At 63.1% G+C, this 225,914-nt stretch carries 205 protein-coding genes, 3 tRNA genes and 3 pseudogenes (2 of these 211 cut by a window edge); 128 read left to right on the forward strand and 83 right to left on the reverse strand.

All coding sequences use genetic code 11. The features are described 5' to 3' along the window. Window positions 1-241: the 3' end of a tRNA epoxyqueuosine(34) reductase QueG gene (gene queG / locus DEIDE_RS09505; RefSeq protein WP_041227202.1), read on the forward strand. It extends 902 nt beyond the left edge of the window; the window shows 241 of its 1,143 coding nt (coding positions 903-1,143); the start codon falls outside the window, past its left edge; it ends in the stop codon at window positions 239-241. Between the two features lie 59 nt (window positions 242-300). Then, the gene (locus tag DEIDE_RS09510) at window positions 301-1,158 is read left to right on the forward strand and encodes a glutaminyl-peptide cyclotransferase (RefSeq protein ID WP_012693745.1); all 858 of its coding nucleotides are present in this window, start codon (window positions 301-303) and stop codon (window positions 1,156-1,158) included. A 12-nt stretch (window positions 1,159-1,170) separates the two neighbouring features. Here the strand turns inward: DEIDE_RS09510 and tmk are convergent, their stop codons facing one another. From tmk to DEIDE_RS09525, 3 genes are all read right to left on the reverse strand, one after another. Continuing rightward, window positions 1,171-1,827: a dTMP kinase gene (gene tmk / locus DEIDE_RS09515; RefSeq protein ID WP_012693746.1), complete on the reverse strand. Its 657-nt coding sequence runs from the start codon at window positions 1,825-1,827 to the stop codon at window positions 1,171-1,173. After that, complete coding sequence (locus tag DEIDE_RS09520; protein WP_162485437.1) at window positions 1,824-2,624, reverse strand: Nif3-like dinuclear metal center hexameric protein; 801 nt, start codon at window positions 2,622-2,624, stop codon at window positions 1,824-1,826. Before DEIDE_RS09520 ends, tmk begins: the two co-directional genes overlap by 4 nt. Window positions 2,625-2,738: 114 nt before the next feature. After that, a complete protein-coding gene (locus DEIDE_RS09525) occupies window positions 2,739-3,212 on the reverse strand; it encodes a hypothetical protein (protein WP_012693748.1) in 474 nt (157 codons plus the stop codon). A gap of 182 nt (window positions 3,213-3,394) precedes the next feature. Between DEIDE_RS09525 and DEIDE_RS09530 the strand changes: the two genes are divergently transcribed. From DEIDE_RS09530 to treY, 4 genes are all read left to right on the forward strand, one after another. Continuing rightward, window positions 3,395-4,369 carry an ABC transporter substrate-binding protein gene (locus DEIDE_RS09530; protein WP_012693749.1) on the forward strand — a complete coding sequence of 325 codons (975 nt, stop codon included), beginning with the start codon at window positions 3,395-3,397 and terminating at the stop codon, window positions 4,367-4,369. 95 nt (window positions 4,370-4,464) lie between these two features. Further along, on the forward strand, window positions 4,465-5,328 hold the full coding sequence (locus DEIDE_RS09535) for a hypothetical protein (protein ID WP_012693750.1): 864 nt from the start codon (window positions 4,465-4,467) through the stop codon (window positions 5,326-5,328). A 210-nt stretch (window positions 5,329-5,538) separates the two neighbouring features. Next, entirely contained in the window at window positions 5,539-7,671 is a 2,133-nt protein-coding gene (glgX, locus tag DEIDE_RS09540; protein ID WP_012693751.1) for a glycogen debranching protein GlgX, read from the forward strand. A 253-nt stretch (window positions 7,672-7,924) separates the two neighbouring features. Then, window positions 7,925-10,789, forward strand: a complete 2,865-nt coding sequence (gene treY, locus DEIDE_RS09545) for a malto-oligosyltrehalose synthase (protein WP_012693752.1) — start codon at window positions 7,925-7,927, stop codon at window positions 10,787-10,789. A 210-nt stretch (window positions 10,790-10,999) separates the two neighbouring features. Here treY and DEIDE_RS09550 read toward each other — a convergent pair whose 3' ends face one another. The 3 genes from DEIDE_RS09550 to DEIDE_RS09560 form a co-directional block, all read right to left on the reverse strand. Beyond that, complete coding sequence (locus DEIDE_RS09550; RefSeq protein WP_012693753.1) at window positions 11,000-11,911, reverse strand: DUF72 domain-containing protein; 912 nt, start codon at window positions 11,909-11,911, stop codon at window positions 11,000-11,002. 57 nt (window positions 11,912-11,968) lie between these two features. Beyond that, a complete protein-coding gene (locus DEIDE_RS09555; protein ID WP_012693754.1) occupies window positions 11,969-12,886 on the reverse strand; it encodes an aldo/keto reductase in 918 nt (305 codons plus the stop codon). Window positions 12,887-13,040: 154 nt separating this feature from the next. After that, window positions 13,041-13,697, reverse strand: a complete 657-nt coding sequence (locus tag DEIDE_RS09560) for an HAD family hydrolase (RefSeq protein ID WP_012693755.1) — start codon at window positions 13,695-13,697, stop codon at window positions 13,041-13,043. 266 nt (window positions 13,698-13,963) lie between these two features. Between DEIDE_RS09560 and DEIDE_RS09565 the strand changes: the two genes are divergently transcribed. Next, window positions 13,964-14,650 (forward strand): Bax inhibitor-1/YccA family protein, encoded by a 687-nt coding sequence (locus DEIDE_RS09565; RefSeq protein ID WP_012693756.1) that lies wholly within the window; start codon window positions 13,964-13,966, stop codon window positions 14,648-14,650. 224 nt (window positions 14,651-14,874) lie between these two features. Here DEIDE_RS09565 and DEIDE_RS19385 read toward each other — a convergent pair whose 3' ends face one another. After that, window positions 14,875-15,564 (reverse strand): hypothetical protein, encoded by a 690-nt coding sequence (locus tag DEIDE_RS19385; RefSeq protein WP_041227204.1) that lies wholly within the window; start codon window positions 15,562-15,564, stop codon window positions 14,875-14,877. A 262-nt stretch (window positions 15,565-15,826) separates the two neighbouring features. Continuing rightward, the gene (locus DEIDE_RS09575; protein ID WP_012693758.1) at window positions 15,827-16,567 is read right to left on the reverse strand and encodes a metallophosphoesterase family protein; all 741 of its coding nucleotides are present in this window, start codon (window positions 16,565-16,567) and stop codon (window positions 15,827-15,829) included. A gap of 29 nt (window positions 16,568-16,596) precedes the next feature. On the opposite strand from DEIDE_RS09575, the gene dcd reads away from it, so the two are divergent. From dcd to DEIDE_RS09600, 6 genes are all read left to right on the forward strand, one after another. Continuing rightward, the gene (dcd, locus tag DEIDE_RS09580) at window positions 16,597-17,157 is read left to right on the forward strand and encodes a dCTP deaminase (protein ID WP_012693759.1); all 561 of its coding nucleotides are present in this window, start codon (window positions 16,597-16,599) and stop codon (window positions 17,155-17,157) included. Between the two features lie 232 nt (window positions 17,158-17,389). Continuing rightward, window positions 17,390-17,575, forward strand: a complete 186-nt coding sequence (locus DEIDE_RS19870) for a GNAT family N-acetyltransferase (protein ID WP_420809964.1) — start codon at window positions 17,390-17,392, stop codon at window positions 17,573-17,575. A gap of 195 nt (window positions 17,576-17,770) precedes the next feature. Next, window positions 17,771-17,992: a hypothetical protein gene (locus tag DEIDE_RS09585; RefSeq protein WP_012693760.1), complete on the forward strand. Its 222-nt coding sequence runs from the start codon at window positions 17,771-17,773 to the stop codon at window positions 17,990-17,992. 170 nt (window positions 17,993-18,162) lie between these two features. Then, complete coding sequence (locus DEIDE_RS09590; protein ID WP_012693761.1) at window positions 18,163-19,335, forward strand: acetyl-CoA C-acetyltransferase; 1,173 nt, start codon at window positions 18,163-18,165, stop codon at window positions 19,333-19,335. Window positions 19,336-19,385: 50 nt separating this feature from the next. After that, window positions 19,386-20,081: an ankyrin repeat domain-containing protein gene (locus DEIDE_RS09595; protein ID WP_012693762.1), complete on the forward strand. Its 696-nt coding sequence runs from the start codon at window positions 19,386-19,388 to the stop codon at window positions 20,079-20,081. Window positions 20,082-20,104: 23 nt separating this feature from the next. Further along, window positions 20,105-20,602: a hypothetical protein gene (locus DEIDE_RS09600; RefSeq protein WP_012693763.1), complete on the forward strand. Its 498-nt coding sequence runs from the start codon at window positions 20,105-20,107 to the stop codon at window positions 20,600-20,602. An 84-nt stretch (window positions 20,603-20,686) separates the two neighbouring features. Here the strand turns inward: DEIDE_RS09600 and DEIDE_RS09605 are convergent, their stop codons facing one another. Next, complete coding sequence (locus tag DEIDE_RS09605; protein ID WP_012693764.1) at window positions 20,687-21,022, reverse strand: non-heme iron oxygenase ferredoxin subunit; 336 nt, start codon at window positions 21,020-21,022, stop codon at window positions 20,687-20,689. Window positions 21,023-21,038: 16 nt separating this feature from the next. After that, the gene (purB, locus tag DEIDE_RS09610) at window positions 21,039-22,346 is read right to left on the reverse strand and encodes an adenylosuccinate lyase (protein WP_041227549.1); all 1,308 of its coding nucleotides are present in this window, start codon (window positions 22,344-22,346) and stop codon (window positions 21,039-21,041) included. A gap of 143 nt (window positions 22,347-22,489) precedes the next feature. Between purB and DEIDE_RS09615 the strand changes: the two genes are divergently transcribed. The 15 genes from DEIDE_RS09615 (at window position 22,490) to DEIDE_RS09690 (ending at window position 38,251) form a co-directional block, all read left to right on the forward strand. Further along, the gene (locus tag DEIDE_RS09615) at window positions 22,490-23,107 is read left to right on the forward strand and encodes a hypothetical protein (RefSeq protein WP_012693766.1); all 618 of its coding nucleotides are present in this window, start codon (window positions 22,490-22,492) and stop codon (window positions 23,105-23,107) included. A gap of 61 nt (window positions 23,108-23,168) precedes the next feature. Then, on the forward strand, window positions 23,169-23,954 hold the full coding sequence (locus DEIDE_RS09620; RefSeq protein ID WP_012693767.1) for an inositol monophosphatase family protein: 786 nt from the start codon (window positions 23,169-23,171) through the stop codon (window positions 23,952-23,954). Between the two features lie 261 nt (window positions 23,955-24,215). Next, complete coding sequence (locus DEIDE_RS09625; RefSeq protein WP_012693768.1) at window positions 24,216-24,635, forward strand: hypothetical protein; 420 nt, start codon at window positions 24,216-24,218, stop codon at window positions 24,633-24,635. Between the two features lie 19 nt (window positions 24,636-24,654). Continuing rightward, a complete protein-coding gene (locus DEIDE_RS09630; RefSeq protein ID WP_012693769.1) occupies window positions 24,655-25,566 on the forward strand; it encodes a histone deacetylase family protein in 912 nt (303 codons plus the stop codon). A gap of 32 nt (window positions 25,567-25,598) precedes the next feature. Beyond that, on the forward strand, window positions 25,599-26,645 hold the full coding sequence (locus DEIDE_RS09635) for a DNA double-strand break repair nuclease NurA (protein WP_012693770.1): 1,047 nt from the start codon (window positions 25,599-25,601) through the stop codon (window positions 26,643-26,645). A gap of 41 nt (window positions 26,646-26,686) precedes the next feature. Next, window positions 26,687-28,459 carry an ATP-binding protein gene (locus tag DEIDE_RS09640; RefSeq protein WP_041227553.1) on the forward strand — a complete coding sequence of 591 codons (1,773 nt, stop codon included), beginning with the start codon at window positions 26,687-26,689 and terminating at the stop codon, window positions 28,457-28,459. Window positions 28,460-28,464: 5 nt separating this feature from the next. Then, window positions 28,465-28,962, forward strand: coding sequence for an AAA family ATPase (locus DEIDE_RS09645; protein WP_012693772.1), 498 nt, complete (start codon window positions 28,465-28,467; stop codon window positions 28,960-28,962). A gap of 56 nt (window positions 28,963-29,018) precedes the next feature. After that, window positions 29,019-29,954: an RluA family pseudouridine synthase gene (locus DEIDE_RS09650; RefSeq protein WP_049760524.1), complete on the forward strand. Its 936-nt coding sequence runs from the start codon at window positions 29,019-29,021 to the stop codon at window positions 29,952-29,954. A 411-nt stretch (window positions 29,955-30,365) separates the two neighbouring features. Beyond that, a complete protein-coding gene (locus DEIDE_RS09655) occupies window positions 30,366-32,174 on the forward strand; it encodes a DEAD/DEAH box RNA helicase (RefSeq protein ID WP_012693774.1) in 1,809 nt (602 codons plus the stop codon). 257 nt (window positions 32,175-32,431) lie between these two features. Then, window positions 32,432-34,186, forward strand: coding sequence for a biosynthetic-type acetolactate synthase large subunit (gene ilvB / locus DEIDE_RS09660; protein WP_012693775.1), 1,755 nt, complete (start codon window positions 32,432-32,434; stop codon window positions 34,184-34,186). Then, window positions 34,183-34,785, forward strand: a complete 603-nt coding sequence (gene ilvN, locus DEIDE_RS09665; protein WP_012693776.1) for an acetolactate synthase small subunit — start codon at window positions 34,183-34,185, stop codon at window positions 34,783-34,785. The genes ilvB and ilvN overlap by 4 nt, the downstream gene beginning before the upstream one ends. A 71-nt stretch (window positions 34,786-34,856) precedes the next feature. Beyond that, entirely contained in the window at window positions 34,857-35,867 is a 1,011-nt protein-coding gene (ilvC, locus tag DEIDE_RS09670) for a ketol-acid reductoisomerase (protein WP_012693777.1), read from the forward strand. Window positions 35,868-36,382: 515 nt separating this feature from the next. After that, window positions 36,383-36,745 carry a hypothetical protein gene (locus tag DEIDE_RS09675; RefSeq protein WP_012693778.1) on the forward strand — a complete coding sequence of 121 codons (363 nt, stop codon included), beginning with the start codon at window positions 36,383-36,385 and terminating at the stop codon, window positions 36,743-36,745. 55 nt (window positions 36,746-36,800) lie between these two features. Continuing rightward, window positions 36,801-37,960, forward strand: a protein-coding gene (locus DEIDE_RS09685; protein ID WP_162485438.1) for an IS3-like element ISDds1 family transposase whose coding sequence is annotated in 2 segments (ribosomal slippage) — window positions 36,801-37,056 and window positions 37,056-37,960 — 1,161 coding nt in all. Because the reading frame shifts where the segments join, the coding sequence is not laid out codon by codon here. Between the two features lie 30 nt (window positions 37,961-37,990). After that, window positions 37,991-38,251, forward strand: coding sequence for a hypothetical protein (locus DEIDE_RS09690; RefSeq protein ID WP_041227206.1), 261 nt, complete (start codon window positions 37,991-37,993; stop codon window positions 38,249-38,251). Window positions 38,252-38,547: 296 nt separating this feature from the next. On the opposite strand, the gene DEIDE_RS09695 is transcribed toward DEIDE_RS09690, so the two are convergent. Then, entirely contained in the window at window positions 38,548-41,013 is a 2,466-nt protein-coding gene (locus DEIDE_RS09695) for an EAL domain-containing protein (protein WP_012693780.1), read from the reverse strand. Between the two features lie 369 nt (window positions 41,014-41,382). Between DEIDE_RS09695 and DEIDE_RS09700 the strand changes: the two genes are divergently transcribed. From DEIDE_RS09700 to DEIDE_RS09715, 4 genes are all read left to right on the forward strand, one after another. Next, entirely contained in the window at window positions 41,383-42,927 is a 1,545-nt protein-coding gene (locus tag DEIDE_RS09700; RefSeq protein WP_012693781.1) for a 2-isopropylmalate synthase, read from the forward strand. 221 nt (window positions 42,928-43,148) lie between these two features. Further along, window positions 43,149-43,637 carry a hypothetical protein gene (locus tag DEIDE_RS09705; protein WP_041227207.1) on the forward strand — a complete coding sequence of 163 codons (489 nt, stop codon included), beginning with the start codon at window positions 43,149-43,151 and terminating at the stop codon, window positions 43,635-43,637. A 25-nt stretch (window positions 43,638-43,662) separates the two neighbouring features. Beyond that, window positions 43,663-43,965 carry an antibiotic biosynthesis monooxygenase family protein gene (locus DEIDE_RS09710; RefSeq protein ID WP_012693782.1) on the forward strand — a complete coding sequence of 101 codons (303 nt, stop codon included), beginning with the start codon at window positions 43,663-43,665 and terminating at the stop codon, window positions 43,963-43,965. 44 nt (window positions 43,966-44,009) lie between these two features. Beyond that, a complete protein-coding gene (locus DEIDE_RS09715; protein WP_242402899.1) occupies window positions 44,010-44,366 on the forward strand; it encodes a hypothetical protein in 357 nt (118 codons plus the stop codon). 172 nt (window positions 44,367-44,538) lie between these two features. On the opposite strand, the gene DEIDE_RS09720 is transcribed toward DEIDE_RS09715, so the two are convergent. Continuing rightward, window positions 44,539-46,236, reverse strand: coding sequence for a VanW family protein (locus DEIDE_RS09720; protein WP_012693784.1), 1,698 nt, complete (start codon window positions 46,234-46,236; stop codon window positions 44,539-44,541). Between the two features lie 156 nt (window positions 46,237-46,392). Continuing rightward, window positions 46,393-47,634: an aspartate aminotransferase family protein gene (locus DEIDE_RS09725; protein ID WP_012693785.1), complete on the reverse strand. Its 1,242-nt coding sequence runs from the start codon at window positions 47,632-47,634 to the stop codon at window positions 46,393-46,395. Window positions 47,635-48,015: 381 nt separating this feature from the next. Here DEIDE_RS09725 and DEIDE_RS09735 point away from each other — a divergent pair, with 381 nt between their 5' ends. Genes DEIDE_RS09735 through DEIDE_RS09750 form a run of 4 tightly spaced genes read left to right on the forward strand, consistent with a single transcriptional unit; the run spans window position 48,016 to window position 50,886 of the window. Next, window positions 48,016-48,462, forward strand: a complete 447-nt coding sequence (locus DEIDE_RS09735; protein WP_162485439.1) for an aminotransferase-like domain-containing protein — start codon at window positions 48,016-48,018, stop codon at window positions 48,460-48,462. After that, window positions 48,459-48,872 carry a hypothetical protein gene (locus tag DEIDE_RS09740; RefSeq protein ID WP_012693787.1) on the forward strand — a complete coding sequence of 138 codons (414 nt, stop codon included), beginning with the start codon at window positions 48,459-48,461 and terminating at the stop codon, window positions 48,870-48,872. Before DEIDE_RS09735 ends, DEIDE_RS09740 begins: the two co-directional genes overlap by 4 nt. Beyond that, the gene (locus DEIDE_RS09745; protein ID WP_012693788.1) at window positions 48,872-50,041 is read left to right on the forward strand and encodes a glutathionylspermidine synthase family protein; all 1,170 of its coding nucleotides are present in this window, start codon (window positions 48,872-48,874) and stop codon (window positions 50,039-50,041) included. Before DEIDE_RS09740 ends, DEIDE_RS09745 begins: the two co-directional genes overlap by 1 nt. Beyond that, window positions 50,038-50,886 carry an ion transporter gene (locus tag DEIDE_RS09750; protein WP_012693789.1) on the forward strand — a complete coding sequence of 283 codons (849 nt, stop codon included), beginning with the start codon at window positions 50,038-50,040 and terminating at the stop codon, window positions 50,884-50,886. Before DEIDE_RS09745 ends, DEIDE_RS09750 begins: the two co-directional genes overlap by 4 nt. 79 nt (window positions 50,887-50,965) lie before the next feature. Here the strand turns inward: DEIDE_RS09750 and DEIDE_RS09755 are convergent, their stop codons facing one another. From DEIDE_RS09755 to DEIDE_RS09765, 3 genes are all read right to left on the reverse strand, one after another. Further along, the gene (locus DEIDE_RS09755; RefSeq protein WP_012693790.1) at window positions 50,966-51,538 is read right to left on the reverse strand and encodes a cob(I)yrinic acid a,c-diamide adenosyltransferase; all 573 of its coding nucleotides are present in this window, start codon (window positions 51,536-51,538) and stop codon (window positions 50,966-50,968) included. Window positions 51,539-51,615: 77 nt separating this feature from the next. Continuing rightward, window positions 51,616-53,121 (reverse strand): 4-alpha-glucanotransferase, encoded by a 1,506-nt coding sequence (malQ, locus tag DEIDE_RS09760; protein WP_012693791.1) that lies wholly within the window; start codon window positions 53,119-53,121, stop codon window positions 51,616-51,618. Window positions 53,122-53,236: 115 nt separating this feature from the next. Further along, window positions 53,237-54,412 carry an N-acetylmuramoyl-L-alanine amidase family protein gene (locus DEIDE_RS09765; RefSeq protein ID WP_242402900.1) on the reverse strand — a complete coding sequence of 392 codons (1,176 nt, stop codon included), beginning with the start codon at window positions 54,410-54,412 and terminating at the stop codon, window positions 53,237-53,239. Window positions 54,413-54,526: 114 nt separating this feature from the next. Here DEIDE_RS09765 and DEIDE_RS09770 point away from each other — a divergent pair, with 114 nt between their 5' ends. After that, window positions 54,527-55,198: a hypothetical protein gene (locus DEIDE_RS09770; protein WP_012693793.1), complete on the forward strand. Its 672-nt coding sequence runs from the start codon at window positions 54,527-54,529 to the stop codon at window positions 55,196-55,198. A gap of 116 nt (window positions 55,199-55,314) precedes the next feature. On the opposite strand, the gene DEIDE_RS09775 is transcribed toward DEIDE_RS09770, so the two are convergent. Together DEIDE_RS09775 and DEIDE_RS09780 are read right to left on the reverse strand one after the other, a co-directional pair. Further along, entirely contained in the window at window positions 55,315-55,782 is a 468-nt protein-coding gene (locus DEIDE_RS09775; RefSeq protein WP_012693794.1) for an Rrf2 family transcriptional regulator, read from the reverse strand. 83 nt (window positions 55,783-55,865) lie between these two features. After that, entirely contained in the window at window positions 55,866-56,720 is an 855-nt protein-coding gene (locus tag DEIDE_RS09780) for a DUF1028 domain-containing protein (RefSeq protein ID WP_012693795.1), read from the reverse strand. A gap of 443 nt (window positions 56,721-57,163) precedes the next feature. On the opposite strand from DEIDE_RS09780, the gene pyrF reads away from it, so the two are divergent. From pyrF to DEIDE_RS09800, 3 genes are all read left to right on the forward strand, one after another. Further along, window positions 57,164-57,970, forward strand: a complete 807-nt coding sequence (gene pyrF, locus DEIDE_RS09790; RefSeq protein ID WP_012693796.1) for an orotidine-5'-phosphate decarboxylase — start codon at window positions 57,164-57,166, stop codon at window positions 57,968-57,970. A gap of 98 nt (window positions 57,971-58,068) precedes the next feature. After that, entirely contained in the window at window positions 58,069-59,265 is a 1,197-nt protein-coding gene (locus DEIDE_RS09795; protein ID WP_012693797.1) for a branched-chain amino acid ABC transporter substrate-binding protein, read from the forward strand. A 218-nt stretch (window positions 59,266-59,483) separates the two neighbouring features. Then, window positions 59,484-60,173, forward strand: coding sequence for an HAD family hydrolase (locus DEIDE_RS09800; protein ID WP_012693798.1), 690 nt, complete (start codon window positions 59,484-59,486; stop codon window positions 60,171-60,173). Between the two features lie 362 nt (window positions 60,174-60,535). Here DEIDE_RS09800 and ppsA read toward each other — a convergent pair whose 3' ends face one another. Further along, window positions 60,536-62,929 carry a pyruvate, water dikinase gene (gene ppsA, locus DEIDE_RS09805; protein ID WP_012693799.1) on the reverse strand — a complete coding sequence of 798 codons (2,394 nt, stop codon included), beginning with the start codon at window positions 62,927-62,929 and terminating at the stop codon, window positions 60,536-60,538. A gap of 129 nt (window positions 62,930-63,058) precedes the next feature. Between ppsA and DEIDE_RS09810 the strand changes: the two genes are divergently transcribed. Next, window positions 63,059-63,874, forward strand: coding sequence for a pyruvate, water dikinase regulatory protein (locus DEIDE_RS09810; RefSeq protein ID WP_012693800.1), 816 nt, complete (start codon window positions 63,059-63,061; stop codon window positions 63,872-63,874). Window positions 63,875-63,886: 12 nt separating this feature from the next. On the opposite strand, the gene pgi is transcribed toward DEIDE_RS09810, so the two are convergent. Then, window positions 63,887-65,521: a glucose-6-phosphate isomerase gene (gene pgi, locus DEIDE_RS09815; protein ID WP_012693801.1), complete on the reverse strand. Its 1,635-nt coding sequence runs from the start codon at window positions 65,519-65,521 to the stop codon at window positions 63,887-63,889. Between the two features lie 238 nt (window positions 65,522-65,759). Here pgi and DEIDE_RS09820 point away from each other — a divergent pair, with 238 nt between their 5' ends. From DEIDE_RS09820 to DEIDE_RS09835, 4 genes are all read left to right on the forward strand, one after another. Further along, window positions 65,760-67,037, forward strand: a complete 1,278-nt coding sequence (locus tag DEIDE_RS09820) for a thiolase family protein (protein WP_012693802.1) — start codon at window positions 65,760-65,762, stop codon at window positions 67,035-67,037. Next, complete coding sequence (locus tag DEIDE_RS18455; RefSeq protein WP_012693803.1) at window positions 67,034-68,413, forward strand: 3-oxoacid CoA-transferase; 1,380 nt, start codon at window positions 67,034-67,036, stop codon at window positions 68,411-68,413. The genes DEIDE_RS09820 and DEIDE_RS18455 overlap by 4 nt, the downstream gene beginning before the upstream one ends. A gap of 487 nt (window positions 68,414-68,900) precedes the next feature. Beyond that, window positions 68,901-70,001 (forward strand): sodium-dependent bicarbonate transport family permease, encoded by a 1,101-nt coding sequence (locus DEIDE_RS09830; protein ID WP_012693804.1) that lies wholly within the window; start codon window positions 68,901-68,903, stop codon window positions 69,999-70,001. 3 nt (window positions 70,002-70,004) lie between these two features. Further along, complete coding sequence (locus DEIDE_RS09835) at window positions 70,005-70,307, forward strand: P-II family nitrogen regulator (RefSeq protein ID WP_012693805.1); 303 nt, start codon at window positions 70,005-70,007, stop codon at window positions 70,305-70,307. Window positions 70,308-70,852: 545 nt separating this feature from the next. Here DEIDE_RS09835 and DEIDE_RS09845 read toward each other — a convergent pair. Together DEIDE_RS09845 and DEIDE_RS09850 are read right to left on the reverse strand one after the other, a co-directional pair. After that, window positions 70,853-71,818, reverse strand: a complete 966-nt coding sequence (locus tag DEIDE_RS09845; protein WP_242402901.1) for an ABC transporter substrate-binding protein — start codon at window positions 71,816-71,818, stop codon at window positions 70,853-70,855. Window positions 71,819-72,436: 618 nt separating this feature from the next. Beyond that, on the reverse strand, window positions 72,437-73,078 hold the full coding sequence (locus tag DEIDE_RS09850) for a TetR/AcrR family transcriptional regulator (protein WP_012693807.1): 642 nt from the start codon (window positions 73,076-73,078) through the stop codon (window positions 72,437-72,439). Window positions 73,079-73,312: 234 nt separating this feature from the next. Here DEIDE_RS09850 and hpf point away from each other — a divergent pair, with 234 nt between their 5' ends. The 3 genes from hpf to DEIDE_RS09865 all read left to right on the forward strand — a co-directional run bounded on the left by hpf (window position 73,313) and on the right by DEIDE_RS09865 (window position 75,498). Next, window positions 73,313-73,879: a ribosome hibernation-promoting factor, HPF/YfiA family gene (gene hpf / locus DEIDE_RS09855; RefSeq protein WP_012693808.1), complete on the forward strand. Its 567-nt coding sequence runs from the start codon at window positions 73,313-73,315 to the stop codon at window positions 73,877-73,879. Window positions 73,880-74,032: 153 nt separating this feature from the next. Next, complete coding sequence (locus DEIDE_RS09860; RefSeq protein WP_012693809.1) at window positions 74,033-75,124, forward strand: butyrate kinase; 1,092 nt, start codon at window positions 74,033-74,035, stop codon at window positions 75,122-75,124. Between the two features lie 2 nt (window positions 75,125-75,126). Then, window positions 75,127-75,498 (forward strand): hypothetical protein, encoded by a 372-nt coding sequence (locus DEIDE_RS09865; protein WP_012693810.1) that lies wholly within the window; start codon window positions 75,127-75,129, stop codon window positions 75,496-75,498. 3 nt (window positions 75,499-75,501) lie between these two features. On the opposite strand, the gene DEIDE_RS09870 is transcribed toward DEIDE_RS09865, so the two are convergent. Continuing rightward, window positions 75,502-76,242 carry a class I SAM-dependent methyltransferase gene (locus DEIDE_RS09870; protein ID WP_012693811.1) on the reverse strand — a complete coding sequence of 247 codons (741 nt, stop codon included), beginning with the start codon at window positions 76,240-76,242 and terminating at the stop codon, window positions 75,502-75,504. 214 nt (window positions 76,243-76,456) lie between these two features. Here DEIDE_RS09870 and tsaD point away from each other — a divergent pair, with 214 nt between their 5' ends. From tsaD to DEIDE_RS09885, 3 genes are all read left to right on the forward strand, one after another. Further along, window positions 76,457-77,485: a tRNA (adenosine(37)-N6)-threonylcarbamoyltransferase complex transferase subunit TsaD gene (gene tsaD / locus DEIDE_RS09875; RefSeq protein ID WP_012693812.1), complete on the forward strand. Its 1,029-nt coding sequence runs from the start codon at window positions 76,457-76,459 to the stop codon at window positions 77,483-77,485. Between the two features lie 83 nt (window positions 77,486-77,568). Continuing rightward, window positions 77,569-80,178 carry a preprotein translocase subunit SecA gene (gene secA / locus DEIDE_RS09880; RefSeq protein ID WP_012693813.1) on the forward strand — a complete coding sequence of 870 codons (2,610 nt, stop codon included), beginning with the start codon at window positions 77,569-77,571 and terminating at the stop codon, window positions 80,176-80,178. A gap of 111 nt (window positions 80,179-80,289) precedes the next feature. Then, entirely contained in the window at window positions 80,290-81,477 is a 1,188-nt protein-coding gene (locus DEIDE_RS09885) for a cysteine desulfurase-like protein (RefSeq protein ID WP_162485440.1), read from the forward strand. Between the two features lie 14 nt (window positions 81,478-81,491). Here the strand turns inward: DEIDE_RS09885 and DEIDE_RS09890 are convergent, their stop codons facing one another. The 4 genes from DEIDE_RS09890 to DEIDE_RS09905 form a co-directional block, all read right to left on the reverse strand. Next, window positions 81,492-82,709 (reverse strand): 23S rRNA (cytosine(2499)-C(5))-methyltransferase, encoded by a 1,218-nt coding sequence (locus DEIDE_RS09890; RefSeq protein ID WP_012693815.1) that lies wholly within the window; start codon window positions 82,707-82,709, stop codon window positions 81,492-81,494. A gap of 326 nt (window positions 82,710-83,035) precedes the next feature. Continuing rightward, complete coding sequence (locus DEIDE_RS09895; RefSeq protein WP_012693816.1) at window positions 83,036-84,232, reverse strand: thiolase family protein; 1,197 nt, start codon at window positions 84,230-84,232, stop codon at window positions 83,036-83,038. After that, on the reverse strand, window positions 84,225-85,415 hold the full coding sequence (locus tag DEIDE_RS09900) for an alpha/beta hydrolase family protein (protein WP_242402902.1): 1,191 nt from the start codon (window positions 85,413-85,415) through the stop codon (window positions 84,225-84,227). The genes DEIDE_RS09895 and DEIDE_RS09900 overlap by 8 nt, the downstream gene beginning before the upstream one ends. Before the next feature lie 17 nt (window positions 85,416-85,432). Further along, window positions 85,433-87,793, reverse strand: coding sequence for a 3-hydroxyacyl-CoA dehydrogenase/enoyl-CoA hydratase family protein (locus DEIDE_RS09905; protein ID WP_012693818.1), 2,361 nt, complete (start codon window positions 87,791-87,793; stop codon window positions 85,433-85,435). A 264-nt stretch (window positions 87,794-88,057) separates the two neighbouring features. On the opposite strand from DEIDE_RS09905, the gene DEIDE_RS09910 reads away from it, so the two are divergent. Genes DEIDE_RS09910 through DEIDE_RS09920 form a run of 3 tightly spaced genes read left to right on the forward strand, consistent with a single transcriptional unit; the run spans window position 88,058 to window position 90,416 of the window. Then, the gene (locus DEIDE_RS09910; protein WP_012693819.1) at window positions 88,058-88,459 is read left to right on the forward strand and encodes a hypothetical protein; all 402 of its coding nucleotides are present in this window, start codon (window positions 88,058-88,060) and stop codon (window positions 88,457-88,459) included. Beyond that, window positions 88,459-89,217, forward strand: coding sequence for an SRPBCC family protein (locus DEIDE_RS09915; protein WP_012693820.1), 759 nt, complete (start codon window positions 88,459-88,461; stop codon window positions 89,215-89,217). The genes DEIDE_RS09910 and DEIDE_RS09915 overlap by 1 nt, the downstream gene beginning before the upstream one ends. Continuing rightward, window positions 89,214-90,416 carry a zinc-dependent alcohol dehydrogenase gene (locus DEIDE_RS09920; RefSeq protein WP_012693821.1) on the forward strand — a complete coding sequence of 401 codons (1,203 nt, stop codon included), beginning with the start codon at window positions 89,214-89,216 and terminating at the stop codon, window positions 90,414-90,416. The genes DEIDE_RS09915 and DEIDE_RS09920 overlap by 4 nt, the downstream gene beginning before the upstream one ends. Window positions 90,417-90,872: 456 nt before the next feature. Here the strand turns inward: DEIDE_RS09920 and DEIDE_RS09925 are convergent, their stop codons facing one another. From DEIDE_RS09925 to DEIDE_RS09940, 4 genes are all read right to left on the reverse strand, one after another. Next, window positions 90,873-91,715: a DUF4384 domain-containing protein gene (locus DEIDE_RS09925; RefSeq protein WP_012693822.1), complete on the reverse strand. Its 843-nt coding sequence runs from the start codon at window positions 91,713-91,715 to the stop codon at window positions 90,873-90,875. Window positions 91,716-92,076: 361 nt separating this feature from the next. Next, a complete protein-coding gene (locus DEIDE_RS09930) occupies window positions 92,077-92,304 on the reverse strand; it encodes a hypothetical protein (protein WP_012693823.1) in 228 nt (75 codons plus the stop codon). Between the two features lie 138 nt (window positions 92,305-92,442). After that, window positions 92,443-93,675, reverse strand: a complete 1,233-nt coding sequence (locus DEIDE_RS09935) for a DUF790 family protein (protein ID WP_012693824.1) — start codon at window positions 93,673-93,675, stop codon at window positions 92,443-92,445. Continuing rightward, window positions 93,662-95,065 carry a DEAD/DEAH box helicase gene (locus DEIDE_RS09940; protein WP_012693825.1) on the reverse strand — a complete coding sequence of 468 codons (1,404 nt, stop codon included), beginning with the start codon at window positions 95,063-95,065 and terminating at the stop codon, window positions 93,662-93,664. The genes DEIDE_RS09935 and DEIDE_RS09940 overlap by 14 nt, the downstream gene beginning before the upstream one ends. Before the next feature lie 434 nt (window positions 95,066-95,499). Here DEIDE_RS09940 and DEIDE_RS09945 point away from each other — a divergent pair, with 434 nt between their 5' ends. Together DEIDE_RS09945 and DEIDE_RS09950 are read left to right on the forward strand one after the other, a co-directional pair. After that, on the forward strand, window positions 95,500-96,591 hold the full coding sequence (locus tag DEIDE_RS09945) for a hypothetical protein (RefSeq protein ID WP_012693826.1): 1,092 nt from the start codon (window positions 95,500-95,502) through the stop codon (window positions 96,589-96,591). Between the two features lie 307 nt (window positions 96,592-96,898). Next, window positions 96,899-97,285 carry a hypothetical protein gene (locus DEIDE_RS09950; protein WP_041227211.1) on the forward strand — a complete coding sequence of 129 codons (387 nt, stop codon included), beginning with the start codon at window positions 96,899-96,901 and terminating at the stop codon, window positions 97,283-97,285. A gap of 434 nt (window positions 97,286-97,719) precedes the next feature. Here DEIDE_RS09950 and DEIDE_RS09955 read toward each other — a convergent pair. Further along, a tRNA-Val gene (locus tag DEIDE_RS09955) sits at window positions 97,720-97,794 on the reverse strand. Between the two features lie 6 nt (window positions 97,795-97,800). Further along, window positions 97,801-97,876 (reverse strand) — tRNA-Ile (locus DEIDE_RS09960). Between the two features lie 82 nt (window positions 97,877-97,958). Here DEIDE_RS09960 and DEIDE_RS09965 point away from each other — a divergent pair. Beyond that, the gene (locus DEIDE_RS09965; RefSeq protein WP_012693827.1) at window positions 97,959-99,299 is read left to right on the forward strand and encodes a glycogen synthase; all 1,341 of its coding nucleotides are present in this window, start codon (window positions 97,959-97,961) and stop codon (window positions 99,297-99,299) included. A 3-nt stretch (window positions 99,300-99,302) separates the two neighbouring features. Here DEIDE_RS09965 and DEIDE_RS09970 read toward each other — a convergent pair whose 3' ends face one another. The 5 genes from DEIDE_RS09970 to DEIDE_RS09990 all read right to left on the reverse strand — a co-directional run bounded on the left by DEIDE_RS09970 (window position 99,303) and on the right by DEIDE_RS09990 (window position 102,874). Continuing rightward, window positions 99,303-100,007: an alpha/beta fold hydrolase gene (locus DEIDE_RS09970; RefSeq protein ID WP_012693828.1), complete on the reverse strand. Its 705-nt coding sequence runs from the start codon at window positions 100,005-100,007 to the stop codon at window positions 99,303-99,305. 251 nt (window positions 100,008-100,258) lie between these two features. Then, a complete protein-coding gene (locus tag DEIDE_RS09975) occupies window positions 100,259-100,921 on the reverse strand; it encodes an alpha/beta hydrolase (protein ID WP_012693829.1) in 663 nt (220 codons plus the stop codon). Next, window positions 100,918-101,814 carry a VOC family protein gene (locus DEIDE_RS09980; RefSeq protein WP_012693830.1) on the reverse strand — a complete coding sequence of 299 codons (897 nt, stop codon included), beginning with the start codon at window positions 101,812-101,814 and terminating at the stop codon, window positions 100,918-100,920. The genes DEIDE_RS09975 and DEIDE_RS09980 overlap by 4 nt, the downstream gene beginning before the upstream one ends. Before the next feature lie 67 nt (window positions 101,815-101,881). Next, window positions 101,882-102,313: a DoxX family protein gene (locus DEIDE_RS09985; RefSeq protein ID WP_012693831.1), complete on the reverse strand. Its 432-nt coding sequence runs from the start codon at window positions 102,311-102,313 to the stop codon at window positions 101,882-101,884. A gap of 78 nt (window positions 102,314-102,391) precedes the next feature. Continuing rightward, complete coding sequence (locus DEIDE_RS09990) at window positions 102,392-102,874, reverse strand: MarR family winged helix-turn-helix transcriptional regulator (RefSeq protein WP_012693832.1); 483 nt, start codon at window positions 102,872-102,874, stop codon at window positions 102,392-102,394. A gap of 164 nt (window positions 102,875-103,038) precedes the next feature. On the opposite strand from DEIDE_RS09990, the gene DEIDE_RS09995 reads away from it, so the two are divergent. The 4 genes from DEIDE_RS09995 to DEIDE_RS10010 all read left to right on the forward strand — a co-directional run bounded on the left by DEIDE_RS09995 (window position 103,039) and on the right by DEIDE_RS10010 (window position 108,064). Then, window positions 103,039-103,860: a hypothetical protein gene (locus tag DEIDE_RS09995; protein ID WP_012693833.1), complete on the forward strand. Its 822-nt coding sequence runs from the start codon at window positions 103,039-103,041 to the stop codon at window positions 103,858-103,860. Window positions 103,861-103,895: 35 nt separating this feature from the next. Further along, on the forward strand, window positions 103,896-104,654 hold the full coding sequence (locus DEIDE_RS10000; protein ID WP_012693834.1) for an RNA methyltransferase: 759 nt from the start codon (window positions 103,896-103,898) through the stop codon (window positions 104,652-104,654). 69 nt (window positions 104,655-104,723) lie between these two features. Continuing rightward, window positions 104,724-106,460 (forward strand): GAF domain-containing sensor histidine kinase, encoded by a 1,737-nt coding sequence (locus DEIDE_RS10005; RefSeq protein WP_012693835.1) that lies wholly within the window; start codon window positions 104,724-104,726, stop codon window positions 106,458-106,460. 395 nt (window positions 106,461-106,855) lie between these two features. Then, window positions 106,856-108,064 (forward strand): S8 family peptidase, encoded by a 1,209-nt coding sequence (locus DEIDE_RS10010; protein WP_012693836.1) that lies wholly within the window; start codon window positions 106,856-106,858, stop codon window positions 108,062-108,064. A gap of 220 nt (window positions 108,065-108,284) precedes the next feature. On the opposite strand, the gene apaG is transcribed toward DEIDE_RS10010, so the two are convergent. Beyond that, window positions 108,285-108,692 carry a Co2+/Mg2+ efflux protein ApaG gene (gene apaG / locus DEIDE_RS10015; RefSeq protein ID WP_041227212.1) on the reverse strand — a complete coding sequence of 136 codons (408 nt, stop codon included), beginning with the start codon at window positions 108,690-108,692 and terminating at the stop codon, window positions 108,285-108,287. Window positions 108,693-108,783: 91 nt separating this feature from the next. Between apaG and DEIDE_RS10020 the strand changes: the two genes are divergently transcribed. Then, window positions 108,784-109,833, forward strand: coding sequence for a M20/M25/M40 family metallo-hydrolase (locus DEIDE_RS10020; protein ID WP_012693838.1), 1,050 nt, complete (start codon window positions 108,784-108,786; stop codon window positions 109,831-109,833). A 57-nt stretch (window positions 109,834-109,890) separates the two neighbouring features. Here DEIDE_RS10020 and dusA read toward each other — a convergent pair whose 3' ends face one another. From dusA to DEIDE_RS10045, 4 genes are all read right to left on the reverse strand, one after another. Further along, on the reverse strand, window positions 109,891-110,931 hold the full coding sequence (gene dusA, locus DEIDE_RS10025) for a tRNA dihydrouridine(20/20a) synthase DusA (RefSeq protein WP_012693839.1): 1,041 nt from the start codon (window positions 110,929-110,931) through the stop codon (window positions 109,891-109,893). A 251-nt stretch (window positions 110,932-111,182) separates the two neighbouring features. Further along, complete coding sequence (locus DEIDE_RS10035) at window positions 111,183-111,401, reverse strand: hypothetical protein (RefSeq protein WP_041227214.1); 219 nt, start codon at window positions 111,399-111,401, stop codon at window positions 111,183-111,185. Between the two features lie 83 nt (window positions 111,402-111,484). Continuing rightward, window positions 111,485-113,644, reverse strand: coding sequence for a HelD family protein (locus DEIDE_RS10040; RefSeq protein ID WP_242402903.1), 2,160 nt, complete (start codon window positions 113,642-113,644; stop codon window positions 111,485-111,487). Window positions 113,645-113,719: 75 nt separating this feature from the next. Next, the gene (locus DEIDE_RS10045) at window positions 113,720-114,970 is read right to left on the reverse strand and encodes a sugar phosphate nucleotidyltransferase (RefSeq protein ID WP_338032115.1); all 1,251 of its coding nucleotides are present in this window, start codon (window positions 114,968-114,970) and stop codon (window positions 113,720-113,722) included. Between the two features lie 424 nt (window positions 114,971-115,394). Here DEIDE_RS10045 and DEIDE_RS10050 point away from each other — a divergent pair, with 424 nt between their 5' ends. Beyond that, window positions 115,395-116,909 (forward strand): glycine--tRNA ligase, encoded by a 1,515-nt coding sequence (locus DEIDE_RS10050; protein ID WP_012693843.1) that lies wholly within the window; start codon window positions 115,395-115,397, stop codon window positions 116,907-116,909. A 279-nt stretch (window positions 116,910-117,188) separates the two neighbouring features. Continuing rightward, complete coding sequence (locus DEIDE_RS10055) at window positions 117,189-117,794, forward strand: hypothetical protein (protein ID WP_162485441.1); 606 nt, start codon at window positions 117,189-117,191, stop codon at window positions 117,792-117,794. Between the two features lie 168 nt (window positions 117,795-117,962). Here DEIDE_RS10055 and DEIDE_RS10060 read toward each other — a convergent pair whose 3' ends face one another. The 5 genes from DEIDE_RS10060 to DEIDE_RS10080 form a co-directional block, all read right to left on the reverse strand. Next, window positions 117,963-118,358 carry a VOC family protein gene (locus DEIDE_RS10060; RefSeq protein WP_012693845.1) on the reverse strand — a complete coding sequence of 132 codons (396 nt, stop codon included), beginning with the start codon at window positions 118,356-118,358 and terminating at the stop codon, window positions 117,963-117,965. Window positions 118,359-118,600: 242 nt separating this feature from the next. Then, window positions 118,601-120,034, reverse strand: a complete 1,434-nt coding sequence (locus DEIDE_RS10065; RefSeq protein ID WP_162485442.1) for an alpha/beta hydrolase — start codon at window positions 120,032-120,034, stop codon at window positions 118,601-118,603. 76 nt (window positions 120,035-120,110) lie between these two features. Next, window positions 120,111-120,899: a hypothetical protein gene (locus DEIDE_RS10070; RefSeq protein ID WP_041227216.1), complete on the reverse strand. Its 789-nt coding sequence runs from the start codon at window positions 120,897-120,899 to the stop codon at window positions 120,111-120,113. A 60-nt stretch (window positions 120,900-120,959) separates the two neighbouring features. Then, the gene (locus DEIDE_RS10075) at window positions 120,960-121,517 is read right to left on the reverse strand and encodes a mismatch-specific DNA-glycosylase (protein WP_012693848.1); all 558 of its coding nucleotides are present in this window, start codon (window positions 121,515-121,517) and stop codon (window positions 120,960-120,962) included. Next, a complete protein-coding gene (locus tag DEIDE_RS10080; RefSeq protein WP_041227562.1) occupies window positions 121,510-122,106 on the reverse strand; it encodes a sulfite oxidase-like oxidoreductase in 597 nt (198 codons plus the stop codon). Before DEIDE_RS10080 ends, DEIDE_RS10075 begins: the two co-directional genes overlap by 8 nt. Before the next feature lie 216 nt (window positions 122,107-122,322). Between DEIDE_RS10080 and DEIDE_RS10085 the strand changes: the two genes are divergently transcribed. Next, on the forward strand, window positions 122,323-123,243 hold the full coding sequence (locus DEIDE_RS10085; protein ID WP_012693850.1) for a DUF4032 domain-containing protein: 921 nt from the start codon (window positions 122,323-122,325) through the stop codon (window positions 123,241-123,243). A 48-nt stretch (window positions 123,244-123,291) separates the two neighbouring features. Here DEIDE_RS10085 and DEIDE_RS10090 read toward each other — a convergent pair whose 3' ends face one another. Beyond that, complete coding sequence (locus tag DEIDE_RS10090) at window positions 123,292-124,650, reverse strand: M17 family metallopeptidase (RefSeq protein ID WP_083764249.1); 1,359 nt, start codon at window positions 124,648-124,650, stop codon at window positions 123,292-123,294. 79 nt (window positions 124,651-124,729) lie between these two features. Between DEIDE_RS10090 and DEIDE_RS10095 the strand changes: the two genes are divergently transcribed. The 13 genes from DEIDE_RS10095 (at window position 124,730) to aroQ (ending at window position 138,834) form a co-directional block, all read left to right on the forward strand. Next, window positions 124,730-125,062, forward strand: a complete 333-nt coding sequence (locus DEIDE_RS10095) for an Asp23/Gls24 family envelope stress response protein (protein ID WP_012693852.1) — start codon at window positions 124,730-124,732, stop codon at window positions 125,060-125,062. Window positions 125,063-125,096: 34 nt separating this feature from the next. Next, window positions 125,097-126,665, forward strand: coding sequence for a DAK2 domain-containing protein (locus DEIDE_RS10100; protein ID WP_041227563.1), 1,569 nt, complete (start codon window positions 125,097-125,099; stop codon window positions 126,663-126,665). A gap of 78 nt (window positions 126,666-126,743) precedes the next feature. Further along, window positions 126,744-128,045, forward strand: coding sequence for a UDP-N-acetylmuramoyl-tripeptide--D-alanyl-D-alanine ligase (gene murF, locus DEIDE_RS10105; protein WP_012693854.1), 1,302 nt, complete (start codon window positions 126,744-126,746; stop codon window positions 128,043-128,045). A 247-nt stretch (window positions 128,046-128,292) separates the two neighbouring features. Then, a complete protein-coding gene (locus tag DEIDE_RS10110; RefSeq protein WP_012693855.1) occupies window positions 128,293-129,069 on the forward strand; it encodes a hypothetical protein in 777 nt (258 codons plus the stop codon). A 376-nt stretch (window positions 129,070-129,445) separates the two neighbouring features. Further along, window positions 129,446-130,624 carry a type IV pilus assembly protein PilM gene (gene pilM / locus DEIDE_RS10115; protein ID WP_012693856.1) on the forward strand — a complete coding sequence of 393 codons (1,179 nt, stop codon included), beginning with the start codon at window positions 129,446-129,448 and terminating at the stop codon, window positions 130,622-130,624. Further along, entirely contained in the window at window positions 130,617-131,294 is a 678-nt protein-coding gene (locus tag DEIDE_RS10120) for a hypothetical protein (protein ID WP_012693857.1), read from the forward strand. The genes pilM and DEIDE_RS10120 overlap by 8 nt, the downstream gene beginning before the upstream one ends. Further along, window positions 131,284-131,946: a type IV pilus inner membrane component PilO gene (locus DEIDE_RS10125; RefSeq protein ID WP_012693858.1), complete on the forward strand. Its 663-nt coding sequence runs from the start codon at window positions 131,284-131,286 to the stop codon at window positions 131,944-131,946. Before DEIDE_RS10120 ends, DEIDE_RS10125 begins: the two co-directional genes overlap by 11 nt. Next, window positions 131,943-133,259: a hypothetical protein gene (locus DEIDE_RS10130; RefSeq protein WP_012693859.1), complete on the forward strand. Its 1,317-nt coding sequence runs from the start codon at window positions 131,943-131,945 to the stop codon at window positions 133,257-133,259. The genes DEIDE_RS10125 and DEIDE_RS10130 overlap by 4 nt, the downstream gene beginning before the upstream one ends. A gap of 3 nt (window positions 133,260-133,262) precedes the next feature. Further along, complete coding sequence (locus DEIDE_RS10135; RefSeq protein WP_012693860.1) at window positions 133,263-135,335, forward strand: secretin N-terminal domain-containing protein; 2,073 nt, start codon at window positions 133,263-133,265, stop codon at window positions 135,333-135,335. Between the two features lie 95 nt (window positions 135,336-135,430). Further along, on the forward strand, window positions 135,431-136,579 hold the full coding sequence (gene aroC, locus DEIDE_RS10140) for a chorismate synthase (RefSeq protein ID WP_012693861.1): 1,149 nt from the start codon (window positions 135,431-135,433) through the stop codon (window positions 136,577-136,579). 94 nt (window positions 136,580-136,673) lie between these two features. Further along, window positions 136,674-137,315, forward strand: coding sequence for a shikimate kinase (locus DEIDE_RS10145; protein WP_415543235.1), 642 nt, complete (start codon window positions 136,674-136,676; stop codon window positions 137,313-137,315). Then, on the forward strand, window positions 137,302-138,387 hold the full coding sequence (gene aroB, locus DEIDE_RS10150) for a 3-dehydroquinate synthase (protein WP_041227565.1): 1,086 nt from the start codon (window positions 137,302-137,304) through the stop codon (window positions 138,385-138,387). Before DEIDE_RS10145 ends, aroB begins: the two co-directional genes overlap by 14 nt. Before the next feature lie 9 nt (window positions 138,388-138,396). After that, window positions 138,397-138,834 carry a type II 3-dehydroquinate dehydratase gene (gene aroQ, locus DEIDE_RS10155; protein ID WP_012693864.1) on the forward strand — a complete coding sequence of 146 codons (438 nt, stop codon included), beginning with the start codon at window positions 138,397-138,399 and terminating at the stop codon, window positions 138,832-138,834. A 61-nt stretch (window positions 138,835-138,895) separates the two neighbouring features. Here the strand turns inward: aroQ and DEIDE_RS10160 are convergent. Together DEIDE_RS10160 and dgt are read right to left on the reverse strand one after the other, a co-directional pair. After that, a tRNA-Ile gene (locus DEIDE_RS10160) sits at window positions 138,896-138,972 on the reverse strand. A gap of 103 nt (window positions 138,973-139,075) precedes the next feature. Next, a complete protein-coding gene (dgt, locus tag DEIDE_RS10165) occupies window positions 139,076-140,218 on the reverse strand; it encodes a dGTP triphosphohydrolase (protein WP_012693865.1) in 1,143 nt (380 codons plus the stop codon). A gap of 77 nt (window positions 140,219-140,295) precedes the next feature. On the opposite strand from dgt, the gene DEIDE_RS10170 reads away from it, so the two are divergent. The 5 genes from DEIDE_RS10170 (at window position 140,296) to DEIDE_RS10190 (ending at window position 144,555) form a co-directional block, all read left to right on the forward strand. Further along, entirely contained in the window at window positions 140,296-140,802 is a 507-nt protein-coding gene (locus tag DEIDE_RS10170; RefSeq protein WP_041227217.1) for an NUDIX domain-containing protein, read from the forward strand. Further along, on the forward strand, window positions 140,799-141,698 hold the full coding sequence (gene ribF, locus DEIDE_RS10175) for a riboflavin biosynthesis protein RibF (protein WP_012693867.1): 900 nt from the start codon (window positions 140,799-140,801) through the stop codon (window positions 141,696-141,698). Before DEIDE_RS10170 ends, ribF begins: the two co-directional genes overlap by 4 nt. A gap of 163 nt (window positions 141,699-141,861) precedes the next feature. Then, window positions 141,862-142,740, forward strand: a complete 879-nt coding sequence (locus DEIDE_RS10180) for a 1,4-dihydroxy-6-naphtoate synthase (protein WP_041227218.1) — start codon at window positions 141,862-141,864, stop codon at window positions 142,738-142,740. A gap of 68 nt (window positions 142,741-142,808) precedes the next feature. Continuing rightward, entirely contained in the window at window positions 142,809-143,747 is a 939-nt protein-coding gene (locus DEIDE_RS10185; RefSeq protein WP_012693869.1) for an ABC transporter ATP-binding protein, read from the forward strand. A 34-nt stretch (window positions 143,748-143,781) separates the two neighbouring features. Then, a complete protein-coding gene (locus DEIDE_RS10190) occupies window positions 143,782-144,555 on the forward strand; it encodes an ABC transporter permease (protein WP_012693870.1) in 774 nt (257 codons plus the stop codon). Between the two features lie 54 nt (window positions 144,556-144,609). On the opposite strand, the gene mglA is transcribed toward DEIDE_RS10190, so the two are convergent. Next, a complete protein-coding gene (gene mglA / locus DEIDE_RS10195; protein WP_012693871.1) occupies window positions 144,610-145,200 on the reverse strand; it encodes a GTPase MglA in 591 nt (196 codons plus the stop codon). 24 nt (window positions 145,201-145,224) lie between these two features. Then, window positions 145,225-145,710, reverse strand: a complete 486-nt coding sequence (mglB, locus tag DEIDE_RS10200; RefSeq protein WP_012693872.1) for a GTPase-activating protein MglB — start codon at window positions 145,708-145,710, stop codon at window positions 145,225-145,227. Window positions 145,711-145,838: 128 nt separating this feature from the next. On the opposite strand from mglB, the gene DEIDE_RS10205 reads away from it, so the two are divergent. Then, entirely contained in the window at window positions 145,839-147,716 is a 1,878-nt protein-coding gene (locus DEIDE_RS10205) for a phosphodiester glycosidase family protein (protein ID WP_012693873.1), read from the forward strand. A gap of 298 nt (window positions 147,717-148,014) precedes the next feature. Then, window positions 148,015-148,347 (forward strand): hypothetical protein, encoded by a 333-nt coding sequence (locus DEIDE_RS10210; protein WP_012693874.1) that lies wholly within the window; start codon window positions 148,015-148,017, stop codon window positions 148,345-148,347. Window positions 148,348-148,435: 88 nt separating this feature from the next. Here the strand turns inward: DEIDE_RS10210 and DEIDE_RS10215 are convergent, their stop codons facing one another. The 4 genes from DEIDE_RS10215 to DEIDE_RS18460 all read right to left on the reverse strand — a co-directional run bounded on the left by DEIDE_RS10215 (window position 148,436) and on the right by DEIDE_RS18460 (window position 151,405). After that, a complete protein-coding gene (locus DEIDE_RS10215; protein ID WP_012693875.1) occupies window positions 148,436-148,870 on the reverse strand; it encodes a hypothetical protein in 435 nt (144 codons plus the stop codon). Between the two features lie 406 nt (window positions 148,871-149,276). After that, entirely contained in the window at window positions 149,277-149,885 is a 609-nt protein-coding gene (locus DEIDE_RS10220) for a 3'-5' exonuclease (protein ID WP_012693876.1), read from the reverse strand. A 390-nt stretch (window positions 149,886-150,275) separates the two neighbouring features. Then, the gene (gene uvsE / locus DEIDE_RS10225; RefSeq protein ID WP_012693877.1) at window positions 150,276-151,181 is read right to left on the reverse strand and encodes a UV DNA damage repair endonuclease UvsE; all 906 of its coding nucleotides are present in this window, start codon (window positions 151,179-151,181) and stop codon (window positions 150,276-150,278) included. Continuing rightward, on the reverse strand, window positions 151,178-151,405 hold the full coding sequence (locus DEIDE_RS18460) for a DUF2256 domain-containing protein (RefSeq protein ID WP_338032116.1): 228 nt from the start codon (window positions 151,403-151,405) through the stop codon (window positions 151,178-151,180). Before DEIDE_RS18460 ends, uvsE begins: the two co-directional genes overlap by 4 nt. Window positions 151,406-152,011: 606 nt before the next feature. Here DEIDE_RS18460 and DEIDE_RS19945 point away from each other — a divergent pair. Beyond that, window positions 152,012-152,230 carry a DUF817 family protein gene (locus DEIDE_RS19945; protein ID WP_049760466.1) on the forward strand — a complete coding sequence of 73 codons (219 nt, stop codon included), beginning with the start codon at window positions 152,012-152,014 and terminating at the stop codon, window positions 152,228-152,230. Beyond that, window positions 152,170-152,466 (forward strand): annotated as a pseudogene (locus DEIDE_RS19950) (DUF817 family protein); the annotation flags it as partial. The gene DEIDE_RS19945 and the pseudogene DEIDE_RS19950, both read left to right, overlap by 61 nt. A gap of 121 nt (window positions 152,467-152,587) precedes the next feature. Here DEIDE_RS19950 and DEIDE_RS19955 read toward each other — a convergent pair. Next, window positions 152,588-152,719, reverse strand: a pseudogene (locus DEIDE_RS19955) (DUF72 domain-containing protein); the annotation flags it as partial. A 1,371-nt stretch (window positions 152,720-154,090) separates the two neighbouring features. After that, window positions 154,091-154,561, reverse strand: a pseudogene (locus DEIDE_RS19960) (recombinase family protein); the annotation flags it as partial. 196 nt (window positions 154,562-154,757) lie between these two features. Here DEIDE_RS19960 and DEIDE_RS10245 point away from each other — a divergent pair. Further along, complete coding sequence (locus DEIDE_RS10245) at window positions 154,758-155,222, forward strand: hypothetical protein (RefSeq protein ID WP_162485443.1); 465 nt, start codon at window positions 154,758-154,760, stop codon at window positions 155,220-155,222. Between the two features lie 921 nt (window positions 155,223-156,143). On the opposite strand, the gene DEIDE_RS19050 is transcribed toward DEIDE_RS10245, so the two are convergent. The 3 genes from DEIDE_RS19050 to DEIDE_RS10255 form a co-directional block, all read right to left on the reverse strand. Then, window positions 156,144-156,605, reverse strand: coding sequence for a hypothetical protein (locus DEIDE_RS19050; RefSeq protein WP_012693883.1), 462 nt, complete (start codon window positions 156,603-156,605; stop codon window positions 156,144-156,146). Window positions 156,606-156,794: 189 nt separating this feature from the next. Then, the gene (locus tag DEIDE_RS19055; RefSeq protein WP_162485444.1) at window positions 156,795-156,971 is read right to left on the reverse strand and encodes a hypothetical protein; all 177 of its coding nucleotides are present in this window, start codon (window positions 156,969-156,971) and stop codon (window positions 156,795-156,797) included. After that, the gene (locus tag DEIDE_RS10255; protein ID WP_012693884.1) at window positions 156,953-157,654 is read right to left on the reverse strand and encodes a hypothetical protein; all 702 of its coding nucleotides are present in this window, start codon (window positions 157,652-157,654) and stop codon (window positions 156,953-156,955) included. Before DEIDE_RS10255 ends, DEIDE_RS19055 begins: the two co-directional genes overlap by 19 nt. 677 nt (window positions 157,655-158,331) lie before the next feature. Here DEIDE_RS10255 and DEIDE_RS10260 point away from each other — a divergent pair. Further along, on the forward strand, window positions 158,332-158,871 hold the full coding sequence (locus DEIDE_RS10260; RefSeq protein WP_041227221.1) for a hypothetical protein: 540 nt from the start codon (window positions 158,332-158,334) through the stop codon (window positions 158,869-158,871). Between the two features lie 518 nt (window positions 158,872-159,389). Beyond that, on the forward strand, window positions 159,390-160,256 hold the full coding sequence (locus tag DEIDE_RS10265; protein WP_012693886.1) for a restriction endonuclease: 867 nt from the start codon (window positions 159,390-159,392) through the stop codon (window positions 160,254-160,256). 16 nt (window positions 160,257-160,272) lie between these two features. On the opposite strand, the gene DEIDE_RS10270 is transcribed toward DEIDE_RS10265, so the two are convergent. Then, window positions 160,273-160,956, reverse strand: coding sequence for a recombinase family protein (locus DEIDE_RS10270; RefSeq protein ID WP_012693887.1), 684 nt, complete (start codon window positions 160,954-160,956; stop codon window positions 160,273-160,275). Between the two features lie 89 nt (window positions 160,957-161,045). Here DEIDE_RS10270 and DEIDE_RS19060 point away from each other — a divergent pair, with 89 nt between their 5' ends. Continuing rightward, window positions 161,046-161,717, forward strand: a complete 672-nt coding sequence (locus DEIDE_RS19060) for a hypothetical protein (protein ID WP_162485445.1) — start codon at window positions 161,046-161,048, stop codon at window positions 161,715-161,717. A gap of 861 nt (window positions 161,718-162,578) precedes the next feature. Here the strand turns inward: DEIDE_RS19060 and DEIDE_RS19065 are convergent. The 3 genes from DEIDE_RS19065 to DEIDE_RS10290 all read right to left on the reverse strand — a co-directional run bounded on the left by DEIDE_RS19065 (window position 162,579) and on the right by DEIDE_RS10290 (window position 164,874). Next, window positions 162,579-163,460 (reverse strand): hypothetical protein, encoded by an 882-nt coding sequence (locus DEIDE_RS19065; RefSeq protein ID WP_162485446.1) that lies wholly within the window; start codon window positions 163,458-163,460, stop codon window positions 162,579-162,581. Window positions 163,461-163,520: 60 nt separating this feature from the next. Continuing rightward, window positions 163,521-164,384 carry a DUF72 domain-containing protein gene (locus DEIDE_RS10285; RefSeq protein WP_012693891.1) on the reverse strand — a complete coding sequence of 288 codons (864 nt, stop codon included), beginning with the start codon at window positions 164,382-164,384 and terminating at the stop codon, window positions 163,521-163,523. Window positions 164,385-164,454: 70 nt separating this feature from the next. Next, window positions 164,455-164,874 (reverse strand): response regulator, encoded by a 420-nt coding sequence (locus tag DEIDE_RS10290; RefSeq protein ID WP_012693892.1) that lies wholly within the window; start codon window positions 164,872-164,874, stop codon window positions 164,455-164,457. Between the two features lie 178 nt (window positions 164,875-165,052). Between DEIDE_RS10290 and hisF the strand changes: the two genes are divergently transcribed. From hisF to DEIDE_RS10340, 10 genes are all read left to right on the forward strand, one after another. Next, window positions 165,053-165,862 (forward strand): imidazole glycerol phosphate synthase subunit HisF, encoded by an 810-nt coding sequence (gene hisF / locus DEIDE_RS10295; RefSeq protein WP_041227567.1) that lies wholly within the window; start codon window positions 165,053-165,055, stop codon window positions 165,860-165,862. A gap of 5 nt (window positions 165,863-165,867) precedes the next feature. Then, a complete protein-coding gene (hisIE, locus tag DEIDE_RS10300) occupies window positions 165,868-166,524 on the forward strand; it encodes a bifunctional phosphoribosyl-AMP cyclohydrolase/phosphoribosyl-ATP diphosphatase HisIE (protein WP_041227568.1) in 657 nt (218 codons plus the stop codon). Window positions 166,525-166,727: 203 nt separating this feature from the next. After that, window positions 166,728-167,585, forward strand: coding sequence for a DUF4394 domain-containing protein (locus DEIDE_RS10305; protein ID WP_012693895.1), 858 nt, complete (start codon window positions 166,728-166,730; stop codon window positions 167,583-167,585). A 170-nt stretch (window positions 167,586-167,755) separates the two neighbouring features. Then, on the forward strand, window positions 167,756-168,031 hold the full coding sequence (locus DEIDE_RS10310) for a hypothetical protein (RefSeq protein ID WP_041227224.1): 276 nt from the start codon (window positions 167,756-167,758) through the stop codon (window positions 168,029-168,031). Window positions 168,032-168,635: 604 nt separating this feature from the next. Further along, a complete protein-coding gene (locus DEIDE_RS10315) occupies window positions 168,636-169,448 on the forward strand; it encodes a phosphodiesterase (RefSeq protein WP_162485447.1) in 813 nt (270 codons plus the stop codon). Continuing rightward, a complete protein-coding gene (locus DEIDE_RS10320) occupies window positions 169,436-169,996 on the forward strand; it encodes a 5-formyltetrahydrofolate cyclo-ligase (RefSeq protein WP_012693897.1) in 561 nt (186 codons plus the stop codon). Before DEIDE_RS10315 ends, DEIDE_RS10320 begins: the two co-directional genes overlap by 13 nt. A 31-nt stretch (window positions 169,997-170,027) precedes the next feature. Beyond that, window positions 170,028-171,209 carry a hypothetical protein gene (locus DEIDE_RS10325; RefSeq protein WP_162485448.1) on the forward strand — a complete coding sequence of 394 codons (1,182 nt, stop codon included), beginning with the start codon at window positions 170,028-170,030 and terminating at the stop codon, window positions 171,207-171,209. A gap of 97 nt (window positions 171,210-171,306) precedes the next feature. Beyond that, window positions 171,307-173,283 carry a serine/threonine-protein kinase gene (locus DEIDE_RS10330; protein WP_012693899.1) on the forward strand — a complete coding sequence of 659 codons (1,977 nt, stop codon included), beginning with the start codon at window positions 171,307-171,309 and terminating at the stop codon, window positions 173,281-173,283. A 74-nt stretch (window positions 173,284-173,357) separates the two neighbouring features. After that, on the forward strand, window positions 173,358-173,681 hold the full coding sequence (locus DEIDE_RS10335) for a Sec-independent protein translocase subunit TatA/TatB (protein ID WP_049760467.1): 324 nt from the start codon (window positions 173,358-173,360) through the stop codon (window positions 173,679-173,681). Window positions 173,682-173,779: 98 nt separating this feature from the next. After that, window positions 173,780-175,309 carry a YifB family Mg chelatase-like AAA ATPase gene (locus DEIDE_RS10340; RefSeq protein ID WP_242402904.1) on the forward strand — a complete coding sequence of 510 codons (1,530 nt, stop codon included), beginning with the start codon at window positions 173,780-173,782 and terminating at the stop codon, window positions 175,307-175,309. A 4-nt stretch (window positions 175,310-175,313) separates the two neighbouring features. Here the strand turns inward: DEIDE_RS10340 and DEIDE_RS10345 are convergent, their stop codons facing one another. After that, on the reverse strand, window positions 175,314-175,607 hold the full coding sequence (locus DEIDE_RS10345; protein WP_012693902.1) for a hypothetical protein: 294 nt from the start codon (window positions 175,605-175,607) through the stop codon (window positions 175,314-175,316). Between the two features lie 160 nt (window positions 175,608-175,767). On the opposite strand from DEIDE_RS10345, the gene DEIDE_RS10350 reads away from it, so the two are divergent. Genes DEIDE_RS10350 through DEIDE_RS10360 form a run of 3 tightly spaced genes read left to right on the forward strand, consistent with a single transcriptional unit; the run spans window position 175,768 to window position 179,758 of the window. Continuing rightward, the gene (locus DEIDE_RS10350) at window positions 175,768-176,916 is read left to right on the forward strand and encodes a hypothetical protein (protein WP_012693903.1); all 1,149 of its coding nucleotides are present in this window, start codon (window positions 175,768-175,770) and stop codon (window positions 176,914-176,916) included. Between the two features lies 1 nt (window position 176,917). Beyond that, window positions 176,918-178,006: a [LysW]-lysine hydrolase gene (locus DEIDE_RS10355; RefSeq protein ID WP_162485449.1), complete on the forward strand. Its 1,089-nt coding sequence runs from the start codon at window positions 176,918-176,920 to the stop codon at window positions 178,004-178,006. A gap of 3 nt (window positions 178,007-178,009) precedes the next feature. Next, a complete protein-coding gene (locus tag DEIDE_RS10360; RefSeq protein WP_012693905.1) occupies window positions 178,010-179,758 on the forward strand; it encodes an SLC13 family permease in 1,749 nt (582 codons plus the stop codon). Window positions 179,759-180,039: 281 nt separating this feature from the next. Here DEIDE_RS10360 and DEIDE_RS19070 read toward each other — a convergent pair whose 3' ends face one another. Both DEIDE_RS19070 and DEIDE_RS10365 read right to left on the reverse strand, forming a co-directional pair. Further along, on the reverse strand, window positions 180,040-180,201 hold the full coding sequence (locus DEIDE_RS19070) for a hypothetical protein (RefSeq protein WP_162485355.1): 162 nt from the start codon (window positions 180,199-180,201) through the stop codon (window positions 180,040-180,042). 46 nt (window positions 180,202-180,247) lie between these two features. Continuing rightward, the gene (locus DEIDE_RS10365) at window positions 180,248-181,552 is read right to left on the reverse strand and encodes an MFS transporter (protein ID WP_012693907.1); all 1,305 of its coding nucleotides are present in this window, start codon (window positions 181,550-181,552) and stop codon (window positions 180,248-180,250) included. Window positions 181,553-181,715: 163 nt separating this feature from the next. On the opposite strand from DEIDE_RS10365, the gene DEIDE_RS10370 reads away from it, so the two are divergent. Then, a complete protein-coding gene (locus DEIDE_RS10370) occupies window positions 181,716-182,705 on the forward strand; it encodes a C40 family peptidase (RefSeq protein ID WP_012693908.1) in 990 nt (329 codons plus the stop codon). A gap of 67 nt (window positions 182,706-182,772) precedes the next feature. Here the strand turns inward: DEIDE_RS10370 and DEIDE_RS10375 are convergent, their stop codons facing one another. Then, window positions 182,773-182,997 (reverse strand): hypothetical protein, encoded by a 225-nt coding sequence (locus DEIDE_RS10375; protein ID WP_012693909.1) that lies wholly within the window; start codon window positions 182,995-182,997, stop codon window positions 182,773-182,775. Between the two features lie 267 nt (window positions 182,998-183,264). Here DEIDE_RS10375 and murA point away from each other — a divergent pair, with 267 nt between their 5' ends. After that, window positions 183,265-184,542 carry a UDP-N-acetylglucosamine 1-carboxyvinyltransferase gene (gene murA, locus DEIDE_RS10380; RefSeq protein WP_012693910.1) on the forward strand — a complete coding sequence of 426 codons (1,278 nt, stop codon included), beginning with the start codon at window positions 183,265-183,267 and terminating at the stop codon, window positions 184,540-184,542. Window positions 184,543-184,624: 82 nt separating this feature from the next. On the opposite strand, the gene ald is transcribed toward murA, so the two are convergent. Next, window positions 184,625-185,731 (reverse strand): alanine dehydrogenase, encoded by a 1,107-nt coding sequence (gene ald, locus DEIDE_RS10385; protein WP_012693911.1) that lies wholly within the window; start codon window positions 185,729-185,731, stop codon window positions 184,625-184,627. Between the two features lie 195 nt (window positions 185,732-185,926). On the opposite strand from ald, the gene DEIDE_RS10390 reads away from it, so the two are divergent. From DEIDE_RS10390 to DEIDE_RS19880, 4 genes are all read left to right on the forward strand, one after another. After that, window positions 185,927-186,397, forward strand: coding sequence for an Lrp/AsnC family transcriptional regulator (locus DEIDE_RS10390; protein WP_012693912.1), 471 nt, complete (start codon window positions 185,927-185,929; stop codon window positions 186,395-186,397). A gap of 62 nt (window positions 186,398-186,459) precedes the next feature. Continuing rightward, complete coding sequence (locus tag DEIDE_RS10395) at window positions 186,460-187,188, forward strand: peptidylprolyl isomerase (RefSeq protein WP_012693913.1); 729 nt, start codon at window positions 186,460-186,462, stop codon at window positions 187,186-187,188. A gap of 72 nt (window positions 187,189-187,260) precedes the next feature. After that, window positions 187,261-188,202: a hypothetical protein gene (locus DEIDE_RS10400; RefSeq protein ID WP_012693914.1), complete on the forward strand. Its 942-nt coding sequence runs from the start codon at window positions 187,261-187,263 to the stop codon at window positions 188,200-188,202. A 1,150-nt stretch (window positions 188,203-189,352) separates the two neighbouring features. Next, window positions 189,353-190,744 carry a putative bifunctional diguanylate cyclase/phosphodiesterase gene (locus DEIDE_RS19880; RefSeq protein ID WP_415543237.1) on the forward strand — a complete coding sequence of 464 codons (1,392 nt, stop codon included), beginning with the start codon at window positions 189,353-189,355 and terminating at the stop codon, window positions 190,742-190,744. Window positions 190,745-191,096: 352 nt separating this feature from the next. On the opposite strand, the gene DEIDE_RS18045 is transcribed toward DEIDE_RS19880, so the two are convergent. Beyond that, complete coding sequence (locus tag DEIDE_RS18045) at window positions 191,097-192,914, reverse strand: sensor domain-containing diguanylate cyclase (RefSeq protein ID WP_012693916.1); 1,818 nt, start codon at window positions 192,912-192,914, stop codon at window positions 191,097-191,099. A 190-nt stretch (window positions 192,915-193,104) separates the two neighbouring features. Between DEIDE_RS18045 and DEIDE_RS10415 the strand changes: the two genes are divergently transcribed. After that, the gene (locus DEIDE_RS10415; RefSeq protein ID WP_012693917.1) at window positions 193,105-193,509 is read left to right on the forward strand and encodes a response regulator; all 405 of its coding nucleotides are present in this window, start codon (window positions 193,105-193,107) and stop codon (window positions 193,507-193,509) included. Window positions 193,510-193,972: 463 nt separating this feature from the next. Here the strand turns inward: DEIDE_RS10415 and DEIDE_RS10420 are convergent, their stop codons facing one another. After that, a complete protein-coding gene (locus tag DEIDE_RS10420) occupies window positions 193,973-194,467 on the reverse strand; it encodes an Hsp20/alpha crystallin family protein (RefSeq protein ID WP_012693918.1) in 495 nt (164 codons plus the stop codon). Window positions 194,468-194,841: 374 nt separating this feature from the next. Between DEIDE_RS10420 and pyrR the strand changes: the two genes are divergently transcribed. From pyrR to DEIDE_RS10435, 3 genes are read left to right on the forward strand one after another with little or no spacing between them, the layout of a single operon-like run. Continuing rightward, window positions 194,842-195,393, forward strand: a complete 552-nt coding sequence (gene pyrR / locus DEIDE_RS10425) for a bifunctional pyr operon transcriptional regulator/uracil phosphoribosyltransferase PyrR (protein WP_012693919.1) — start codon at window positions 194,842-194,844, stop codon at window positions 195,391-195,393. Then, window positions 195,390-196,337: an aspartate carbamoyltransferase catalytic subunit gene (locus tag DEIDE_RS10430; RefSeq protein WP_012693920.1), complete on the forward strand. Its 948-nt coding sequence runs from the start codon at window positions 195,390-195,392 to the stop codon at window positions 196,335-196,337. The genes pyrR and DEIDE_RS10430 overlap by 4 nt, the downstream gene beginning before the upstream one ends. Window positions 196,338-196,339: 2 nt before the next feature. Continuing rightward, window positions 196,340-197,596: a dihydroorotase gene (locus DEIDE_RS10435; protein WP_012693921.1), complete on the forward strand. Its 1,257-nt coding sequence runs from the start codon at window positions 196,340-196,342 to the stop codon at window positions 197,594-197,596. Between the two features lie 52 nt (window positions 197,597-197,648). Here DEIDE_RS10435 and DEIDE_RS10440 read toward each other — a convergent pair whose 3' ends face one another. The 3 genes from DEIDE_RS10440 to DEIDE_RS10450 all read right to left on the reverse strand — a co-directional run bounded on the left by DEIDE_RS10440 (window position 197,649) and on the right by DEIDE_RS10450 (window position 201,374). Beyond that, complete coding sequence (locus DEIDE_RS10440) at window positions 197,649-197,834, reverse strand: hypothetical protein (RefSeq protein ID WP_012693922.1); 186 nt, start codon at window positions 197,832-197,834, stop codon at window positions 197,649-197,651. 101 nt (window positions 197,835-197,935) lie between these two features. Then, window positions 197,936-199,177, reverse strand: a complete 1,242-nt coding sequence (locus DEIDE_RS10445) for an MFS transporter (RefSeq protein ID WP_012693923.1) — start codon at window positions 199,175-199,177, stop codon at window positions 197,936-197,938. 58 nt (window positions 199,178-199,235) lie between these two features. Continuing rightward, window positions 199,236-201,374, reverse strand: a complete 2,139-nt coding sequence (locus DEIDE_RS10450) for a molybdopterin oxidoreductase family protein (RefSeq protein ID WP_162485450.1) — start codon at window positions 201,372-201,374, stop codon at window positions 199,236-199,238. 208 nt (window positions 201,375-201,582) lie between these two features. Here DEIDE_RS10450 and nirB point away from each other — a divergent pair, with 208 nt between their 5' ends. Genes nirB through DEIDE_RS10465 form a run of 3 tightly spaced genes read left to right on the forward strand, consistent with a single transcriptional unit; the run spans window position 201,583 to window position 205,348 of the window. Next, entirely contained in the window at window positions 201,583-204,126 is a 2,544-nt protein-coding gene (gene nirB / locus DEIDE_RS10455) for a nitrite reductase large subunit NirB (RefSeq protein WP_012693925.1), read from the forward strand. Window positions 204,127-204,152: 26 nt separating this feature from the next. Continuing rightward, window positions 204,153-204,536: a nitrite reductase small subunit NirD gene (gene nirD, locus DEIDE_RS10460; RefSeq protein WP_012693926.1), complete on the forward strand. Its 384-nt coding sequence runs from the start codon at window positions 204,153-204,155 to the stop codon at window positions 204,534-204,536. Continuing rightward, complete coding sequence (locus DEIDE_RS10465; protein WP_012693927.1) at window positions 204,515-205,348, forward strand: uroporphyrinogen-III synthase; 834 nt, start codon at window positions 204,515-204,517, stop codon at window positions 205,346-205,348. The genes nirD and DEIDE_RS10465 overlap by 22 nt, the downstream gene beginning before the upstream one ends. A gap of 90 nt (window positions 205,349-205,438) precedes the next feature. Here DEIDE_RS10465 and DEIDE_RS10470 read toward each other — a convergent pair whose 3' ends face one another. From DEIDE_RS10470 to DEIDE_RS10480, 3 genes are all read right to left on the reverse strand, one after another. Then, window positions 205,439-206,521, reverse strand: a complete 1,083-nt coding sequence (locus DEIDE_RS10470; RefSeq protein WP_012693928.1) for a quinone-dependent dihydroorotate dehydrogenase — start codon at window positions 206,519-206,521, stop codon at window positions 205,439-205,441. Window positions 206,522-206,648: 127 nt separating this feature from the next. After that, the gene (locus tag DEIDE_RS10475) at window positions 206,649-208,151 is read right to left on the reverse strand and encodes a SulP family inorganic anion transporter (protein ID WP_041227577.1); all 1,503 of its coding nucleotides are present in this window, start codon (window positions 208,149-208,151) and stop codon (window positions 206,649-206,651) included. A gap of 353 nt (window positions 208,152-208,504) precedes the next feature. After that, window positions 208,505-208,960 carry an RrF2 family transcriptional regulator gene (locus DEIDE_RS10480; protein ID WP_012693930.1) on the reverse strand — a complete coding sequence of 152 codons (456 nt, stop codon included), beginning with the start codon at window positions 208,958-208,960 and terminating at the stop codon, window positions 208,505-208,507. 187 nt (window positions 208,961-209,147) lie between these two features. Between DEIDE_RS10480 and DEIDE_RS10485 the strand changes: the two genes are divergently transcribed. Together DEIDE_RS10485 and DEIDE_RS10490 are read left to right on the forward strand one after the other, a co-directional pair. Continuing rightward, on the forward strand, window positions 209,148-211,052 hold the full coding sequence (locus DEIDE_RS10485; RefSeq protein WP_012693931.1) for an aminodeoxychorismate components I/II: 1,905 nt from the start codon (window positions 209,148-209,150) through the stop codon (window positions 211,050-211,052). Continuing rightward, window positions 211,049-211,753, forward strand: a complete 705-nt coding sequence (locus tag DEIDE_RS10490; protein ID WP_012693932.1) for an aminotransferase class IV — start codon at window positions 211,049-211,051, stop codon at window positions 211,751-211,753. The genes DEIDE_RS10485 and DEIDE_RS10490 overlap by 4 nt, the downstream gene beginning before the upstream one ends. 49 nt (window positions 211,754-211,802) lie before the next feature. Here the strand turns inward: DEIDE_RS10490 and DEIDE_RS10495 are convergent, their stop codons facing one another. Next, complete coding sequence (locus DEIDE_RS10495) at window positions 211,803-212,402, reverse strand: hypothetical protein (protein ID WP_012693933.1); 600 nt, start codon at window positions 212,400-212,402, stop codon at window positions 211,803-211,805. Between the two features lie 105 nt (window positions 212,403-212,507). On the opposite strand from DEIDE_RS10495, the gene DEIDE_RS10500 reads away from it, so the two are divergent. The 3 genes from DEIDE_RS10500 (at window position 212,508) to DEIDE_RS10510 (ending at window position 216,488) form a co-directional block, all read left to right on the forward strand. Beyond that, a complete protein-coding gene (locus tag DEIDE_RS10500) occupies window positions 212,508-213,482 on the forward strand; it encodes a polyprenyl synthetase family protein (protein WP_012693934.1) in 975 nt (324 codons plus the stop codon). 332 nt (window positions 213,483-213,814) lie between these two features. Then, on the forward strand, window positions 213,815-215,059 hold the full coding sequence (locus DEIDE_RS10505; RefSeq protein ID WP_012693935.1) for a Glu/Leu/Phe/Val family dehydrogenase: 1,245 nt from the start codon (window positions 213,815-213,817) through the stop codon (window positions 215,057-215,059). 121 nt (window positions 215,060-215,180) lie between these two features. Further along, window positions 215,181-216,488, forward strand: a complete 1,308-nt coding sequence (locus tag DEIDE_RS10510) for a Glu/Leu/Phe/Val family dehydrogenase (RefSeq protein WP_012693936.1) — start codon at window positions 215,181-215,183, stop codon at window positions 216,486-216,488. An 84-nt stretch (window positions 216,489-216,572) separates the two neighbouring features. Here the strand turns inward: DEIDE_RS10510 and DEIDE_RS19075 are convergent, their stop codons facing one another. From DEIDE_RS19075 to DEIDE_RS10520, 3 genes are all read right to left on the reverse strand, one after another. After that, entirely contained in the window at window positions 216,573-216,728 is a 156-nt protein-coding gene (locus tag DEIDE_RS19075; protein WP_162485451.1) for a hypothetical protein, read from the reverse strand. Window positions 216,729-216,832: 104 nt separating this feature from the next. Then, complete coding sequence (gene panB / locus DEIDE_RS10515; RefSeq protein WP_012693937.1) at window positions 216,833-217,654, reverse strand: 3-methyl-2-oxobutanoate hydroxymethyltransferase; 822 nt, start codon at window positions 217,652-217,654, stop codon at window positions 216,833-216,835. Window positions 217,655-217,722: 68 nt separating this feature from the next. Beyond that, window positions 217,723-218,199 (reverse strand): DUF420 domain-containing protein, encoded by a 477-nt coding sequence (locus DEIDE_RS10520; protein ID WP_012693938.1) that lies wholly within the window; start codon window positions 218,197-218,199, stop codon window positions 217,723-217,725. 199 nt (window positions 218,200-218,398) lie between these two features. Here DEIDE_RS10520 and DEIDE_RS10525 point away from each other — a divergent pair, with 199 nt between their 5' ends. The 6 genes from DEIDE_RS10525 to ruvB all read left to right on the forward strand — a co-directional run. Next, the gene (locus DEIDE_RS10525) at window positions 218,399-219,397 is read left to right on the forward strand and encodes a COX15/CtaA family protein (protein ID WP_041227226.1); all 999 of its coding nucleotides are present in this window, start codon (window positions 218,399-218,401) and stop codon (window positions 219,395-219,397) included. A 5-nt stretch (window positions 219,398-219,402) separates the two neighbouring features. Continuing rightward, on the forward strand, window positions 219,403-220,335 hold the full coding sequence (locus tag DEIDE_RS10530) for a heme o synthase (protein WP_012693940.1): 933 nt from the start codon (window positions 219,403-219,405) through the stop codon (window positions 220,333-220,335). A gap of 236 nt (window positions 220,336-220,571) precedes the next feature. Next, window positions 220,572-221,783 (forward strand): cytochrome c oxidase subunit II, encoded by a 1,212-nt coding sequence (coxB, locus tag DEIDE_RS10535; protein ID WP_012693941.1) that lies wholly within the window; start codon window positions 220,572-220,574, stop codon window positions 221,781-221,783. Beyond that, window positions 221,780-224,233, forward strand: coding sequence for a cbb3-type cytochrome c oxidase subunit I (locus tag DEIDE_RS10540; protein WP_012693942.1), 2,454 nt, complete (start codon window positions 221,780-221,782; stop codon window positions 224,231-224,233). Before coxB ends, DEIDE_RS10540 begins: the two co-directional genes overlap by 4 nt. A 116-nt stretch (window positions 224,234-224,349) precedes the next feature. Next, window positions 224,350-225,033, forward strand: a complete 684-nt coding sequence (locus DEIDE_RS10545) for an SCO family protein (protein WP_012693943.1) — start codon at window positions 224,350-224,352, stop codon at window positions 225,031-225,033. An 89-nt stretch (window positions 225,034-225,122) separates the two neighbouring features. Further along, window positions 225,123-225,914, forward strand: the 5' portion of a protein-coding gene (ruvB, locus tag DEIDE_RS10550; protein WP_012693944.1) for a Holliday junction branch migration DNA helicase RuvB. Its footprint extends 213 nt past the window's final position; 792 of the gene's 1,005 nt are visible here — the first part of the coding sequence; its start codon is at window positions 225,123-225,125; its stop codon lies beyond the right edge, outside the window.

Genomic DNA, 225,914 nt, shown 5'->3' on the forward strand with positions numbered 1-225,914 from the left:
GACGGTGCTGGGGAACACCCGTGACCCGCGCGGTTGGCCGCTGCTGCTGCTGGCCCGCGAGGACCCGGCCTGGGAGGTGCGGGAAGCCGCGGCCTGGGCGCTTGGTCAGTGGGATGAGACCGCTCACGCCTCGGTGCTGCTGGCCGATCCGCATGAAGCGGTTCGGGTGTCCGCTCAGCGCGCCCTGGGCGAAACAGATCCCGGGCCCGGTCAGCTTCAGCACCCAGCCGTACATCTGTGAAGCCTGAATGGACTTTCAGGGACCCGGCCTCACCTGGCACTCGCTACCATAGGACTCACATGCGCCCTGCCCTGGTCTTCCTGCTTCCAGTCCTTCTTATGGCGGGCTTTTCCTGCGCCGAACCGAACACCCCTGCGGTGGTCAAGCCCAGCATTACGGCGCGCTATCCCCATGACCGCGCCGCGTTCACCCAGGGCCTGCAGTATCTGGGCCAGGGCATCCTGCTGGAAAGCACCGGTCAGGTGGGCGCTTCCGGAGTGCGCCGTGTGGAACTTGCGACCGGCAAGGTCATTCAGCAGACTCCCACCCCCGTCGGTACCGCGTTTGGGGAAGGCGTCACCAAGCTGGGAGACGTGGCTTATCACCTGACCTGGCAACATGGGCTGGCCTTTGCCCTGGACGCCCGGACCTTACGGGAGGTCGGACGTATGCGTTACACCGGCGAGGGCTGGGGACTGACCAACGACGGCCGGCATCTGATCATGTCCGACGGCTCGAGCACTCTGTTCTGGCGTAATCCCAAGAATTTTGCCATAACGCGCCGGGTACAGGTCACCGACGAGAACGGACAGCCAGTCAAGAACCTCAACGAGCTGGAATATATCCAGGGCAGCGTGTACGCCAATGTGTGGCTGACCAGCCGCATTGCAAGAATTGACCCGAAAACAGGCAAGGTCACGGCCTGGATTGATGTTACGGCGCTGGCTCAGGAAGCCAGTGCGCTGGCAGCGCAGCGCGGCCAGCCCCTGACTTTCGATGATGTACCCAACGGCATTGCCTTCGTGCCGGAGCGCGGCACCCTGCTGCTGACCGGCAAACGCTGGCCAGTGATGTTTGAGGTCAGGGTTCCTGGTCTCAAGGCCAGGAAAGCCGAGCCTGATCCCCAGCCGCGCCCGGAGACGGCTCCCAACAACTGAGAGGCCGGGAGCTTAAGGTGACGAGGACGTGCAGGGCAGCCAGCGTTCCACGGCTGTCCAGATTTCCCTCGCCAGTTCATCCACGCTGCGGGTAGCGTCCAGCACAAGGAACCGGCCAGGCTCTGCTGCAGCCAGGTCCAGGAAACCCTGCCGCACACGCTGATGAAAGCCGAGGTCCGCGCGCTCCAGCCGGTCAGCCTGACCGCGCGAGGCGACACGCTGAAGTCCCAGGGCCGGGTCCAGGTCAAGCAGCACCGTCAGGTCGGGAGTCAGGCCCCCGGTGGCCTCACGGGTGAGGTCGCGCAGCAGCCTGACCGGCAGCCCGCGGCCTGCACCCTGATACGCCAGGCTGGAATCGAAGTACCGGTCGCAGATCACAGTGTGTCCCTGTGTTAGCGCCGGCCGGATGACATGGGTCACCAGTTGCGCCCGGCTGGCGCTGTACAGCAGGAATTCCGGCAGGGGGTCAATGCTCAGGTCCGGGTCAAGCAGCACCTCGCGCACGCGGGTGCCCAGCGGTGTACCACCGGGTTCACGGGTCACCGTGTGCGGCACGCTCCGCTCCTCCAGACGGGCCACCAGGCGGGCAATCTGGGTGCTCTTACCGGCACCTTCCGGGCCCTCGAAGCTGATGAACGGCGCGCCGGCTTCAGGCCTGCTCCCTATCACAGGCCGGTGGGGTGGTGCAGGAACTGCCAGGGCAGGCCGAACTCCTCTTCAATGCGCGCAGCCAGAGCACGCACACCGAAGACTTCAGTTTCGTAGTGTCCGGCGTACACGACGTTGACTCCGTATTCGAAAGCGTCGTGGAAATGCTTGTGCTCAGGCTCGCCCGTCAGCAGAGTGTCCAGGCCCATCGCGGCCGCCTCCGCCACACGGTCGGCCCCGCTGCCGCTCACGATGCCCAGGCGGCGCACGGTGGGCGTGCCTCCGCCATGCACCAGGCAGATCTCGCCGGTGAGCTTCTGCACCCGGTCAGCAAAGTCCTGCAGGCTCTGCTCGAAAGGCAGTTCGCCCGCCAGACCCAGGGTGTGCCCGGCGAACTGACCGAACGGCACCGTGTTTTCCAGGCTCAGGGCCCGCGCGATCATCGCGTTGTTTCCGATCTCCGGGTGCGCGTCCAGGGGAAGGTGGGCCGCGTAAAGGTTCAGGTCGGCCATCAGCGCGCTGCGCAGCCGGCGGCGATGAGGTCCAGTAACGGCCAGCGGCTGGCCCCAGAACAGACCGTGGTGCACCAGCAGCAGGTCGGCTCCACTGTCGGCGGCATGTTCGAGGGTCTTGGCACTGGTGTCCACGCTGGCGGCCACCCGGCGGATGACCTCGCTGCCTTCGATCTGCAGACCGTTGAGGCTGCGGTCGGCTTTGGTAAACGTGTCGAGGTTCAGGAAGTCGTTGAGCCAGCGTACGAGTTCTGCGCGGCTCACCTCGCCACGGGGGCGTGAGGAGACATCAGGGATCAGCGTCATGTCTGGCATTCTAGGCGCGTGGCCCCGGAGGCTGGCTGAGGGGCCAGACTGGCCCTGCTGAATCCTGGTTGCCCCACGGCCAGCATGCGATATACGCGGCCGAGCTGCGTGGGCCTATGGATTGAAAGTGCGGGGATTGGGCGCCTGCGTGCATTTGGACTCGACGATATCCTTCCAGCCCAGCGGCTTGAGGCTGTTGCCGCAGGCTGCCAGATAAGCCTGGGCATAGCGCTCGGGCCAGCTTTCCCAGATCTGCTGGTGGTAGGCACTCAGGCCTTCAGTATTGGCCCCCAGTTTCAGGTACCAGCCGGCGGCACAGTGCCCATACTCGTGGGCTGCCACCCGCACCAGATCCCCCCGTGAGAGGGTGGGATCAATGTCCACCACACACTTTCTGGCAAGCGGGCCGGTCATCGTGTAGCCGGCAAATGGCGCTCCCTGACGGCGGACCAGTGCCCCCGGCGTGACCCAGCGCCAGGTCACCTGCACGTCATGCACTGTAGTCGTCCACTGGGCGTTGTCGCGCGCAGGAGCAACGAACGTGCAGCCTGTCAGGAGGGAAGCCAGCAACAGCATGAGTTTTGGCATGGACGTTCACACTAGCCTCAGCCCTGCTGCACATGCGGTGACGGTTCTTCCTTTACGGCAGGGCTCCTGAGCCTGTGGGCTGTCAGGGCTTTGAGCCTGTCCCCAGCACTTCTGCTGCTCTATGCAGTTCAAGTTGTCTGTTAGTTGACAAAACTACTCAACAAGTGCGCTATTCTCTGAGCATGATTCGCGGTCTTCTTGCTGCTACTACTCTGGCCCTGATGGCCAGTACTGCTCAGGCTCAACAGGCCAAAGAACTGCGCCTGGGCATCTTCCCCAACGTGACCCACGCTGCGGGTCTGGTGGGCGTGCAGCGCGGTCTGATCCAGAAAGAGCTGGGCGGCGTCAAGCTGGTCGTCAAGGAGTTTGCCAACGGCTCGCAGATCAATGAGGCCTTCGCTGCCGGTGCCATCGACGCGGCGTACGTGGGGCCGGGGCCGGCCATGAACGCCTTCATGCGCGGCGTCCCTATTCAGGTGTACGCCGGAGCGGCCAATGCTGGAGCCGTTCTGGTTGCGCGTAAGGACAGCGGTGTGCGGAACGTCAAGGGGCTGGCAGGCAAGAAGGTCGCGGTGCCGACCCGCGGTTCCACGCAGGACATCAGCCTGCGTCACCTGCTGCACGAAAATGGTCTGAGGGCCACCGACGAGGGGGGCAATGTGACTATCGTGCCGATTGATCCCGCCAACATGCCTGCTGCCTTTGCCGGCAAGCAGGTCGACGCCGCACTGGTGCAGGAGCCCTGGGGCGCCATCATGGAAACTCAGGGGGCCCGCCTGATTGCCAACGAAAAAGCTATCTGGGAGGGCGGCAACTACACCACCACCGTGCTGGTCGTGAACACCAGGTTCGCCGGTCAGAACCCGGACACGGTGCGTGACCTGCTGAGCGGGCACCTCGCTGCCATCAACTTCATCAAGAAGAGCAACGCGGGGGCTCAGAAAGCTATTGCCGAGCAGATCTACAGCTTTACCGGCAAACGCCCCAACAGCGCCGAACTGTTCAAGGCGCTGGCCCGGACCAGGGTCACCTGGGACATCAACCTCAAAACCCTGGGTGAGTACGCACAGCTCAATAAGGAAGCCGGCTTCGCGCGGGAGATCCCTGACCTCAACCGCTTTGTGAACCTCAGCATCATCCGCGGCCTGGCCAAGTAAATAAGGTCTTCTTTCCGGCGGCTCCCTGGCTATCAGGGGGCCACCGCCGTGTTGCCTTCCTTTCCAGGTACCGGACCCCAGGTAGACTGCCTGACATGACAGGGCCTAAAAAAGGATCACGGGGACGCGGCCCGAAGAAGAACACCGCGCAGGGGCGGGGCGGCAGCACCCGCGACACAGTGCGCCCAGCCAGGGAACGCACTTCACGCGGCAGTGAGGTGAGTACCGCTGGTGAACGCAGCAGCGAGCGCACGGGGGCTGCCCGAAGCGGCGCTCAGCGCAGCGGGCCTGGACGTACAGGAGGCAGCCGCACAGGAACGGGAACGGGCCGTACGGAGTCTGGACGCAGCGGCACAACAGGGCGCACTGCCTCTGGCGGCACAGCCGCAAGCCGCAGCAGCTCGGGATCCCAGAAAGCAGGAGCCACCCGGGGAAGTCGGACCGACGTCTCCAGACCCGGCACGTCCTCACGCCGCACCCCAGACGAACGCACCGGCGACACCGGGGGTGGGCGCTCAGCGGCAGCCGGTCAGACCCGCCGGGGGCCTCCCAAGGTCAGGAAGGCTCTGCCGGAACTCAAGCGGGTTCAGCTTGATGCCCCCGAACCCGACACTGTCTTTGTAGACCGTGACGGCGAACGCATCAGCTTTCCCGAAAGTAACCTCAAACGGGTCGCGGCGCGCATCCTGACGGACAAGAACAAGGCCTGGCGCTACCGGCCGTTCAGCTTCCCCCTCTTTACCGATCGCGGCGGCGAGCAGACCTTTCACTTTGACTTCTACATCTACGACGCCGAGGACAGTGTGATCCGCCTGCTGCTTGTCGTTCCCTTTGAATCCAGAGAAGTCTGGGACCGCGTCGGCCGGTTCAAGCGCCAGTATCCGATGTACACCTACGAGCTGTGGACTCCGGAAAAGCTCGCGCAGCTCAGTGGCCCCCGGGGCCGCCTGGGGTTCTGAGAAGCCCGCACCATCCTTAGCTAAGGAAAGTACAAGCTTGAGCATTCCCTGAGATTCAGGCGCAGTGTGTCTGCGCTCGTTTCAAGGAGCAGGGGGTGTCTGGTAACGTTTCCACAGACAGACGGGAACTTCGCGAAAATCAGAAGTTCCCGTCTCACGGTATTTGCCAGTCCCAGGTGTCCCGCGCACCTTGCTCAAGGAGTTTCCTGCATGTCCACCCTTCCAGTTTCCCGCCCAACCATCCGTGTCCTTCCAGGCAGCCCCTATCCGCTGGGAGCGACCTGGGACGGTAAAGGCACGAACTTCGCGCTGTATTCGGAAAATGCCACCGGTGTCGAGTTGTGTCTGTTTGACGACCAGGACCAGGAAACGCGCATTCCTCTCCGGGAACACACGGCCTTCGTGTGGCATGGCTACCTGCCGGGGCTTGCGCCGGGGCAGCGTTACGGCTACCGGGTTCACGGCGAGTACGCACCGGAAAAGGGGCTGCGCTTCAACCCGAACGTCGTGCTGCTTGACCCCTACGCCAAGGCCCTGGACGGCATCGAGCGCCTGGACCAGGGGGTATTCGGATACGAGGTGGGCAGCGACGACACGGTGATGCAACAAACCGAGCAGCGTGGCGCGCCTCTGGGCATCGTGGTGGACCCGATGTTCAACTGGGTGGGCGACCAGAAGCCGAATATTCCCTTTCACCAGTCGGTGATCTACGAAGCCCACGTCAAGGGCCTCACGATGACTCACCCGGACGTCCCCGAGGCCCTGAGAGGCACCTATGCCGGGGTGGCCACCGAACCGGTGCTGCGTTACCTGAAAGAACTGGGAATCACGGCCATCGAGTTCCTGCCCGTGCATCAGCATGTGGATGACCCCTTCCTGCTGGACAAAGGCCTGACCAACTACTGGGGTTACTCCACGCTGAGCTTTTTTGCCCCGGATGTGCGCTACTCGGCCGCGGCGCGGCGCGGCGACCCGGCTGGCGCCGTTCCGGAGTTCAAAAACATGGTGCGCGCCCTGCATGACGCAGGGATCGAGGTCATCCTGGACGTGGTGTACAACCACACGGCCGAGGGCAACCACATGGGCCCGACCATGTCGTTCAAGGGCATCGACAACCCCACCTATTACCGGCTGGTGGCCGACAACCCGCGCTTTTACTTCGATTACACCGGCACTGGTAACAGCCTCAACGTGCGCCACCCGCAGACCCTGCAGCTGATCATGGATTCGCTGCGCTACTGGGTCACGGAGATGCATGTGGACGGCTTCCGTTTCGACCTGGCCTCGACGCTGGCCCGCGGGCTGCACGAGGTCGATCAGTTGTCGGGCTTTTTCACGATCATTCACCAGGATCCGGTCATCAGCCAGGTCAAGCTGATCGCCGAACCCTGGGATGTGGGCGAAGGCGGCTATCAGGTCGGCAACTTTCCGGTCAACTGGGCCGAATGGAACGGGATCTACCGCGACGATATGCGCGCCTTCTGGCGCGGCGAGGGTGGCCTGGCCAGCGAGATCGGCTACCGCCTGACCGGTTCATCGGACCTGTATCAGAACGATGGTCGCAAGCCCTACGCCAGCATCAACTTTGTCACCGCTCACGACGGCTTTACCCTGCGTGACTCGGTGACTTACGAGCACAAGCACAACGAGGCCAACGGTGAGGGCGGCGCGGACGGTCATAACCACAACATCACCTGGAACTGTGGTGTGGAAGGCGAAACCGACGACCCCGAGGTCAACCGCCTGCGCCGCCAGCAGCAACGTAACTTCCTGGCCACGCTGCTGCTGGGGCAGGGCACGCCCATGCTCCTGGGCGGTGACGAGATCGGGCGCACCCAGGGCGGCAACAACAATGCCTACTGTCAGGACAATCAGATCAGCTGGTACAACTGGAACGATGTTGACCTGGACCTGCTGGCCTTTACCCGCCGCCTGATTTCCCTGCGCAAGGCGCACCCCGCACTGCACCGCCGGAAGTTCTTCACCGGACGCACCATTCGCGGCGAGGGTGTGCGCGACATTATGTGGCTGCGCTTTGACGGCCAGGAAATGAGTGACGACGACTGGAGCAACCCACACACGCAGTCGATGGGCATGTTTCTCGACGGCGACGGCTTGGATGATGTGGACGAGGCCGGCAATCCTCTGCACGATGACGATCTGCTTCTGCTCCTGAGTTCCTCGCACGTGGACCTGCCGTTCCGTCTGCCGGACTACGGCGGCTGCCGCTTCTGGGAACTGCTGATCGACACCACGGATGACAACGCCGAGGAGCTGGTCCGGGCCGGCTCTGAAACCAACCTGTGCGCCCGCAGCGTCAAGCTGTTCCGCTGCGTCCGCTGATCCCTTCCTCTCTTTAAAGCCTCCTCACGGGCCACCTCCGGGTGGCCGTTACCCTCAGAACACCGGGCGCTGCCTCCGCAGGTCCCGCGCCCTGTCTTATGTCTATCTGCCGGGTCCGGCATCAGCAAGAGCCGGGAGCCAGACCCGCCGGCAAAGGAGTGCCTGCCATGATTTCCTCTCTGTATCGTCTGATTGCTCTGCCCCAGGAGCGCGCCACATCCCCAGGTGCGGGACGGCGCGCTGAGGTGCAGCCATGACTGTCTCCCTGGAAGCACCTGTAAAAGTGCAGGCGGCGCCTGAAGGGCAAGCCCTGCCGGATGCCACCTACCGCCTGCAGCTACACGCTGGCTTCGACTTCGCGGCCGCGCAGAGGGTCCTGCCCTACCTGGCGCGCCTGGGCGTCACCGACGTCTACCTCTCTCCCATCTGGACCAGCACGCCCGGCAGCACGCACGGTTACGACGTTACCGACCACGCCGAGGTCAATCCAGAGCTGGGCGGCGAGGCGGCGCTGCGCCGGTTTGCAAAGCGGGTCCGCGACCTGGGCCTGGGGCTGATCGTCGATTTCGTCCCCAATCACATGGGCATTCAAAACGGCCACAACTCCTACTGGGAAGACGTGCTGCAACACGGGCAGGCCAGCCGCTACGCTCACTTCTTCGATATTTCCTGGCAGCCGCTGAAGCGGGCGCTGGAAGGCAAGGTGCTGCTGCCGGTGCTGGGTGACCAGTACGGCCGGGTGCTGGAGCGCGGCGAACTTCGCCTGGAGCGCCAGGGCGGAAAATTCTTCATCCGGTACTACGAACGCCTGTTTCCCATGTCGCCGCGCAGTCTCGCTGATCTGCTCTCGGGGGTCGAGGCCCGGTTGGACAAGGGGCAGCACGCGGAGCGCAGCGAACTGGCCAGTATTGCGCGCAGTGTGGCCAACCTGCCGCGCAGCACAGCCGGGGACCTGACTGACGATGACCGTCTAGGCCGCGCTCAGGAGGTGGAGGTCATGACCCGCCGCCTTGCAACGCTGGCCAACAGTTCGCGTGAAGTCAGCCGCGTGCTGGGTGACATGGTCGAGGCGGTTAACGCCGACCCGACGCTGCTTGACCGCCTGATCCAGGATCAGAATTACCGCCTGGCCAACTGGCGGGTGGCGTCCGAGGAAATCAACTACCGCCGGTTTTTTGACATCAATGATCTGGCCGCGCTCCGCATGGAAGACCCGCGCGTTTTCGAATGGGCGCACAGCAAACTGTTCGAGCTGATCCGCGACCGCGTCATCACCGGTGTGCGGCTTGACCACACCGACGGCCTGTACGACCCGGCCGGGTACTTCCAGGCCCTGCAGGCGGGGGCTGCCAGGGCACTGGGCCTGGACTGGGACGGCCAGAGTCAGCCCCTGCCACTGTACGTGGTAGCCGAGAAAATCCTGGAGCCTGGGGAGAAACTGCCGGAAGCCTGGGCCATTCACGGCACCACCGGCTACGATTTCCTGGCCCAGCTGGGCGGCGTGTTCGTGGACGGCACCGCCGAGGAGGATCTGAGCGCCATCTACCGGCGATTTACCGGAGACCGCGACTCGTACGGCGACCACCTGTACCGGGGCAAACACCTGATTCAGCGCAGCAGCCTTCCGGGCGAGGTCAATGTCCTGACCGAGCACCTCGAGCGTCTGGCTGAAGCGGACCTGCGTGCACGCGATTTCACACTCAGTGCCCTGCGGGTGGCAATACGCGAGGTTATTGCCTCGTTCCCGGTGTACCGCACCTATGTGCGTGCCGACGGACAGCGCGAGCCCGGCGACAACGCCAAGATCGAGCACGCCATCCGGGACGCCAAGGCCCACAGCCGCCGTGAAGGCAACGCCATTGATTCAAGCGTTTTTGACTATCTGCATGCGGTCCTTACTCTGGACGCACCAGACGACGAGACGCGCGCCGCCTACGCGGATTTTGCCCTTAAATTTCAGCAGCTGACCGGCCCCGTCACTGCCAAGGGTGCTGAGGATACCGCCTTTTACCGCTACGCCCGGCTCCTTTCCCTCAATGAGGTGGGCGGTGACCCGGCCCTGTTCGGCACGCCGCTGCGCGCTTTTCATGCCTCGGCACGGGAACGGGGAGAACGTTGGCCCCACTCCATGCTGGCCGGCAGCACCCACGACACCAAACGCGGTGAAGATACCCGCGCGCGCATCAGTGTGCTTTCGGAGCTGTCTCAGACGTGGTCGGCGTACCTGAGCCGATGGTCCGGGCAGATCCGCGCTCTGGAAACCCAGACTGACCTGGGAGGAGCCCCCACCCCACTGGACACCTATGTGCTGCTGCAAAGCGCACTGGGGGCCTATCCTCTGGACGGAAACCTGGACGGCTTTGCCGAGCGCCTGAGTGCCTACATGATCAAGGCCGCCCGCGAGGCCAAACTGCGCACCAGCTGGGCCTCACAGGACAGCGAGTACGAGACGGCTCTGGACCATATGGTGCGCGGTCTGCTGGACGAAGAGGCGTTCCTGAGCAGCCTGCGCGAGCTGCATGAGCGCATCAGTCCTTACGGCGCACAGAACAGCCTGAGTGCCACTCTGGCCCGCCTGAGCGCGCCTGGAGTGCCCGACACCTATCAGGGCTCGGAAGGCTGGAACCAGTCCCTGGTGGACCCGGACAACCGCCGGCCAGTGGATTACAGCTGGCGCACGCGAACCCTGAGCCGCCTGGAGTCCCGGCACGCCCAGGACGGCCTGAAACTGGCTCAGGATTTGCTGGGCTCCTATCAGGACGGACGGGTGAAACTGCTGGTCACCTGGGCAGCGCTCCAGGCCCGCGCCACTCACCGCACGCTGTTCCAGGAAGGCCGCTACCGTCCGCTGGAGGCAGGCAAGTACCTTCTGGCGTTTGCCCGTGAACTGGACGGCGAGGTGGCTGTGACGGTTGCTCCGCGCCTGACCCTGACCCTGACCCGTGAGGCACAGCCCTGGGCCCTTGGTGAACTATGGGGGAACCGTCAGTTGACCCTCCCCAGATCCGGGAGCTACCGCAATGTTTTGACCGGCCAGCAGTTCCGGGTTCGCGGCGAAAAGATTCCGGTGGCCAAGGTGCTCGAAGACTTCCCCCTGGCCCTGCTGATCCGCGAGTAGGCTCAAAACCCATCTGGTGGTCAGGCCGCTGGGGCTCAATGCCCCAGCGGCCTGGCTTGTTTTTTCTCTTTGTCGCCCTGGCGGCACAGTTCAGAAATTCAAAGTGTTCTACCACTCCAGGCGCGCCTTTTTGCCGTAACCTCCCCAAAACTGCCTTGTCTTTCTCTTAGACGCCAGGCGAGCAGGGGGTCCACAGTATTCAGGTCCAGGTCAGCCGTCACCATGTTCACCGTCCCCCTGAAGCACCTTCATCAGTGCCAGGGCATCGAACGGCGCATGGGTGCCGATATCGTTGTCGAAGTACACATACACATCCCGGGGGCGCAGAGGCACGGGCTCTTCTGTCAGACGCCGGGCGTCAGGAGGCTCCGTGCCCGCCTGCCAGGCGCGGATTCTCCGTGCCCAGGTGTCGATTTCGTCAGGTTGGTACCCGCTCCGGTACAGCTCTCTTGAACCGTGCAGGCGCACGTAGACAAAGTCTGCCGTGACTTCCTCGATCAGGGGGAACAGTCCGGCTGCGTCCGCCACCACCAGGGAAACCCCGGCACGCCGCAGCAACGAGGTCAGCTCAGGCGTCCTGAAACTGTCATGACGCACCTCCAGGGCGTAGCGGATCGGCAGCTCATGCTGAACGTCCATCCAGGCTCGGCCTTCCAGATGCGCACTGTGTTCCTGTGCCAGCCGGGCGGCCTCAGTGGTCGAACGGGGAAGCAGCGCCAGGAAATCCTCGATCAGGGCAGCGTCGAAACGCAGCCGCTCTGGCAGCTGCCACAGAACCGGACCCAGCCGGTCTTCCAGCCGCAACACCCCTGAAGCAAAGAAGTTCGAGAGCGGCTGCCGCACGTCCCGCAGCTTTTTCATGTGGGTGACGAACCGTCCGCCCTTCACCGCGAAGATGAAGCCGGGCGGCACCTGCGAAGCCCACCGGGCGTAGGTCTCGGGCCTTTGCAGGGAATAGAAGGACCCGTTGATTTCCACGCTGGCCATCTGTCCGGCGAGGTATTCCAGTTCGCGGCGCTGAACCAGCCCCTGCGGATAGTATGTTCCGCGCCAATGCCGGTACGTCCAGCCCGAGGTGCCGACATAGACACGTCCGGGCCCGGGCTGAGCCGGCAAGCTCATCACTTGCCCTCGGCTGCTGGCCCCGAACTGATCCTTGTGCAGGGCACCCTGCGCGGGTCAGGGAAGCACATTGCCCGCCGCGCGGTAGATCGCGTACCACTCTTCACGCGTCAGATGAACTTCGCTGGCCCTGCAGCAGTCCTTCAGGCGGTCAATGTTCATGGTGCCGATCACCGGCTGCATGCGGGCCGGGTGCCGCAGCAGCCAGGCAATCGCGATGGTCGTGTTGCTGACGCCGTAGGTGTGCGCCACTTCGTCTATTTTTGCGTTCAGCTCCGGGAACTTGTCGCTGCCCAGGAAGACACCATCGAAAAAGCCGTACTGAAACGGTGACCAGGGCTGAATGGTGATGTCGTGCAGGCGGCAGTACTCCAGGACGCCACCGTCGCGGTTGACGGCAGCGTCGTTTTCCATGTTCACGTTGAAGCCACTGGTGATCATGGTGGCGTTGGTGATGCTGAGTTGCAGCTGATTGGCCACAATAGGCTGCTGCACATACTTTTTCAGCAGATCGATCTGGCGTGGATGCTGATTCGAGACTCCAAAATGCCGGACTTTTCCTGAGCTCTGAAGCTGGTCGAAGGCTTCGGCCACCTCTTCGGGTTCCACCAGCGTGTCGGGGCGGTGCAGCAGCAGAATGTCGAGGTAATCGGTTTTCAGGCGCTGAAGGATGCCGTCGACCGACGCGAGGATGTGCTCCTTGGAAAAGTCGAACATGCCCTGCCGGATGCCGCATTTGGACTGCAGGATGATCTTCTCCCTGACTGCACTGTCCATCTGGATGGCATCGGCAAAGATCTCCTCGCACGCTCCACGGCCATAGATGTCAGCGTGATCAAAAAAGTTCGCGCCTTCGTCGAGGGCCGTCTGGATAAACCGCTCGGCTTCCGCCTTGTCTAGAGAATTGATGCGCATACAGCCCACCGCAACGACAGGCACGTCAAGCTGGCTGGTACCGAGTTTTATGGTCCTCATAGGAAAGTCCTCCTTGGATTGCTCAGACATCATGCCGCAGTGACCTCATTCAGGTCCTGCTTTTACCTCAGCTCACTCCTTGGCTTACGTTCACGATAACTGAGCGGCGCTCTCCGGCTCTGAAGAAGTCCCGCGCACGGACCCTGTTCCCGCATCAGGCAAGTGGGGAATCAGCAAGACGGTCAAGCCAGTCCTGTGGACTGTCATACACGGCCACAGCTCCCTCAAAACGGTCGTCCCCGCCGCAGCGCAGGGCCACCGCGTCGACTCCCGCCTTCCGCGCGCTCTCTATGTCGAAGGGTGTATCTCCTACCATCAGCACTTCCACAGGCTTCAGGCCGAGCTTGCCGACCGCTGCCTGCACGATGTCGGGTTCGGGTTTGGAGGCCTCCACGTCAGAGGCTGTGGTGCGCCTGGTGAGCAGATCCCGGACCTGGGCGATGTCCAGGAGGCCGTCTACCAGCGCCTCGTCCGCCGAGGTACCGGCTATAAGTTTCAGACCGCGTTCCTGCAGAGCTTGCAGCAGGGCCCGGGCGCCGGGCTGCGGCTGTACCTGTGCCAGCTCGTCGTGCTGGAAGTGACGCTTCCATCCTTCGCTGAGCTGCTCGTAGGTAGGATGGCCCTTCCCGATTCCGGTCAGGCGGGGTACCAGCTGGTCTCCACCCATGCCGATCAGAGGCCGCACCTGCCCAAAAGACACTTCAAACCCTGCATCGGCAAAGGCGCGCACCCAGGCACGGGCATGAGCATCATTGCTGTCCACCAGAGTGCCGTCGATATCAAAGATCACGCCTCGGTACTGATCCCCCATTTCGGCAACCTACGCGCTTGCTGGAGCCGCCACGTAAGAGCGGAGCTGAACAGCACTTCATGCTGCGTGACCCACTGGACCTCCGGGTCAACGCCGCGGCGTCAGCTGTGAGGTGGGGCAGAGATGGGTTCTGCACCGGCGGCAACAGTGCTGAGGCCAGAGTCATGCGGCGGTGTGTTCGTGGGTTCTTCATCTGGCTTCTGTTGCTGCGGGGTCTGTGACGTTATCGGGAACCCGGGCAGCTTGAGAGACGTATTCTGTGGTGTATGCAGACTTATCCTTCTGTCAGAAGCGGAACGGCGGACCTGGTCCGCACGTTCATGGCCCGCACCTACTCCTGGATGGCAGCCGGTCTGGCCCTGACCGCCGGTGTCGCCTACCTGACCGCTCAGAATGAAACCCTCGCCATGCAGGTCATGGCCCTCAGACTGCCACTTATCCTGGCGCAGCTGGCGCTGGTCTTTGTGCTGAGCATGTTTGCCCAGCGCCTGTCGAGTGCAGTGGCTGGCATGTTGTTCATCGGCTACGCCGCCCTGACCGGCCTGACCTTCAGCGCCCTGCTGTTTGCCTATTCGCCCACCGCCGTCATCACTGCCTTTGCCACCACTGCCGGTACTTTCGGGCTGATGAGCGTGGCCGGTTTCGTGATCAAGAAGGACCTCAGCGCCATGGGCCGCTTTTTCATGTTCGCGGTGCTGGGCCTGATTGTGGCCATGATCGTCAACCTGTTCGTGGCCAGCAGCGCCCTGACCCTGGGCATCAGCATCGTCGGCGTGCTGGTGTTCGCTGGGCTGACCGCCTATGACACCCAGATGCTGCGCAACCTGGCGCTGAGCGGCGTGACCGGCGAGCAGGCCGAGCGCGCAGCCATTAATGGCGCCCTGGCCCTGTACCTGGACTTTATCAACATGTTCCTGTTTATCCTGCGTCTGTTCGGTGGCAGCCGCGACTGAGCGGCGTCACCCCTCCGTTCACTTCACAACAAGTCAGAACCCGGACTCAACAGTCCGGGTTTCTTGTTGCCTGTTGACGGTTTCCGTCGCGCAGCTTAGGGCTATGCCAAACGGGTGCCGCCAGCGGGCTGCCCCGGTCTGTCTGGCCCTGCCCACTCTGGACACAGACGTAAGCCAGACAACCTGCTGGCCTCCTGTGCGCCCCGGAGGCCAACAGACGCGGCTTACATCCGGCTGCAGGTCCAGCGCCTCTCTCCACTGGCCGTCGGGATCACGATCCACAGGCGGCCACCTTCCAACAGCTCAGCCGTGGCCCGGTCAAAACCGCTGCCACTGAAGTGTGTCAGGCCCGTCGCCGGGTCGAGGCGCCAGCGTCCGGCGCCCCCGTACACATCCTTATAGGTACCGCCCGCAAGAAGGTTGAAATATCCTCGCGTCTCGATCTCATAGGTGTAGCTTCCGTTGAGGAAGCGCGGGATGGTCTCGGCACATCCGTATTTACCAGGGGTAGGAGCCTGTGCCGCCTTCGGCGCTGTCTTGGCCGGCGCAGGCGCCGCTTTCACGGGTGCTTGTGCGGGCGCAGGCTTCCCGGCCGCTGGTGCGGGCGCCCCCTTCAGCTGACACCAGCCGAGCACGACACTCTCGGCGTCCCCGTACAACACCGCTACATACCGGTTGCTCTTTTCAGTCAGCAGAAATGACAGGGAGTAACTTTCATCATCTTCCTCTTCAGCCAGCTGCTTGTAGGTCAGGCCCCGCGTCTTGAACTGAGCGGCGAGGTTGTCAATGACCTGCTCTGCCAGATCGGAACTGTCCCACACGAGATATTCGCTGCTCTGGCAGCCGCTGCTCTGCCCTGCGGCCAGCGTGTTCAGGAACTGCCCGAATTCCCGGGTCGCAGCGGCGTCAGTCACCCGAACAGCGCCCGTCGTTAGCGGAATACGCAGGAGAGAAGAGCTACTGGCCGGGCCTTGCTGCGCATAGGCGGCCGAGCCCAACAGGACAGACAGAAGTATCACGGTTCTCTTCATTACAGACCTTCCTTCAGGGAGGGAGATGGCGGCAGTGTAAAAGCACGTGACTAACGGGCCACTCACAGCAGGGGCGGCAGCTGGTTCATTTCAACCTGGCTGGAGTTCTGTCAGGACGGGAGCAGTGATTGATTCCGGGTGCCCGTCAGTCGCCCCGACCATCCATGACACCGCTGCCCAGCAACTGGGCCTGGAAGTCTCCAAAAGGCGTATGTGTGCGTGCCCAGGACACTGCCGCCTGCACGTCGTAGGCAACAGCCAGGAACTCCACAGCCCACCCAGCCCCACGCCGCTCCAGCAGGGTCCAGCGTGCCCGGGGATCACCATCTACCTGGTCACTGACGGCGCCAGCATTAACAATCAGGGTGTCGCCCACCCGGGTCGCGCCGGGCCGGTGAGTGTGCCCACACACGATGACCTCTGCCTGCAGGGGTGCCACCGCAGCCAGCAGCTCCCGGGGATCCCGGGAGCGGTAAAACCCGCGCCCGTCCGGGCCGCGGTCCCAGACCCACAGCAGGCTTTCCCAGCTGCTGTCCGGTGTGCCGTGGCACGCCAGGACGCGGCCACCGTCCAGCCGGGCTGTCAGGGGCAGAGCCGAAAGCCGCGCCACGGTGGCCTTATCCAGCTGGGTGGCCAGCCAGGCGCCGTACTGCAGGCTCAGCGGATTACGGCGGCCACCGGGCCAGAGCTTTTCTTCGTTGTTGCCGCGAACCTCCACTGCCCCCAGTTCGGCCTGCAATTGGGCCGCGCGCCCGGGATCGGCGCTCCCCTCCACCTGGTCACCCAGATTGACAATGATGTCGGGCGCCGCGGAGCGCACCTCGCGCAGCGTCGCCTCCAGAGCAAAAGCGTTGCCGTGAACATCGGAAATGACTGCCACCCGCACACCCGCAGCCTAGCGCGCTAGCATGCAGCATGAGCATTCTGCCCGACTGGCGGATTCGTGAACTTGCCCATGACGGGATGATCGAACCTTTTGAAGACCGCCTGGTCCGTACCGCCGAGAGCGCCCACGTCATCAGCTACGGCCTGAGCAGTTTCGGCTATGACCTGCGCTGCGCCGACGAATGGAAAGTCTTTACCAATGTCATGAGCGCCATCGTGGACCCTAAGGCCTTCGACGAGCGCAGCTTCGTGGACATTCAGGCCACCGAGATCATTATTCCGCCCAACAGCTTCGTGCTGGCGCGCAGCCTGGAATACCTGCGTATCCCTGAGAACGTGATGGTTGTGGCGCTAGGCAAATCGACCTACGCCCGCTGCGGCATCGTGGCCAACGTCACGCCGCTGGAGCCGGGCTGGGAAGGCCACGTGACGCTGGAGTTCAGCAACACCACGCCGCTGCCCGCCAAAATGTATGCCTTCGAGGGCTGTGTTCAGCTGTTGTTTTTTGAAGGTCCGCGCCCTGAGGTCACGTATGGCGACCGCAAAGGCAAGTATCAGGGCCAGCGCGGCGTCACCCTTCCAAGACTATAACAACTGTCGGTTCTTCGACGACTCGTAAGCGGCAGTCAGCGACCTGTGGGCCTGACAACTTGCCCTGCGCAAAGTGCACGGCGCTAAGGGATATACCCACCGGTATGGCCGACGGACGCCGCAACTGTTCTTCAATCTTTCGGAACGGTGGCAGGTCGGGCTGCCGAAGTCCATGGACAGGTGGTGCTGTGTTCCTTGAGCCAGGGGGCCTAGGCGCAGCATCTGCCAAATTCTGGAGGTCAAGTCGCTGTTTGTTGCGCCAGCCGGGCAAGGACTTGGCCCGGGAGGCGCTTTGATGGAAGCAGTCAAATTCCAAGCGAGAACACTGGACTGCCCGGTAGCGCTTCAGGTTGCGGAACGAAACGTCGCGGCGTTGGGTCTGTATCTGTATAGCAGTCTCCTGGATAGCGCCCCGTGAGCATGGTGCAGGCAACCTGGAGTGATCCGGACGAACAGAGCCCGGTCGTGTCTGTGCTGCAGCTGCCTCAGTCCTGGGCCCACCAGACCGGACCTGAGGTCATGGAGGACTGCCGCCAGACGATCGTTGGCGTTTGTAAACGGAATTTGGGGTGATCCGAAAGTTCCCTCAGAAACCCTCTGTCAGGCTGTGGCTATGCCAGACCAAGATGACAAGAACAAGGGCCATACCAGCCAGCCGCAGGACTATGACCGCAACAAGCAGGAAGTGCACGACATCAACCATGACCGGCAGCCGTCGCTCAAGGGTGTAAACGACCGCGAGGCCAACGCTGCCCGAAACACCGAGCACGATGGCCACAAAGAAAAACAGGATGCAGAAGAGGCGCGCTCAGTGCCAGCCACCAACCAGGGCTGAACATAAACCCGTGCTGCGCACGAGGACAGGGCCATGGCCCTGTCCTCATATTGCATGTGCCCCGAGCTGCACGATGTCGGCCGGACCTGAGCATGACTCCCAGTGTCCTTGTCAGCAGCCACGCTCACCTGCGAACAGTGGATGTAACGGCCGGCCGCTAGACTCAGACTGTGAACAAACTGGTCATCGTGGCGGCAAAGCGCACGCCAATCGGAAGCTTCATGGGCACCCTGAAGGACGTTAGTGCAGTGGACCTGGGGGTTGCAGCGGCCCGTGCTGTGCTTGACGGCGTGGGAAGTGCCGACGTTGCCGACGTGATCGTCGGTAACGTCCTGCAGGCAGGTCAGGGCATGAACGTGGCCCGGCAGATCGCGCTGGGTTCCGGCCTGCCCCATGACGTCCCGGGACTGACGGTCAACCGGGTATGCGGCAGCGGCCTGCAGGCTGTCGTAAGCGCGGTACAGGGTCTTAAGTCGGGGGACGGGCACCTGTATCTGGCTGGCGGCACCGAGAACATGAGCCGCGCACCCTTTTTGCTGCCCCGCGCCCGTGAGGGCTACCGGCTGGGGCATGCCCAGGCGCTCGACAGCATCCTGTCCGACGGCCTGACGGATGTGTTTCATGACTACCACATGGGGGTGACGGCCGAGAACATCGCCGAAGCCTGGAACCTGAGCCGCGAGCAGCAGGACGCCTTTGCCCTGGAAAGCCAGAACCGCGCGGCAGCCGCGATAGAAGGCGGCCACTTTGCCGACGAGCTGATCAGCGTTGAAGTTCCAGGCCGCAAGGGGCCAACTGTATTCGACCGTGACGAATACCCCCGTGCCACCACTGCTGAGGCCCTGGCCAAGCTGAAGCCCGCTTTCAGGAAGGACGGCACCGTCACGGCCGGCAATGCCAGTGGCATCAACGACGGCGCGGCCATGCTGGTCGTGACGACCGAGGACTATGCCCAGGCCAACGGGCTGAAGGTTCTGGCGGAAATCACCAGCTACGCCGCCATCGGGGTGGATCCCAAGATCATGGGGATCGGACCTGCCAAAGCAGTTCCTGTGGCACTGGGACGGGCCGGCATGAGCGTTGCCGACGTGGACCTGTTCGAACTGAACGAGGCCTTTTCGGCGCAGTCGCTGGCCGTGGTCCGTGATCTGGAAGTGGACACTGCGAAAGTCAACATCACCGGGGGCGCCATCGCCCTGGGTCACCCGATCGGGGCTTCCGGCGCGCGTGTGCTGGTCACACTGATTCACCAGTTGCGCCGTACCGGGAAGGAAATTGGTGTGGCCAGCCTGTGTATCGGCGGTGGCATGGGAATTGCCATGGTGATCCGCGCACGCGGGTAAGCAGCTTCATGGCGCTGATCAGGCTGACAGGCGCCACGCTAGCCTGAGGCATGACCACCGACGCCGTCACCGACCTGTTCAGTGCCATTCATTCAAATAACCTTCCGGGCGTCCAGCTGCTGATTACCGCCGAGCCGGAACTGCTGCGCTCGGTGAGCCCCTCCGGGCTGAGTCCAGTGCTGTTTGCGGCCTATTATCACCGGCCCGAGATCCTGCGGGCCCTGATCGGCGCCGGCGCACCGCTCAACCTGTTTGAAGCTGCCGCGGCAGGCGAGACAGAGCGGGTGGGCGCTCTGCTTGACGAGCAGCCTGGACTGGTCAACAGCTTCAGCCCTGACGGTTTCTCGCCGCTGGGGCTGTCCGCGTTTTTCGGGCACGATGAGGCGGCCGAACTGCTGCTGACCCGTGGGGCCGACGTGAACGCCGTGAGCCGTAACCCTATGCAGGTGCAGCCCCTTCACTCTGCAGCGGCCGGCAACCATGCCCGGCTGGCCCAGGCTCTGGTGCGGGCCGGTGCTGAGGTAAACGCTGCACAGCACGGCGGCTTTACGCCACTGATGAGTGCTGCACAGAACGGCAATGCCGGGCTGGTGCTGTTTCTGCTTTCGGCGGGTGCCGACCCTGCGGCCCAGACTACGGACGGACAGGACGCCGCTGCTCTGGCAGCAGAGGGGGGTTATGAGGAAATCGTCATCCTGCTGAAGGGAGAAGCAAGTCCGCGTCAAGAAACGCGGAATGCACCCTGAGCCTGGGCTTGCCAAACTGGGTCATGAATGAAGAACGCAAACTGATTGGTGAAACCGGGGCACAGACCGGTTTTGACACGCCCGATCCCAAGGACGACCACGCCACTATCTACACCACCACCCCAGACTCCAGCAAGGTCAGCACCGCCAACAAGCTCAGCTATGAGCCGGTGGATATCCCTGACCCCAAGGAGGTCACGGGCCAGTTCGATCATCTGGCCACGCGCGATCCGAAGGAGATGGACGCTCTGCAGGACGCCGAGATGGCCGGAACACAGACGGTAGGTGGAGTCGATACCCATGCCCTGGACCTTGCCACGCCGGCCGCGGGCATCGGTATCAATGCGGGGCTGGGCCCAGCCATCGAGCAGCGCACCCGCGCGGCGGATCCCAATCCTGGCTATACCCCGCCCAGCGAGATGACTGTGCCTCACGTCAGTGAGCGGCCTGCCGACCTGCCGGAAGGCGAGCGCGCTGAATTACAGAACGAGGTGCAGGGCACAGACCGCACTGGACGATAAGGGCCGGCACTAAAAGGACCACACAGAACGATCTGTGTGGTCCTTTTCGGTGTGTCGCTGCTCAAAGCTTTCTAGACGCGGCGGTTAGAGCGGTGCAACGTACACAATGCCCTGGTCGGTACGGGTCTGGTACAGGCGCACGGGCTTCACGGCCGGCAGGGTCCGGGGTTTGCCGGTGCTGAGCTCAAACTTTGCGCCGTGTTTCTCGCAAGTGATACGCCCCTGGCTGACCTCTCCCCCCAGCAGCGGGTAGTCCTTGTGCGTGCAGTTGTTACGCAGCGCGTAGAACTGTCCTTCATAACGCACCACCAGCACACTCACGCCCTGCACGTTCACGGCGCACTGGTGGCCCTCGGGCAGCTCAGCTTCCGGGCCGACCGCGACCCAGTCAGCCTGCTCAGCAGTGATGGCTTCACTCATAGCTGCACCTCACTCCTTACAGCCCAAAACGGGCATAGATATCGTCAACGTGCCTCAGGTACCATCCCAGGTCGAAAGCAGCGTCGAGGTCGGCGTCACTCAAGGGATTTTCAGGGTCGGCCTTCAGCAGGTCACGCAGGCCCTCACCAGTTTCCCAGCTGCGCAGGGCATTGCGCTGCACCAGCCCGTAGGCGTCCTCGCGCATCATGCCCTTCTCGTCGATCAGCGCGTGCAGGACCCGCTGGCTGAAAACCAGCCCACCCAGGTCGTTGAGGTTGCGCAGCATCCGGTCCGGGAATACCACCAGATCACCCAGCACCCCCGTCAGGCGCCGGGTGGCGTAGCTGGCCGCTGCCGTGGCGTCCGGCAGAATCACGCGCTCGGCGCTGGAGTGCGAGATATCGCGCTCGTGCCACAAGGCCACGTTGTCCAGGCCCGTGACCAGAAAGCCTCGCAGAAGCCGGGCAAAGCCAGTCACATTCTCGGTCAGGATCGGGTTTTTCTTGTGCGGCATGGAGCTGCTGCCGGTCTGGCCCTTGCCGAAAGGCTCCATAGCCTCGCGCACCTCGCTGCGCTGCAGGTGACGGATCTCGACGGCAATTTTTTCCAGGGTGGCGCCCAGGATGGCCAGGGCCGAGAGCACCTCCGCGTGGCGGTCGCGCGAGAGGGTCTGGTTGGTCACCGGCGCGGCCTGCCAGCCCCACATGGCGGCGACATCTTCCTCTACACGCGGTGAGACGTGGGCGTAGGTGCCCACCGACCCGGAAAGCATCACAACCTGCACGCGCCTGCGGGCAGACGCCAGACGTTCGAGGTCACGGTCCAGCGCTGCCATCCAGTTCAGGAACTTCAGCCCGAACGTCATGGGCTCGGCGTGAATCCCGTGCGTGCGCCCCACGGTGGGGGTGTGCTTATACGTCACGGCCTGGGTGCGGCAGACCTCGCGCAGGGCCTGCACGTCCTGTTCGATCAGCTCCATCGCCTGATCAAGCAGCAGATTCTGTGCTGTATCCACCACGTCGGTGCTGGTCAGGCCGTGATGAATAAAGCGGGCCTCTTCGCCGTAGCGGTCCGTCAGAGCGCGGGTAAAGGCCACGATATCGTGCCGGGTCACCGCCTCGATCTCGGCCACCTTCTGGGCAAAGGCGTCGTCCAAAGGGTCAGCCTCGCTCTTACGGACCAGCGTCGTATGGGCTTCACGAGGCACCTCACCATGGCTGGCTTGGGCATCCATAGCGCTCAGCTCGACTTTCAGCCAGGCACGGTACTTGTTGGCCTCGCTCCACAGCGCCTTCATTTCGGGGGTCAGATAACGGTCGATCACGACCGGCAGCGTAGCACCGTCATCATGGGGCATCCGGTGCTGATCTGGCCCTGATGCCCGAATGAGTGCCGTGCGCCCTTGCCACACAGATTCGCATCAGGTTTGTCGGCTAGGGTTGAACGCAAACGTTGGAGGTGCAGCACATGTCCAAATTTCTGATTCTGTCCGCTCTGCTTTTCGGCTCGGCATTGGCGCAGACCACCACTGCTCCGAGCACCACACCCGTGTCGGTTCCCGGAACAGTGCCAGCCTCCGTACAGAGTGATCTGGCAGCCCTGAAAACCTTCCTGGCTTCAGGCGGCAGAATTGAACTGCTGGGCATCAGCGGCACCGTGGTTGGCACTCTGAATGCCGACGGCACCGTGATGCTGACCGGGACCTCCACCCTGACAGACGTTGCAAGTGTACGTGCCACCGCGCCCAATGGCACGGCCACCACATACACTCTGGGCCGTGACCTGTCGAAGCCGGGAGCAATCAAGCTGCAGTGGACCCAGTCCAATGGCAAGGTTGCCTCACTGCCGCTGAGCGCCATCGTCAACCGGGCCAGCAAGTCTGCGGCCACCACAACCACTGACAGCGCCAAGGTCCAGGCGGCAAAGGCAAAGGCAGAAGCCAAAGCCAGAGCAGAAGCTGAAAACGCCCGTGCCAAAGCAGAAGCCGAGCAGACCAAAGCTGATGCGGACGAGGCCAGGGAACAGGAGAAGGCTGCCAAGTCTGAGCGCCCCACCAAGCCCGAGCGCCCGAACAACAAGAACTAAGTCCTGTTGTCCCACAGGCCCCGCTGAACTGACTCGGCGGGGCCCCTTTACACTTGGCCGTATGACAGATGCCCTGGAACTGACTTACGCACGCGAGGTCGCTGTGCAGGCCGCGAGGGCGGCAGGTGCGGTACACGCTGCTCATCTGGGACGTGTACAGACCGTGCGAACGAAGAGCACGTATGCGGATCTGGTAACAGAGGTCGACGGCGAGGCCGAGCGTGTGATCCGCGAAATAATTGCTGCTTCTTTCCCGGATCATGCGGTGCTGGGCGAGGAGGAAGGTCAGCAGGGTGAAAGCGAATTCCGCTGGGTCGTGGATCCGCTGGACGGCACTGTGAACTACGCTCACGGCTACCCGGTCTTCTGCTCGTCGGTGGCGCTGGAGGTGCGCGGCGTTCCCATGGTGGGAGCGGTGTACGACGTCGCCCGCGATGAGCTGTTCAGTGCGGTGCAGGGCCAGGGAGCCTTTCTCAACGGCTCGCCCCTCCGTGTAAGTCAGACCCCCAGCCTCACGACTCCAGCACTGGTGGCCACCGGGTTTCCTTACGACAGCAGCGGTGAGCGCAACCTGGCCCACGTCGCCAAGTTGCTGCGTCTTGGAGTGCCGGTGCGCCGCCCGGGCGCAGCGGCGCTGGACCTGTGCAACGTGGCCTGCGGGCGGATGGACGCCTACTGGGAACTGGGTCTGAAACCCTGGGACAGCGCGGCTGGCAGCCTGATCCTGCTGGAGGCCGGCGGCAGGGTGACCGATGGCAAAGGAGTTGACACGCCCTACGGCGAAATGATCGTTGCCACCAACGGTCTGTTGCATGGCGAACTGCTCGCTTTGCTGCAGGCAGACTGAGCATGCTGCCTGGGTTCCTGGTGCGGGGGAGCGTGACTCCAGGGGGCGCCTGCTCCCTGATCCTTGAAGCTGGACGTTGCCGCCGGGCACCGCTTCTCAGCGCCTTTGCTGTTCCCGAAACCCCCTGATGGTGTGGAATTCCGGTTGCTCCGTGAGCTGCGTGGTTAAAGATAAGTCTCGTCCCCCAACAGGCCTTAAGCCATTCGGCCCTGTGCAGCACAACGCCTGGAACGGCATGCTGTTCGGCCGGAGGGCAGGTAGATGGACCGCGTACTGAACATTCCAGAAACACGCCGCCTGGCAAAGACACCGCAGCTGGCGCTGCGTGACTGGCTGCGGCTGTGGCAGGGCCGGCAGTACGCGGCCATGGCCCGGCACATGCCGCTGCCGCTCCGGGCTGGGCAGCGCCCGGCGGCATCCGAACTGCGCCAGGCTTACCCGCCTGGGCTGCTGACCTTTGATCTTTTTCCTGGCTATGACACCGACGCCGCCGTCACGGTGATTCCAGCGCTGCTGACGCGTATGGATGACAACGAGACCCGTGCCCAGCTGTGGCGCTTCCGGATGATCTATCTGGACGAGGTGCACCAGCCGCTGGCACGGGGCCGCCAGGGTGGACGCTGGACCGTGCAGAGTGCCGCGCTGGTGCCTACCCCCTCATCTCCCAGTGTCCAGGCCTGAGACACGGCAGACTGGGCTGGTGACGCTGCCCGCCTTCGGCCATCCGTTCCGCGCGTACTCGCCGGCCGATTACGGCTTTCCGCTGCCTGACGGCCACCGTTTTCCGTACTACAAGTACGCCGGGGTGCGCGAACGGCTCCGGGAACTGCTGCCGGTGCTGGACACGCCGGCCCTGTCCTGGGCGGACGCCGGGCGGGTGCATGATCCGCTGTGGTTACGCCGCTGGCGGCGGGGCGAGGTAGACCGGGCTGAGGAACGCGCCTTCGGCCTGCCCTGGTCCGAGGGCGTGGTGGAGCGCGCCCGCCGGGCGGCTGGAGGCAGTCTAGCGGCGCTGCATGACGCCCTGGCGGTGGGCTGGGGAGGCAACCTCGCTGGGGGCACGCATCACGCCTTTCATGACCGCGCCGAGGGCTTCTGCCTGGTCAACGACGCCGCGATCCTGACCCGCTTCGCCCTGGATGAGGGGCTGGCCCGGCGGGTGGCTGTGGTGGACCTGGACGTCCATCAGGGCAACGGAACCGCTGCGCTGCTGAGGGCAGAACCGCAGGCGTTTACCCTCAGTATTCATGGCGAGCGCAACTACCCATTTCGCAAGGAGCAGAGTTCGCTTGACCTGGGCCTGGGCGACGGCGTGACCGACGCCGAATACCTGGAGGTGCTGCGCACCCGCGCCCTGCCTGCGCTTGATGCCTTCCGGCCCGACCTGCTGCTGTATCTGGCCGGCGCCGACGTCCTCGCTGGCGACCGCTTCGGGCGCTTCGCCCTGACGCTCTCCGGTGTGCGCGAGCGCAACCGCGTGGTGCTGTCCTGGGCCCAGGCAGCCGGCATTCCGGTCGTGACCATGATGGCTGGCGGCTACAACCAGGACCATGCCCTGACCATCGAGGCCCATGCCAGCGTGGTCCTCGACGCCTTGGAGCTTTATGCCTGAGTCTCCATCCGGGATTCTGCCCTGGGCGTAGAATGCCGGGCATGCGGATTCGTCTTGACCCCTGGCCAGTAGATATAGAAGATGGGCAGTTGGGGCTCAACGACTTCGGGGGAGTGCTGATTGATATCGAAACGCCGCGCTGGGCGGCCATTGCCGCCCGCCCCCTGCCCGAACGGCTGCACACTGTGTACGTGGTGGACGGCAAGCGGCGTATGGAGTCGCGGGTGTTCATCGAGGATGACCAGGGGACGGCGGGGCTCGGGGCGTTTGGGGCCTATGTGGTGGGCGCGGTGCGGCTGTGCCCGCACGGTTCCCGGCAGGCTGAGCTGATGGACGTGCGGGCGCGCCGGGTGCTGGCCCACGCGCCAGGGCTGCGTGTGGACCCCTGCTCGCTCTCGCCTCGCGATCCGCACACCGGTCAGCTGCAGTACACGCCGGTCGAGACCGACAGCGCTGAACCGCTGGCACCACTGCACAAACTGCAGAGCGTGATGCTTCAGGAAGAGCAGCTGCTGTCGCACGGCCTGGCCTCGCAGGTGCCGGCTGACGAGATGGACGACCGCGAGGCGCTGAGCGCCCTGACCCTGCAGGACGGCACGCTGCGCCGGGGCGGGGCAAAGTACAGTGGCGCGGTCGTGGGATACGTCAAGACCATGCAGACACAGTATCTGGGCGCTGACCGGATTGGCCTGCTGAGTACTCTGAAACCCGGGGAGCGCACACCGATCATGCACCTGAAGTCCGAAACCGGCAAAACCACCCGCTTTACCTGGTACGTGCGCCTGTGCGAGGCATCTTTTTACCAGCATCCCATGAGCGGCGTGATGCGCCTGGAGATGTACGCCCCGGAAGAACCCGACTTCCTGCCGCCGATTGTCCGGGCGGTGGCCAACCTGTCCGGCACGCTGCTGTGCCGCCTGGGAAGCACGGCCCACAAGGACCCCCGCGCACCTCAGAACCTGATTCCCACGGCCGCCCTGGAGCAGGCCATGGGCCGCGCGATGGGCAGCCCGGAACTGGTCACGCGGCGCATTCGCGCACACATCGCCCAGCAGCTGGGCCGTGAGGTGCTGGCGTGAGCGCGCCCTTTCCCGGCGGCACCGGCCCGGCCCGGATCGGCATGGTGCTGGGCACCGAGGACGCCACGCCGGTGTCGTTCTGGTTTGCGGTGATGCCGGGCGCCAGCGTGCAGATGGACGACCTGGTGGCCGTGCGTACCACCAAGCCTGACGGCAGCCCGGTGCACTTCTACGGCATCGTGGACCATGTCCGCACGCGGCACGAGGGCGTGAGCTTCGACAGCGACGTGCAGGACGTGATGGCAGGACTGCTGCCGGCCAGCGTCAGCTACGCCGCCCGGGTGCTGGTCACGCGCGTGGATCCGGAGGACTTTATTCCGCCCCAGCCCGGGGACGAGGTGCGTCACGCCCAGGGCGAGAGCCTGCGTCTGGCCCTCAGTGCCGACAAGATGGACTACGCCTTTGCCGGCGGGCTGCTGGCCGACGGGCAGGTGCTGCCCATCAACTATCAGTTCGTCAACGGCGAAAGCGGCGGGCACATCAACATCAGCGGAATCTCGGGCGTGGCGACCAAAACCAGTTACGCCCTGTTTCTGTTGCACAGCATCTTCCGGGGGGGAGTGCTTAACCAGCGCGGCGAGGGGCACAACACACGGGCCCTGATCTTTAACGTCAAGGGCGAGGACCTGCTGTTTCTGGATCAGCCCAACCGCCGCGTGGCTGAGAAGGAAGGCGCCGTACAGGGCCGCAAGGGCTGGTCTCAGGGCCGCTATTCACGTCTGGATCTGCCGGTCGAGCCTTTCCGTGACGTGCAGTTCCTGGCGCCGCCCAAAGGCGGGAGCGGCGACGCCATCGTGCCGGATGTCGAGCAGCGTTCCGACGGTGTCCTGCCTTTTGTCTTCACGCTGCGCGAGTTCTGCGCCGGGCGGATGCTGCCGTACGTGTTCTCGGACGCAGGCAGCAGTCTGAACCTGGGGTTCGTGATCGGCAACATTGAAGAAAAGTTGGCCCGGCTGGCCGCCGGAGACAGCGTTCCCTATCTGACCGTTGACGACTGGCAGCCCGAGCCCGATGTCCTGATCGACGAGGACGTGCGCTTCGACGAGATGGGCAAGACGCGCCTGCAAACTTTCTCGCAGCTGATCTCGTATCTGGAATACAAGCTGCTGGAACAAAACGACGGCGAAGGCGACCCAAGGTGGGTTCTGAAGCAGAACCAGGGCACCCTGCGGGCCTTTGTGCGCCGCCTGCGCGGCGTGCAGAAGCACCTCGCGCCGCTGGTGCGCGGGGATCTCAGCGCCGCGCAGGCCGAGCGTTACCGCCCGGACATCCTGCGCCGGGGCGTGCAGACCAGCGTGGTGGACCTGCACAAGCTTGGGGCTCACGCCCAGGGCTTCGTCGTGGGTGTGCTGCTGCGCAACCTCTTTGAGCACAAGGAGCGCTATGGCCGTCAGGACACGGTATTTGTGGTGCTCGACGAGCTGAACAAGTATGCCCCGCGCGAGGGCACCAGTCCCATCAAGGACGTGCTGCTCGACATTGCCGAGCGCGGACGCTCGCTGGGCATCATCCTGATCGGAGCGCAGCAGACCGCCAGTGAAGTCGAACGGCGTATCGTCAGCAACGCCGCCATCCGGGTGGTCGGGCGGCTGGACCTGGCGGAGGCGGAGCGGCCCGAGTACCGCTTCCTGCCGCAAAGTTTCCGGGGCCGCGCCGGGATTCTGCAGCCCGGCACCATGCTCGTCAGCCAGCCGGACGTGCCCAACCCGGTGCTGGTCAATTACCCCTTTCCAGCCTGGGCGACCCGCCGCGACGAGGTGGATGACGTGGGCGGCAGAGCAGTCGAAGAAATCGGCGAGGACTGGCTGAGGTAAGCGGCGTGGCCAGCGTTTTGATTACCGGCATGTCTGGCAGCGGCAAGTCGACCCTGATTGGTGCATTCGCTGCCCGTGGGCTGCGGGCCATCGACACTGACAGTGACGAGTGGAGCATGTGGTCTCACGACGAAACCGGCCGCCCGGACTGGGTGTGGCGCGAGGACCAGATGCACGCGCTGCTTGACCAGCAGAGGACAGGTTCCCTCTTCGTGTGCGGCTGCAAGACCAATCAGGGCAGGTTCTACCGCCGCTTCGACCAGGTGGTGCTGCTGAGCGCACCTCTGCCGGTCCTCCTTCAGCGGATTGCTCAAAGGACCGGCAACCCATATGGCAAGAGCCCAGAGGAACGGGCCCTGATCCTGGAACACGTCGCGGTGGTTGAACCGCTGCTGCGTGCCAGCGCCGACGTCGAACTGAACTCGTCGTTGTATTCCGTGGACGAGCTGACAGACCTGCTGGTGGCTCTGGGCTCTCAGGAACAGGTACCCCGCCGCCTATAACTGTCCGGAGCAGTACACTTCCTGCCGTGTCGTCCCTGCTCAGCTTTAGCGCCACAATGGGTCGTCTGGACGCTGTGCTGGCTGCATTGTCCGGCGCCAGCCGCTCGCAGGTGGCGGCCTGGATCGCGGGCGGCCATGTGAAGGTGGAAGGCCAGCCGGTGACCAAGGTCAGCCTGAAACTGCGCGGGGGTGAACGAATTGACGTTTCCCCTCCCGCGTTGCCTGACGCCCGGGTGGAGGCAGAAGACCTTCCGCTGGACGTGATCTATGAGGATGATTATCTGATTGCCGTGAACAAACCGCCCGGCATGGTCACGCACCCGGCTCCCGGTGTTCTGAGCGGCACCCTGGTCAACGCCCTCCTGGGACGCATGCCGCTGCCAGAGCAGCCGGACTACGACAGCGAGGCTGGATACCGCCCGGGCATCGTGCACCGGCTGGACAAGGACACCAGCGGCGTGATCGTGGTGGCCAAAACAGTCGGGGCGCATGCGCGTCTGGCGGCCGCGTTCAAGGACCGTGAAACACGCAAGACCTACCTCGCCATCGCGGCAGGACAGTGGCGCGCCGACGGCCCGGCAAGGGTGGAGGCGCCGATCGGCCGACACCCGGTGCAGCGCCAGCGCATGACCGTTGGCGGGGCAAACCCCCGTGAAGCGCAGACCCTCTTTACGCCACTTGCCGCTCACCCCGACGGTCACGGCAGAACGCTGGCCCTGGTCCGCGCCCAGCCGCGCACCGGACGCACCCATCAGATCCGGGTGCATCTGGCGCATCTGGGCAGCCCGATCCTGGGTGACGCGGTTTATGGCCGCTCCAGCGAGACCATGCTCCGGCACGCGCTGCACGCCCACTTTCTGTCCGTCCCACATCCGGGAACCGGCAGGTTGCTTCATCTGCACGCGCCCGCTCCGGACGACATGCTGAACGCCTGGATCGCCCTGGGCGGAGCCATGCCTTCTGACCTGGAGGAGCCGCCCCGGTCAGAGTAGGCCTCCGGCAAGCTGCGTCCAGCCCTGAACTCTCCTAAGCAATGCCATCAAATCAACAAGTCGCCTTAAGTATGGATCCCGGCGCTGAAGGCCGGAACACTGATTTCCCTGCCCCTGGCTGCGTAGCTGGTTGCCAGGCTTGCTGAAACTCCAGGCCTCGCTCAGAAATGGCTGGCTCCCCAACCTCTACCGACGCACCGTCAGAACTGCGCCTCTCACCACGTTCAGCAGGAACGGAAGATTAGGGCTGTGCAGGGCTTGCAAACTTAGAACCGATAATGTATAATATCTATTCGTGCGCCCTGCGGGAAAGACCCGCAAGGCTGGAGAGTGCCCCCCCACTCAAGGACGAGCTTTCAAGGATTGAAGGCGTTTGGAGTTCTGCAGGGGACTTTCCCGAAAGGACTACAAATGAACTTTGATCAACTGATTGCGCCCGAACTTGCGGCGCGTCTCGCCGAACGTGGTATTACCGAAGCCAGCCCTATTCAGGCTGAAAGCCTGCCCCTGACCCTCGCCGGCAGGGACATGATTGGCCGCGCCCGTACGGGTACCGGCAAGACGCTGGCCTTCGCCCTGCCCATCATTCAGAAGCTCGAACCCAGCCGTGAGCGTGCGCGTCCGCCCCGCGCCATCGTGGTGGCCCCGACCCGCGAACTGGCCAAGCAGGTTGCCGAGGAATTCAGCAAGAGCGGCGTGGGCCTGACCACCGTCACCGTGTATGGTGGCGCCAGCTACGCTCCTCAGGAAAATGCCCTGCGCCGTGGCGTGGACGTGGTCGTGGGGACGCCCGGCCGTCTGATCGACCACCTGGAGCGCGGCAACCTGGACCTCAGCGCCGTGGAATTCGCGGTGCTTGACGAGGCCGACGAGATGCTCAGTGTGGGCTTTGCCGACGCCATCGAAACCATCCTGCAGAAAACCCCCGACAGCCGTCAGACCATGCTGTTCAGCGCCACGCTGAACAACGACATCAACCGTCTGTCCCGCAACTACCTGCGCGAGCCGGTCATTGTGGACATGGTGGGCGAAGGCAAGAGTCAGGCGGCCCAGACGGTCGAGCACCTCAAGGTCAGGGTTGGGCGCAGCCGTACCCGCGTACTGGCCGACCTGCTGACCATCTACAACCCCGAAAAAGCCATCGTGTTCACACGCACCAAGCGTGAAGCCGACGAACTGGCCAACGAACTGATTCACCGCGGCCTGGAAGCCGAGGCGCTGCACGGCGACCTCGCGCAGAGCCAGCGTGAGCGTGCCCTGGGTGCCTTCCGCAGTGGTCGTGTGGGCGTGCTGGTTGCTACTGACGTGGCAGCGCGCGGCCTGGACATCCCTGAGGTTGACCTGGTGGTGCAGTACCACCTGCCCCAGGATCCCGAAAGCTACGTGCACCGCTCGGGCCGTACCGGCCGCGCTGGCCGCACCGGCACCGCGATCATCATGTACGGTGACCGCGAGAACCGCGAAGTGATGGGCCTGGAGCGCATTACCGGCGTGCGATTCATCGAGCGTCCCCTGCCTACCCCCAAGGAAGTGCAGGCAGCCAGCGCCAAGACCAGCGCCGACATGGTCCGCAAGGTGGACAGTGGCGTCGCCGCAACCTTCCAGGCAGAAGCCGAGCGTCTGTTCAGCGAACTGGGCCTGGAAGCCCTGACCCGCGCCCTGGCCAAGATCAGCGGTGTGACCGAGCCCACCAAGGCTGCCAGCCTGCTCAGCGGTGAAGAAGGTCTGACCACGCTGATCCTGCACGGCGAGCGCATGAGCATTGCGCGCACCGTGGCTCTGCTGGCCCGCGCCGGCGACGTCGACACGCGCCGTCTGGGCAAGGTTCGCCAGTGGCGCGGCGGCACCGTCGCCGACGTTCCCAGCGAATACCTGCAGAAGCTTCTTGCAGCCAACCCCCTCGAGGGCGAAGTCCAGATCGAAGTCGCGCAGGAACTGCCTGAACTGTTCGAGCAGGCTGTCCGTGAACGCCGTGAAGGTGGCTACCAGGGCGGCAACCGTGGCACCCGTGATGAGGGTGGCTACCGTGGTGGCAACCGCGGTGGTGGCCAGGGTCAGGGCCGCTGGAGCCGTGGCGAGCGTGGTGACGGCGGCGGTCGTGGCGACAACCGTGGCGGTGCCCGCAGCGGTGGCCAGAGCCAGGGCAACCGCAGCAGCCAGGGCAACCAGGGTCAGAGCCGCACCCGTGACGATTTCAGCGACCGCGAATTCCGCGGCTGAATTTCTTCTCTGAATCCAGTCCCCTGCCATAAGGCAGGGGGCTTTTTCCTACTGTGCTTGTGGCGAGCTCACCGGGCCGGGCCCTGCTGATATCTAGACGCAAATGCCTGGAGTGGTCCCGTACCCCCTAAGGTGGGCATATGAGTGCGAACCTTGTGGTCGTAATTCTTAGCATCGGGGGAGTCCGAGGCTAGGCGTTATCGCCGCGCACGCACCCCCCCGCCCGAAGTGGCGGGGGTTTTTCATAGGAGGGCAACATGGGGCAATCGAATGGGCCAGGAGACAGCCGCAGAGAAATGAATGGCGCAGGAGCACTGTGGGCCACGCTGGCCAATCATGGCATTACCACTGTATTCGGCTATCCCGGTGGGGCCATCATGCCGGTGTACGACGCGCTGACCTTCTACCCAGAAGTGCGCCATGTCCTGGCCCGCCACGAGCAGGGTGCGATTCACGCGGCCGAGGGCTGGGCCAAGGCCACGGGCGAAATCGGGGTATGTATCGCCACCTCGGGGCCCGGAGCGACAAACCTGGTGACCGGTCTGGCCGACGCCATGCTCGACAGCGTGCCGCTGCTGGCCATTACCGGCAACGTGGCGCGGCACCTGATGGGCACCGACGCCTTTCAGGAAGCCGACATCACCGGGATCACCCTGCCGATCACCAAACACAACTACGTGGTGCGGGAGGTCAGCGAATTGCCCCGCGTGATCGCTGAGGCGATCCGGATTGCCCGGAGCGGCCGCCCCGGGCCGGTACTGGTGGACATTCCCAAAGACATTCAGCTGGCCGCTTTTGCCGGTGAGATTCCGGTGCCCCATGCCCGCCCCGAAGCGCCCCAGCCTCTTCCCGAGGTGGTGGCGCGCGCCCAGGAACTGCTGCGCTCGGCCCAGCGCCCGGTCATGATGCTGGGCGGCGGAACGGTGGACGCCGCACCGGAACTCACGGCCCTGGCCCGCGCCTGGGACATTCCCGTGATCACCACCCTGATGGGTCTGGGGTCCTTCCCGTCCAGCGATCCCCTGTGGCTGGGCATGCCAGGAATGCACGGCAGCGTGGCAGCCAACCGCGCCATCAGCGAGGCGGACGTGCTGCTGGGCATCGGACTGCGTTTTGACGACCGCGTGACTGGACGCGTCAACGGCTTTGCGCCCAAGGCCAGCATCATTCACGTGGACCTCGACGCCGCCGAGATCGGCAAGATCGTCCGCACCCACCTGCCGGTGCGCTCCGATGCGCGTGAGGCTGCGCTGGCGCTGACCGAAGGCGCGCAGAAACTCGAGCGGCCCGAATGGCGCGCCCAGATCGAGGAATGGAAGTCCCGCACCGTCATGCCCGAGCACTGGGGCGCAGGCTACGCCGTGAAGGCTGTCGTGGACCGCCTCGAGCCCGACGACATTCTGAGCAGCGACGTGGGACAGCACCAGATGCTGGCCGCACAGCTCGCCCGCTTTGAGAAGCCGCGCCGCTGGATCAACTCCGGCGGATTGGGCACCATGGGCTTCGGCTTTCCCGCAGCCATCGGAGCCGGCATGGCCGAGCCCGGCGTGCGCAGCGTGGTTATCGCTGGGGACGGCGGCTTTCAGATGACCCTGCAGGAACTGGCCACGTTGAAGATGTACGACATCCGCAACGTGAAGATCTGCATCATCAACAACAGCTTCCTGGGTATGGTGCGCCAGTGGCAGGAACTGTTCCACGAGAAACGCTACAGCGAGGTCTGGCTGGGCGACAGCAACCCGGATTTCGTGAAACTGGCTGAGGCCTACAACGTGCCCGGCTACCGCGCCAGCAATGCCGAGGAACTCCCCGCTGCAATCGACGCGTGGCTGAATGATCCGCACAGCGCCCTGCTGGAAGTGGTGGTGCCCAACGAACACGGCGTGTTCCCGATGGTGCCCGCCGGCGCGGCCCTGTACGAGATGATCGAGACCGAGGCGAAAGCTGTCAGCGCTGAACCGACGACTTCACCGACCACTGCCGCAGCCACAGAGGAGGCGAAGCGCGCATGACATCCGAGACTTTCCAGCCGCAGGATCACCTGATCTCTATTCTGGTGCGCGACGAGCCGCGTGTACTGACGCGCATTACTGCGCTGTTCGGCCGGCGTGGCTACAACATCCGCAGCCTCAGCGTCGGCAACACCGAGCACCCTGGCGTCAGCCGCATGACGATTGTGGTCAGTGGGGACCGCGGAGTGGTGGAGCAGGCCATCAAGCAGCTTGAGAAGCTGCACGACGTGGTGCGCATCATCGATCACAGCCTCGAAAAATACGTGGACCGGGAGATGGTCCTGGTCAAAGTCAGCCTCACGCCTGAAACCCGGGTAGAAGTTCGCCAGATTGCCGAGGACTTCCGCAGCCGTATCGTGGATGTGGGCCGTCACGCCCTGACCTTCGAGGTGACCGGCGACGAGGGCAAAATCACGGCTTTCATCGAGCAGATGCGCCCGTTCGGCATTCTGGAAACCATGCGTACCGGCCGGGTGGCGCTGACGCGGGGCAGCAACGCCGACATTCCGACCCAGGTGTATTCCGGCGATTCTGCAGCTCTGACGCCAGCCGTCGAGCCGCGTGAGGAAAAGGCCCGTGGCGTGCCGAATCTGTTCTGAGGACGGCAGGTTCGCCGTTCCCCTCTAGCCGACAATCTCATTGAAATCACTTTTCTGTAGGAGAATTCAGCATGGCTGCAAAAATGTTCTACGACCGCGACGTTTCCCTCTCCCCTATCGAAAACAAACTGATCGCCATCATCGGGTATGGCTCTCAGGCGCATGCACACGCTCAGAACCTGCGCGACACCGGTCTGAACGTTGTGGTGGGACTGCGCGAAGGCAGCGCCAGCCGGGCCAAAGCCGAGCAGGCCGGGCTGCGTGTGGCCAGCATCGAAGACGCCACCCGCGAGGCTGACGTCGTGATGCTGCTGATTCCCGACGAGAACCAGCCCAAAGTGTATGAGGAGAGCGTCGCCCCGCACCTGACTGAAGGCAAGGCGCTGGCCTTTGGCCACGGTTTCAACGTGCACTTCGGGCGTATCAAGCCGCCCGCCGGGGTGGACGTGTTCCTGGTGGCCCCCAAGGGCCCGGGACACATGCTGCGCCGCGTGTACGCCGACGGCGCAGGCATGCCCGGCATCTTCGCCGTGGCACAGGACGCCAGCGGACAGGCACGCGACATCGCACTGGCCTACGCACGCGGCATCGGCTGCACCCGCGCGGGTGTGCTGGAAACCACTTTCAAGGAAGAGACCGAAACCGACCTGTTCGGCGAGCAGAGCGTGCTGTGCGGTGGCGTGACCAGCCTGATCCAGGCGGGCTTCGAGACCCTGGTGGAAGCCGGTTACCAGCCGGAGATCGCTTACTTCGAAACGCTGCACGAGGTCAAGCTGATCGTGGACCTGATCTACGAGAAGGGCTTCGAAGGCATGCGCCACAGCATCTCCAACACCGCCGAGTTCGGTGACTATGTGACCGGACCGCGCATGGTCACGGAGCAGACCAAGGCCGAGATGAAGAACGTGCTTTCGGACATTCAGACAGGCAAGTTTGCCGAGCGCTTCATCCAGGACGCCGAAAGCGGCTTCCCCTTTATGAACGAGCAGCGCGGCAAGATGCGCGACCATCAGCTGGAAACCGTCGGCAAGGAACTGCGCGACATGATGCCCTTTATTTCCAAGAAGGAACTCGAAGTCTGAGCCTGAAGTAGGCACACGCAGAGCAGGGACTGGACGAAGGGGCAGTGGAGACACTGCTCCTCGTTGCTGTCTTACGTACGCTTCTCCTCAGGATGAAGGCACACCCACAGGCTGGGCAGGCACCCCAGTGGAACTCCTGTCCTGAACGTAGGCGTTCCGTGCAGTCTCTTTTTGGAATTGGCAGTGAATATGCCTGGCAACAGCGGCTGGTCTGACGTCCTCAGGCGTGGATCCAGCATATCCAGAGGCAGGCCACGCGTGCCTAAGCTCATGCTCGGGATAAGCCTGCGGGGGCGGGGTGAAAACGTGAGCCGTGCTGTCAGGCGACGACAGCGCAGCTCATGACCTGCTATCCCAGTGTTCGCCTCTCCACTCTTCCAGACACGGTTCAGCACCGCGCCTGTTCCGGCTGAAATCTTCCTCGCGGCAGACCAGACCTGGGCTATGGTTTCGTCCGCAGCCAGGAGCTCTTCCAAGAATAGGTCTGGCTGAAACCAAGTTACTGGAGAAGAGCCATGCCCATTCTGTCTATGCGTCCGCCTTCCATGTTTCCGGGTTCGCTCACCCTTGGGGGTCTGTGCCTGAGTGCCCTGTGCATCAGCGCGCTGTGCCTGAACTCCATTGCGTCCGCCGCTACACCTTCCGTGCCCAGTAAGGCGCGTCAGCTGGCGCTGCTCAAGGTGAGCGCACTGGCACACGCCACGGTCAGTGACGCTGCTCTGGCAGCCTCCCAGCCGCAAACACAGGTCGTTACCCTGAAAGCCGACTACCTGTACAAGCGCGATGTCAGTATGAAGGTCTATGACCTCGACACCTTCCTGAAAGCGCGGATTCCCAACGTCCAGGAGCTTGCCAGACAGGGCGCCCAGGTCATGTGAGGATGACCCGATATGGCGTAGATGGAGATAAGCCCTCACGATAGGAGGCACCATCATGACTGATCGCAGAATCCACACCGCCGAGTTCAAGCGAGACGCAGTGCAGCTTGCTCGAACGAGCGGCAACCTGTCGGGCACCGCGCGTGACCTGGGCATCAACAGCTCCCTGCTGCGCAAATGGATGAATGCTGAGCAGGAGAAGGGCGAGTTGGCATTCCCTGGTCAGGGCAAACAGCTCCTCACTCCAGAGCAACAGGAGATACAACGGCTTCGCAAGGAGAACGAAATCCTGCGACAGGAGCGCGAGATCCTAAAAAAGGCGGCAGCCTTCTTCGCCAAAGAAACCACACGCTGAGGTATGAATTCATCCAAGATCAACGCCCCGAGTACCGCCTGGACCTGCTGTGCCGGGTGCTGGAGGTCTCGGTGAGCGGGTACCACAGCTGGCGAAGAAGGCCGATCTGCGACCGCAAGGAAGAGGATGCGCTGCTCGAGCAGCGCATCCAGGAAGTGCATCAACGTAGTAAACGCCGCTATGGGGCGCCACGCATTCACGCGGAGTTGCACGCTGGAGGAGTGCGCGTGTCCCGCAAGCGGGTGGCGCGTCTGATGCGTGCCAGTGGTCTGCGGGCCAAGGGAAAGCGCCGCTGGGTGCGGACCACGGAGAGCAGTCACACCATGGCCGTCTGCCCGAACCTGCTTGAGCGGCGGTTCGAGGTCTCGCAGCCGAACCAGGTCTGGGCGTCGGACCTGACGTATCTGCCCACGAAAGAGGGCTGGCTGTATCTCGCAGTCACCTTAGACCTGCATTCGCGAGCCGTGGTGGGTTACGCGATGGACATGCAGATGCCAGCCACCTTGCCACTGGCGGCCCTTCAGATGGCTGCTGGCCGACGTCTTCCGCCACCAGGCCTCCTTCATCACAGCGACAGGGGCAGTCAATACGCGAGTGGCATCTTTCAGGCAGAACTGGCCCGCATGCGGGCCAGGGGCAGTATGAGTCGTAAGGGGGATTGTTGGGACAACGCCGTGGTGGAAAGCTTCTTCAGCTCCCTGAAAAGGGAGTTGCTGGAGGACACCATCTTTGAGACCCGGGACGTGGCCCGACAAGCCGTATTTGAATTCATCGAGGTCTTCTACAACCGTCAGCGTCGTCACTCGTCTCTTGGGTACTTGACGCCCCTGGAGTTCGAACGCCAAGCTACAGCTGCTTAACTTCAGCTACGCAATATCGGGCCAGGCCCAATGTTCTGGTGCAAGGATGGGTACGCACCTACCGCCAGACTGAGCGATCTGCTGGGTCAGGGTGGGCTGATTGCCGTGGCTGATGCGGACGCACCCGCTGGTCTCCGCTGGTCACCGGCCCCCTACAAGAACGCAATGCTTGACGAGGACGCCATTGACCGGTATCTGGTATGGCGCGCGGAGTCATTCCCGGCCAAACCTCAGCCCTGGGGACTGGACACCATCTATATCCTTCCGGCCCACACCGCTTCAAAACCCTGATCCTCTTTCAGCCGTTCGGGATGGTTATGGTTACGGACTAAATGCCGGTCATTGAAGCCACACCCATGTCCTGCAATGAAGCCGCCGCAAGATCTGGTTGCTGGCGGCTTCATTGTGTTGGGCTGATGCCTCCTGATCTACCCCGTGGAAATCGGAGTGGAGTTGGCGCCGGAAAGTCACAGGCGCACTTCAGGATTTCGCGCCAGGCCAACTTCCGGGCGCCATCGTGGACCTCGCCGGAGTGCCGACCTGCCGGTAACGGCCCGGTCCAAGCAGCAGAAGATGAGGTCCTGGATTCAGCCAGCCACTGGGATGCTCACGTCCTGCAGCCGCTCAGCCGACGCCTGGAGCCACCGTTCAGTTTCGGCCGGGCCAACCGGCCGGGCCATCAGATACCCCTGGACATGGTCACAGTTCAGTTTCCGCAGTTCGCGTAACTGATCAGAATGCTCCACCCCTTCAGCGACAACCTGCCAACCGGACTCGCGGGCGACGGCAACCATGGCGCGAACCAGCGGCAGCGTAGAACGTCCGCCCGGCCCGGGCTCGACCAGGCCGGTGATCAGTGAGCGGTCAATCTTCAGGATCTGCGTTGGCATGCGAAACAGGCGGCTCATGCTGGAGTAGCCGGTCCCAAAATCGTCGATTGCGATGCGCAGCCCTGCGCTCAGCAGTGCCTCGTACTGCTGCAGGTCCTCGTCATCCATCACCTCGCTTTCTGTGACCTCCAGGTCCAGGGCGCTGGGAGAGAGCCCATGAGTCCGCAGCGTCTGCTCAACGAAAACCACGAAGTCCGGCTGGGTGATCTGCCGGGGGGCCACATTCACACTGACGCGCAGATCAGGCCACCGCCCGCGCCAGACCTTGATCTGCCGGCACGCCTCATTCAGCACCCACGCGCCCAGATGGAGGATCAGGTCAGTTTCCTCTGCCATAGGCACAAAGCGGCCAGGCGGAAGCAGACCCAGCGTGGGGTGCTGCCAGCGGACCAGGGCCTCGACTGCAACGGGTGAAAGTGTCCCGGAGCTGACGATCGGTTGATAATGCAGCCGCAACTGCTCGCTGCTGATTGCTGCTCGCAGGGCCTGTTCAAAATCCAGACGTTCGGCAGCAGCGGCACTCAGCCCCGGCTCGAAGCGGCGCACGCTCCGCCGCTCGCGCTTGGCCAGATACATGGCAAGATCAGCATTTTTCTGCAGGGTCGTGACGTCCGTGCCGTCCTGCGGAAACAGGGCAATGCCGATGGAGGCGGTGACTGTCAGCTGACGCCCGGCCAGTTCGACTGGAACACTCAGCGCCTCCAGAATGCGCTGGGCTGCGCGCTCGGCGGCTTCATGCTCCTGAACGTTGCGCAGCAGCACAGTGAACTCGTCACCGCCCTGCCGGGCCACCAGGTCATGGTCACGTACACATTGAAGCAGCCGCTGGGCCACCTGCACCAGCAGGGCGTCACCGACCGGGTGCCCCAGCGTGTCGTTGACCTGCTTGAAATGATCCAGGTCGATAAACAGCACGCCCAGGGCGTCCTGCGTTCCCAGCACGGCAGCTTCCAGCGTGGCTTCAAAAGCTGCGCGGTTCATCAGCCCGGTCAGCGCGTCATGACCGGCCTGATAGGCCAGACGCTCCTGGGCCTCCTGCAGGGCCTCGTTGGCATGGGCCAGTTCGATGTTGCGCAGGCGCTCCTCGGCCGCGCGGTGCTCTAGGCGCTCAAGCTGCAACTGGGCAGCCAGCACCTGCGTCTTGTGCTTCAGCACATCCGCATGTAGCGAACGCTCAATCGCTTCGTGCTGGCGGGCATGCCACAGAGCCCGCTGATAGTCCCCCCGGGCCTCCAGGACAGCAGACAGGGCCTCATGGGCCTCGTTCTCGCGCTTGGTGGACTTGAGGGCCTGGGCCAACTTCAGCGCGTCCTGAATGCATACCTGTGCTTCTTCGTGCCGGTTGAGCGCAGTCAGGACCTGTCCTCGCGTGAGCAGCAGTTCGCATAGATTCTCACGCTCGCCAAGTTCCTTGGAGGCCGCGATGCCCTGGGTTGTCATCGTTACAGCTTCGTCCAGCCGCCCGAGCTTCAGGAGGTTGGCGGAAATATTGGCCAGCAGCAGGCACTCATGCTGATGATATCCGGCCAGCCAAGCCTGCTGGAGGGTCTGTTCGTTGAGACGCAGAGATTCCTCGTAGCGTCCCAGTTCATGGTGGTCAATGGCGGCATTGATGGACGCACTGGAGATCATCACCGGGTGCTCGATCCGTACGGCAATCTCCAGGGCTTCGAGATGATGCTTGAGGGCCTTGTCGTACTCCTTAAGGTCGATATACAGGTTGCCGATATTGTTCAGCGTGCGCGCCCGTCCCAGGTCGTCGTCAATGGTCTGCACCAGTTTGAGGCAGCGGAGATGCTGCTCGAGCGCCTGGCCATAGTTGCCGGTGATCGCACTGGTAATGGCCAGGCCATTGAGACAACGGACCACCACATGAGTCAGGTCAAGTGCCTCAGCACGCGAGAGACTGTCCTCAAAGGCTGCGTGCGCCTCCTGGTAGTTCCCCAGGAAGTAATGGGTGTATCCCGTCAGCATCTGCGCCCGGATTTCTCCAGTGACATACCCTACCCGCTGCGCAAGGACGCCGGCTTCGGTCGCCAGCTCCTGTGCACGGTGCATGGAAGAAGTCAGCACGGCGTCCGCCTGATCGTTGAGGGCGTCAACCTGTGCCCATTCGGGTGGCAGTGTAGAAAGCTCGGCCGGATGACCGGGTGTGCTCAACATGGACAATCTCCCAGAGGAGACTCTCAGGCCTCCTCATAACCCTGGCTGGTATCTGGGGCTAAGCCTAAAGCGCACGCCATAACAGTTTTCTGAAGTTCAGCACTCGTACCGAACTTCATATGTCTGCTCAGTGCCCGCTTCAGTACACGGTAAAGCCCGTCAGCTGCTCCAAGGCGTGCAGACAACCTGGGTGCTCTGCACGCCCGGCGCAGGTACAGTTGGCTCATGTTCGTGTACAGCCTTCTTCTTGGCGTTCCTCCGGTGGAGTGAGCGGCCGAAGTTGACCTGGCCACCCCCCGGAGGAACCCCTCCGGGGTTTTTCTTTGCCGACCTCTTGACCCGTTGTGCCCCGACAAGGAGTGCCCTGCCATGACCCAGCCTGAATCCTCCCGCATCCGCATATTCGACACGACCCTGCGCGACGGCGAGCAGTCGCCCGGTGTGGCCCTGGACCACAGCCAGAAGCTGGAAATCGCGCATCAGCTTGCCCGCCTGGGCGTAGACGTGATCGAGGCCGGCTTTCCGATCGCCAGCCCAGGGGACCTGGAGGGGGTCTCGCGAATTGCGCGTGAGGTGCGCGGGCCGATCATTACCGGGCTGGCGCGGGCCAACCGGGCTGATATCGAGGCTGCGGCGCGGGCGGTGGAACTGGCCGAGAAGCCACGGATTCACACCTTCATTGCCACCAGCCCCATTCATATGTCCAAGAAACTCAATCTGGAACCCGACGCTGTGGTGGAGCGGGCCATCGAGGCGGTTCGTCTGGCCCGCTCGTTTGTGGACGATGTAGAGTTCAGCGCCGAGGACGCCACCCGCAGTGACTGGGCGTTCCTGAGCCGGATCTTCAAGGCGGCGGTGGAGGCCGGCGCCAGCACCATCAACGTGCCTGACACAGTGGGCTACACCACGCCTCAGGAAATGCGCGAACTGTTTGCCTTCCTGAAAGGTGAACTGCCTGCCCACGTGATCCTGTCGGCGCACTGTCACGACGACCTGGGGCTGGCGGTGGCCAACTCGATCGCCGCAGCCGAGGGCGGAGCCCGTCAGATCGAGTGCACCATCAACGGAATCGGCGAGCGCGCGGGCAACGCCAGCCTGGAAGAACTGGTGATGGCCTTCCATACCCGCCGCGACGCCTACCCCTTCGAAACCGAGGTGCGCACACGTGAGCTGTACCGTGCCAGCCGCATGGTCAGCCGCCTGAGTGGCATGCCGGTGCAGCCCAACAAGGCCATCGTGGGCGACAACGCCTTTGCGCACGAGTCGGGCATTCACCAGGACGGCGTTATCAAGGCCCGCGAGACCTACGAGATCATGAACGCCGAACTGGTCGGCCGCGAGGCAGCGGTGCTGGTCATGGGCAAGCACTCCGGCCGGGCGGCCTTCCGCAAGGCCCTGACCGATCTGGGCTACGAGGTGGACGAGGAGCGGGTCAAGTCCCTGTTCGCACGCTTCAAGGACCTCGCCGACCGCAAGGGCCAGATCTTCGCCGACGACCTGCGCGCCCTGGTGGAGAGCCGCACCGACGTGCCGCAGACCTTCGTGCTGGAGGGCTTCCAGATTACCTCTGGGATGAACATGACCCCCGTGGCTTTCGTGCGTCTGTCCACGCCTGACGGCCCGGTGGACGCGACCGCACACGGCGACGGTCCGGTGGAGGCGGCGTTCCAGGCCATCAGCAAGATCACCGGCCTGAATCCTACGCTCGAAAGCTACCGGATTCAGGCGGTGACTTCAGGCGGCGACGCACTGGGAGAGGTCGCCATCGGCGCACGTTACGGCGAGACCACCCTGCACTCCACCGGAGTTGCCACCGACATCGTTGAAGCCAGCGCCCGCGCCTGGATTCGCGTCATGAACCAGATCGTGGCGGGGATGGGCAAGGCACGCACCATCACGGCCACAAGCATCTGAACTCCGGGAGCGGAGACGGCCCCAGGGGTACGCTCTGCCGGTCATGAACATTTCGGTCAGCAGCCTCGCTCCGCTCCCTATGGAACCTGCTTCATAGCCATCTACCGCGCGATCCACAAACTCGCCACCTGAACTGGTACCGGGCGACTATGCTCCTGTCTGCGCTCCCGTGTGCGGGGTGCAGGACGGTCCTGTGCCCCGGGGCCGTTCAAGGAGAGTGTATGGTGACCCGCTGGCTCTGCCTGCCGCTTCTCTTCAGCGGTATGGCTCTGATTTCATGTTCACCCACTTTCAGGACCATCAACGTGCAGCTCGTCGGTGATCAGAGAAATGCCGAGCGCCGCATGATCAAAGTTGTGGGTATATCTGGTCCCCGGGTCCTGTTTGCACAGACCTACAGCTGCGACCATAAAGACTGCTGGCCTACTACCGAAAAGCCGGAGCTCCAGTCTCTTTACGGCCCGGGAAGTTTTTCGACTCGGGATATGACCGCAGCTCAGCTTAAAAGGCAGACCAACCATCAGTCAGTCCTGCGCTGGAAGGGTCACGTCACGCACGCGTCGGTGGTGGTCAAGGCTGGCCTGTATTCGGGCAGGAATACAGAGATCAGCCGGGCCGAGAGGACCATGAATTCAAGCCTGTTCAGCCTGTGGGGCAACCAGCTCCGCGTCGTGGAAAGGGATTCGAGGCTCGAAATATCTACCCGCTGAATCCAGTTCCCCGGAGGTCCTCACCATGATTCTGGAAATTGCCCGGCCGACCATCAGGCCTGGACAGACAGCCGCTTTCGAGACGGCGTTCCGGGAAGCGCAGCAGATTATCCGGGGCATGTCCGGCTCTCTCCGGCACGAGTTGCAGCAGTGCCTGGAAGATGATCACCGCTACGCCCTGCTGGTCTGGTGGGAAACGCTCGAAGCCCACACCATGGGCTTTCGCAGCAGTACCGAGTATCAGCAGTGGCGGGCACTGATGCATCATTTCTACGACCCTTTTCCGGCAGTGGAGCACTTTGTTGCGGTTGCCGGTGTGCCTGCCTGACCTTATTCAGGGCGAGCACATGAAAAGATGGCCCCGTGAACTCTATGTTGTTACGGACTGCGCTGATCACAGGTATCGTGATTGGCGCGCTTAATATCGTATTTGCCGGCTTGCAGTACGGGTTTGGCACTCTCCCGGTGTGGTTTTATCTCGCTCAGCTGCTGCTGATTCCGGCGATGATTCTTCCCATGCGGTTTTTTCCTCAAGCGGCTATGACACGTGACTTCGCGCGGCGCGCGGCCATGTTCGGGTTGGGCTGGGCGGTGCCGTACGCCATCTACAAATTTGCCGGAGACGTCCTGAACCCCAATTTCAATCCGGCAGCCTCGCTGATTTCCTATCTGGTCATGGTTCTGGTTTTCGCCGTGCTGTTCGCAACCATTCGCAAGCCTCAGAACTGAAGTTCAGAAGAAGACCGGACCCAGCAAGATGGGTCCGGTTTGCTGTCACAGCGACCTGCCATCGGTTCATGACCCCAAACCACCGTTCCATGACCCCAGACCACCTGTGCGTTGGCATCCAACCCTCTTTCCCCGATGGGAACAAGGCAGCCTTCGCAGGAGCCTGACCGGATCAGCCGCGGGGGCCGGTCTCGTACACTGCGCGCCAGGGCCGGTAGTTTGTGGTTACCCGGTCGGTCCGCACTGTGCCTGCATCCTTGATGGTGCGGGTGATGTACAGGTTGTAGCCGTCCTGTGCCCAGTCCACCTGCCGCACAGCGCCGGCACGCATGCGCGGATTGACGACGTACTGAGCAGGTGGATGGGGCAGGCGCGCCAGAATGGTCGCGGGACTGACCACGACCTTGCGCGTCTGTTTGATCCCCCACACCTCCACGGTCAGCACACTCTTGTTCGGGTGGTCGATGGCCTTGATCAACAGGGGACCGCCAGTGTCGTTCTTCATCTTGAGATCGACGCCAGGGTCATAGACGGCAGCCTCAAAACCGATCTGCGGCTCGTAGTACGCCACACGGTAGGAATGCTGGTTGCGCTCGACCACAGGGAGCCCGGCCTGATAGAGCGCCCGGAAGACCGTGGTGCTGACCTGACACACCCCGCCGCCCAGGCCGTCCACCGTGCGGCCTCCGCTGATGATCAGGCCACCGACAAAACCGTTTTCCGGAGTAATACTCCCCAGGGCTTCAAGAAAGCTGAAGGTCTCGCCTTTGGCGACCACCGAACCGTGAATTTTGTTCGCTGCTGTGGCCACGTTGATCCGCCGCGCAGGACTGCTGCCGTAGTAGGTGCTGCGGCCCACCGTAATGAGTTCCAGCTTCTTGGGATCGGGCAACGCCGCTATGGTCAGGGTCGGTTTGCTGACTTTGCTGGCAAACACCACGTCCGCCTGCGCCGGATCAAGCACAGCTTTGCGGAACGCAGCGTAGGACACAGGCCGGTCTGTCACGACCCCTGCCTGCTCCCTGACCTTGACGAACTCCTTGCCTTTCGCGGTATAGCGGGCATTGCTCGCAGGCTGATCCACATGGTCGGTCAGGATACCGAAAGCAGCCTTGAGGGCCTTGTCGTCCGGGACAATGCCGTTTTCCCGGACCCAATACAGATTGGCCACCTGAAGCGCAGTCAGGGCGCCGCTGCGCTCCGTGCCTTCCAGCCGTGCAGTAAAGGGCCGCATGAGGGCATTGCCCTGCACCACGTGGGGGCGCAGATCCGCCGATACGATCCTGGCCGGCAAGCGGCGGACCGGAATATTCAGCACCGTCAGCGTGGGAGTTGCCGCGTAGGCCTTCACGGCGCTGGCCACATCAGTCTGCATCCCTGTACGGTCCGGCTTGACCACATACTTCAGACTGGTCTTGTCGAACACGACGCTGGCATCGCGCGGCTGTACATTCATCCCGGCCGTCAGGCGGTTGAGGGCCGCAGCCGCCTGCACCGGATCTACCTGTGCCACCAGGGGAAGCTCCTGCACGCTGCTCTGGCCCAGCAGATCCTGCACCCGGTCTACCATTCCGCGTTCTGCGGTGATTTTTTCGGCTGCCGCGATACTGGTCTCAGCATCGGCCCGCCATCCCAGCACGTCAGCGCCCACGGTCCAGGTGGTGCTCTCGGCCCTGACAATGACCTCGGGCGGCGTGATGGACCGGGTGCCCAGTGCCGCGATGGCCTGCTCGCGGGTCAGACCACCCACATCAACGCCCGCCACACGCAGACCGGGCGCAAGTTTTCCGGTGGACTGCGAAGCCGCACCCAATGCCAGCGCACTACCCAGCAACGCTACAGCCGATACTCCTGCCACCCAGAACTTCATCGGCTACAGCGTAGGGAATTTAGAAGGGCTCCATTTGAAGGTTTGGCACAGTCAGCCCTCATGCAGCTGCTTCATGAAGGAGGGCAGCACAGACCACTGCGGGCGGCGCTGTCCCAGTCGATCTCTGGGACAGCGCCGCCCGCACCTGAGCAGCGTTCAGCGCGTCGGCTGGCCCTCCTGCCGGGTCGCCAGTTCCGCCTGACGGTCAGCACGTGGGTTGACGTTTTCCAGCACCCGCGCAAACGAGGCCACCACCTGATCGATCTGCTCGCGGCTGATGGTCAGCGGCGGCAGGAAACGCACCACCAGCGGCGTGGCCGGCAGCGTCAGCACGCCTTCGTCGTGCTCCAGCGCGGTGATGTAGGGAGCACTCTTTTCCTTAAGCTCAACCCCGATCATCAGGCCCAGGCCGCGCACCTCACGGACCTTCGGCGAACCGATGGCACGCAGCTTCTCCATGAAGTATGCGCCCTTCTCACGGGCCTGCTCGGCCATGCCCTCGCGCTTCATGGCCCGCAGAACCGCCACGCCAGCTGCCATGGCCAGTGGGTTGCCGCCAAAGGTCGAACCGTGCCCGCCGGCAGGCATGCGGTCAGCCACGGCAGCGGTCATCGCGAAGGCCCCCACAGGCACGCCGCCCGCCATGGCCTTGGCCAGCGTGATGCCGTCCGGAATCACGCCGTAGTTCTCGCAGCCGAACATCTTGCCGGTGCGGCCAAAGCCGGTCTGGATCTCGTCGATAATCAGCAGGGCGCCGCGTTCACTGGTAATCCTGCGGGCCTCCTGCACGAACTCCAGGCTGGCCGGGCGCACTCCGCCTTCACCCTGCACGACTTCCAGGATGACGGCGGCCGTCTCGTCGGTCACGGCGGCCCGCAGTTCGTCCAGGTTTCCGTAGGTGATGAAGTCCACATGACGGTTGTCCACTGCCTCGCCGAAGGGCTCACGGTACTTCGGCTCCCAGGTAAAGGCCAGCGCGCCCAGACTGCGTCCGGCAAAGCCACGCTTGAACGCTACAAATCGCTGACGGCCCGTGCCGGTAATGGCAAACTTCTTGGCGGCTTCCATGGCCTCGGTGCCGCTGTTGCACAGGAACACCCGCTCCAGGCCCTGGGGCAGGACGCTGACCAGTTCCGTCAGAAATTCGGCGCGGCGGTCGTTGGGCAGGGTCTGGGCCAGCACCATCAGTCGGCCGGCCTGCTCCTGCACGGCGCGCACCACGTCCGGGTGGCTGTGCCCCACGTTGCCCACGCCGGCCCCGACCATGCAGTCGATATAGGCGCGGCCCTGATCGTCCCACACCACGGCGCCCTGTCCGCGGGTAATGACCACCTGATGCTTGTTGAACACCCCGCTGTCGTACTTCAGTTCGGCATCCAGCCATTTGCTCTGCGTCATGTTTGTTTCCTCCTCTGCCTTGCGCCCAGTGTAGGACGCTGCCGCCTCTCCCATAAGGAGCTGCCTTGCTGTGTGCCAGCAGCGCGGCGCGGCAGGTTCAGCACCAGCAGTCCTGACAGCACCACCGCCACGCCCAGCAGCGGCAGCAGGCCAACAGTCTCGCCGGCCACCGCGCCCCAGAACAAGCCCCAGACAGGCAGCAGGTAAGTGACAGCCACCACCTACGTCGGCGGGACCCGTGCAAGCAGACCGTAATACAGCAGGCAATCCCGCTGCCAAAAATTCCAAGCACCGGCATGGATCCTAGGGCTGTCACCGTCACCGCACCCGGCTGTGACCCCAGCGGTGCGAACTGGCTTTCTGCTCGCCTCTTCTGCGCTGATGCCAGCATTGGTCCGTGCGCGCCTGCTGCTCGACGGCGGGCATCCGCTGCCCGTACAGCGTGCCCTGACCCATCTGCTCATGCGCGGCGAGGTGGACCGGCACGTGCGCCGCACCCGGCGGTGGCACGCCCAGGTGCGCGCAGCCCTGACCCGGGACCTCACGGATCTGGCACCGCTGGCGCATCTGGGTGGCATCGAGGCCGGGCTGCACGTCTGCCTGCATCTGGCTCCCAAGCTGAACGCAGGCGAACTTACCCGGCGGCTGGCTGCCCGTGGGGTCTTTATCTCTCCGCTGGCTTCCTATACCTTCGCCGGTCAGGAGCCGCAGGCCCTGCTGCTGGGGTATGCCGGTCTGACGGCAGCGCAGGCCCGCGCCGGAGGCCAGGAGATTGCCCGGACGTTGCATGCAACTCCTGGCTGCTCCGCCCCGTATGAGCAGGCATGAGAAAGAGTTTCCATCTTCCCCTGCTCTCGGCCCTGCCAGCTCTTCTGGTCGCCTGCGGTGGTGACGACGATGACCTGAGCCGTTACAACCGGGTGGAGTATGCCAGTTACCAGCAGTGCATGGTCGCCAACCAGGCCTATATCGAGCAGGGCCTGGAAAACCCCTGTGCCGAGGAAGACGACGATCTGGACCTCTACAAGAAAAAGAAGTACTACGGGCCCTTCCTCTATTACACCGGCAGCGGCACCCGCTTCGTGGGCTACACGTCCTCAGGCGGAATTTCCCCGCGCGGACTGACCTATGACAGCAAGAAGGGTACCTATGGCAGCTTCAAGGCGCCCGTCAGCCGGGGCGGCCTGACCTCCAGCGCGCGGGGCGGCACCTCAGGCATGCTGAGCGGAGGCGGCTGATGCAGCGTCTGTCCTTCCCCCCCCGCCCCGAATGGGAAGCGCGGCTCAAGCAGGTCGGCTTTACCTGGTACGCCCCCACCCCCGAACATCCGGTGCCGTACTGGGGTGAGGACGTTGCCTACGCCTTTACGCCAGAACAGATTGCAGGGTTGCAGCGCGACGCTCAGGAGCTGACCGGACTGATACTGGACGCCACCGGCCACGCCATCGAACACGGCCGCCTGGGCGATCTCGGGATTCCGGCCTTCCTGCACGCGGCGGTACGTGACTCGTGGGACCGCGATGACCCGACGCTGTACATGCGCCTGGATCTGGCATACGACGGCCGGGGCCGCGCGAAGCTGCTGGAGGTCAATGCCCAGACGCCCACCAGCCTGCTTGAAGCCTCGGTGTGCCAGTGGCAATGGCTCGAAGACCGCCTGGAGGCCGCTCAGCTCCCGTCCGGCACCACCCAGTGGAACACCATCCATGAAGGTCTGCTGGAACAGTGGACGCACCTGCGAGAAGCCCGCGGCATCACCCAGGCGCACTTCAGTGCCGCGCGCAGTGACGAGGACATTGCGACCGTGACCTACCTCAGAGACCTCGCGCAGACACAGGGCGTTTCCGGATCGTTCCTGCTGGCCGAGGAGATCGGCACCCGCCCGGAGGATCCCTGGCTGCTGGACACCTGGAGTCTGCCGATCCACACCCTGATGTGGCTGTGGCCGTTCGAGTTTGCGTGGGAAGGCCGGGACGCCGCGCATCTGGCAACCACACAAACACGTTTTCTGGAGCCTCTCTGGAAGGCCGTGACAGGCAGCAAGGGGCTGCTGGCGCTGCTGCACGAACTTCATCCGGGCCATGACCTGATCCTGCCTGCCAGCCTCATTCCTGGGGCCTTAGGGCCACAGGTGGTACGCAAACCCCTGTTTTCGCGCGAGGGCCAGAACGTGACGCTGCCGGGCGAAACCACCACGCCCGGTGACTACGCCGACCTGCCCATGGTCGAGCAGGCCTACACCGAGCTTCCAGTGTTTCAGGCCTCCGATGGTCCGCGTTACCCGGTCCTGGGCGTGTGGGTGGCCGGTGACGAGGTCTGCGGACTGGGCCTGCGGGAAGGCCGGGGACGCGTGACAGACAACCGCGCCACCTTCGCGCCTCACATCGTCATGGAGCCGGGAGCATGAGCACTCCCCCGCTGCAGATTCCATTCCGCCTCCGGCTGTACGCCTTTCTGGATCCGAATGACGGCATGAGTGCGGGCGAGCGTCTGTTCAATGCGCTGCTCGCCCTTCTGATCGTGTCGAACGTCACCGTGACCATCCTGAGCACGGTCCCTGGGGTATACGAAGTGTATGGCCCCTCGATTCGAGCTTTCGACCTGAGCTGCGCCTTCGTATTTGGACTGGAATACGCGGCCCGCCTCTATGTGACGCCTCTGCGCCCCGGCTATGAGGATGGCTGGCGGGGCATGCTGCGCTACGCCCTGACGCCGCTGCCCCTGATTGATCTGCTGGTTATTGCGTCACTGCTGCTGCCGGGCAGCGCTGCCCTGGCCAGCCTGCGTGGACTGCGGCTGCTCAAGCTGCTTTCGCTGCTGAAGCTCGGACGCTATTCGGACTCGCTCCAGCTGATCGGCCGGGTGGTGCGGCGCCGGGCCGGTGAGCTGTTCACGACGGTACTGATCGTGGTGGTGCTGGTGTTTATTGCAGCCAGCCTGCTGTATCAGGTGGAGTCGAGTGCCGGTACCAAGGGATTTGAGAGCATCCCGCAGGCGCTGTGGTGGTCTGTCGTCACGCTGACCACCACAGGGTACGGCGACGTGTATCCGATGACTCCCCTGGGCAAAGCTGCGGCTGGCATGATCATGCTGTTCGGGGTGGGGATGGTCGCGCTGCCGGCCGGCATGATCGCCAGCGGCTTTGCCGAGGAACTCTCGCGCCTGCGCATGGAGGAAGAAGCGATCCGGGAAGAAGCCACGCGGGAAACCCGCGGCCACTTCTGCCCTCATTGCGGTGAGCGCCTGCCCTGAGGCCCGGAGGCAGATCACACAGCGCCGCCCCTGAACCCTGCGCGGCTTCCTTGGGACGGTGCTGTTATGCTCCAGCGCTTCAGCGCCGGCCTTTCACCGCCCACTGCTCTTCCTGAAGTCCGGCCGCATGGTTGGCGGCGCGCGCCATGGCAAACAGCAGGTCCGAAACCCGGTTCAGGTAGATCTGCACCTGCTCGTTGGCCTCTTCTTCGTGCAGCAGCCGGATAACCTCACGTTCAGCCCGTCTGGCCACTGCCCGCGCAAGGTGCAGTGCAGAGGCGGTCAAGGTGCCGCTGGGATGGACGAAATTACGGATGGGGGGCGCGCCGTCCGCATACCGGTCGATCATCGCCTCGATAAAGGCCACGTCCTGCGCGTCGATACGGCTGAGGTTCTTCTCGTAAGGGGTGCCGGTGCGGGTGGCAAGGTCGGCGCCCACATCGAACAGAGCGTTTTGCAGGTACTCCAGATCTGCGTCCAGGGCTGCATGCGGCTGATGGCTGCGGCCATTGTGGGCGCGCGCCAGACCGATGGCGCTGTTGAGTTCATCCACCGTGCCGTAGGCTTCCACGCGGATATGCGCCTTGCTCACACGGTCCGCGCCATACAGGCCAGTCTGGCCGCCGTCTCCGGTCTTGGTGTAAAGCTTCATGGCTTCAGGGTAGTGGGTCACAGGGCAAAGGGACGCGGATTGATTCCGCGTCCCTTTGCCCTGTGACCGGCCTCGCGTTAGAGCCGGCCGGTCCGGTCGGTCAGTTCGCGCAGCCTCTGGGCCAGATCAGGGCGCAGGTCCGGACCCCGGTACCGCCAGGTCCAGTTGTGCTCTCCCGTGGTGCCCGGCAGGTTCATGCGCGCCTCGGTCCCCAGATTCATGATGTCTTGCAGGGGCACAACCGCCAGATTCGCGCGGCTTTCAAAAGCCAGACGCATCAACTCCCAGGCGAAGCTTTCCTCGGTCGGATTGCTGCTGGTGTAGGTGCGGAAATTATGCTTTTCCTGGTCGTCGGCATGACGCCACCAGCCCCGGGTGGTGTCGTTGTCGTGCGTGCCGGTGTACACCACCTGATTCTCGCGAAGGTTGTGCGGCAGGAAATCGTTGACGCTGAAGTCTCCGCCGCCAAAAGCGAACTGCAGCACGGCCATACCAGGGAACTCGAAATCGTCACGCAGTTGTTCCACGTCCGGCGTGATCACGCCCAGGTCCTCGGCAATGATAGGAAGGTTGCCCAGTGCCCCGCGCACGGCGGCAAACATCTCGTGCCCGGGGGCCGGCACCCAGCGGCCATGCACGGCCGTTTCCGCCGGGAAGGGAATCTCCCAGTATCCGGCAAAGCCCCTGAAGTGGTCGATGCGGATCACGTCGTACAGCTTCAGGCTGCCCTGGAACCGGTCAATCCACCACTGATAACCGCTCTGGCGCATAGCGTCCCAGTTGTACAGCGGGTTGCCCCACAGCTGCCCGGTCTCGCTGAAATAGTCTGGCGGCACACCGGCAACCACGGTGGGCTGGCCCTGGTCGTCAAAGTAGAACTGCTCGCGGTTGGCCCAGGCGTCACTGCTGTCCATGGCCACGAAAATCGGAATATCGCCGATCACCTGAATGCCCTTGCCCCGTGCATATTCACGGATGGCGGTCCACTGGCGGAAGAACAGGAACTGAATGAAGCGCACGCGCTCCAGAGACTCGCTCAGGCTGGCACGGGCCGTAGCCAGGGCTTCCGGCTGGCGGTCACGCACAGCCGACGGCCAGGCATTCCAGGGCAGGCCCCCGTGAGCGTCCTTGAGGGCGGTGAACAGGGCGTAGTCATCCAGCCAGCTGGCCTCCGCCTGGATGAATGCCTCAAGCTCAGCGCGCAGGTGACTGGCTTTCCCCCCAAGAAACGCGGCGTGGGCCCGCTCCAGCATCTGATTGCGCCAGACATACTGCAGCCCGAAATCCACCTTGTCCGGGTTGAAGGCAGGCAGCGCCGCGAAGTCCGCGTCACCCAGCAGACCCTCCTCGCGGAGGGTAGTCAGATCAATCAGATAGGGGTTGCCGGCGAAGGCGCTGAAGGCCTGATAGGGGCTGTCGCCATACCCGGTGGGGCCCAGCGGCATGACCTGCCAGTAGTGCTGGCCGGCAGCAGCCAGCCAGTCAATGAAATGCCGGGCCTGTGTACCCAGTTCCCCGATGCCGTAGGGGCCAGGAAGGCTGGTAGGGTGCAGCAGGACGCCGCTCGAGCGTGGAATGGTCATAAGAGAGGCCTCCGGGATGAGAGCGGGCAACCTTTGACGTCACCCTATTTTGGAAGTGATTCCAGTTGGCGCACAGGATAGTACACCAGGCCTTCATACGCGCCGGGTCCAGCCCTTACTTGGTATTCAGAAAGTCCAGGATGGCCCGTGCCAGGGCCTGTGAGATACGTTCGCGGTAGGCTGCCTGCGCCAGTTTGGGGCCCTCGACCGGGCTGCTGCCAAAGCCCACTTCCACCAGGATGGCGGGCGTGGTGGGGTTGCTGATCACATAGAAAGCGTCGGTCTGCACGCCACGGTTCACGGCGCCCGTCGCCGCGATCAGGCGGGACTGCACCTTGTGGGCCAGATCGCGGCTGAAGGCAATCTTTGCCTGGGCCAGGATGTCCCCCAACATGTTCTGGGCGCTGGTGGACGCCTGCCGGGTCAGGGCCTCCCCCACCGTGCCTCCCCCGTTCTCCTGAACCGCGAGGCTGCGGTTGCGCCCGGCCATCGGCTGACCGAAGTAGAAGGTTTCGATGCCCTGCGCGCCGGGACCCGCTGCATTGACGTGAATGCTGACAAAGGCACTGACCGTGCCGTTCTTGGCCAGGCGTGAGCGGGCTTCGAGATCCTGGGACTTGTTGACACTCAGGTGACGGTCGGATTCACGGACCATCACGACGTCCACGCCATGCTTCACCAGTTCGGCGCGCGTTCGCAGGGCGATGTCCAGAGTCACCTCCTCTTCCGAGGTCCATGGACTTTGCGCGCCAGGGTCCTTGCCCCCATGTCCGGCGTCCAGCACCACGCGGGGGCGCACAGCTGGCTTTGCAGCAGGCGCGGGCGCTGTGCTCGCAGGCCTGGCCACGGCAACCGGCGTGCGCGTGCCCTGGGAATTCGGCGTGGCCGGTACTTTGGACGCGGCGGCGCTGGTGGGCACATCAATCACCAGACGGGCGTTCTGGCTCCCGCTTGCCGGCAACACCGAGGCTTTGGCCTGAGTGTGCCCCCTGGCTAGGGTCACCGTCACGGTCTTGCCCGCCACGGCGTAGGCCGTGACGCCCGAGGCATTCAGCGGCCCCTGCTCGGCTTTAAGAGAGACATTCAGCTGCACCGTGATGCTCTGTCCCTGGACTTTCACGCTGGACTTGGCGCTGGCAGGCAGGTCAAAGACGACCCGCGTGAAGCCATCGTGTGAACCGACACGCGGCGCAGCCTGGGCGCCGGGCACAAGCAGGGCGCCTGTCAGCAGCGTGCACAGCAGCATTCGGGACACCGGAAACCGGATGCAGGACTCAAAAGACGCGTTCACTGGCCAGAAGTGTACTCTCCAGCCCTGGACAGCAGGATGAAAAACCCGTCGCCTGAACCGAAGCTGACTGGCACCCTCACGCCGCTCAGTGACCCTCCCGTTAGGGTGCAGAACATGAGCACTCCTCCCCTGCCCCGCCGCACCCCTCTGCTGGCCGCGCTGACCGCCCTGAGTCTCCTGGGCCTGTCTGCTGTGGGACCGGCCGCGCAGGCTGTCAATTTCGGCGGCCTGAACGTCACTCCTCGCGGCGCCCAGAATCTCAACCTGGAGACGGGTGCCACCGATCTGCCACAAGGTGGGACCGCCACCGACGCCAGAAGCGGCATGAAGCTCACCGCTGCCCGGATGCAGATCCGCCCCGGCCAGACGCTGAGCGCCCAGGACGCGACCCTTACCACCCGGCAGGGCGGCACCCTGCACGCTGCTCAGGTCGTTTACGACCTGAAGGGCGGCACGGTCGTCGCCTCCGGAGGCGCCACCTACCGTGACTCACGCTTTAATGGCCTGAGCGCCCCCAGCATGGCGCTGTATGTCAAATCCGGCTTTGTGACCGCTGGCGGTGGCCTGAAGGCCAAGAGCCCGGCGCTCAGCGCTTCAGGCATGATCTTTGATCCGTCCACCATGCAGGTGCTGCTGACGGGCCCAGCCAGCGTGACGCAAGGTTCCGTGCAGGCCACTGCGGGTGCCGGTGAACGACTGGTGCTGGTGTTTGCCGGCAGCCGGCTGCTCCGTGCTGCCAGCCCAGACAACGCCACGCTCGCGCGTTTCCGGCCTTACTTGAAGTAAGAGTGGTGTGTGGTATCTGATAACACTGTTCTGATGGGGTAAAGCAGCTTCGGCTGAAAAGCAAAAGGAGGCCGCCGGCAGACACTCTGCCAGCGGCCTCTATGCGTACACCTTTCCTACGCGTTGGGCTTGAGCAGGTGATGCAGACAGTGGCCATAGCTCACGCCCTGACGGGCATCCACCACCAGATCGGCCACACTGAATTCCTGCAATACACCCAGCATGGCGTCGCGCATTCGCCGGTAGATACTGGCGCGTGCGTGGCAGCGGTCTTCCTCCACGCACGGCTCGTGCCAGTTCAGGCTGATACATGAGAGCGGCGCCACCGGTCCGTCGATGGCGCGCACAACCTCACACAGGCTGATCAGCTGGGGCTTGCGTGCCAGCGCATAACCCCCACCAATGCCTTTTTTGCTTTTTACGACGCCTTTGGCCGTCAGAGCAGCCAGGATACGCACCAGATAGGGGCGGTGCACACCGGTCGCGTCACTGATCTCCTCGCTGGAGATCCAGTGGCCCTCAGCCTGGGTGCCCAGGAACCCCAGAGCCTGAAAGGCATAGACATCGGTCGCTGAGAGCCGCATGTGCGGCAGTCTAGCGTGTCCAGGCCGCCCTCGACATGCTCCAGTTCCCAGCCGGGCGCCTCCCTTAAGTCTGACCTGGGGCGTTACTCGGGGTAGCGCTCGCGCAGATACGCAACGGCGACCGGGTCAAACTGGCCACCCGGCACCCAGCGCTCTTCCAGGTTCTCTGTGCCGTACAGCGCCCAGGCGGCAGTCTCGGTGGCCTCGTCCCACTCTCCCTGAGGCAGGCTCTGCGCGTAGCCCTGCCTCACCAGCAGCCCACGCAGCCAGCTCAACTCAGCCTCGTCGGGACGTCTGGCCGTTTCAGGACGACCGAACAGCAGGTCATGCACGTCCAGCAGGCGCGCGAGTTCGGCACAGGGATCGGGGTGATCGTCAGCACGCAGGTTGACCCAGTCGTCGGTCAGCCCGCCGTAACCGCGTCCTGGGCCCGCACACAGCAGCGCCGCCGACTGCCGGCCCCGCCGGTCTCCGCCCGCCTGATCGCCAGCCTGTAGCGCAGCGAACAGTCGGCGCGGCAGAGGCATTCCGGCCGCGTCCTGCCAGGCGCGGTGCATGGCCTGGACCACCTCGGGACCGGTCAGGATATTGCCCTGAATGGCCACGTCCGGCTCTGCGATACCGCCGGCCCAGGCGTGGCAGCCCTGGCCCGTGAAGGTCGCGCTGCGGCCGTCGGCGCCCACCAGCCCGAACTGCCGCTGCACGATGCCCGCGTCCTCGGCCTGAAACCGTGCGCTGACTTCCTCGGGCGAGAGCCCCCCGGACAGCAGCGCCAGTCCATCCGGACCGAAATTGGGGTTGACATAGCTCTGGGTGGCAACAGCACCGACGCCGCCACGAACAAACGGCACCAGGGCTCCCACAGCCAGGAACTTGCTGGCCACCGCCACACCCAGGTCGCCAGTCTTCGGATCACGGCCCACAATGGAGAAAGTCATACCCGGAGCGTAAGGCAAAAGCGGCCTGAAAAGCAGCCCTCGTTGAGAGCAGCCCGGTGGAACGAGGCTGTGTGCGTGCAAGAGGTTCTCCAGGCAGGAGGATGTGACTGCTCCGTGATGTGCAGGGTGGCCGCCTGCAAGATGTACCGCCGCATCCCGGGCACCTTCTGGACGTATCGAAGGACACGAACATGCTGAACGGTCCACCCGGCTTGCTCTAAATTTTTACTGCTGCAAAGGGTCACGAACAGAACAACCTGGATGGTTTTGTGCTTGTGGCTGTGCCTGCCATGCCGCAGGACAACCGCGTCACCCTTCACCTCAGGCAAGGCCCCTCCCTAAGCTGCGTCCACTTCATGCAGATGAATTTGAAGCAAATGGCGAGTTCCAGAGAACAGGCTCCGGTCCATAAGAACAGTGCAGGCCGTGTTAGCCTCCCCAGGATGACCTTCGCGCATGCCGTCACGGACCGCACCCGCCGCCTCCAGACCCGCCTGTGTGTGGGGCTTGACCCCCGCCTGGACGCCTACCGGGACGCAGCTCATCTGCGCGGGCATACCCTGGACGTTCTGGAGGCCACCGCGCCATACGCAGCCTGTATCAAACCGCAGCTGGCCTTTTATGAAGCTCTGGGCCTGGAGGGCATGAAACTGCTCGAAGAGGTCTGCGCCGCAGCGCGCACCCTTGGTCTGCCGGTGCTGCTCGATGGTAAGCGTGGGGACATCGGCAGTACGGCCCAGGCCTATGCGCAGGGCTGGCTGAGTGGGCAGCACGGGGGCTCGGCGCTGACTGTCAATCCCTTCCTGGGCTTTGAAACCCTGACTCCTTTCGTGGACACCGCCCGCGCGAACGGGGGCGCTGTGTTCGTGCTGGTCAAGACCAGCAATCCCGGGCAGGCCGACCTGCAGGGCAGCGGCATCAGCGAGCGGGTGGCCGACGAGGTCAGGCGCCTGAATGCTGCGGAACCTCAAAGCGAGTACCCCAGTGTGGGTGCAGTGGTCGGGGCCACCCATCCGGGTGACCTGGCCGCCTTCCGGGCCCTGATGCCGCGCGCCCTGCTGTTGCTGCCGGGTCTGGGGGCTCAGGGCGCACGCGCCTCAGACCTGAGCGGCGCCTTTGATCCTGGCGGCACAGGCGCCCTGGCCAGCGCGAGTCGCGGCGTGCAATATGCCCAGGGCCTGGATGTGCAGGCCAGCGCTGCTGCCGCACGCAGTTTCCGCGATGAGCTGAACGCTGCCCTGAAGCAATAAATTTGTCTCTAAACATCACACAGACTTAATGTGAGGTCTTTCACACTTGTTGACCAGCCAGTCAGGTCCGTGCCAGATTCCGCTGGGTACAGTGCCTCATGTACAAAGAAAGATGTGTGCGCGCCATTGGCGCTGTAGTTCTGTTTCCGCTTCTGCTGGGCTCTGCTGGAGCTGCAACCATCAAGGTAGCCTCGGTCAGCCCACTGTCTGGCAGTCTCGCGCCTATTGGCACCGAGGTCCGCCGCGGCGCAGAGCTTGCGGTGCAGGAGCAGATCCGCGCCTTCAAAACGCTTGGTCATGATCTGGTGTTTATGCCCATGGATGACCAGGCCTCTGCTACTCAGGGCACCCAGATCGGCAAAACCCTGGCAGCAGACCGCGCCGTTCTGGGTGTGGTCGGTGCCCTGAACTCCAGCGTGACCAACACCCTGGCCCAGGCCCTGGTCGCCTCCAACCTGGCTGTGATCTCTCCTGCCAGCACCAACGACACCCTGACCGAGAACAAATGGAAGAACTTCAGCCGTGTGGTCGCGCCTGACAGCGCCCAGGCCGTCGCCGCCGCCCAGTACCTGCAGAGCGAAGTCGGCGCCAAGACGGTGTTTGTGGTGTCGGACAACACCGCTTACGGCAACGGCCTGTCCAAGGTGCTGCAGACCAACCTCAAGCGCCAGAACATCGCGCTGGCCGGCTACGTGGGCGCCTCTGACGACGAGCAGATCGCTGGAGCCGTCAAGCGGATCAAGACCCTCGACCCGGACGTGGTGTACTTCGGCGGCACCGACGACGTGGGTTCCAAGCTGCTCAAGGCTATCCGCGCGGCTGGCATCAAGTCCCTGTTCATGGGCGGTGACGGTCTGGACTCCCCCAGCTTCATTCAGCGCAGCGGGATCGACGCCGCCGGTGTGGTCTTCAGTACCGGCTTTGGCCCTGTGACTGTGTTCTCCGGCGCCCCGGCCTTTACCCAGCGCTACCAGGCTGCCTACAAGTCCAAACCCAACGGTGTCTCGGTCTACGCGTACGACGCCATGAACGTCATGCTCGAAGCCATCAAGAGCAGCCTGACCAAAGGTGGCGCGCTGCCCAGCCGCATGCAGGTCTCCTCGGCTGTACGCCGCGTCAGCTTCCCGGCCTGCTTCGAGGGTTCGGCCACCAAGTGCAGCATTGTGTCGGGCGCAGTGGGCTTCGACAACACCGGCGAGCGCCAGCGTTCACGCGTCTTCATCATGAAACTGGATAACGTGCTGCAGGGACAGGTGGCCAAGGTTCAGACCGTGACCGCCGAAAGTCTCCGCTGATTCTTCCAATTCACCGAAAAAGCGCCCCAATTGCCGGGGCGCTTTTTCTATTGCTTCCTGCCCTTACAGCCTGAAATGCGCGGCCGGGCACAGGAGCGCCAGGGCTCATGCCTACAGCCAATCGGGTACTTTCGGCCGGCTGAATGGGAGATTGCTGACACCTATAAGGTCCAGCGCGTTTTCAGCTGCCGGCTGCAGAGCTCCGGATAGACTCGGGCGTGCACCCCCTACGCGCCGTGATTCTTGACCTGGACGACACCCTGTTCGATGACACGGCCTGCACCCACGCGGGTCTTGCAGCGCTGGCAGCCGAGCACGGCGTGCAGCACTGGACCTCCGAACGTCTCTTTGCCAGGCACGCCGAGCACATCCGTGCGATTGATCCACTCCTGTTCCGCGGCGAGGTCGATGCCCACGGCGCCCGCCTCCTGCGCATGACGCGTCTGCTGACCGACCTGGGGGTGCCCAACCCGGACGGCGAAGCTGCCACGCGAACCTACCGCACGGCTTACCGGGCAGCCTGGACCCTGCTTGACGGTGCTGTGGACCTGCTGAGCGGGCTCCGGTCGCGGGGCCTGCGCACAGCAGTCCTGACCAACTATGTGCGTGAAGTCCAGCAGGAGAAGCTGATCCACTTCGGCCTGGACAAACTGATTGACGTGACCCTGTGTATCGAGGACATGCCGGCACCCAAGCCGGATATCCGCGCGTATCACGCAGCCTGCACCGCCCTGGGTGTCGTCCCGGCTGAGGCTGTCATGATCGGTGACTCCTGGGAGAACGATGTCGAAGGTGCCCGCCGGGCCGGTCTGCGAGCAGTATGGGTCAACCGACATAACCGGCCCGCACCCGGTCCTGCTGTTCCTCAGGTCAGGCACCTCAATGCGGCCGGGGCCCTGATTGTCTGATAGCGAAGCGCGGATACCACAAGGGCAAGATCTGCCGCGGCATGCGGGAAGTGTGGGGGCGTACCTTCGGCTATCCGCTCAGGGGAGCGCTGGGCTTGTTCCAGCAGGATGTCTTCGACTCCACCGGGCGCCGATCTGGCAGGGCAGAAGAAACTCTGTCCACCTAGAGGCATCTGGAGGACATGTCAGGAGAGGAGCGCTCCACTTCGCACACCTTTGAATGCCCGTCGTAGACGCTTCCCCGCTGCTCGTCCTGGTCAGGCGTGTCAATGTCCAACCGGGAGTCGAGCCGCGCCAGCATTGTTCATGCGGCGCGGCTCAACTCTGGATTCAGGCGCACGTGCCTGGATGGTTCTGTGAGATCAGGCTGTAGCGGTGGCCCGTTCCTCGGCACCCTCACCGGCCAGGTGCAGCCAGGTGGTCAGCACCGAGTCGGGGTTGAGGCTCACCGAATCGATGCCCTGCTCCATCAGCCACCCTGCCAGCGCGGGGTGGTCGCTGGGGCCCTGACCGCAGATGCCAACGTATTTGCCTGCACGTTTGGCAGCCGCAATCGCCTGAGCCATCAGGATCAGCACGGCCTCGTTCTGCTCGTCGAACAGGTCGGCGACCAGCCCGGAGTCGCGGTCCAGCGCCAGGGTCAGCTGCGTCAGGTCGTTGCTGCCGATGGAAAAGCCGTCGAAGTGCTCCAGGAACTGGTCGGCCAGAATGGCGTTGCTGGGAATCTCGCACATCATGATGATCTTCAGGCCCCCATCTCCATCAACTGCACCGTCGCCGCGTTTCAGACCGTTGCGGGCCAGGATCTCGATGATCTGGGCTGCCTCGGCGACCGTACGCACGAAGGGAATCATGACCTGAACGTTGGTCAGGCCCATCTCGTCGCGCACGGCCCTGATGGCCTCGCATTCCAGCGCGAACGCGGCAGCAAAGTCGGCGCTGCGGTAGCGGCTGGCTCCACGGAAGCCGATCATGGGGTTTTCTTCCATGGGTTCGTAGGCCGGTCCGCCGATCAGATGCGCGTATTCGTTGCTCTTGAAGTCGCTGAGGCGCACGATGACAGGCTTGGGCGCAAAGGCCGCAGCAATACTAGCCACCCCCTCGGCCAGCTTCTCGCGGAAGAAATCACGGGGGGAAGCGTACCCGGCTGTTTTCTTCTCGATCTGGGCCTTGACGTCCTCGGGCACGTTTGGGTAGTCCAGCAGGGCGCGCGGGTGAATGCCGATCACGTTCGAAATCACGAACTCCACGCGCGCCAGGCCCACGCCCTCGTTGGGCAGTGCAGCAAAAGAAAACGCCCGGTCGGGCGAGGCCACGTTCATCATGATCTTCATGCCGACTTCGGGCATGGCATCGAGTTCCACGCGGTTGACGTGGAAGTCCAGGCGGCCCGCGTACACGTAGCCGGTATCGCCCTCCGCGCAGCTGACCGTGACTTCCTGCCCGCTTTTGAGTTCACGGGTGGCGGTGCCCGACCCCACGACAGCCGGAATGCCCAGTTCCCGCGCGATGATCGCGGCGTGGCAGGTGCGGCCCCCACGGTTGGTCACGATGGCGCTGGCGCGTTTCATGACGGGTTCCCAGTCGGGATCGGTCATGTCCGCCACCAGAATGTCACCGTCCTGCACGCTGTCCATCTGGGAGATGTCGGTTACGACCCGCACCACCCCGGCCCCGATGCGGTTGCCCACTGCGCGGCCCTCGATCAGGATCTCGCCCTGGCCGGTCAGCTCGAAGCGTTCCAGGGTGCGCCCGGCGCGGCTCTGCACGGTTTCAGGACGGGCCTGCAGGATGTAGATCTGACCGTCGCGGCCATCCTTGCCCCATTCGATATCCATCGGGCGGCCATAGTGGTTCTCGATGGTGACGCACTGGCGGGCGAGTTCGGTCAGGTCCTCGTCGGTCAGGGAAAAGGCGCTCTGCTGCGCTTGATCGACATCCACGACCTGCACGCCCTGTCCCTCGGCGTAGATCATCTTCTTCTGCTTGCTGCCCAGGGTGCGCCGCAGCACCGCGCGGTGGCCGGCCTGCAGCGCCGGCTTGTACACGAAGAACTCGTCGGGGTTCACGGCGCCCTGCACGACCATTTCGCCCAGACCGTAGGACGAGGTCACGAACACCGCGTCCCGGAAGCCACTTTCGGTGTCCAGCGTGAAGGCCACACCCGAGACCGCCAGATCGGTGCGGACCATGCGCTGCACGCCGGCCGACAACGCCACGTCAGCGTGCGCAAAGCCGTGGTGCACGCGGTAAGAAATGGCGCGGTCGTTGTACAGGCTGGCAAACACCAGGCGCACGTGATGCAGCACCTGCTCGATGCCGCGGACGTTCAGGAAGGTTTCCTGCTGCCCGGCGAAACTCGCCTCGGGCAAATCTTCGGCAGTCGCGCTGGAACGCACGGCCACGTCAGGCTCCACCCCACCCACGCTGAGGCCGGCGTAAGCCTCACGGATGGCCTGCTCCAGCGGGGCAGGCAGGCTAGCCTGCTCCACCCATCCACGGATCTCCCGGCCAGCAGCGACCAGGGCGTTGACATCATTCACGTCCAGCGCAGACAGCCGGGCGTTGATCTTTTCCTCGATCTGGTTTTCCTGCAAGAACAGGCGGAAGGCGTCGGCTGTGGTCGCAAAGCCTCCGGGTACACGCACGCCGGCATTGGCCAGACCCTGAATCATTTCCCCGATGCTGGCGTTCTTGCCACCAACAATCTCCACGTCGGTCATCCTTAGTGTTTCAAACGGGCGAATCATGTCCATGCGTTTTCTCCGTACTTGTGGGATTTCCCCCCGTACTGGCCAGGGGAGTTAGTGTCTTGAGGCCCGTGTAGTGTACCTGACAGTTCCACCCACCTGACTTAAGCCCCTCTGAACATGTCACCCTGAAGCATGACCGTACCGGCCGCCCGCACCGTCCTGATCGTGTCCGACCACACCGGCCTGACCGCCGAAAACATCGCGCGCGCGCTGCTGGCCCACTTTCCCGGTCATCCTCTGCGATATGTGCGCCGCCCATTTACAGCGGATGTTCAGGCCGCGCGCGACGTAGCTCAGGAGGTGCGCGATCTGGCCGGACGCGGCGAGCGGCCGCTGGTCTTTACAACCATTACCCGGCCGGAGGTGCTGCAGGAACTGCAAAGCGCCTCCGCGCAGGTCTTTGACCTCTTGACCCCAGGTCTGGACGTGCTGGAGCAGGAGTTCGGACAGCCGCCGGCGCGGCACATCGGCGGACATCACGACATGCACGACTCCAGCGAGTACCTGGGCCGCATGGAAGCGCTGGATTTTGCACTGGCGACCGACGATGGCATCGGAGAGCGCCAGTACGACCTGTCAGACGTGATCCTGGTGGGCGTCTCACGGGCGGGCAAGACACCTACCAGCCTGTTTCTGGCTTTGCAGCATGGCGTGCGGGCCAGCAACTACCCGCTGGCCGAGGACGACTTCGAACGTGAAGGTCTCCCAGCTCCGCTGGTCAGACACCACAGCAAACTGCATGGCCTGACCATCGAGCCCCGGCGGCTGCACGCCATCCGCACCCAGCGCAAGCCCGGCAGCCGCTACGCCAGCCTGGAACAGTGCGAGTTCGAGGTCCGGCGTGCCGAGCGCCTCTTCCAGCGCCACGGCCTGCCGATACGCGACACCACCAGCGCCAGCGTCGAGGAAATCGCAGCCGGGATTCTCAACTCGCTGCGGCGGGGGTAATCGCTACTGCGGTCAGCGCCGCTCGCGGTAGCGCCGGATCAGCGCGTTGGTGCTGCTGTCGTGACTCAGCTCGGGCTCATCGGCCCCAAGCTCCTTCACGATCCGCCTGGCCAGCACCTTGCCGAGTTCCACCCCCCACTGATCGAAGGAATTCACGTCCCAGATCACGCCCTGCACAAAGACTTTGTGCTCGTACAGCGCGATCAATGCGCCCAGCGTGCGTGGGGTCAGCCGGTCGACGAGCAGGGTGCTGGTAGGCCGGTTGCCGTCGAAGACGCGGTGCGGGGCAAGCGCGGCGTCCACCCCTTCGGCCAGCACTTCCTCCAGCGTCTTGCCGAAGGCCAGAGCCTCGGTCTGGGCGAACACGTTGGCCATCAGCAGATCGTGATGGGGTGCGCCGCCGGGGAGGGGCAGGGGGTTGAGGGTCTGGGCAAAGGCGATGAAATCGCAGGGGATCAGCTTGGTGCCCTGATGAATCAGCTGATAGAAGGCGTGCTGGCCGTTGGTGCCCGGCTGGCCCCAGACCACCGGTCCGGTCTGGTAGGTGACCTCCTGACCGTCCAGCGTCACGTGCTTGCCGTTGCTTTCCATGTCCAGCTGTTGCAGGTAAGCCGGGAAATAGGCCAGGTACTGGTCATAGGGCAGCACGGCCAGGGTCTCAGCCCCAAAGAAGTTGTTGTACCAGACGCCCAGCAGGCCCATCAGCACCGGCAGGTTGGCCTCCAGCGGCGCGGTGCGGAAGTGTTCGTCCATGTCGTGAAAGCCCGAGAGCAGTTCGCGGAACCCGTCCGGACCGATGGCCAGCATCAGGCTCAGGCCGATGGCGCTGTCCATCGAATAACGCCCGCCCACCCAGTCCCAGAATTCGAACATGTTGGCCGTGTCGATCCCGAACTTCTGCACGGCCTCGGCGTTGGTGGACACGGCCACGAAATGCCGGGCCACCGCGGCCTCGTCGCCCAGGGCGGAGAGCAGCCACGCGCGGGCGCTCTGCGCATTGGCCATGGTCTCCTGGGTGGTAAAGGTCTTGCTGGACACGATAAACAATGTTTCTTCCGCCGTCAGGTCACGGGTCTTCTCGACCAGGTCCGTGCCGTCCACGTTCGAGACGAAGCGCACGGTCAGTTCGCGCTGCGCATAGTGCCGCAGCGCCTCATACGCCATGACCGGGCCCAGGTCACTGCCACCGATGCCGATATTTACGATGGCGCGGATGGGCTTGCCGGTGTGCCCGAGCCAGCTGCCGCTGCGTACCTGCTGCGCAAACGCTGCCATTCGCTCCAGCACCTCATGCACATCAGGCACCACGTTGCGACCATCCACCAGAACGTCCGAGCCACGTGGCGCGCGCAGGGCGGTGTGCAGTACAGCACGGCCCTCGGTCACGTTGATCTTCTCTCCGCCGAACATCGCGTCACGCCGCTCCGGCAGACCCCGGGCGTGCGCCAGGGCCACGAGCAGATCCAGGGTTTCATCGGTCACGCGGTGCTTGCTGTAATCCAGGTACAGGCCCGCACCTTCAGCGGTCAGGCGCTCGCCGCGGCCGGGATCAGCGGCGAACAGGTCACGCAGATGCACGCTGTGGAGGGTTTCGAAATGGGCTTGCAGGGCCTGCCAAGCCGGCGTCTCGGTCAGTGCGGCGCTCATGTGCCGAGAATAGGGTCCATGTTCACCATTGCGCCGCTGCATGTGTAAAACGCTAAGCGGCCCGCATGTTCGGGCCCGTGGTTTTTCAGTGTGCTGCGCGCAGACGCTTTTCACTTCTCAGCTGGCAGGCACACCCAGCGCGGCAGTGGGGCTCCTGCACTTCCCATTCCCGTCATGGCGCGCTTGAATACGTGGGCCTCTTTAGCATTCCTTCAAAATCACCGCCCCAGGAGTTCCTATGACCAAAGTTCAAGATCTGCAAGACCACGATGTCGTGATCGTTTCTGCTGTCCGCTCCCCGATTGGAGCCATTCGCGGTGGACTGTCCAGCGTGCGCCCGGACGATCTGGCCGGCACCGTGATCCGTGAGGCCGTCAACCGCGCCGGCGTCCCCGAGGACGGCATTGAGGAAGTCATTTTCGGCTGTGCCAACCAGGCCGGAGAGGACAACCGCAATGTGGCCCGCATGGCCGCTGTGCTTGCGGGCCTGCCCGAATCCGTGGCTGGCGTGACCGTCAATCGCCTGTGCGCCAGTGGTCTGAATGCCGTGAACATGGCCGCGCGCGCCATCCGAACCGGCGAAGGGGACATCTACGTGGCCGGCGGCGTGGAAAGCATGACCCGCGCGCCCCTGTCGATGCCCAAAGGCAGCCAGCCTTTCGCGAACGGCAACGTCACGGTGTACGACACCACGCTGGGCTGGCGGTATCCCAACCCGGCCATGGAAGCGAAATTCCCGCTGGAAGCCATGGGCGAAACGGCCGAGAACATCGTCGAACGCAGCTGCGACGGCGCCTACGCTGGCGGCGAGATCAGCCGCGCCGACCAGGACGCCTTCGCGCTGGAGTCGCAGCGCCGCACGGTAGACGCCCTGAACCGCGGGGCATTCAATAGCGAGATCGTGCCCATCGAGGTCAAGGGCAAGAAAGGCATCACGCTCTTCGATACCGACGAGCATCCCCGGTACAAGCGCGACGGCGACATGTTCACGCTGGCCACCGACGAGGCGACGCTGAGCGGCCTGAAGCCGGCCTTCCGCAAAGGTGGCAGCGTCACCGCCGGCAACGCGAGCGGCCTGAACGATGGTGCCGCTGCCCTGGTACTGATGAGTGCGGGGAAAGCCCGCGAGCTGGGAATCCGGCCCCTGGCCCGCTGGGTAGGCTCAGCGGCAGCCGGAGTCGAAGCCCGCGTGATGGGTCTTGGGCCCATTCCAGCCACCCGCAAGGTGCTTCAGCGCACGGGACTGAAGATCGAGGACCTCGACCTGATCGAGCTGAACGAGGCCTTTGCCGCGCAGGCGCTGGCCTGTATCCGCGAACTGGGCCTGGATCAGGCGAAAGTGAATGTTAACGGCGGCGCCATCGCGCTGGGGCATCCCCTGGGCATGAGTGGCGCGCGGCTGATCACCACCCTGTTACACGAGCTCGAGCGCCGCGGGGGCCGTTATGGGCTGGCCACACTGTGCGTCGGCGTCGGACAGGGCGAGGCCACCATCATCGAGCGGGTCGAGGCATGAAGCTGCTGCCCGTGTTGAGCGTGGAAGAGGCTGCGCGGCTGGTCAAAGACGGCCAGACACTGCTGGTGGGTGGCTTCGGTATGACCGGCAACCCGGTACACCTGACGCACGCGCTGGCTGAACTGGGCACCCGGAACCTGACCTACGTGGCCAACAACGTGGGCGAACCGGGCATGGGCGGCGGGCGGCTGCTGCGCAACGGACAGATCCGCAAGGCGGTGGGCAGTTTCTTTACCAGCAACCCCGAGGCCGTGGCCGCCTATCAAGCCGGCACTATGGACGTTCAGCTGATTCCGCAGGGCACCCTGGCTGAGGCGATCCGGGCCGGGGGGGCAGGCATCGGCGGCTTTTACACCCCCACAGCCGCCGGGACGGTCGTCGCTGGTGACGCCGACGTGCGTACCCTGGGCGGCCAGGAGATGATCTTTGTACCGGCCATCCGGGGTGACGTGGCGTTTATCCGCGCGTGGCGGGCCGACCGGGCCGGGAATCTGCAGTACCGCCTGACCGAACAGAACTTCAACCGCGCTATGGCCACCGCCGCCGACCTGGTGATCGTGGAGGCCGAAGAAATTGTCGAGGTGGGGCAGATTCCGCCGGATCAGGTACACACTCCAGGCCTGTATGTGGACTACCTGGTGCAGGCCACCCTGACCGAAGCCGACCTGGGCTCCAGCGCCAGCGTGAAGGGCAGCAGCCGCCGGGTAGATGACGTGCGCATGCACATGGCCCGCCGCGCGTTGCAGGAACTGCGTCCCGGAGATGTGGTGAATCTGGGCATCGGCATTCCGACGCTGGTGGCAGACCTGATCACGCCGGAACACGGGGTCAATCTGCACACGGAGAATGGAATGCTGGGCGTGGGCCCCGCTCCCGAGGACGGCGGCGCCATGCATTACCCCGTCAACGCCGGCAAGGTGCCGGTCACGGCGCTGCCAGGCGCCAGTTACTTCGACAGTGCTGACAGTTTCGGCATGATCCGCGGCGGGCATGTGGACGTAGCGGTCATCGGCGGCCTGCAGGTGGACGCTCAAGGCAACCTGGCCAACTGGGCGGTACCGGGCAAGCCCCTGCTGGGCGTAGGCGGCGCCATGGATCTGGCCAGCGGAGCCCGCAAGCTCATCGTCACCATGATGCACACCGATCCAGATGGGACACCAAAAATCGTGCCGGAGTGCACGCTGCCGCTGACCGCCCGGGGCGCCGTGGACATGGTCATTACCGACAAGGCTGTGTTCGAGTTCCAGAGCGGACAGCTCACCCTGACCGGGCTCATGCCCGGCGCCACCCTGGACGAGGTCCGCGCCAGCACAGGCGCTCCCTTTGCAGAACGCCTCACCGTAGGTCCTGCCCAGAGCCCTGCCGTCGCCACCTGAGCAGCGAGCACACGGAAGAAGCCCAGAGGCTCTGATTCGGTGGACTGAACACCCTTTATTCGGCGGACTGGGGAGCGTCGGCGGTGCTTCCCGGCGCACTATTTCCCGCAGTTCACGGCCTGTCCGCTCGATGAATCGCCCTGCAGCCCCGGGGCACCGTGCCGCTGGCTGGCGCGGTCCATGCGCACGCTGTTCACCTGCACACCCTCCAGTCAGCACAGACCTGCCGAGGTGGGCAAGGATCAGGCAGCATCAGACGTTTGAGATGTGACATGCGCTGTTTTTTGGCGTTCAGACACAAAGTGACCGCTCGAAAGTAAGGTGACCGCCTGGAAGTAAGTCTGATGGCAACAGTTGAAAGAAGTACCTGACGGTCCGTGTCGGACGCTGATCCGGCACAGGAAGCTGCGCGCAAGTAACTGAGAAACAAAGAGGACCTGCCTTACCCGCTGTATCTGGTGACGCTGGCCTTCTTGCAGCGCGGCGCATGGTCGCCATCAGCATCCTGGATTCCGGCAACTTCCGCTCAGACGCCTGGAGGCCGCTGGGGGTTCTGAAGTGGGTGCAGCACGGACAGCCGGGCAATTGTGAACGTCAACGCTATAGTGCCCCCGTGGACGCCCTGGAGCTCTTGCAGCTGAACCTCCTGTCGCCGATGGTGCTGGCCTTTGTTCTGGGCGTGGTCGCTGTCCTGGTGCGCAGTGATCTGCGCCTTCCTGAAGAGCTGTATACGGTTCTTTCGATCTATCTGCTGTTTGCCATCGGCCTCAAAGGCGGCGCAGAGCTTTCCGTGACGCCGCTGGGTGAGGTTATTCTCCCGGCCCTGGCCACCGTTGCCCTGGGCATACTCTTTCCCATCCTTGCCTACGGGGTGCTGCGGCGGGTGGGCCGCATGAGCGTGGCGGACTCAGCTGCGGTGGCCGCGCACTACGGCTCGGTCAGCGCGGTTACCTTCACCGCCGTCATCACCACCATGGCCGCACTGCGGGTGCCTGTAGAGGGCTTCATGCCCGCGCTGCTGGCCCTGATGGAGGCGCCCGCCATTGTTGTGGCACTGACCATTGCCCGCTCGCGGATGCCGGGAGCCGCGCCCGGCGGACTTGGCGAAGTCTGGCGCGAGATCCTGACGGGCCGCAGCCTGTTCGTGCTGATCGGCGGTCTGGTGGTGGGACTGCTGAGCGGCAAAGCTGGTCTGGCGCAAGTGGCGCCCTTTTTCGTAGAGCCATTCCGGGGCGCGCTGGTGCTGTTTTTGCTGGAGATGGGCACAGTGGCCGCCGCGCGCATCCGTGACCTGCGCAAGGTGGGGCCCTTTCTGGTGGCGTTTGGCATCCTGACTCCCATCGTGTTCGGCTTCGTAGGCGTCGTTGCGGGGACGCTGTCAGGCCTGTCACTTGGGGGGACCACGGTGATGGCCGTAATGGCCGCAAGCGCCTCATACATTGCTGCGCCCGCCGCTGTGCGCATCGCTCTTCCGCAGGCCAACCCGGCGTATTACCTGGGGTCCTCGCTTGGAGTGACTTTTCCCTTCAACCTCAGCATTGGCATTCCGCTCTATTACGCTATGGCCCAGGCGTTCCAGGGAGGCTGAACCATGAAAACCGTGATTTTGCGGCGTGTGACTGTCATTGCAGAAGCCCTGCTGGAAGAGCGCCTCGTGAGAGATCTGCGCCGTTTCGGCTCACGCGGGCACACCATCAGTGACGTGCGCGGCCAGGGCTCACGCGGCGTGCGTGCCAGCGAGTGGGAGGGCCGCAACGTGCAACTGGAGACCATCGTCTCTCCGCAGGTGGCGCAGGCCCTGCTGGAGTACCTCGCGGCCACTTATTTCGAACATTACGCTGTGATCGCCTATGTCCAGGACGTGGAGGTCGTGCGCGGTGAAAAGTACGTGTAGCTCAGGAAGGCGTCTGGGTCCCGGAGCTGTCTTTGGACAGCAGGCGCGGTGCCTGCTCAGGCGCGCAAGGTCTGGTTGATGGCCAAGACAGAAGCCATCCGGGCCGTGGAGCCTGATGAAGGCATCGGCTCCCGCCTGACAGCAGGCCGTCACGTCACGCCCACTCGACACACTGCTGCACACCCCTGGCATCAGCTGGAACTCGCGCCTGGCGTGCCTGCACTTGTCGATGTTTTCGAAGACCGCGACCACGTTGACCAGGGGTCGCGTTCGTCAGGCACGGCGGACACCAGGACTTCCTGTGGACTGTTCTGTTGATCTCGGAAGGACGCTGGAAGATCAACGTCTGGCGAGAACCTGTCCCGCTGTGATCTGAAGGGTTCTGTTGTGAGCCCCAATCGTGGTCGGTGCCCAGATAACGCATCTGGGGCCCAGCACAAAAAGTCAATTTCCCCCAGCTGATCCCGGGTGGTTGGTTCCTTCACTCTAGTTGCCGGGAGTATCCCCGACTTTTTCATGAGGCTGGAGCATCCTGATCCGCGTTCTTATCGCTGCTCAACCTGCCGCAGCAGCTCACGCACTGCCAGCTCATTGGCAATTGGGCCGCGAATGCGGCTGAACAGCTGAACGTCCAGAAAGTACACCTGCCGGTTCCTGCTGGCTGCCAGCCGCCCGGCAAGAGGACTGGACTCCCAGTCTCGGCGGGCCTTTGTGGTGGTGTTCGCGCCCGAGGCGATGACGAACACGGCGTCAGGCGTCAGCGTACTCAGGCCCTCCACGCTGAGCTTCTGGTAGCCCTCATCCAGAGACGTATCCGGGTTCCCAGGGAGCAGCAGGCGCATGCCCAGGCTCTCGAACAAGCCACCGGTCCAGTCCTTCGGGCCCAGCACGGTATACAGGTCTTTCTGGCTGCCTCCTGCGTTCCAGACCACGAGAACACGCTTTCCACGCAGAGCTGCAGGCAGGGAGGCGCGCGCCTGGGTGATTATCTTCCTGTGGCGTTCCAGGACGCTGGGAGGACGGTTCTCCCGGTTCAGTACGCGGGCCAGCACCGGCAGGCTCTTCTGCCAGTCACCCGTGTGAATGCCGTTCAACAGCAGCGTTGGGGCAATACGGTTCAGGGCCGGGTAGGCCTCGCTGGCGTAGTTCTCGCCCACAATCAGGTCAGGCTTGAGGGCTGCAATGACCTCCAGGTTAGGTTTGTAGCGGTCGCCCACATTCAGTGGCTTGCTGGTCACGCGGCTGCCCAGATACCTGATCTGGCTTATCGGAGAGCCGTAGTTGGTGATCCCGAGCTGCGCTGCCTCGCCGTACCCCACTGGCTGGACGCCCAGGGAAAGCAGCAGATCCAGGGCGTGCGGCCCTAATGCCACCACCCGCACAGGCGCGCGCTCGATGCGCGCTTTCCCGGCAGCGTGCTCCACGGTCATGGGGTAGGTGGCGGCATAGGTGGAGCCTGAAGACAGCATCACCCCAAGGGCCAGCCAGCGAAGTGCAAGGCAAGAAGTCACTGGCCAATCATACATGATATTGAGAAATTGAAATCAAAAAATATTCGAAGAAGAGGGGCTGAATTGGTGTAATGGTCTGTGGCCACCTCACCGCTTTTTTCCAGGTCTCATCGGGGGCAGAGCAGGATTCTGCTTCTATGGCTCCAAGCCTAGTGCCTCACCAGAAATTGGGGACGACCCAGTCATGAGCCTGGAAATTAGTTGGCTGGATGGGGCAGTACCCAGCAGCACAGAGAGAACATAACGGCACTGGATTATGCAGGCGCCAGGGGCGCAGGAGTACAGCAAATCTCTGGAAGACACCGCCATGATGACTCTGCTGCTTAGTCATGGCAAGGAAAAGAGGAATCTCGGTGCTTCAGGGCGAACGCCAGCATGGCTCCAGCACACGAATCGTGTACAGAACCAGTTCAGGCACCGGCCATCAGGGCAGTCAGGTGCAAAGCATTCTCTTTACGTTTCACTTACGTGCGCCTCTTTCTGCCACAACGCCATACACCCTTCCTGGCCAGCAGGATTTTCCGTTGAACAAGCAGCATACAGCGACTCTCAGCTCTCCAGCTCCGGGCTTAAAAAGGCTTAGAGAACACGCGCAGGCTTCTGAGGCGGCTGGGCTCATCAGCCGCCGCTCTCCCGCAGGGGAAGATTGTGGTCAGGCGCCAGAGCGCCGTGCAGCAACAGGCTGAAGCGGTCCTGCCAGTCGCGCAGCACCTCGCGCTGGTCACGGTGTCCACCATGCAGCAGGGCCAGCAGGCACGCGTCGACCAACAGGGCACTGAACATGGTCGTGTCGACGTCCGGACGCAGGTGACCCTGATGACGCATGGCGATCAGTACCGGTTCCACCAGGGCCGCCAGCGTCACGGCTGTTTTCAGTCCATCGTGAGAATCGGGCTCGTCACCATGCAGCCGGGCGCCCAGAACTGCCTGGCCCACCGCGCCAACCAGATGCTGGTAGCGCACGCCCAGGTCTGCCATGCGCACAGTCATGCTCTCCCAGACCTGCTGTGGGTTGGCACCGGCATTCAGGCGCTGCACGGCATCTTCGCGGCTGGCCTGCACAGCCTTCTCGAAGTGCGCCAGCAGCATATGGATTTTGCTGGGAAAGTACCGGTACAGGTTGGTCCGGCTCACATACGCCGCACGGGCGATGTCCTGGGCGCTGGTGCCTTCAAGACCACTGCGGGCGAACAGCTCAAAAGCAGCGCGGGCGATGCGGTCGCGCCGGTCTTTGTCCTGTTCCTCACGGTCGACTTTCATTTCACTGATCAGCGTAGCGTGTGATCGGTGTGCCGCGTCGTAAGCAGGTCGCCACTTTTAGAAGCGCGTCCGGCCATCGCCGAGTCACACTGTCGATCATTCCGCCCTCTACGATACCGCCGCACGTGAGTGTGTGCTGTGAGCTTTTCTCGTGACACTTCCATGACCAGAAGCCTAGAGTGAGGTCCCGGAACCAAACCCATCTTCCGGGAGTTTCCTAGAGAGGTGAAAGCCGTGCGGATTTATAAGCTGTCAGGCCGGAACGTCGAAGTAAGCGACGCTATGCGCGATTACGTTCAAGAGAAGCTCACGCGACTGGACCGCTACAACGACCAGATCACCGATGCACGCGTGACCCTGACCGTACGCGATGTACGCGATGCGGGCAGACGCAACCGGGTCGAGGTTCAGCTAAATGTCCCCAACGGCATCATCCGTGCCGAGGAACATCACTCGGACATGTATGCCGCGATCGATAAGGCCAGTGACGTTCTGGAACGTCAGCTGCGCAAATTCAAGACCAGGTATATGAAGCAGCGCCACGAAACGGTCCCCCAGCCGGGCCCTGGGCCTGCTGAAGCTGACGTCAACGCCGGGCTCGACGATGTCAGCGAGTTTATGCCTGAAATCGTGCGCCAGAAACGCTTCGACATGCGTCCCATGAGCCCGGAGGACGCTGTTACCCAGATGGAAGCCCTGGGCCACGACTTCTATGTGTTCATGAATATGGGCTCGAATGCCTGCGGAGTGGTGTATCGCCGTAGGGACGGTCATTACGGCCTGATCGAACCTACCGTCTGAACATTCGGGGCCAGGACGTGCACAGGCACACCGCGTAACGTCAAGGCGCAAAGACAGCAGGGGCACCTCTGGGCCCCTGCTTGTCATACAGCTGCATTCCCCGAAAGCCAGACGCGCCGGACCATTGGCTGGAATCTGCTACGCTGCGGCGTTGTGATCGCGTACGTGATCAATCCCGGAACCAGTGGCCTCAAGCTCGCCTGTGCGACGCTTGATCCCAGTGACAATCCCGCCCTGCCCGGCAAACTCAAGGTTCATCTGGTGCGCACTGAGCTGCCACTGGCGCACCCTCCGGCGGTGGCCGACCTGCCGCAGCTGAGTCAGGACATCGTGGCCCTCACGGCCGATTGGCCTGCGCCGGATGCGGTTGTCGGGCGCGGCGGCATGATCGGACGGGTGGGCGCCGGAACGTACCGGGTGACCCCGGAACTGGCCCACTACGCCGTGCAGGGTGAAGGACCCGTCTCTGTCATCAACCTGGGTGGTCCCCTGGCGCTCGCGCTGGCCGAAGCCCGTGGTGTTCCGGCATTTATCGTTGACCCCCAGAGCCTGGATGAACTGCTGCCCGAAGCCCGCGAAACCGGCGTGATGGGAGTTCGTCGCCACGCTGAATTTCATGCGCTCAATGCCCGGGTCACCGCCCGGCGCGCAGCACACGAGGTGGGCAAGCGGCTGCGGGAGGCCCGTGTAGTGGTGGCTCACCTGGGCGCCACCACCAGCGTTACTGCTTTTGACCAGGGCCGTGCGGTGGACTCCACGGGGACTGGCCCCGACGGCGGCCCGCTGGGAGCCATGCAAAGCGGCCCTCTTCCAACACGCGCCCTGCTGGAACTGCTGTATGAAGTTGGCCAGGAGCGCACACTGCAGCTGCTTTCAGGGGAAGGCGGCTTTCTGGCACTGACAGGCAGTGCCAACCTTAAGGACCTGGAACTGCGAGAAGTCGAAGACCCTCAGGTGCAGGCGGCCGCCGCCACCTTTGTGCATCAGGCCTGCAAGGCCATCGGAGAGCAGACCGGTGCACTTTCCGGAAGGCCCGACGCCATCGTCATCACAGGCGGCATTGCACGGTGGGACGCGCTGATGGACCGGATCGAGCGCAGGATTGCCTGGATCGCGCCGGTACTGATCATTCCGGGTGAACTGGAACTCGAGGCCCTGGCCGAAGGTGCGGGCCGCGTGCTGCTTGGCCTGGAGCCTGCCCGCGAGTGGACGCCGCCTGTGGTGCCGCGCTCCGCCGGAGCATAAAGGTGGCCCGCCGCCGCCCTGTCCGCGCGCCCGAGCCGCTGCGGGCTACCAGCATGTGGCGGGTGGATCAGGTGTTTCTGACCCGCCGTGGCGTGCGGGTCGAAGTGACCTGCTCGATGGTCAACGACCAGGGAGGGCTGCGCAACCTGTCGGTCACCGCACCCACCGACGACCCGGTGCAGGCGGTACGCCACGCCGCGCGCTTTATCGCCGGGCGCGGCAACGTCAGCAGCGCCCGGCAGGCTCGGGTGCGCTGGGCCCGCGAACAGACCACCACCCTGCAGGATGAACTGATTCGCGACCGTCAGCTGGAAGACGAGTTTCTCGATGAGTTCGAAGAAACCCTTAGCGCCGTGCGCGATCAGCAGCGCTGAGATTTACTCACGCTGAAGCAGCGCAGTAAACGTCATGCACTTCCCCAGTGGAACTTCGGAACGGTATACGCCGGCCTGTGGATCATAGTGGCCGCCAGGCCAGACCTCGGTCAGGGTTAATCCCGTGCCCCGAAGTAGCAGGCGCAGATCCGCCGGGCTGTAGCAGCGCAGCGACTGGGTCAGTGGCTCTCCCCCATGCGGCGTGTAGGTATCGGTCAGGCGGCAGTCTGGCGCATCAAAGCCGTACAGCTGCGTGTAGTCAGACTGCTGGCGGGTAAAACCAGCGTGGTAGGCCCAGTACCACGGCGTATAGATGTCGATGAACGCTGTGGCCTCCGGCTGCAGCCAGCCGGCAATACGGGTCAGCAAGCGGCGCTGATCGTCGTCCTTCCCGATTCCGAAACCGTCCCAGTAGCACACAGCGTCAAAGGTGTCAGCAAACTCTACCGTGTAGAAGTCGCCTGTAACGACCTCCATGGGCACGTTATTGCGGTCTGCCAGAGAGCGGGTGTACTCCCCTGCCCCGCGCAGCAGGTCCAGCGCAGTGACCCGGTGGCCCTGCCGCGCGGCGCTGACCGCGAACTGTCCGCCCCCGGCTCCCAGCTCCAGCAGCGTTCCCGGGTTCCCAAGGTACTGGCTGACCCGCGTACTCAGGGCAACGTGATGACGATGAATATCCTGGCCGTACCCGCCGGTCAGGCGGTCCTGCTGGGCGTAAAACGTGTGGCTCCAGTGCTGTGTCATGCGGGCCTCCAGTGGCCAGAAGAATGGTGCCCAGCGTGTGGGCTCAATCATGGACTGGAGGGTTTAGCGCAAACGCATAGGGCTGAAGGCTCCTCAGGAAACTAAAGCCACTGTAACGGGGATGTCTGACCTGCGGGATCGGCCGGGTGGCTTACCCGGAACGGCAGGACGAACCACCCTCCAGCCGCCCGCCCCTTGGTACACTCCCCGGCGAATGAACGCCTCTGTCAGTCAGCCAAGCACCTTTATTCTGGGCATCGACACGTCCTGTGACGACACCGGGGTGGGCGTGGTGGAGCTCGCCCCGGGCGGGCAGGTTCATGTGCGGGCCAACCGGGTGTGGTCCCAGACGGTACACGCACAGTACGGCGGCGTCATGCCCGAACTGGCCAGTCGCGAGCACGTCGAGCGTATCGATATGGTGATGGGTGAAGCGCTCTCGGAGGCGGGCCTGAACGTCACGGACCTGGGCGCCGTGGCCGCCACTTCCGGCCCAGGGCTGGTGGGTGCGCTGCTGGTCGGGCTGATGTACGGCAAGGGCGTGGCTCAGGCGCTGGACGTGCCGTTCTATGCGTCTCACCACCTGGAGGGCCACATCTTCGCGGCCGCTGCGGAAGCTGATCTGCGCGCGCCTTACCTGGCCCTGGTGGTCTCAGGCGGGCACACCCACCTGTTTGATGTGCCTCAGGATGGCGAGTACGTTCTGGTAGGCGCCACACGCGACGACGCTGCTGGCGAGGCTTTTGACAAGATCGCGCGTCTGGCCGGACTGGGCTACCCCGGCGGCCCGGCCATCAGTGACGCGGCGTTGCGGGGCAACCCGGACGCGGTGCCGTTCAAGGAGCCCCTGCAGGGTCAGAAGGGTTTTGATTTTAGTTTCAGCGGCCTCAAGACTGCCGCCCTGCTGGCCCACAAGGCCGGCGCCCGGCCCGAGGACCTTGCCGCCGGGTTCCAGCGGGCGGCGGTACGGACGCTGGTCAGGACCACGGTGCGGGCCGCGCAAGCCTGCGGGCGCCAGACGGTGGTGGTGTCGGGAGGAGTCGCCGCCAACCGTGCGCTGCGCGAGGCCTTCGCTCAGACAGGGCTGCGCGTGGTGTTCCCTGGTAAGGGCCTGAACACCGATAACGGCGCGATGATTGCGCTGGCGGGAGCGGCAGCCATCACCGCCGGACGGCCTCCCGGCTCGCTGGCGGAAAGCGCCACCGCCTATGCCCCTCTGGCCACACCCCCTGTCACACCCTGAGCCACCCAGACTCAACTCTTTTTCGTGCGTCTCACTGAAATCAGGCGGGTGGCATCATGCTCGCGGCGTATACTTGAGCGTATATGTTTCGTGTTCTGAACAAAGTCTTTGACAACAACCAGCGTGACGTGCAGCGCATCATCAAAACGGTGGTGGACCCTGTCAACGCGCTGGAACAGGAAACCATGCAGATCGAGGACCTCGCTGCGGCTTTTCTCGACCTGCGCCGCCGGGTCCAGGAAGGTGGAGAGTCCCTGGACGACGTGCTGGTTCCAGCCTTTGCCCTGATTCGTGAAGCCGGGCGGCGCTCTATCGGCAAGCGTCACTACGACGTGCAGCTTATCGGCGGCGCGGCGCTGCACCAGGGCCGGATCGCGGAGATGCGGACCGGCGAGGGAAAGACGCTGGTGGCCACGCTGGCGCTTTCCCTTAACGCGCTCGAAGGCCGCGGCTGCCATCTGGTCACCGTCAACGATTACCTGGCCCGGGTCGGCATGGAGGAAATGGGGCTGCTGTACCGCACGCTGGGCCTGACTGTGGGTCTGGCCAGCCGCGAAATGCAGCCGCATGAGAAGCAGGCCGCCTACGCGTGTGACATCACCTATGTCACCAACTCGGAGCTGGGCTTCGACTACCTGCGTGACAACATGGCCCAGAGCCGCGAAGCGCTGGCCATGCGGGCCGAACATCCCCTGAACTACGCCATCGTAGACGAAGTGGACTCGATTCTGATCGACGAGGCTCGCACTCCGCTGATCATTTCAGGCGCAGCCGAAAAGGCCACCGATCTGTACTACGTCTACGCCAAGCTGATCCGCCGCCTGCAGAAGGGCGAGCCGGCAGAGCCCGGTGTGCGCGCCGAGCCTACCGGCGACTACACCATTGATGAGAAGGGCAAGCAGGTGCACATCACCGAAGCCGGGATCAGCAAGATCGAGCGGCTGCTGAGCATTCCTGACCTCTACAGCCCCGAGAACATGGACAAGGCGCACATGATCACCCAGGCGATCCGCGCCAAGGAGCTGTACCACCGCGAGAAGGACTACATCATCAACGCCGATGGCGAGGTCATCATCATCGACGAGTTCACCGGGCGCAGCATGCCAGGGCGCCGCTACGGCGAGGGTCTGCACCAGGCGATCGAGGCCAAGGAAAACGTCAAGATCGAGAACGAGAACCAGACGCTGGCGACCATCACGTACCAGAATTTCTTCCGTCTGTACAACAAGTTCGCAGGTATGACCGGCACGGCCAAGACCGAGGAAAAGGAATTCCTCGACATTTACGGCAGCGACGTGCTCGTGATTCCAACCAACCGCACCATTCTGCGTAAGGACAGCGAGGACCTGGTCTACCGCACCAAGATGGGCAAGTACGCGGCGGTGGTGCAGGAAGTGGCGGAAATGCACGCCACTGGCCGGCCTGTCCTGATCGGCACCGCCAGCATCGTGACCAGTGAGCAGCTCAGCGACCTGCTGACCCAGGCCGGCATCCGCCACAGCGTGCTGAACGCCAAGTTCGAGGCTCAGGAGGCCAGCATCGTCGCGCAGGCCGGACGCTCGGGCACCGTGACCATCGCCACCAACATGGCAGGGCGCGGCACCGACATCATGCTGGGCGGCAACGCTGAATTCATCCTGGGTGAGAGCATCGAGCAGCACCTGGGCATCAGCCGCTTTGCGCCGGAAGCCGAGAACTTCATCAAGGCGATCAGCCGTCAGGACCCGGCCGCCGAGATGCTGGGCATGCAGATTCCAGGCATGACCCCGGAGTTCATCCAGCAGGCCCAGCAGCTCCAGGCCGACACGGTTGCCGACCGCGCACGCGTGCAGGAACTGGGCGGGCTGCACATCATCGGCACCGAGCGTCACGAGTCGCGCCGCATCGACAACCAGCTGCGTGGCCGTGCGGGCCGTCAGGGCGACCCGGGCAGCAGCCGCTTTTACGTCAGCTTCGAGGACGACCTGATGCGCCTGTTCGCCAACGACCGCGTGGTGGCCATGATGGACCGCCTGGGCATGGACGATTCTCAGCCGATCGAGGCCAAGATGGTCACCGGCGCGATCGAGAAGGCGCAGGCCCGTGTGGAGGACCGCAACTTCTCTACCCGTAAGCAGCTGCTGGAGTTCGACAATGTCATGAGCAAGCAGCGCGACACCATCTACGCTCAGCGCCGTGAAGTGCTGCTTGGGCCAGACGAGGACGTCGAGGAATCGACCGAAGGCATGATCGCGGACTTCGTGGACATGCAGCTGGCTATTCACGCGCCCGCCGATCAGAGCCCGGACGCCTGGGACATTGAGGGCCTGCAGGCCGCTATTGTCGACGCGGTTCCACAACTGGAGGGCTTTGACTTTGAAAGCCTGCGTCACGGAAGCCCGGCCCAGGCCCAGGACCGCCTGCTGAGTGCCGTGGCCGACGCCTTTGACAGCAGGCGCGAAGAGCTGGGTTCCACCATGCTCAACTCGCTGGCCCGTTATGTGCTGCTGCAGGTGGTCGACCAGCACTGGAAAGAACACCTGCACGGCATGGACGTGCTGCGTCAGGGCATCGGACTGCGTGGCTACGGCCAGCGTGATCCCTTTACCGAATACAAGTTCGAGGCCACGAACATGTTCAACGAGATGATCGACAACCTCAAGAGCGACGTGACCAAGTTCATCTTCAGAATGCAGTTCGGCCAGACAGGCTGACGAAGGCCTGGATCCGGAAGCAAAATTGGTCTATGCAAGAGGCGGAGCTATGCACTCCGCCTCTTTCCTTGTTTGCCGGGTGCTGCTGCGTCCGGCACTATGCTGCGCTCTGTGAACCTCACCCAGATTCGAGCTCAGTTTCCCTCCCTGGCCACTGGCCGGGCTTACCTGGACAATGCAGCCGGCTCGCTGCTGCCTCAGCGCGCCATTGATGCCGTCACCGCGCACCTGACCCGCTATGGAGCCACCAACGGCCTGCCCGGGCACCAGCCGGGCCGTGAGGTCCTGAACGTTAAGCATCAGGCGCGCGAGGCGACTGCTCTGTTTTTCAACGGTCAACCTGAAGATGTGGTGCTGGGTCCCAGCGCCACTGCCCTGGCCTTCCGGATGGCGACCGCCTTCACCCGGCTGTGGGGACCGGGGGACGAGGTGATCGTGTCAGGACTGGAGCACGAGGCCAATGCCAGCCCATGGCGCGACCTGCAGCGTTCCGGGGTGACCGTGAAGGTCTGGCATGCCCGGACCCCGCACCTGAGGCCGCACCTGGAGGACCTGCAGGCCCTGCTGTCGCCCCAGACGCGTCTGGTGGCCGTGACGACCGCCAGCAACGTCCTGGGCGGGCTGGTGGACATTCCAGCCGTCACCGCGATGGCCCGCTCGGTGGGCGCCTGGACCTTCGTGGACGCCGTACAGAGCGCGCCGCACGAATTCCCGGACGTGCAGGCCTGGGGAGCGGATTTCGTGACTTTCAGCATGTACAAGGTGTTCGGTCCTCACCTGGGGGCCCTGTGGGTCCGGCCCGAGTTGCGTGCCGGGCTGCCCTGGCCGAAACTCACGTTCTTCCCGGAAGGCGACGTCCACGGCATGGAACACGGCAGCGCACCGTTCGAGCTGCTGGCCGGGTGGCTGGGGACGCTGGACTATCTGCGCGAGCTGGGCGGCGCCAGCACCCTGAACCGCGAGGCCCTGAAGGCAGCCGACGCCTGCATCCGCGAACTGGAGAAACCGGTGGCCGAGCACCTGCTGCACGGCCTCGTGGCCCTGCCTCACATTACGGTCTACGGTGCCCAGGACATGCAGGACCGCATTGGTACCGTGGCCTTCCGGGTGGACGGCGAGACCCCCGAACACACAGCCGCGCGCCTCAGTGAGCAGGGCATCGACCTGTCGGCCGGGCACTTCTACGCGGTGCAGCCGCTCACCGACCTGGGCCTGTACCCGCAGGGCGTAGCGCGGGCCAGTATCGCCCACTACACCAGCATGGGAGAGATAGACCGGCTGCTGCAGGCCCTGCGCTAAGCCTGCCAGCGGCCTCAGTCGAATTGAATGTAAATGGCTTTCAGGTATTCGGCTTCGGCAAAGCTGGCATGGTGGTCAGGGGCGTGACGGGTGGTGCGCAGTTCTTTCCATTTGCGCCCGCTGCGCCCAGCCACCTCGCGCACGGCTGTCCAGAATTCCTCGGCGCTGACATGTGCGCTGCATGACGCGCTGACCAGGATGCCCCCCGGGGCCAGGCGCCGGATGCCGTCGGCAGACAGCCTGCCGTAGGCACGGATGGCGCCGGCCCGTTCCGCTTCCCGGCGCGCCAGGCTGGGAGGGTCCAGGATCACCAGGTCAAAGGTCCGCTCCGTGTGCGTGAGCCACTCGAAGACATCGGCCTGCACGGTCTCGTGTCGGGTGACCAGAGCCGGGTTCAAGGCAAAATTGCGCCCGGCACTGTGCAGGGCATGCGCACTGATGTCCAGGCTGACCACTTCGGGAGCGCCGCCGCGCGCCGCATACAACGAGAAGCCGCCGCTGAACGAAAAGGCGTTCAGGACCCGCCGCCCCCGGCTCAGGTCCTGTACGCGCCGGCGGTTCTCGCGCTGGTCAAGAAAAAATCCGGTTTTCTGACCGCGAATCACGTCCGCCTCGAAGGCGATCCCGGACTCATGGAAGATTACGGGGTTGACAGCGAGGTCTCCGGTCAGGAGCTGTCCGTCGGACAGACCGGCTTCGCGGGCCCGCTCCTGAATATTGCGGCTCAGGCGCAGAACAGTCGCAAAGCCCGGGCAGCGCACGGCCAGCAGCTCAAGGACACGGCTCAGGTGTTCAAACCACGCGGCGGTGTACAGCTTGATCACCAGCACCTGCGCGTAGCGGTCAATAACCAGCCCAGGCCAGCCATCTGACTCGCCATTGATCAGCCGGTAGCCGTCGGTATCTCCCACAGCCCCGACGGGACCGAACAGCGGCTCGCGCCGCAGGAACGCGGTGTCCAGCCGTGCATTCCACCAGTTATCGTCAACCGTGACCGGGCTGCCGGCATGCAGCACCCGCAGTCTGAGCGGCGAGTGCGGGTCGTACAGGCCGATGGCCAGAAAACGGTCACGGCGGTCATAGACCACGGCCAGTTCACCGGCCTCACCTTCACGGTTCTGCTCGCGCACACTCGACTCGTACACCCAGGGGTGGCCGGCGCGCAGGTGAGACTCGGCCGCAGCAGTCACGCGCAGACGCAGTCGGGGGCGGGCAGGAGCCGGAGCAGACATAAAGGGTAGGGTAGCGCAGCGGTATCTACCGCATCTGAGGCAGAGCCCCCGATGACAGCCCATAAACGTCACTGAAGGGGCAGACTCCTGCTTCCAGGGACCGCATGTCTCCGCCTGAAGTAAACGCCTCAGCACCTGATCAGGCTTTGGGGTCTGTCGGCCCTGGCTGTCGGAAGCGTAACCGTCACGGCACCCACGCCACGGACCCTCTGCCTTACGAACCGACAGGGTGACGCAGCGCAACTCTGCCCGCAGGTTGCCAGATAAAAGAAAGGCGCCCTGTATGTGGCGCCTCTCCTTCCATAGCTATCCCGCAGCCTTCGGACTCAGCCTTCGTGCTGCTCGTCTTTGCCGTACACCTCAATCACGCCGGCCGCGCCCATGCCGCCGCCGATGCACATGGTGATCAGGGCCTTGCCGCCGCCACGACGCTGCAGTTCGTAGATTGCGGTGGTGGTCAGCTTGGCGCCGCTGCACCCCAGCGGATGCCCCAGCGCAATGGCGCCGCCGTTGACGTTCATGATGTCCTCGTTGAGGCCCAGTTCACGGGCCACCGCGAGACTCTGCGCTGCAAACGCCTCGTTCAGCTCGATCAGGTCAATGTCATCCAGGGTCAGGCCGGTCTGCGCGAGCACCTTGGGCACAGCCTTGACAGGCCCGATGCCCATCAGCTCAGGCTCCACACCGGCGACCGCAAAGCCCAAAAATTTGGCCAGCGGCTGGACGCCCAGTTCCTGGGCCTTCTCGCCGCTCATGATCAGCACGGCTGCGGCGCCGTCACTGAAGGGACTGCTGTTGGCAGCACTGACCGAGCCGGTCTGCTTGAAGGCCGGGCGGACCTTGGCCATGTCTTCCAGGTTGGCGTCACGGCGGATCAGCTCGTCCTTATCGAAGTTGATGGTCTCGGACTTCAGCTTGGTGCCTTTGAGCTTATCCACGCGCACCGGGACCGGAACAATCTCCGCGTCGAACTTGCCCGCATCCTGAGCCGCCGCCGCACGCTGGTGGCTGCGGAAAGCAAAGGCGTCCTGGTCCTCGCGGCTCACGCCGTACTTCTGCGCCACGTTCTCGGCCGTCAATCCCATGCCGATGTAGGCACCCGGGCGGTCATCCACCAGGTCAGGGTTCGGGCTGGGGTTGTGGCCGGTCATGGGCACGAAGCTCATGGACTCCACGCCGCCGGCCAGCATCACGTCCGCCTGACCGGTCTGGATGGCCGCGGCTGCCATGGCGATGGTCTGCAGGCCACTGGAGCAGAAACGGTTGATGGTCACGCCGCCCACGCTGTCAGGCATACCGGCGCGCAGGGCCGCCATGCGTGCCACGTTGAGGCCCTGTTCGGCTTCGGGAATGGCGCAGCCCAGGTACACGTCCTCGACAATGGAAGCGTCCACTCCAGCACGTTTGACGGCCTCATTCAGCACCAGGGCGGCCAGATCGTCGGGGCGGGTATTGGCAAGCGTGCCTTTCACGCCGCGTCCTACGGGCGTGCGAACGGCAGAAACAATCACAGCGTCACGCATGGTGTTCTCCTTGGGAAAGGCCGGGAAGTACCCGGCGAATGAAATGCTCGAGAGTATGGTCGTACTGCACCGGATTGATATTCCAGCAGCGGATGTGCTTGGCACCTTCCACGCGGTGGTACTCGACAAGATCGGGACGCGCGGCCGCCAGGGCGTCAGACTGACTGATGGGGATGGTACGGTCGCGCGTGCCGTGCCACAGGAGAATCGGCACGTTGAAGCGCCCCGCAGCGGCGAGCTGATCCACCGTGTCGAAGTCCTGTCCGCTGCGGCGGGTCACGACGTACTGCACGAAGGTGCTGACGTGCCGCGCCATGAAGGCCGGCATCCCGAAACGCCTGGCCTGCCAGGTGATGGTCTGTCGCCAGTCCAGCGCGGGGCAGTCGAGCAGCACACCGGTCACCGGGAGTGGAAACGGCTGGCAGCGGTCACGCAGGGCGCTCAGGACAATGTTGCCGCCCATCGAGAAGCCGTACAGCACGGTCCGGCGGTACCCGGCCTTCCTGGCCCAACGCAGGGCGGCCAGCACGTCCTCGGCCTCCTGGTCTCCCAGGCTCAGGTAGCCCTTGCCGACCCGTGGCGCTCCGTGGGCGTTGCGGAAGGTCACGAACAGGGAGGCGGCTCCCGTCCGGCGCAGCGCTGGCAACATCCGCAGCCCCTGGGCGCGCTGACCACCATGACCGTGAACCACGATGACCAGGGCGTCACGCTCGCCGGACACCGAAGGAATGTGCCAGGCGGGCATCGGTCCGGCCGGGCTGGCGACCACCGTGTCCTCGTAGGCGACGCCCAGTTGTGCCGGGGTGCCGTTGTAGACGAAGGTCGACACCCACGCGACCGAGCCGTTGGGCAGCACGCCGCGTTCCTGCTGGATTGGCCGGAATACCAGCGTGCCTTTGACCTTTGCCTCGCCCAGGACAGCGTGCCCCCGGTTGGGCCGCAGAGGAACGATGCCCACCACACCCCTTGAAAGGGTCTCCGGTGACGCCGGCAGCCATACCGTGTTGCCGCGCCGGCCCACCGGCACAAAGACTCCCTTGACCCAGCGGGTCTGCGAACGCAGGGTGATCTCCGCGCCCACGAAGGCTGCTGTGAGCAGCAGGGCGCCGTACCCGAGGGCACCCCAGGCCGCCAGACGGCGTTTGGGAGTGGCTTTCAGGCGGTCCAGGAAGGTGTGGCGCATGGGCATCATTCTTATGCTCAGTTGCGCAGCGGTTTGCCGGTCTTGAGCATGTGCTCAATGCGCTTCTGGGTGCCCTTCTTGCCCAGCAGGGTCAGGAAGGCTTCGCGCTCCAGGTCCAGCAGATGCTGCTCGCTGACTTTCGCGGTGCGGTTGTTGCCCACGCCGCCTGACAGCACCCGGGCCAGTTCGTTGCTGACCACCAGGTCGTACTCGGTCACGTATCCGCCTTCCTTCATGCCGTACAGCGCACTCTTGACGGCGCCGATGGCCGCGTCACCCATCACCGGGATGTCGGTCCGGGGAGTGGGCTGCACGTAATCGGGGGCCAGCGCCAGCACCTGACGCTTGGCTTCCTCCAGCAGATGGTTTTTGTTCATGACGATGACGTCGTGGTCATGCAGAAACCCCAGTTTGCGGGCCTCCAGGGCGCTGGTGGACACCTTGGCCGTGCCGATCAGCTCGAAAGCGCGCTGCACGGCGGGCAGAAGCGCGGCCCCCTGCTGCTGGCCGGGCTGCTGCTGATCGGTGAAACGCATCAGCATTTCCTTGGTGCCGCCGCCGCCGGGAATCAGGCCCACGCCGACTTCAACAAGACCCATGTACGTTTCGGCGCTGGCCACGATGCGGTCGGCGTGAATGCTGAACTCGCAGCCGCCGCCCAGGGCAAGACCAAAAGGCGCTGCTACGGTAGGGTGCGGGCTGAAGCGCAGGCTCGTCGTGACCTGCTGGAACTGCTTGATCTGGTCGTCCAGTTCGTCCCATTCGTCGGCCTGCGCCTGCGCGAGGACCAGCGGCAGGTTGGCGCCGGCGCTGAAGTTCTCACCCTGGTTTCCGATCACGAGGCCGGCGTAGCCGAGCTGCTGCACGGCCTTGTGACCTTCCTGCACCATACGCAGCTGATCCTCACCCAGGGCGTTCATCTTGGCGTGCCATTCGACCAGCAGCACACCGTCGCCCAGGTCCACCAGGCTGGCGCCGGGCTTCTTCTTGATCACGGAGGTGGCGTCCTTCTTCAGGTCCGTCAGGATGAAGTAGGGTGCCTGATACGCCGTGGGCTGGCCGGCGGGCGTCACCGTTTCATTGCCCTGGTAGAACGAAGTGCGGCCACTGTCCTTCATGGCCTGCAGCAGTGGGGGCAGCGTACGGCCTTCAGCTTCCAGATTGGTAATGACCTGCTGCACGCCCACAGTGTCCATGGTTTCGAAGGGGCCCTGTTCCCAGCCGAAGCCCCATTTGAGGGCATTGTCGATGTCCTGCAGGCGGTCGCTGACGTGGCCGGCCATCTTGGAGGCGTACCAGAACCCGTCGTTCATGACGCCGCGCAGGAAATCGCCCTCCCTGCCCTCGGCACCATAGAGGCTCCTGATGCGCTCGGCCAGCGGACGGCCCTTGACCGCTTCCACCGCCGCGACCTTGACCTTGCCCTGGTCCTCGTACTCGAAGGTCTGCAGGTTCAGGTTCAGAATCCTGGTTTTGCCGTCTGGACCTTTGGTTTTCTTGTAGAAGCCGCTGCCGGTCTTGTCGCCCAGGTACTTCTTCTCCTCGACCAGCGTGCGGAAGGCCGGCGTGAGGGTAAAGTCCTCGTCTTCGGGCGTGGCATTGCCGAGGTCAGTGGCCACATGGGAAATAATGTCCAGGCCCGACAGGTCAGCCGTGCGGAAGGTCGCGGAGTTGGCGCGTCCCAGAACCGGGCCGGTCAGCTGATCGGCCTCGGCGGGCGTCAGGCCGGTCTGTTCCAGGTGCGCCATGGCGCGCACGATGCCGTACACGCCAATACGGTTGGCCACGAAGCCGGGCACGTCGTTGGCAATAACGATACCCTTGCCGAGCGTCTTTTCGCCGAATTCGCTGAAGGCCTTCAGGACCGCAGGATCGGTCTTGGGGGTCGGGATCACTTCAAGCAGATGCAGGTAGCGGGGCGGGTTGAAGAAGTGCGCGCCCACGAACCGGCGCTGGAACTCCTCGGTGCGGCCTTCTATCTGCAGGTGCATGGGAATGCCGCTGGAGTTGGAGCTGATGATGGCGCCGGGCTTGGCGACCTTCTCGACCTTCTCCCACAGGTCACGTTTGGCGCCGAGTTTCTCGATGATGGCTTCGAGAATCCAGTCGGCGCTACCTAGTTTTTTCAGGTCGTCCTCAAGGTTGCCAATCTCGATCAGCCCCGCGCGGCTCGCGTCCATAAAGGCGGCGGGCCGGGCTTTCAACGCGCGCTGTACACCCTGCCTGGCCAGGAAGTTACGGTCGGGGTTGTCCGGCAGCACGATGTCCAGCAGCAGGACCGGAATGCCCGCGTTGGCCAGCTGGGCAGCGATGGCGGCGCCCATCACGCCGGCACCGATGACGGCAGCGCGGTGAATCTTGTAAGGCTGATTTTTCATGCGACCTCCGGGGTAAAGCTCCACAAAATTGTACTAAGTGCAATTTTACGAGCAGGCGCGCCACTTGTCCACCAGCAGCCCTGAAGTGCCAGGAGATCATCCGAAGCAGGCTTTCCTCTCAGGCCTCAGATGAAGCCCAGCTTCAGGCGAAAACATCCTCCGGTGCAGCAAGTGTGAAGTGGACTTAGGGACCCTCACAGGGTCGTGTCCTTCCGGGTCGCCACTCTGGGAAAGGCAAAAGAGCACCGAAAAAGGAGGGAAGACATGAACGCAGAGCAGGTAGCACGAGGCCTCGGCTGGTTCAGTATCGGCCTGGGAGCCGTGGAACTCGCGGCCCCCGGCAGGCTGACCCGTTTCCTGGGAGTTCAGGACCAGCCTACGCTTGTCCGGGCATACGGACTGCGCGAAGTTCTGGCAGGCGTAGGAATTCTGGCGCAGCCTTCAGCGGTGGCCTTCTGGGTCTGGTCGCGGGTCGCTGGCGACGTTCTGGATCTGGGTACCCTGGGTATGGCCGAGCCCGAGAATCCCAACGGACGCAAACGGACCGCCAATACCCTGGCTGCTCTGACCGCCATCACGGTGGTGGACGTGTTGTGCGCCCGGGCCCTGAGTCACCCGGAGCCGCCCTCCGTGAAAGACCGTCTGCTCCGAAGGGGGAACCACTGATGCCTGATCACGAGACAAGCGTGCGCGACCTGAGCCCGCAGAACGCCAGCCCGAGCGAGCGGCTGCTGGTGGGCGGTCTGGGCCTGGGACTTATCCTGCTGAGCCTCGGGCGTCCCGGACAGGCCGGCACCCTGGCGGCCACCGGAGGCGCGCTGCTGCTGGCAGGCGCCGCTATGGGACGCGGGGTCGGAGACGCCATGGTGGGCATCCACCGTACCAAGGACGACGCGATTGCTGTGGAACGGGGCATCACGATCGGGGTCGAGCCTGATCAGCTTTATGTGTTCTGGCGTAACTTTGAAAACCTCCCGCAGTTCATGGATCATCTGGAATCTGTAGAAGTGCAGGACGACGAAGGTAAACGTTCACACTGGGTCGCCAAGGCGCCTGCCGGGACCCATGTCAAATGGGACGCCGAGGTGACGGAGGATGTACCGGGCAAGCGCATCGCCTGGCGCTCCCTGGAAGGCTCGCAGATCTGGACCGAAGGACAGGTGGAGTTCCGGCTCGCACCCGGAGACCGGGGCACCGAGGTTCATGTCGCGCTGAAATACCGTCCGCCCGGCGGCACCATGGGCGCGACCATCGCCCGCCTGATGGGCGAGGAGCCTGCCGTGCAGGTTGGTGAAGATCTGCGCCGACTGAAACGCATGATGGAACTGGGCCAGCAGCCCACCACCGAAGGGCAGTCCAGCGCCCGCAAAAGTGCCGTGAAGAAAGCGGAGGCCAAGATGTACGACAACAGGAGAACCTCATGAAGGCACTGGTCTGGCAGGGCATCAACAAGGTCGCGGTGGAGCGCGTGCCCGACCCCGAGATTCTTCAGCCCACCGACGCCATCGTGCGGGTAACGTGTACAGCCATCTGTGGTTCTGACCTGCACCTCCTCGACGGCTACGTGCCCAGCATGGTTCACGGAGACATCCTGGGTCACGAATTCATGGGCGAAGTCGTGGAAGTCGGCGCTGACGTCCGCAAGGTCAAGGTTGGCGACCGCGTCATCGTGCCCTTCCCTATCGCCTGTGGGAAGTGCTGGTACTGCCAGAAGGGCCTGACCTCGCTGTGCGACAACTCCAACCCCAACCCCCGGCTGGCCGAGACGATGTGGGGCTATGCGTCGGCTGGCCTGTATGGGTACTCGCACATTACCGGCGGCTACGCTGGCGGGCAGGCGCAGTTCGTGCGTACGGTCTTTGCCGATGCCAACCTCTACAAGGTGCCTCAGGGTCTCAGTGATGAGCAGGTGCTGTTCCTGACGGACATTCTGCCCACCGGGTACATGGCGGCCGAGAACTGCAACATCCAGGAAGGCGACGTAGTGGCCGTATTTGGCGCAGGGCCAGTCGGACAGTTCTGCATCCGCAGTGCGTTTCTGCTGGGTGCCGAACGTGTGATCGCCATTGACCGTTTCCCCGAACGTCTGGAGCTGGCACGGCGTGCAGGTGCCGAGACCATCAACTACGAAGAGGATGAGGTCTTCGAGCGGCTGAAAGCCATGACTGCCGGCCGTGGTCCCGACAGCGTGATGGACGCTGTTGGCCTGGAAGCCCACGGCACAGGCATGCTTGGCGTTGCCGACGCCGTCAAGCAGACGACCCGGGTCCTGGAAAGTGACCGGCCCCATGCCCTTCGCGCTGCGCTGATGGCGTGCCGCAAGGGTGGCACGGTGAGTGTTCCCGGCGTGTACGGTGGGCTGGCTGACAAGATTCCACTGGGTGCATTCGTAAATAAGGGGCTGACCATGAAAACTGGCCAGACCCACGTGCACCGCTACCTGGATGTCCTGACCGATCACATCATGCGCGGTGACATTGACCCCACTCAGGTCATTACCCACCGACTCAGCCTGGACGAAGCGCCCCATGCCTACCACATCTTCAAGCACAAGCATGACGGCTGCATCAAGTGCGTGCTGGACCCCTGGGCCGATCCTAAAGATCACGCTCCAGTGAAGTAACGCTTCCATTACACAAAGTTTGCAGAGAGCGGAATGACAGCGAAATTTCGCTGTCATTCCGCTCTCTATTTCTATTCCTGGACCTGAGGCAAGTCCAGTCTGAGACTCAGCAGAAGGCTCACACCTTCAGTCTGGCTTGGCAGTTCACGGCATGAATGGTCCGGAGCCGGCAGACTGTCGTGATCCTGCCGCGCCTGTCTCAATGTCCATTGGGCGGAAATTTTCACAGTAGCTCGTCCACCACACCAGATTTCACGTCCCAACTTCCGCTTCCCTCACCGGCAGATCGTCTCAGCATTGTGCGTGACTGCCAGGCTCTTTTTCCCTCCCTGAGGGGCCAATCACTACTCGGGTCAGCCCTGTCTCTGTTCACCAAGAGTACACCGGCAGCCCATAGGTCAGGCTGCCGGTAGGAGAAAAATGGTTTGGAATCGGAAAGCTACAGTCCTGCCTCCCTTATTCCTTACGCGTCAGGACGACATCGTAGGTCGTGGTTCCGGGCCGCTGCTTGACCGTCAGGTTGGCAGTGGACTGGTCGGCCATAGAGAAGTCGCCCACGATCTGCTGGCGGGTGGTCGTCGTCTGGTCCGCCTCGTAGCCCAGGGCCTTGAGCTGGTTGGCATAGAACTCGTACACGCGGTTCAGCCCCAGTGCGGACTTGAACGTGGATTTCCAGGTGGCTGTCGTTGACGCCACTGGTACGGGGGGCGTCGCCACCTTCGCCGAGATCTGGTACTGAGCGACATCCGTGACCCAATCCTTGGAGGGCAGCGGCTTGACGATAATGGACAGCGCCTGGGCCAGTCCATTCTGACCACCACGAACCGTCACCGTGGCAAAGCCGGTCGTTTGGTCTTCCTTGAACTGAGCAATATCGTTCAGATCCAGTTCAGTCTTGCTTGCTACCGCCAGGACCTTGTTCAACCCGGCCGGGCCAGCAATATCGAAGGTGAACTTGTCCTCTTTGCTGGGAAAGCTCTTGGTCGTGTTTGCTTTGATGAAGTTGGCACCGCTGGTAAACTTATTTGGAAGAATCAGGTCGATATTGCCTTTCTGATCCACATTAAACAGATAAACGTAGGCATCCTGAGTCGTCTTCACGTTTAATGTCATGCGGTCGCCTGCCACATACGTGGGAATCTTCGAGCCCGTGGGATCTTTGGCCGTCCAGACGCTCACCTTAAGTGGGGAGGCCACTGGATTGACAATGATGCTCTGCGACGTAATTTTCGGGGAGTTCTGGGCGTATGCCGACGAGACGCCTGCTGCCAGACCGAGGGTCATCAGAATATATTTCATGGTTTTACAGTGCCACAGCCCACATGACTCAACCTGAAAAACTCCTAATGGCAATAGCAGGAAAACCGGGTGGGTTCTGCAAGCCAGAGTATGCATGCCAAGGTGAGACTTGCGGGCACCGCTGCCCCAGGCCGGTTGCGGGATTGTCTCGTCCCCTCCTGTTTCTGGAGTTATGAACACATAGACCTATGCTCATTGTGCAAAAAGCTGCTTGTACCCATCTGACCAGGGAACACCAGTGGGCGACCATCCCACATGGGCCACGCTGGTTTCAGGCACCAGCGTGGAAGGTGCTTTGTATACCTGAGATGAACACAGCGCCTCAGGTTTCAGCAGCTGTTGCCACGGCGGCGGTAAATGTTCAGGGCGCCCGGATGCCCCACAGCACTTCACCCAGAGAGAGGAAAAACATACTGGACGCCAGCAGGGCAATGGGAAAAAGCATGAAGGCCTGAAGCTTGAGGACCTTGATGCGCTGGTCTGCCCAATTCCATAGAAACAGACACAGCCCGCCAGTGGTCACCGCAGCGACCAGGCAATACCAGAAGGGCAGCTGGGCAGTCAGGGTTTCCTCGATTGGACTGGACACATGGCAGGGCTCCTCACACGGCATCCAGACCGGGTGCTGTCCGCACCGGTTCCGGGGCTGGGCCCAGTCTAGCCGGATCAGGATCCCCGGTAGCGTCACATCAGGTCAGGCTGCGCCTGAGGCCCGGTCATTTCCTGTTCAGGATGAGATCTGGGCCACCCGCTCGGCAACGGCCAGCACGTCCCTGGGGTTCAAGACGCCCTTGAACCACACCACCCGGTCTCCGAAATCACTGGGGTCGACGCCAGCCTTTTCCAGGTTCAACCGCTCTGAGACGCACACAATGACGTCCGTACGCTGGGCCTTGCGGAGCAGTTCAAACTTTTTGCGCAGGTACTCCGGGCGCCAGTACCCCACGATTTCAACCAGCACACTCCGCTGACCCTGCACCAGCCGGAAGTCCGGCAGAATCACGCCGCCCGGCACAGGCACAAGGTCGACCTCACGTTCCAGGGTCCAGGGGGTCTCTGTCTTGGCGAAACGCTCAGCAAAGCCGGATTCCAGGGCCGAGTCATGCTCTTCAGGAGGCTTGTAGTGGCTGACATACCCGTCTTCACTGGTGAGCTGAAATGACCATTCATCGTCCCCCGGATCGACCCAGGCCAGATCCTTGCGAGGTTTGAGGGCTGCGCTCAGGTCCCACTTGGTGACGTGCAGCAGGGCAGGCAGGAATTTTGCCATGGCCAGCCCATAACGGGTCGTGCCTCCGAACAGCGAGGTCGGGCCGTCAAGCGTCAGCGTAAAGCCGAAGTTCGCGTCTCCCTCGACCGTGACCATCAGGCCAAAAAATTTCAGGTATTTCAGCAGTTGCTTGTAGCGGGCCGGCTCGTTGCGCCGCGCTGTGATCACCAGTTCGTAGGCGCGGTACAGCATGCCCTGCGCCTGGGCCAGATCAAAGCGGTGAATCAGTTCCAGTGGTGCCGGCGGATCAAACGCGACCAGCGTCTGCTGGTCCGGCAGGTCCGCGTACAGGCTGGCCTGCACTTCCGCAGGAGAAAGCGCGTGGTCCTGCGACAGGCTTCTGGCCGCCTGCTCCAGAATCAGCGTGGCGCCCTTGCGACTGGGCACGTGCGCCTGGGCAAGCTCGAAGACCTTTGAGCGCACGTGGACAGGCTCCACGGTTCCACCCGCTTCGAAGGCACTCATGTTGGTCAGCAGATGCGCCAGCCCCCGAAGCACCTTGAAATCCTGGCGGCCTGCCTCCAGGGTGCGCAGATCGTCATCCAGTTCCCAGCGGCGCCGGCCGATATTGGCCTCGAACGTCTCAATCAGCGTCTGGGCCAGCCCCAGGTTGGCGGTGGTGGGTTTCAGCCGCCGGGGCTCGACAATGCCTGCCTTGACGCGAAACATCAGCAGTTCAGTGGGCAGCATTCAGGTCCCCGTAATCAATGTCGCCTGCTGCCTGCCCGGGCTTCCACTGCCCCCGCCGCTGCTGGCTGACACGTTCCTCGCTGGTGCCTTCGGTGATGACCTCGTACAGCACGGCCGTTTTGCCTTCCGCCTTGCGCAGGATGCGGCCCAGCCGCTGGATATGCTCGCGTTCGGTGGCTGTCCCGGACAGCACGACTGCCACGCTGGCCTCAGGCACGTCCACGCCCTCGTTGAGCACACGGCTGGTCACCAGAATGCGGTAGGCGCCGCTGCGAAACTTTTCAAGCAGGCCGTGCCGTTCCTTGACCGGGGTCTGGTGCGTGATGGCCGGAATCAGGAATTCGCGGCTGATCCGGTACACGGTGGCGTTGTCATCGGTGAAGATCAGCGTCCGCTCGGCCGGATGGTTGACCAGGATCTCTTCGAGAACGCGCAGTTTGCCCTCGGTGCCGTAAGCCAGGCTGCGCGCCTCGCGGTGGGCCAGCATGGCCGTGCGTCCCTGGGGGGTGCCGCTGTTCATCACGAACTGCTTCCAGCCGTCCAGGGTTCCCAGCCGGATGCCCGCGCGGCGCAGGAAGTCGTTCCGTATCCGGATGCATTCGTCGTAGCGCCGCTGCTCGGTCTGACTCAGCCGCACCCGGATCACGACCTCGCGGTAGTCCGCCAGGGTATCTCCGGCCAGGTCCTCCGGCGCGACCTGATACACCACAGGCCCGATCAGGCCGTCCAGATCGCGTTCCCGGCCGTCGCTGCGCCTGGGCGTCGCGGTCAGGCCCAGACGGTAGGGAGCCAGGCCCATCTGCGCAATTACCCGGGTGTAGTCGCTGGGCAGGTGGTGGGCCTCGTCGAAAATCTGCAGGGCGTAGCGGCCAGCCAGCGTCTCGGCATGAATGGCCGCAGAATCGTAGGTACTGACCAGCAGCGGCGTTTCATCGTGGCTGCCCCCACCCAGCAACCCCACCTGCGCGTCCGGAAACGCTGCAACCAGTCCGGCGTACCACTGCTGCAGCAGGTCCAGGGTAGGCACGCAGATCAGGGCAGAGCGCGGCGTATCCCGCAGGGCCAGCTGAGCCACCAGGGTCTTACCAGCCCCGGTGGGCAGCACGACCACGCCGCGCCGGCCTGCCTTCTTCCAGGCCTGTAACGCCTGCGTCTGATGCGCGTAAGGGGTCACGTCCCGGGCGTACCCGAGTTCAAGTTTCGAGAACCCGGCCGCGTCGTCGCGGAAGGACAGTCCGGCTTCCCGCAGGCCTTCTACGATCTCGCGGTAGGCCTGTCCCGGTGCGCGCCAGGACTGGCTGCGGGCATCCCAGGTAAAATGGTCCACCACAGCGTCAGGCACGCCATGCATCACGAGCGTACCCCGGTCAAGTCGCAGGGTGGGGGCCATCTGTGAACATGCTAGCGACCATAAAAAACCGCATGGAGGCGTCAGACACGGTTCGCATGACAGTGAGATGGCAGAAGTTCAGGCTGGGGCTTTGAGCCACCGACACCTGAAGCACAGCGGGTGAAGTCCACCACTGTGCACTCAGCCTGCCTCCAGATGCAGGAGCGCTGCCAGGACATCAGGCCACGCCCAGTGACGGTCCGTTCTGCATGGCTGCCAGGGTGCTCAATGCGATGAGCCGCCTACAACTGTCACGGACTTGATCAGCACGGCTTTGCACGTCGGACAGGCCCCATTCCTGTTCTGACGGCAAACGTGTCCTGACAGTCAGGCTCTCCGTATTCCGCGGACTATGCGCAAATGAGCCTCATGAAAGATTTTTGAAGCCTACAGTGAACATTGGACATGCAGGAGTGCATGCCGGAGGCCTTGGTATGACAACGCAATCCACACCGTCTTCCTTTACGGCAGGCCACACCCGGCCGCTGGCCCACCGTGGCCAGAACCTGATCACGATTCTCCTGGGCTTCTGGCTGATGATCGGCCTGTTTGTCGATGGGTGGGCACATCAGCACCTGCCTTCTACCCTGGAAACGTTCTTTACTCCATGGCACGGCTTGTTCTACGCAGGCTATGCGGCTACGGCAGCCTGGATCGTCTTTCTGATCTCACGCAATGTGCGCAGAGGCGCGCGAGGTCTGGCAGCCATTCCTCTGGGGTATGAAGCCGGAGTCGCCGGGATTTTCCTGTTCGGGGCGGGCGGCGTGGGTGACATGCTGTGGCACACGATTTTCGGCATTGAAAAGGATGTCGAGGCGCTCCTGAGCCCCACGCACCTGCTGCTGCTGAGCGGCATGCAGCTGATCGTGCTGAGCCCCTTCCTGGCAGCCTGGAAAAACCCTGACCGGACTCAGGATGCACCGCGCTTCAAGGCTTTTCTCCCAACCCTGCTGTCAGCCACCGCGTCCCTGAGCTTCATGTCCTTCTTTCACATGTATCTGTGGGGCACCACGACCGTGCTGCACGCCAGCCCTGCTGTCGCACGCTGGGAAGCTCAGGGGAGCGTCACTTCTGCCCTGGCACAGCAGTACAACCTCGTGGCCATTCTGTTCACGACGGTACTCCTGCTGGTTCCGGTGCTGCTGATGGTGCAGCGCTGGCGACTGCCTTTCGGCAGCGTGACGCTCATATTCGGGCTCAATGGTGTGTTGATGGCGGCCCTTGGGCTGGCCAGTACGCCAGATATCAGCACGTTAGCCCTGCTCGCCAGTCCCCTGGCCGCCGGGCTGGTGGCTGATGCGCTGCTTGGGCGCCAGGCTGCCCAGCCACGCCCAGCTGGCATCTGGCTGCTGGGCTTTGTGACTCCCGTGGTGTTCTGGGGTGTGCATTTTCTGTGTGTGGCACTGCTCTACGGCGAAGGCTGGAGTGTAGAACTCTGGTCCGGGATCACCTTCATGTCGGGCCTGATCGGATTTGCACTTAGTCTGCTGAGTACTCCGCCCTCACTGCCCAGACCCGAAAGTTGATTCCGATTTCATGCCCTGAGGCCGCCTGTCATGGGCGGCCTTCTTCTGTCTGCAGGGCAGCAAAGCCTGCGCCGCACGGTTCCCGCAGCGCTGAACTACCATCCGATGAAATTGCTCTGCCGCCAGTGGCCCCAGATCAGCGCGACGCTTCCTTGAGACAGGAGCGTCAAACATACTGAAGAGGTCAGCTCTACACCACACTGAACACTTACGCTGACGTCAGAGTTCTCTGTATGGCTTTCCTTGATTCTTCTTGGGCCGGCAAGGGTCTGAGCCCGCGGGCGTATGCTCAGGTATGGAGTTGCAAATGAAACAAGCTCTTGCGCTGTTTGCGGTTGCCCTTCTTTCAATTGCTTCTGCGGCCTGTCCCACAAAACCTGGGTATGCCGCCAATGGTCTGGTCAAACTTCCGCCTGGCGTAAACGTAACGTGTGAAGGAGCCGTCTACCGTGAGTACAGGTCCATGGTTTCTGGCGAAAGCTGGGGTGAGGTTCTGTATGTCCCCCGTACCAGCAAAGGTGCTGCCAGCCTGACCAGGGTAGTCAAGATGATTACAGCCAAAGGTTACAAAGAAATTTCGCGCAAAAAAACCGACCAGATGTTGATTATCCGGTTCAGGAAAAACGATGCTGTTCTGACCTCAATGCGGTCTGAAGACCGTGAAGCAATGTACATGGTGTTGACCGGTAAGTGAACAGGCAAGACGGTTACTGATGATGCGCTTTGAATACGCTGGGCGGGTGTAATGGCAGCCAGAGTTTCTCCAAGTTTACGGGGGACTCTGCTCCCAGGAAGCGAGGGAGTCCCTTCACTCTTGTCTCTGGAAAACAAGCTTCCTGTCATCACAGGCACGGCGGATATCACATGGGACCTGCGGCCCTGATGGAGAGTCTCTATTCCCAGCGAGGGTCGTGTTGCAGGGGTTCGACCTCTATACGCCACCCCCGCGCAGAAATGATTGCCGCTGGTCCTGGGCGACATAGCAACCGCTGAGGCGTGCTTACCGGAACTGACTGCGAAGACCACCATACGGGTATCACGCTAAGGCGAGCAGTCACCTGAGAGCGCTCAAGTTCAGAGAACCGCCTGAGCGAAAAAAGAAAAACTCCGTACGAAACGGAGTTTAATTGGTGGGCGGTATAGGACTTGAACCTACGACCTCTCGCGTGTGAAGCGAATGCTCTACCACTGAGCTAACCGCCCGGATGTTGGTGGGCCCTGCCGGATTTGAACCGGCAACCAATCGGTTATGAGCCGACTGCTCTGACCGTTGAGCTAAGAGCCCTGCCAGAAGCAGACCCAACTCTTGGGCGAGGGGAAGTGTATCAATGCACCCGGAGCTTGTCAAACCGGCGTATTGTCACGGTATGCGTGTGCTGCATGTAACGTCGGAAGTCTTTCCTTTCTCGCGCTCCGGAGGCCTGGGCGACGTGCTGGGAGCCTTGCCTGCGGTTCAGGCCACACTTGGCGCCCAGGTCAGTGTGCTGTCTCCGTGGTATGGGTCGCTGGCTGGCGCTCCTGAACAGATCTGGGCGGGCGACGTGGCGGATGTCGGGCCGGTCCGGGTCGGTGAATTGCGGCAGGACGGCGTGCGTTTTCTGTTCCTGGGCCTGCCGGAGTTCGAGCGCGAGGGGCTGTACCATCCCGACGACGTGTGGCGCTTCTGCACCTACGGCCGGGCCGTCTTGCCTGTACTCCGCGCGCTGAACGAGGTTCCTGACGTGCTGCATGGCCACGACTGGCAGGCTGGGCTGGTGGTCGCGCACGCGCACGAGGCAGGCTGGCGCACTGTGTACACGGTGCACAACCTGCAGTACCAGGGACGCTGGAATCTGGCGGAAGCGTCCGGATGGAGCGGGCTGGGACCAGCATGGCTGACCCATGAGGGAGCCGAATTCTACGGTGACCTGAACCTGATGAAGGCCGGGTTGATCGCAGCGAACCACGTGACTACGGTCAGCCCGCAGTACGCCCGTGAAATCACGACCCAGCAGTACGGCGAAGGACTTCAGGGCGTCCTGCTGCGGCTGACGCTGGAGGGCCGCCTCAGTGGCATCATCAATGGTCTGGATCAGGAGCGCTGGAACCCACGTACGGACCCGGATGTGCCCGCCTACAGCGACCTGGCAGGCAAGGCGGCTGCCACACAGGCCCTGCGCACCGAGTTCGGTCTGGACAAGGCTCCGGTGCTGGGGGTGGTCAGCCGGCTGGCCGACCAGAAAGGCATGGACCTGCTGATCGAGGCCCTGCCCAGGCTGGTTCATAACTGGAACGTGGTGGTTCTGGGCGGGGGCGATCCCCTCCTGACCGCTGCTCTGGAAGGGTGGGCGCAACACCCCCGCGTCAGCTTCGCCCAGGGCATGAACGAGGCGCTGGCCCACCAGATCTACGCGGGTTCGGACGCTTTTGCCATGCCCAGCCGCTTTGAGCCCTGCGGGCTCTCGCAGATGATTGCCATGCGCTACGGCACCCTGCCGGTGGTGCGCGAAACCGGTGGGCTGGTGGATACGGTGCCGCCAGACGTGGGCTTCCGCTTTCAGCCGGCCACACCCGAAGCATTGGTGGAAGCCTGCCAGCAGGCGCGCGCGGCGTTTGAGGACCAGTCGGACTGGGAAGCCCGGGTGGCCCGGGCCATGGCCCTGGACTTCAGCTGGGACGGACCGGCGCGTGAATATCTCGCGCTGTACGAGCGAGTTGTGACCGGCTGAGCTTCAGCTCTTCAGGAATTCCAGCAGCGCAGTGTTGAAAGCCTCCGGCTGATCCATGTTGGACAGGTGCGCAGCCTCGGGCAGGACCATGAGCTGACCGCGCCCAGCTGCGGCAATTTCCTGGGCGCGGTCGACCGGGGTGAGCTGATCATTGGCACCAACCACCACCAGCAGCGGAACTTTAAGAGCCTCCAGGGTATGTCGCTGGTCCTGGCGCTCCGCCATGGCCCGCAGCGCCCCGGCAATGCCGGAACGGGAGGCAAGCTCAATCATCGGCTTGACCTGTTCAAACGTTGCCGGAGCGTGCTCGTCACGGGCAGCCTCCACCAGGAACCCGCTTCCCTCGCGCAGAACACGCTCGGCCTGAGCAAGGCGGTCCGCCTGCTTTTCAGGGGAGTCTGCGCGCAGGGTGGTATCAGCCAGGACCACCCGGTCAAAACGACCTGGAGCCTGAGCCAGCAATTCCAGGGCAAGGTAGCCGCCCATGCTGAGCCCGACCAACGCCAGCGGTTCTTCCGGAAAGGTTTCCAGCAGCGCCTGAGCGGTGTCCTGCAGGCTGGTCATGTGGCCGTCCTGGCCTCCAAAGCCCGGCAGATCAGGCTTCAGGACACGCATCCCGGCGTCTTCCAGGGCTCTGGCCTGCTTGTCCCACATGGCGGCGGACAGTGGGTAGGCGTGCAGCATGACTACAGTGGGGAGTCGTGTCATGGACGCAGGCTAGGAGGTCTGGCGGTCCCCAGGCCTTCAGCCTCCCTTGACCCCCGCCGGAGCCACAAGGCAAAGACGACCCGAAGGTCGCCAGTTTAAGTGAAGTTTCAGACTTGCAGGTCACGACCGCCAGAGATTTTCAGATTGCCTCGCGCCGGCTGAGCGCACCGTCCGTGATGCTCAAGAGCGGCAGACGTTTCACCCTCAGGGCGCAGAATATGTTCCTTCAGCTCTGCCAAGTGGTCTGGAGATTACAGCCGGTCACTTAGCCAGGCATTCACATCATCCAGCTCCTGGGGGCTGATCTCGTGGCCCATGTCGTACTCGCGGCAGGTCAGCTGCACGCCAAGTTCAGCCAGCAGGGCCTGACTGGCCCGCCCATGATGGATGCCTAGCTTGGAGTCCGCGACGCCGTGTCCCACGAAGACCGGAAGATGGTCCAGCCCGTCACGTGGCTGGAAGTGCGGCCGGGCTTCGGGCAGGATGCGGCCGCTGAGCATCACCAGACCGGCCACCAGATCGGGTCTGGACAGCGCCACACTCGCGCCGATGATGGCCCCCTGCGAGAAGCCCAGCACAAACACCTTTTCAGGGTCGATGCCATGCTGCCGCACCAGCCTCGGCAGGAATTCAATCAGCATCTGGCGGCTGGCTTCTGCCTCGTGAGGCACGATCACGGGCTCGGGCGTGAACTGGACCCGGAAAAAGCCGTAACCCCCAGGGTGAAGTTCAAGCGGTGCGCGCACGCTGATGATGGTCAGGCGGGGGTCCAACCTGGGCGTCAGTCCCAGAAGGCTGGTTTCGTTGGCACCCACCCCGTGCAACAGCACCAGTGCAGGAGCTTTGCCGGGCTGTGGGGCACGCGGCGGCTGAACAATGGTGGTCAGCTCATGGCCTCCAGGCTCGGCGGTCACAGGCGCTGTGTCTCCGCCGAGCCTGCCAGGGAGAAGCTCAGGAGGTTGGCCGAAGGGTCATGCACTTCGAGGCTGTCCGACTTCTGCGTAAAGACCACACCAGCAGCCTGCAACCGCTGGGCCAGATGCTCCAGGTCCGAAGCGGCAGGCAGCTGAAGGTGCACGCGCTCGAGCCGGGCGCTGCCTTCAGGGGCCGGTGCGCCTCCTTCGCTTTGCCAGGTGTTGAGGCCAAAGTGATGGTGATAGCCACCGACCGAAATAAACAGGGCGCCGGGCCAGCGGGCCACGACATCAAAGCCCAGCACCTGCCGGTAGAACGTTTCTGTGGCAGCAAGGTTGCTGACGCGCAGGTGAACGTGGCCCATCACGGTGCCGCCAGGAAGCTCCGCGAACGGCTGATCGGCCCCGGGCTCTGCCAGCAGGCCCGGAATGTCGATGGGATCGCTGGCCATCCGGACCTGGTCCAGATCCCACTGCCATTCGCTGCGGGGACGGTCACGGTAAACCTCGATGCCGTGGCCATCGGGGTCAGTGAGGTAGAAGGCTTCACTGACCAGATGATCTCCCTGCCCGACGCGTAACCCCAGCCCGGCAACGTGCCGCACCCAGCGGCCCAGGTCGGCGCGGGTGGGCAGCAGCACGGCAAAGTGATACAGGCCGCTGGCACCTGCCGGCGCAGCTCGCGCGCCAGGACGCTCTGTGAGGTGCAGGAGCGGCAGGGCGCCAGCACCGAGTGTGACCGCCCCGGCTTGCTGATCCAGGACCGTCATGCCCAGCACCTGCCGGTAGAAGGTGACGCTGCGGTCCAGATCACTCACGCTGAGCTCGACCGGGCCCACGGTCAGGCCTTTTGGAAGGCGGCCTGGGAGGAGGGGAAGCTGTGGCTGCGTCATAGGGGGTACCTCCTGTGCACGGGGCGGGAAGTATCCAGCGACTTCCCTGGGCTTGGATGGCGTCAGCTTACTGGCGGCGGGACAGCACGTGGTCCAGTGCGTAGCGGCCCGCACCACTCAGCGCGAGGGCAGACGTTGCCGCCATCAGGGCCAGAGGGAATTCCATGCCATTGGCGCCGAGAAAGCCTGCCGGCAGGTGAACCAGCACCAGGGCTCCGAGCATCGTTGCAGCCAGCAGCGCGGCCACGGGCCGGGTCAGGAAACCGGCAACCAGCGCCAGACCACCCAGCAGTTCCAGTGTGGCCACCAGAGGTGCGGTCAGGCCGGGAAGGGGCACGCCCATCTGGGTAAAGGCGCCTGTGGTTCCGGGCAGGGTGTAGAGAAAGAACTTCTGGAAGCCGTGGGCAATAAAGATCGCGCCAATCACGACCCGCAGCAGTGTCAGGGCGAGGTCTACGCGGTGTGCAGCCGGAAACGAGGTGGTGGTCTGGGTGGTCATGAGGATCTCCTTGAACGAGTGTGGCGATTTCCGGGGGAACGATTGCCGTTTAAACAGATAATCTGGCCGAGAATAGAGTCAGGTGTTTTCCAGAGATGAATCTGGAGCACCTACCTCTGAGAGCAGAGTCAGCAGCTGCCGCAGACGCATTTCTCCCAGGTGACCGAACTGCCGGCGGTGCAGCTCTTCCAGGGGAGTGTCGAGCTGCCCGACCACATTGAGGCCACTGTCAGAAATGCGGGTCAGGACCACACGCCGGTCCTGTGCACTGCGCGTACGCTCGACCAGTCCCTGCTTTTCCATGCGGTCGAGCAGCCGGGTGACATCAGGGTCCTTGTTGATCAGCCGGGTGCCGATTTCCCCACAGGTCAGGCCCTGTTCACCGGAGCCGCGCAGAATCCGCAACACATTGAACTGGGTGATGCTGAGTCCGGCAGCCTTCAACAGGCCTTCTGTCTCGTCCCGCAGCTGTGTGGCCAGAAGTTGCAGCGCCAGATAAGCCTCGTGCTCCGGGCTACGGGACGCACTGGGCCGCTGAGGTGAGGAACTGATAGGTGTCATACGCCTCCTGAAGAACCGATCAAACTGCCCTCAATATACTCGTTATCACGACTATTGTCAAGAGGAGGGTTTTTCTGAAAAGACAGATCAGGCTGAGATGCAGCTTTAGAAAAAGCCTGCACCACTGCACGTCCTTTTGTGGACGCCCCTGCTAGGCTCGAGATGTGACGTTTACCCTCTCCGCTATCCGTCCCGAGAAGCTTCCTCCTGTCTTTGCCGCCCTGTACGGCGCACCTCAGGAGGCAGTGGCCTGGATGGCAGACGAGTTGGGAGCTGCCTGGGCAGCACACGGAGAAAACGGCGAGATCCTGGGGGCTGTGGGGCTGCGTCCCAGCCCGGCCCACGGCTCGGAACTGGTGGGCGGGGCCCTGTTCGGGGTGCACGCTCAGGAGGTTGCCTCGGCCCTGGCATTGCAGGCCCGGCAGGAAGGGAGGCAAGTCTACGCTTTTGCGGACGGCGGGATGCTGAGTGCCCCGGCGCTGGAGGCCGCCGGCTACCGCGAGGTGGCGGCCTACCGTCTGCTGGCCGGCCCCACACCGCATGAGAGTGCTCCGCTGCCTGACGGCATGACGCTGCATTGCCTGGGCGAGGTTCCGGCTATCGCCACTCGCCTGGATGCTCTGGCCACCTACGAAGACCGGATCGGCCACCACGCTGTGACCCCACAGGCGGCTGCCGACGGCGCAGGCGGATTCGACCCGGCACTCAGCCTGATTGCGCTGGATGCCCACGGCCACGCCGCCGGTATCTGCCGCGCCGCGCCGGAAGAAGGTTACGCGCGCATCGACGCCCCGGGAGTGCGTCAGGATCTGCGTACGACCGGTCTGCGCGCAGCGCTGCTGTTGGGCGTGTGTGCCCTGGCGCGTGCCCGAGGCTTCGAGCATGTCAGTGTTGAGAGCTGGGGAGACACGGCTGAGGAACTGGCTGCAGATCTGCTGCTGGGGCTGGGCGTGGAGATCGAAAATCCGATTTACGCTGCAGGCTGAGAAAGCATTGGCCCCGGCACGATAGGATCAGACACGTGAATCTTGCGGTGGTCCTGGTTTCTCCGAAAACGCCCGGCAATGTGGGGGCAGCAGCGCGCGCCATGCTGAACATGGGGGCCAGCGATCTGCGTATCGTGGCTCCACGCTGTGACTATCTGGACTCACAGGCGCTGGCCATGGCGGTGCACGCCGGTGACCTTCTCCGCAGCGCGCGGGTTTTTCCGACGCTGCGTGAAGCCCTGGGCGACCGCGACCTCAGCGTCGGCACGAGCGCCCGGTTGCGCGCCGACCTGCCCGCCCCGCGTCATCCTGCGCTGATCCGGCCGATGGTGCGTCAGGCAGCGGCCCCCGCCCTGGTCTTTGGCCCCGAGGAAACCGGTCTGATCAACAGCGACCTGGAGCAGTGTCAGGTCACAGTCCGTATTCCAACTGGCAACTACGCCAGCCTCAATCTTTCACAGGCTGTGCTGCTGGTGTGCTACGAGTTCCTGCAGGGCCAGGATGAGCCCATCCCCGTGACGCGCAAAACCGCGACCCGCGAGGAAATGGAGGCGATGTACTCGCACCTGCACGAGACCATGCAGTTGATCGGGTACACCGACGCTGTACGGGCGCGCCACACCCTGCGCCTGTGGCGCGCCATGCTGGACCGTGGGCTGCTGAGCAGTGCCGAAAGCCGCCTGTTCAGGGGTTTTCTGCGGCAGGTCAGGTGGAAGGTAGAGGACGCCGCTGCACGTGGCACCACAAGCGCGCGGACCGGGGCTGCTGAACTGGAACCCACGCAAGAGGAGTAAAGCGCGCGTTCATACCCTGCTGTGAGAGGTGTGACGGCGCAGAGGAGTTGCCCTCCGTATGCTGGGGGGATGCCGGAGTCCTCTCCCCTGCCCGCCGCGTTGCCGGCCACACCTCCGCCTGCCTCGGCGGGCGGCCAGACGTCGGACCGTGTGCGGCTGGTGCGCAATGCCCTGCCTCCCCTGATTCTGCTGGTTGTGGTGGTGGTCGAAGCCCTGATTCTGCAACTGCGTGATCAGACCATGGAGATCTGGGCGCATCTGCTGTTCTACGGCCTTCTCGGGCCCGCCGTAACCTTTTTCAGCGTGGAGTGGATCGCGGAGGGCACGCGCGCCCGTGAACGCGCTGAGCAGGAACTGCGGGTCCTGTATGGTCAGCTCAGCGCCTCGCATGAACGGCTCAGGGCCGTTCAGGAACTGATGCGCGACCTCACTGATGCCCCCGACATGGGGGCTGTGGTCGAAGTAGCTGCGCGCGGCGCGGTGCGCGTGACTGGCGCGACCCACGCGACCCTGAGTGTGCCCGGAGGCCTGAGCGGCACGGCGCGCGGTCAGACGCTGCTGGCCAGCCCCGGAGCCGAGCTGCACCCCCTGACCGTCAGCATTCCCGGAGGCGGCGCCCTGGCCCTGCATTTCGAACTGCCGCCTTCGCCGGAAACCGAAGCGCTAGCCCACGCCCTGGCTGCCGAGGTGGCCAATGGTGTCGAGGCTGCGCGCCAGCGCACCCTGGATCTGATGACGCTTTACAGCGTGGACCAGAGCATCCGTGCTGAACGCAACATGCGCCGACTGCTTTCCAGGGTCACCCGGATCATGGCCGAGCGGCTGGGCACCGAGGCCCGCGCGGTGTATCTGAGCGACCAGGACGGCATGCTGCGGCTGGAATACGCCCAGGACCGCCGGGGCGAGTCGGGGGGCGGAAACCCGGCTCCCGACTTTGCGCAGCGGGTATCGAACGCCGGAACGCCGCTGCTGGCCGAGGGTGCCGAAGCAGCCGAGGTATTCCCTGAAGCCCGCCGTGTGCTGGGTCTTCCCATGCGTGACGAGGACGGCCTGGTCGGCGTACTGATGCTCGGCGACAGCCAGACCCAGCCCTTTGACGAGGCGCGGGTCCCGTTGCTGGCCCTGATGGCCGGTCAGGCCACGCTGGCGGTACGCAACGCACGTGCCCACGTGTATTCGGAGGAACTGGCCATCAGCGACGAGCGCGCCCGGATCGCGCGCGAAATTCACGACAGCGTGGCGCAGTCACTGGCGTTTACCGCCCTCAAGCTGGACATCGTGACCCGGCAGATGCATAAGGACCCCGTGCAGGCCGAAGCTGAGGTGCGGGCAGCCTCGGCACTGCTCCGTGAACAGATCCGTGAAGTCAGACGCAGCATCTTCGCGCTGCGCCCCATTGACCTGGAACGCTACGGCCTGCTGGAAACCGTGCGGCGCTATGTCGCGGATTTTGGCGAGCAGAACAACATCAAGGCAACCCTGAGCGTCACCGGTGACGTTCATCTCTCGCCCAGTGACGAGGCAGTGGTCTTCCGGCTGCTTCAGGAAAGCCTCAACAACGTGGCCAAACATGCCCAGGCCAGTGAGGTCAAGGTCAGCCTGCACGGCGGCGTGCACCTGACCCTGCGGGTTCAGGACAACGGCGCCGGGTTCAATCCGGAGCAGATCAGCGGCCGGGTCAGCAGCGCGGGCGGCCTGGGCCTGCTGCAGATGCGCGAAAGGGTCGAGGCGCGCGGCGGCAATTACCGGGTTCTGTCCTCGCCGGGCCATGGCACGGTGGTCGAAGCTGAAATGCCCCAGGCCTGATGTCCTGACTGGCAAGAACTATTCATCAACCTTGTCCGGGCGCTTTTCAGGCTGCGGCTTGGTACGCCTACAGTCTGACCAAAGCCTTATAGAACTCCCCCAGCCTTCATCAGGAGTGTTCACTGCGTATGTGGCCCTACACCATGCGGCCTGACAAGCTTCCTGCAAACAGCTGCATAAAGACACAAGTCGATTCTTTGTTCTCATGAATTTCAAATGCTGACCTAACAAATGCCATTGACATTGCCTCTCACATTTTCAGGTGAACAGAATTTTGGACACATTTCGTCCGTCTAGACAACTTGAAAATGCGTTTTTTCTCATGCGTGCTACAACCACTCAGTCGGCAAAACATAGTTCCACACGAGAATTCTGAATCCCACCCGGAGGTTAGGATGAACACACGTATTGTTTTGAGCACGATTGGACTCAGCCTGTTGTTGGCCGCCTGTGGTCAGACCAGCATGACCAGCACCCCCAGCGAAAGCCCCCAGGCCAGTGCCAGCACTCCGATTCTGGGTACAAGCAACCCCGACGCCATCCCCGGGCAGTACATCGTGGTCTTCCACGACGACGCGGCCAGCCTCAGTGCCCAGGATGCGAGCGGTCTGATCAGCAGCCTCAAGCTCGACCCCCTGGGTGTCAGCATCCAGCACATCTACACCCAGGCGCTCAGTGGCTTTGCTGCCAAACTCAGCGCACAGAACCTGACCGCGCTGCAGTCCGACCCACGCGTGAAATACATCGAGCAGGACAGCATGATGCACGCGACCGCCACCCAGAGCGGCGCGACCTGGGGCCTGGACCGCATTGACCAGCGCAGCCTGCCGCTGAACAGCAGCTACACCTACAGCACCACTGCCAGTGGGGTGAAGGTATACATCATTGATACCGGTATCAACACCGGGCATACCAACTTTGGTGGCCGGGCCGTGTGGGGCACCAACACCACGGGCGACGGCAACAACACCGATTGCCAGGGCCACGGCACGCATGTGGCTGGTACAGTCGGCAGTGCCACCTGGGGCGTAGCTAAAGGCACGCGTCTCATCGCGGTGAAGGTGCTGAACTGCAGCGGTTCCGGCACCAACTCCGGCGTTATTGCCGGGGTGAACTGGGCTGTGAGCAACAAAGGCACCTCCACTGCCGTAGCCAACATGAGCCTGGGCGGCGGGTTCAGCCAGGCGCTGAATGACGCCGTCAACAGCGCCGCCAGCAAGAACCTGGTGATGGTGGTCGCCGCCGGCAACGAAAACCAGAACGCCTGCAACGTCTCCCCTGCCAGCGCCGCGAGTGCTATCACCGTCGGCAGCACCACCCGGACCGATGCCCGCAGCAGCTTCTCCAACTACGGCTCGTGCCTCGACATCTTTGCTCCTGGCAGCGATATCACCAGCACCTGGATCGGCAGCACCACCGCCACTAACACCATCAGCGGTACCAGCATGGCCTCCCCCCACGTTGCAGGTGCGGCAGCAGTGCGCATCGCGCTAGGGAACACCACCACCAGCTCGGTGACCAGCGCCCTGATTAACAACGCCACGACCGGTAAGGTCACCAGCGCCGGTACCGGTAGCCCCAACCGCCTGCTGTACTCCTTCTGAAAAATGTCTCTCTAAGACGAGGAGGGCCCCTGAAGCGGGCCCTCCTCGTCTTGTTGCCACACGGACAGACCTTCATATCGCGGCCGGGCCCTCTGGAGCGAAGCTGTCACCCGAATGCTCTGAGAAGCTTCCGGGGGACAGCTTCGCTCGAATCCTTTGACCCACACCACAGCCGTTCACCCCGGATCATCTGATCAACGACGCGACCACAGCCTCCTGTTCAATTCAGCACCCGTCGCCCGGGTACATCCAGTACAAAAGCCGGAATGGGCACCTGTGCTCGGGCGCTCCAGGCATCCTGCATCACGTAGTGCCCGCTCATGCGCCCAGGCGTGGCTTCCAGAGTCACAAACGAATCGTAGACGAAGGCGCCGCCCGGCGGCAGAACCGGCTGCTCGCCGACCACGCCCTCGCCGTCCACGCTGGTGTGGCGTCCGGTCGCGTCCAGGATGTCCCAGTGCCGCGCAAGCAGCTGCCAGGTCTGGTCGCTGTGGTTTTCGATCCGGATCACGTAGGTAAATACCTGCCGGCCTTCCCGGCTGCGTGGGCCCAGGTGCTGGACTTCCACGTTGACGCGGATATCGGGCTCAGAACTGTCCGGCACAGGAGCGTCAGGAGGCTGAGTCATGTGGGCAGTCTAGCTGGGTCGTGCGCCTGGGCTATAGGTAGGTCGTATTCGCGGCAATCAGGTGGAGCGGGGTGGCAGTAGACTCGGACGAATGAGCAAAATCAATCAGGAGTTTCTGTTCGCCCTGCTCCGCGAAGCTGCACCCAGCGGTTTTGAGCGCCGCGCTGCCGACGTGTGGCTGAAAGAAGCCGCTACTTTTGCCCGGACCAGCGAAGACCACTACGGGAACGTCTATGCCGAGCTGGGGCCGGAAGGTGCGCCAGCAATCATCCTGACCGGTCACCTGGACGAGATCGGCCTGATGGTCAGCCACGTCAATGATCAGGGATTCCTGCACGTGCTGCCGCTGGGCGGCTGGGACCCGCAGGTGCTGGTTGGTCAACGTATACGCCTGCTTGCCCCGGAAGGCGACCTGATCGGTGTAATCGGGAAAAAGGCCATTCACGTCATGGACGAGGATGACCGCAACAAGGCCAGCAAGCTTGAGGACCTGTGGATCGACGTGGACATGACGGCAGAGGACGCGCGCAAGCGCATTCCGGTTGGTACCGTTGCCGTGATCGAGCAGCCCACTGTCATGGTAGGCAACAAGATCGTAAGCCGGGCACTGGACAACCGCGTCGGGGGATTTATCGTGCTTGAAGCCCTGCGTGCGCTGAAAGACGCCGACCTGAAACACCGTATCGTGGCGGTGGGCACCAGCCAGGAAGAAATCGGTTCATACGGCAGTAAAACCGCTGCCCACCGGGTGCGGCCTATTGCCGGGGTGGCGGTGGACGTCACCCATGAAACCACCCAGCCGGGCGTGAAAGCCGAGAAGTACGGCGTGGTGCCGTTCGGCAGCGGCGCAAACCTCACCGTCGGCGCCATGGTCAGCCCGGTGATCTTCCGGCAGATGAAGGAAGCTGCCGAGCGCGAGGGCATTCCCCACAGTGTCTCTGCCAGCCCCCGCCTGACCTTCACGGACGCGGACACCATGATGCTCTCGCGTGAAGGGGTGCCCGGGGCAGTGGTCAGCATTCCCAACCGCTATATGCACAGCCCGAACGAAATGGTCGATGCCGGAGACGTCAAAGCCTGCATTGACATTCTCGCGGCTTGGGTCCGCGGCCTGGAGGCAGAGGGCAGCTTTCTGCGGTAAAGCATGCAACAGGCAGCAGGGTGCCCGGGAAACTTCTCCCGGGCACCCTGCTTGCGGTCAGGCCGGCTGAGCTTCCGTGAGGGCTCCCCTCGCGTCCAGCACTTCAGCCGGCACACCCTCCAGAGCGGCACGCACGACCTCCAGGCCGGCACCATCACGGTGTCCCTGCTCGGACAGGGTGCGTTTCCAGTGGCGGGCTCCCGGCTGCCCAGCAAACAGGCCCAGGGTATGTTTCATCATCCGGTTCAGTGGCTGGCCCGCAGCAAGTTGCCCGGCCACGTACGGCAGGAATGCTTCGATTGCTTCCCGGCGGGTTACCGGAACGGCAGCCTCACCGAAGATCTCATGATCTGCCGCAGCAAGCACATACGGAGTCTGGTAGGCAGCGCGGCCGATCATGACTCCGTCTGCCCAGTTCAGCGCACCCTGCGCCTGGCGCAGATCCAGCACGCCGCCGTTGAGCACAACGGTCAGATGCGGAAAGTCAGCCTTGAGCTGCTCGACCACCTCATACCGCAGCGGCGGGATCTCACGGTTCTCTTTGGGCGACAGCCCCGAAAGCCAGGCCTTGCGCGCGTGCACGATGAAGGTCTGGCAGCCTGCGGCTTCCACCGTGCGCACAAAGCGGGTCAGATGCTCATAGCTGTCCAGGTCGTCGATGCCGATGCGGTGCTTGACCGTCACCGGCAGGCGGGTGACGCCGCGCATGGCCTCTACCGCGCGGGCCACCACATCGGGGGTGCCCATCAGACAGGCGCCGAACGAACCGCTGCTGACGCGGTCGCTGGGACAGCCGCAGTTGAGGTTGATCTCGTCATACCCGTAGTCTTCGGCCATCCGCGTGCACTCGGCCAGGGCCGCCGGATCACTGCCGCCCAGCTGCAACGCCACCGGGTGTTCCACGCGGTTAAATCCCAGGTGCCGTTCGCGGTCGCCGTGAAGGATGGCGCCAGTGGTCACCATCTCGGTGTACAGCAGCGTGCGGCGCGTCAGGGTCCGGTGAAAGACCCGGCAGTGCCGGTCCGTCCAGTCCATCATGGGCGCCACGCTCAGCCGGTGAGCGGGCAGTGTCTGGGTGGTGCAGGAGACGGCAGACATAGACCCGACAGTTTACGCCACAGGTCTGGTGTCATAACAGCGTCAGACGCTCCATTTGCCTGTACAGAGCTGTAGCTCCTGATTACTTTGTACCCGCGTGCGTCACAGCCTTTCTGCTGGACCAGGACCCGAAACGGCAGCAGTGCCGATCACTCGCGTCCTCGTGAACCATGAGCTCCGCGAAGAGCACCGCCAGGATGAACAACGGAAGGGGCCTCCCGGCGGAAACCAGGAACGACTGAAAAGTGTCATCAACGATCTGAATTCTGAGTTCCAGCATCAAACGTGGTGCCACTTCCGTTCTGGTCCAGGGTGTCGCCCTGCGGAACTTCACTGCCCTGCCCGCCCTGATCTCCGGCGGTGTCGATGTTGGTGCGGCCGTACTGGTCTGCGTCGCCGGAGCGTTCGCTCATTTCATTGCCGATGTCCTCGGGCAGGCCTGCCTGACGGTCCTTGGGATCCTGAGTCATATCGACACTTTCCGACGACCGCCGGTGGCGGTGATGAGGGAACGATGGAGTCTCCCTGGCCAACGGGCCCCTTTGCCTGAAGATTACGCAATCAGCGGGTGCAGTTCACCGGCACTGACCAGCGCCAGCCAGTGCAGGGCGCGGCTGGCCGACACGTACAACAGGCGGCGTTCGTACTCGGTGCTGTCGTCATAGGTGCCGGTGTCGGCGCTGGCCACGATGGCCGCGCTGAACTCCAGGCCCTTGGCCAGATTCACCGGCAGAATAACCAGCCCACCCTTGAAGCGGTGCTCCTGGGTGGTGATGGGCTGGGCGTCGGTGTCATGGTCGCGCAGGGCCTCGCTGAGCCGTTCGGCGTCCAGGCCCCGGCGGGTCACGATGGCGATGTTGGTGTGCCCGGCGGACTGCGCATCCTTGACCGCCCGCGCGATCAGCTCCAGTTCATTGCCGTTCTGGTAGCGCTGCACCTCTGCTCCGTCACGGTCCACGCCCTGGACATCGGCGGCGCGGTTGTAGGTACTGGCAATCCGGGCGCCGAGTTCGGTGATCTGGCGGGTCGAGCGGTAGGTGCGGCTCAGGGTCAGCGTCTGCGCCCCTGGGAGCACGCCGCGCACGGCGTCCCAGGTGTTGGGTCCCTTGTAGCCGTGCATTCCCTGGTTCATGTCGCCCAGGGCCGTCAGGTGGCCCTCGCGCGTCGCGCGGCCCAGCAGCGTATACAACAAAGGGCTGTAATCCTGAGCCTCGTCGAGCACCACATGGTCGAAGGGTTCCAGTGTGCGCCCCACCGTCCGCCCAATTCCGCCCATAAACGCCTGCATGGCCAGCATCAGCGGCAGTTCGGTCACGTCAGCGTGCGCGCGGCGCGGCGTGGGAATACCGCTGAGGGGATCGGTCTGCAGCAGCTGAATTTCCCGTTCGGTCAGCAGGCTGCTGGCTTTCAGCGCCTCGGGGCTGCCCAGCAGGCGCCGCGTCTCGGTGACGGGGGTGGTGCTCGCAAAAACCCGCCCCAGCAGCGTGGTCAGCGGGGTGGACAGCTGGCGCAGCACACCGGCCTGATGTTCCTCGGGGACACGCAGGGTGTCCAGGGCGAGTTCCTCGACCACCCGGCGGAACGCAGCCCGGTAACCGTCCAGCGAGTCCTGGGCAAACACCGTCCGCAGGATCTCCAGCAGCGCCGCCTCGTCCAGGCTGAAGGTGAGCAGGCCGCGGCCGGGCACCTCCAGTGCCTCGCTGAGCGCCTGTCCCCGCAGGGCTCCGACCCACTTGTGCCACAGGTGGGTGCGCACCACGTCCAGCATGCGGGCGTCGCCCAGCAGCTTGGCGCGGCGCCACGCCAGCGCCCGCCGCGTGTTGTCGCGGTCCGTCAGCAGCAGGGTCAGGGTGCGGTCGGTGACCTCCAGCTTTTCCAGGCCCAGCAAGCCCACGGCCCAGCTTTCCGGGGTGGTGACGTTCACGCCCTCCAGGCCTAGCTCCGGCAGGATGCGACCGGCGTAGGCCGCCAACACCCGGTTGGGCATCAGCACCATGCAGGCTTCGGGCCGGGCCCGGTGCACCCCGCGCTCGGCATTGGTCATCCAGGCCAGCCGGTGAAAGCCAATGGTGGTTTTTCCAGAGCCGGCTGCCCCCTGAATAATCACCGGTGTACCGGCCGGGAAGCGCATGGCCTCGTTCTGCTCGGGCTGCAGGGTTTCGACCACATCGCGCATCCCGGCGGTCGAGCCCTCGTTCAGGCGCCGCAGCAGCACTTCCTCGCGCCCACCGGTATCACCGCCCTGCTCGTCGTCGTACAGGTCCGTGACGCGCAGCAGCCGCTTTTGCATCACGTCGAGCTGACGGCGGCGGCGGATGGTGCCTTTGCCACCCCGCCGGGGCGTCCAGGTCAGCTCATGGGTGTAGAAGAGGCTGCCGACCTCGCTGTCCCAGCCCACCACATGGTGCGGGCCCTTCACGTCCTGAAAAGCATGCTTCCCGACGTACAGGGTCTGTTCGCGGCCACCCACCCGCACTTTCAGGCTGCCGAAGTAGGGGTGATGTACGTGTGGCGAGAGCATCGCCGCGTGCTCGCCGGCCTCGTCCGCCATGATGACGCTGGTTTCCAGGTCGGCGCCGGCATTGCGCTCCCGGTCCTCCCAGAATTCAATCTGGCGCAGCATGGCTGCGACCGTGCCGTCCAGGTGGGCGGCTTCCAGGTCAAATTCAGGGTGGGTTTCGTTTTCCGGGCGGCGGGGTGAAGCAGCGGGCATCCGCCCAGCATAACGCCCTGGACGTAGACAAGGCACATCGTTACGCAAGACACGGTACGGGGTCTGATGCGGGCGTTACTCCGGCTTGACAGTCGCCCGGTCCTCCTGGCCAGCCCTCACACGGCGGTGCGGAGGCACATGCAGGCCGCTTCCCACCTGGGCGCCTGACTGCACCTGGGCATGCGCGCCAATAACGGTCAGGCCGCCTGCACCCCCGACCTGGGCATCGGCCTGGACGGTGGCGTGCTGATCGACGATGGCCCGCATGACCTGCGCCCCAGCCCGCACGACCGCGCCCGGCTGCAGGATGCTGTCGGTCACCACGGCGCCGCGCTCGATTACCGCGTTAGGGGCCACCACACTGCGCACGACCTGTCCGGCGACCACCGCCCCGCCACACACGAAACTGTCCGAGACTTCCGCGCCCTTCTCGATGCGGGCGGGTGGGCGGGTAATGCTGGCGGTAATCACTGGCCATTCAGGGGAATCGAGGTCGAAACCACGACCATCCAGAAAGTCGCGGTGCGCTCCGTGATAGGCCTCGATGGTCCCGACATCCATCCAGTAACCGCTCAGGGGGAAGGTATGTGCGTCCCCACGCCCGACCAGCGCGGGCAGAAGCTCTTCGCCGTAGTCGCCCAGTGCCTGTCCGCCTTTTTGCAACACGGTCAGGGTGTCCAGCAGAACGGCCGGGTTATAGGCGAAGACCTCGGCGGTCACCGTGCGGCCCAGCGGCTGCTCGGGCTTGTAGGCAAACTTCCGGACCCGGCCGTCAGCGCCTGCCTGCACATTGCCGAAGCGCGTGGCCTCCTGTTCAGTCTTCAGGTCGGTGGTGACCATGGTGACGCTGGCCCCGGCCTTCACATGGGCCTCGATCACCTCACCGTAGTCCAGGCGGTACACATGATCGGCGCTGAGGACCAGCAGCACGTCGGGAGCAAACTGCCGGATCAGCGGAGCGTGCTGCGCAAGGGCGTGCGCGTTGCCATGAGAGAACTCGCCGTCCTCGTTCTCAGGGCTGGAAAAGGGTGGCAGGACCACCAGCCCCCCGCGCGTGCGGTCCAGGTCCCAGGGCCGGCCGCCCGACAGGTGGTCGTTCAGGCCGTGCGGCAGGTACTGCTCGATGACCCACACGTCCTGCACACCGCTGTTGACCAGATTGCTCAGCGTGAAATCGATCAGCCGGTAGGTGCCCAGAAACGGCACGGCCGGCTTGGCCCGCTCGTCGGTCAGCGGGGACAGCCGGCTGCCCCGCCCTCCCGCAAGCACGATGGCAAGAACCTTCTGACCGGCAATGCGTGTAGCCACGCCGGCAGTGTTTCTCAAGGGGCCTGCAGCCGGGTGAGGGGACACCGGGCAGCACTTTAGAAGCAGTCAACACAAGACCCTTGCCAGCCACCCTGTAGTGTTCCTGCCTGACATGAAGGTGTCATGACGGGAGCGCACAGCCCTGTCCGTCTTGACCCTCTCCCCCATCTCGCGCCACACTGGGCGGCAGGCGTTGATCCGCAGGAGTACCGCGAGCGTCACCCATGAGCGAGCCTGAGACGGTGAGAGTCAGGCGGGGTTTGGAGGCGCGGGAAGGGCAGCGGGGAGCTGAACATTCACAAAAGTGCCGGCTCGCGCAGACAGCGGGGCCGGAACTGGGGTGGAACCGCGTGGACCGCGCTTTTCAGTGCTGCCGCGTCCCCAGACGAGCCGGGAAAACAGGCCGTCTGGGCGTTTTCCTGGCTTGAGACAAGGAGACGGTATGCCCGCACAATCCATGGAAGAACTGGTCAGCCTGTGCAAACGCCGCGGCTTTATTTTTCAGGGCTCTGAAATCTACGGCGGCCTGCAGGGCTTCTACGATTACGGCCCCCTCGGTGTGGAGCTGAAGAACAACATCAAGGCCGCGTGGTGGCGCAGCAACGTCTACGAGCGTGACGATATGGAAGGTCTGGACGCCAGCATCATCATGCACCGCCTGGTCCTGCGTCATTCCGGCCACGAGGCGACGTTCAGCGACCCAATGGTCGACAACAAGAAGAACAACAAGCGCTACCGCCTCGACCACCTGGTCAAGGACCAGAAGGCTGACGTGCTGGCCAGGGTGGCTGAGCTGATGGGCCAGAGCGCAGATAACTTCCCGGCGCTCGTGGCCGCACTGAACGCCAACCCGGCCCAGGCCAGCACTGCGCTGCGCGAGGCCGGCGTGCGCGATCCCTTCAGCGGCGAGATCGGCGAGTGGACCGAACCCAAGCCCTTCAACATGATGTTCAAGACGACCATCGGTCCCGTCGCCGACGAGGACAGCTACGGGTACCTGCGCCCCGAAACCGCGCAGGGCATCTTTACCAACTTCAAGAACGTGGTGGACTCCACCAGCCGCCGTCTGCCCTTCGGCATCGCGCAGATCGGCAAGGCGTTCCGCAATGAGATCACGCCGCGTAATTTCATCTTCCGCGTGCGCGAACTCGAGCAGATGGAAATCGAGTTCTTCTGCGTGCCCGGCACCGACGAGCAGTGGCACGAGCACTGGCTGGAAAAACGCCTGAGCTGGTGGGAAGCGCAGGGCGTGCCGCGCAGCAAGATCGAGATCCTGGACGTGCCGGCAGAAGATCTGGCGCACTACTCCAAACGCACCTACGACCTGATGTACGACTACCCGACCCTGGGCCACGAGGAGATCGAAGGCATTGCCAACCGCAGCGACTACGACCTGGGCTCGCACACCAAGGCGCAGGGCGAGCTGGGACTGGTGGCCAAGGTCGAGGAAAACAACGACTCGGTTGCCAAGCTGACCATTCCGCATCCCGAGACCAACAAGCCGGTCGTGCCCTTCGTGATCGAGCCATCTGCCGGGGTGGACCGCGCCATGCTGGCCGTCCTGAGCGAAGCCTTTACCAAGGAAACGCTGGAGAACGGCTCAGAGCGCATTGTGCTGAAGCTCAAGCCACATCTGGCGCCCATCAAGGTGGCGGTGATTCCGCTGGCCCGCAACCGCGAGGAAATTACCAGCGTGGCCAAGGCCATCAAGGCTGAGCTGCAGGGTCTGGGTCTGGGCCGGGTGCTGTACGAGGACAGCGGCAACATCGGCAAGGCCTACCGCCGTCACGATGAGGTCGGGACCCCCTACTGCGTCACGGTGGACTTCGACACCGTCGGCAAGGGTGAAGACCCCGCCCTGACCGACACAGTGACAGTGCGTGACCGCGACACCCTGGCTCAGGAGCGCGTGAAGATCAGCGAACTGAGCGCCTGGATTCAGGCCAAACTGCGCTGACGGATACGGAGCTGATCGCCGGTCGTCCTAAGACGACCGGCCTTTTTATTCAGGCTCCCGCCTTCTGCGTGAACAGACACCCTATACCGGCCAGAAGCACGACGTAAACACAGATGCTCGCGGTACAAACGGCTTTTGGGTATGTTCGTCATGCCCTGTAAAACGCATATCTGACCCGCTGCCGTGCAGTAACCAGCTTCATCTGGACAGTCTTCATTTTCCCCACTCTCAGCCTTTGGACAGATGAGGGGCAGCGCAATGTTGACGACTCTGCCAATCATGTCTCTTCGCCGACTGCGTGCCTGGGCGGTTCTGTGCCTTCTGGCCGCCCTGTTGCTGTATGGCATCTGCTTCCTGGATACCGTGCTGGCGGGACACAGTGTCACCGACACGGACCCCTTTCCTTACGCTAGTGCAGATGCGGTGCGCTACGAACTGCGTGGAATGCGGTACCTGTATCAGGGTTCTCTGCTTACGGGGCCGCATCTGGGGTACCCACTGGTGCTGTCTGTCCTGGCCGTGAATACGGCGCTCCTCTGGGGCGCACGGTCCTGGGGAGCGCCAGTGAAGCAAATGTTGCATGTCAGTGTGGCAGCGCTTTTGGTCACTTTGGGACTGGGTTGGCCCATGTTGGCCATCGCGCAGAAGCAGCACAACACCCTGCTGAGTCGCAGCCCACAGCACGGCGCTTCCGTGCGTGCCAGTCCTGCAGTGTTGCATGTCAGACAGTGTGTAAAGCGGCAGACAGAGGGCCCCTGCCTGCACGCGACCACCCTCAATTTTCCCAACCCCACCGCCTGGGGATTGGCGGGTTTGCTGCTTACTGGTCTGGCCGGACTACAGCGTAGGGGCACTCATCCCGTACGGGTTTCCCGTCCGGCATGACGCATAAAAGTCATGAATGCTGCGAGAATGCGGGTTTTAGTGAGAACAAGCGGTCAGCAGCTGGTGCGAAGCCCCATGCAGGGCTTAACACCACACTGGCATCAGGTGGTTCTCTCTGGACCGCTGCAGCTTTATCTCCACGAGCTGTCGTGACAGCCTGACGTCTCCTCAACTCCCCATAGGGCCATGGGCTGCAACGCTTGAGCGACGTCCCTCGACAATCTCCATGCGGTTTCCCCAGGGGTCCGAGAGGTAGAGGCGGCGCAGGGGCAGGCGAGTGTCCAGGCTACACAGCACACCGAACTGCTCTGCTCGCGTCAGCACCGCCTCCAGGTCGTCGCAGAACAGGCAGACGTGCCCTTTGGAACTGGGGACGAACACCTCCACAACACCAGTATGAATCTGCCGTCCATCAGGCAGCGCGAACCAGACACCACCGTTGGGCCGCAGGATTTCCGGCTTCAGCAGTTCAGGAAGGCCCAGAAAAGCCCCGAAGAAAGCCCGCGCTTGCTCCTCATGGCCAAAGGGAGCGTTCACCTGCACATGATCCAGTCCCAGAAGCATGAGCTGATGTTAGAACCTGCCAGAGGACACCTGTGCTACTCCTTCAGAGACAACCGTGATTCTGCAATTACTGACACTGTGCCGCTTTTTTGCTACTGAGCTGGTGGATTTCCCGGACCTCCTCTTCCGGTACCCTTCGCTTGGAAGGCAACGAGTTTGTGTCAGATGCATTTGGCAGATGGTTCCCTGATCTCTGGCATAACGCTGAAAGCATCTGCGCTCCGGCCAGGAGTTCGGCCCTGTCAGCTCCGGCGTGGAGGGAAACCTGCCATCCAGTCGAGCAGCCAGCGGGCCACCTGTGTACCCCGGGCGGTCACGATATCCAGATGGGCTGCGCCCGGCAGCGTGTGAACCGTGGTCTGGCCCAGCACCTGCCCGCCATACCGCCAGTAGTCGGCCGCTCTGGTCACACCTGCCTCGGCCGCAATGCCCAGCACCGGGGTCATGATGGACGCGGTATGCCACACGCGCAGCGCCTCATGTGGGGTGCCCCGGGTATCCAGACTGGCCGTGCTGACATCCAGGGTCAGCCGCTGCGGGAAGTACCACTCTGTCATGTCGCTCAGCGGGGTCCAGAAGCGGTTGACGAAGTCCTGTGCGTCGGTGGGCGCCTCTGGGTCGCTCCGCCAGCCGATAGGCACGCGGGAAAACCGCGGACCCACGATGGTCTGAGCATCCTCTTCAGCGCCCAGCAGTCGAGGCAGCGGATTGGGCTCTTCACGGGTGTTGGTGGCCTTCCCGGTATGCACGGCAAGAAATGGCAGCAGGGCGTACCGCTGCTCAATCTGCAGCATCGCCGCGGCCAGATTGGTCGCAGGCAGTGTGGTCAGGCCGCCGTCCGGGGCAGGTTCCTGGGGAGCGAGTTGCGCCAGCCGCGCCTGCGCGTTGCCCCGGATAGCCCGCTGGGGGCTGTAATAGAACGTATTGACATAGGGCATGCGGTTGATAGCGTCCAGGCCGGTGATCGGTCCAAGGGTCCCCCAGAAGCCGCGGCGGTATTCCTGGGCGCTGACCAGCCGCCCGTTGAGCAGGTTAGGGGTGCCGTCAAGCATCACCAGCCCCCGCACGTCCTGGTAACCCGGCTGACCGTCGAAGTCATACGCAGCGTACAGCCCGGCCAGACTGGCCCCCATGGAGTGGCCCCCGACGTAGACCTCAGGCGTCAGGGTACGGGCCTCCTGCACAGCCACCCGCCAGTCACGCAGGGTGGTGTCCAGCCCCCAGTCACGCATGAAGCTCAGCTGTCGGATGGGACGTACCGGCAGGGCACTGCGAACTATTGTTTCCAGCTCCGTTTTTCCCGCCTGTGCCAGGGGTGCATGCTCTTCGAGCAGGTTGCCCCGGCGGTCGACCGCCCAGACCGCCACACCCGGATCAAGCGCGACGATCTGGCGTGCCAGCCGGTCGAAACTCCCTGCGCCGCCCAGGTACCCGGGCATAAGCAGCAGAATTGCCCGGGGGCGCTCGGTCCCGTAGCGGACAGTGATACTGGCATTCAGGTCCGGTGGGGTGCCAGGAACAGTCACACCGGGGCGGACATGCCGGACCGCTGGAACTGCCCTCAGGACTGCCTCACTGATGGTGTTGGCAGGCGAAGCTGTGGTCTGAGCCTGTGTCGCCTCCCCTGTCCCCAGCAGCAGCGACAGGGCCAGCACCAAGCGTGCAGACAGACACATGCCTCGATGCTAGGTCTCGCGGTCCCGAGGCCGCCCAGAGCTTCCCTGAGGGCTCAGCTCATGCGAGCAGCTGCACTCATGTCTCGTCCTGATCGGCCCGAGGATCGTACTTGTCCTGCAGATAGCGCCCGTGCGCACGCAGCGCACGTCCCTTAGCTTCACCCCGTACCTGGACCACCCGCTGCATGCGGTCCTCAATGAGGCGCAGCTGATCCAGCAGTTCCCGATCCGTACGGGCATCCCTGGGGGCAGACTGGTACGCCTGCATCAGCTCAGGCAGGTCCTCACGCGCCGCCTGCCGGGCGTCATAGACGTCTCGCTCCAGCGTCGTGTCTCCCGCCGTCAGGCGCAGTGCGTCCCGGGTGGCCAGCACCGTCGTTTGAAAGGCCGCGCGGGTGGGCGGTGGAAGTGCGCGCTGATGGGTACGCAGGACCGAGAGCAGTTGCTCTTCGTCCTGCGGCAGGTCAGAAGCGGCAGTTCCACCGGAAACCTGCGAGTCAGTGCGGATCAGCTGCCCGGCGCGCCGCATAGCCCACAGCAGTCCCAGCAGGGCCAGCAGCAGCGTCAGGGCCAGCAGCCAGCCGGCAAGATCACTGCCCTGCAGGACGCCCAGACCCAGGAGCAGGACTGCCAGCCCCACAACACCAGCGCCCAGCAGGCTGAGCAGGACCAGGACAAGCAGACCAGCCGCACGCCGGCTCAGGTTCCGGCCTCGTTCCAGATGCCACGCCGGGCCGCGCGGCCTCAGCCACGGGTCAGGCTGGGCCAGACGGGGTAATCCCGGAGACGGGGAACGGAGCAGGCCACGCACCACTCGGGAGCCAGTGCGGACCGCCTTGAAACCAGCACGAACACGCGGCGCCATACACTTCACAGTACGCGCCGTGTATGAAAGTCGTTGCATTGGACCCTGAGCAGGTGCAGTTCAGGCACGGAGCTCGTGAAACCGTTTGCTCAAAGCTTGCCAGGGCGCCAGCTGAAAATGGTTGTGTCCCAGCGGACTGGTACTGGGCAGCACCCAGACCTCAGCGCTTTCCAGAAGCTGAGTCTGAGGCCCATAGGGCAGTTGCCCGGTCGGAACCCGCAGTGTTTCGGAAGCGCCGCGCTTGCTGGTAAACGCCACGAGCTGTGGGCGATACCGGCGGACTTTGGCACGCAGTTCATGAGGTGCCCACGCTTCGCCAGGCAGCGCGGCGTCCACGCCGCTGTGGCGCTTGGCCACGTCGGTCAGTCCAATCCCGAAGGCAGGCAGCAGCGGGTATTCCCGGGGCACGAGCTGCCTGGGGGTCAGGCCCACCTCGTGCAGCGTTGCCCAGAATTTGTTCTTGGGGTTGGCGTAGTAGGCCTGCGCCCGTGCACTGATGCGGCTGGGAGCAGTCCCCACCAGCACCAGTGTCAGGCCTTCTTGGAGCACGTCAGGGACCAGGTACTCACCGCTGCCGGTCAGGTCAGGGACTGGCAACTCGAACAGCGGGTCAGTCATCGTCGTAGCGCTGCCCGTGAAAGGGATCACCGCGCATGTGGTAGCCGTTGCGCTCCCAGAAGCCCGGACGGTCCCCGTCCATGAATTCCAGCCCGGAGAGCCATTTGGCGCTTTTCCAGAAGAACAGGTGCGGCACGACCAGCCGCAGCGGGCCGCCATGCTCAGCTTCCAGCGACTGACCATCGAAGGTATGGGCCAGCAGATTCTCTGGCCGCGCGAAATCCTCTAAAGACAGGTTGGTCGTGTACCCCCCAGCGCTGTGCACCATCACGTGCGTGGCGCCGGGCTGCAGGTCCAGCAGAGGGAGCAGATCAGTCACGCGCACGCCGGTCCAGGTGGTGTCCAGCTTGCTCCAGTGGGTGACACAGTGGATGTCGTAGGTCAGGGTCGTCTGGGGCAGGGCCAGCAGTTCCTCCCAGCCGAAGGTGCGCTCACCGGCCAGCCCGAAAATACGGACCTGGGCTTCGGACGCCGGGTAGTGCTGGGTGGGGCCGTAGGTCAGCACCGGGAAGCGCGTGGTGAGCGTCTGGCCGGGAGGAATCCGGCCGCCCATGTCGTTTTCAGGCTTCTTAAAGAACTTGCCGAGCATGCTGCTCACTACACACCCGCCTGCCGGAGCAGGAGGTATGTAGCGGCCCAGAGTGCCTTAAGCTTTCAGATTCCTGCCCAGCGGTGGCTGGCCGGGACAGGCGTCCATTCCAAAGGGGACCATGTGGTGTAGAATATACACGAAGGCCGGGGTCCTCTATCCCCCCGACGCCGAAACCCCGGCTCTCCGCGCACAGGCGCGAAGGAGAGTCCGAGAATGCAAGTTCACGACCAGGCACGCCATGAAGTCGAACGCGCACGTCACCTCAGTGACCTGCGGGATCTGCTCGCTCTCGTGCGCCGTCAGCCCAACGAACTGCTTCCGTTTGACTGGGTGCGCCACCTCTGCCCGGAAAGCGAGCGCGCCCTTGGCGTGCAGACCATCGAGGTGGAGGACATCATCGGGTCGGTTGACCGCTACCGCGAATTCGACCGGCATTACCTGCCCAAGGAACCCCACCTTGACGAACGCTGGATCGGCGTGCGCGCCGCGCAGCTTCAGGGGCGCGAACTGCCACCTATCCAGGTGTACAAGGTAGGCGACAAGTACTTCGTCAAGGACGGCAACCACCGTACCAGCGTGGCGCGGCGGCAGGGACAGAAATACATCGAGGCCGACGTGATCGAACTCAGCGTGGCCTTCGCACCCGACGAAAATGACACCCTGCGCGACCTGATCATCAAGGGCGAATACGCCCGGTTCCTGCGCAACACCCGCCTGCACGAGATCGTTCCCCACCACCGGCCAATCTGCTTTACCACCCCAGGCCGCTACGAAAAACTGCTGGAGCACATCCGCACCCGCCAGTACTTTATGGACCGTAAGCCCGAACGTGCCGGGATGCCGCCGGTAACCTGGGAGGAGGCGGTGGAAAGCTGGTACCGGCGCCTGTACCTGCGGGTCGTGGAAAACCTGGAAACCCACGACGTCATGCGGCGTTTCCCCGGACGCACCGAAGCTGACCTGTACCTGTGGATCATGGACCACCGCTATTTCCTGAGCCAGAGGGATGGCCATGACGTCGGCAGTGAGGAAGCCACCATGGACTTCAGCGCCCGTCACGCGCCGCCCGTGTACAAGCGGGTCGGTCAGCGGGTCAGGCTGCTGCTGCGCGGTCAGCTGCGGCCAACCATGTAAGAAGGAGGGGGAACGCGTGCACATGCGTTCCCCCCTCCCAAGTGTGAATTACTGAGGCTGGCCCAGAACGTACTCGACCAGGGTGCCCACACCCCAGCCCGTCGCCACGCCTTCTTTCTCGGCATTCCCGGCAATGTCCAGATGCGCCCAGGGCCTTGTAACGAACTGCGAGAGAAACAGCGCCGCCTTGATGCTTGCACCGGCCGGGTTCAGGTCGCTGTTTTTCAGGTCAGCCACGGTGTTTTTCTGGTAGGCCTTCAGGTAGGGCGCGTGCAGGGGCAGTTCCCAGATGTGCTCGCCTGCTTCATGCGCCGCGGCGCGCAGGCGGTCGGCCAGGGCGCGGTCGTTGGAAAACACTGCGGCGATGTCATTCCCCAGGGCGCTGATCTTGACGCCGGTCAGCGTCGCCACGTCCACGAGTTCAGTGGCCCCCTCGTCGCAGGCCACGGCCAGCGCGTCGCCCAGCACGAGGCGCCCTTCGGCGTCGGTGCTCACGATTTCTACCGTTTTGCCGTTGGCAGCGCGGTAGACGTCGCCCGGACGCATAGCATGGGGACCAACCATATTTTCGGCTGCCGCCACATAGGCGCGCACCTCGACGCCCTGCGGAATACGGTCCTTCAGGTCTGCCAGGGCCCGCATGGCCCCCAGCACGGCCCCTGCGCCGCCCATGTCGTTCTTCATGCCGTACATGCCCTGGGTGGTCTTGATGGAGTAGCCGCCCGTATCGAAGGTGATGCCCTTGCCGACCAGTGCCACGACGCGCGTGACCTCTCCACGCGCCGGCAGGGTCACGCGGATCAGGCGTGGCCCGGTCACACTACCGGCCGCCACGGCAGCCAGCAGTCCCATTCCCCGGGCCTCGATCTCCGCGCCGTCCCAGACGTCCACGTCCAGTCCAAACGCTTCCAGGAGGCGAGCCTCACGGGCCAGGGTCGCCGGGTTGATGACATTGGCCGGCGCGCTGACCAGTTCACGGGCCAGGCTCAGGCCAGCACTCAGAGCCTCCACCGCAGCCTGAGCCTCTGCCTTCAGGCCGGTCATCTCAAGGGTGGGAACTCTGGCCTGCTCCGCGTCGTCACCCTTGAAGCGGGTGTCCTGCCAGCCGGCTGCCAGCGCGGCGCTGGCCAGCGCCTGGGCATGGTCTGTGGGCGCGACCCGCACGGCCGTGACCTTGAGATCCCGGGCCAGTTTGGCGATGGCAGCCCCCAGTTCACGCGCCTGCGTGGTGTCCGACGGCAGCAGTGCCAGGGCTTCGTCTCCCTGGGCCGTCCGCGCGGCCAGACGCACCTCACCGGGCTTCAGCCCCCGGGTCAGGCGCCCGGGGAACGCCTCGCCTGAAAACACCACCGACAGCTCTGAGTGCTCCACGTCACCGTGAAGCTCCGTTCCAGCATGAAGTTGCATGGTCTGCAGTAAAGCATGAAGGCGCCGGGCGCTGACTGTCCGGAGATCGGCAGACCCGTCACCTATACTCCAGGGTATTGTGAGTGGCTCTATACACATTACGGAGGCAGCTCTGGCCTCCCTGATTGGCCTGACGGCCCATGAGATTCCGGGCGTGGTCGGCATGGCTCCGGCCAACCTGAAAGAGGGCCTGTCGCGTGTGCTGGGCCGCGCCAACGCCAGTGACGGCGTGGTGATCGGCAAGGACAATGGCAAGTTTACGGCTGACCTCTATATCGTGGCGGCCTACGGCGTCAGTATTCCGACGGTGGCTCGCAACATCACCGACCGGGTCGAGCACGTGGTCCGCACTCAGGCAGGCATCGAACTGGCTGCCACGCGTGTTCACGCGGTGGGAGTCCAGCGTGTCTGACGCCCAGACCCTGAAACCCGCCGATCTGGCTCGCATGCTGCGCTACGCCACCGACTGGCTCGCGGTCTACCGCGAACAGGTCAACGCCCTCAACGTCTATCCCGTACCCGACGGCGACACCGGCACCAACATGCACCTGACGATGCAGTCGGTGCGCCGTGAACTCGATACCTGTGATGAAAACAGCATGCCGGGAGTGGCCCGGGCCATCAGTTACGGCGCCCTCCTGGGCGCACGCGGAAACAGCGGCGTCATTCTGTCGCAGCTGCTCAAGGGCTTTGCCGAGGTCATCCGTGACGCCCAGGAAATTGACGGCGCGCTGCTGAGCCAGGCGTTCCAGGCTGCACAGAAAACCGGTTACGGAGCCGTCATGAAGCCGGTGGAGGGGACCATTCTGACTGTGGCCCGCGGTGTGGCCGAAGGCGCTCTGCTGCAGCAGACCGGCACCCCCGCGCAGGTGCTGGAAAGCGCCCTGATCCGCGGCCAGGACCTGCTGGACCAGACGCCCGAGATGCTGCCGGCCCTCAAGCAGGCGGGCGTGATCGACAGCGGCGGTCAGGGGTACCTGTATATCGTGCAGGGCATGCTCGCCCAGTTACGCGGCGAGGCGCTGCCGCCAGCCCCGGAAATCACCAGCTACGCCCAGCAGCAGTTCGAAACCGAGGAATTCGGCTTCTGCACCGAATTTCTGATGAGCGACGCCACCAAGCCGATCGAGGAGATCCGCGAACTGGTCAGTCCGTTCGGAGACAGCCTGCTGGTGGTCGGCGCCGAGGGCTACGTCAAAGGCCACATCCACACCAACGAGCCCGACCAGCTGCTGGCTACCGTGGGCCGGCATGGACGCATGCTGAAAACCAAGGTCGAGGACATGAGCGAGCAGCACACCGAGATCCTGGGGATGGCCGGCGCCGCCGCCCGTGCCGAGGAGGAAGTCTCTCCTTCCGGGCTGGTGGCGGTGGCCAGCGGCTACGGGCTGGTCAAGCTGTTCCGCTCGCTGGGCGCGCGTATCGTCTCGGGTGGACAGACCGCCAATCCCAGCGTGCAGGACATCGTGGACGCCGTGAAGTCGGTAAGCGCCGAGAAGGTCGTGATCCTGCCCAACAATAAGAACGTCCTGATGGCCGCCGAGAAAGCCATGGAGCTGATGGACGGACGCGCCGTGGTCATCCCCACCCGCACGCTGGGGCAGGGCATCGGAGCGGCGCTGGCCTTCAGCCCCGACATACCTGCCGAGGACCTGCGCGAGGTCATGGAAGGTGCCTCGCGGGCCGTGACCACCTTTGAGGTGACCCGGGCCAGCCGCACCACCAGTATCACCACAAAAACCGGCGTCACGCTGGCCATTGCAGAAGGTGACGTGATCGGTCTGCAGGATGATGAGCTGGTCCAGGCTGGCGGTTCGCCGGAGGACAGCGTGCTGGCGATGCTCAACCAGGGCTATAGCGGTCAGGAGATTGTGACTGTCTTTGGTGGTCCGCAAAAAACCCAGGAAGACCTGGACGCTCTCGTGGCGCGCATTCAGGAAGCCTTCCCGATGGTGGAGGTCGAAGCCCATGCCGGCGGACCGGACCTGTATGACTACCTGGTGACCCTGGAGTAAACCCACTGCCAGTTCGGGGGCCCGGTGCCAGGAGCGCCCGGGCCCCTCTTCTTATTGGTCCTCTGGTAGCCTCGCGTCATGCTCGACCCGCACGCAACGCTTCCCTTTGCTGCTGTTCCCCACCCGGAGGCCCGCCCGGCCCGGCGCCTCACCTGGGATTCGCGGGAGGCCTCCCCCGACGTGGCGTTTGTCGCTCTGCCCGGCGAGCGGATGCATGGAAACGCTTTTGTGGAAGCCGCCCTGGCCGCCGGCGCTCCGTTCGTCCTGACCGATCTGGACGTACCGCGCGCCCTGCGGGTTCCCAGCCAGGAAGAAAGTAACGCCAGGGACGCGCTGTTCGCCTGGGCCCGCCAGGAACGGGCGCGGAATTCACTGGTGGTCGGGATCACCGGCAGTGCGGGCAAGACCACCGCCAAAAGCTACGCGGCGGCGGCATTGGAAGCCCATTACATGCCGGTGTACAACACCATGCCGGCCATCGCCTGCTTTCTGATCGAGTACGGCGCCTCGGACCGGCCTCTGGTGGTTGAAATGGGCATTGACCGCATCGGCGAAATGGCTGAGCTCGTTGATCTGGTCCGGCCGGATGTGGGCGTGGTCACGTCTATCGGGCCGGCGCACCTGGAGCAGCTCGGAAGCATTGAAGGTATCGCACGGGAAAAAGGCGTGATTCTGCAGGGCAGGCGCGCCTTGGTGGGAGCCCAGGCAGCGCCCTACTATTCCCAGAACCCAGGCGTGGAAAGCTACGGCTTCGGCAACGTAACCCATGCCGGTCAGGATCTGCAGGTCACGCCGGAAGGCGCAGGCTTTTCCTACGGCGGCGTGGACGTTGCTCTCCCGCTGGCCGCGCCGGTTCAGGCAGAAGCAGCGGTGCTGGGCATGGTGCTCGCGCAGCAAGCGGGAATTCCACTGGAGGCAGCGGCCAGCAGGCTGGCCCAGGTCAGCCTTCCCGGGGGCCGCTACCGGGTGCATCCGGGGCGTTACACGGTGATCGACGACGCGTACAACGCCTCTCCACTGGCGGTTCAGGCTGCCCTGGACGCGCTTGGTGCTCTGCCTGGACGGCGTATCAGCGTGCTTGGGCGCATGCTGGAACTGGGGCCGACCGAACGCGAACTGCATGCCCAGGTCGGCTCTTACGCCCGTGAGCGGGCCGACCTGACCTATGGTGTGGGCCCCTTTGCCGCCGAGCTGGGTGACCGGGCTTTTGCCACGGTGCCGGAACTGCTCGGTGCGTTGACTGCTGAAGTCCGTGACGGCGACGTGGTGCTGATCAAGGCCAGCCGCGGTATCAGCTGGACACCTGAGCAGCGCGCCCAGGAAGGGGTGGGACTGGACGTGGTGGTCAATGCCCTGCTGCAGGCGCGCGACAACGGCTGAGGCCGCTGCGGCCTGAAGGAATGGGTCGGGTGACTGCACGCCAGTCTGGGCGCGCGACCTCTGGCCTGCAGAGCGGTGAACAACAGCCCTTCCCGTGAAGGTCCCTGCACGGCTGTCCATCTTTGCTCTTCACGGAGGGCCGAAGCGCTTTCCCGGGTTCCTTCCTTTGCACGAGTCGGCTTTTCACGAGTCGGACCGCTGGCAAGCGCCTCACGCCGCTCAGTGCGCTTTGCCAGACAATGGCCCCATGCGCCGCTTTCTGCTTCCGGTCCTGTGCCTCCTGCCTCTGATGTCCTGTGCGCCTGCCGCAACCGGAGCCCTCTCCAGGGGCACCACACCCGCAGCGGCGCCGGTCCGGCCAGCGGCAGACACGGCCTTCCGGGCAGCTTTCAGCAACGACGGCGTCGCGTGGGTTACGGCAGGACAGGCCTGTGTGGCCAGGGCGCCGTCGTTCCGAGCGGTCTGCCCGCGTCTGCCAGCAGTGACTGATGTCGCCTGGAACGGAGGTGAAGCCTGGGCAGCAGTACCGGCAGTCGGCGCTGTGGTTACCCTGGACGGTGCGCCGCGCAGTGTGCCGGTGGGCCGGGTGGTGACGCTCAGCGCCGGACGGGTTTACCGGGAAGACGGCAGCGCCACGACCTTTGCAGGCGCCGCTGCGCGGGGCGTCATGGGTGCCCCCACCCAGGCAGTCACCGACGGCCAGGGTGAAGACTATGTGCTGCTGAACGGTTCGCTACGCCGGGTCTCAGACGGTGTAGTACTTGAGCGGGTAGCGGGACCGTATCTTGTCGCGCTGCCCAGCGGGGCACGCACGCAGGAAGCGCCGGAAGTTGTGGGGCAGTTCGGTTCGTACCGCCTGGCCAACGGACGGTTAGAAGCACGAGATGCTCTGGGGCAGGTACGCCATGCCGTGCCGCACGGTCCCGGCCAGGTTGGTGTTGTGGGTCAATGGGTGGTTACGGTCAGCCCGGCCGGGACCGTGCGCCTGTTTGATACGCAGCTTGAGGAACGGTCACGGCTCTAGACAGGAAGAGCACAGCCAGCCTCGTCTTATCCGCCCGACAGGACAACTCAGGCAGAAGATAGATCCTTCTGCCAATTTGTCGCGGCACCGTTCATCCGGCGTCGATGGCCACGTCTGCGCTGCGGAGCTCGACATTATGACTTCTTGAGCCTGTTTCTAATTTTGGCTTACGCCTTCTCTATCAAGTCAAAGTGGACTTCAAAAGCCTGTCAGGGTCAATTTCCGGGCGTGTCAGAATTCCGTGTGGGCATGAATGTTTGCATAGACGGCAGCTGAGCTATTGCCTATGCTAACCGGACTTTCAGCTTGCCTTCCCGCCATTCTTGATTTCCACCGGATGAGTGAATGCTAAAATCATGCTGATCCTGGAGGGACAATGTCGAGTCTGTTTCAACGTCTACTCAACCCGCGCCCCAATGCTCTCGGTGTGGAAATCGGAACCAGCTCCATCAAAGTGGTGGCGCTGCGTCCTGGTTCACCACCTTCCCTCCAGCACGCCCTGATGGTTCCTACTCCCATTGGGAGCATGCGCGACGGTCTCGTCGTGGAACCGCAGGCGGTGGCCACAGAGCTTAAAAATCTGCTGGCCGAGCACCGGATCACCACCCGGCACGCGGTCACGGCGGTTCCCAACCAGGCAGCCGTGACCCGTAACATCATGGTGCCGAAGATGGACCGCAAGGACCTTCGGGAGGCCATTCGCTGGGAAGCAGAGCGTTACATTCCCTATCCCATCGATGAGGTCAGCCTGGACTTCGATCTGCTTGATGACCCGGACACGGTGCCTGATGACGGCCAGATGGAAGTGTTGATTGCCGCGGCACCGACTGAAGCTGTTGCGCGGCAGGTCGAGGTGCTGCGGCTGGCAGGTCTGGAGCCGACCGTCGTAGACCTCAAGAGCTTTGCGACCCTGCGTGCGTTGCGCGGCAACCTGCTGGGCGAGCATCTCACGAAAAGCACCCTGACCGGCAGCAATTACACCGAATCCGGCGAGGTCGCCCTGGTCCTGGAGATCGGCGCCAGCAGCAGCGTCATCAATCTGGTGCGGGGTGAGCGGGTGCTGATGGCCCGCAACATCAATGTCTCAGCCGATGACTTCACGGCGGCACTGCAAAAAGCCTTTGACCTGGACTTTACGGCAGCCGAGGAAGTCAAACTGGGGTACGCAACAGCCACCACTCCCACCGAAGACGAGGAAGATCTGCTGAACTTCGATCAGTCACGCGAACAGTACAGCCCCGCCCGGGTGTTTGAAGTGGTGCGCCCGGTGCTGGGCGACCTGATTACCGAAATGCGCCGCAGCCTCGAGTTCTACCGCGTTCAGAGCGGTGATGTGGTTATCGACCGGACGTTCCTGGCCGGCGGCGGCGCCAAGATGCGTGGTCTGGCCGCCGCCATCAGCGACGCCCTGGGATTCCGGGTCGAGGTCGCCAGTCCCTGGCTGATCGTGCAGACGGATCAGGCCAACGTGGACACCGGCTATCTGCAGGCCAACGCCCCCGAGTTCACGGTGCCGCTGGGCCTGGCCCTGCGGGGGGTGACTGGCCGTGGTTGAAATCAACCTGCTGCCCCAGCAATACCGCAGCCAGTCCGAACCCAGCGTCTGGCGCTACGCCACCTATGCGCTGCTGCCCCTGACCCTGGCAGCCATCGCAATTCCCGAGGCCATGACCGCCAGCACCATCCGCGATCTGCGCTCGCAACTCGACCAGCTCAACGGCGAGATCATGGCGCTGGAACCGGCCAAACGTGAGTTCGATGCCCTGAACCAGGAACGCACGGCCCTCGAGCAGGTTACGGCAGTGGCCGGCCAGCTCCGCGACCAGAAAACCTACTGGTCCAACGACATCGCGGCGTTCAGCGCCGAACTTCCCACCAGCAGCGGGGTGTCGGTCAAGAGCATGAGCGTCCGCCCGGTGGACGCCACCGCCCTGTCCACCCAGCAACAGGGAGGCGTGTATGTCGGCAAGAATGTCGTGCGTGAGTTTGATCTGTCCGGCACGGCCAGCAGCCAGCAGGCGGTGGTGAACTTCCTGAACACCTTCGAGAACAGTCCTAACTTCGGCGTCAATTTCAAGAATCTGCAGCGCGAGGAAGAAAGCGGCCAGTACACCTTTGCCGCCACGGTCGGGATCGTTGGCAAGCCGCCAGCCGCTGCTCCGACCACTACCACTGCAGCGCCTGCCGCCCCGACCAGCCCAGGAGGCACCAGCGGTGTTCAGTAAGCTCGCTCCCCGCAATCTTTTTGTGCTCATGCTGGGGCTTGCTCTAGCTGTGATCGCCATGTGGTATACCTTCCGCTTCCAGCCGCGCCAGCAGGAAATCAGCCTGCTGCGCGCCGACCTGGATACCGCCCAGACCCGCGTGGCCCAGCTGCGCTCGGCAGCGGCGCAGCTTCCGGAACTGCGGAAAACTGTCGAGCGGCTGAAGGTCGAGCAGGCCGAGTTCGTGCGCGCGCTGCCCCAGACCGCCAACTTCGGCACCGTGCTTGACGAGGTCCGCCGTACCACAGCGGCGACCGGCGCCGACATGTCCACCTTCAGTGTTCAGAGTGGCAACACGGCGGGGCTTCCTGCCGGCGTGCGGCCGATCGGACTGAACCTGAGCGTGAGCGGAACTTTCGCAGAACTGTTCCAGACCCTGCGTGCCCTGGAGACCATGGGCCGCTTTACCAATGTGAACACGATCGCCCTGCAACTGCCTCAGGCCGACAGCTTCAACCCCAACCTGGAAAGCACCATGGCCCTGACGGTCTACACCTTTGATCCTGCACAGGCCACACCCGGTGCGGCTGGCGATACCCCCGGCGCGCCGCCAGCAGCCCCTGCGGCGCCCGCCAGCCCGCCCGCCGGCGGCACCTCAGGAGGCACCCAGTGACCCCGCGCGCGCCCGTGAAACTCTCCCGCGAAATGAAGCTGCTGCTGCTGCTGCTGCTGATGGTCGCCCTGATCGGTCTGTGGTACGTGTGGACCAGCAACCGCAGTGCGGACGAGTCCACCGTATCCACCACGACCAGCACCACGGAAACGTCTGAAGGCAGCGCGTCCACGGAAAGCACCAGCAGCGAAGCGGCGCAGGGCGGCGCCGCCACAGGTTCCGAAACCGGAGCAGCCACGCCAGAAAACGCTCCGCTGGGGGTCAGCCCGGACGGACCAGTAGATGTGGAAGTCATCCCGCCGTTCCCTGTACAGGTGGGCAGCAGTGCGCAGACAGATGTGCCGGTGGTGCCCAAGGGAATCAATCCGGATACGGCGCTGGCAGGCCTTCCAAGCAGCAACCCCTTCCGGCCCCTTCGGCTGGACCCACGGGATTCGGGCACTACAGCAAGCGCCACGCCCGCCCAGGCCACCCAGAACAACACGGCGCAGGCTCCCGACAATCTGGAGCTTAATCCGCCGGTCAATCCAGCAAGGGGTCCGGTCAGCACAGGCAACGCAGCAGGCAGCGACATCTCCTCTGGCCCAGTTGCGATCACTCCAATCCCAGGCGCAGGCGGCGCTGTGAGTGTGCCCTCCGCGTCGGTCAGTGGTGGAGCACTGCCCACACCAATCATCCCCGGGGCCGACGGCAGCACAGGCTCCGCCGGAGGAGTTTCTGTACCCGGCGTGGCTGTGACGCCTCTGCCCACCTCCAGTGCAACAGTCCGCCCGCCTTCAGTAACGGTTCGTCCGCCCTCAGTGACGGGGAACCCGTCGGCCGGCAACTCGGTGGCTGTCAGCCCACCTGCCGTCGTGACGCCACCTGCAGTCAAACCTCCAGTTGCTGGAGTGCGGGTGCCCAGCGTGCCCACAGTACCCGGTGCCTTCAGCAGCACATCTACGGGTCCTGGCGGAGTCGCTGGACAGAACGGCGCCGCAGCTGGTGGTGTGGCGGGCACCGACGGCGCAGGCAACGTCCCGGCGACCACCACTCCTCAGGTCATCACCGAGCTGGGAGCAGCATCCGGCGCAGCCCCCATGACGGCCGCAAGTGAACTCGATCAGCTGGTACAGACTCAGGATCTGGCGTTCAATGCAGTGGTTCTGGGTCCGGTGAATACAGCCATCTTCCGCAGCCGTAACGGCTTCCTGGTGGTATCGGTCGGCCAGAAACTGCCAGACACCGACGTCACCGTGAAGGAAGTCAGCGCGGACAGCGCCACGCTGGCACTGGGCAACGAAACCAAAATTCTTGAACTGGACAAAAGGTGAGCCATGACTAAACGCCACGCCCTTCTCCTGACCGCCCTGCTCGGCATGGCCGCCGCGCACACCGCTTCGGCCCAGACGGCCACCCCAGCCCAGACCACGACCGCTACCGCTGCGGCAGACCCCCAGTTGTCCCGCGCGAATGTCACGGTGGAAATCGGTCGCTACGGCGGGCCGCTTTCCAGCCTGCTGGCCGCGATTGCCAAGGCTGCCGGCTACGGACTGATTCTCGATGCCAACGTGGACAGCCTGCAAAGTGCCGCAAGTGCAGTTACAGTTGCGCCAGCTACCGGCACCACGCCAAGTGCAACCACTGCGGCTGAGTCCACGAGGCCCATCGTCTATTCGTTCCAGAACAAGCCCTTTAACGAGGTTTGGCCGCTGCTGATGGACGTGTATGGCCTGAGCTACGAGGTTGTGCAGCTCGGCGGACAGCCGGTGCTGCGTGTTGGCAACACCCCCATTCAGCGCATCGTGGCGCTCAGGAACGCAGACGCCACCCAGGCAGCCAATCAGGTCAAGCTGTTCTTCGGAACACCGACCTACAGCGAAACACCCCAGCGCGATGCCCAGGGCAACACCACCGGCGTTACGCGGGCACTGGTTGACGTCAAGCTCGACTCTCCGACGCTGCGCGTGGTTCCAGATGTACGCAGCAACAGTGTGATCGTGCGTGGCACGAACAAGGAAGTGGCTGAGGTCGAGCGTCTCCTGGCACAGCTCGACCGCCCTGGCGCAGCGACAACCACCGCTGGCACAGCCTCCATGGCTGAAGTGCAGACTGTACAGCGCGTCTACACGGTCAAGGGTCAGCAGGCGGATATCACCGCGCTGCTGGCCGCCCAGTATCCGGGGCTGAAGGTGACTGCTGTCGGACAGACCGGTCAGCTGGTTATCACGGGGCCTCAGAACCAGCTCGACGCTGCTCTGACGCTGCTGGGTCAGGTTGACCGGCCGACGCCGCCCGTGGTTGTAGTAAAAGACCAGACGGTGCAACGGGTGTTTACCCTGGTGAACTCCAGCGCTGAGGAGGTCAAGGCTACGCTGGAAGGCACCCTGTCGCGGGATCTGAGCACAAACACCGGCAGCAATCTGGTCCCGAACGCGACACTGATCAACCCACTGACCGGTCAGCCCTACACCACTGGCCCTCTGGCCAATGTTCCGGTGAGTGCGGCTGCAGCAGCTCCAGGTGCAGCACCCGCAACGACGGGCGCCGCTGCCCCCAGCACCCCCGCTGCAGCCACGGCGGTATCGATCATCGCCGACAAGCGCACCAACACCCTGATCGTGCGCGGCACGGCTGAACAGGTCGCCCAGGTGGCTGAGCTGATTCCTCAGCTCGACAGCCGCGTGCCCCAGATCAACGTGCAGGTCCGGATTCAGGAAATCACCGAGTCGGCTGCCCGCAGCCTGGGCGTGAACCTCAAAGCCGGATTTGGAGGCTTCAACGTCTCGACGGGGGCAGGTGGCCTGAGCGCTGCGTTTGATCCTACCCAGAGCCTCGTGGGCTTCAACCTGGGCGCCACGCTCAACACCCTGCAGAACCAGGGCCTGAGCAAGAGCATTTACGACGGCACCATCACCATGCAAAGCGGTCAGCGTGCGCTGGGCAGTACGACCGACGCGCAGAACGCCTCGAGCACGGCAGCCGCCAGCATCAAGAGCGGTGGGCGTCTGGAAATCAATATTCCCTCTCAGGCAGCCAACGTGCCGGCCATTCAGCGCCAGATCGACTACGGCGTCAACCTGGACTTCTTCAGCCCCCAGGTCGCGCCCGACGGCACGATCACCCTGCGTGTGCGCGGACAGGTCAATGATCTGCAGACTGCGATCAACGCCAGCACCATTCCCAACCTGCTGCAGTTCACCAACAGCGAAGCGCAGACCACACTGACCTTCAAGAATGGAGAGACGCTGCTGCTGAGCGGCCTGCTGGCGACCAAGGAGTCCAGCACCAACTCCGGTGTGCCCTTCCTGTCAAGCATTCCTGTGGTGGGCGCGCTGTTCGGGCAGCAGACCACCCGGAGCCAGAAGACTCAACTGCTGGTGGTCATCACCGGCAACGTCCTGCGCTAAACACCCCGGCTTTTCCAGGCGTCCCCCATACGGGGGGCGCCTTTGTTTGGTCAGGAACGCCGGACGCAGACCCGGAAGCCGCTAGAGTCCTGGAGATGAGGTACTTGACCGCCGGGGAGTCACACGGGCCGCAATTGACGGCCATTATTGAGGGGCTGCCCTCTCAGGTTCCACTGGGCAAGGGTGACATCGACCCCTGGCTGCGGCGCCGGCAGGGCGGCTATGGCCGCGGCCGGCGCATGGTCATCGAGACGGATGAGGCTGAAATTCTCAGTGGGGTGCGCGCGGGACGCACCACCGGCGCCCCGGTTACCCTGGTGATTGCCAACAAGGACCACCGTAACTGGACCGAGATCATGTCGCCGGAACCCGGCGGCGAGCCCCGGAAGAAGGCCCTGACCGATGCGCGGCCTGGACACGCTGACCTGACTGGCGGCATCAAGTACCGCCACAAGGACCTGCGTGATGTGCTGGAACGCGCCAGTGCCCGCGAAACGGCCGCCCGCGTGGCGGTGGGCAGCGTGGCCTTGAAGCTGCTTTCGGAACTGGGGATCGAAGGAGCCAACTACGTGGCCAGCCTGGCAGGTATCGAGACCGGGCAGGCATTCTCCTGGGACGCTCTGGACGCCATTGAGGACTCGGATCTGCGCACCCCGGACGCAGACGCTGCCGCCCGGATGCGCGAGCGCATCGACCAGGCCAAGAAGGACGGCGATACGCTCGGCGGGATTCTGGAGGTCCGTTTCCGTGGGCTTCCGGTGGGACTGGGCAGCTTCGTGCACTGGGACCGCAAACTCGATGGCCGCATCGCCCAGGCCTGCCTGAGTGTGCAGGCCATGAAGGGCGTCGAGATCGGCCGGGCCTTTGAAAACGCGGTGCGCCCTGGCAGCAACGTGCATGACGCCATCCATTACCGCGAGGGCACCTACGCCCGCGACACCAATGGCGCAGGTGGCCTGGAAGCCGGCATGACCAACGGTGAGGAGCTGATCGTGCGGGTGGCCATGAAGCCCATCGCCACCCTGATGAAGCCTCTGCCCACCGTGAATGTGGTCACGCACGCACCCTCCGACGCAGCGCGTGAGCGCAGTGACACCACTGCCGTGCCGGCCGCCGGCGTGATCCTGCAGTGCGTGATCGGCTGGGTGGTGGCCGAGGCCGTTCTGGAAAAATTTGGCGGCGATACCTTGCCGGAACTGCAGGAGCGTGTCGCCCAGTCACGGACTTTTGCACGCGACTACTGACCACGGAAGCGGCGCCTTGAGCTTCTGGACCGAACAGCTGGAACAGTGCCTGCGCGCCGAGCTCGACGGCGGTGCGGGGCCGCTGCAAGGTGCGTTGGTTACGCCGCCAGACGTGAATTCCCGTACACTAGGCCCCATGTTCACTGCGGGCCTGATTGAACGCCCCGTCAGCTGGGTTGCGCTGGCAGGCTTCATGGGGACCGGGAAAAGCCGGATCGGCTGGGAACTCTCCCGGGCTCTGGCCATGCATTTCGTGGATACCGACAAGTTGATCACGCGGGTCGTGGGCAAGAGCATCCCCGAGGTGTTCGCGGAGGAAGGCGAAGGGTATTTCCGCTCCTGCGAGCAGGAGGTGGTGCGCCGGGTGACCCGCCTGGAGCACGCGGTGATCAGCCTGGGCGGCGGGACCTTTATTCACGAGGAAAACCGGCGCATTCTGCTGGAGCGTGGGCCCGTAGTTGTGCTGTGGGCTACACCGGAGACGGTCTATCAGCGCACCCGTCACAGTGACCGCCCACTGCTGGCCAGCGACGACCCGCTGTCGCGGATCCGCCACCTGATGGACGAGCGCGAGCCGGTCTACAAGCAGGGCACCATCCATGTGCATAGTGACGGCCGTCCCAGCGAGGAAATTGTCGAGGAGATCGTGGAGCGTCTCTGGGCCTGGTCAGATACCCAGCACGCCTGGGCAGAGCGGAGCAGCCTGCTGGGAGGCGGTGACCGTGCGTCAGATTGAAGTTGCCGGGTCACCGCCTTACACCGTGCAGGTGGGTCCGGGGCTGCTGGATCAGGTGGCCGTATCCCAGCGTCAGATTGCCCTGATCTACCCGGAAGACCTGCCGGCCGAATTCGTGGAACGGGTTCAGCGCCGCCTCTCCCCCACCGTGACGGTGGCTGTACCGGCGCGTGACGACTGCAAGACGCTGGAGGTGATGGCCAGGGTGCTCTCACGACTGGCCCAGGCCAACCTGCCTCGTGACGGCGCTGTGGTTGGCCTGGGCGGCGGCGCGGCGACGGACCTGGCAGGGTTCGTGGCAGCCAGCTACCTGCGGGGCGTGGCCTTCTACACCATGCCGACCACGCTGCTGGGCATGGTGGACGCGGCAGTCGGTGGCAAGACCGGCGTGAACCTGCCGGAAGGCAAGAATCTGGTCGGGGCATTCTGGCCCCCGGCAGCTGTGTGGTGCGATACCGACACGCTGGCCACCCTGCCCCCGGCTGTGTTCCGGGAGGGCGCCGCCGAGGCCTTCAAGCATGGGCTGATCAGCGACCCCAGCCTGCTGGACCGGGTGGTGCATCCGGATTTCCGTCCTGACGGGCCGCTGCTGGAAGACACCCTGGCTGACGCCATTGCAGTCAAGGCCGGCGTGGTCAGCCGTGACCTGACCGAGCAGGGGGAACGCGCCTTCCTGAACTTCGGTCATACCCTGGCTCACGCGCTGGAGGCAGTCACCCAGCATGGCATTCCTCATGGGGAAGCTGTGGCGTACGGGATGCACTATGCCGCGCGTTTGAGCCGGGCCGTGTATGGATCAGGGGCTGAGCACCTGCCTGCCTCTACCTTGAATTTCCTGCGCTGGCAGCAGCCTCCGCCCCTGCCTGAACTGCACTTTGACGACCTGAACGCCTTTATGGCACGCGACAAGAAAGCCGATTCCGAAGGAGTCCGGTTTGTGCTGCTGCGTGCCCTGGCCCAGCCGGAACTGACGCGGGTACCGGAAGCAGTGCTGCGCGCTGAGTTCGGGGGCTGGCTTGCCGACATCCGTTCTCCTGTCAAAGTGGCTTCTGCAACAGTTCAGCCCAGCTAGACTGCTCTCATGCTGCTGGTCCTGAACGGCCCGAACCTTAACCGCCTCGGCCTGCGTGAACCCCAGGTGTATGGTTCACTGACCCTGGAAGACCTTGAACGGCAGTGTGAGGCCTGGGGCGCAGAACTGAGTGAAAGCGTCACCTGTCGTCAGAGCAATTTCGAGGGCCAGCTGCTCGAATGGATTCATGAGGCCCAGGAGCAGGGCTTTACCGGCATCGTGATCAATCCTGGTGCCCTGACGCATTACAGTTACGCCCTGCGCGACGCCATTGCCGGGCAGCCTCTTCCCGTGGTGGAAGTCCACATCAGCAACGTGGACGCGCGCGAGGAATTCCGGCACCGTTCTGTCACTGCCGCCGTATGTCACGGCAAGATCAGTGGCCTGGGCTTCTTGGGGTACCGCCTGGCAATGGAATATCTCACTGAGCAGGTTCCGGTGACATAACGCACCTGAAAAGGCAGAAGTTGCATGAACAGCAAAAGCCCCCGCCGGAGCAGGGGTTTTTTGGTGCGAATGCCCAGACTTGAACTGGGGACCTCACGCTTATCAGGCGTGCGCTCTAACCAGCTGAGCTACACTCGCGTGCCTACGCCGCCTCTTGAGCAGCGGGAGTTAATTTACCAGTGAAGACGTAAGGTGTCAACGGGGCCGGTGGGGGAAGCCCTGGGACAAGGCCGCTGTCCCCTTAATGTGGCCAACTTGTGGGAGCTCCTGGAGGCGTAATGGCGGCGTGGGTCTCCAGGGCGTAGCGATCGGTCATGCCCGCAATGTGGTCGCACACAGCGCGGGGCAGGCCGCTGTGCTCGGCGCGCGCGCTTGCAGCCGGCGGCAGCAGGCTCGGACGCGCTGTGTAGGCGCGGAACAGGGTGGTCAGCACCCGCTCGGCCTGCTCGACCTGCATTTCCACACGCCAGTGCCGGTACAGATGCTCACGCAGGAAGGTCCCCGCCGAGCGCAGCAGGTCACGCATAGCCCCGCTATAGGTCATCAGGCGTTCCGGGTAGGCCCGGGCTTCTGCGGCGGTCTGTACGCCGCTCTGGGCAATGGCCTGTGCACTGGCCTGCGTAAGGTCACGGATCAGCCAGCCCAGAAGTTCACGGTGCAGGATGCGGCGCTCGCGGGAGGTGAGCGGTGCAGGGGTGCCTGGAACGCGCGCCAGCAGTTCCCGCCACAGAGGCAGCTCCTGCAACTGTGCAGGCGTGATCAGGCCGCTGCGCAGGCCATCGTCGAGGTCGTGGGCAGTGTAGGCCAGAGCGTCGGCGGCATCGACCAGCTGCGCTTCCAGGCTGGCGTGCCCTATTCCGGCGCGGTCATGCTTGTTCAGACCGTCCAGGGTGTCGAGCGTCAGGTTCAGGCCCGGAAAGTCAGGGTAACGGCTTTCCAGATGCGTCACGATCCGCCGGGCCTGGGTGTTGTGGTTGAACCCGCCGTGGTCGTGCATCAGGGCGTTCAACACCCGCTCACCCGCATGACCGAACGGCGGGTGGCCCAGGTCGTGGGTCAGCGCAATGGTCTCGGCCAGCGTCTCGTTCAGGCCCAGGTTCAGCGCCACCGAGCGGGCCACCTGCTGCACCTCCAGGGTATGTGTCAGGCGGGTGCGGTAGTGGTCAGCATGTCCGGAGTAGGAGACGTTCAGAAATACCTGTGTTTTGGCCTCCAGCCGGCGAAAGGCCGTGGTATGCAGCACACGGTCACGGTCCTTCTGAAAGGCCGTGCGGGTTGCGCTCTCGGCTTCCGGGTACTCGCGTCCGCGCGTATCGCGGCTGAGGGTGGCGTAGGGGCACAGCGTGGCTGCCTCGCGCGCCTCCAGGTCAGTGCGGCTGAACATAGGGGCAGTCTAAGGCTGCACACCGGGCGGTACAGCTTGCGCAGGCCTTCGCGGGCGGGTGCACTACAGTGGCCGGCATGAGTGGGAAGACGCGGATGGTGTACGAGGGGCGGATCGTGCAACTGGAACTGCTGGATGGCAAGTGGGAAATTGTGCGCCATGCTGACGCGGTGGCAATCCTGGTGCTCAATGAGCGCAAAGAGATGCTGCTGGTGCGTCAGGAACGGCGCGCGATCGGCGCTATGACCGTTGAGGCGCCCGCGGGCCTGATCGACGAGGGAGAAACCCCGGATCAGGCAGCGCACCGCGAACTGCAGGAGGAAGCTGGGCTGGACGGCGACATGACCCTGCTGACCCGCTTTTACTCCAGCCCCGGCTTCTGCGATGAGCAGCTGTACGTGTTCGAGGCCCGCAACCTGCGTGAAAGCCGGTTGCCGCAGGACGAGGACGAGGAGATCGAGATCGTCTGGATGGCGCCTCAGAAGGTTCTGGACGGCCTGAAAGACGGCACGCTGGTGGGAAGTGCCTCCACGGTCACGGCTGCGTTGTATGCCACAACCAGCCTGGCCAGGGCAGCCGAGTGAAGACCTACGTCTCCCCCACCCAGCGGCCGGATACCGCCACGGTGGTGGCCATCGGCTCGTTCGACGGCGTGCACCTGGGTCATCAGGCGCTGATCGCGCAGCTTAAGGCGCGTGCCCGGCGTCACCGGGTGCCGAGCGTGGTCTACACCTTTGACCCGCCGACGCGGGTCCTTACGCAGGGCGTGGAATTCCTGTCCACACTGCCAGAGAAGCTGGATCTGCTGGACCGTTATGGGGTCGACGAGACGGTGGCCGTCTCGTTCACCACAGAATTCGCGGCCCGGCCCAAAGACGCCTTCCTGGAGGATCTGCGGCTGCTGCGGCCACGAACCATTGTGGTCGGGGAGGACTTTCACTTCGGACGTGGCCGGGCGGGGTCGGTCGAGGACCTGCGGCTGGTCGCACCTGAGGTTCTGGTGGTCCCGATTCACGGCCTGAGCGGCGAGGACATCAAGAGCACGCGGGTTCGCGAGTACCTGCGTGCCGGGGATGTGGCCGGTGCCCGCCGCCTGCTGGGCCGCCGCTACGAAGCCCAGGGTGTGGTGGTCGAGGGTGATCAGCTGGGCCGCACGCTCGGCTGGCCTACCGCCAACATCCAGGTGCCGGAAGGCAAGGCGCTGCCGCTGGGTGTCTTCGCGGTCACCGTCGCGGGTGAGGGCCTTGACGCCTGGCCTGGTATGGCCAACGTCGGCTTCCGTCCCACCGTCAACGGCCATGAGCGCCGTTTCGAGGTTCACCTGTTCGATTACCAGGATGATCTGTATGGTCAGGAGCTGCAGGTCAAGTTCTACACGCATCTGCGCGGCGAGCAGAAGTTCAGCGGCCTGGACGCCCTGAAGGCCCAGCTGGTGCTTGACGCCCAGGCAGCCCGCACTGCACTGGCCCATACCGACTGAGCTTCAGAGGTCTCAACATAAGGCGCAGCAGTCTTCACCGGCAGATGCTCCACCCCTCGTACCTGCCGGTCACGGTGGCCCCCGCGCCTTGCGCACAAGGGTCTGGCAGCAGTCACCGGAAGACACCCTTCATCTCAAATTGCCTGGGGCGTACCCTGTGCGCATGAGCGCCACCAATCCCAGCCCTCTGCCAGCCGTACTGGACCTGGGCTACTCGCTGTGCCCCAACGACACCTTTATCTTTCATGCCCTGCACGCCGGGCTGGTGCGCGGCCCGCTGCCCGTGCGGGAAGTGCTCGAGGATGTCCAGACCCTCAACGAGTGGGCTCTGGGCGGCCGGCTTCCTATGACCAAAATCAGTTACCGGGCCTATTTCGAGGTCATGGACCAGTACGTGGCGCTGCGCGCCGGCGGAGCCCTCGGGCGCGGCGTGGGTCCACTGATCGTGACGCGTGGAGCCGCACAGGACCTCAACGGACGTCGGGTCGCTTCCCCGGGGGCCCTGACGACCGCCGAACTGCTGCTGAGGCTGGTCTTCCCTGAAGTTCAGGTGGTCCGCATGCGTTACGACGAGGTGATGCCAGCCGTCGCCCGCGGTGAGTATCAGGGGCAGCCGCTGGACGCGGGGCTGATCATTCACGAATCGCGCTTCACGTACCACGAACATGGCCTGAAAGAGCAGCTGGATCTGGGAGCGTGGTGGGAACAGGACACCGGCCTGCCCCTGCCGCTGGGCGCCATTCTGGTTCGCCGCGACCTGCCGGGCGACCTGCCCTGGGCGCTGAACACCGCAGTGCGCCAGAGCCTGGAGTACGCCTACGCACACCCCGGCGCTTCACGCGACTACGTGCGCCAGCATGCGCTGGAACTGTCCGACGAGGTCATGCAGGCCCATATCGACCTGTACGTCAACGCTTTCAGCCTGGACGTGGGCGCCGAAGGAGAACAGGCCGTGCGCGAACTGTACCGCCGGGCTGTGGAAGCCGGCGCCGTGCGTCCAGGTTCCCAACCACTCTTTGTTACACCACCTCACGGGAGCTGATGGGGACTGCGTGGGAAAACGATGGGAAATGTAAAGAAAGTGTGGACTCGCTGAGTTAGGCTGAGCGGGTGACCACACCCGGCGCTTCTGCGCAACCGTCCATTGAGGTGACGGGGCTGTACAAAAAGTACCGCTCCCACACTGTTCTGGAAGACGTCAACCTGACCGTCAGCCCAGGCGAGGTGTACGCCCTGACCGGCCCCAACGGCGCGGGCAAGACCACCCTGATCCGGACCATTACCGGTCTGGCTTTTCCCACCCGCGGGGAGGTCCAGCTGCTGGGCCGCAGTGTTCACAAGGAAGGCATTCATGCACGCGCCTACCTTGGCGCGGTGGTGGAAGCCCCGGCGCGGTTCTATGGGCAGTTCACCGGCACCCATAACCTGATGATCCACGCGCGGCTCGCAGGTATGGCTCCGGGAGTCCAGCCCATCACGCGCGCCCGGGTCCGGGAAGTGCTTGCCCTGCTGGAACTGACCCGCATGGCTGACCGGCGGGTCTCCGAGTTCTCGCTCGGGCAGCGGCAGCGGCTGGGTGTGGCCAGCGCCATTCTGGCCGAACCCAAGGTGCTGATCCTGGACGAACCCACCAGCGGCCTGGATCCCCTTGGGATCGGGCTGATCCACCGGATTGTGACCAACATGGCTGCCAGCGGCTGCGCAGTGATTCTCAGCACCCACCACCTGCGGGAGATCGCCACCTATGCACACACGGTGGGCATCCTGACGGGCGGACGGTTGGTGGACTCCGTGGACCTGCGGGCCCGGCAATCGGCCTACCGCTTCCGGGTGGACGATCCCGTGGCGGCGGCGGCCATCCTGGACCGCCTGCCGTTCGTGAAAAAGACCAGTACCCGCACGCCGTATGCCATTGCGTACCTGGACAGCGAGTCGCGCGTGCCCGAGACCCTGACGCACCTGAGCAGCCTGGGCATCCGGGTGCTTGAGGCCAGCCCAGACCTGTTTGACCTGTACGAGTACTACCGCGAACGTGTGGAGCTCCCCTGATGAAGACCCTGCTGATCCCCGCCCCGGAGGCGCGATGCTGAGCCTCCTGTCTCTGGAATTCCGCAAGATGCTGGGCGCCCGCAGCGCGAAGCTGGCGCTGCTGGTCACCTTTTCTCTGCCACTGGTGTGGGCTTTCGCACCCCGGTTGAACGTGCTGGTGCCGGTCGGCATCATCAGCGGCTGGCAGTTGCCGGCGGTCAGCCTGGGGGTCGCCGTGCAGACCCTGATTCCGCTGTTTCTGGCGGTGACGGTCGCGGAACTGATCGGCGCCGAGATCTCGCAGGGCACGCTGGCTCCGCTGCTGCTGCGGCCCGTGGACCGCACCCGCGTCATTTTCAGCAAACTAATCGCGGCGCTGACCTACCCCTTTATCCTGGTAACCAGTACTGTGCTGGGAGCGCTCCTGGCCGGCATTCCCCTGGGCTTCGGGACCTTTACCGGCGGCACCGGGCTGGGTCCCGGACTGTTCGTCGGCGTGGGTGAATTGAGCAGCGCAGAGGCCCTGGGGCAGGTCGTGCGCGGCACCCTGTTGGCTGGCGTGATGCTGATGCCGACTGCCGCTCTGGCCCTGCTGTTCGGGGTGATGTATCTCAACACGGCTGCTGCGGCCCTGGCGACGATCGCGGCCCTGAGCGTCATGCGGCTGCTGGTGGTGTTCCCAGAAGGCCTGCAGCGCATTCTGCTGACCAGCCACCTCAACCTGTACGTGCAGCAGGGCAACCTGACCGAATCACTGATTCTGCTGCTGATCTACACCCTGGGCTTTGGCCTGATCGCTGCGCTGCTGTTCGAGAACCGCGACCTGTAAAGGCACAGACAAAGGAGGCCCCGGCACAGTGCGTGCCGGGGCCTTGTTGTCGCCTTACTTGTTCTGGGAAAGGCGCTCAAGCACCAGACGGCTGACCGTCTTGAGGGTCTCGAATACGCCGCCGCCGGTATGGGCCGTCGCTTCAAACAGCAGCAGTTCCTTTTTGGGGTCCACCACTGCGCGGATCATATCGGCCGACAGGGCGTCGGGCAGATCGCGTTTGTTGATCTGCAGCACGATCGGCACGTCACGCACGTCGATACCATGCTCTGCAAGGTTCTCGCGCAGGTTGCGCATGCTTTCGGCGTTGGCACGCAGGCGGTTGGGCGCGCTGTCTGCGACGAACACGATGCCGTCCACGCCACGCAGGATCAGTTTGCGGCTGGCGTTGTAAAACACCTGTCCAGGCACGGTGTAGAGGTGAAAGCGTGTTTTGAACCCCTGCACGGTGCCCAGGTCCAGCGGAAGGAAGTCGAAGAACAGCGTCCTCTCGTCCTCGGTGGCCAGGCTGACCATCTCACCGCGCAGGTGACCAGGAACCTTGGAAAACACATGCTTGAGGTTGGTGGTTTTGCCACTCATACCAGGGCCGTAGTAGACAATCTTGCAGTTAATTTCTCGGGCCGCGAAGTTGATGGTGCTCATGCAGTTACTCCTGTATGAAAAAGGTCAACCCAGCAGGTCGTCGAGAAGGGCGCTGGCGCCTTTGCTGAAGTCGTCCGTGAACTGCACTGGCGGCACATCCTTGAGCTCCTCGAGAATGGCGGCGAGTTGCGAGATGGTTTTCTTGGCGTAGACCTTCACTTTGCCCAGCGGCACGCTGCCGTCGAAGATCAGTGTCAGCAGGGCCGAGTCACCGACCGACTCTACATACAGGGTGCCGTTCTCGCCCTGGTGGATCTGCTCGCTGAACGTACGCTCGCCCAGCATGTTGGCCAGAGCAGCGGTGGCAGCGGCGTTGCTGGCCACCAGTGTGGCGACGCTGTCGAGGGCCGGAGGACGGGGCGCCCAGAGCGCTTCTTTATGGGAGAGCACGAAGCCCTTGCGGTCTACCAGCAGACCGTAACGGACGCCAGTGGTCACCAGCAGGTCCTGAATCAGCTGATCTACACGTTCATAGGCGTCACCGTACAGTGCAAGTGAAGGTTCAATCATGTCCCCCGGAGTATAGAAGTGACTTTCATACAGGACCGTCACATGCCTGCTGTCAGTTGTGAGTAAAAGCACCGGGGCAGGCCGGATGCTCATGCGTCTGTCAGGGAGGGGACGTTACACTCGCCCGCGTGAAGGGCACATCATCATTCCGCAGGCGCCGGCTTCTGAAGCTGGCGCTGCTTTCCGGCACTTTGCTGCTGACCACGGCGGCGGCCCGTCCGCTGGCCATTGGCGGCGCGCTGCAAAGCGCAAGCGTAGGCACCCGCGTTATCGGGGGCAATGAGATGCTGGCGGTATGGACCCTCCCGCGCCTTGGGGTCAGCGTCCGCAACGACCCGCTGGACCTGCGGCTGCTGCTCGGAGGCCGCGAACTGCGCTACTCGCCCGACACCGGCTGGCAGGCCCTGGGGTTTGCCCTGAGCGCACCGCTGCCTGTGCCGCAAATTACCGATGGCAGTCTGTATGTTCCGCTGCAGGCCCTCCTGGCCCTGAACGTTGGCGTGCTGGCCGACACCCCTGACCTGCTGGACATCAGGGCGCCGGCCAGTGTACCCACCACAACGTTGCCGCCTACCCGGCCGGCCCCAGGGACTGTAGCGACAACTCCTGTGTCCCCTTCCCCGGCCGCTCCGGCGCCCGTCCCACCGGCCTCTGCGGCTCCTGTGGCCCCGCCCGCACCGGCCTTCACGCCTGTTGCACGCCTGGATACCGTACGGATCAGCCGGACACTCCACCGCACGGTAGAGGTGCAGCGCGTGGTGCTGGAGCTGAGTGGGCTGGCGCCGCACAGCGTCACCCGGGAGGCACGCGGCCTGAGGGTGTCGCTGCCTGGCGTGAGCGCCCAGAGCAGCGTCCAGACCCTGCCCTCTGGCGACACGCTGAGCGTCACCCAGACCGCTACAGGCACCAACGTGGCCCTGGCCACAGGCGGCGGCCGCAGCGAGATCTTTACGCTGGAGAACCCTCACCGTGTGGTGATCGACACGACCACCTACACCGACACCCGGGTGCCGCCGCCCATCAACCCCGACCAGCTGCCGACCGGGGTGACCTACCGGCACAGCGGCAACCTGCACCTGCTGAGTTTCGACCCGGCACGCTTCCAGGCGCGGGTGGTCAGCGCCCCGCAGGGCCGCGCCATGGACGTGGCCCAGCTGGTCAAGGGGGCTGGAGCGGTTGCTGGGGTCAACGGCGGGTACTTCGACCCGGCCAGCAGCCTCCCGGTGGATCTGGTGGCTGTCGGGGGCCTGATGACCGCCGGCAGCCTCGAAAAACGCGCCACCGTAGGCTTTACCGCACAGGGCGAGCCCCTCTTTGGGTACCCCCGGCCCCGCTATGTGCTCAGTGGCTCCTGGGGAACCGTCACCGTCAATGCTGTGCGCAGCCGGGCCACGCCCAGCCTGCTGACGGCCTTCGTGGGAGACGGACGCACCGCCGTGGGAGCCGATACATTGACCACGCTGTATCTGCAGCCAGGGGCGACCAGCGTTACTCGGGCGCTGAGCGGCGTTAATACTCCTCCAGCCGGCACACTGGCCTTTACCTTTGACCCGGCCCGGTACCCGCAGCTGCCACGTGCTGCCGGGCAGCCGCTCAGTGCCGCCCTGAACTGGCAGGCCAGTGACGCCCCCTGGCCTACCGCCCAGGACGCGCTGAGCGCCGGCCCGCTGCTGCTGCAGGGTGGCCGGGTGGTTCTGAACCCGGCACGCGAGGATTTTGACACCCGGACCAACATCTGGCGGCCGACCCGGCAGGTGGCCTTTGGCACGCTGAATGGTCAGCCGACCATTGCGTATCTGGAACACGGCACACCGGAAGCCTTTGCCGCAGCGCTGGCCAGGGCCGGAATGCAGGACGCCGTACGTCTCGACAGTGGCAGCAGCGCCACCGCATACCTGTCTGGCGGCTACGCCGATCTGGGAGGCTACCTGAATACAGTCTGGAGCCGCCCAGTGCCGAACGCGATCGTGTTCGTGCCCAAAACGAATACTGCGCGGACGAAGTAGAGGGCAGCCTCAGAGCCAGTCTTTTCAGCAGAGCGCTTCTGAACGACAAGTCGCTTCCCCTGCAGAGGCAGGCGCCCGCAGCATGAGGGTGCTGCCTTCGGGCGCGCCCCCAAATGCCGCCTCGTGCATGCCAGCTGCCTCCTCTATCCCGCCCAGATTCGCCTGAGCACCAAGTTGCTGGAGTTGAAACGAGCTCCAGAGATGTCGCAGTGTCAACGCCTGTTTGTGCCTGTCCCGCCCGCAGGTCACAGGACAGACAGGCGCGTTGAGCCATTGCAGAGCCCACCAGGAGCCCTTTATGTCCGACCCTGAGAACCAGAAAATCAGAACTCTGATTGCCAGGGCGGACTCGCTGGTGGTGACGGACCCACAGCTGGCCATGACCACGGCTGAGCAGGCCATTGCCCTGGCTCATGACGCCGGTGACCAGGAGGGCTACGGCCAGGGACTGTGCAGCTATGCGGCCACGCTGTTTTTCCAGTCGAAGTATTCCGAAGCACATCAGGCGTTCAGGGAAGCGCAGCAGGTCGGCGAGGCCCAGGCCGATCAGAGGCTGATGGCACGTGCGGTCAATGGTCTGGGCATCACGTCCCCTCAAGGTACGACCCATAAGTCCGCTGTTCACCCCTGATGCTGCCAAGAAAAAGCCCGCTTGAAGCGGGCTTTTTATCCTTATTGAGCGGTTGTCCTGCTCATGTGATCAAGCTCAGTTGTCGTTGTTATTTCGAGCTGGTCGAGCTTCCGCTGGCATTCAAGCCCAGGTTAAGCACGCTGGTCAGGCCACCCATCAGGCTGCCACTGCTCGGGCCGTTCGAGCTGCTGCTGGCCAGCCCTAACGCGGCACCCAGTGCGGCGTTCGTACCCACATTCAGTCGGCTTTCACTGCTGGAGATGCTGCCATCCCCATTTCTGTGGCTGCTCTGGCCACTGGCGCTGACTTCAGCGCTTAACCCTGCGCCCACAGCGCCCAGGAGACTGGCATTGCTCTGGCCTCCGTTTTGTCCACTGGAGCTCTGGGCATTCCCACTGAGAACAGTGGTTACGCCTGCACCCACTTTGACATCCACATTGCCGCTGCTGCTTGTCTCGGCGGACGCAGCACTAACGCTGAGGGCGAGGGCGGTCAGGGCGGTCATGATCTTGGTCTTGTTCATGGTGGTTCCTCCTGTGACCTATGGTGCGCGCTGCCGGTGGCGTGACGTTGAGAGAATCAGCCGCCACCTTGGGTGTTGAGCAACCCATGCTCATATATCCAGATGCATGAAACCGAGGAAACAGCTTGAAGTGCGTCAAAAGTGCACAGGACAAAGTGATCCGGGTTCCTGAGAAGCCGGTTGAATCGGAGGAGCTACAAAAAAAAGGGTGATCCAAACGTCGTTAAATTGATACGTGCCTCTTGTATTTGGTCGCACCGCTGGTCTGCACCGCTGGCCGGGACACCGTAGGTAATGAGCGTGTTTTTAGGCTGCATGAACGCTGCGCGCCCAGCTGGCGCATTTGATACGCCGTTTCCTCTTTTTCTGCTGGCGTCAATCTCTCCTGGAAACAGTCGCCTGACGCTTATTCACCGCTACAATTCGTCATTCCCCTCAAGGTACGACCCCGCTTTCCCGAAACCCTCTGCTGGGGCTCCGCCGTTGCCAGCAACTCCAGCAGACGCACGTAGGCGTGCGCGGTGACCTGGACGTCACCGAAACTGCGGTGTCGACCGCCCGGCGCGAAATTCAGCCCCAGACGCTCGGCCAGCACGGTCAGGTTATGGGCACGCTCTTTGGGAAAGGCTCTGCGGGAAAGCTGCACCGTACAGTGCTCGCCTGCCGGGGCCCAGACCATTCCCAGGCGGCGGGCCTGGGCGCGCATAAACCCGCAGTCGAATCCCACATTGTGGGCCACCACAGCCGAGTCCCCCACAAACTCCAGGAATTCCGGCAGGACCTCCTCGATTGTTGGTGCGCTGCGGACCATCTCGTTGCTGATGCCATGCACCCGCTGGGCATGCCAGGGAATCATCAGGCGCTCGCCTGCGGCGTTGGTGGGCCGGACCAGCGTCTCGTATCTGAGGTGTTCGTGCACCTGCCCATTCACGACTCGAAGGGCACCGATCTCCACAATCCCGTCCCGTTCCGGGGAGAGGCCGGTGGTTTCCAGGTCGAACACGACAACGTTCACGCCTGCAGGGTAGCGCGCAGGAGACGCGCGAGGGGTCTGGAGCAGATCAGCGGACCGGCAACGGCTCGTAGGCGGTCTTGACGGCACCGTTGGCAAAGGCAGACTGGCAGCTGTGCAGAGACTGACCTCCTGGCGACCTGAGACGCTCCTGTCCTCCAAGCTGACTCTGACCTTCACCGTCCGGCCGTCTTGCGAGAAAGGGGAAGCCGACGGGGTGTACCGACCAGCAACCACACCTCCTTGTCCGGCAGGTGTGCTCTGACCTCCTGGCCGCTTTGAACAAATCCGGGCTCGTACCGGATTCATGCGTGGATCTCGGTACGGTGCTCACTCTTGGACTGGACCATCAAATCACTGCGTGCGGCCTTGCCGACCAGCCGAAAGAGAGCTTCAGATGCCGGCGGGCATATGCGCCTGCATAAGTGCACTCACCGCGTCCTCCTTGCCCTTGGCTTCCACCTCAATCCAGGGCACGTCGGCATACGCACTGGGCAACTGCGTAATCAGGTGGCTGTGCCGCCGGTCCTGCGGACCATCGATGCCATTGCTGAGATGCACGACCTGCCATTCGGGCGGCGTCCAGGTATTTCGGGCAGCCAGCACCCACAGGCGCACGCTGGGGTCTTCCTGATCAGGCAGCCGTTCACGGACCACATGGTGATGGGCGTCAAAGACCAATGGCGTGCCTGTGGCCTCACACACCGGCAGCAGGTCCTGGGGACCGTAAGCGCGCTCATCATTTTCCAGGCCCAGGCGTGGGCGGACCGATTCCGGCAGGTCGGGGATCAGGGCCTGCAACTCAGCGGCGCGCCCACCTTTGCCGCCGTGCAGCAGCAGCAGGTTCCACGTACTGCGCTCCAGCCCCAGGCCGTCCATCACCCGGGCGTGGGTGGTCAGCGCCGCCAGACTGGAGGCCCGGACTTCGGGACGCTCACTGTTCAGCACAATGAACTGTTCAGGATGCATCAGGACGCGAATTCCGGCTGTCCGGAACGCTTCCCCCGCCTCGCGCAACGGCCCGGCCAATGAGGAAAGCACGGCCTCGCCCGTGTCGTCCCCTGCAAGGTCGAGCATCGGGAACAGACTGGAGCTCATACGGTACAGGCGGATGCCGCGCGCGGCGCAGTAGGCGGCGGCGCCACGCAACCGGGCAATATTGTCGGAGTACAGGTCCAGCAGCTTCGCCTCGCGCTCCGCCGGGCTCAGCATCCGGTAACGGCTGAGGGTCACGGTCCGGAAGCGCACCTCCGGACCCACCGTGAGGCATACCAGTCCGTAGGCCGGCGCCCCGGTCATGCTGGTCTCCGCGCCGCGCGGCGGCAGCGGTCGGAACAGTACCGGACCTGATCCCAGTCACGCGCCCACTTGCGCCGCCAGGTAAACGGCAGCCCGCACCCGGCGCAGATCTTGCTGGGCCGCTCAGACGGCCTGCGCCCACCGCCGAAGCTTTTTTCAGGCCATGTGCCCTTCTCAGCCATGGGGCCACTCCGGGGTTCGCTGCGCGTGTCTATGGAGCTCATGTGCCGTGTTACAGGAGGGCTTGTAGGTCAGGACCTGCGGTTCCGGGGCTCCGGACACTTCCAGGGTAGTGAGGTGTGACAATTTCACCATGAGGTCGGCAGGATGATTTTGCCTCTGCCCTGCACTCCATCCGCTGCCGTGGAACATCTGCTCCAGAGCTGCCGGGCCGTGGACGTCTTCCGTGTCCGTACACCGCCAGCGGAACGATCCAACCAGAGCGCGGCCCAGCGTGGTCTTTCCACTATCAGCCACGCCTACTACCACCTGTCTCATGGACTCCAGTCTGCCTCAACCAGGGGATACCTACCGTGGCACGGCCCGCATCTTTCGGCGGACGACCTGGTTCAGAGCTGTGCGAAAGGCTGAAGGTATGGCTCGGTGGCGAAGCGCGGCGGTCATTCTTGGAGTGTTCGTGAGCCGGCAGCTGCACTGTTGTATCTGCGCTGGTGTGTCTTTGCGCTGATGATCGTTGGTCTGCTGTGGGCCTCTTCGGCGTGGCCACTGAGCAGTTGGGGGATTGCCCGCTATGACGCCCTGCTGGCGGGATTCTGCTGGCCCAGCTAGGACTGCTCTGGGCGCGCATCGAGTCCCAGCGCGAGGCAGCTGTGGTGCTAGCTTTCCACGCTCTGGGCTTTGCACTGCTGGTCTTCAAGGTCTGGCTGGGCAGCTGGGCCTACCCTGAAAAAGCTCACAGCAAAATCCTTGCCGTCCCGCTCTACGCGGGGTTCATGTACGCCAGTGTAGGCAGTGACATGGCGCAGGCATGGCAGCAGTTCGGGCTGCACCTGTCGGGCCTTCCCAGCTCCGGGTGCAAATCGGGCTGACGGGCGCTGTCTACCTCAATTTCTTTACGCACCACTTCGGGCCCGACCTGAGGTATGCGCTGACGGTGGTACTGATGGTGGCCTTCCGCCGTGCTCAGGTGAGGTTCAACGTAGCCGGGTATGCCCGGCAGATGCCGCTCCTTATAGCGTTCGCGCTGATCGGACTCTTCGTATTTATCGCTGAAACCGCAGCCACCTACCTGGGTGCCTGGGTCTATCCACACCAGCAGCAAGGCTGGCAGCCGGTCCATCCGGGCAAGTGGCTGGCCTGGACCCTGCTGATGGTCGTGGCATTTCTGATCGTTTCAGAGCTCAAAACCTGGGAGGCGCGGCGGGCAGCTGCGCTGAGCACCGACCCTAGAGCAGGCGACCAGAATCGGCGGGGTCAGTCTCGGGCGGATCAGGCGCGCGAACCGGCACCCCGCGCGCGTTGAGAGCCTCGCGCAGCATGGGAATGTTCTTTAAGGCATGCCCCCGGGTCGTGTTCTCAGGAATCACCCTTTGTAGGTCACTTTCTGCCAAGTTCACCACCAGCTTGATATCAGCGGTATTCCCCTTACCCAGCGGCGCGTTGAAGTCGGCATAGAACCGAATACCCAGCCTGAACAGCACCGTGTTCACCCCGTCCCAATCACCTGCTTCAACCAGCCCTCTTAGCTTTGCCAGACCCTCTGCCAGTTCACCAGCCAAACGGGTGACAGTCTCAGGCAGGTAAGCGGTCAGCAAGTCCTCTGGCTTGCCCTCTAAGGGGCTAGCAGCAGCGCGTCTGGGGGAAGATACCCTGACACCACTGAAGGTACCTTCACGTCCTTTAGAGAGGGAAGTGTGCTGTCTCAATACCCTCTTGAATACTAGGTTCAGTGATTCAATCAATTCTTCTGTCACTTCCAGACCAGAAGCCTTCAACATGGCTTCAAGCTTTTCAGCCTTCTGCTTGTGTTCTGCAATGATTCTGTTGGATAAGGCAATCTCTTTGTCAAGTTCGGCAAGCTTCTCAGCGTTGGCGGCAATGAAGGCAGCAACGTCTACCCCTTCCATCAATGCCAGCTTGTTGACGGTGTTAACCAGTTCATCCTTCTTCTTTGCGGCGGAATTCCTGATGCTAATGGCCGACTTGATGCCCGCGTGAAAGTTGACTACTTTTGCCACAACCTTAGTCAGTTCCTTGGCGTAGTTCTCAGTCGTGCCAAGCGTAGATGCCTCATCCACGAATTCCAGCAGCTTCTTCGTCAGTTCGGTGTACCTGAAGGACTTGCCACATTCAGCGCTGCCGTGTTTGCCCGTGTTCCTGTAGCTGGCCTGAATGACCTTCCTGTGACCAGTACAGACCACGATGAAGGTCTTGTACTGTTCTCCGTTGCGCTTCAGGGTCTTCTTGGTCTTGAACCTGACCCCTGCCTTTTCTCCGCAATGGCTACAAAACACCAAGCCCTGGTAGGGTCTGGTGCCGTTGTAGTGGTCATTGTCAGCCTTGGTCTTCAACGTCTGCGCTTCCTTGACCCTGTGGTACAGGTCATCACTGACGACTTTGGGGTAGTGGAAGGTGCGCGTTTCAACTTCATCAAAGAAGCTGTAAGTCTGCTGAAAGTGTTGCCCGTTGTACTGGTCCAGCAGCTTCAAGGTGTCCCTGAAGAAGTGGTGCGTATAGGGCTTGCCGCTTCTGGTCCTGTAACCCCTGGCTGAAGCATGGTCAATGGCTTTCTTGATGCTGCGGCAATCGGCAAACACGGTTAGGAAGTCCACCAGGGCATCTGCTTCAGAAGGGTTGATGACCACCAGCTTGAACTTGTCCTTGCGGCTTTCATCCTGCTTGGAGATGTAGCCATAAGGCAGCTTCATCACTGAAGACCCCTTCTTGAACTGGTTGATACGTCCTTCCCAGTTCTTTTCAACGATGCCTTCTCTTTCCATCTCAGCAAAGAAGCTTTCAAACTTCACGTCTTTAGCGCACTGCCTGTAGGTCTGATACGTCATACCTTTGTCGGCAATAGACACTTTGCCACCAGCGGCGTAAACAGCCATGATGATTTCTTTCAGTACCGCTTGTTCTCTGGCAATGCGGTCTACTTTCCTGATGACCACATGCTTAATCGTCTTGCTTTCAACGAGGTCCATCAAACTGGACAATATGTCTCTGTCGGCACCCTTCTTGGTACCGCTAACAGTCTCGTGAAACCAGTGACCTTCCAGCAGTTCCCAGCCCTGGCTAAGGCCATAAGCTTTGCAAGCTTCATACTGCGCTTCTGGACTGGTGTTGTCTGCCTGACCTGCGGTAGAAACCCTGGTGTAGACAGCAAATCTATTGGCAAACCCCGCTTCTCTTGCGTCCATGTGTTCACCTCTCTACCCCGCTTCCAGACGGTGCAGGTAACCATCTTACGTGTATGGTGTTTTGTCGAAACCCTTCACAGCCTGTTCTGCCTGTCTCACTGGCTATGTGTAATTTGTCTTGTTGATTTAGTTGCATGGGTGTCCTGGTAATAGGTGTATTCCCTGCCTGGGTGGGTGGCAGGGCTAGACTGGTTAGGTGGATAAAGTTTTGGCTGGCCTGATGGTCCTTGCCTTTAGTGGGGGAAGCGTGGAAGCTGTTCGGCTTTCCTCTATGACTAAGGATAAGTTGTGTATTGAACCTGTGACTTTCTTTAAACAAATGGATGACGAAGAACGGGTAGAGGAATATTATGAACTTGATGTTGCTTACATCCAAGACCTGAAGAAAGAAGGTTTCGCCATCGGTAGAAAGTGTAAGTACATTGTAGAAACAGAGATTGAAACCATCGGTTACCCTGGTACTGCATCATCACTTATTCAATTGACCAGTGATGTGATGGTTGTTTCTGCTGCTGAAACAGAAGGGATTCTTATCTATAGAAAGATAGAAGTAGTGAAAGGTGACATAAAGTTAAATATCCTGCTGAAGAAGATGGAAGCAATGACAGCGGCGAACTTAGCAGACTTTTTTACAGACTGGAAACTAGTCAACAGAAAGTAAGACCTGTACCAACACACCCCTAGCCACACTGGTTAGGGGTATCTTCTGCCTTACAGGAAGGCCAGGAGGGTGGTAGCAAGAACAGATGTGGGAAGTGCTGGTGTAAGGGCTTTTGCTTCTTCAGTTGACCCTTCTGCCTGGGCTGATGCAATCTTCTCCTGAATAGTGACGTTCTACTACTTCTCAAAGGGCAACGGGTCCAGGATCCCCTATCAGATGCAAAGGCTTACTCGGCATAGAACCCCAGGAGGCAGGGGGGTTCGGGGACAGTTTTTGCACTTTCTCTGCTGGTGTCCAAACCCCCAACAAATTCAGCACAGGACTGCCTGCGCAGAAATACTTGAATAGCCATATCAATATGCTCTGCCCGCCCTACAGGAACACCCTCTAACGGGTCTCCTAATTCCTTCCAAGAGTAAGGTATGGGTGTGAAATTGTTGCTGGTTATTGCTGCCCTGATGCTGTTCTCAAGTTGCCAACGTGACTTGACCATGGAGCAGAAGTACGAACGGTATTACTCAGAGTGTATAGATTTTGAAGTCGCAGCAACGAAACGTGCAAGAGATGCCGACACCTTAGACACAGAAACGATGGATACAATATCTACCAATTGTAATATCAGGGCTAAAGATATGATATACACAGAGGTTGGGATTAAATAACCATCTGATCTTTCACGGGCTTTACATCCAGACGTTGACCTGGTCTTTCTCCTGGCGGATGCACCTGCTTAAAGCTAGAAAAACGCTGAATATTCAGCGTGAAACCCCAGGAAACAGGGGGGTTAGAAACGGGTCTATCCGTTTTTCTCCTGCCGCTGGTACCCATGACGGTCACATTTCCAGACACGCGGTTCTTAGGCCGAAATAGTGAATAATTTTTTCTCAGAACATTGGTTAGGGAATCTTGGTAACACTGGTATTACTTACGGCTACTCTTCCAGTCTCTAATAAAAAACTCAACGGTTTTATCCATGTCTTTTGAAATCGGGCTTATATGGCGAACTGGGTCATCCGAGGTCTTGTAATCAAAACTCATACCCCAAGTGTTTTTACCGCGAACACTAAGATTTACTAGTACTACCTGCATATCGGTATAGGTGCCAGAAGAATTAAAACTAGCTTCCACCTCCTGAAATAGGGCATAGCCGCACTTTTGTGGAGATTTAGCTAAATTGTCGTAAACCATGAATCCTAGTCGTTTTAATTCAGCGAACGATACGAGAGGAATCGTTGCTAATTTCGTTGCATTATAACTTGACCCTTCAGTATATCTAAAAACAAAGTAGTCACGTATACATATGTCTTCAGCCTTCAACTCTGAAAGATTGACAGCTTCTCCACTACCAACCAGTAGGGCACCCAACAACATCAGCTTTTTCACAAGCTAAGCATATGCCGCTGCCAACCACACCACCAATAGTGGCAGCGAGGCAGGAAGGGCAAGAGAAACCAGAGGGTACGTAGTCGCCTTCTTTCGTGCTGCCCCCAGGGGGAAACGCACGCCTAGGGATACGGTACACCTGGAACTAGCCAGATGTCTCCGCTGCGCTTAGCCACATATGTGTGTTAATTATTCCAGCTTGTCATCTAGATACAGCTGATAGATATGCTGGCTATGTTGTATGTGTGCTTGCAGTTCCATAGCCTCACTAATCCATTCATCAAGTGTCATTCCCTTGTGTTTAGCAAGCTGGACGGCAATGTTCAGTACAACGGGGTGAAAGTTTACTAGCAATTTCTGTTCCATGTTAACGTAGGCCTCCTATGTTTTCCAAGTTTCTTGCGTTGATTCGGGGTTAGTTTGTGTAGTTCTCTCTGTTCTAGGAACCAATCTGCAAAACACTTACGCCTTAGGTCTAGTTTGTTGTGCTTACCTGCCGCTGCATCATTAGCAGGTTTGTACATGTACGTGGTTGCCTGCCGTAATTGCTTGATATACGGCACATCACGCCAGGATTCCGCTTGCCCGACAATCTCCCAGGTAACGGTATGCACGTTCTTTCCCACCTTGATTGTTTTGGGTGGCGGGTATTTTCGTGCTTGGAGAAACTGTAAGTGTGGCTTGTCGTTTCGGCGCACCCCTAATTCCACTTTGAATCGCCCTGGCTGGTCATCATCGGTCATTTTGTTGGTTAGTTTTTGTGCCAGACTTAGGGTTCTGGAATCGTACAAACCTGTTTTACCTAGCGTGACACTACCTAAGTACACGTCTGCACCGTGTGTGTCTTGATAAGCGATAAGGCTTTTCATGACTTTCACGCCGTACAGCTTAAATAAGCTTTTTCGATTGTCTTTGAATTCGGATATCTGAATGTCTAGCGTCTGAATAACCTTGTAAACTAATTCACCTATCTCCTTAGGTGTCATGTCGTAAATGTCGTATTCATGCGTGTCTAGAACCTCAGCAACCCGATAATAGGGTGAGGTCATTGGTCTCCATTTGGTTTAAATCAGATTGAGAATGTGGATTAAAAGAACTGTTGATTCTTGTCGTGCTGGACAGTGTTAAAGAGTGTTTTTAAACAAGAATCTTATACAGAATACCAGGGGTTCATGTTGTTGGTTGATTCTCTGTCAGATAGCGCAAGTAATCATAGAAAGACATGCCGTGCCTGTCTGCGTTTCTGCGGATTGCTGCTTCTGTTCTGATGTTAGGCAGATTTGAATGTGTTCAGATTTATGCATTAGGTCTCCATGCCATGACAATATGGGTTTAAAAGAATCCCCAGAAACAGGGGGTTTTGTTTGAACTGACTAGCCATTATAGTCCGTCACTGCATAATCGTCAAGTCATGCTATATACATATGCACTGTGTCTAAGTTGACTCCTATTTCGCATGCTATATGGGTCTGCAACTAAGAAAAGTCTGTGTAACTTAGTTTCTCGTTTTTCCCGTGTCTTTACCCCTGTTCTGGTTTGTAGGGGTGCTACTGACAGTTCTGTGCGGTTCTAGAGGGTGTTGTCTGCCTGCGTGCTGGTGCTGGTGCGGTTGCAGAGAGATAGGATTATGAACAAGAAGCTTCCTGGGAGGGTTTTTACCACTGTCATAATCCCACCCATTAGGGGTACTGGTGATCTGCAGTGCTTAGATTGCTATCCTCAAAGTATGAGAAAAGTCACATTCTGCTTAATGTTCATCGGTGCGATGGTCCTAGCCACCCTGGACTCCACCACCTCAGCCACTTCTACCGATGCCAAGTTAAGCATGGCAGCCAAGGACTACTGTCAGACCTTTACGAAACGCGATCATAGCAATTACAAGATCTTGACGAATATGTGGGCGTCAGCAGACCTTAAAGTTCGGTATGTAGACATTCAATCCCCCAAGAGTTATCAGTACATTGTCGTCAATCCTAAGCAAACAGCTCTAGAGTCAAACACATATTACACTACCGTGGTGCGGTCCATTGAGCAATGGACTGAACGTGTCTACGAAGTTCAGATGGAACGCCAGTCTCAGGCTTGGGCATCGAGGAATAAGTCCATTAGTAGTCTTTCTTGGAGGTACTCTGAGGCCTTAAATGCTCTTTTTTACATCTGGGTAACCGATGGACATGACCTGCGTTTTGGGGGGACCTCTATTCTTAAAAAGAACGGCAAAGGATACATGGAGTGCACCTTAGCAATGACACTTAATCCCCTTTAATTGCCAATCTACTTTTCAACAATGCTTAATTGCAAAATCACTGCCTCGTGCTTTTTGAATGATAATGTGGTCGTGCAAGTGCAAGTTGCATAAAATAATGATTGGCAGCAGGCGAGAGATACATACATTAACTATGACCCCTTGAATGAGGCCTATTGTGGTGGTCCCAGAAATTGACGGAGCTAGCACGTTGGCTAGCCCCACTGGAAGGTTGTCTTCAGGTGAACACATGTAAGCCCTGAAGCCCTGGTCAGTCTATCGGTTGAACTTAGGCAAGAGGTGGTCCAGTGCCTCTGTCGCACCTGGTGGTGTGAAACCAAAGCGGTCAGCCATAAGAAGCTGGAAGTAGCGCACGTTGCCAAAGAAGCTGGTGAAGCCGTCACGTAACTCCATAGCAGAGGTTGTTTCAGCGTTGCGGGAATATCAACATCCAAGTTCAGTAGTGCGTAGGCAGTAAGCTGAAGCGTGGCAAGAAGGCAACCGAAGGATAATGGGTATAGGTTTAGTGGAGTACTCTCGTGAAAATCCCGAAGTACCACGAATTCTTTAACCCTCTTCTGGGGGCTATGCATGCTTTGGGAGGCAGTGCCACCCTTGCCGAATTGGACGAAGAAGTTGTGCGGTCGATGAAACTTCCGCCAGAAGTAGCCGAGATTCCTCATGGAGAAGCAGGCAGGACCACCGAGGTCCAGTACCGCCTCGCCTGGGCACGTACATATCTGAAAAAGTACGGTCTTATAACCAACAGTTCCCAAGGAGTGTGGGTGTTAACTCCTGAAGGTCAGGTTAGGAAAACAGTTGATGGGCGAGAAGTCCAGCGTGTTGTCAGGGAACAGCGGCAACGGAATTTGCTCTTTGCGACACCCTTGTCTGTAATAGACCAACAGGACTCTGAGACAGAAGAATCGCTACCAACTACGTACCTTGACTGGTCAGAACACTTACGAGAAACGATTCTTGCGATGTCACCCTCTGCCTTTGAACGTTTGTGTCAACGGCTTCTCCGCGAGTCAGGCTTTATCCAGGTTGAGGTGACGGGACGGTCAGGCGACGGAGGAATAGACGGGCATGGAATCGTACGGCTGGCTGGGTTACTCAGTTTCCCCATCATTTTTCAGGCCAAGAAATACCGAGGTTCAGTCGGTGCCCCAGACATACGCAACTTTAGGGGTGCAATGGTAGGACGTGCTGACAAAGGCCTGTTCATGACTACAGGCACTTTCACGCCCGCTGCATCTGCGGAGGCTACCCGTGATGGTGCCCCTCCCATTGACCTCATTGACGGGGATGCCCTTATCGCCAAGCTGAAGGAACTCAAGCTTGGCGTGACAACCCGTATGGTTGAAGTGACTGAGGTAGACGAAGCTTGGTTTGCCGCCCTGTAATCGGAAGTCCTTACCGCTACTCGCTATAACGTTGTAGGACCCGCGTTACCTGCACAGCCGTCCAATCTTTCCCTTGTCGGGTTCGGAACCCCTCACCATTCAACCTGTCTGCAATTGCCCGTAAAGCCATGCCGTTCTCGCGGAGGGTCTCGATGTAACCTCTAACGTTCGCATAGCCTTCTCGGGCCTCCTGACGCAAAATAGCCCTACCCAAAGCCCGAGTTTCCTCTGTCATGGGCCTGGGACTACCCAGTTTTGTGCCACGTGATTTTGCCGCCGCCAAAGCCTCTTTCGTCCGTTGACTGGTGGCTTTTGCCTCATGTTCTGCCATAACCGCGAGAAGTTGGATGGTCAGTGTGTTCGCGTGAGGCATGTCACACGCGACGAACTGCACTCCCGACTCAAGGAGACCAGTCACGAAGTGAAGGTTGCGACTGAGGCGGTCCAGCTTGGCGATCAAGAGGACTGCATTCTCCGCCTTAGCATGTGCTATAGCCCTGCTAATTTCGGTCCTCTGTCTCTTGCTGGTTCCCGTCTCGACTTCCGTATAGGTGGCGATAAGAGTCAGATCGTGGGACTGTACATGGCGTTCAATGCAGGCTTGTTGGGCTTCTAGACCAAGACCACTTTGACCCTGCTTCTGCGTGCTGACGCGGTAGTAAGCAATGGTCTTTTGTTCCTGGGGCCTATGCACGGTCATATGCAAATTGTAACACTCTAGAAACGGTCATATATAAACTGTTACACTTGCGAGTTGTTCTGGTAGTCACTTGGCGCTACACTACAACAGTGAGAAAATTAACAATTCTTGCTGGCCTATTCCTTGCGTCTGCTGCTAATGCCCAGATTTTTGACTCAAGCGAGAAGTGCGATGGAACACTCAAAGTTCTTGGGGGAAGTTGGCAGTACGATTGGAAGCAAAAGGGTATATTTCCAAATCCTTCCAAAGATGTGGTAGACCGAACAACGTTTAGTGTGTCATGCCCGACATTTTCCATAAAGGCCACCTCCGAAACTCTAAAGGTCACTGCGAACTCACCCAAAGTCCTCATTTCTAAATCAGGTTTAGCGCGGTACGATATTACTAGCTCTGTAGACTTATTGTATACAAGCGGTACCACTGACTCTAAATCGTATATGTTTCTAATAGGTATTGGCTTTAACAAAGCGGGCACCAAATTCATTATTGAAGATGAAGGTATGTATGGTAATGAATTAAGCAGAGCTGGGAATCCAATATTCTTTAAAGATGTCGCAATAGGTGTTAAAGTAGATGATGGTGCATTGACTCCCGTATGGTATGACGGTCAGTTTAGTCGCTTTAACTTTGATGCGTCTGTTAATAAAACTCTTGACATATTTGTCACTACAGGGACTTATACGCGCTTTGAACGAGTTAATCTTGATTTAAACGCAAACTCCTTTACGATTTGGAAGAAGCACGAATTTCCTAGGCCATAGAATCTGTTCTGCTATCGACTTATAAATACAATCGATAACAAGTTGCCCTCCATATAATATATGGAGGGTGCTTAATCTTCTGGGGATTAGAGCCCGTCTCTGACTCGAAAGCACAGTCTATAGCTACGTCCCGTAATCGCTTTGCAGTGGTTTTTGGAGATTCATCACAATCTTATCGTGATACGCCAACGTGTCATGCAGGATTTTCTAAGTTATTTCTACTTCTACGGAGTGAACTCTTTAATCCACAGAATCTTTATTCAATGTAATCTCATTAAATAACTTGATTCAGTCGCAAGGCATACAGGTAGTGACCAGTCTTAATCTGAAATGTATTCACAGATACAAAAAGCCACAAATTGAATTGAACCCTCTGATCACTTGTATAGTTATTTTCATCTAACACTGCGTTGGAAACGTAGCGGCAATCTTCCGCTTGTAAGTCGTACAGATGTTTCCGTTGCGGATTTTCACGGAAAATATACCTTGCACAGTCTTTGCAGATCTGGTCCATTACGGACCATTCAATATCAGGCATACCTTCATATGGGAAGTCAAGGCCTACATAGTCATCCATTCCCCCACAATACCCCTAAAGGCTGACGGGCGACTCCGAAAAATCGCCCGCTGGAAAGTGGCCTTTAAGGAAGACATGCAAGCCCTGAAGCTGTGATCATCCATCAGCTATTTTAGGCATCAAATGGTCCAGTCCCTAGGTTGCACCTAGAAGTGTGTACCCAAAGCGTTCTTCCGAAGCTGGAAATACCGCACATTGCCGAAAAAACTGGTAAGGCTGTCACGTGACCCCTTAGCGGAGGTTGTTTCGAAAAACCAAATATGTTCCATTGTTGCTAGTTCGACTTATAATGGTATAAGTAGGATCTCATACTTTTCTGAGGCAATTTCTATATCAAAGTCAGTAACGTTAATAGCCAACTTATACTCTTTGATCATTACTCGTTCCCCAGCTCCAGAATACACATAGGCAACATTTAGTATAACTCCCAGAAACGGATCTTGAGGAGGGATTGAAGTTGGCCAGTGTGATTCTGGAAGCAGCTTGGCCTCTGAATCGTATTTACTCACTTCACGAGGAATATAGTTTTCTAAATATTCCTGAACCTCTTCATGCAATGGAGGTGCATCAAAGAAATCAATACTGTCTTCGACAAATCCGCCACTTTGTATAACTGGATGCCAATCGCCAAACCTTTCTTCAATCGATAGCTCAGGAACTTCTAACCATACATCTTTTAGAAATATAATCCCTTTACTAAGATTATAAATATATAGTTTGAACCCATTATCTCCTCTGGAGATAGCGGCATATAACATATGGCTAGTTTCCAAGCTCAGTTGCTGCTGGATAAGTTGCAGTTGCTCCCGAAGCACAGTCATCTGTTGGTTGCTAGACTGCACTTGTCTTTCTGCGACTTCAACTTGTCTCTGGGAGACAGCAATTTGTTCTTGTGTTTTCTCTATTTGTATGTCAGTTTTGATATTCTGCTGTTCTAGTTTATTGATGGTAGCAGCACTAACAAAAACAACCACTGCGGCTACGATTGCTTGAGAGACTGCCGCGTAACCTTCAAGTGACAATGTGCCCCTTATATGGTGGTTCCACCATCCATACACAAGAATTCCGACTGCAGCAGCTGCCACAATGCCCGCTGCCGCCAGCCAGCCCTTGCCAGCTTCTCGCGATGTTTTATCGGCTCCAGTAGTTGTTTCGACTTCTGCCACGGGATTTAGCGTAGCAGGCGGAAAACCATTCTCGTTTTTACCTAAGTGACGCGGGTCATGCTACCTGTTGAACTTGGGCAAGAGGTGGTCCAGTTCTGCAGCTGTCCCTGGTGGCGTGTAGCCAAACCTGTCAGCCATTAGAAGCTGGAAATAGCGCACGTTGCCAAAGAAGTTAGTGAAGCCGTCGCGTGACCCCTTAGCGGAGGTTGTTTCGAAGAATACGTACAATTCTGCCAGTTCGTCGTTGACAAAAGCAATCTTCTCGGCCCACTCGTCCATTTCGGCGCGGCTGTACAGGTAGTCGTGGCGCTCGGCTGCACTCTGACCTTCCCACCAGCTGGCGCTGTTGCGTCCATGCAACCTCAGGTAACCGACGTCTCCGGTCACGTGCACTACCGGCTCGGGCATTCCTCCCACCGGCGGATAATCCGGACTGACCCAGATCAGCCCGAATTCGGCCATGCCTTCCCGGACCTCGGGCTTGTCCCAGCTGGCATGCCGCAGTTCCACGGCGAGTTCGCGCCCCGCAAAACGCTCGGAGAGCATATGCAGGTACTTGCGGTTGTCTGCAGTGCGGTGAAACGAGTACGGAAACTGCGCCAGGTACGGCCCCATGATGCCCGCCTCACGCAGGGGCTCGGGGCTCTGCAGCATGCGGTCAAAATCCACATCGGTGGGGGCGCGGTCATGGGTAAAGACCTTGTTGAGCTTCACCGCAAAACGGGTGCGTCCCCCCGACTTGCGGGCCATGCCCTCGAAGGCTTTCAGACCGGGAATGGCATAGAAGCTGCTGTTGAGCTCTACGGCGTCGAAGTAGGCAGCGTAGGTACTGAGATAGTCGTCCTTGCGCACGCCCTCATAGATCAGGCCTGGAGCAGTCCATTCCTCGTTGCTGTACCCCCCGCAACCGATATACACGCGCATATTCCGAGGCTAGCGCGAGTCTCAGCCGGCGCACACCTGCGTGAACGCTGGGTTGAGATGTCTGCCGCGCTCAGCCGGAATGTGACACGCGGTTGAGGCTGGTCCAGAAGGCTGTGATGGTTTTCAACGTTTCGGCAAACTGCCGCAGATCCAGCGGCTTGACGACGTAGGCGCTGGCGCCATGCTCGTAGCTGGCCTGCACATCCCGGGTCTCACCGCTGGTCGTCAGCATGACGACAGGAATGCGCCGGGTTGCCTCACATGCACGGATCTCGTCCAGCACAGCCAGACCGTCCATGTGGGGCATCTTGAGGTCCAGCAGAATCAGGTCTGGCAGTTCGCCTGAATCGCTCTGCAGCAGAGCCACCGCCTCGCTTCCGCCCCCGGCCACCACCACGTTATGGTCCTGCCCGGACTGTGCAAATGCGTCCAGGGCGAGCTCCACATCGTGAGGATTGTCGTCTACCAGCAGAATGCGTCGGCTTTCCATAGCGTCTCCTCGAATGGGGGCCTGGAGTGATCGTATGAATATAGTATCAAGGTCAGATAAAGATGTTCATGACACGAACCACGTTTGGGGGTAAATGTCACAAATAATCATCAGGCATCTGCACAAGGCAGAAGCTGGCTCCATTCAGTCCTCGGCACGGACGCGTAGACTGCACAGCGTGTTGACCAAGCGCATCATTCCCTGCCTGGACGTCCAAAATGGGCGCGTGGTGAAAAATGTACGGTTCTTCGAGAACCATCGGGACGCCGGTGATCCGCTGGTGCTGGCTCAGGCCTACGAGGCTCAGCAGGCCGACGAGCTGGTCTTTTATGACATCACAGCCACCCATGAAGGCCGCGCCCTGATGCTGGACGTCGCCGCGCAGGTGGCCGAGCAGGTGATGATGCCGCTTACCGTGGGCGGAGGTATTAATGCCGTGTCGGACTTCCGGCAGCTGCTGATGGCCGGTGCCGACAAGATCAGCGTCAACAGCGGCGCCGTGAAGCGCCCAGAGCTGATCCGTGAAGCCAGTGACCACTTCGGTGCACAGTGCGTGATGCTGAGTATTGACGCCAAACGGCGCCCCGGAACGCAGACCTGGACCGTGCATGTGGGGGGCGGCCGGACCGATACCGGCATTGACCTGCTGGAATGGGCGGTTCAGGGGCAGGCGCTGGGAGCCGGCGAAATCTGCCTGAACATCATGGACGCCGACGGCACGCGGGCCGGCTTTGACCTGGTCGCCACCCGGATGGTGGCGCAGGCTGTGGACCTGCCGGTGATCGCCTCGGGAGGAGCTGGCCAGATGCAGGATTTCTGCGATGTGCTTCGTGGAGGCGAGGCTGGAGGCCATGCGGACGCAGCCCTGGCGGCCAGCGTGTTTCACTTCGGAGAGCTTACCGTTCCCCAGGTCAAGACTTTTCTGCAGTCCCAGGGAATTCCGGTGCGGCCAGACTGGCCCGCCGACCCCCTCAGGAGGGGAGCATAATGACGATGGCCGATCTTGAAAGCCTGAAGTTTGGCACCGATAACCTGCTGCCGGTGGTGACCCAGGACGCCCGGACAGGCGCCGTACTGATGCAGGCCTTTGCTGACCGCGCAGCCATCGAGCGCACCCTGGCCACGCGTGAGGCCACGTACTACAGCCGATCGCGCCAGGAGCAGTGGGTCAAGGGCCAGACCAGCGGCCACACCCAGCGCGTGGTCAGCGTTCATCTGGACTGCGACGGGGACAGCGTGCTGTACCGCGTCGAGCAGACTGGTCCTGCGTGCCATACCGGAGCCTACAGCTGCTTTCATACTCCTCTGCTGGACACGGAAGTGCAGAGCAGTGGCCTGGACGGCACCCTGGAGCGCGTCTACGCAACCATCACCGAGCGGCTGGCGAGCCTGCCGGAAAACAGTTATGTTGCCCGGCTGCATGCCGGTGGCCTGGACCGCGTGCTGAAAAAAATCAGCGAGGAAAGCGGGGAAGTGCTGCTCGCCGCCAAGAATGCCGACCGCGCCGAACTGGCGACCGAGGTGGCCGATCTGCTGTTTCATACCCTGTTCGCCATGGCAGAGGTTGGCGTGTCTCCTGGCGATGTGGCGGCCGTACTTCAGGAACGAGAGGGCAGGACCGGGCTCAAAGGCCCTAAAGAGGCAGGTTGATCCGGGGAGTGCACAAAAGGCGCCGCTGACGTCGCACCGTACGTCCTTGTAGTTGTAGGCCAGAGACAACTGCGGCCTCTGCCTGATTCCAAAGCGTGAAGGCGAAATAAAGCTGTTGGGCGATCCAGAGTCGCCCAATCCGCTTAGCTCTGGGTGAACAAAGGGTGGGCCGGATGCCTGCCCCCATGTGCGGAGGTTTACCCATGAAACGAATTGCCCTGCTGTCTGCCACCTGTGCCCTGGCCCTTGCCGCGTGCACCAACGTTCTTACGTACTCCAAAGCCTCCATGGGCATGACTGCCTATGGCCTGGACGCTCAGGGTCAGCTGGTGATATTCGGAACTGACAACCCTACGAACAGCACCCGTCGCGTGGCGCTGAGTGGAATGGCCAGCGGGGAGATCCTGGTGGACATTGACGTCTTCAACCGTGACGGCATGCTGTATGCCCTGTCCGATAAGGGAACCCTGTACAGCGTCAACACCACGAGCGGAGTCCTGACCCGCAATGTAGGCCCGGCGGCGATGGGGACACCCACTGTAATCGACTTCAACCCCGCCGCTGAGCGTCTGCGCGTGTTCAGTGCTGGTGACCTGAACTTCCGCCTGACGCCCGCCACCGGAGGCCAGACGGACGGCACCGTCACCGCCGACGGCACGCTGGTGTATGCCGATGCCGGACGCGATCCGAACCTGGTGGCAGCGGCGTATACCAATTCCTTCCGTATGTTCAAGCCGACCACTGAGTTCACGCCGGCCACGACGCTGTTCTCCATCGACGCGGACACAGACATGCTGCTGCGCCACACCAACTCGGCTGCGCCTGCGCCTGCCGGGAATTTCAGTACCCTGAATTTGGTGGGACCGCTTGGCGTGGACGTCAGCGCGGGCCGGACCGGCTTTGATATCGCTGGCGAAACCAGCGCCCTGCTTTCTGTCAGCAACGGCACCAGCACGACGTTCTACACGCTTGACCTGGCCACCGGCCGCGCGACCACCAAGTCCACGCTGAACGCAGTCAGCCTCAAGGCCTTCGCGCTGGCATTGCCGACGCGTCCCTGAAGCTTGTTCTGAATGTAGGGTAATCAGAACTTCTGTCTACCAGTTAGGGCTCAGATCATCCGCCCACGCATCGCCGGTCGTCGCGTCACCTGACACCGGAAATGGGTGGTTGATCTGAGCCGCGCCAATCTGAGTGACGCTCTGGAATCGCGACCGTAAGGCCACCTGGATTGCCCATTTCCGCATCGCCGAGCGTCTTCTTCAGAGGTTGGCCGCATCTGGACGCTGCAGCCTTTGTCATTGGGAATGTCGCACCGGATTCAGGACGTCCCAACCACGACTGGACACAGTTTGACCCGCCCAGGACTGTCAACCATCTGCTGCGTCCCGGGGAGGACGAAGGCTGCATTCCGGACCTGACCTTCTGGCGCGACTATGTCCAGGGAGAGCGTGATCTGGCCCAGCCGATTCTGCTTTCGTCCTGGGCTATTTCACGCATCTGGTGAGCGACAACCTCTGGATGCCCTTCATTGGACGCCCAACCAAAGAGACCTTTGGCACTGAGGTTACCCACGACCGGCCCGGGACCTGGAGGTGAGTGAAGGACAACTGGTATGGGATGGATCACAAGTATCTCCGTGACCACCCTGGGAGCGCGTTTGCCCGCCATGTGGTCTGTGCCCGAAATCCTTCCTCTCCCCTGCCATTTCTGGACAGCGCAGCGCTTGCTCACCGCCTGGATGACCTTCGGGAGTTCTACTCCCAGCCGCGCAGCTTTGTTCTGGACCGCTCCTATCCCTACCTGAGCGAAGCCAGCATGGACCGTGAAGATTGTGCGCAGGCCACCCTGACCCTGGTCAGCCGCCTGAAGGCAGGAGCTTCCAGCCAGCCTCTCCCTGCACGTCCTGGACCTGCCGGGCACTTACGCCTTGCCCTGAACAGTCGTGCGGGCTTTAGGGATACACCTGTTCCCTCAAACACAGGACACGTGTCCGCTGGGGTAGAGCACGGCCCACAGGGGCCGCTTTTGCCCGTGCCCACGAAGCAGATGCGCCCCGGACGCAGCCGTCCGCACGGTAGGCTGGAATCTACACACTGCAGTGCCCGGAGGTGCGTCTCTTGCTTATTGCTCAGCTCAGCGATCCGCATGTCATGGCAGAACCGGACGACCAGGCCGCGCACGCCCTGCGGCGCGCTGTAAGCCACCTGCTGGAACTGCCGGTACTTCCCGATCTGGTCCTTATCACCGGCGACTGCACCGAGCACGGCGAGGTGGCTGAATACGAGACGTTCCGCACTCTGATTCAGCCGCTGCCGATGCCGGTGTATGTCGTGCCCGGCAATCACGACCAGCGGGCTGCCATGCTTTCGGCGCTGGGGCGGCCCGGCACGCTCGGCTTAGAAGGATTCATGCAGTACGTGGTGGAAGCCGGGCCGCTGCGCCTGATCGGCCTGGATACTCATCTGCCTGGTCAGGACGCCGGCGAATTGTGTGCTGCGCGTCTGGACTGGCTGGAGGACAGGCTCACTGAGGCGCCCGGGCGACCGTGCGTGATCTTCATGCATCATCCACCGGCCCGCAGTAGCCTGAACGTGATGGACGGCATCGGGCTCCGCGACCCGCAGGCCTTCGAGGCCCTTCTCGCCCGCCACTCCAACGTCGAGCGCGTGCTGACCGGCCACCTGCACATGGCCATGACCCGGCGCTGCGGCGGTACTTTGTTGATGACGGCCCCCGGCACCCAGCACACCTGGCTGCCGGACCTGGGACATCCGGAGCGGCTGTCCGTACAGTTGCAGGCCCCTGCCTGCCTGCTTCATTCCTGGACGCCTGACGCCGGACTGGTCAGCTTTACGAGCGTGATCGCGGACCGAACCTCCCCGATGCTCGACCTCCACGACGGGACGGCATGGCGCTCCTGATCCCGCCAGTCCCACACGCCACCAAAGCGGAGTGGCGAGCCTGGGCTCGCGAAGCACGCAGCTCGGTGCCGGATGCCTCTGCCACGCTGTGCGCGGCTCTGGCGAGCTTCCTGCGCGATCATGGGGTGCGGCGCGTGCTGGCCTACCGTGCCCTGCCGGGTGAACCTGACGTGTCCGCCCTGGCCACCGAGTTCGAGCTGCTGACCAGCCGGGCGCGCTTCCGCCCGGAACCCCATCTGACGCTGCACCCATGGGCCAGCGCCACCGAGCTCAGCCGTTTCGGGGCGCTGCAACCCCCGGCCGATGCACCTCGTGAGTCGCTCGGTACGGTGGACGCCGCGCTGCTTCCAGCGCTGGCTTTCGATGTACGCGGCGTCCGGCTGGGGTATGGAGGCGGCTTCTACGACCGGCTGTTACCGGGCTTCGGCGGGCTGGTGGTTGGCGTGGTGTGGTCAGCCCTGGTGGTGCCGCAGCTCCCGGCTGATCCTCACGACGTCCTGGCGGGCTTTCTGGCCACCGAAACCGGTGTCCGGCCTTCCCGGCCGTAGCCTGGATGGTGCTCCCGCTATGCTGCGGCGCATGAACATCGCAGAGCGCTACATCCGTCTGGCCCACGCCATTGACGCGCATGCCCCAGGATTTATTGACGGCTACGGAGGTCCGCAGGAGTGGGCTGACCGTGACCGGCGTGATCCGGGTCAGTTGCGTCGGGAGGCGGCTGATCTTGCTCGCCGCGTCGAGGATGTTCCTGAAGCGGACCGCCGCGCGTGGCTGACAGTGCAGGTCCGGGCCATGCAGACCATGACTCGCCTTCTGGACGGTGAGCAGCTGCGCTATTCCGACGAGGTCCGCGGCCTGTACGACATCGAGCCCAGGCGGGCCGACCACGCTGCCCTGGAAGCCAGTCTCCAAATCATGGAGGATGCCCTTCCGGGAACTGGACCGCTGGTGCACCGCAAGAATGCCCTGCGTGACCGGGTGACCGTGCCGCCCTCTGCCCTGCTCGACGTGACTGCGCCGATTCTGGCCGAGCTGCGGGAACGGACCCGCGCCCGTTTCGGGCTGCCCCAGGGTGAGGGCTTCAGCATCGGCCTGGTCAGCGGCAAGCCCTGGAGCGGCTACAACTGGCCGCTTGGAGGGCTGCAGAGCCGCATCGATATCAATACCGACCTGCCAGTGACCCTCACGGCCCTGCCGGACCTGATGGCCCACGAGGGCTATCCCGGGCATCACACCGAGCACAGCACCAAGGAAGCGCGGCTGGTGCGTGAGCGGGGCTGGCTGGAGCATCACATCCAGCTGATCAACGCTCCGGAATGTGTGGTGTCCGAGGGTGTGGCCATGAACGCCCTGGACGCCGTCATGAGCCGCGAAGAGCTTCATTCCTGGCTGACCGGGGAGCTGGCGGTCCGCGCCGGACTGGACCCGGACGATGTAGCGGCCATGCTGCGCGTGGCCGAGGCGCAGTCCAGCATGAAGGGCGTCTCGGGCGCGGCGGCCATGCTGCTGCATGAAGATGGCCGGCCTGAAGCCGAGGTGATCGAGTTCCTGAGCCGCTACAACGTGGTCAGCGAGGAGCATGCCCGGAAAAATCTGGAGTTCATCACGCAGCCAAACCTGCGCGCCTACATCTTTACCTACGCGGTGGGCAGTGATCTGGTGCGGGGCTTTATGGCCTCACACGGACAGGACGCCTTTGGCCGGTTGCTGACAGAGCCCCTGACGCCGGGCCAGCTGGAAATGCAGGTTCCGGTGGCCTGACGCTCTGCTCACCTGATGTCCGGCCCACCTGATGCCCGGCCCTGTGTCCAGCACTGTGTCCGGGCGTCAGGCTGAGGCGCGCTACACTCGCGGGCGTATGGCGCTTGACGTTGGCACGGTGCTTGCGGCCCGTTACGACCTGCTGGCTCTGCTCGGTGAGGGCGGCAGTGCCCGTGTGTTCCGTGCCCGCGATCAGGTGGTCGACCGCGAGGTGGCCGTCAAGGTCATGCACGAACACGTTCCGGACTCGGACCGTTCGCGGTTTCTGCGCGAGGTGCGCACGCTCGCCAAGCTCAACCATCCGGGTGTAGTGCCGGTCCTGGACCTGGGCGAGGATCCCGCCAGCGGTCGGCCATTTTTCACCATGCCGCTGATGACTGGAGGTCCCGTCACCTGCCTTGGTCCGCTGGAAGATGCTCCGGGGCCTCTGGCACGGTTTCTCACCGCCGCCGCCTTCAGCTCCCGGGCCCTGCATTTCGTGCATGGTCAGGGCATCACGCACCGCGACCTGACGCCCGGCAACGTGCTGCTGGACGGCACCGGCCTGCCCTGCATCATGGATTTCGGCCTGGTGGCCCTGTCGGAACACACCCGGCACCTGACCCGCAGTGGGGTCACTCTGGGCACCCCGGCCTACATGGCTCCGGAGCAGGCCCGTGGAATCGGGGTGGGGCCGCTGAGCGACCTGTACGCGCTTGGAGCGGTGCTGTACCGGGTGGCGTGTGGCAGCCCGCCTTTTGTGGGTGACAGTGACCAGAGCGTGCTTTACCAGCACGTCTACGAAAAGGTACCGGACCCGCGCGACGTCAATCCGGCCGTTCCTGACGCCATTGCGCGGGTGCTGCTGGCCCTGCTGGCCAAGAAACCCGACCAGCGCCCGGAAAATGGCGAGGCTCTGGCGCACCTGTGGGCTCTGGCCCGGCGCGACGTGTGGACCATGCACGCGCGCAGCCAGTACCGCGGCGGGCGGACCCGCACCGGAGAGCATCCCGACGGCCCGGCCCGCGCCGGACAGCTGCAGGAGGTCTGGAGTGTCCCGCTTCCGGGTGAGGTCACCTGGCCGGCCGCCGTAATGGGTGAGGCCGATCTGGTCACGGTCGGCACCCGGGGAGGGCAGCTGGTCCTGACCCACGCTTCTGGCCGGCCCTTTGCCACCTACGCCGCGCGGGATGAGGTCACGGCTCCTCCCACCTTTCAGAGTGGGCATGTGCTGTTCGGCGCCTGGGACGGGACCTTACGCCGGGTAGAACTGCAGAGCGGTGCCGAACTGTGGCGCTATCAGGCGCGCGCAGAGCTGACCGGCGCCCCGACCCTCTGGAACGGCCGGGTGCTGGCGGCCAGCCGCGACGGGCACCTGCATGCGCTGAATGCTCACAGCGGCGAGCTGCTGTGGGCCTACCGCGCAGACGGCCCGGTGGCCGCCAGTCCACTGGTGTGGGCCGGCGCCGCGCTGGTGTGCGATGAGAACGGCTGGCTGCACGCCCTGGATGCCCGCACCGGCGCTCCGCTGTGGAAGGTGCAGGTCGGCACTGTCCACGGCACGCCTGCGCTCCTGCCCACAGCGCCGGGGGAAGCGACCCTGGTGATCGCCACCTGGGAAGGCGAGGTTCACGCACTGGCCCTGACGGCAGCCGGGGGACGTGCGGCTCTGCGAGGCAGCGAACCCACCCTGTGGACCTACGACCTGGAAGACGAGGTCTGGGCTTCTCCCGCCCTGAGCGCGCAACCGGGAGAAGTTGGAGGCGTGGCCGTGCTGGCCGGCTGGGGCGGAACGGTTCGCGCCCTGAGACTGGTCGATGGAGAGGACCTGTGGGCCCGGACCCTGCGCGGACGGGTCACGGCCAGTCCGGTGATCAGCGCCGGACAGGTCTTCCTGGCTTCCGAGGAGGGCGAACTGACCGCGCTGGACGTACGTACGGGCGCAGTCCGCTGGGCACACCAGGAGCAGCACGGCGTGCAGGCCACGCCCCTGGCCGCGGACGGAACGCTGTACGTGGCGTTTATGAACGGAACCCTGCGTGCGTACCGGGATGTCGTTCCTGGTCATCCGGGCGAGGGTTCAACCAGTTCTTAGGCCGGCGCATTACACTGCACAGACAGGCCGGGGCGCCACGAGAGGCCCTTGCCCGATACGGAGGTCGGGTCTACATGCCGAATATTGGTGCAGGAGAACTGATGATGATTCTGCTGGTGGCCTTGGTGGTGTTTGGACCACGCAAGCTGCCAGAACTGGGCAAGAGCCTCGGCGCAGGACTGCGGGAATTCCGGCGGAGCACCCAGGGGCTGAAAGAAGAGCTGGAAGTCAGCTTTAAGGAGCCGCCGGCGCCGGACACGCCAACTCAGACCATTCATGCCACAGTGGACCCGCGCGCAGTCACGCCGGTGGTTCCAGCACAGGCCGTGATTCCCCAGCCGGCCGGTACGGGACAGGCCACCGTACAGCCGGAACCGGCTGACACACCCACCCGCTAACTGCTGACCAGGACGCCGTCCCTGCACCCCTGTGCTGAAAGTGGACGGCGTCTTGCCATGTCGCCGCGTACACTGGCCGCCGTGACTCTTGCAGGAAGATGCGCGCCCACGCGGCGCCTGGAACACTGATGCTGGCCCGGGTACGCAGTGTGGCTCTGATCGGCGTGGACGCCGTGCCGGTTGAGGTGGAAGTTGATGTCTCGCCAGGGCTGCCTGCTTTCACAGTGGTTGGCCTGCCCGATCAGGCGGTCAGTGAGGCGCGCGAGCGGGTACGCGCAGCGGTGCGCAATGCGGGGCTGCCATTTCCCGCAGCACGCATCACCGTGAACCTCGCTCCAGCGGACCTGCGTAAGGAAGGCCCGCTGTATGACCTGCCCATCGCCCTGGGCGTGCTGGCGGCGCAGGAACTGATTCCCGCGGACGCACTTGCTTCCCTGGTCGTGGCGGGTGAACTGGCGCTGGACGGCAGCCTGCGGCCCATTGCGGGGGCCGTGAATGTGGCGCTGCTGGCCGCCGAATTACAGCTCTCAGCCATGCTGCCGGCGGCCAGTACCCCGGAGGCGGCCCTGATCGACGGCGTGACGGTCTTTGGCGCCCGGACACTCTCGGAAGCGGCGGCTCACCTGAACGGCAGCGCTCCTCTGACTCCCGCTGAGCCCACCACACCGGGTGCGGACCATGACATCCTGCCGGATCTCGCCGACCTGAAAGGTCAGGTGGGGGCACGCCGCGCCCTGGAGGTCGCCGTGGCCGGTGGCCACAATCTGTTGCTGGTAGGGTCCCCAGGCAGCGGCAAAACCATGCTGGCACGCCGGGCTCCAGGCCTGCTGCCTCCTTTGACCCGCGCAGAAGCCCTGGAGGTGACGCGAATTCACTCGGCGGCCGGACTGCTGACCCGCCGGGGGACGCTGACCCTCACCCCTCCCTACCGTTCGCCGCACCACACTGTGTCGGACGCTGGCCTGATTGGCGGAGGAAGCGTGCCGCGCCCCGGGGAGGTCAGTCTGGCGCACCGCGGCGTGCTGTTTATGGACGAGTTCCCGGAGTTCAGCCGCAAGGCACTTGAAACGCTTCGCGAACCTCTCGAAGAGGGTCAGGTCGCCATCAGCCGCGCGCGGGCCAGTGTGCAGTACCCTGCCCGCTTTCAGCTGATCGCCGCGATGAATCCGTGTCCATGCGGGCATCAGGGAGACCCTGAACGGGCCTGTACCTGCACGCCCGCCGAGCGGGCACGCTACGCCGCGCGTCTGAGCGGGCCGCTGCTTGACCGGATCGACCTGCGGGTCACTGTTCCCCGCCTGACGGTAGACGAACTCACCCGGGCTCCCGAACCTGAATCATCTGCGCCAGTGCGGGAACGGGTGGCCGCCGCCCGTTCCCGCATGCTGGCCAGGCAGGGAAGCCGAAATGCCGACCTTGCCGGTCAGGCGCTGCGCCGCCACGCCGCCCTGACAGCTGGGGCCGACGGCTTTGCGCGTGCGGCAGCTGGCCATCTGGGACTGACCGGACGCGGTTACGACCGCTTGCTCCGGGTCGCGCGCACAGTCGCAGATCTTGCTGGCAGCGACGAGATCCGCGAAGCTCATGTAGCAGAGGCCGTGACGTTCCGGCCAGCACTTTCTGGCTGAAATTTCAGGTTCTGCTGTCGTCGCTCGCTGCTTCGTCACCCGTGCGGCCATCGTCGGTGCGGGCTGTGCCGTCGTCGGCGCCGCTGCGGCCAGCGTCAGTCAGCAGGCCGGCACCCACCACGGCTGCAGGAGCGCCGCTGGTGATTCCGCCGACGACGGCAGGAACCACCAGCCCGTCGTCACGTCGCCGTTCCTCGCCCTGGACTGGGGAATTCTCCAGATTGCCGCCCTCGCGCTCGATCTCTTCGACGCTCTTGCCCAGAGGTTGATCGCCGTACCGGTTAGAGGAGTCCGTCATGGGTGCAGTGTGCGTCTCTGCCCCTGCGCCCAGGTGAGCCCCGGGTGGGAAGCCCTTCATCACGCCGCGTACAGGGCGGCTTGCCCAGGCAGTAAGGAATCGCTCAGTGCGGTGGCCAGCAGCGAGTGGGTATGCTGGCAGGCAGTGAGGAGTGAAACCCATGACAGAACCTGCCCCTGATCGGGCCGCGGCGGCCCTCAAGACCATTGGTATGGAGGAACGGCCGGTCGCCAGCCTGGAACGCGAGGACGCACTGTTCGTGCTGACCGAAGGAACGCTTCTGTATCAGGACGGTGCGGGTACCCGGCGCGTGACCCTGCGCGACCTGACCCGGATTCACAGCGACCAGGAAGGCCTGCTGCGGGTGGAGACACCCGCAGGCACGGCCCTGACTGCCAGTTTGCTGGGCTTCGAACCCTCGAAAGTTCAGGGCTTTTTTGCCCAGGTACGCGACGCCACGGCGCGGGTCAAGCAGCTGCCGCCCTCGCCCCTGCCTACAGCGGTACCGACCGCCAAAACGTTCGCCAGCGTTCCGGCCACGCCTGTCTCCCGCCTGACGCCGAGCAGCCCGCCCGCCGGTGCCACGGACACTTCGCCACTGCCCAGTCCAGCCAGCGACGCCGACCGCAACCCACCCCCCCGTCCCCAAGAGGCACGTCCCCAAGAGGCGCGCGCCCGGGAGGACGGCACCTCGTCTCCGGCCTTCGTCCCGGAATCCACCAGCCGGTCCACTTCCGTAATGTCCACGCCTACGGCCCCGGTGCAGCCGGTCGCGGCACCTGCTCCCGACCCATCCAGGCGCACCGAGCGGGTGGTGATCACCTCGTCCGGCTTCTCCCCGGCGACCAAGCGCGCCGAAGCCAGGCCGGAACTGAAGACAGAACCGCGCCAGACTGAAGGCCAGCAACGGTCAGCTGTCAGTGACCCTGTTCCTGGTGACGCTCTTGCCGCTGAGCCGCTCTCCAGCCCAGCCTTCGCGGAAACCACCGTGGATTCGGCCCCCAGGTCAGCAGCCGCAACACCGACCCTGAGCGCCCAGGCCGAGGCCGTCACCGGTCTCGCCGGCCGGTTGCGCTTTCTGGGCGTAGTGCTGTTCATTGGGGCCGTGCTGCTCGCGGGCTTCCAGTTCGTGGGAGGCCAGCGCCTTGAAGGTCTGTGGACCCTGCTGGCTGGCGGAGTAGGCACCGTCACGCTCACGGTGCTGTCCGAAGCGGTGCGCCTGCTTGCCGCTATGGGTCTACACCTGGAACGAAACAGCCTGAACGATCAGTCCGTGGGTCCGGAACCCAGGCCCCTGGATGTCCGCTGAGATGCTGGGTCCCGAAGCCCGGGCGGCGCGGGACCTGATTGTCGAAGCAGTGCGGATTCGTTCGCTGTCTGGTGAAGAGCAGCAGGTGGCCACCTTCCTGACCGGCTGGATGTCCAGCCATGGATTCAAGGCCCGCATCGATGAGGCTGGTAATGCGGTTGGTGAGCGTGGCGATGGGCCTCTGACGGTGGCGCTGCTGGGGCACATGGACACCGTCCCTGGAGACCTGCCGGTGTTTGTCGATGAGGCCGGAGTGCTGCATGGACGCGGCAGTGTGGACGCCAAGGGCCCACTGTGTGCCTTTATGTCGGCCGTGGCGGCGCTGCCGGAAGAAGCTCTGCGCTCGGCACGCTTCGTGGTCATCGGGGCCACCGAGGAGGAAGCGCCCAGCAGCCGCGGCGCCCGGCACATCCGCACCGTGCTGCAGCCGGATCTGGTGCTGATTGGAGAACCCAGCAGCTGGACCGGGCTGACCCTGGGGTACAAGGGACGGCTGGTTGCGCGGGTCACGGTCATCAAGGACAACTTTCACACGGCCGGCGAAGGCACCAGCGCTGCTGATGACCTGGCTGAGGCCTGGTTCCGGGTGCGCGCGTGGGCAGCCAGCCGGATTGACGCCAGTGGAGTCTTCGACGCTGTTCAGGCAACCATCCAGGGTCTGGACGCTTCGACCGACGGGGTCCAGCAGCATGCCCGGGCCACCCTGGGCTTCCGTCTGCCGCCGGCCCTATCACCGGCCGAGGCCGAGACCGAAATTCTGAGCCTGCTGGGTGACCTGCCTGGGCTGAGCGTGGTATTTACCGGCCACGAGATTGCCGTGCGCTATCCCAAGGACAATGTGCTGACCCGCGCCATGCGTGTGGCCATTCGCAGTCAGGGCGGCACACCGGTCTTCAAGGTCAAGACCGGAACCAGTGACATGAACGTAGTGGCTGAGCACTGGCCGGTCCCGACCCTGGCGTATGGCCCAGGGGACAGCGGCCTGGACCACACCCCGGAGGAGCGGCTTGACCTGCAGGAGTACGGCCGCTCGGTGGCGGTACTGACCGACGCGCTGACCCGGCTTGCCCTGAGTGCCCCAGGGAACTGAAGCATGGATCCAGTAACCATTCTGCTGCTTTTGTTTGTTGTGGCTCTGGTCCTGTTTGCCACCGAATTGCTGCCGATTGACGTCACGGCGCTGGGCCTGCTTTCGTCACTGCTGCTGCTTGGTCTGATCGAGCCCAAGGCAGCTTTTGCTGGGTTCGGCAGTGAAACGGTCCTGACCCTGGCCTCGCTGTTCATTCTGACGCGGGTGCTGCTACGCGCAGGCGTAATCGAGTGGGTCGGAACAGCGATTGCCATGCGCTCCAAAAATCCGACCGCCACCCTGAGGACCATGCTGAGTGCGGTTGCAGGTGTCAGCGCCTTTACCAGCAACACAGCCACGACCGCTGTCTTTCTGCCGGTGGTGGCAGGTGTTTCACGGCGGGCGGGCATTGCCACCAGCCGGGCGTTGATGCCCCTGGCCTTTTCCAGCATCCTGGGCGGCACCATCACGGTGATCGGAACCAGCACGAACCTGGTGGTATCGGGCGCCCTGCCGGCCATCGGGGAGAGGTCCCTGGGCTTTTTTGAACTGGCCTGGGTCGGCCTGCCTGTTGCCCTGGTGGGCCTGCTCTATCTGTTTTTTGTGGCTCCGCGCCTGCTTCCCGCGCGCGACGCCCACCTTGAGGAGTCGCTGCGGGAATATCTCGCAGATCTGACCGTGGCGCCCGGCAGTGCGCTGTCTGGCCAGACCCTGCGTGAGTCGGGGCTGGGACGCGATCACGGTCTCACAGTAGTCGCCGTGCGCCGCGGCGACGAGACCGTGTATGCCCCCCGCCCCGACTTTGAAGTTCAGGAAGGAGATACCCTCGCCGTCGAGGGCGCGACCGAGCGCATTCTGGCCGGCAAAAACACCCTGGGGATTGTCAGCCGCAGTGAAGAAAAGCTGCAGGCCCTGACGGGTGAGAGTGGCGAGGTTCGTCTGGTCGAGGCCGTGGTCATGCCCGGTTCACCTCTGCTGGGGCGCACGCTGCGCGAGTCGCGCTTTCGCGAACGCTACGGCCTGTCCGTGCTGGCCCTGCACCGGCGTGACAAGAATTTCGAGCGGCTGGGCCGCCTGCGCATCCGGGTCGGCGACGTGATGCTGATTCAGGGGCAGGCCGAGCGGGTCAATGCCCTGGGTGACCATCTGGTTGTCCTGGGCGATCTGACAGAGCGCCAGAGTAATTCCAGGCGCGCTCCTGCCGCCATGCTGCTCTTTGGATCCGCAGTGCTGCTGGGTGGTCTGGGTGTGGTCCCGCTGTCCGTAGCGGTGGTGGTGGCCGTGGCCCTGAGTCTGATGTTGCGGCTGATTTCTCCGGAAGAGGCCTACGGGGCAGTGGAATGGCCGATCATCGTGCTGGTCGCCTGCATGCTGGCCTTTGGCTCGGCCTTCGAGGCCACCGGCGCAGCCAAAGTCCTGACCGGAGCAATGTCGGGAATCCTGGAGCCACTGGGACCCTACGGCCTGCTGGCGGCACTGTTCGCCGTGACTGTCGCACTGACCCAGCCGATGAGCAATCAGGCTGCGGCTCTGGTGATGCTCCCGCTTGCCATCGGTACGGCCAAAACGCTGGGCTACGATCCCAGGCCGTTTATCATCGGTATTACGGTGGCAGCCAGCAACTCGTTTATTACACCGCTGGAACCGTCCTGCATGCTGGTTTACGGTCCGGGACGGTACACCTTCATGGACTTTGTAAAGGTCGGCTCCGGACTCACCGTGGTGACCTTTGTGGTGGCCATGCTGGTCATTCCCCGCGTCTGGCCGTTCTGACCTGACCCACCGAAGCCTGAATATCCGGAGCGGGAGGTGCCCAGCATGCCAGGGGCCTCCCGCTCCTGCTGGAGGGGTCGGGTGGAAACGTAGCCCAGACCAGCCACTGGCACAGATTCCGGTCCTTATGGACAGGATCTGACCCTAGACACAGCTCTGAAAGGGCACCTGCCGGACCTCATTCCAGCCAGCGCAAGGTAAAGCCACCAGCCTGAACCGACGACAGAGCCACCGAGAAGAGAGTCTCCTCGGCGGCGTGCTCTCACAACTGCCCTGGAGCCTCAGATGAACAAGGGAGCATCGGGGTCATCTGGCAGGGGACGGTCCTTGCGGGCCATCAGGGCGGCGGTGGTCCCGATGCCTAGCAGCGCCCCGACCGCGAGGACGACCATTATCCAGGTCATCATCACCTGCGAGCGATCTGATGTACGACGTGAAGCCATACCCGCAGCATAACAGCCTCCCCCACCACCCTTCCTTAAAAGGTATTTATCCGCCTGCCGGTGCCTTCACGGCCGCAGCCCCCGGCTCCGCGAACGTGCGGGGCAGGCGGGTCCACAGCGCCGCCAAAGCCAGCAGGCCAAGGGCGGCCAGGGCCACGAGGCCCCAGCGTGGTCCCAGGATGAATTCGCGGCTGATCAGGGTGCTGGACAGCAGGGCGCCAGGAGGACCCATTCCAACCAGCACAAAGGAATACAAGCTCATGACCCGTCCACGCAGATGGTCAGGAATAGTGAGCTGCACGCTGCTGTTGGCGCTGACCAGCAGGCTGAGCATGCCGAAGCCACACATGGCCAGCACCGGGGCTGCCAGCAAAGCTGTAGGGGTGACAGCCAGCAGCACCGCACTCAGGATCAGGATTACGGCGCCCACCCGCAGGTTGCGCAGAGGGTTGGGCTTGCTGGCCTGCCACAGAGCTCCGGCCATCGCTCCGATGCCAAAAGCGGCCGACAGCAACCCAAAAGTTCCCTCGCGTGCCGAAAAAACGACCCGGGCGTAGTACGGAATGATGACGTTGAAGTTAACGATACTCAGGCTCAGGGCGCCCACCAGCAGCATCACATTGCGTACAGCAGGTGTGTGACGGACATACTGCAGGCCCTCGCGCACATCTTCGAGCATGCTGCCGTGCGGCGCAGGTTCACGTGCCGGGAAGGGCAACGTGGCGATGACATACAGCACCACGAAAAAGGACCCGACATTCAGGTAGAACGGCAGGGCCAGCCGGGCAACATTGTCGCTGTCGCCAGCAGCCAGCAGGCCCACCCCCAGGGCGGCCACCACCCCGAACAGTGCCTGCCCCAGCGTACGGCTGACATTAAATGACAGGCTGTTGAGCGCAACAGCATTCGGAACATCGTGGCGCGGAATAAAGTCCACCACCATGCTCTGACGGGCCGGCATGTCAAAGGCGTTGGCTGTGCCCGCCACCAGTGCCAGCAGCATGACCAGCGGCAGCGTGACAATCCCAAGATGTGTGGTGACAGCCAGCACGGTGGCTGTACTGAGCAGCGTCAGCTGCGTAACCAGCAGAACACGCCGGCGGGGAACGCGGTCGATGACGGCTCCGGCGAACAGCGACAGAAGCAGGCTGGGCAGAAACTGGGCCACCGTCACCCAGCCCAGCGCCGCACTGCTCTGACCTGAGAGTTCAAGCACCAGGTACTGCTGGGCCGTGGTCTGCATCCAGGACCCGATCAGGGAAAGAAGTTGTGAATACCAGTACCGGCGGTAATGAGGGTGACGTAGCGCACTGAAGGTCCGGGTACGCCACGCCTCGGCACGCGAAAGCATCCGTACAGAATAGGGTCCAGCGCTCTGACGGGAGCCGCACAGCAGATCTCATGAAGTCAGGGGGGTAGGCAACGACTGAGTGCACATGTTACGGTGCGCGAGTCTCGTTACATTTATGCGATTTTTGGTCTGCACTCATCTCGCCCCCTGTGAGTCCCTACGAATGCCTGCATCTGCTTTTCCCGCATTGCGTTCCTTTCTGCTGACCTGCGCCCTGAGTGCCGGATGGGCCGCCGCCCAAGGCGAAACCAGTGGGACCAGCCAGTCAACTGGTACACCTGCTGGCGCTGCGGCGGTTTTCTCGCCTTCAGTGCCGCATACCGTCGTTGTTCAGGCGGGTGACACCGCCTATACCCTCGCCCGGCGCGCTGGGATCCCGGTGGAAGCGCTGCTGAGCCTCAACGGCCTCAGTTCGCCCGACCTGCGTGTCGGGCAGGTGCTGCGCGTCCGTGAATTGCTGGTCACCCACACGGTGCAACCGGGTGAGACGCTCTACGGTCTCTCACGCGTGTATGGAGTGAGTGTCGATGTTCTGTTACGCCTCAATACCCTGGCGCCTGACGCAAAGATTGCAGTGGGTCAGGTGCTGACGCTCCCAGCACAGGCAGCAATAGCACCAACCGTATCCACAGCCCCGGCGCGGCCCGCCAGTGTCGCTCAGGTGGCACCGACTCCGGCAGCAGGAATTCAAGCTCCAGCATCGGCATCCGGGGTCGCCAGCGCCCCTTCCGCGCCTCTTGGCAGTGGGGTACCCGGTGACTGGCGAAGCACCGCAATGGCGCTTTTGGGTACACCCTACGTGCTGGGCGGCAGCAGTCTTTCTGGGCTGGACTGCAGCGGCTTTGTGCTTCAGGTGTTCACGCCGCTGGGAGTGAAGTTGCCGCGCGTCAGTGCTGATCAGGCCACAGCTGGCATTCCGGTCGAGGTCTCTGAGTTGCAGCCCGGCGATCTGGTCTTTTTCGATACCGCAGGAAGTGGGCGCGTGAGCCACGTAGGCATCTACCTGGGCGAGGATCAGTTTGTCAACGCCAACAGTTACAAGGGTCAGGTCACGGTAGACCGGCTGCTGTCTGACCGGTACTGGGCCCCACGCTATCTGGGAGCGCGCCGGGTTATCGGCAGCGTCATGGCACAGCAGCCCAGCAACCGCTGATTTGTTCATTGAAGAAGCGCCGCCTGATCCGGAGACCAGGCGGCGCTTCCTTACTGCTCAAGGTGGTTCAGGTTTCGTCGCTGATGTCCTCAGAGTCCAGAATGGCGCGGTACTCTTCCAGATGAATGCCTTCGCCCAGCTCCTGAGCGATTTTCTCAATGGCCAGACGAACGACCTCACTCTTGCTGATGAGGCGCTCGGGGCTGGACAGTTCATACGCCGTCCGGGTCAGCAAGGCGTCCTGCTCCTCGCTGATCACAACCTGCAGGCGTTTGCGTTCCTTCTTGGGCATGCCTCTCCTGTCTGCGGGCCGCGCTTGAACACATAGAACAGGCGTGACCGTCAGTGTTCAGCGTAGCACGCATCATGAGTGTCTACAACATGAAACTCAGCTCAGGCTTATGTGCATACCTTGTACACCTGGGCATTCAGTCCCTGCGGTAAGGTCAAACTAGACGTACAGTGAGCATCATGTGTAAGATGCACCTACGTTGCCGCCCAGGCCCGGGATATGCTCTTGCCTGGATTGACCTCACCGCCCCACCAAAAGGATTTATCGATGCAACTGACCCCACTGCACATTCAAGGAGGCCGCGAACTTCGCGGTGAAATCGCCGTTCAGGGCAGCAAAAATGCAGCCCTGCCCATTATTGTGGCCAGCCTCCTGAGCAGTGAGAAAGTCACCCTGCATGGCATCCCGCGCCTGAGCGACGTCTACACCATTCTTGATCTGGTGCACCACATCGGCACCCAGCACCAGTGGGTCGGGCCCAACAGCCTCGAACTGCATACCCCCAGCATCGTCAACACCGACGCGCCCTATGCCCTGGTCAACAAGATGCGCGCAAGTTTCGTGGTGCTTGGAGCCATTCTGGCGCGGGCCGGCCAGGCACGGGTATCTATGCCTGGAGGCTGTGCGTGGGGCCCACGCCCGGTGGACCAGCATGTCAAGGCGCTGCGCGCCCTGGGCGCTGAGATCAGTGAGGAGGGGGGCAACTTCCACGCCCGCCGCCAAGGCAGCCTCAACGGCACCTTTGTGTTTGAACTTCTGACCGTCGGCGGCACTCACAATGCAGTCCTGGCCGCAGTGCTGGGCGACGGTGTAGTGACGCTGGAAAACGCCAGCATCGATACCGACGTCGTGGACCTGATTGAGTTCCTGAACAGCCTGGGCGCTGACATACAGGGCGCCGGCACCAACACCCTGGTCATCCGTGGAGTGCAGCAGCTGCGCGGCGGCGAATACACCGTGATTCCCGACCGCATCGAAGCCGGGACTTTCATGATGCTGGCAGCTGCGACCCGCAGCCAGCTGACCGTACGCAACGTCCGCCCTGACCACCTGCGCGCCGTGAGTGCCAAGCTTCAGGAAATGGGCGTGGACATTTTGGAAGCTGGCAACAGCCTGATCGTAGACGCGCGGCAGCGCGAGCTGCGTCCGGTGAATGTGACCACCCAGAGCTACCCGGGCTTTCCTACCGACGTACAGCCGCAGATGAGCGCCTTGCTGGCCACTGTGCCGGGGACCAGTGTCGTGCAGGACCCTGTTTACCCAGACCGCCTGACGCATGTGGCCGAACTGCACCGTATGGGCGCCAACATCACCGTCAGTGGCTACACCCAGGTGATCCAGGGCAGTGCCCTGCACGCCGCACCGGTCAAGGCTGCAGATCTGCGTGCTGGTGCTGCGCTGTTCATTGCCGGCCTGACCTGCACCGGTGAAACCGTGATTGACGGCGTGCAGTACCTCAACCGCGGCTATGAGAACCTCGCCGAGCGACTGTGTGGCATCGGAGCCACCGCACAGCAGACAGAACTCGCTGTCGCGATGGACTAAGTGACGACAGCCTGAGTTTCTGGCAGTAATGCAGAGTGCCCGCCTTCAAGAAAGGCGGGCACTCTGCGTTGTTCAAACGTCTTCAGGCCAGTGCAGCGCCTGCGTCCACGACGGACATCTCGAAAGCCTCGCCCACCCCGGCGTAGGTCAGCTTGCCCTGGTGAGTGTTGAGGCCGAGTCGCAGTGCCTTATTGGTTTTCAGGGCGTTCAGGCCCTGGTCAGCCAGCATCAGCACGTAGGGGAAGGTCGCGTTGGTCAGGGCGAAGGTGCTTGTACGAGGCACGGCGCCGGGCATATTGGCCACTCCGTAGTGCACCACACCGTCGATGACGTAGGTGGGGTCGTCATGGGTGGTGGCATGGATGGTTTCCACGCAGCCACCCTGATCCACAGCCACGTCCACAATGACGCTGCCTTCCTGCATCAGGGGCAGCATGTCACGGGTGATCAGGTGCGGGGCCTTGGCGCCGGGAATCAGCACGCCGCCGATCAGCAGATCTGTTTCCGGCAGCAGGGTGCGGATGTTGGCCTCGCTGCTCATCATGGTCGTGAGCTTGCCGAAAAAGACATCATCCAGGTACGCCAGGCGGCGGTGGGACACGTCAAGGATGGTGACCTTGGCGCCCAGGCCCATGGCCATCTTGGCGGCATTGGTCCCTACGACGCCGCCGCCCAGAATCACGACATGTCCGGCCTGCACGCCAGGGACGCCGCCCAGCAGTACGCCGCGCCCGCCTACGGGTTTCTGCAGGTGGTAGGCGCCAGCCTGCACACTCAGGCGACCGGCGACCTCGCTCATGGGGGTCAGCAGGGGCAGGCTACCGTCCTCGAGCTGCACTGTTTCATAGGCAACGCCAGTGGTGCCGCTTTGCATCAGGGCTTCGGTCAGCGGACGGTCGGCAGCCAGGTGCAGGTAGGTAAACAGCAGCAGATCGTCTCTGAGAAAGCCGTACTCGCTGGCGATGGGCTCCTTGACCTTCACGACCATTTCAGCGGCCCAGGCTTCGGCAGCGCTGCCCATGCGTGCGCCCACTGCTTCGTATTCGGTGTCCTGGATCCCGCTTCCGACGCCCGCGCCACGCTCCACAGTGACGCTGTGTCCCCGGCGAACCAGGGTGGCGACGCCGCCGGGCGTCAGGGCAACGCGGTTTTCCTTCACTTTGATTTCTTTGGGCAGGCCGATATGCATAGTTCATTCCTCCGGAACAGGGCAGGCGAAAGGGATGCACGCAGTCACGAGACCGGGTGCAGAAAATGGCGAGGGCCGTACAAGGCTTTCAGCGCAATGGTAGCAGGGCACCTCTCATGTACGATTGCCGGCAGATGCCACTTTCAGGGTGCCTTCGCAACGCTATTGCGGAAAAAAAGTATAATTACCGTATTTATGTCTCAATTTCATCTGGACGCTATTGACCGGCAGATTCTGGGGATCCTGCAGCGCGATGCCCGTATTGCCAACACCGAACTTGCCGACGAGATCGGGCTGACGCCAGCTCCTACCCTGCGCCGTGTGCGCCGCCTGGAGGAAGAAGGGATCATCCAGAGCTACGTGGCGCTGCTGGACCAGAAGAAGGTGGGCCGTGAGCTGATGGTCATGGTGCGCGTTACGCTCGACAAGCAGACCAAACAGGGTTTTGAGGAGTTTGCCCGCAAGATGCAGCAGCGCCCCGAGGTTCTGGAATGCTTTCTGTGTCTGGGTGATATCGACTATCTGCTCAAGGTGTGCGTCCCCGATCTGGACGCCTACCAGCACTTTCTGGTCAATACCCTTGCGGCCATTCCCGGGGTGCGTAACACCGCCAGCACCATCGTGGTCAAGCAGGAAAAGTACACCACCAGCCTGGCACTGGACTGAATGAAGCCAGGCTTCGGACTTTCTGAGGAGCAGCCCACGGCTGGCGGGTAATACTGACCGCTATGAACAAGATGGTCACTTTTCCGATGCTGGCCCTGGGTCTGAGCCTCGCTGCCTGCACGCCGCGCCAGAGTGCGGCGGCACCCGTGGCTGCCGCACCAGCGCCAGCGACCACGACTACGACCTCCACGGCAGCACCAGCAGCGCAGGCCGGCTTTCAACCGCTCGCACCCCTCAGTGAAACCCGGCGCACCTCGTTTGCCCGTGCCGAGCAGGTCATTGACCCCAGTAAGCGCTACCGCGCGGTCCTGAACACCAGCCGCGGCGCTGTCACGGTCGAGCTGAACCCCAAGGCCGCTCCGGTGGCGGTCAACAATTTCGTGTTTCTGGCGCTGAACCGTTTTTACGACGGCACACGCTTTCACCGGGTGATCGAGGGCTTTATGGCGCAGGGCGGCGATCCCCTGAGCACGGACCCGGCCCGGAGAGAGGCCTGGGGGACTGGCGGGCCAGGCTACAGCTTCATGGCCGAGCACCGAAACGGACTGCGCTTCGACCGTGCCGGTGTCCTGGGCATGGCACGCGGGGGCAGCCTCGATTCACAGGGCAGCCAGTTTTTCATCACGCTGGCTCCAGCCAACTTTCTCAGTGGGGAGTACACGGTATTCGGACAGGTCGTGACCGGGCAGGAAGTCCTCAACCGCCTGACGCGCAACTACACTTCGAGCCAGCCGATTCCGGGAGCGGGTGCGGACGTACTCAACAGCGTGCAGATTCTCGTTGCGCCTTAAGGACTGACGGCCATCCGCGCCCGGTACGAAACGGGCTCTGCCTTGCCCTATGCTGGGGCAGGAGGGCCGCGCGTGCTGGACAGATCCACAGACAAGGCAGGACCGGAACGCATCAGCACGCCTGAGCGTGTCAGCGAGCGTCTGATGGCCGACCGCAAGGTGCGTGCGGTCGCTCAGGCAGGCAGCTACGGCACCGACGAACAGTGGGCGGGCAGCCTGCCTACCTTCGTGGCCTTCGAACGCGGAGTCACCGAGGCTCAGGAGGATATCCGCGCCGGCATCAGTGTCATCCGGTATCCGTATGAAGCGCTTGACCAGTGGCGCGACTGGCAGGTCGCTCAGCAGGAGGCGCCCCTGGCCCTGCTGGCCACCAGCCGGGTGCTGTATGACCCGACAAACGGCTTCGGCCGTATCCAGCGGACCCTGTGGAACCTGAATGAATCGCAGCTTGCGGCGTACCGCGCCGAACTGCTGAACGCCGCAGCTGAGCGGCTGGACATTTCACGCGGGCAGTACACCGGACCCGGTCACGGCCCACAGGAGCAGCTGCTGGCCCTGGCTGACGCACGCGAGATTGCCCTGACACTGCTGTATCCGGCCCTGCTGAGCTATCTGCACGCCTGGCCCGAGTTTGAAATCCGTCTGCCGCATGCCTGGCGCGCGCGCGCAGGGCTCCGCTATCCCAAGGCTGTCTATCACCTGGAAAGTCTGTATGCGTTTGGCGGCTCCGACGAAGCCCGCCGGGTGTTGCTGGCCACGCGCGGCCTGGGTCTGGTCGAACAGGAGCGCCGGGCCAGGGCTGCCTTTCAGGCGGGGTATTACGACGGTGCAGTGCGGTATCTGCGTGATGAAGCCGCCCGCAAGCACCGGATAGAGCTGGACCGCTGGGCCCACCTGAGCAGCGCCCGGCGCGACAAACTGGGGACTCTGCTGGGGGTCACACGCGCGCCACTGGGACCGGCTGCTCTGTCTGTAGCCGCTGCCATGCTGGACGCGGTGCGCGAGGGCCACTGATCAGAGGTGTAGTGGCTGGAATGGGCTCTGTTTTCAACTCTGCCTGTAGAGGCTGAAAGCGACCTGAACCTCGGAGCAGCTTTGCAGTACCCGAAGAGCACCTCGACGGTCATCTTTATCTCTGACACTTTTCTTCTTTAACATACGCCGTAAGAGTTAAGAGACTGTTGTCAGCGCAGACTGCATAGGTATGAGTCACATTGTGGCGTGGCATCTGCCTGCTGGTTTGCGGTCGCTGTTGCCATTGCGCTTTGAGCGGCGTCTCGTGTTGCTGTTGATTGGCATTGCCTGTGCGCACCTGGCATTCGTTCTGTTGCCGTACCGCTCTGATGAGACGCGCGAATGGGCTGGGAATCTGTTTTTTATTCCGCCTTTCGTGATCAGTGCTGTGCTTGCCTTGCGTGTCGCCGCACGGCACCCGGCACAGCGGGCATCCTGGCTGTGGTTCGGCACTGGACAGCTGGGCTGGGCCACCGGACAGATTATTTATGCATATCTGGACCTGATGGGCACTTCGCCGTATCCTTCAGCGGCTGACGCTTTTTTCCTGGCACTGATTCCGTGCTTTATCACGGGTCTGCTGCTATTCAACCGCTCGCCTGTACCCCGTAAGCAACGGCTGATTCTGGCTCTCGATACCCTGATCATTGTTTTTGCTCTGGCGGGCGCCTACTGGGAAGTGGCTATTGGCCGAAGCATAGAGAGTCATCAGGGCAGCACGTTTGCCCTGGCCGTGGGTCTGGCCTACCCAACAGCAGATCTGGTGCTGATCGCCCTGCTGACTGTCTTTTGTGTGTGGCGTCCCCGAGAGTTCGCGGCGCCCAATACCCTTGCCCTGACCGTCGGGCTGCTGAGTCTGCTTATGGCCGACGCCGGCTATCAGATCAAAACCGCAGCTGAAAGCTATCAGGTAGGCTTCGGGCTCGACCTGTTCTGGACATCAGCTGCAACCCTGTTCGGCGTGGCCGCTGCACTGACCGGAGCACCATTGACTCGTGGACGCATCCGTTGGGAAAGGGTGACGCAGAACTGGTTGCGCGCGGCGGATTTCGCTCAGGTGGCCTTGCCTTATCTGGCGATCGCGATGGCCCTGAGCCTCGCCATCCTGCACTATCTGTTTCCCGATCATGAAGCCGGCGGCGTAATTCTGATGGCCTTTGTCGTGGTGACCCTCTCGTCCGGGCGGCAGTTCCTGACCCAACAGGAAGCCCGGCAACTGCAACGCGACCTTGACCTGCAGGCCAAACATGATCCCCTGACTGGTCTGGTGAACCGGGGCCACCTGGTACAGCTGCTGGACTACGCCATTGAGCGCGCCGACTCCCGGTATGGGGTAGCAGTGCTGTTTATTGATCTCGACCGCTTTAAATCGGTCAATGATATCTACGGCCATACTGCTGGGGACAATCTTTTACGGAATGTGGCTCAGCGGCTTCAGAACGAAGTGAGGCGCAACGATATTGTTGCTCGGCAGGGTGGGGACGAATTCGTTGTGGTAGCAACGGGCGTCCTTCATGCGTCGGCCGTGCATGACCTGGGACGCCGGTTGCTTCAGGCCTTAAGTCGTCCCTATACCGTTGGGACTGAAAGTGTGACACTCTCTGCAAGCATCGGGGTCACCCTGTGTCCAGCAGAAAGCGTCGACGCCAGCGAGGCCCTGAGAAACGCGGATATCGCCATGTATGAGGCAAAGCGTCGGGGCCGCAATAGTGTGCAGTTTTACAACCAGCACATCGAGAAGCAGACTTCCGAGATTCACCGCATTGAAGTTCAGCTGCGCGGGGCCATTGAGCGGGGTGAGCTGAGGGTGGTCTATCAGCCTCTCGTCTCGCTGGACTCCAGACAGGTGCGGTCAGCCGAAGCGCTGCTGCGCTGGGACTCACCGGTCCTGGGTCCTGTGTCTCCAGCAGTATTCATTCCGGTGGCCGAGCAGCGCGGCCTGATTCATGCCATCGGGAGCTGGGTGCTGGACACGGCCATGGGGCAGCTCAGTGTCTGGCGGGCAACCGGACACCCCGACCTCAGCGTTTCCGTCAATGTCTCGCCATTGCAGTTTGAGCGCGATGACTTTATCGCGCAGGTACGGGCAGCGCTGGACCGCCACCACCTTCCGGGCAGTGCGTTGACACTCGAACTGACGGAAGGTTCGCTGCTCACGGATTTTGACGCGTCCAACATCAAGCTCAGACAGCTGCGTGCACTGGGAATCCAGGTCGCGCTGGACGACTTCGGGACCGGCTATTCGAGCCTGGCCTATCTGCGCACCCTGCACGTCGATATCGTGAAAATTGATCGGTCGTTCATCTGGGCCATACAGGACGATGGTCTTACGTTCGTGGAGGCCATTGTGCGCATTGCGCATCATTTGAAGCTGCGGATCGTAGCTGAAGGCATTGAGACGCTGGAGCAGTGCAGCAGCCTGCAGCACCTGTCGTGCGACCTGGGGCAGGGGTACCTGTTTGCCAAGCCCCTGGCGGCCGACAGGTTCGCGGCGTTTGCCGCACAGGCAGGGTGTCCCACGGTGCCTGAAGCCAGCACCTGAACCGGGTTGCTTTCCCTTGTATTCCCGAAAAGCGGCGGAGAATGGGCTACCTGGCCATTCCCCGTTCTGCTGCGGGCTGTCTGCTCGGGTCAGTTGGGAAAAAGTTCATAGCTTCCATAAAGCAGCCTGGGGGGCTCTGGTGTGGCACACCTTGTCTGAAGGCAACCGCTGCATAGAGGCAGTGCAAAACCAGTCTGGCCTCCCCTATCTCCACGTTGGCTGTTGCATAGAGGAACACAATCCCCGCGAACCGGGCAGGCTCTGCGACAGCTGCAGATCATGTTCTCTGGCCGGTCAGGGGAGCGGCTGAGTATTTATCCTGTCTCGCAGACAGTTTCCACGAACACTCAGGTTACCTGAGGGGTCTGAGGGCAGTCGCACTCTCGACGCGGTTGCGCCCTTCCTGTTTTGCCAGATACAGCGCCTGATCAGCCTGATTGATCAGCACCCGTACGTCTGTCCCATGCTCGGCGTAGGTTGCCACCCCGATACTCACGGTGACCTGACCGAGCATCTGACGGTTATGCTTCACCGTCAGAGCGGCGATCTTTTCCCGAAAACCATTGGCGCGCGCCAGGATGTCCTCGTGCGGGGCATTCACCAGCACGATGATGAATTCCTCGCCACCGTATCTGCAGATAATGTCTTCGGCGCGGAAATATTCCTGCATGGTTTTGGCTGCGGCCAGAAGAACCGCATCACCGGCCTCATGACCGAAGGTGTCATTGAACTTCTTGAAATGATCGATGTCGACCGCCAGAACACTCACGGACTGTTGGTCGCGCGTTGCCCGGTGCAGTTCGCGTTCCATGGTTTCTTCCAGGTACCGGCGGTTGAACAGTCCCGTCATCGGGTCACGGATGCTCTGTTGCCGCAGGGTTTCACGCAGGCCCAGGTTCCCGATGGCCAGCGCAATTTGCTGGGCAACTGTCAGCGCAAAGGACCGGAGGTGCTCGGGTAAAGGCCCGTCCTCTGGCGCGCCTGCAAGCTGAAGCACACCCAGAGCCTCGCTCTGGGCCAGCAAAGGAATGCACAGGTAAGAGCCGGCATGGCCGCCATGATGCGCACAGGACGGGCTGAGCCCACTGGGTTCATAGGTATGCCCGCGCCGCAGAGCCAGGCACGAACCCGGGTCATGCATGGTGCCTACGGTATCCAGCACACCGGCGCCCCACACCGCGCGGGTTTCCAGCAGGTTTCTTGAAGGTTTCAGGGTCAGCAACGATCCGCTCCAGCCACTGAACAGAAGGGGCAACGCCTGCCCCAGAATGCGGTATCCCTCTTCCTTGTCCTGGCAGGACTGCAGGGCATCACTGAGCTCGGCAAGCTGACTGACCTCCCTGTGCCGCCGCTCCAGGACTATGTTGCGGTCTGCAATCTCGTGCTGGGCAAGTTCAAGCGCTGTGGCCATCTGGTTGAAGTCCTCGGCAAGCAGTCTTGGCTCGTACAGATCGCTGAGGGGCGCACGGGTTCCCAGGTTCCCGGAAGCCAGATCCTGGGTTGAGGTGCGCAGGCGATTAAACACCAGCGCGACCCCGGAAGCCAGACGGATGCCGAAAAAGATACTCACCAGTAACGCAAACAGCACTCCCAGCGGAGCGAAGAGCTGCAAGCGTCTCAGGTTTGCCTGATTGAGGGCTTCTTTCTGTTTCACTTCCTGTGTCAGATGCCGACTCAGGCCCAGGAGATCTCTGCGGATGGCATCAACAACGACCTTCCCCTTCTGAGTTTTGACTAGAGCAACTGACAGTGCTGGATCCTTCTGGTAGGCGGCGAGCTGCGGGCGGGCTGCCACATCAAGCCACTGCTCGATCTGCCGTTCTACTTTTCTCACCACCGCAAGGTGCTCTGCGGCGTGGTTGGAATCAGCGTAGTCAATCATCAGCTGGCGCTCCAGCTGTGCAAGCTCACCTGGAAGACGGGCCCTGGCAGCAGCATGTGGCGCCAGAAAGTCTGCCTCGCCGGTCAGCAGGTAGCCGCGCAGTCCGGTTTCCAGATCCAGAACACTGTTCAGCAGCGCAGTAATATGGGTGATTTCTTCCTGCCCATGCTGAACTTCACCGACCAGACGGTTGTTTTGCTCGATGCTCAGGTAGACAGCGACTCCTCCCAGCAATGTAAAAAGCCAGAGGATGCTGAAGGTGCGCAGGATCAGGGTGGATAATCGCATAAGGTTCGATAGACGCCGACAGGTGCGGCCGCCACTGTAAGGCTAGGAAAAAGGGTCTCTCGAACTACTTACAGGGAATATAAAAGGTGTGATATTCCATCTGGCAGCGAAGATTGACGCTTTATTTTAGAAATGTGACACGGCCTGCGCAGTATTCTCATTCGCCCTTTATGCTCTAGCAGTGAATCTTTTGCACCATTTTCTGCTGATTGATGACAATCTGGCAGACCAGCTGCTGGCAGAAGAAGCCTTCCTGCAGCTGTGCCCGGACTGCACGCTGACATGCGTCGCAGACGGAAAAACGGCACTGGACCTGCTGAAGTCAAAAGCAGTTCAGCCAGACGTGATCCTGCTGGACGTCAATATGCCGGGTATGAGTGGCTTTGAGGTTCTCGCAGCTCTCAAGGCAGATCCGCAGCTGGCCTTACTTCCGGTCGTGATGCTCTCGACCTCCGGTGCCAAATCTGATGTGCGGGCCGCTTATACGCTGCATGCCAGCTCCTATCTGGTCAAAGCTCAGGAATTCGAGCAATTCGTGGATCAGATCGATACCTTTCTGGCGTTCTGGCAGAAGACTCAGGTCGCACGCGAGTAACTTCAGGCCCCGAGGATAAGGGCCTGTTGACGCCAGTACATCCAGTGCCGGTGAGGACATGCTGGCTCCTGGAGGCGGAAAACCCTGCCCGGTAGTAGAGTCTGTCCCACTACCCTGGGATGGTTCAGCTTTCTGGATGCAGAATTATGGATAGTACGGTGGACGCACTCTATACGCCCACTTGTTCCGGGGCCGCGTTAAACGAACGCCGCTGCTAAACCAGAGGCCGACCCATGACCTCGCAAGGTTTCTGGCTGTTGGTGGCACTACGAAATGGGCAGAAACTCCGTGAGCTGGACCCCGCTCCTCAGCCGTGTTCCGCACGACCCTGTTGGCGAAAAGCCGAAGGCGGACAGCACATCTTCCCGCGTTGTCCGGAAAATAAGCTAAAAGAGCATATTCCTTGTACCACTACAGAAAACGGCCGGAGCTCAGTGGCTCCAGCCATTGTTCAGAAACCGGGTTAACCAGCGTGCGCTACTTCCTTGTTTGAAACGTTGTCCGCGTTGTCAGAATCCACCGTCCTGGACGACGTCAGCTGCCCTGCTGTCCTCACATTGATGGAGCGCTTCTGGGCGGCTTCGCTGCGTGGAACGCGGATCGTCAGTGTGCCGTGATCGAAGTCGGCCTCGACTTTGGTGAGGTCATACTTGGCCGGAACGCTGAAGGTGCGGCTCAAGGTGCCGTAGGCGCGCTCAACGCGGTGAGCAGTGCGGCCATCGGTGCGTTCATACCGGCGCTCGGCCTGAACGCTGAGGGTCTGGTTTTCTGCTTCGATCTGGATGCTGTCAGGTGAGACACCCGGCAGGTCCAGCGTCAGTTCCAGGCCCTGACCGTCTTCGTGCACGTCCACCGGGGGCGCCAGACGCGCACCCTGGGTGCCACCAGAGCTGCCGAAGGCGCGGTCCATGCGCTGGGTGAGTTCCTCGATTTCACGGAAAGGATCAAATCGCATCATGGGAAGACCTCCTTGGTTCGGTTTGGAGACGAGATCAGTCCTGTCAGACCACTCTCGCCTATCTGCGGTAACTATAAAACCTGAGTGCATATGTGTCAAGTTTAGTGCGCCTGAAAAAATCTAAGTTTTCACCCAGTTGAACTGAGCGATCATCATCACCGGACGAGGTCACCGCCGCTGCATGCCTGAGGACTGTTAGACTCCTTGGCGGCCCAGGCACCATGCCTGCGCACCTCGTACGTCCCACCCTCTCTCAGCTGGCCCGTGAGCCGGCACCCGCCCCGTGAGGCAGGAGAAGGAGCCCGCATGACCGACCAGATGACCTGCCGCCAGCCTGCGCTGGACGGCCTTTTTTTGATGCTCCGGAGTGAGCAGTGAGCGCTCCCAAAGCGACCATTCTGACCGCCGATGAGGTCCGGCGGGCCATGACCCGCATCGCGCACGAGATCATCGAACGCAACAAGGGCGCCGAGAACCTTGCCCTGATCGGTATCCACACCCGTGGCATTCCGCTGGCGGAGCGCCTGGCCGCCAAGCTGAGTGAGCTTGAAGGCGTGGACATCCCCACCGGCATGCTGGACATCACGCTGTACCGTGACGACCTTTCGGAAGTGGCCCACCAGCCGATCATCCGTGAGACCCAGGTGCCCTTCGACCTGGGACAGCGCCGTGTGATCCTGGTGGACGACGTGCTGTACACCGGCCGCACCGTGCGCGCCGCGCTGGACGCTCTGATCGACCTCGGAAGACCGGTCGGTATTCAGCTGGCGGTGCTGGTAGACCGCGGACACCGCGAACTGCCCATCCGTGCTGACTACGTGGGCAAGAATCTGCCCACCGCCTCCAGTGAGGTCGTGAAGGTCAAGCTTCACGAAACGGACGGCGTCGACAGTGTCGAGCTGTGGGACCTGGAGGACCTCAAATGACCCCCGCTACTTCCCTCACCGGACCGCGCCCACGTCACCTGCTGGACTTTCAGGGCTGGACCCCGGAGCGCCTGAATGCGCTGCTGGACAATGCCGACACCATGGCTCAGGTGCTTGACCGGCCAGTGAAGAAGGTTCCGGCCCTGCAGGGCCTGACCGTCTGCACCGCTTTCTTCGAGAACAGCACCCGCACCCGCACCTCGTTTGAACTTGCCGCCCGGCGCATGAGCGCTGATGTCATGACCTTCGCGGCTGGCAGCAGCAGCGTCAGCAAGGGCGAGTCCCTGCGCGACACCATGGAGGTGCTCACCGCCTACAAGGTGGACGCCTACATCGTGCGCCATCACGCCGCCGGAGCTGCCCATCTGGTGGCGCGGTACAGCGGCAAGCCCGTCATCAACGCCGGGGACGGCCGCCGCGCCCACCCGACCCAGGCGCTTCTCGACGCCTACACCATCCGCCAGGAATACGGCAGCCTGGAAGGCAAGCGTGTGGCCATTATCGGCGACGTCCGTCACAGCCGCGTGGCCCGCAGCAACGCCGAGCTGCTGCCCAAACTGGGCGCCGAGGTCGTGCTGTGCGGCCCGGCCACTCTGCTGCCGCGTGACCTTGCCGCGCTTCCCGGAGTGACCGTGACCAGTGACCCGCGCGAAGCGGTGCGCGGCGCCCACGCGGTCATGGCCCTGCGCCTGCAACAGGAGCGCATGAACGGCGGCTTCCTGGCCAGCCTGCAGGAGTACGCCGACACCTATCAGGTGAATGAAGCGCTGATGCAGCATGCCGAGAGCGGCGCCATCGTGCTGCATCCCGGACCGATGAACCGCGACCTGGAAATCAGCAGCGACGCGGCCGACGGAAAGCGAAGCCGCATCCTGAAACAGGTCGAAAACGGCCAGGCCGTGCGGATGAGTGTGCTGTACCACCTGCTGGTGGGACGGGAGTGACCATGAAGGAACTGACCATCAAGAATGTGCGCCGCGCCGGATCTGACACGCTCGAATCGGTGACCGTCGAGAACGGCGTGATCAAGGGATGGAACCTGGGCGACCTGGGCACAGTTGTTGACGGCCAGGGCGGCACGGTCGCCCCCGCCCTGATCGAACTGCATGCCCACCTGCGTGAGCCTGGGCAGACCGAGAAGGAAGACCTTGCCTCCGGACTGGCAGCGGCGGCGGCGGGCGGTTATGGAACCGTGGTTTCGATGCCCAACACCCGCCCGGTGGTGGACGACCCGGCCATCGTGCGATCACTGATCGAGAAGGCCGACCGTCTGGGCTTTGCGCGCCTGCGACCCGCTGCGGCCCTGACACGCGGACAGAAAGGCGAGCAGCTGGCGGAGCTGACCGCCCTGAAGGAAGCTGGCGCAGCCATGTTCACCGATGACGGCCTGACCAATGAGAACGCCCGCACGCTCCGCCTGGGCCTGGAGTACGCCGGCAGCCTGGGGATGGTCGTCAGCGTGCACGCCGAGGACGCCACGCTGCGGGCCGACGGCGTGATGAACGAGGGTCCTGTGTCTGAAGCGCTGGGCCTGCCGGGCAACCCGGCCGCTGCCGAGGCTGCCCGCGTGGCCCGGGACGTGGAAATCGTCGCGCAGACCGGCGCGCGGCTGCATGTGCAGCACCTGTCCACCGCCCGCGCCCTGGACATCGTGCGTGACGCCAAACGGCGCGGCCTGCCGGTCACCTGCGAGGTCTGCCCACACCACCTGACCCTGACCGACGAAAAGCTGCGGTCGTTCGACGCGATCTACAAGGTCGCGCCGCCCCTGCGCACCCAGGCCGACGCTGATCACCTGCTTCAGGGCTTGCTGGACGGCAGCGTGGACTGTATTGCCACCGACCACGCGCCGCACACGCGCGCCGAGAAGGAACGTGACCTGCTTGAAGCCCCCAGCGGCATCGCGTACATCGAACTGGCCTTCCCACTGATGTGGACCCGGTTCGGTGAGCAGCTGGGCCTGGAGCGTCTGCTGGACCTGATGACCGGTGCGGCCGCCCGTGTCATGGGCTGGCCGGAGCCGACCCTGGAGGAAGGTGCTCCAGCAGACCTGGTCGTACTGGATCTGGAAACCGAACGCACCGTGGAGCCCGCCACCTTCAAAAGCAAGGCGAAGTTCACTCCCTGGGCCGGGGAAAGCCTGAAAGGCTGGCCAACCCTGACGGTCGTGAACGGCAAAGTGGCGTACCAGCGCCAGGACTGAAAATAAAAAAAGTCGCCGGGACACGATGTCCCGGCGCTTGTCTTTGACCTGGCTACAGATCCAGGGGATCGGGGTTCTGACTGTTGAGCTTGCCCTGGTCTTTCTCGTGCTGGCGAAGAACCGTGTCCTTCTCGTCTTCGCCAATCCCCGGGTTGAGCCGCTCGGTCTTGGCTGCGGGCAGGTCGGTGCGTTCGGGATCGTTGCTGTCGGTCGTGGCGAGGTCACCGGGATCAGTCATGTGGTCTCCTTGTGGTGCCTCATCCTGGCACTCCGGCCCGGCAGGCGGGTCACAAAGGCGCTCATTCCTCTTAGGGAAGCGTTAAGCGCGCCGTCGGGCCTTCAGGCGAAAGTGGGCCGGAGCCCCAGGGCCCGCAGGCGCAGCATGCTGGCCACAAAAACAACCAGGGCCAGGGCGCTGACTGCCAGCAGAATCACGAAGGCGCCCTGCGGTCCCAGAGCAGGTTTCAGGGTGGCAAAGGCCAGGGGCAGAATGAATCCACCCAGGCCGCCCAGCAGCCCGACCAGTCCGCCTACGACCCCCATATCGCGTGGGTACCACTGGGCGATCAGCGTATAGGTGCTGGCCTTCCCCACCCCCATCCCGGTCCCGACCACGGTGGACAGCACCAGCAGAGTCTCCAGGGACTGCTCACGCAGCAGCGGAATCAGGCCCAGCACCATCACGGCAAAGGACGCCACCGTGACGCCGCGCGGTCCGAAACGGTCACTCAGGTAGCCGCCCAGGGGCCGCAGCAGACTGGCGGGGAAGATAAACAGCGCGGTCAGCAGCCCGGCCTGGGCCAGGGGTACGCCGTAGGTATCCACATAGAACTTCGGGAGGTAGAGGCTCAGGGCCACGTAGGCCCCGAAAAACACCACGTAATACAGCCCGAACCGCCACACCTGCGCGCTGCCCAGCGGACGCAGCCAGTCGGCGAGGGTCCGGCCCGAGGGGGCAGGCTGGTCAGCTGGCGTCAGCCGCTGGATGCCCACCGCACTAGCCAGCAGCAGCACCCCGAACAGGAACGGCACAAAGTGCCATCCGCCAGGAATAAGCAGCCCGGCCGGGACCAGCGTGATCAGCAGTGGAGCCAGCAGTTTGGTGATACTGGCTCCGGCGTTTCCGGCACCAAAGGTGCCCAGGGCGAGCCCCTGACGGGCGGTGGGCACCCACTGGGCGATCCAGGCGTTGCCCACCGCGAAGCTGACCCCCGCGACCCCAACCCCCAGCGCCAGTGTGAGCAGCGCCCCGTAGCTGCTGACAAAAGCCAGCGCCAGTGAAAACGCGGCAGTCAGCAGCGTCACCCCCAGAAAGACACTCTTGCCCCCGTAGCGGTCAGCCAGCAGCCCAGCCGGCAGGCGCAGCAGGGACCCGGTCAGTACCGGAATGGCGGTCAACAGGGTGAACTGGGCGTCGCTGAGGCCCAGTTCCTTGCGGATAGGCAACCCGACGATGGCCAGCATGACCCACACGGCGAACATCAGTGTGAACCCCAGGGTGCTGGCCATCACCACCCGGCGGGCATGGGCCGTGAGGGGTGCAGAACGGGGGCCAGAGTCAGCGGAAGCAGCGTGTGCCATAGGAACCTCACAGGAAATGAAAGCGTTGCGCAAACCACGGGGCCGGCCAGCAGCGTCGTCACATGCCCATCACCACCCCGGGGTGCGGCGTGGCGATTTCACCGGGAGTGTCCCGTATGGGCGCAGGCTCCCTAGCGCCGACGACCGCCGGGTGAAGAGTCACGGCTGTCGCCTTGAAAGCGGGCATGCGCGAAAGCGGGTCAAGGCTCTCAGGACTGGTCAGGAGGTTGGCGGTGCCTGGCCAGTGAAACGGCACGAACACGGTGTCGGGACGTATGCCGGGAGCCAGCAGGACCGGCAGGGTGGTTTCACCATGGGCGGTGCGCAGGGTTACCGGCTCGCCCGCACGCAGACCGTGCTCGCGGGCCGTGTCAGGGTGCATCTGTACGGCAGCGTCTGCGCGCAGTGCCGGATTGCGGCGGGTCTGGGAACCGCTCTGGTACTGGTTGCCCAGGCGACCGGTGGTCAGGGTCAGGGTCAGGCGCGGCGCTGCGGGCGGCGGCAGTTGTGGTACGTGAAGGGTGGCCAGCCGGTCTGGTGTGGGGTAGGTCGGTGCGTAGGCGTAGGGCGTGCCGGGACTGTCCGGGTGCGGCACCGGCCACTGGACACTGGCGCGGTCGAGCCGCTCGGCGCTCAGGCCGCTGTAGTCGGCCTGTCCACCCCGTGTCGCCCGGAAGAACTCGTCCTGCAACTCCCGGAAGGTGCTGTAGGTAAAGCCCTCCGGGCGCCCGGCGGCCTGCGCGAGGTCGCACAGAATGCGCCAGTCCTCACGCGCTCCACCCGGCGCCGTGATGGCCTTGCGCCGCCGCTGTACCCGGCCTTCGAGGTTGGTGGTGGTGCCTTCTTCCTCGCACCACATGCTGCCCGGCAACACCAGGGTGGCCAGCTGCGCGGTCTCGCTGGGTAGAAAATCAATCACGATCAGGTGTTTCAGGGCCTTCAGACGTTCGGTGACCTGCCTGGCACCGGCGGCGCTGACAACCGGGTTGGCTCCCAGCACGATCAGGGTCTCGATTCCGCCCGGCTGCCCGCAGGCATTCAGCAGTTCCTGGGCGCTGAGACCCGGCTGCGGCAGGTCCCCGGGCAGGCAGCCCCAGACCTGCGCCATCTCGGCACGGTGCTCCGGGTTTCGCAGGCTGCGCGCGCCGGGCAACTGGTCGGTTTTCTGTCCGTGTTCCCGCCCGCCCTGGCCGTTGCCCTGGCCGGTCAGGGTGCCGTAGCCCGCTCCGGGCTTACCGAAATGCCCGGTCAGAAAAGCCAGGTTGATCAAGGCCTGGACCGTGTCGGTGCCGTGGGCATGCTGCTCGGCACCCCGCCCGGTCAGGATCAGGGGCCGCTGGGCAGCCGCGTAACGCTGGGCCAGCGTCATGATTTCCGCCTCACTGACACCGCATTCCCGGGCCACGCGCGCCGGACGATAAGCCTCTGCCTGCCACAGCACCTCTGCCATACCGTGGGCCGGCGCAGTGGGGCGTATCCTGCCCCAGATTTTCATCAGGTGCAGCACGCCCAGGGCCAGCGCGGCGTCACTTCCGGGGCGGATGGCCAGATGCTGCCCGGCCACCTTGGCGGTTGTGGTGGCGCGCGGGTCTATCGCGTAGATCAGGGCGCCCCGGTCCCTGGCGGCCTTGAGGTACTGCATGATCGGGGGCAGGGTCTCCGCGATGTTGGCGCCCACCAGCAGAATCAGGTCACTGGTGCCGATGTCTTCCAGCGGAAAACCCAGGCCCCGGTCATACCCCACAGTCCGGTTGAGCGCCGTGCTGGCCGACGCCATGCAGTAGCGCCCGTTGTAGTCGATGTTGGCTGTACGCAGGGCCAGACGGGCAAATTTGCCCAGCAGGTAGGTTTTTTCATTGGTCAGACTGCCGCTGCCGAAGACTCCGGTGGCGTCAGGACAGCTCTGGACCGCTGGCGCCAGGGCTTCTCGGGCGTAGGCCAGCGCCTCGGTCCAGCTCACAGCCACCAGCTCGCCGCCTTTGCGCAGCAGCGGTTGAGTAAGCCGATCAGGGTGGCGCACATCATGCAGAGCCGCCAGCCCTTTTTTGCAGACGGTGCCGTGCGCCACCGGACATTCCCGCGTCGGCGTGATCCTGACCGGCAGGTTGTCTTCCAGGTGCAGATCAAAGTTGCACTGCACAGCACAGTACGGGCAGGTGGTGCGCACGGTGGGCAGATAGGGAGATGTCGCAACCATGCCGCCAAGGTGGAGGTTCGGATGGAAAGTGTCAAGGCCAAAGTCGCTTTCCGGTGCAAATCTGTCTAACATTTTGCCAATCTAGGAAACTATGTCAACGTTTTGACACGAATTTGTGCAACTTGTTCAAAATTTTGTTGACAAATTGCAGATTGTGCGGCCCAATAGGATCCAGAGTTCAGCGGTATCTGCTGGACCCGGAGGAACCATGAGCACATCGCCCGTCCCTCATCTCGTCATCATCGGAAATGGCATGGTCGGCCACCGTCTGGTGGATGGCCTGCGCGCGCAGGTCAGTGGCCAGGAACTGCAGATCACCGTCATCAGTGAAGAAAGCCGGCTGGCCTACGACCGTGTGCAGCTCAGCCGTCATTTCGACGACCCCCGCCCTGACCTGTCGCTGGCCACCGAGGCCGGGTATGCGGAACTGGAGGTTCAGGTTGTCCGTGGCCGTGCCGACGCGCTGGACCCCGCAGCGAAAGTGGTCCAGGTTGGCACGCAGCAGCTTGCGTATGACGCCCTGGTGATGGCGACGGGCAGCGTCCCGTTTGTTCCGCCCATTGCCGGGCGGGATGCACCGGGATGCTTCGTGTACCGCACGCTGGACGACCTGGATGCTATTCGGGACGCTGCTCAGGGTGCGCGCCGCGGCGTGGTGATTGGCGGTGGCCTGCTGGGGCTCGAGGCTGCCGGTGCCCTGCGAAAACTGGGACTGGAAACTCATGTGGTGGAGTTCGCGCCGCAGCTGATGCCTGCCCAGCTCGACGCTGAGGGCGGTCAGACCCTCCAGCGCATCATCGAGGCCAAGGGCATCGGCGTACACACTGCCAGAGCGACCAGTGCAGTTGCCACCGGCATGGACGACCGCGTGACAGGTCTCGTCTTTACAGACGGAACCGCGCTGGAGGCAGATCTGGTCGTGTTCTCAGCTGGCATTCGCCCGCGTGACGACCTGGCCCGTGCCTGCGGCCTGACCGTCGGTGAACGCGGTGGTATCCAGATTGACGACAGCTGCCGGACCAGCGATCCGCACATCTATGCGGTGGGCGAGTGCGCGCTGCATGGGGGCCGCATCTACGGGCTGGTGGCGCCCGGTTATCAGATGGCCAGAGTGGCGGCGGCGCACCTTCTGGCTGACCTGGGGCTGGGCGGCGACCGCACGGCGCGCTTTACCGGTGCCGACCTGAGCACCAGACTCAAGCTGCTGGGCGTGGAGGTCGGCAGTTTCGGGGACGCTCATGGCCGGACGCCCGGCGCGCGCAGCGTCAGCCTGAGCGACAACGTGCGCGGCACCTACAGCAAAGTGGTGCTCTCCCCTGACGCTCAGGTGCTGGGCGGCCTGCTGGTGGGCGACACTTCACGCTACGGCGAACTGCTGGACCTGGTGCTCTCGGGCACGCCGCTGCAGGTGCCGCCCGAGACGCTGATCGTGCCTTCCCTGCCCGCGGGGGCAGCCGCGGCGCCCACCAACGCCCTGGTCTGCTCCTGTGAGAACGTGCGTGCCAACGCCCTGTGCGCGGCTGTCGGTCAGGGCGCGCGGGACGTGGCCAGCCTCAAGGAATGCACCGGGGCCGGCACCGGCTGCGGCGGCTGCGTGCCCAGCCTGCACAGCCTGTTGCATCAGGAACTGACCCGGCTGGGTGAAACGGTCACCAACCATCTGTGCGAACACTACCCACATTCCCGGCAGGAACTGTTCGACCTGATCCGCGTGCGCGGCTACCGCACCTGGGACGAGGTACTCCGCAGCCACGGACACGAACTGGGCTGCGAGGTCTGCAAGCCCGCAGTGGCCAGCATCCTGGCCAGCCTGCATGGCGAGCACATCCTGAATCCCGCGCACGCGCCCCTGCAGGACACCAACGACGCCTTTCTGGCGAACATCCAGAAAAACGGCACGTATTCAGTCGTGCCGCGCGTGCCGGGAGGAGAGATTACTGCCGACGGCCTGATTGCCATCGGGCAGGTGGCCCGGAAATACGGCCTGTACTGCAAGATCACCGGCGGTCAGCGAATTGACCTGCTGGGCGCCCAGCGTGACGATCTGCCAGCCATCTGGACTGAGCTGATCGCCGCCGGTTTCGAAAGTGGGCACGCTTACGGCAAGAGCCTGCGCACGATCAAAAGCTGCGTGGGTCAGACCTGGTGCCGCTACGGCGTGCAGGACTCCACCAGCCTCGCCGTGCGCCTGGAGCTGCGTTACCGCGGACTGCGCAGCCCCCATAAGCTCAAATCCGGTGTTTCGGGCTGCACCCGCGAATGCGCCGAAGCCCGCAGCAAGGACTTCGGGATCATTGCCACCGAGAAGGGCTGGAATGTGTACGTGGGCGGCAACGGCGGCGTGACGCCCAAACACGCTGTGCTGCTGGCCAGTGACCTGCCCGAGGCTGAAGTCATCACCCTGCTCGACCGCTTCCTGATGTTCTATATCCGCACGGCCGACCGCCTGCAGCGCACCAGCACCTGGCTCGAACAGCTCGACGGCGGCGTGGAATACCTGCGTGGCGTGCTGCTCGAAGACCGGCTGGGCCTGTGCGCCGAACTGGACGAGGCCATGCGTCAGCACGTCGGCACCTACCGCGACGAGTGGGCCACCACCCTGGCCGACCCCGCGCAGGTGGCCCGCTTCCGCACCTTCGTGAACAGTGACGCCCGTGACGACGGCGTGCAGTGGGTCGATGAACGCGGTCAGATCCGGCCCGCCGACCTGCACATGCTCACGCCGCTGCCCATGGCGGGTGGTACCGACTGATGCCCCCACGCTTTCAAGGAGATTCCATGTCCCTGATCATGAATTCCCCGGCGCAGCAGCCGTCCGCTGCTCCCCTGCCCCGCACGCGGGTGTGCGCACTGAGTGACATCCTTCCCGGCACCGGCGTCTGCGCTCTGGTCGGCGGCCAGCAGATTGCCGTGTTCCACGTGGCCGGGCGTGTGTTTGCCCTGGGCAACCGCGATCCGTACACCGGCGCCAATGTCCTGTCGCGCGGCCTGACCGGCAGCACACAGACGGGAGGCATGCTGCGCCTCAAGGTCACCTCGCCGCTGCTCAAGCACGCGTTCGATCTGGAAAGTGGCCTCAGTCTGGATGACCCGACCGTAGGGGTACCGGTGTACCCCGCATGCATCGAAGGAGGTGAGGTATGGATTGGTTCGGAGGCTTGAGGGTCCTGAGTCTGGAGTCCCGCCGCTCGGAGGAAATGACCACCCTGATCCAGAAGTACGGTGGTATTCCTACCGTGGCGCCCAGCATGCGCGAACAGAAGCTGGATCTGACGGCCGCCCTGTCACGGTTCGAGGCGGACCTGCGTGCCGGAGAGGTTCACGCGGTGGTCTGCATGACCGGCGTAGGAACGCGGATGTTCCTCCAGGACCTGCTGGCCCGGGACGCCGAAACACTGGCGCGGCTGCAGGGCGTGCCCTTTGTGGTGCGCGGCAGCAAGCCGGCGCAGGCACTCAAGACTTTCGGCCTGAGTGGGATCAGCGTGCCGCGTCCACATACCTGGCATGAAGTCCAGGACCATCTGCTGCAGACCCTGCAGGCTGGGCAGCACGCGGTGATGCTGGAGTACGGCGACGCGCCGCCAGCGGCCATGCTGCGCACCCTGGCCCAGGCCGGCATCCGGGTGACCAGCGTCCCGGTGTACCGCTGCGCCTTTCCCGCCGACACCCTGCCATTGGCCCACGCCATCCGCGACACGGTGCTTTTCGGGCAGGACGTGCTGCTGCTGTCCAGCGGCACCCAGGTGCTGCATCTGCTGAAGTTCGCCGAGCGCCTGAAGCTGCAGGATGAACTGCGCGTGGCCCTGAACCGTATGGTGGTCGTCAGCATCGGCCCCGCGTGCAGCGAGAGCGCCGGTGAACTGGGAATCCGCATCGATCTGGAATGCAATCCGCACAAGATGGGCATTTTGGTGCGCATGGCGGCGGAGCACGCTCCAGGTCTGCTGCGCCAGCGCCTGGACAGGGTGAGCTAGGAAGCCTGAAGAACAAAGCCCAACCGGTCAGCACCATGAAACGTGGGCTGACCGGTCACTTATGGTGCCCTGGCAACTACAGGCAGCGATTTAAGCGTCGGCGCCGACAGCGTCCCGTACATGACTGATCCCATCGCGCTCCAGCAGCTGGCCCAGGCCACGGTGAATGCGGGCGGGCAGACCAGGGCCCTCGTAGATCAGGCTGCTGTAGACCTCGACCAGGCTGGCACCGGCGCGGATCTTGGCGTAGGCGTCGTCTGCCGAAAAAATGCCGCCCACACCCACGACAGGAACTGCACCCCGGGTCAGGCGGTAGGCGTCCTGCACCAGCGCCGTGGAGCGCCCGGTCAGGGGCCGCCCACTGAGCCCGCCGGCCTGCTCGCGGTGTGCATGGGTCAGGCCGTCGCGCGACAGGGTCGTGTTGCTGACAATCAGGCCCTGCACTCCTGCATTCAGGGCCCCCTGAACGCTGGCCTCGAAATCAGCCGGGTGCAGGTCCGGAGCCAGCTTGACCAGTACTGGAGGAGCCCGCCGGGCGGTGCGCAGGCGCTGGGCTTCGGTTTCATTCAGCACGGCGCGCAGCAGGGCTTCAAGTTCTGCAGAGGCCTGCAGCGCCCGCAGCCCCGGTGTGTTAGGGCTGCTGACATTGACGACAAAGGCGTCTGCCACATCGTACAGTTCCTGCACGCAGGCCACGTAGTCCTGGGCCGCTTCTTCGGTCAGCTTGTTTTTGCCGATGTTGACCCACACAGGTACCGTCCGGCGGCCCAGCCGTGACAGCTGACCCCGCAGCGCGGCCGCGCCTGCATTGTTAAATCCCATGCGGTTGATCAGTGCCTCATCGGGGGGCAACCGGAAGAGGCGCGGACGGTCATTGCCCGGCTGAGGCTGTGGGGTGACCGTGCCGACCTCCACGAACCCGAAGCCCAGCGCACTGAAGGCCGGAACCGCCACGCCGTTCTTGTCGAGCCCGGCAGCCAGACCCACGGGCGAGGCATAGGTGTGCCCCCACAGAGTCTGCATGAGGCGGGAGTCGGCAGGTGCACTCAGGCGGCGGGCGGCGGCGGGCCACCCAGGAAGCCGGGACATCAGCGCCAGGGCATTCACGGTGAGGTGGTGGGCGTCTTCGGCGTCCAGGCGAAACAGCGCGGGCTTGATCACTCGGCGGTACATCGGCTCTCAGCATAGGCGGTCGGGAGCACCCGGGGCAGAGAACGAATAAGCCGCCGGCATACACCGCACGGCGGCTTCCTGTCCTGCCCCGTCAGGCGGAGTTCCGCAGCGCGGCCTTCTTGGTCTGTCAGTCGCTCCCGGACGCCTCTGCGCCGGGTTTGTCGTGCACAGCCAGGCGTTCAATCAGGGTGGCTGAGGCCTCGTTGAGCCCCAGGAGTTCTACCGGCACGCCCAGCCGGCGGTAGCGCAAAATGACCTTGTCGAGCGCCGCCACGGCTGAGCCGTCCCAGAAGTGAGCGTCGGTCATATCAATCACCACGCGCGGGACCGGCACGTACTTGAACTGCTGCACGAAGTCGTGCGTGCTGACAAAAAACAGCTGCCCGCTGACCCGGTAGGTGCGGGTGCCGTCAGGAGCGTCGCTGTGGGTCACGCTGGAAAGCTGCGAGACCTTGCGGGCAAACAGCAGCGCGCTGAGCACCACGCCGACCAGCACGCCGCGCGACAGGTCATGGGTCAGGACCGTCACTGCAACGGTGGCCAGCATAACCATGGTCTCCCCCTTGGGATGCACGGCCATGATCCGCAGGCTCTGCCAGTCGAAGGTGCTTACGCTGACCACGATCATCACCGCGACCAGCGCCGCCATGGGAATCTGCACCAGCAGCGGCTGCAGGACCAGGATCAGCAGCAGCAGAAACAGACCCGCCACGAACGTGGACAGCCGCCCGCGCCCGCCATTGGTCACGTTGATCATGCTCTGGCCGATCATGGCGCAGCCGGCCATGCCGCCCAGGAACCCGGTGGCGATGTTGGCAATGCCCTGCCCACGCGACTCGACGTTCTTGTCGCTGGTGGTGTCGGTGCGCTCGTCGATCAGCTGCGCGGTCAGCAGGCTTTCGAGGAGCCCCACGAAACACAGCGTCAGGGCCACCGGGAAGATGATGTTCAGGGTCTCCAGGTTCAGCGGCACCTGCGGCACGTGAAAGGGCGGCAGGGCGCGGGGCAGTTCACCCATATCGCCCACGGTCTTCACGTCTGCGCCGGTCAACACAGCCACCACACTGAGGGCCACGATGGCCACCAGGGCACTGGGAACAGCCCGGAACACTCTGGGCAGCAGGTAGATGATGGCCAGCCCGGCGACCACCATGGCGTACATCTGCCAGTTCGCCCCAACAAACTGCGGCAGCTGGGCCATGAAAATCAGGATGGCCAGAGCATTGACAAAGCCGGTCATCACCGAGCGCGGCACAAACTTGAGGTAACGGGCCAGGCGTGCCCAGCCGAAGAAAATCTGAAGGACGCCGGTCAGCAGGGTCGCTGCGAACAGGTACTCGAGTCCGTGATCACGCACCAGCCCCACCATCAGCAGGGCCATCGCGCCGGTCGCGGCGCTGATCATGGCCGGACGCCCGCCGATAAACGCAATCACCATGGCAATCGTGAACGAGGCGTACAGCCCCACCTGCGGATCCACACCCGCGATGATCGAGAAGGCAATCGCCTCGGGAATCAGCGCCAGGGCCACGACCAGCCCGGACAGCAGGTCGCCGCGCGGGTTCTGGAACCACTCGTGCAGGTAGGTCTGGAGCCTGGAACGATCAGGAGAAGGGGAAATGGTCGTCATGGAGCGCACCTCGTGCAGAATTGCGAAAAACACCGGCTGTGATCCCGGGCGGAGCGAGTGGAAAAATCCGGGCTCGACGCAGCGGATAGCCATCTGGTGTTGGTTCCGGATGACCTCCAGTTGGAGTCAAACCCGCATACGGGTGCCGTGATGACCGGTCCGCTGCTTCCAGCGAAGCAGAAAAGAAGGAGGTGCGCGTCGCGCGGAAATCCTGGGAGTCGGTTATCGTCAGGGGCATCTCTCGCGGTACCTGATAGGGCACCGGGGACACCGCACCTGCGGCCCGGGCAGTATGACGCCCAGCGGCCGGTCCTGCAAGCTTGGAAGCTCAGGACCGGCCGCGGCGTGAAAACTCAGGCGCTGGGGAAATTGGGTTCGAGCTGTACCAGACGGGCGTGCTGAAGCTGCTCGCTTTCCACGATCAGGTCAGCCAGGGTGGTGCTGCCCAGGACGTCCTTCAGAGCGGCGTCCACGCGGTGCCACAGGTTCTGGGTGCCACAGACGTTCTGATGGTCGCACGTATGGTCGTCTTCCACACACGACACGGGGGCCAGGCTGCCTTCCATGGCGGTGACCACGTCGTAGGCGCTGATATCAGCCGCTGGGCGTGATAGCCGGTAGCCGCCGTGAGCCCCACGGATGCTTTTGATAAAGCCGGCGCGGCGCAGGTTGCTGGCAATCTGCTCCAGGTAATGCTGGCTGATGCCCTGACGTTCGGACACGTCCTTGAGCGGCACGGCTTCCCCGTCGCGGCGGCCGATCTCGATCAGGGCGCGAAGGCCGTACTGTGCTTTGGTCGACACCCACATGCGAAGATTGTACCTCTTAAATCCGGGTCAATTGTAGGGAATTAGACCGGGGTCAAGGTTTCCAGGCCGGGGGCGGCCAGCTGAGCTCCCCCGAGCCCGCTGCCCGCTCGCTTTCCCCTGGGGAAATGCTCTGCAACTGGGCTCTGTTCCTGCGTCTCCGGTGCGCTGGCCCTCTAGAATCCGGCGCGTGACAACGACGACCACGCTGCCAGACTTCTCGCCTGCTGACGTGCTGCTGCGCCTGCGGGCACGCAGCGCGCCGGGGGTGATCCTGCTCGAATCATTGGGTCCGGTGGTGCCGTATGGCCGTTACTCTCTGCTCAGTGCCTGGCCGCAGGCGGTCCAGACCGAACTGCCCGAACGTCCCAGGGATCAAAGCCTGTTTCCAGCGTGGCTGGGAGGCCTGAAATACGAGGCCGCGCGTGAGTTTGGCCTCAGCGCCCATCCGCCCCAGGGGCGGGCGATGTGGTGGGGCCTGTACCCATCCGGGCTGCTGTGGGACCGCGAAGCCGGGACCCTGTGCGTGGTGGGTGAGCCTCACGTGGACTGGGCGGCTGTGCTGGAAGGGCCGGGTGCACCGGCCCCGGCCCTGCATGTCGGGCCTTTCGGTGCCGATGACGTGGATTACCCGGCTGGCGTCCGCGCCGTACAGGAACTGATCCGTGCCGGGGAGGTCTATCAGGTCAACCTCTCACGCGGGGTGCGGGCCGAGGCGACCGGTGACCCTCTGGCTGCCTACCTGCGGCTGCGGGAGGTCAACCCCAGTCCGTTCATGGCCTTTGCCGACCTGGGCGACGAAGTGGTGGTGTCGTGCAGCCCGGAGCGGCTGGTGCTGTGGGACAACGACGTCCTGAACGCGCGGCCTATCGCCGGAACACGCCGTCGTGGGGACACGCCGCAGGAAGACGCCGCCTTCGAGGCCGAGCTGCGTGAAAGCCCCAAGGAAGTCGCGGAGCACACCATGCTGGTGGATCTGGTGCGTCACGACCTGGGGCGTGTGGCCGCACCTGGATCGGTACATGTGCCGGACCTGATGCTGGTCGAACGTTACAGCCACGTCATGCATCTCGTTTCTGAAGTCGAGGCCAGGGCGCGGCCGGACGTCACGCTCCGGGAGGTGCTGGCCGCGACCTTCCCGGGCGGCACGATTACCGGCGCGCCCAAGGAGCGCGTCATGGAGGCTATTCACGCCCTGGAACCCGGTCCACGCGGCTGGTACACCGGCGGCCTGGGCGTGGTGAGCGGCGCGAGAGTGGACCTCAACATTCTGATCCGCACTGCCGCATTCACCCGGACTGCAGGCCCGGAGCACTGGGTGGTGGAGGTCCGTGCCGGTGGAGGCACCGTGATCGACGCCGACCCTGCGCGTGAGGCCCAGGAGACGGTTCACAAGGCCCAGGCCCTGCTGAGTGTGCTGTCCGGAGTTCCAGGACGCGCTGCCCAGCCACCGGCTCCGCCCGTTCCAGGCCGGGTCTGGTTCCCCCCCACGCCTCCCCGGGGCGCTCCTGGGCTGCGGGTGCTGCTGCTGGACAACCGCGATTCGTTTACCTGGAACCTGGTGCACGATCTGCTCAGCCTGGGCGCCCAGGTGGACGTGCGCCCGCAGGAGGAAGACGCCTGGGCGCTATTGGATACCCAGCCTGACGCGGTGCTGGTCGGACCTGGGCCCGGTACGCCAGACACCAGCGGCTGCACCCTGCCGCTGACCCGGCTGTGTCTGGAACGTGACGTGCCCCTGCTGGGCGTCTGTCTGGGTCATCAGGCGCTGGGGCAGGTGCTGGGTGGACAGGTCGCGCGCGCGCAGCCGGTGCATGGTCGTCTCGACCGGATCAGCCATGAAGGCACCGACCTGTTTAACGGGGTGGCTCCAGGAGCTCCATTCGGGCGCTATCACTCGCTGGTGGTGCGGGATCTGCCGGACCAAATGGTCACGGCCCGCAGCCTCGACGGAGAGGTCATGGCGCTGCGGGCGCCCGGCCAGCGGGCCTGGGGAGTGCAGTTTCATCCGGAAAGCGTGCTGAGTCCGTCGGGCCGTACGCTGCTGGGCAACTGGCTGCGGTTGTCGGGTGCGAAGCCGGGAAACCCTCAATGAAGCTGCTGCCCGTGCACCTCAATCGCCCCTCCTGGCTGCATGGAGCCACGGCGTTTACCACCGTGCGCACGCGGTACGCTGAGCCACTGCACTGGGCAGCGCATCTGGGCCGCCTCCAGAGCACCTGCGCCTTTCTTGGCCTGAGTGCTCCGGATCCAGAGCTGCCCGTTCTGGACCCGCTGCCCTGGGGTCTGGCACGGGTGACGGTGACAGAGGCCGGGACGTTTCTGTCCCACCGCCTCCTGCAAGTGGGCCCGAGGCCTGAGGCCGGCGTGCAGGTGCGGCTGACTGGCGTGCAGGTCCATCCGCAACTGGCCCTTCACAAGACGGGCAACTATCTGCCGTACCGGCTGGCGATGCAGGCCGCTGACGGTGCTTTCGAAGGCTGGCTGCAGGACAGTTCAGGTCGCGTGGTGGACGGCAGCCGGACCTCGCCACTGCTGCGCCTGAATGGCCAGCTGGTGGTTCCGGCAGGCGGCCTGCCCAGCGTGACCCGTGCCGCGTACCTGAGCGGCCAGGAGTTTATCGAGCGGTCCGTCCAGGCAGAGGAACTGTCCCAGGTCACAGCTGCGTGGGTGTGTGGCAGCGGAACAGGCGTGGTTCCGGTTTCCGAACTGCATACGCCGGCGGGAACTCAGGTGCTGAGTGTCCACTGGCCTGAGCTAAGTGACCCCGCCCTGCTGTGGCCCGGCACTGACTAAAAAAGGCGGCAAAAGGAAATCCCTTCGCCGCCTCTAGCCAAGACTGAATCTAGTGGCCGTCCTGACCGATGCGCTCACTTTGCAGGCGACCGCCGCCATGAACGTCTTCAAGCCGCAGAGCACCGTGACGGCGCAGCAGGCTGAGCGCTTCATCGGCACGGGTTCCAGCGGGATCACGGGCAATAACCAGAACGTGGCCGGACTTGAGCCCACCGGCAAACTTCTCGGCGTGCGCAGCTGGTACGCCCATGCGGCGCAGGAGCTTTACATAGTCCCCGTGGTCCGAACCGGTCAGCGCACCGAACAGACCGCCGATTCCCAGGCCACCCAGGGCACCGAACAGCATGGACGTCAGACCACCGTCACTGTAGATCCGGGTCTCGGGAATAATCAGAAACAGCAGCCAGATCGGCACCGTGAGTCCCAGTCCGCCTATCAGGCCCAGAAAGGCTCCGCGCATCACACTGGCGCTGCCTCCGGGTTCCCCGGCTTCGGGGCTGATACCGGTGGCCTGCGCGATGTCGCGCTCGACCACGGTGTCGGACAGGGAGAAGCCCAGGTGTTCACGGCCAAACCCACGTGACTTCAGCGCTTCCAGGGCCGCCTGGGCCTGGCGCGGCTCGCGGAAGAGGGCAACGACGCTTTCCATGCCCGCATTTCTACCATGAGGGCCTGCTGAAGCGCGAGGGACAAAGCACCGTAAGGGAAACGTCCGGTACGTTTCGCCCTACCCCTCTTTCCTATACTGCGCCTCATGGTGAACGTGGTTTCTGTGGCCCTCCCCGACGCAGCGTTCGAAACGCGTCTGCGTGAGGTGCTGCGGTCCCGCGTGGAATTTATCGAGCTGATCGGCGACGATCTGGTTGCTGCTGGCGGCAAGCGCACGCGGCCCATGATCACGCTGCTGGCTGCCCAGGCCCTTGGAGTCGGCCCAGGGTCGTCCCAGTGGCCTGAGGTGATTGACCTGGGTGTATGCGTGGAGCTGCTGCATTCGGCTTCGCTGCTGCACGACGACCTGATTGACGATGCCGACACCCGGCGCGGTCAGCAGGCTGCCTTCCGCCGCTTTGGCAACGTGGTCAGCGTCATGAGCGGCGACTTTATGCTTGCGCGGCTGCTCACGCTGCTGGCCGGAATGCCCTCCGGCACGGCACTGACCCGCGCTTTTGGCGAAACCGCCTCGCAGATCTGCGAAGGCGAGGTGCTGCAGTTTCAGGTTGCGGCGTACGCTGACTACGGCCTGGAGCACTACCTGAACATCATTCACGGCAAAACTGCCGCCCTGACCGAACTGGCTGCCTGCGCGCCGGCGATGCTGCTGGGCAGCTCTGAGGCGCAGCGCGAGGCCCTGGCCACCTTCGGGCGCGAGTACGGCCTGGCATTTCAGATGCAAGATGACCTGCTTGACCTTGCCGGCGAGGAAAACGTGATCGGTAAGCCGGTGGGCGGCGACCTGCGCGAGGGCAAGGCGACCCTGCCGACCCTCCTGATGCTTGACGGCCCCCACGCCGACGAGGTGCGCGAGGTCCTTGAACGCCGCGCCGCGCAGCCGGGAGACGTGCAGCGGATGCAGCTTCTGGCAGGTGAGTCGGGCGCGTTGGAACGTACCCGTGAGGAAATCCGCGTCCGGGCCCGCAGGGCTGCCGAGGCCCTGGACAGCCTGCCTCCTACGGAAGCGCGCGATGTGCTGCTTTCGCTGGCCTACCGTCAGATTGAACGCATGCACTGACGCCGCCTGGTGTCGTTCAGCCAATCCGGACAAATAACACTGCACCGCTCAGACACCTGACATTTGACAGGCCGTGGGCAGTACAGCCTGTCGGCTCACACGGTGGAATCGGTTCAAGATTTCGCACGGCTGGGTGGGCGCCCACGCGCCTTGACGCCTGCTCACCGGGCGAGTAGAACGTGTGGGGTTTGCACAAACCGGAAGTCCGTCCTGGCCGGGATTCTCCCGGGTCACACAGACGGCTCGGGGCACCTGTCTATATAGGCTGGCGGGGCCATGTATGCTGCCCTGGATCACTCAGGCAGAGCCCCTTTTCAAAGGAGACCGTACGAATGCGGGCATCAGGACTCAACTGGCAGGGCCTCATGGAACAACTCCACCAGGCGCTGCCGTATTGCGAGGTCACGGATCAGTCCCTGGCCTACTTCAAATACCCCAAGCGAACCCTCAGCGTGAACCTGCCAGTCCGTATGGACGACGGCCGCGTTCAGGTATTTCGTGGTTACCGCACCGTGCACAGCACTGCACGCGGCCCGAGCATGGGCGGCATCCGCTACAAGGCGGGGCTCAACGCGCACGAGTGTGAGGTGCTGGCGGCCATCATGACCCTCAAGGCCGCCGTGGCAGATCTCCCACTGGGCGGGGCTAAAGGCGGCGTGGATGTCGACCCGGCCACCCTCAGCCCGCATGAACTTCAGGGCCTGACCCGGCGCTACACCAGCGAACTGGTGGAGCTGATCGGACGCAACGAGGACATCCTGGCGCCCGACGTGGGCACCGACGAGCAGATCATGGCCTGGGTGCTCGACGCATACAGCGAGAACACTGGGGAAACCGAAAACGGTGTGGTGGTCGGCAAGCCACTGACCCTGGGCGGAAGTTACGGCAGCAAGGATGCCCGGGGCCGCAGCGCCGCCCTGGTTGCCTTACGTGTGCTGGAGGCCAACGGCCAGAGCATGCGCCAGGCGAGGGTCGCCGTCTACGGCTTTGGCAATGTGGGTCGGCGCGCAGCCCAGACGCTGGCTGCACAGGGCGCACTTGTGGTGGCCGTCAGTGACCAGGACGGCGCTGCCTTTGCCAGTGGCGGCCTGGATCTCGATGCCCTGGTAGCCCACCGCGAGATGCACGGCACCGTGCTGGGCTTCGGCATGGCAATTACGCCCGAGGAAGTCGCCGAGCTGGACGTGGACGTGCTGATGCTGGCCTACGACTACGGCGCCATTCATGCGGGCAATGCCCACGCCATCCGCGCCCGCTACGTGGTCGAGGCCACCAACCGCGCTGTGCTGCCGGAGGCCGAACGCTTCCTGGAGGGGCAGGGCGTGATCGTGCTGCCGGACCTGGTCGCCAGCATTGGTGGTCTGGTCGTCAACTACCTGGAGTGGGTGCAGGACGCCAGCAACTTCTTCTGGAATGAGGATGAGATTGAACGCGCCGTGGATTCCCGCGTGAACGCAGCACTTGACAGCGTTCTGGCCTTTATGACCCAACACGACGTCAACATGCGCACCGCTGCCTACGCCATCGCTCTGAACCGGCTGAACAACGCCACGGTGATGCGCGGGGTGTACCCATAAGCCACAGCCCGGAGGCACAGCCCACCCTTCTGCTCATCAGCAGCATCCCCCAGGTCTGCCTCCGGGCACAGAACCGCATGTATCTCCTTATCTCTTCCCCCTCTCCAAGGAGTGTCTACCCATGACCACGACCCAGGACCCCAAGTCCACCCGCCAGCACGAAATTCCCAGCTACCTCGACCCCAACAACATCGGCCCCTACGAAATCTTCCTTGAGCAGGTCGAGCGTGTGACGCCCTACCTGGGCAAGCTTGCCTACTGGGTCGAGACCCTCAAGCGGCCCAAGCGGATCCTGGTGGTGGACGTCCCTGTTCATCTGGATGACGGCAGCGTGGCGCACTTCGAGGGTTACCGGGTTCAGCACAACACCTCGCGTGGCCCGGCCAAGGGGGGCGTGCGCTACCACCAGGACGTCACCCTCAGCGAAGTGATGGCCCTGTCCGCCTGGATGACCGTCAAGAACGCCGCCGTCAACCTGCCCTACGGCGGCGGGAAAGGCGGCATCCGCCTCGACCCGCGCAAGTACAGCACCGGAGAACTGGAACGGGTCACGCGGCGCTACACCACCGAAATTGGCCTGATCATCGGGCCAGAGAAGGACATCCCGGCGCCGGATGTGAACACGGGGCCGCAGACGATGGCGTGGATGATGGACACGTACTCGATGAACGTGGGGCGCACCGCCACCGGGGTGGTCACCGGCAAACCCGTCTCGCTGGGCGGCTCACTGGGCCGTGCCGACGCCACCGGACGCGGGGTGTTCGTCACCGGCGCCGAGGCCATGAAAAAGCTGGGCATGCCGATGCAGGGCGCGCGCATCGCGGTGCAGGGCTTCGGCAATGTGGGTGAGGCCGCCGCGCGCATCTTCCACGAACACGGCGCGAAGATCGTGGCGATCCAGGACGTGACCGGCACCATCGCGTGTGAAGCGGGCATCGACCCGGGGCTGGCGTTGCAGCACCTGCGTCAGAGTGGCGCGGTCACTGGGCTGCCCGGCACCGAGACGTTGCAGCGTGACGAGTTCTGGGATGTGGCGTGTGACGTGCTGATTCCGGCAGCGCTGGAAAAGCAGATCACGCTGGAGAATGCCGGCCGGATTCAGGCGCGGCTGATTGTCGAGGGCGCCAATGGGCCGACCATTCCGGCGGCGGATGACCTGCTGGCCGAGCGTGGGGTGACGGTGGTGCCGGACGTGCTGGCCAATGCCGGTGGGGTAACGGTGTCGTACTTCGAGTGGGTGCAGGACTTCAGCTCGTTCTTCTGGACCGAGGATGAGATCAACAACCGCCTCGACCGCATCATGCAGGACGCCTTCTGCAGTTTGTGGGACGTCAAGGAGCGTCACGGCGTGACCCTGCGCACCGCCGTATATATCGTCGCCTGCACCCGCGTCCTCGAAGCCCGCGCCCTCCGCGGCCTCTACCCCTGAACCTCAGAACTGACACCTAAGAAGGGCCACTCCCACGGGAGTGGCCCTTCTTCATGTCGCCGGTATGCTCAGGCCTGAGCCCAGTCACGCAGCCTCAAGATCATTGGCGCCTTGGAGCTGTGCCTTTTGAGTCTGCCGGGCTTTTTCCTCAACGGTCATCACTTCCTTCATGTTGGGCTGGCCCGCTATAGCTGGCGTTGCCTTGCGCCATTTGCTGGCAAAGACCAACAGCTGACGCAAGATAGGTGAAACCTCCTAAATTCCAGGATCGAAAAATCGCTGTCTCTGATCCCATAAAGTCTACCGGCCGACTTGATCAGCCGGCCGGCGCCATATGAAGCCCTTCAGTACAGCTTGTCCAGCACGTCGTCTTTCATCACAAAGCTGTTTTCGCGCGTAGGAAACTCGCGGCGGCGCACCTCGTCGGCATACCGCGCGATGGCTTCACGGGAGACCCGGCCGACCTCGGCGTAGCGCTTGGCAATTTTCTTTTCCTCGCCTTCGTAGATTCCCAGCAGGTCATGGGTCACCAGAACCTGCCCGTCGCAGTTGATGCCGGCGCCGATGCCCACGGTCGGCACCTGGAGGCGATCGGTAATCAGCTTTGCCAGCCGCGCGGGAATGGCTTCGAGAACCACACAGAAGGCCCCCGCTGCTTCCAGGGCAAGTGCACCCTCCAGGGTTCGGCGGGCCGTGTCATCGTCCTTGCCCTGGACCCGCAGGCCGCCCTGAGCTGTGGCGGTCTGCGGCATCAAACCTACATGCCCAACCACCGGCACACCATTCCGGCTCAGGGTGTCCACGACCTGCAGGACCTCGGGGGTGCTGCCTTCCATCTTCACGGCGTCGGCACCGGTTTCCTGAATGATCCGGACAGCATTGCGCATGGCGTCGGTGACCCCCGTGTGATACGTCCCAAAAGGCATATCCACCACCAGAAAGGTCTGGGGAGCGCCGCGGCGCACCGCCTTGCTGTGATGAATCATGTCGGAGAGGGTCACCGGCGCTGTGCTCTCGTAGCCCAGCACCACGTTCCCCAGGCTGTCACCCACCAGAATCATATCCACCCCGGCGGCCTCAGCGTGCAGCCCTCCCGGATAGTCATAGGCAGTCACCATCACGAGGGGCTGCTCGGATTGCAAAAGCTCCGGGATACTGCGTTTCATGCGGCGAGCGTAGCAGAACAGGGCGCCGGGGCCTGTACCAGCCTGACGCCCTGCTGCTGTGCCGGTTCTCAGGCTTTGATGACTTCCCCGTAGCGGCCCAGCAGCAGATAGATGATCCAGCCCGTCACCGCCACATACAGCCACACAGGAACGGTCCAGCGCACCCAGGCGCGGTGCCGGTTGAAGTACCCACGGGCAGCGGGCAGGTCAATGTTGCGCAGGTTTCCTCCTGCCGCCTTGAGACCTTTCCAGGCGTTCCACAGCGCCAGCAGAGCCAGTGGCAGGTTCGCCGCTGCCAGGATGATGTGGCTGATCAGCAGGACCAGATAGGCGCTCCGGTTAGGACCGATGTATTTCTTCTCGTAGCCCAGGCCCAGCCGCGTGAGATACAGCACCAGAAAAATTGTAGCCAGACCACTGGCCAGGAGCATGGCCTTCATATGCGCTTCGCGGTTGCCTCCCCGGATCAGGAAGACGCCGGCCATCAGCGCCAGTCCGCTCAGAACGATCGTAAAGACCGCCCATTGATTAATCGTTTCCGCCATAACTCCGCCAGTGTACGGGCAGCACCCCGGGGCAGGTGTCTGGCTGCCCCGGACCATGCTGTGGGGGTCCGTGCGGGGGGGGACAATTCTCAGGTGGGTCAGGTGTCTAGAATGCCGGCAGGACCGCACCAGTCCCGGTGAGGCGCCCACTCTGCCCCGGGACCCTGCGGAAGGGACGGTGAATGAATTGAGCTCAACCTTGAGGGCTACTCCTGGCACGGACACCCGGCCCAGATCCAGCGTCTGGCTGCCCCGGCTGGCCTGGGCAGCGCTGGCGTACAACGTGCTGGTCATTCTGTGGGGTGCGGTCGTCCGCATTACCGGTGCTGGCGCAGGCTGCGGCGAACACTGGCCGCTGTGCAACGGCGTGGTGGTGCCGCAAAGCCCCACCGTGCACACCTTGATCGAGTTCAGTCACCGCCTGACCAGCGGACTCAGCGGCGTGCTGGCCCTGGTGCTGCTGTTCGTGGCCTTCCGGGTGACGCCAGCTCGCCATCCGGCACGATTCGGCGCCGCACTGAGTCTGGGGCTGATCGTGCTTGAAGGGCTCGTCGGCGGCGTGCAGGTGATGCTGGGCCTGACTGCCGACAGCACCGAGCCGGCGCGTGGCTTTGTGCAGGGAATCCATCTGGCCAACACCTTTGCGCTGCTGGGTGCGCTGCTGCTCACGGCTTTGTGGGCGTCGGGGCAGCCGGGACTGCGCCTGAAGGGGCAGGGACGGGCAGTCTGGCTGGGCAGTGCAGGGCTGGCGCTGCTCCTCCTCCTGGGCATGGCTGGGGCTGTGACCGCGCTCGGCGATCTGCTGTTCCTCCCGGCCGACGGCAGTACCCCTATCGAGACGGTCAAACGTGACTACGCGGCCACGGCCACCCTGATCGAGAACCTGCGGGTGCTTCACCCGATGCTGGCCATCGTGACCAGTGCCTACCTGCTGTGGATGGCGGCGACCCTGGCCCGGCTGCGCCCGGATGCGCAGGTGCGGCGCTGGGGACTGTGGCTCTCAGGAGCCATTGCCGTGCAGATGCTGGCCGGCTTTGCCAACGTGGCCCTGAAGGCACCGGGATGGATGCAACTGACACATCTGCTTCTGGCGTGCATGATGTGGCTTGTGACCGTGATGCTGGTGTACCGCGCCCTGAGTGCTCTGTCTCTCCGTTCTCCCTCCACCGTTTCCGGTGCGCAGCGGCAGGGCGCGTGACTGCGGTGCCAGAGACGGTCGTGCCCTCTGCAGTCCAGTCCGGCCCCCTGCGGGCCACGTGGCGGGACTATCTGGCACTGACCAAGCCCAAGGTCATCAGCCTGTTGCTGTGGACCACGCTGGCGGCAATGTTCATGGCCGAGCGGGGCTGGCCGGGCCTGGGGCTGCTTGTGGTGGTTGCGCTGGCCGGGTACATGTCGGCCGGGTCTGCGGGCGTGTTCAACATGATCATCGACCGGGACATTGACCTGAAAATGGCGCGTACGGCCAGCCGCCCCACCAGCAGCGGCGTGATCAGCAGCCGACAGGCGGCTGTGTTCGGCACCACGCTGCAGGTGCTGTCCTTTGTGATGCTGTGGGTCTGGGCCACGCCGCTGGCCGCCTGGATGAGCCTGGCGGGCTTCGTGACCTACGTGGTGGTCTACACCCTGTGGCTCAAGCGCAATACCTGGCACAACATCGTGCTGGGTGGTGCGGCCGGCTGTTTCCCTCCGCTGGTGGGCTGGGCGGCTGTGACCGGCGACCTGAACCTGTTTGCCTGGTTTCTGTTTGCCATCATCTTTTTCTGGACGCCGGTGCACTTCTGGGCACTGGCCCTGATGATCAAAGACGAATACCGCGAGGTTGGCATTCCAATGCTGCCGGTCGTGCACGGTGACAGGCTGACGGTGGCGCAGATCGGACTGTACGCCATCTATACGGTGGTTCTGTCAGTCATGCCTGTGTTTTTCCGTGAGGTCGGTGCCATCTACTTTCTGTCGGCCGCAGCACTGGGTGGCTGGCTGCTGGTGCTGTCCTGGCGCCTCTACCGGCATGTCATGGCCGGAAACGCGGTGGAGCGCCGGGTGGCAGTGCCGCTGTACCTGTATTCCATGCTGTATCTGGCACTGCTGTTTGTTATGGCGGCAGTGGACCGGATTGTATTCGCCCATCTATAAAAGCGAGATAAAAAGAGTTCTCAGGCGGTCTCCTCAACAGGGAGCCGCCTGCGCTGTTGCCGCCCACTGCACCCTGCAAAGCGCAGTTATGGCAGGACACTTGCCTGCCCCGTAATCTGTTCTCATGACAGCGGCCTGACCGTTCGGTCGAATAAGGAAAATGGCCGGGCCGGTCGCGTGCGCCAGAAGCGCACATTTCGTGTCGTGACCATTTAGACTGCAAGCAGACGAAAGGAGTGAAGTTGAACACCATCCAAGACCGCCAGAGCGGCACAGCCCGGCCGCGCAAACGCCCAGCGGCCTTCACGGCCCTGGCTGCCGGGCTGGCCGCTACGTTGCTCACCGGCTGCCAGTCCGAACAGCTGCTCTCTATCGGAGACATGAGTTCGGGCTACAACAAAGAGATTTTCTGGATGAGTCTGTGGGCCATTGCGCTCTCGATCATCGTCTTTGTTGGGGTCTCGTGGGCTTTGTTCTACTCGGTGCAGAAGTTCCGCGAGGACCGTCATGATGCGCCGCCGGCCCAGTTCCACGGCAACAACCGCCTGGAAGTCATCCTGGTGGCCGTGCCGGTTGTCATCGTGATCCTGCTGAGCGTGCTGACCGTGCGCAGCATGGCCCGCCTCAACCCCGTGCCCGTCAATGCTCCCAAGATTGACATTCTGTCCAAGCAGTTCTGGTGGAACTTCGCGTATCCCACCGTGACCAGTGACGCCGGCGGAACGGTGGCCAACGGCAACGAAATGGTGATGCCTACCGGCCAGCCGGTGGTGCTGAACCTGACCAGCGGCGACGTGATCCACGGTTTCTGGGCTCCCAACATCGGCGGACAGCGTCACGCGCTGCCCAGCGTCATCCGTACCTGGAAGGTCGACACCGAACGTCCCGGCGTCTACCAGGGCAACTGCTCACAGCTGTGCGGGGCCAGCCACGCCAACATGCGTTACAAGGTCATCGCCCTGGAGCCCGAGCGCTACCAGGCCTTCCTGGCGGCAGCCAAGGCCTACCGTGCTCCTACTCCAGCAGAAGGCAGCGCCGAGGCACGCGGCTACACGCTGTTCATGCAGGGCAAGGCCTCCACGGGCGCTCTGGCCTGCTCGGCCTGTCACCGCGTACAGGGCACCCCTGCCGCAGCTGGAGCCGGCCCGGACCTGAGCTTCTTCGGCACGCGCCGCACCCTGGGGGCCGGCATGTGGGAAGGCGAGGAAGCCGAAAAGAACCTGGTGCCGTGGATCGCCAACAGCCCAGGGATGAAACCCGGTGCCCTGATGCCTACCTATGACGGCAGTGAGTACATGGTCAACGGCAAGATGCAAAAAGGTGGTGTCCTGACCAGAGCGGAAATCGAAGATATCGCCGCCTATCTGCGCAGCCTGAAGCTGCCGGAAGAAGCGGATTACTGGCGCGGCACGCCGGTGTACGGCGCCCGCGCAGGAGGAACGCAGTGACCGTTCAGCACGCTCCGCAGAGCACCGTCGCCCAGCGAGGCGCGTGGGAGGTCATCAAGGATTACATGATGACCACCGATCATAAAAAGATCGGCATTCTGTACATCTTTGTGTCCATTCTGGCCTTTGCCGCTGCCGGCCTTCTGGCGGTGGCCATTCGTGTGCAGCTGGCCCTGCCCAACCAGGAAATCCTGGTCGGTACGGCCTACAACCAGGTCCTGACGGTCCACGCGGCCCTGATGATCTTTTTCTTCCTGATTCCTATCGGGTTGTTCGGCTTCGGAAACTTTTTTCTGCCGCTTCAGCTCGGGGTGCGGGACGTGGCATTGCCCCGCGTCAACACCTTTGCGGTGTGGCTGTTCGTCTTCAGCCTGATCCTGGTCGTGCTGGGGCTGTGGAACGGTGGAGCGCCCAGCGTCGGCTGGACCTTCTACTACCCGCTGTCAGTGGACGCCAACCAGACCGGGGTCAGCGTGCTGATGGTGGCCCTGATCCTCAACGGTATCGGGTCGCTGCTGGGCAGCGCGAACTTCGCAGCAACCATCGTCAACCTGCGCGCCCCCGGCATGAGTCTGTGGAAGATGCCCATTTTCTGCTGGAGCATCTTCGCCACCAGCATCCTGCAGCTGGTCTCGCTGGGTGGTCTGACGGCTGCCGCGCTGGTGACCTACCTGGAAATCAAGCTGGGCCTGAGCATGTTTAACCCCGGCATCAATGGTGTGCCGGTGCTGATGCAGCAGTTCTTCTGGTTCTACTCGCACCCCGCCGTGTACGTCATGCTGCTGCCCTACCTGGGAATCGGCGCCGAAATCGCCTCCACCATGGCCCGCAAGCCGCTGTTCGGCTACCGCGTGATGGTGTACTCGCTGCTGGGCATCGTGCTGGTCAGTCTGCTGGTGTGGGTACACCACATCTTCGCAGTGGGCCTGCCGGAAATCTGGCAGATCGCCTTTGCCGTGATGACCCTGATCGTGGCCGTGCCGACCGGCGTGAAGATCTTCAACCTGATCGGCACGCTGTGGGGCGGACGCATCCTGATGAAGTCCCCCACCTACTGGCTGGTCGGCTTTATTTTCAACTTCCTGGTCGGCGGGATCACCGGCGTTTCGCTGGGCATGATTCCCTTCGACTATCAGGTCACGATGTCCTACTACGTGGTGGCGCACTTCCACAACGTGATGATGTTCGGTACGGCCTTCCTGGCCATGGGCGGCATCTACTACTGGTGGCCCAAGATGTCCGGGCGCTTCCTGGACGAGAAGTTGGGCCTGTGGCACTTCTGGCTGTTCATGATCGGCTCGTGGCTGACCTTCCTGCCGCAGTACATCCTGGGTCTGCTGGGTATGCCCCGGCGTTACTACACCTACCCCGAAGGCAACTTTGCCTGGACCGAGCTGAACTTCCTGAGCACGCTGGGCGCCCTGACCCTGCTGGCCGGCGGTGCGGTGTGGGTGTGGAACATGCTGCAGAGCCTGCAGCGTCCTGTCACGGCCGGACCCAACCCCTGGGGCGGCTTTACCCTGGAGTGGACGGCAGCCTCGCCTCCTGCGGCCTACAACTTCGCGCACGACTTCCCGACCACCTTCCCCACCGAGCGCCCGCTGTATGACTGGGAAAAGAGTGGAGAAACCCTGACCCCGGTGGATCCCAAGAGCATTCACCTGCCGGTGGACAGCATCTGGCCCTTCGTGACGGCCGTTGGTCTGCTGCTGATGGGCTACGGCCTGAGCTTCGGCTGGTTTACCAACTACAACCCCGCTACTGGTCTGCGCCCGTTCTCCGAGGCTTCACCGAGCTTCGTGTTCGCCACCGTGCTGCTGTACCTGAGCTTCCCAGTGTTCCTGTGGGGCCTGTTCAAGTGGGCCGGTACCCGCGAGTATGCCGTACCGGTCGAGCACCACCACCTGACCAAGTACGACAACGGCTTCATGGGCATGAGCTGGTTCATCCTCAGTGAAGTGGGCCTGTTCGCCGTGCTGATCGCTGGATACGTGTACCTGCGGGTGATTGGCGCCGCCGAGCCTCCTGCGCTGCGCCCCAGCATCTGGCTGGCTGCACTGAACACCCTGATCCTGGTCAGCTCGTCGTTCGTGCTCCACAAGGCCGAGCAGGACATGCACCACGGCCGCGTCACCTGGGGTCGTCTGGGCCTGTTCGTGACGCTGCTGCTGGGCGGCCTGTTCATGATCTTCCAGGTGTACGAGTTCGCGCTGTTCGGCGTGGAAAGCGACTGGAAACAGAACCTGTGGCAGGCCTGCTTCTTTATCATCGTTGGCCTGCACGGTCTGCACATTCTGATCGGGGGCGTGGGCGTGGCTCTGCCGTACTACCAGACCCTGACCGGCAAGATCGACAAGTACAACCACGGTTCTCTGACCGCCGCCAGCATGTACTGGCACCTGGTGGACGTGGTGTGGCTGCTGATCGTGGCGATTTTCTACGCCTGGTAAGCATCCGTAGTTCTGAAAGTGGGAGAGTGCCTCAGCGGGCACTCTCCCCTCTTCATTGGAAAAAGGCCGCGCCGGGATGGGACACCCGCCCACTGCTGCAGGCCTACGCTGGAGTCATGAAGTGGTTGACCGCCGCCCTCCTGACCATCGCTGCCGTGCTGGGGGGCCTGTTGCTGTTCCGGACACTTTCGCCTGCCCCACTGGGAGGAGACGCTCTGGGTGCCCCTAAGCCGTTGCCCGCGCTGAAGCTGACCAGTGAACGCGGCCAACCCACCCGCCTCAATGAGAGTGACGGCCGGGTCCGGCTGGTGTTTTACGGCTTCGTGCGCTGCCCGGACGTGTGTCCGGCCACACTGACGAGTCTGAAGACCACCTACGACACCCTCAGCCCGGAGCTGCGTAAACGCGTACTGGTGCAGTTCATCACGGTCGACCCGGAGCACGATACACCTGCGGTCGTGCAGCGCTACCTGGCCGGGTTCAATCCATCTTTCAGTGGGCTGACCGGAAAAGCCGAAACCATCGACGAGGCGGCGCGGCAGATGTTCGTGACCAATGTCAGGCCGCTGCCCGCCCGTGACCACAGCAGTCATCAGGACACGCCGGAGGCCTCAGGAAGCGGCGCTGACAATGCGCAGCAGGCGGGAGCCACAGCGCGCGAAGCTGCGAGACTGCACGGCGACCAGGTCAGTGTGGTGGATGGCCAGGGCCGTTTCGTGCGGGTCTACGGCAATGCCGACGTGATCGGAGGCGTGCTGGAGCGTGACCTGCCTCAGCTGGTGCGTCAGTACGCCAACTGAGCATCCCGCATTCCTGAAGGCTGCATTCTGTCAAACCACGAACCCCGTCTGCTGTTCCGTTTTAAGCGAAGTCCGGGTATGATGGGCCTATGACTGATCCCGCTACCCATCTGGACGCCGCCCTGCGTCCGAAAACCCTGACAGAGTATGTGGGGCAGGAAAAGCTGAAGGACAAGCTTGGGGTCTATCTGCAAGCCGCCAAGGGCCGGCGGGAGGCGCTGGACCACACGCTGCTGTTTGGCCCCCCAGGGCTGGGCAAGACCACCCTGGCCCACATCATCGCCGCCGAGCTGGGCGTCAATATCCGCGTCACGTCAGGCCCAGCGATTGAGAAGCCGGGGGACCTCGCTGCCATTCTGACCAACAGCCTGGAAGAAGGCGACGTGCTGTTTATCGACGAAATTCACCGCCTGGGGCGCGTGGCTGAAGAGCATCTGTACCCAGCGATGGAAGATTTCAAGCTGGACATCGTGCTGGGCCAGGGGCCCGCCGCCCGCACCATTGAGCTGCCGCTGCCGCGCTTCACGCTGGTGGGCGCAACGACCCGCCCCGGGCTGATTACGGCGCCTATGCGCAGCCGCTTCGGGATCATTGAGCACCTGGAGTACTACACCGCCGAGGAGATCGGCACCAACCTGCTGCGCGACGCCCGCCTGCTGGGTTTCGGCCTGGAAGAAGACGCCGCCCTGGAAATCGGGGCACGCAGCCGCGGCACCATGCGTATTGCCAAGCGCCTGCTGCGGCGCGTGCGTGACTATGCCGATGTGGCCGGCGAAACCGTGATCAGCCTGGAGCGTGCCCATGACGCGCTGGACAAGCAGGGCCTGGATGCGGCGGGTCTGGATGACCGCGACAAGAAATACCTCGAAACCCTGATTCAT

The sequence above is a fragment of the Deinococcus deserti VCD115 genome, from assembly GCF_000020685.1.
Taxonomy (GTDB): Bacteria; Deinococcota; Deinococci; order Deinococcales; family Deinococcaceae; genus Deinococcus; species Deinococcus deserti.

What these genes read in the sequence shown, in the direction of transcription:
- DEIDE_RS10375 (WP_012693909.1), bottom strand. Translation starts at nt 182,997, where the DNA reads ATGCCCAAGAAGGAACGCAAACGCCTGCAGGTTGTGATCAGCGAGGAG.
- DEIDE_RS09895 (WP_012693816.1), bottom strand. Translation starts at nt 84,232, where the DNA reads ATGCGTGACGCTGTGATTGTTTCTGCCGTTCGCACGCCCGTAGGACGC.
- DEIDE_RS09925 (WP_012693822.1), bottom strand. Translation starts at nt 91,715, where the DNA reads ATGAAATATATTCTGATGACCCTCGGTCTGGCAGCAGGCGTCTCGTCG.
- DEIDE_RS10020 (WP_012693838.1), top strand. Translation starts at nt 108,784, where the DNA reads ATGAGCAAAATCAATCAGGAGTTTCTGTTCGCCCTGCTCCGCGAAGCT.
- hisIE (WP_041227568.1), top strand. Translation starts at nt 165,868, where the DNA reads ATGGCCGATCTTGAAAGCCTGAAGTTTGGCACCGATAACCTGCTGCCG.
- DEIDE_RS09715 (WP_242402899.1), top strand. Translation starts at nt 44,010, where the DNA reads ATGTTGTTACGGACTGCGCTGATCACAGGTATCGTGATTGGCGCGCTT.
- DEIDE_RS09620 (WP_012693767.1), top strand. Translation starts at nt 23,169, where the DNA reads ATGACAGATGCCCTGGAACTGACTTACGCACGCGAGGTCGCTGTGCAG.
- DEIDE_RS09655 (WP_012693774.1), top strand. Translation starts at nt 30,366, where the DNA reads ATGAACTTTGATCAACTGATTGCGCCCGAACTTGCGGCGCGTCTCGCC.
- DEIDE_RS09945 (WP_012693826.1), top strand. Translation starts at nt 95,500, where the DNA reads ATGACAACGCAATCCACACCGTCTTCCTTTACGGCAGGCCACACCCGG.
- DEIDE_RS10330 (WP_012693899.1), top strand. Translation starts at nt 171,307, where the DNA reads ATGGCGCTTGACGTTGGCACGGTGCTTGCGGCCCGTTACGACCTGCTG.
- DEIDE_RS09605 (WP_012693764.1), bottom strand. Translation starts at nt 21,022, where the DNA reads ATGAGTGAAGCCATCACTGCTGAGCAGGCTGACTGGGTCGCGGTCGGC.
- apaG (WP_041227212.1), bottom strand. Translation starts at nt 108,692, where the DNA reads ATGACTCAGCCTCCTGACGCTCCTGTGCCGGACAGTTCTGAGCCCGAT.
- DEIDE_RS09635 (WP_012693770.1), top strand. Translation starts at nt 25,599, where the DNA reads ATGCCGGGCATGCGGATTCGTCTTGACCCCTGGCCAGTAGATATAGAA.
- DEIDE_RS09695 (WP_012693780.1), bottom strand. Translation starts at nt 41,013, where the DNA reads ATGTTGAGCACACCCGGTCATCCGGCCGAGCTTTCTACACTGCCACCC.
- DEIDE_RS19070 (WP_162485355.1), bottom strand. Translation starts at nt 180,201, where the DNA reads ATGGCTTCACGTCGTACATCAGATCGCTCGCAGGTGATGATGACCTGG.
- DEIDE_RS09585 (WP_012693760.1), top strand. Translation starts at nt 17,771, where the DNA reads ATGCCAGACCAAGATGACAAGAACAAGGGCCATACCAGCCAGCCGCAG.
- DEIDE_RS10290 (WP_012693892.1), bottom strand. Translation starts at nt 164,874, where the DNA reads ATGGAAAGCCGACGCATTCTGCTGGTAGACGACAATCCTCACGATGTG.
- DEIDE_RS10370 (WP_012693908.1), top strand. Translation starts at nt 181,716, where the DNA reads ATGCCTGCATCTGCTTTTCCCGCATTGCGTTCCTTTCTGCTGACCTGC.
- DEIDE_RS09745 (WP_012693788.1), top strand. Translation starts at nt 48,872, where the DNA reads ATGCAGCGTCTGTCCTTCCCCCCCCGCCCCGAATGGGAAGCGCGGCTC.
- DEIDE_RS10065 (WP_162485442.1), bottom strand. Translation starts at nt 120,034, where the DNA reads ATGTGTCTGTCTGCACGCTTGGTGCTGGCCCTGTCGCTGCTGCTGGGG.
- DEIDE_RS09780 (WP_012693795.1), bottom strand. Translation starts at nt 56,720, where the DNA reads ATGACTTTCTCCATTGTGGGCCGTGATCCGAAGACTGGCGACCTGGGT.
- DEIDE_RS09820 (WP_012693802.1), top strand. Translation starts at nt 65,760, where the DNA reads ATGACCAAAGTTCAAGATCTGCAAGACCACGATGTCGTGATCGTTTCT.
- DEIDE_RS09600 (WP_012693763.1), top strand. Translation starts at nt 20,105, where the DNA reads ATGAATGAAGAACGCAAACTGATTGGTGAAACCGGGGCACAGACCGGT.
- DEIDE_RS10040 (WP_242402903.1), bottom strand. Translation starts at nt 113,644, where the DNA reads ATGCCCGCTGCTTCACCCCGCCGCCCGGAAAACGAAACCCACCCTGAA.
- DEIDE_RS09705 (WP_041227207.1), top strand. Translation starts at nt 43,149, where the DNA reads ATGGTGACCCGCTGGCTCTGCCTGCCGCTTCTCTTCAGCGGTATGGCT.
- DEIDE_RS09555 (WP_012693754.1), bottom strand. Translation starts at nt 12,886, where the DNA reads ATGAGGACCATAAAACTCGGTACCAGCCAGCTTGACGTGCCTGTCGTT.
- DEIDE_RS10440 (WP_012693922.1), bottom strand. Translation starts at nt 197,834, where the DNA reads ATGACTGATCCCGGTGACCTCGCCACGACCGACAGCAACGATCCCGAA.
- DEIDE_RS09510 (WP_012693745.1), top strand. Translation starts at nt 301, where the DNA reads ATGCGCCCTGCCCTGGTCTTCCTGCTTCCAGTCCTTCTTATGGCGGGC.
- DEIDE_RS09595 (WP_012693762.1), top strand. Translation starts at nt 19,386, where the DNA reads ATGACCACCGACGCCGTCACCGACCTGTTCAGTGCCATTCATTCAAAT.
- murA (WP_012693910.1), top strand. Translation starts at nt 183,265, where the DNA reads ATGCAACTGACCCCACTGCACATTCAAGGAGGCCGCGAACTTCGCGGT.
- DEIDE_RS09770 (WP_012693793.1), top strand. Translation starts at nt 54,527, where the DNA reads ATGAGCACTCCTCCCCTGCCCCGCCGCACCCCTCTGCTGGCCGCGCTG.
- DEIDE_RS10090 (WP_083764249.1), bottom strand. Translation starts at nt 124,650, where the DNA reads ATGCAACTTCATGCTGGAACGGAGCTTCACGGTGACGTGGAGCACTCA.
- DEIDE_RS10215 (WP_012693875.1), bottom strand. Translation starts at nt 148,870, where the DNA reads ATGAACAAGACCAAGATCATGACCGCCCTGACCGCCCTCGCCCTCAGC.
- glgX (WP_012693751.1), top strand. Translation starts at nt 5,539, where the DNA reads ATGTCCACCCTTCCAGTTTCCCGCCCAACCATCCGTGTCCTTCCAGGC.
- DEIDE_RS18455 (WP_012693803.1), top strand. Translation starts at nt 67,034, where the DNA reads ATGAAGCTGCTGCCCGTGTTGAGCGTGGAAGAGGCTGCGCGGCTGGTC.
- DEIDE_RS09625 (WP_012693768.1), top strand. Translation starts at nt 24,216, where the DNA reads ATGGACCGCGTACTGAACATTCCAGAAACACGCCGCCTGGCAAAGACA.
- murF (WP_012693854.1), top strand. Translation starts at nt 126,744, where the DNA reads ATGCTCGACCCGCACGCAACGCTTCCCTTTGCTGCTGTTCCCCACCCG.
- DEIDE_RS10390 (WP_012693912.1), top strand. Translation starts at nt 185,927, where the DNA reads ATGTCTCAATTTCATCTGGACGCTATTGACCGGCAGATTCTGGGGATC.
- DEIDE_RS10210 (WP_012693874.1), top strand. Translation starts at nt 148,015, where the DNA reads ATGTCCGACCCTGAGAACCAGAAAATCAGAACTCTGATTGCCAGGGCG.
- ilvN (WP_012693776.1), top strand. Translation starts at nt 34,183, where the DNA reads ATGACATCCGAGACTTTCCAGCCGCAGGATCACCTGATCTCTATTCTG.
- DEIDE_RS10255 (WP_012693884.1), bottom strand. Translation starts at nt 157,654, where the DNA reads ATGACCTCACCCTATTATCGGGTTGCTGAGGTTCTAGACACGCATGAA.
- DEIDE_RS09795 (WP_012693797.1), top strand. Translation starts at nt 58,069, where the DNA reads ATGTACAAAGAAAGATGTGTGCGCGCCATTGGCGCTGTAGTTCTGTTT.
- DEIDE_RS09830 (WP_012693804.1), top strand. Translation starts at nt 68,901, where the DNA reads ATGGTCGCCATCAGCATCCTGGATTCCGGCAACTTCCGCTCAGACGCC.
- DEIDE_RS09900 (WP_242402902.1), bottom strand. Translation starts at nt 85,415, where the DNA reads ATGCGCCACACCTTCCTGGACCGCCTGAAAGCCACTCCCAAACGCCGT.
- DEIDE_RS10445 (WP_012693923.1), bottom strand. Translation starts at nt 199,177, where the DNA reads ATGGCACACGCTGCTTCCGCTGACTCTGGCCCCCGTTCTGCACCCCTC.
- DEIDE_RS10305 (WP_012693895.1), top strand. Translation starts at nt 166,728, where the DNA reads ATGAAACGAATTGCCCTGCTGTCTGCCACCTGTGCCCTGGCCCTTGCC.
- DEIDE_RS10005 (WP_012693835.1), top strand. Translation starts at nt 104,724, where the DNA reads ATGCCGGAGTCCTCTCCCCTGCCCGCCGCGTTGCCGGCCACACCTCCG.
- DEIDE_RS10420 (WP_012693918.1), bottom strand. Translation starts at nt 194,467, where the DNA reads ATGATGCGATTTGATCCTTTCCGTGAAATCGAGGAACTCACCCAGCGC.
- DEIDE_RS10395 (WP_012693913.1), top strand. Translation starts at nt 186,460, where the DNA reads ATGAACAAGATGGTCACTTTTCCGATGCTGGCCCTGGGTCTGAGCCTC.
- DEIDE_RS10365 (WP_012693907.1), bottom strand. Translation starts at nt 181,552, where the DNA reads ATGCTTTCGCGTGCCGAGGCGTGGCGTACCCGGACCTTCAGTGCGCTA.
- DEIDE_RS09850 (WP_012693807.1), bottom strand. Translation starts at nt 73,078, where the DNA reads ATGAAAGTCGACCGTGAGGAACAGGACAAAGACCGGCGCGACCGCATC.
- aroQ (WP_012693864.1), top strand. Translation starts at nt 138,397, where the DNA reads ATGCTGCTGGTCCTGAACGGCCCGAACCTTAACCGCCTCGGCCTGCGT.
- DEIDE_RS09985 (WP_012693831.1), bottom strand. Translation starts at nt 102,313, where the DNA reads ATGACCACCCAGACCACCACCTCGTTTCCGGCTGCACACCGCGTAGAC.
- DEIDE_RS09560 (WP_012693755.1), bottom strand. Translation starts at nt 13,697, where the DNA reads ATGGGGGATCAGTACCGAGGCGTGATCTTTGATATCGACGGCACTCTG.
- DEIDE_RS10500 (WP_012693934.1), top strand. Translation starts at nt 212,508, where the DNA reads ATGGTGAACGTGGTTTCTGTGGCCCTCCCCGACGCAGCGTTCGAAACG.
- DEIDE_RS10075 (WP_012693848.1), bottom strand. Translation starts at nt 121,517, where the DNA reads ATGACTGACCCGCTGTTCGAGTTGCCAGTCCCTGACCTGACCGGCAGC.
- pilM (WP_012693856.1), top strand. Translation starts at nt 129,446, where the DNA reads ATGTCGAGTCTGTTTCAACGTCTACTCAACCCGCGCCCCAATGCTCTC.
- DEIDE_RS09915 (WP_012693820.1), top strand. Translation starts at nt 88,459, where the DNA reads ATGCCTGATCACGAGACAAGCGTGCGCGACCTGAGCCCGCAGAACGCC.
- DEIDE_RS10435 (WP_012693921.1), top strand. Translation starts at nt 196,340, where the DNA reads ATGAAGGAACTGACCATCAAGAATGTGCGCCGCGCCGGATCTGACACG.
- DEIDE_RS09720 (WP_012693784.1), bottom strand. Translation starts at nt 46,236, where the DNA reads ATGAAGTTCTGGGTGGCAGGAGTATCGGCTGTAGCGTTGCTGGGTAGT.
- DEIDE_RS09535 (WP_012693750.1), top strand. Translation starts at nt 4,465, where the DNA reads ATGACAGGGCCTAAAAAAGGATCACGGGGACGCGGCCCGAAGAAGAAC.
- DEIDE_RS09935 (WP_012693824.1), bottom strand. Translation starts at nt 93,675, where the DNA reads ATGCTGCCCACTGAACTGCTGATGTTTCGCGTCAAGGCAGGCATTGTC.
- DEIDE_RS10545 (WP_012693943.1), top strand. Translation starts at nt 224,350, where the DNA reads ATGAAGTGGTTGACCGCCGCCCTCCTGACCATCGCTGCCGTGCTGGGG.
- DEIDE_RS09950 (WP_041227211.1), top strand. Translation starts at nt 96,899, where the DNA reads ATGAAACAAGCTCTTGCGCTGTTTGCGGTTGCCCTTCTTTCAATTGCT.
- DEIDE_RS10350 (WP_012693903.1), top strand. Translation starts at nt 175,768, where the DNA reads ATGACAGAACCTGCCCCTGATCGGGCCGCGGCGGCCCTCAAGACCATT.
- nirB (WP_012693925.1), top strand. Translation starts at nt 201,583, where the DNA reads ATGAGCACATCGCCCGTCCCTCATCTCGTCATCATCGGAAATGGCATG.
- DEIDE_RS10010 (WP_012693836.1), top strand. Translation starts at nt 106,856, where the DNA reads ATGAACACACGTATTGTTTTGAGCACGATTGGACTCAGCCTGTTGTTG.
- DEIDE_RS10055 (WP_162485441.1), top strand. Translation starts at nt 117,189, where the DNA reads ATGTCTCTTCGCCGACTGCGTGCCTGGGCGGTTCTGTGCCTTCTGGCC.
- DEIDE_RS10360 (WP_012693905.1), top strand. Translation starts at nt 178,010, where the DNA reads ATGGATCCAGTAACCATTCTGCTGCTTTTGTTTGTTGTGGCTCTGGTC.
- ilvB (WP_012693775.1), top strand. Translation starts at nt 32,432, where the DNA reads ATGGGGCAATCGAATGGGCCAGGAGACAGCCGCAGAGAAATGAATGGC.
- DEIDE_RS10070 (WP_041227216.1), bottom strand. Translation starts at nt 120,899, where the DNA reads ATGGCGCCGCGTGTTCGTGCTGGTTTCAAGGCGGTCCGCACTGGCTCC.
- DEIDE_RS10320 (WP_012693897.1), top strand. Translation starts at nt 169,436, where the DNA reads ATGGCGCTCCTGATCCCGCCAGTCCCACACGCCACCAAAGCGGAGTGG.
- DEIDE_RS10135 (WP_012693860.1), top strand. Translation starts at nt 133,263, where the DNA reads ATGACTAAACGCCACGCCCTTCTCCTGACCGCCCTGCTCGGCATGGCC.
- DEIDE_RS09725 (WP_012693785.1), bottom strand. Translation starts at nt 47,634, where the DNA reads ATGACGCAGAGCAAATGGCTGGATGCCGAACTGAAGTACGACAGCGGG.
- aroC (WP_012693861.1), top strand. Translation starts at nt 135,431, where the DNA reads ATGAGGTACTTGACCGCCGGGGAGTCACACGGGCCGCAATTGACGGCC.
- DEIDE_RS10060 (WP_012693845.1), bottom strand. Translation starts at nt 118,358, where the DNA reads ATGCTTCTGGGACTGGATCATGTGCAGGTGAACGCTCCCTTTGGCCAT.
- DEIDE_RS10510 (WP_012693936.1), top strand. Translation starts at nt 215,181, where the DNA reads ATGACCACGACCCAGGACCCCAAGTCCACCCGCCAGCACGAAATTCCC.
- DEIDE_RS09650 (WP_049760524.1), top strand. Translation starts at nt 29,019, where the DNA reads ATGGGTCGTCTGGACGCTGTGCTGGCTGCATTGTCCGGCGCCAGCCGC.
- ald (WP_012693911.1), bottom strand. Translation starts at nt 185,731, where the DNA reads ATGCATATCGGCCTGCCCAAAGAAATCAAAGTGAAGGAAAACCGCGTT.
- DEIDE_RS10340 (WP_242402904.1), top strand. Translation starts at nt 173,780, where the DNA reads ATGCGCGCCCACGCGGCGCCTGGAACACTGATGCTGGCCCGGGTACGC.
- DEIDE_RS09990 (WP_012693832.1), bottom strand. Translation starts at nt 102,874, where the DNA reads ATGACACCTATCAGTTCCTCACCTCAGCGGCCCAGTGCGTCCCGTAGC.
- DEIDE_RS09910 (WP_012693819.1), top strand. Translation starts at nt 88,058, where the DNA reads ATGAACGCAGAGCAGGTAGCACGAGGCCTCGGCTGGTTCAGTATCGGC.
- DEIDE_RS10520 (WP_012693938.1), bottom strand. Translation starts at nt 218,199, where the DNA reads ATGGCGGAAACGATTAATCAATGGGCGGTCTTTACGATCGTTCTGAGC.
- DEIDE_RS09710 (WP_012693782.1), top strand. Translation starts at nt 43,663, where the DNA reads ATGATTCTGGAAATTGCCCGGCCGACCATCAGGCCTGGACAGACAGCC.
- DEIDE_RS10260 (WP_041227221.1), top strand. Translation starts at nt 158,332, where the DNA reads ATGAGAAAAGTCACATTCTGCTTAATGTTCATCGGTGCGATGGTCCTA.
- DEIDE_RS10190 (WP_012693870.1), top strand. Translation starts at nt 143,782, where the DNA reads ATGCTGAGCCTCCTGTCTCTGGAATTCCGCAAGATGCTGGGCGCCCGC.
- dusA (WP_012693839.1), bottom strand. Translation starts at nt 110,931, where the DNA reads ATGTCTGCCGTCTCCTGCACCACCCAGACACTGCCCGCTCACCGGCTG.
- DEIDE_RS09520 (WP_162485437.1), bottom strand. Translation starts at nt 2,624, where the DNA reads ATGACGCTGATCCCTGATGTCTCCTCACGCCCCCGTGGCGAGGTGAGC.
- DEIDE_RS10035 (WP_041227214.1), bottom strand. Translation starts at nt 111,401, where the DNA reads ATGACTCAGGATCCCAAGGACCGTCAGGCAGGCCTGCCCGAGGACATC.
- DEIDE_RS10495 (WP_012693933.1), bottom strand. Translation starts at nt 212,402, where the DNA reads ATGGAAAGCGTCGTTGCCCTCTTCCGCGAGCCGCGCCAGGCCCAGGCG.
- DEIDE_RS10430 (WP_012693920.1), top strand. Translation starts at nt 195,390, where the DNA reads ATGACCCCCGCTACTTCCCTCACCGGACCGCGCCCACGTCACCTGCTG.
- DEIDE_RS09870 (WP_012693811.1), bottom strand. Translation starts at nt 76,242, where the DNA reads ATGACACAGCACTGGAGCCACACGTTTTACGCCCAGCAGGACCGCCTG.
- DEIDE_RS09970 (WP_012693828.1), bottom strand. Translation starts at nt 100,007, where the DNA reads ATGACACGACTCCCCACTGTAGTCATGCTGCACGCCTACCCACTGTCC.
- DEIDE_RS19880 (WP_415543237.1), top strand. Translation starts at nt 189,353, where the DNA reads ATGGCCTTTGTCGTGGTGACCCTCTCGTCCGGGCGGCAGTTCCTGACC.
- DEIDE_RS09920 (WP_012693821.1), top strand. Translation starts at nt 89,214, where the DNA reads ATGAAGGCACTGGTCTGGCAGGGCATCAACAAGGTCGCGGTGGAGCGC.
- DEIDE_RS09775 (WP_012693794.1), bottom strand. Translation starts at nt 55,782, where the DNA reads ATGCGGCTCTCAGCGACCGATGTCTATGCCTTTCAGGCTCTGGGGTTC.
- uvsE (WP_012693877.1), bottom strand. Translation starts at nt 151,181, where the DNA reads ATGACCGGGGCGCCGGCCTACGGACTGGTATGCCTCACGGTGGGTCCG.
- DEIDE_RS09525 (WP_012693748.1), bottom strand. Translation starts at nt 3,212, where the DNA reads ATGCCAAAACTCATGCTGTTGCTGGCTTCCCTCCTGACAGGCTGCACG.
- malQ (WP_012693791.1), bottom strand. Translation starts at nt 53,121, where the DNA reads ATGACCATTCCACGCTCGAGCGGCGTCCTGCTGCACCCTACCAGCCTT.
- DEIDE_RS09980 (WP_012693830.1), bottom strand. Translation starts at nt 101,814, where the DNA reads ATGACGCAGCCACAGCTTCCCCTCCTCCCAGGCCGCCTTCCAAAAGGC.
- dcd (WP_012693759.1), top strand. Translation starts at nt 16,597, where the DNA reads ATGAGCATTCTGCCCGACTGGCGGATTCGTGAACTTGCCCATGACGGG.
- DEIDE_RS09835 (WP_012693805.1), top strand. Translation starts at nt 70,005, where the DNA reads ATGAAAACCGTGATTTTGCGGCGTGTGACTGTCATTGCAGAAGCCCTG.
- DEIDE_RS09940 (WP_012693825.1), bottom strand. Translation starts at nt 95,065, where the DNA reads ATGGCCCCCACCCTGCGACTTGACCGGGGTACGCTCGTGATGCATGGC.
- DEIDE_RS09810 (WP_012693800.1), top strand. Translation starts at nt 63,059, where the DNA reads ATGACCGTACCGGCCGCCCGCACCGTCCTGATCGTGTCCGACCACACC.
- DEIDE_RS10170 (WP_041227217.1), top strand. Translation starts at nt 140,296, where the DNA reads ATGAGTGGGAAGACGCGGATGGTGTACGAGGGGCGGATCGTGCAACTG.
- mglB (WP_012693872.1), bottom strand. Translation starts at nt 145,710, where the DNA reads ATGATTGAACCTTCACTTGCACTGTACGGTGACGCCTATGAACGTGTA.
- DEIDE_RS10470 (WP_012693928.1), bottom strand. Translation starts at nt 206,521, where the DNA reads ATGTACCGCCGAGTGATCAAGCCCGCGCTGTTTCGCCTGGACGCCGAA.
- DEIDE_RS18045 (WP_012693916.1), bottom strand. Translation starts at nt 192,914, where the DNA reads ATGCGATTATCCACCCTGATCCTGCGCACCTTCAGCATCCTCTGGCTT.
- dgt (WP_012693865.1), bottom strand. Translation starts at nt 140,218, where the DNA reads ATGTTCAGCCGCACTGACCTGGAGGCGCGCGAGGCAGCCACGCTGTGC.
- pgi (WP_012693801.1), bottom strand. Translation starts at nt 65,521, where the DNA reads ATGAGCGCCGCACTGACCGAGACGCCGGCTTGGCAGGCCCTGCAAGCC.
- pyrF (WP_012693796.1), top strand. Translation starts at nt 57,164, where the DNA reads ATGACCTTCGCGCATGCCGTCACGGACCGCACCCGCCGCCTCCAGACC.
- DEIDE_RS09965 (WP_012693827.1), top strand. Translation starts at nt 97,959, where the DNA reads ATGCGTGTGCTGCATGTAACGTCGGAAGTCTTTCCTTTCTCGCGCTCC.
- DEIDE_RS10475 (WP_041227577.1), bottom strand. Translation starts at nt 208,151, where the DNA reads ATGACGACCATTTCCCCTTCTCCTGATCGTTCCAGGCTCCAGACCTAC.
- panB (WP_012693937.1), bottom strand. Translation starts at nt 217,654, where the DNA reads ATGAAACGCAGTATCCCGGAGCTTTTGCAATCCGAGCAGCCCCTCGTG.
- DEIDE_RS09550 (WP_012693753.1), bottom strand. Translation starts at nt 11,911, where the DNA reads ATGAGCTTGCCGGCTCAGCCCGGGCCCGGACGTGTCTATGTCGGCACC.
- DEIDE_RS18460 (WP_338032116.1), bottom strand. Translation starts at nt 151,405, where the DNA reads ATGAGCTCCATAGACACGCGCAGCGAACCCCGGAGTGGCCCCATGGCT.
- DEIDE_RS09735 (WP_162485439.1), top strand. Translation starts at nt 48,016, where the DNA reads ATGCCAGCATTGGTCCGTGCGCGCCTGCTGCTCGACGGCGGGCATCCG.
- DEIDE_RS10480 (WP_012693930.1), bottom strand. Translation starts at nt 208,960, where the DNA reads ATGTGGGTGTCGACCAAAGCACAGTACGGCCTTCGCGCCCTGATCGAG.
- treY (WP_012693752.1), top strand. Translation starts at nt 7,925, where the DNA reads ATGACTGTCTCCCTGGAAGCACCTGTAAAAGTGCAGGCGGCGCCTGAA.
- DEIDE_RS10490 (WP_012693932.1), top strand. Translation starts at nt 211,049, where the DNA reads ATGAAGCTGCTGCCCGTGCACCTCAATCGCCCCTCCTGGCTGCATGGA.
- DEIDE_RS09640 (WP_041227553.1), top strand. Translation starts at nt 26,687, where the DNA reads ATGGTGCTGGGCACCGAGGACGCCACGCCGGTGTCGTTCTGGTTTGCG.
- DEIDE_RS10285 (WP_012693891.1), bottom strand. Translation starts at nt 164,384, where the DNA reads ATGCGCGTGTATATCGGTTGCGGGGGGTACAGCAACGAGGAATGGACT.
- DEIDE_RS09755 (WP_012693790.1), bottom strand. Translation starts at nt 51,538, where the DNA reads ATGAAGCTTTACACCAAGACCGGAGACGGCGGCCAGACTGGCCTGTAT.
- DEIDE_RS09615 (WP_012693766.1), top strand. Translation starts at nt 22,490, where the DNA reads ATGTCCAAATTTCTGATTCTGTCCGCTCTGCTTTTCGGCTCGGCATTG.
- DEIDE_RS09700 (WP_012693781.1), top strand. Translation starts at nt 41,383, where the DNA reads ATGACCCAGCCTGAATCCTCCCGCATCCGCATATTCGACACGACCCTG.
- DEIDE_RS10110 (WP_012693855.1), top strand. Translation starts at nt 128,293, where the DNA reads ATGCGCCGCTTTCTGCTTCCGGTCCTGTGCCTCCTGCCTCTGATGTCC.
- DEIDE_RS09905 (WP_012693818.1), bottom strand. Translation starts at nt 87,793, where the DNA reads ATGAAAAATCAGCCTTACAAGATTCACCGCGCTGCCGTCATCGGTGCC.
- DEIDE_RS10465 (WP_012693927.1), top strand. Translation starts at nt 204,515, where the DNA reads ATGGATTGGTTCGGAGGCTTGAGGGTCCTGAGTCTGGAGTCCCGCCGC.
- DEIDE_RS10080 (WP_041227562.1), bottom strand. Translation starts at nt 122,106, where the DNA reads ATGCTCGGCAAGTTCTTTAAGAAGCCTGAAAACGACATGGGCGGCCGG.
- DEIDE_RS10450 (WP_162485450.1), bottom strand. Translation starts at nt 201,374, where the DNA reads ATGGTTGCGACATCTCCCTATCTGCCCACCGTGCGCACCACCTGCCCG.
- ilvC (WP_012693777.1), top strand. Translation starts at nt 34,857, where the DNA reads ATGGCTGCAAAAATGTTCTACGACCGCGACGTTTCCCTCTCCCCTATC.
- DEIDE_RS10355 (WP_162485449.1), top strand. Translation starts at nt 176,918, where the DNA reads ATGCTGGGTCCCGAAGCCCGGGCGGCGCGGGACCTGATTGTCGAAGCA.
- DEIDE_RS09530 (WP_012693749.1), top strand. Translation starts at nt 3,395, where the DNA reads ATGATTCGCGGTCTTCTTGCTGCTACTACTCTGGCCCTGATGGCCAGT.
- DEIDE_RS09750 (WP_012693789.1), top strand. Translation starts at nt 50,038, where the DNA reads ATGAGCACTCCCCCGCTGCAGATTCCATTCCGCCTCCGGCTGTACGCC.
- ppsA (WP_012693799.1), bottom strand. Translation starts at nt 62,929, where the DNA reads ATGGACATGATTCGCCCGTTTGAAACACTAAGGATGACCGACGTGGAG.
- DEIDE_RS10050 (WP_012693843.1), top strand. Translation starts at nt 115,395, where the DNA reads ATGCCCGCACAATCCATGGAAGAACTGGTCAGCCTGTGCAAACGCCGC.
- DEIDE_RS10325 (WP_162485448.1), top strand. Translation starts at nt 170,028, where the DNA reads ATGAACATCGCAGAGCGCTACATCCGTCTGGCCCACGCCATTGACGCG.
- DEIDE_RS10270 (WP_012693887.1), bottom strand. Translation starts at nt 160,956, where the DNA reads ATGACCGTGCATAGGCCCCAGGAACAAAAGACCATTGCTTACTACCGC.
- DEIDE_RS09690 (WP_041227206.1), top strand. Translation starts at nt 37,991, where the DNA reads ATGTTCTGGTGCAAGGATGGGTACGCACCTACCGCCAGACTGAGCGAT.
- DEIDE_RS10335 (WP_049760467.1), top strand. Translation starts at nt 173,358, where the DNA reads ATGCCGAATATTGGTGCAGGAGAACTGATGATGATTCTGCTGGTGGCC.
- DEIDE_RS19055 (WP_162485444.1), bottom strand. Translation starts at nt 156,971, where the DNA reads ATGGAACAGAAATTGCTAGTAAACTTTCACCCCGTTGTACTGAACATT.
- DEIDE_RS09675 (WP_012693778.1), top strand. Translation starts at nt 36,383, where the DNA reads ATGCCCATTCTGTCTATGCGTCCGCCTTCCATGTTTCCGGGTTCGCTC.
- DEIDE_RS10085 (WP_012693850.1), top strand. Translation starts at nt 122,323, where the DNA reads ATGCAAGTTCACGACCAGGCACGCCATGAAGTCGAACGCGCACGTCAC.
- mglA (WP_012693871.1), bottom strand. Translation starts at nt 145,200, where the DNA reads ATGAGCACCATCAACTTCGCGGCCCGAGAAATTAACTGCAAGATTGTC.
- DEIDE_RS10180 (WP_041227218.1), top strand. Translation starts at nt 141,862, where the DNA reads ATGAGCGCCACCAATCCCAGCCCTCTGCCAGCCGTACTGGACCTGGGC.
- DEIDE_RS09890 (WP_012693815.1), bottom strand. Translation starts at nt 82,709, where the DNA reads ATGTCTGCTCCGGCTCCTGCCCGCCCCCGACTGCGTCTGCGCGTGACT.
- secA (WP_012693813.1), top strand. Translation starts at nt 77,569, where the DNA reads ATGTTTCGTGTTCTGAACAAAGTCTTTGACAACAACCAGCGTGACGTG.
- tsaD (WP_012693812.1), top strand. Translation starts at nt 76,457, where the DNA reads ATGAACGCCTCTGTCAGTCAGCCAAGCACCTTTATTCTGGGCATCGAC.
- DEIDE_RS10505 (WP_012693935.1), top strand. Translation starts at nt 213,815, where the DNA reads ATGCGGGCATCAGGACTCAACTGGCAGGGCCTCATGGAACAACTCCAC.
- DEIDE_RS10345 (WP_012693902.1), bottom strand. Translation starts at nt 175,607, where the DNA reads ATGACGGACTCCTCTAACCGGTACGGCGATCAACCTCTGGGCAAGAGC.
- DEIDE_RS09565 (WP_012693756.1), top strand. Translation starts at nt 13,964, where the DNA reads ATGCAGACTTATCCTTCTGTCAGAAGCGGAACGGCGGACCTGGTCCGC.
- nirD (WP_012693926.1), top strand. Translation starts at nt 204,153, where the DNA reads ATGTCCCTGATCATGAATTCCCCGGCGCAGCAGCCGTCCGCTGCTCCC.
- DEIDE_RS10100 (WP_041227563.1), top strand. Translation starts at nt 125,097, where the DNA reads ATGCTGCGCTACGCCACCGACTGGCTCGCGGTCTACCGCGAACAGGTC.
- DEIDE_RS09740 (WP_012693787.1), top strand. Translation starts at nt 48,459, where the DNA reads ATGAGAAAGAGTTTCCATCTTCCCCTGCTCTCGGCCCTGCCAGCTCTT.